General features: G+C 49.7%; 182 protein-coding genes, 2 riboswitches and 1 other annotated feature (2 of these 185 running past the window's edge). Of the genes, 158 read left to right on the forward strand and 24 right to left on the reverse strand.

Annotated features, from left to right (window positions below):
• The 13 genes from FZ040_RS14075 to FZ040_RS00595 form a co-directional block, all read left to right on the forward strand.
• Window positions 1-110, forward strand: partial view of a chemotaxis protein CheB gene (locus FZ040_RS14075; RefSeq protein ID WP_222930923.1) — the 3' portion only. It extends 1,453 nt beyond the left edge of the window; only the last 110 of its 1,563 coding nucleotides appear in the window; its start codon lies off the left edge, out of view; it ends in the stop codon at window positions 108-110.
• On the forward strand, window positions 100-1,830 hold the full coding sequence (locus FZ040_RS00540) for an ATP-binding protein (protein WP_187620181.1): 1,731 nt from the start codon (window positions 100-102) through the stop codon (window positions 1,828-1,830). Before FZ040_RS14075 ends, FZ040_RS00540 begins: the two co-directional genes overlap by 11 nt.
• The gene (locus FZ040_RS00545) at window positions 1,827-2,216 is read left to right on the forward strand and encodes a response regulator (RefSeq protein ID WP_033169058.1); all 390 of its coding nucleotides are present in this window, start codon (window positions 1,827-1,829) and stop codon (window positions 2,214-2,216) included. Before FZ040_RS00540 ends, FZ040_RS00545 begins: the two co-directional genes overlap by 4 nt.
• 198 nt (window positions 2,217-2,414) lie before the next feature.
• Complete coding sequence (locus FZ040_RS00550; RefSeq protein WP_149170205.1) at window positions 2,415-3,323, forward strand: LysR family transcriptional regulator; 909 nt, start codon at window positions 2,415-2,417, stop codon at window positions 3,321-3,323.
• Window positions 3,324-3,339: 16 nt separating this feature from the next.
• Complete coding sequence (smc, locus tag FZ040_RS00555) at window positions 3,340-6,885, forward strand: chromosome segregation protein SMC (protein ID WP_149170206.1); 3,546 nt, start codon at window positions 3,340-3,342, stop codon at window positions 6,883-6,885.
• Between the two features lie 13 nt (window positions 6,886-6,898).
• Entirely contained in the window at window positions 6,899-7,816 is a 918-nt protein-coding gene (gene ftsY, locus FZ040_RS00560; RefSeq protein ID WP_149170207.1) for a signal recognition particle-docking protein FtsY, read from the forward strand.
• 341 nt (window positions 7,817-8,157) lie between these two features.
• Window positions 8,158-10,413, forward strand: a complete 2,256-nt coding sequence (gene pflB / locus FZ040_RS00565) for a formate C-acetyltransferase (protein WP_149170208.1) — start codon at window positions 8,158-8,160, stop codon at window positions 10,411-10,413.
• A complete protein-coding gene (gene pflA, locus FZ040_RS00570; RefSeq protein ID WP_149170209.1) occupies window positions 10,400-11,155 on the forward strand; it encodes a pyruvate formate-lyase-activating protein in 756 nt (251 codons plus the stop codon). The genes pflB and pflA overlap by 14 nt, the downstream gene beginning before the upstream one ends.
• 216 nt (window positions 11,156-11,371) lie before the next feature.
• Window positions 11,372-12,640 carry an SLC13 family permease gene (locus FZ040_RS00575; protein WP_149170210.1) on the forward strand — a complete coding sequence of 423 codons (1,269 nt, stop codon included), beginning with the start codon at window positions 11,372-11,374 and terminating at the stop codon, window positions 12,638-12,640.
• A gap of 39 nt (window positions 12,641-12,679) precedes the next feature.
• Window positions 12,680-14,011 carry a PLP-dependent aminotransferase family protein gene (locus FZ040_RS00580; RefSeq protein WP_149170211.1) on the forward strand — a complete coding sequence of 444 codons (1,332 nt, stop codon included), beginning with the start codon at window positions 12,680-12,682 and terminating at the stop codon, window positions 14,009-14,011.
• 62 nt (window positions 14,012-14,073) lie between these two features.
• A riboswitch (cobalamin riboswitch) is annotated at window positions 14,074-14,273 on the forward strand.
• A 164-nt stretch (window positions 14,274-14,437) separates the two neighbouring features.
• Complete coding sequence (locus tag FZ040_RS00585; protein ID WP_149170212.1) at window positions 14,438-15,436, forward strand: sirohydrochlorin cobaltochelatase; 999 nt, start codon at window positions 14,438-14,440, stop codon at window positions 15,434-15,436.
• 141 nt (window positions 15,437-15,577) lie between these two features.
• Window positions 15,578-15,660, forward strand: a riboswitch (ZMP/ZTP riboswitch).
• A 49-nt stretch (window positions 15,661-15,709) separates the two neighbouring features.
• Window positions 15,710-16,285 carry a xanthine phosphoribosyltransferase gene (locus tag FZ040_RS00590; protein WP_149170213.1) on the forward strand — a complete coding sequence of 192 codons (576 nt, stop codon included), beginning with the start codon at window positions 15,710-15,712 and terminating at the stop codon, window positions 16,283-16,285.
• Between the two features lie 16 nt (window positions 16,286-16,301).
• On the forward strand, window positions 16,302-17,654 hold the full coding sequence (locus FZ040_RS00595) for a nucleobase:cation symporter-2 family protein (protein WP_149170214.1): 1,353 nt from the start codon (window positions 16,302-16,304) through the stop codon (window positions 17,652-17,654).
• Window positions 17,655-17,684: 30 nt separating this feature from the next.
• On the opposite strand, the gene FZ040_RS00600 is transcribed toward FZ040_RS00595, so the two are convergent.
• Window positions 17,685-18,935, reverse strand: coding sequence for a histidine-type phosphatase (locus tag FZ040_RS00600; RefSeq protein WP_149170215.1), 1,251 nt, complete (start codon window positions 18,933-18,935; stop codon window positions 17,685-17,687).
• Window positions 18,936-19,156: 221 nt separating this feature from the next.
• Here FZ040_RS00600 and FZ040_RS00605 point away from each other — a divergent pair, with 221 nt between their 5' ends.
• Both FZ040_RS00605 and FZ040_RS14165 read left to right on the forward strand, forming a co-directional pair.
• A complete protein-coding gene (locus tag FZ040_RS00605; RefSeq protein ID WP_149170216.1) occupies window positions 19,157-19,642 on the forward strand; it encodes a hypothetical protein in 486 nt (161 codons plus the stop codon).
• 49 nt (window positions 19,643-19,691) lie between these two features.
• On the forward strand, window positions 19,692-20,342 hold the full coding sequence (locus FZ040_RS14165; protein WP_149170217.1) for a DUF4405 domain-containing protein: 651 nt from the start codon (window positions 19,692-19,694) through the stop codon (window positions 20,340-20,342).
• Between the two features lie 65 nt (window positions 20,343-20,407).
• Here FZ040_RS14165 and FZ040_RS00615 read toward each other — a convergent pair whose 3' ends face one another.
• Together FZ040_RS00615 and FZ040_RS00620 are read right to left on the reverse strand one after the other, a co-directional pair.
• Window positions 20,408-21,271 (reverse strand): metal ABC transporter substrate-binding protein, encoded by an 864-nt coding sequence (locus tag FZ040_RS00615; RefSeq protein WP_149170739.1) that lies wholly within the window; start codon window positions 21,269-21,271, stop codon window positions 20,408-20,410.
• A gap of 168 nt (window positions 21,272-21,439) precedes the next feature.
• The gene (locus FZ040_RS00620; protein ID WP_149170218.1) at window positions 21,440-21,874 is read right to left on the reverse strand and encodes a Fur family transcriptional regulator; all 435 of its coding nucleotides are present in this window, start codon (window positions 21,872-21,874) and stop codon (window positions 21,440-21,442) included.
• A 118-nt stretch (window positions 21,875-21,992) separates the two neighbouring features.
• On the opposite strand from FZ040_RS00620, the gene FZ040_RS00625 reads away from it, so the two are divergent.
• The 30 genes from FZ040_RS00625 to FZ040_RS00765 all read left to right on the forward strand — a co-directional run bounded on the left by FZ040_RS00625 (window position 21,993) and on the right by FZ040_RS00765 (window position 69,443).
• Window positions 21,993-22,508 (forward strand): methylated-DNA--[protein]-cysteine S-methyltransferase, encoded by a 516-nt coding sequence (locus FZ040_RS00625; RefSeq protein WP_149170219.1) that lies wholly within the window; start codon window positions 21,993-21,995, stop codon window positions 22,506-22,508.
• Window positions 22,509-22,594: 86 nt separating this feature from the next.
• Window positions 22,595-23,017 carry a PPC domain-containing DNA-binding protein gene (locus tag FZ040_RS00630; RefSeq protein ID WP_149170220.1) on the forward strand — a complete coding sequence of 141 codons (423 nt, stop codon included), beginning with the start codon at window positions 22,595-22,597 and terminating at the stop codon, window positions 23,015-23,017.
• A 40-nt stretch (window positions 23,018-23,057) separates the two neighbouring features.
• Window positions 23,058-23,789 (forward strand): L,D-transpeptidase family protein, encoded by a 732-nt coding sequence (locus FZ040_RS00635; protein ID WP_149170221.1) that lies wholly within the window; start codon window positions 23,058-23,060, stop codon window positions 23,787-23,789.
• Window positions 23,786-24,745 carry an alpha/beta hydrolase gene (locus tag FZ040_RS00640; RefSeq protein WP_255448684.1) on the forward strand — a complete coding sequence of 320 codons (960 nt, stop codon included), beginning with the start codon at window positions 23,786-23,788 and terminating at the stop codon, window positions 24,743-24,745. Before FZ040_RS00635 ends, FZ040_RS00640 begins: the two co-directional genes overlap by 4 nt.
• 183 nt (window positions 24,746-24,928) lie before the next feature.
• Window positions 24,929-25,282 carry a M15 family metallopeptidase gene (locus tag FZ040_RS00645; RefSeq protein WP_149170741.1) on the forward strand — a complete coding sequence of 118 codons (354 nt, stop codon included), beginning with the start codon at window positions 24,929-24,931 and terminating at the stop codon, window positions 25,280-25,282.
• A gap of 24 nt (window positions 25,283-25,306) precedes the next feature.
• On the forward strand, window positions 25,307-27,289 hold the full coding sequence (locus tag FZ040_RS00650; protein WP_149170222.1) for a carboxylesterase family protein: 1,983 nt from the start codon (window positions 25,307-25,309) through the stop codon (window positions 27,287-27,289).
• A gap of 55 nt (window positions 27,290-27,344) precedes the next feature.
• A complete protein-coding gene (locus FZ040_RS00655; RefSeq protein ID WP_149170223.1) occupies window positions 27,345-28,007 on the forward strand; it encodes a lipid-binding SYLF domain-containing protein in 663 nt (220 codons plus the stop codon).
• Window positions 28,008-28,070: 63 nt separating this feature from the next.
• The gene (locus FZ040_RS00660; RefSeq protein WP_149170224.1) at window positions 28,071-29,720 is read left to right on the forward strand and encodes a ShlB/FhaC/HecB family hemolysin secretion/activation protein; all 1,650 of its coding nucleotides are present in this window, start codon (window positions 28,071-28,073) and stop codon (window positions 29,718-29,720) included.
• Between the two features lie 74 nt (window positions 29,721-29,794).
• Window positions 29,795-49,165 carry a leukotoxin LktA family filamentous adhesin gene (locus FZ040_RS00665; protein WP_149170225.1) on the forward strand — a complete coding sequence of 6,457 codons (19,371 nt, stop codon included), beginning with the start codon at window positions 29,795-29,797 and terminating at the stop codon, window positions 49,163-49,165.
• A gap of 199 nt (window positions 49,166-49,364) precedes the next feature.
• Window positions 49,365-50,192, forward strand: a complete 828-nt coding sequence (budA, locus tag FZ040_RS00670) for an acetolactate decarboxylase (protein WP_149170226.1) — start codon at window positions 49,365-49,367, stop codon at window positions 50,190-50,192.
• A 62-nt stretch (window positions 50,193-50,254) separates the two neighbouring features.
• Window positions 50,255-51,079: a M15 family metallopeptidase gene (locus tag FZ040_RS00675; protein WP_149170227.1), complete on the forward strand. Its 825-nt coding sequence runs from the start codon at window positions 50,255-50,257 to the stop codon at window positions 51,077-51,079.
• A gap of 166 nt (window positions 51,080-51,245) precedes the next feature.
• Window positions 51,246-51,377, forward strand: coding sequence for a hypothetical protein (locus FZ040_RS14170; RefSeq protein ID WP_255448685.1), 132 nt, complete (start codon window positions 51,246-51,248; stop codon window positions 51,375-51,377).
• A gap of 21 nt (window positions 51,378-51,398) precedes the next feature.
• Window positions 51,399-52,499: a DHH family phosphoesterase gene (locus FZ040_RS00680; RefSeq protein ID WP_149170228.1), complete on the forward strand. Its 1,101-nt coding sequence runs from the start codon at window positions 51,399-51,401 to the stop codon at window positions 52,497-52,499.
• 367 nt (window positions 52,500-52,866) lie between these two features.
• Window positions 52,867-53,106, forward strand: coding sequence for an alpha/beta hydrolase (locus tag FZ040_RS14175; protein WP_255448686.1), 240 nt, complete (start codon window positions 52,867-52,869; stop codon window positions 53,104-53,106).
• A gap of 134 nt (window positions 53,107-53,240) precedes the next feature.
• Window positions 53,241-54,539: an NlpC/P60 family protein gene (locus FZ040_RS00690; protein WP_255448687.1), complete on the forward strand. Its 1,299-nt coding sequence runs from the start codon at window positions 53,241-53,243 to the stop codon at window positions 54,537-54,539.
• 66 nt (window positions 54,540-54,605) lie between these two features.
• Entirely contained in the window at window positions 54,606-55,847 is a 1,242-nt protein-coding gene (locus FZ040_RS00695; protein WP_149170230.1) for an STAS domain-containing protein, read from the forward strand.
• Window positions 55,848-55,870: 23 nt separating this feature from the next.
• Window positions 55,871-56,665, forward strand: a complete 795-nt coding sequence (locus tag FZ040_RS00700) for a transporter substrate-binding domain-containing protein (RefSeq protein ID WP_149170231.1) — start codon at window positions 55,871-55,873, stop codon at window positions 56,663-56,665.
• A gap of 140 nt (window positions 56,666-56,805) precedes the next feature.
• Entirely contained in the window at window positions 56,806-57,138 is a 333-nt protein-coding gene (locus tag FZ040_RS00705; protein WP_149170232.1) for an STAS domain-containing protein, read from the forward strand.
• 20 nt (window positions 57,139-57,158) lie between these two features.
• Window positions 57,159-57,587 carry an ATP-binding protein gene (locus FZ040_RS00710; RefSeq protein ID WP_187620182.1) on the forward strand — a complete coding sequence of 143 codons (429 nt, stop codon included), beginning with the start codon at window positions 57,159-57,161 and terminating at the stop codon, window positions 57,585-57,587.
• Window positions 57,588-57,623: 36 nt separating this feature from the next.
• Window positions 57,624-59,210, forward strand: a complete 1,587-nt coding sequence (locus FZ040_RS00715; RefSeq protein ID WP_187620183.1) for a dicarboxylate/amino acid:cation symporter — start codon at window positions 57,624-57,626, stop codon at window positions 59,208-59,210.
• Between the two features lie 24 nt (window positions 59,211-59,234).
• On the forward strand, window positions 59,235-61,442 hold the full coding sequence (locus FZ040_RS00720; RefSeq protein WP_149170235.1) for a SpoIIE family protein phosphatase: 2,208 nt from the start codon (window positions 59,235-59,237) through the stop codon (window positions 61,440-61,442).
• 80 nt (window positions 61,443-61,522) lie between these two features.
• On the forward strand, window positions 61,523-63,046 hold the full coding sequence (gene preA, locus FZ040_RS00725; protein WP_149170236.1) for an NAD-dependent dihydropyrimidine dehydrogenase subunit PreA: 1,524 nt from the start codon (window positions 61,523-61,525) through the stop codon (window positions 63,044-63,046).
• 96 nt (window positions 63,047-63,142) lie between these two features.
• Window positions 63,143-63,490, forward strand: a complete 348-nt coding sequence (locus FZ040_RS00730; RefSeq protein ID WP_187620184.1) for a sensor histidine kinase — start codon at window positions 63,143-63,145, stop codon at window positions 63,488-63,490.
• Window positions 63,491-63,600: 110 nt separating this feature from the next.
• Entirely contained in the window at window positions 63,601-64,185 is a 585-nt protein-coding gene (locus FZ040_RS00735) for a DUF5662 family protein (RefSeq protein WP_149170238.1), read from the forward strand.
• Window positions 64,186-64,338: 153 nt separating this feature from the next.
• Complete coding sequence (locus tag FZ040_RS00740) at window positions 64,339-64,704, forward strand: DUF488 domain-containing protein (protein ID WP_149170239.1); 366 nt, start codon at window positions 64,339-64,341, stop codon at window positions 64,702-64,704.
• A 156-nt stretch (window positions 64,705-64,860) separates the two neighbouring features.
• Window positions 64,861-65,577 (forward strand): hypothetical protein, encoded by a 717-nt coding sequence (locus FZ040_RS00745; protein ID WP_149170240.1) that lies wholly within the window; start codon window positions 64,861-64,863, stop codon window positions 65,575-65,577.
• Between the two features lie 221 nt (window positions 65,578-65,798).
• Window positions 65,799-66,629 carry an MBL fold metallo-hydrolase gene (locus FZ040_RS00750; RefSeq protein ID WP_222930924.1) on the forward strand — a complete coding sequence of 277 codons (831 nt, stop codon included), beginning with the start codon at window positions 65,799-65,801 and terminating at the stop codon, window positions 66,627-66,629.
• A gap of 22 nt (window positions 66,630-66,651) precedes the next feature.
• On the forward strand, window positions 66,652-67,104 hold the full coding sequence (locus FZ040_RS00755) for a GNAT family N-acetyltransferase (RefSeq protein ID WP_149170241.1): 453 nt from the start codon (window positions 66,652-66,654) through the stop codon (window positions 67,102-67,104).
• A 387-nt stretch (window positions 67,105-67,491) separates the two neighbouring features.
• Window positions 67,492-68,793: a YkvI family membrane protein gene (locus FZ040_RS00760; RefSeq protein WP_149170242.1), complete on the forward strand. Its 1,302-nt coding sequence runs from the start codon at window positions 67,492-67,494 to the stop codon at window positions 68,791-68,793.
• A gap of 38 nt (window positions 68,794-68,831) precedes the next feature.
• The gene (locus FZ040_RS00765; protein WP_149170243.1) at window positions 68,832-69,443 is read left to right on the forward strand and encodes a DUF2284 domain-containing protein; all 612 of its coding nucleotides are present in this window, start codon (window positions 68,832-68,834) and stop codon (window positions 69,441-69,443) included.
• A 30-nt stretch (window positions 69,444-69,473) separates the two neighbouring features.
• On the opposite strand, the gene FZ040_RS00770 is transcribed toward FZ040_RS00765, so the two are convergent.
• Complete coding sequence (locus tag FZ040_RS00770; RefSeq protein ID WP_149170244.1) at window positions 69,474-69,929, reverse strand: lecithin retinol acyltransferase family protein; 456 nt, start codon at window positions 69,927-69,929, stop codon at window positions 69,474-69,476.
• A gap of 194 nt (window positions 69,930-70,123) precedes the next feature.
• Here FZ040_RS00770 and FZ040_RS00775 point away from each other — a divergent pair, with 194 nt between their 5' ends.
• The 7 genes from FZ040_RS00775 (at window position 70,124) to FZ040_RS00805 (ending at window position 77,104) form a co-directional block, all read left to right on the forward strand.
• Window positions 70,124-72,652, forward strand: coding sequence for a tetratricopeptide repeat protein (locus FZ040_RS00775; protein ID WP_149170245.1), 2,529 nt, complete (start codon window positions 70,124-70,126; stop codon window positions 72,650-72,652).
• 48 nt (window positions 72,653-72,700) lie between these two features.
• Entirely contained in the window at window positions 72,701-73,333 is a 633-nt protein-coding gene (locus tag FZ040_RS00780) for a DUF1266 domain-containing protein (protein WP_187620185.1), read from the forward strand.
• A gap of 163 nt (window positions 73,334-73,496) precedes the next feature.
• Window positions 73,497-74,120: a TetR/AcrR family transcriptional regulator gene (locus tag FZ040_RS00785; RefSeq protein WP_149170247.1), complete on the forward strand. Its 624-nt coding sequence runs from the start codon at window positions 73,497-73,499 to the stop codon at window positions 74,118-74,120.
• Window positions 74,121-74,140: 20 nt separating this feature from the next.
• Window positions 74,141-74,743: an alpha/beta hydrolase gene (locus tag FZ040_RS00790; protein ID WP_149170248.1), complete on the forward strand. Its 603-nt coding sequence runs from the start codon at window positions 74,141-74,143 to the stop codon at window positions 74,741-74,743.
• Between the two features lie 25 nt (window positions 74,744-74,768).
• On the forward strand, window positions 74,769-75,251 hold the full coding sequence (locus FZ040_RS00795; protein ID WP_149170249.1) for a GNAT family N-acetyltransferase: 483 nt from the start codon (window positions 74,769-74,771) through the stop codon (window positions 75,249-75,251).
• 2 nt (window positions 75,252-75,253) lie between these two features.
• Complete coding sequence (locus FZ040_RS00800) at window positions 75,254-75,946, forward strand: flavodoxin family protein (RefSeq protein ID WP_187620186.1); 693 nt, start codon at window positions 75,254-75,256, stop codon at window positions 75,944-75,946.
• Between the two features lie 75 nt (window positions 75,947-76,021).
• Window positions 76,022-77,104, forward strand: coding sequence for a flagellar assembly protein T N-terminal domain-containing protein (locus FZ040_RS00805; RefSeq protein ID WP_149170251.1), 1,083 nt, complete (start codon window positions 76,022-76,024; stop codon window positions 77,102-77,104).
• A 104-nt stretch (window positions 77,105-77,208) separates the two neighbouring features.
• On the opposite strand, the gene FZ040_RS00810 is transcribed toward FZ040_RS00805, so the two are convergent.
• Window positions 77,209-77,850 carry a DUF805 domain-containing protein gene (locus FZ040_RS00810; protein WP_187620187.1) on the reverse strand — a complete coding sequence of 214 codons (642 nt, stop codon included), beginning with the start codon at window positions 77,848-77,850 and terminating at the stop codon, window positions 77,209-77,211.
• A gap of 268 nt (window positions 77,851-78,118) precedes the next feature.
• Between FZ040_RS00810 and ylxM the strand changes: the two genes are divergently transcribed.
• The 10 genes from ylxM (at window position 78,119) to FZ040_RS00860 (ending at window position 87,297) form a co-directional block, all read left to right on the forward strand.
• Window positions 78,119-78,481: a YlxM family DNA-binding protein gene (gene ylxM / locus FZ040_RS00815; protein ID WP_149170253.1), complete on the forward strand. Its 363-nt coding sequence runs from the start codon at window positions 78,119-78,121 to the stop codon at window positions 78,479-78,481.
• Window positions 78,478-79,866, forward strand: coding sequence for a signal recognition particle protein (gene ffh / locus FZ040_RS00820; RefSeq protein ID WP_149170254.1), 1,389 nt, complete (start codon window positions 78,478-78,480; stop codon window positions 79,864-79,866). The genes ylxM and ffh overlap by 4 nt, the downstream gene beginning before the upstream one ends.
• 42 nt (window positions 79,867-79,908) lie before the next feature.
• On the forward strand, window positions 79,909-80,181 hold the full coding sequence (gene rpsP, locus FZ040_RS00825; protein WP_033169090.1) for a 30S ribosomal protein S16: 273 nt from the start codon (window positions 79,909-79,911) through the stop codon (window positions 80,179-80,181).
• 15 nt (window positions 80,182-80,196) lie between these two features.
• Complete coding sequence (locus FZ040_RS00830) at window positions 80,197-80,424, forward strand: KH domain-containing protein (RefSeq protein WP_149170255.1); 228 nt, start codon at window positions 80,197-80,199, stop codon at window positions 80,422-80,424.
• A 65-nt stretch (window positions 80,425-80,489) separates the two neighbouring features.
• The gene (locus FZ040_RS00835; protein WP_149170256.1) at window positions 80,490-80,921 is read left to right on the forward strand and encodes a YlqD family protein; all 432 of its coding nucleotides are present in this window, start codon (window positions 80,490-80,492) and stop codon (window positions 80,919-80,921) included.
• Window positions 80,893-81,423, forward strand: a complete 531-nt coding sequence (gene rimM / locus FZ040_RS00840; protein ID WP_149170257.1) for a ribosome maturation factor RimM — start codon at window positions 80,893-80,895, stop codon at window positions 81,421-81,423. The genes FZ040_RS00835 and rimM overlap by 29 nt, the downstream gene beginning before the upstream one ends.
• Window positions 81,413-82,159: a tRNA (guanosine(37)-N1)-methyltransferase TrmD gene (gene trmD / locus FZ040_RS00845; RefSeq protein ID WP_149170258.1), complete on the forward strand. Its 747-nt coding sequence runs from the start codon at window positions 81,413-81,415 to the stop codon at window positions 82,157-82,159. Before rimM ends, trmD begins: the two co-directional genes overlap by 11 nt.
• A 193-nt stretch (window positions 82,160-82,352) precedes the next feature.
• Entirely contained in the window at window positions 82,353-84,425 is a 2,073-nt protein-coding gene (locus tag FZ040_RS00850; RefSeq protein ID WP_149170259.1) for a methyl-accepting chemotaxis protein, read from the forward strand.
• 176 nt (window positions 84,426-84,601) lie between these two features.
• Entirely contained in the window at window positions 84,602-86,308 is a 1,707-nt protein-coding gene (locus FZ040_RS00855; protein ID WP_149170260.1) for a HAMP domain-containing methyl-accepting chemotaxis protein, read from the forward strand.
• A 134-nt stretch (window positions 86,309-86,442) separates the two neighbouring features.
• Window positions 86,443-87,297 (forward strand): tetratricopeptide repeat protein, encoded by an 855-nt coding sequence (locus FZ040_RS00860; RefSeq protein WP_149170261.1) that lies wholly within the window; start codon window positions 86,443-86,445, stop codon window positions 87,295-87,297.
• A gap of 32 nt (window positions 87,298-87,329) precedes the next feature.
• Here FZ040_RS00860 and hypF read toward each other — a convergent pair whose 3' ends face one another.
• Window positions 87,330-89,669 carry a carbamoyltransferase HypF gene (hypF, locus tag FZ040_RS00865; RefSeq protein ID WP_149170262.1) on the reverse strand — a complete coding sequence of 780 codons (2,340 nt, stop codon included), beginning with the start codon at window positions 89,667-89,669 and terminating at the stop codon, window positions 87,330-87,332.
• Window positions 89,670-90,177: 508 nt separating this feature from the next.
• Between hypF and FZ040_RS00870 the strand changes: the two genes are divergently transcribed.
• Window positions 90,178-90,645: a transporter substrate-binding domain-containing protein gene (locus FZ040_RS00870; RefSeq protein WP_187620189.1), complete on the forward strand. Its 468-nt coding sequence runs from the start codon at window positions 90,178-90,180 to the stop codon at window positions 90,643-90,645.
• A gap of 88 nt (window positions 90,646-90,733) precedes the next feature.
• Window positions 90,734-92,755 (forward strand): ATP-binding protein, encoded by a 2,022-nt coding sequence (locus tag FZ040_RS00875; RefSeq protein WP_187620190.1) that lies wholly within the window; start codon window positions 90,734-90,736, stop codon window positions 92,753-92,755.
• A 459-nt stretch (window positions 92,756-93,214) separates the two neighbouring features.
• Here FZ040_RS00875 and FZ040_RS00880 read toward each other — a convergent pair whose 3' ends face one another.
• Genes FZ040_RS00880 through cooS form a run of 4 tightly spaced genes read right to left on the reverse strand, consistent with a single transcriptional unit; the run spans window position 93,215 to window position 97,813 of the window.
• Complete coding sequence (locus FZ040_RS00880) at window positions 93,215-93,988, reverse strand: ABC transporter ATP-binding protein (protein WP_149170265.1); 774 nt, start codon at window positions 93,986-93,988, stop codon at window positions 93,215-93,217.
• Entirely contained in the window at window positions 93,985-94,749 is a 765-nt protein-coding gene (locus FZ040_RS00885) for an ABC transporter permease (RefSeq protein WP_149170266.1), read from the reverse strand. The genes FZ040_RS00880 and FZ040_RS00885 overlap by 4 nt, the downstream gene beginning before the upstream one ends.
• A gap of 25 nt (window positions 94,750-94,774) precedes the next feature.
• Window positions 94,775-95,725, reverse strand: coding sequence for an ABC transporter substrate-binding protein (locus FZ040_RS00890; protein ID WP_149170267.1), 951 nt, complete (start codon window positions 95,723-95,725; stop codon window positions 94,775-94,777).
• Between the two features lie 27 nt (window positions 95,726-95,752).
• Window positions 95,753-97,813 (reverse strand): anaerobic carbon-monoxide dehydrogenase catalytic subunit, encoded by a 2,061-nt coding sequence (gene cooS, locus FZ040_RS00895; protein ID WP_149170268.1) that lies wholly within the window; start codon window positions 97,811-97,813, stop codon window positions 95,753-95,755.
• A 396-nt stretch (window positions 97,814-98,209) separates the two neighbouring features.
• Between cooS and FZ040_RS00900 the strand changes: the two genes are divergently transcribed.
• The 8 genes from FZ040_RS00900 to FZ040_RS00935 all read left to right on the forward strand — a co-directional run bounded on the left by FZ040_RS00900 (window position 98,210) and on the right by FZ040_RS00935 (window position 107,533).
• Window positions 98,210-98,494, forward strand: a complete 285-nt coding sequence (locus tag FZ040_RS00900; protein ID WP_149170269.1) for a LysM peptidoglycan-binding domain-containing protein — start codon at window positions 98,210-98,212, stop codon at window positions 98,492-98,494.
• A 67-nt stretch (window positions 98,495-98,561) separates the two neighbouring features.
• Window positions 98,562-99,707 (forward strand): glycerate kinase family protein, encoded by a 1,146-nt coding sequence (locus tag FZ040_RS00905; RefSeq protein WP_149170270.1) that lies wholly within the window; start codon window positions 98,562-98,564, stop codon window positions 99,705-99,707.
• 69 nt (window positions 99,708-99,776) lie between these two features.
• Window positions 99,777-100,751 (forward strand): LacI family DNA-binding transcriptional regulator, encoded by a 975-nt coding sequence (locus FZ040_RS00910; protein WP_149170271.1) that lies wholly within the window; start codon window positions 99,777-99,779, stop codon window positions 100,749-100,751.
• 39 nt (window positions 100,752-100,790) lie between these two features.
• On the forward strand, window positions 100,791-101,765 hold the full coding sequence (locus tag FZ040_RS00915) for a LacI family DNA-binding transcriptional regulator (protein WP_149170272.1): 975 nt from the start codon (window positions 100,791-100,793) through the stop codon (window positions 101,763-101,765).
• A 178-nt stretch (window positions 101,766-101,943) separates the two neighbouring features.
• Complete coding sequence (locus FZ040_RS00920; protein WP_149170273.1) at window positions 101,944-103,323, forward strand: glycoside hydrolase family 32 protein; 1,380 nt, start codon at window positions 101,944-101,946, stop codon at window positions 103,321-103,323.
• 29 nt (window positions 103,324-103,352) lie between these two features.
• On the forward strand, window positions 103,353-104,627 hold the full coding sequence (locus FZ040_RS00925) for an oligosaccharide MFS transporter (RefSeq protein WP_149170274.1): 1,275 nt from the start codon (window positions 103,353-103,355) through the stop codon (window positions 104,625-104,627).
• A 78-nt stretch (window positions 104,628-104,705) separates the two neighbouring features.
• Complete coding sequence (locus tag FZ040_RS00930) at window positions 104,706-106,055, forward strand: hypothetical protein (RefSeq protein WP_149170275.1); 1,350 nt, start codon at window positions 104,706-104,708, stop codon at window positions 106,053-106,055.
• Window positions 106,056-106,084: 29 nt separating this feature from the next.
• The gene (locus FZ040_RS00935) at window positions 106,085-107,533 is read left to right on the forward strand and encodes a family 43 glycosylhydrolase (RefSeq protein ID WP_149170276.1); all 1,449 of its coding nucleotides are present in this window, start codon (window positions 106,085-106,087) and stop codon (window positions 107,531-107,533) included.
• 368 nt (window positions 107,534-107,901) lie between these two features.
• On the opposite strand, the gene fba is transcribed toward FZ040_RS00935, so the two are convergent.
• The 3 genes from fba to uraA all read right to left on the reverse strand — a co-directional run bounded on the left by fba (window position 107,902) and on the right by uraA (window position 111,190).
• Window positions 107,902-108,897 carry a class II fructose-1,6-bisphosphate aldolase gene (fba, locus tag FZ040_RS00940; protein WP_033171077.1) on the reverse strand — a complete coding sequence of 332 codons (996 nt, stop codon included), beginning with the start codon at window positions 108,895-108,897 and terminating at the stop codon, window positions 107,902-107,904.
• A gap of 151 nt (window positions 108,898-109,048) precedes the next feature.
• Complete coding sequence (locus FZ040_RS00945) at window positions 109,049-109,927, reverse strand: RluA family pseudouridine synthase (RefSeq protein ID WP_149170277.1); 879 nt, start codon at window positions 109,925-109,927, stop codon at window positions 109,049-109,051.
• A gap of 6 nt (window positions 109,928-109,933) precedes the next feature.
• Window positions 109,934-111,190: a uracil permease gene (gene uraA / locus FZ040_RS00950; RefSeq protein WP_255448688.1), complete on the reverse strand. Its 1,257-nt coding sequence runs from the start codon at window positions 111,188-111,190 to the stop codon at window positions 109,934-109,936.
• A 333-nt stretch (window positions 111,191-111,523) separates the two neighbouring features.
• Between uraA and FZ040_RS00955 the strand changes: the two genes are divergently transcribed.
• From FZ040_RS00955 to FZ040_RS00990, 8 genes are all read left to right on the forward strand, one after another.
• Window positions 111,524-112,753 carry an aspartate kinase gene (locus FZ040_RS00955; RefSeq protein WP_149170279.1) on the forward strand — a complete coding sequence of 410 codons (1,230 nt, stop codon included), beginning with the start codon at window positions 111,524-111,526 and terminating at the stop codon, window positions 112,751-112,753.
• 272 nt (window positions 112,754-113,025) lie between these two features.
• Window positions 113,026-114,270, forward strand: coding sequence for an aminotransferase class I/II-fold pyridoxal phosphate-dependent enzyme (locus tag FZ040_RS00960; RefSeq protein ID WP_149170280.1), 1,245 nt, complete (start codon window positions 113,026-113,028; stop codon window positions 114,268-114,270).
• 188 nt (window positions 114,271-114,458) lie between these two features.
• Entirely contained in the window at window positions 114,459-115,085 is a 627-nt protein-coding gene (locus tag FZ040_RS00965) for a DUF47 domain-containing protein (protein WP_149170281.1), read from the forward strand.
• Window positions 115,078-116,076 (forward strand): inorganic phosphate transporter, encoded by a 999-nt coding sequence (locus FZ040_RS00970; protein WP_149170282.1) that lies wholly within the window; start codon window positions 115,078-115,080, stop codon window positions 116,074-116,076. Before FZ040_RS00965 ends, FZ040_RS00970 begins: the two co-directional genes overlap by 8 nt.
• A gap of 86 nt (window positions 116,077-116,162) precedes the next feature.
• Entirely contained in the window at window positions 116,163-117,794 is a 1,632-nt protein-coding gene (locus FZ040_RS00975; RefSeq protein ID WP_149170283.1) for a nucleoside kinase, read from the forward strand.
• A 202-nt stretch (window positions 117,795-117,996) separates the two neighbouring features.
• Entirely contained in the window at window positions 117,997-119,346 is a 1,350-nt protein-coding gene (locus tag FZ040_RS00980) for an ATP-binding protein (RefSeq protein WP_187620191.1), read from the forward strand.
• Window positions 119,347-119,535: 189 nt separating this feature from the next.
• Entirely contained in the window at window positions 119,536-120,159 is a 624-nt protein-coding gene (locus tag FZ040_RS00985; RefSeq protein WP_255448689.1) for a class I SAM-dependent methyltransferase, read from the forward strand.
• Complete coding sequence (locus FZ040_RS00990; RefSeq protein ID WP_222930925.1) at window positions 120,129-122,555, forward strand: DEAD/DEAH box helicase family protein; 2,427 nt, start codon at window positions 120,129-120,131, stop codon at window positions 122,553-122,555. Before FZ040_RS00985 ends, FZ040_RS00990 begins: the two co-directional genes overlap by 31 nt.
• 46 nt (window positions 122,556-122,601) lie before the next feature.
• Here FZ040_RS00990 and FZ040_RS13900 read toward each other — a convergent pair whose 3' ends face one another.
• On the reverse strand, window positions 122,602-122,967 hold the full coding sequence (locus FZ040_RS13900) for a helix-turn-helix domain-containing protein (RefSeq protein ID WP_187620192.1): 366 nt from the start codon (window positions 122,965-122,967) through the stop codon (window positions 122,602-122,604).
• Window positions 122,968-123,211: 244 nt separating this feature from the next.
• Between FZ040_RS13900 and FZ040_RS01000 the strand changes: the two genes are divergently transcribed.
• From FZ040_RS01000 to FZ040_RS01035, 9 genes are read left to right on the forward strand one after another with little or no spacing between them, the layout of a single operon-like run.
• Window positions 123,212-124,927 carry a phosphoadenosine phosphosulfate reductase domain-containing protein gene (locus tag FZ040_RS01000; protein ID WP_149170286.1) on the forward strand — a complete coding sequence of 572 codons (1,716 nt, stop codon included), beginning with the start codon at window positions 123,212-123,214 and terminating at the stop codon, window positions 124,925-124,927.
• A gap of 29 nt (window positions 124,928-124,956) precedes the next feature.
• Window positions 124,957-125,859: a DUF4007 family protein gene (locus tag FZ040_RS01005; protein WP_149170287.1), complete on the forward strand. Its 903-nt coding sequence runs from the start codon at window positions 124,957-124,959 to the stop codon at window positions 125,857-125,859.
• Window positions 125,860-129,459, forward strand: a complete 3,600-nt coding sequence (locus FZ040_RS01010; RefSeq protein WP_149170288.1) for a DUF6079 family protein — start codon at window positions 125,860-125,862, stop codon at window positions 129,457-129,459.
• Between the two features lie 10 nt (window positions 129,460-129,469).
• Window positions 129,470-130,606 (forward strand): aminotransferase class V-fold PLP-dependent enzyme, encoded by a 1,137-nt coding sequence (locus FZ040_RS01015; protein WP_149170289.1) that lies wholly within the window; start codon window positions 129,470-129,472, stop codon window positions 130,604-130,606.
• A 49-nt stretch (window positions 130,607-130,655) separates the two neighbouring features.
• Window positions 130,656-132,842: a DUF262 domain-containing protein gene (locus FZ040_RS01020; RefSeq protein ID WP_187620193.1), complete on the forward strand. Its 2,187-nt coding sequence runs from the start codon at window positions 130,656-130,658 to the stop codon at window positions 132,840-132,842.
• A gap of 14 nt (window positions 132,843-132,856) precedes the next feature.
• The gene (locus FZ040_RS01025; RefSeq protein ID WP_149170291.1) at window positions 132,857-135,055 is read left to right on the forward strand and encodes a DEAD/DEAH box helicase family protein; all 2,199 of its coding nucleotides are present in this window, start codon (window positions 132,857-132,859) and stop codon (window positions 135,053-135,055) included.
• On the forward strand, window positions 135,052-135,222 hold the full coding sequence (locus FZ040_RS13905; RefSeq protein WP_180364829.1) for a hypothetical protein: 171 nt from the start codon (window positions 135,052-135,054) through the stop codon (window positions 135,220-135,222). Before FZ040_RS01025 ends, FZ040_RS13905 begins: the two co-directional genes overlap by 4 nt.
• Window positions 135,212-137,230, forward strand: a complete 2,019-nt coding sequence (locus FZ040_RS01030; protein ID WP_149170292.1) for an AAA family ATPase — start codon at window positions 135,212-135,214, stop codon at window positions 137,228-137,230. The genes FZ040_RS13905 and FZ040_RS01030 overlap by 11 nt, the downstream gene beginning before the upstream one ends.
• Before the next feature lie 2 nt (window positions 137,231-137,232).
• On the forward strand, window positions 137,233-137,781 hold the full coding sequence (locus FZ040_RS01035) for a hypothetical protein (RefSeq protein ID WP_074514126.1): 549 nt from the start codon (window positions 137,233-137,235) through the stop codon (window positions 137,779-137,781).
• A 141-nt stretch (window positions 137,782-137,922) separates the two neighbouring features.
• Here FZ040_RS01035 and FZ040_RS01040 read toward each other — a convergent pair whose 3' ends face one another.
• Complete coding sequence (locus tag FZ040_RS01040; RefSeq protein WP_149170293.1) at window positions 137,923-139,338, reverse strand: alanine/glycine:cation symporter family protein; 1,416 nt, start codon at window positions 139,336-139,338, stop codon at window positions 137,923-137,925.
• A gap of 262 nt (window positions 139,339-139,600) precedes the next feature.
• Window positions 139,601-140,989, reverse strand: a complete 1,389-nt coding sequence (locus tag FZ040_RS01045; RefSeq protein WP_149170294.1) for a pyruvate carboxylase subunit B — start codon at window positions 140,987-140,989, stop codon at window positions 139,601-139,603.
• A 385-nt stretch (window positions 140,990-141,374) separates the two neighbouring features.
• Between FZ040_RS01045 and FZ040_RS01050 the strand changes: the two genes are divergently transcribed.
• The 3 genes from FZ040_RS01050 (at window position 141,375) to FZ040_RS01060 (ending at window position 144,082) form a co-directional block, all read left to right on the forward strand.
• The gene (locus FZ040_RS01050; protein WP_149170295.1) at window positions 141,375-141,992 is read left to right on the forward strand and encodes a hypothetical protein; all 618 of its coding nucleotides are present in this window, start codon (window positions 141,375-141,377) and stop codon (window positions 141,990-141,992) included.
• Between the two features lie 147 nt (window positions 141,993-142,139).
• Window positions 142,140-143,504, forward strand: coding sequence for a YjiH family protein (locus tag FZ040_RS01055; protein ID WP_187620194.1), 1,365 nt, complete (start codon window positions 142,140-142,142; stop codon window positions 143,502-143,504).
• 107 nt (window positions 143,505-143,611) lie between these two features.
• Window positions 143,612-144,082, forward strand: coding sequence for a CAP domain-containing protein (locus tag FZ040_RS01060; protein WP_149170297.1), 471 nt, complete (start codon window positions 143,612-143,614; stop codon window positions 144,080-144,082).
• A 157-nt stretch (window positions 144,083-144,239) separates the two neighbouring features.
• On the opposite strand, the gene dat is transcribed toward FZ040_RS01060, so the two are convergent.
• Complete coding sequence (gene dat, locus FZ040_RS01065; RefSeq protein WP_149170298.1) at window positions 144,240-145,094, reverse strand: D-amino-acid transaminase; 855 nt, start codon at window positions 145,092-145,094, stop codon at window positions 144,240-144,242.
• Window positions 145,095-145,330: 236 nt separating this feature from the next.
• Between dat and FZ040_RS01070 the strand changes: the two genes are divergently transcribed.
• The 45 genes from FZ040_RS01070 (at window position 145,331) to FZ040_RS01290 (ending at window position 204,040) form a co-directional block, all read left to right on the forward strand.
• The gene (locus FZ040_RS01070; protein WP_149170299.1) at window positions 145,331-145,600 is read left to right on the forward strand and encodes an ACT domain-containing protein; all 270 of its coding nucleotides are present in this window, start codon (window positions 145,331-145,333) and stop codon (window positions 145,598-145,600) included.
• Between the two features lie 77 nt (window positions 145,601-145,677).
• Entirely contained in the window at window positions 145,678-147,039 is a 1,362-nt protein-coding gene (locus tag FZ040_RS01075) for a PFL family protein (protein ID WP_149170300.1), read from the forward strand.
• 59 nt (window positions 147,040-147,098) lie between these two features.
• Window positions 147,099-147,734, forward strand: a complete 636-nt coding sequence (gene nth / locus FZ040_RS01080; RefSeq protein ID WP_149170301.1) for an endonuclease III — start codon at window positions 147,099-147,101, stop codon at window positions 147,732-147,734.
• A gap of 24 nt (window positions 147,735-147,758) precedes the next feature.
• Window positions 147,759-148,211 (forward strand): N-acetyltransferase, encoded by a 453-nt coding sequence (locus FZ040_RS01085; protein ID WP_149170302.1) that lies wholly within the window; start codon window positions 147,759-147,761, stop codon window positions 148,209-148,211.
• Between the two features lie 98 nt (window positions 148,212-148,309).
• Window positions 148,310-148,540, forward strand: a binding site (T-box leader).
• Between the two features lie 84 nt (window positions 148,541-148,624).
• Window positions 148,625-149,638 (forward strand): 3-deoxy-7-phosphoheptulonate synthase, encoded by a 1,014-nt coding sequence (gene aroF, locus FZ040_RS01090; RefSeq protein WP_149170303.1) that lies wholly within the window; start codon window positions 148,625-148,627, stop codon window positions 149,636-149,638.
• Window positions 149,635-150,531 carry a prephenate dehydrogenase gene (locus FZ040_RS01095; protein WP_149170304.1) on the forward strand — a complete coding sequence of 299 codons (897 nt, stop codon included), beginning with the start codon at window positions 149,635-149,637 and terminating at the stop codon, window positions 150,529-150,531. Before aroF ends, FZ040_RS01095 begins: the two co-directional genes overlap by 4 nt.
• An 87-nt stretch (window positions 150,532-150,618) precedes the next feature.
• Complete coding sequence (locus FZ040_RS01100; protein ID WP_149170305.1) at window positions 150,619-151,041, forward strand: UPF0158 family protein; 423 nt, start codon at window positions 150,619-150,621, stop codon at window positions 151,039-151,041.
• Between the two features lie 2 nt (window positions 151,042-151,043).
• Window positions 151,044-152,114 carry a DHH family phosphoesterase gene (locus FZ040_RS01105; RefSeq protein WP_149170306.1) on the forward strand — a complete coding sequence of 357 codons (1,071 nt, stop codon included), beginning with the start codon at window positions 151,044-151,046 and terminating at the stop codon, window positions 152,112-152,114.
• Between the two features lie 157 nt (window positions 152,115-152,271).
• Window positions 152,272-153,729, forward strand: a complete 1,458-nt coding sequence (locus tag FZ040_RS01110) for a nicotinate phosphoribosyltransferase (RefSeq protein ID WP_149170307.1) — start codon at window positions 152,272-152,274, stop codon at window positions 153,727-153,729.
• A gap of 51 nt (window positions 153,730-153,780) precedes the next feature.
• A complete protein-coding gene (locus FZ040_RS01115) occupies window positions 153,781-154,632 on the forward strand; it encodes a shikimate dehydrogenase (RefSeq protein WP_033170099.1) in 852 nt (283 codons plus the stop codon).
• A gap of 130 nt (window positions 154,633-154,762) precedes the next feature.
• The gene (locus tag FZ040_RS01120) at window positions 154,763-155,359 is read left to right on the forward strand and encodes a nucleoside hydrolase (protein WP_149170308.1); all 597 of its coding nucleotides are present in this window, start codon (window positions 154,763-154,765) and stop codon (window positions 155,357-155,359) included.
• Window positions 155,360-155,397: 38 nt separating this feature from the next.
• On the forward strand, window positions 155,398-155,730 hold the full coding sequence (locus FZ040_RS01125; protein ID WP_149170309.1) for a hypothetical protein: 333 nt from the start codon (window positions 155,398-155,400) through the stop codon (window positions 155,728-155,730).
• Window positions 155,731-155,951: 221 nt separating this feature from the next.
• The gene (locus FZ040_RS01130) at window positions 155,952-156,887 is read left to right on the forward strand and encodes a response regulator (RefSeq protein ID WP_149170310.1); all 936 of its coding nucleotides are present in this window, start codon (window positions 155,952-155,954) and stop codon (window positions 156,885-156,887) included.
• 30 nt (window positions 156,888-156,917) lie between these two features.
• Window positions 156,918-159,167, forward strand: a complete 2,250-nt coding sequence (locus FZ040_RS13910; protein ID WP_187620195.1) for an amino acid carrier protein — start codon at window positions 156,918-156,920, stop codon at window positions 159,165-159,167.
• Between the two features lie 20 nt (window positions 159,168-159,187).
• Window positions 159,188-161,989: a response regulator gene (locus FZ040_RS01140; protein ID WP_149170311.1), complete on the forward strand. Its 2,802-nt coding sequence runs from the start codon at window positions 159,188-159,190 to the stop codon at window positions 161,987-161,989.
• Window positions 161,990-162,014: 25 nt separating this feature from the next.
• A complete protein-coding gene (locus tag FZ040_RS01145) occupies window positions 162,015-163,379 on the forward strand; it encodes a GGDEF domain-containing response regulator (protein WP_149170312.1) in 1,365 nt (454 codons plus the stop codon).
• A 167-nt stretch (window positions 163,380-163,546) separates the two neighbouring features.
• On the forward strand, window positions 163,547-164,665 hold the full coding sequence (gene tgt, locus FZ040_RS01150) for a tRNA guanosine(34) transglycosylase Tgt (protein WP_074514141.1): 1,119 nt from the start codon (window positions 163,547-163,549) through the stop codon (window positions 164,663-164,665).
• Between the two features lie 23 nt (window positions 164,666-164,688).
• Window positions 164,689-164,976 carry a preprotein translocase subunit YajC gene (gene yajC / locus FZ040_RS01155; RefSeq protein ID WP_149170313.1) on the forward strand — a complete coding sequence of 96 codons (288 nt, stop codon included), beginning with the start codon at window positions 164,689-164,691 and terminating at the stop codon, window positions 164,974-164,976.
• Window positions 164,976-165,569: a 5-formyltetrahydrofolate cyclo-ligase gene (locus FZ040_RS01160; RefSeq protein WP_149170314.1), complete on the forward strand. Its 594-nt coding sequence runs from the start codon at window positions 164,976-164,978 to the stop codon at window positions 165,567-165,569. Before yajC ends, FZ040_RS01160 begins: the two co-directional genes overlap by 1 nt.
• A 9-nt stretch (window positions 165,570-165,578) precedes the next feature.
• Window positions 165,579-166,289 carry a PP2C family protein-serine/threonine phosphatase gene (locus FZ040_RS01165; RefSeq protein ID WP_149170315.1) on the forward strand — a complete coding sequence of 237 codons (711 nt, stop codon included), beginning with the start codon at window positions 165,579-165,581 and terminating at the stop codon, window positions 166,287-166,289.
• A gap of 20 nt (window positions 166,290-166,309) precedes the next feature.
• Complete coding sequence (locus tag FZ040_RS01170; RefSeq protein WP_149170316.1) at window positions 166,310-166,663, forward strand: hypothetical protein; 354 nt, start codon at window positions 166,310-166,312, stop codon at window positions 166,661-166,663.
• 86 nt (window positions 166,664-166,749) lie between these two features.
• Entirely contained in the window at window positions 166,750-167,985 is a 1,236-nt protein-coding gene (gene secD / locus FZ040_RS01175) for a protein translocase subunit SecD (protein ID WP_187620227.1), read from the forward strand.
• Entirely contained in the window at window positions 167,978-168,904 is a 927-nt protein-coding gene (gene secF / locus FZ040_RS01180; RefSeq protein WP_149170317.1) for a protein translocase subunit SecF, read from the forward strand. The genes secD and secF overlap by 8 nt, the downstream gene beginning before the upstream one ends.
• Window positions 168,905-169,042: 138 nt before the next feature.
• On the forward strand, window positions 169,043-170,503 hold the full coding sequence (locus FZ040_RS01185) for a type I restriction-modification system subunit M (protein WP_149170318.1): 1,461 nt from the start codon (window positions 169,043-169,045) through the stop codon (window positions 170,501-170,503).
• Between the two features lie 135 nt (window positions 170,504-170,638).
• On the forward strand, window positions 170,639-171,781 hold the full coding sequence (locus FZ040_RS01190; RefSeq protein WP_149170319.1) for a restriction endonuclease subunit S: 1,143 nt from the start codon (window positions 170,639-170,641) through the stop codon (window positions 171,779-171,781).
• Window positions 171,782-172,501: 720 nt separating this feature from the next.
• Window positions 172,502-173,497 (forward strand): site-specific tyrosine recombinase/integron integrase, encoded by a 996-nt coding sequence (gene xerA, locus FZ040_RS01195; protein WP_149170320.1) that lies wholly within the window; start codon window positions 172,502-172,504, stop codon window positions 173,495-173,497.
• A 37-nt stretch (window positions 173,498-173,534) separates the two neighbouring features.
• Window positions 173,535-174,086, forward strand: coding sequence for a restriction endonuclease subunit S (locus FZ040_RS01200; protein ID WP_255448690.1), 552 nt, complete (start codon window positions 173,535-173,537; stop codon window positions 174,084-174,086).
• A 144-nt stretch (window positions 174,087-174,230) separates the two neighbouring features.
• On the forward strand, window positions 174,231-177,623 hold the full coding sequence (locus FZ040_RS01205; protein WP_149170321.1) for a DEAD/DEAH box helicase family protein: 3,393 nt from the start codon (window positions 174,231-174,233) through the stop codon (window positions 177,621-177,623).
• A 194-nt stretch (window positions 177,624-177,817) separates the two neighbouring features.
• Window positions 177,818-184,375 carry an EAL domain-containing protein gene (locus tag FZ040_RS01210; protein ID WP_149170322.1) on the forward strand — a complete coding sequence of 2,186 codons (6,558 nt, stop codon included), beginning with the start codon at window positions 177,818-177,820 and terminating at the stop codon, window positions 184,373-184,375.
• A gap of 149 nt (window positions 184,376-184,524) precedes the next feature.
• A complete protein-coding gene (gene recJ / locus FZ040_RS01215; RefSeq protein ID WP_149170323.1) occupies window positions 184,525-186,495 on the forward strand; it encodes a single-stranded-DNA-specific exonuclease RecJ in 1,971 nt (656 codons plus the stop codon).
• A gap of 12 nt (window positions 186,496-186,507) precedes the next feature.
• Window positions 186,508-188,730: a RelA/SpoT family protein gene (locus tag FZ040_RS01220; protein WP_149170324.1), complete on the forward strand. Its 2,223-nt coding sequence runs from the start codon at window positions 186,508-186,510 to the stop codon at window positions 188,728-188,730.
• A 182-nt stretch (window positions 188,731-188,912) separates the two neighbouring features.
• Window positions 188,913-189,362 (forward strand): Fur family transcriptional regulator, encoded by a 450-nt coding sequence (locus FZ040_RS01225; RefSeq protein WP_149170325.1) that lies wholly within the window; start codon window positions 188,913-188,915, stop codon window positions 189,360-189,362.
• The gene (hemZ, locus tag FZ040_RS01230; protein WP_149170326.1) at window positions 189,359-190,900 is read left to right on the forward strand and encodes a coproporphyrinogen dehydrogenase HemZ; all 1,542 of its coding nucleotides are present in this window, start codon (window positions 189,359-189,361) and stop codon (window positions 190,898-190,900) included. The genes FZ040_RS01225 and hemZ overlap by 4 nt, the downstream gene beginning before the upstream one ends.
• Window positions 190,894-192,159: a histidine--tRNA ligase gene (hisS, locus tag FZ040_RS01235; RefSeq protein WP_149170327.1), complete on the forward strand. Its 1,266-nt coding sequence runs from the start codon at window positions 190,894-190,896 to the stop codon at window positions 192,157-192,159. Before hemZ ends, hisS begins: the two co-directional genes overlap by 7 nt.
• Window positions 192,159-193,964, forward strand: a complete 1,806-nt coding sequence (gene aspS, locus FZ040_RS01240; RefSeq protein ID WP_149170328.1) for an aspartate--tRNA ligase — start codon at window positions 192,159-192,161, stop codon at window positions 193,962-193,964. The genes hisS and aspS overlap by 1 nt, the downstream gene beginning before the upstream one ends.
• Before the next feature lie 146 nt (window positions 193,965-194,110).
• A complete protein-coding gene (locus tag FZ040_RS01245; protein WP_255448691.1) occupies window positions 194,111-196,540 on the forward strand; it encodes a hybrid sensor histidine kinase/response regulator in 2,430 nt (809 codons plus the stop codon).
• Between the two features lie 26 nt (window positions 196,541-196,566).
• Window positions 196,567-197,052, forward strand: coding sequence for a MarR family winged helix-turn-helix transcriptional regulator (locus tag FZ040_RS01250; RefSeq protein WP_187620196.1), 486 nt, complete (start codon window positions 196,567-196,569; stop codon window positions 197,050-197,052).
• A 94-nt stretch (window positions 197,053-197,146) separates the two neighbouring features.
• Window positions 197,147-198,241, forward strand: a complete 1,095-nt coding sequence (locus FZ040_RS01255) for an HlyD family secretion protein (RefSeq protein WP_149170329.1) — start codon at window positions 197,147-197,149, stop codon at window positions 198,239-198,241.
• Window positions 198,222-199,367 (forward strand): ABC transporter permease, encoded by a 1,146-nt coding sequence (locus tag FZ040_RS01260; RefSeq protein WP_149170330.1) that lies wholly within the window; start codon window positions 198,222-198,224, stop codon window positions 199,365-199,367. The genes FZ040_RS01255 and FZ040_RS01260 overlap by 20 nt, the downstream gene beginning before the upstream one ends.
• Before the next feature lie 93 nt (window positions 199,368-199,460).
• The gene (locus FZ040_RS01265; RefSeq protein ID WP_187620197.1) at window positions 199,461-200,186 is read left to right on the forward strand and encodes a WecB/TagA/CpsF family glycosyltransferase; all 726 of its coding nucleotides are present in this window, start codon (window positions 199,461-199,463) and stop codon (window positions 200,184-200,186) included.
• A 77-nt stretch (window positions 200,187-200,263) separates the two neighbouring features.
• Complete coding sequence (locus tag FZ040_RS01270) at window positions 200,264-200,896, forward strand: phosphatidylserine decarboxylase family protein (RefSeq protein WP_149170331.1); 633 nt, start codon at window positions 200,264-200,266, stop codon at window positions 200,894-200,896.
• The gene (pssA, locus tag FZ040_RS01275) at window positions 200,896-201,606 is read left to right on the forward strand and encodes a CDP-diacylglycerol--serine O-phosphatidyltransferase (RefSeq protein ID WP_149170332.1); all 711 of its coding nucleotides are present in this window, start codon (window positions 200,896-200,898) and stop codon (window positions 201,604-201,606) included. The genes FZ040_RS01270 and pssA overlap by 1 nt, the downstream gene beginning before the upstream one ends.
• 33 nt (window positions 201,607-201,639) lie before the next feature.
• Window positions 201,640-202,875, forward strand: a complete 1,236-nt coding sequence (locus FZ040_RS01280; protein ID WP_051635174.1) for a glycosyltransferase family 2 protein — start codon at window positions 201,640-201,642, stop codon at window positions 202,873-202,875.
• Window positions 202,876-202,928: 53 nt separating this feature from the next.
• Complete coding sequence (gene queD, locus FZ040_RS01285; RefSeq protein WP_149170333.1) at window positions 202,929-203,306, forward strand: 6-carboxytetrahydropterin synthase QueD; 378 nt, start codon at window positions 202,929-202,931, stop codon at window positions 203,304-203,306.
• Between the two features lie 2 nt (window positions 203,307-203,308).
• Window positions 203,309-204,040, forward strand: coding sequence for a 7-carboxy-7-deazaguanine synthase QueE (locus FZ040_RS01290; protein WP_149170334.1), 732 nt, complete (start codon window positions 203,309-203,311; stop codon window positions 204,038-204,040).
• A gap of 125 nt (window positions 204,041-204,165) precedes the next feature.
• Here FZ040_RS01290 and FZ040_RS01295 read toward each other — a convergent pair whose 3' ends face one another.
• On the reverse strand, window positions 204,166-204,552 hold the full coding sequence (locus tag FZ040_RS01295; RefSeq protein WP_149170335.1) for a site-specific integrase: 387 nt from the start codon (window positions 204,550-204,552) through the stop codon (window positions 204,166-204,168).
• 225 nt (window positions 204,553-204,777) lie between these two features.
• Window positions 204,778-205,353 carry a beta-class carbonic anhydrase gene (locus FZ040_RS01300; RefSeq protein ID WP_149170336.1) on the reverse strand — a complete coding sequence of 192 codons (576 nt, stop codon included), beginning with the start codon at window positions 205,351-205,353 and terminating at the stop codon, window positions 204,778-204,780.
• A 168-nt stretch (window positions 205,354-205,521) separates the two neighbouring features.
• On the opposite strand from FZ040_RS01300, the gene FZ040_RS01305 reads away from it, so the two are divergent.
• Window positions 205,522-206,016, forward strand: coding sequence for a hypothetical protein (locus tag FZ040_RS01305; RefSeq protein ID WP_149170337.1), 495 nt, complete (start codon window positions 205,522-205,524; stop codon window positions 206,014-206,016).
• A 112-nt stretch (window positions 206,017-206,128) separates the two neighbouring features.
• Entirely contained in the window at window positions 206,129-207,520 is a 1,392-nt protein-coding gene (locus FZ040_RS01310) for a sodium:solute symporter family protein (protein WP_187620198.1), read from the forward strand.
• Window positions 207,521-207,619: 99 nt separating this feature from the next.
• On the opposite strand, the gene FZ040_RS01315 is transcribed toward FZ040_RS01310, so the two are convergent.
• Window positions 207,620-207,985, reverse strand: coding sequence for a hypothetical protein (locus tag FZ040_RS01315; RefSeq protein ID WP_149170338.1), 366 nt, complete (start codon window positions 207,983-207,985; stop codon window positions 207,620-207,622).
• Between the two features lie 170 nt (window positions 207,986-208,155).
• On the opposite strand from FZ040_RS01315, the gene FZ040_RS01320 reads away from it, so the two are divergent.
• The 6 genes from FZ040_RS01320 to FZ040_RS01345 all read left to right on the forward strand — a co-directional run bounded on the left by FZ040_RS01320 (window position 208,156) and on the right by FZ040_RS01345 (window position 213,128).
• Window positions 208,156-209,181, forward strand: a complete 1,026-nt coding sequence (locus FZ040_RS01320) for an aldo/keto reductase (RefSeq protein WP_149170339.1) — start codon at window positions 208,156-208,158, stop codon at window positions 209,179-209,181.
• A complete protein-coding gene (gene fliB / locus FZ040_RS01325; RefSeq protein ID WP_255448729.1) occupies window positions 209,181-210,032 on the forward strand; it encodes a flagellin lysine-N-methylase in 852 nt (283 codons plus the stop codon). Before FZ040_RS01320 ends, fliB begins: the two co-directional genes overlap by 1 nt.
• A gap of 9 nt (window positions 210,033-210,041) precedes the next feature.
• Complete coding sequence (locus tag FZ040_RS01330; RefSeq protein WP_149170341.1) at window positions 210,042-210,827, forward strand: ZIP family metal transporter; 786 nt, start codon at window positions 210,042-210,044, stop codon at window positions 210,825-210,827.
• Between the two features lie 12 nt (window positions 210,828-210,839).
• Window positions 210,840-211,247 carry a VOC family protein gene (locus tag FZ040_RS01335; RefSeq protein WP_149170342.1) on the forward strand — a complete coding sequence of 136 codons (408 nt, stop codon included), beginning with the start codon at window positions 210,840-210,842 and terminating at the stop codon, window positions 211,245-211,247.
• The gene (locus tag FZ040_RS01340) at window positions 211,232-211,642 is read left to right on the forward strand and encodes a hypothetical protein (protein ID WP_149170343.1); all 411 of its coding nucleotides are present in this window, start codon (window positions 211,232-211,234) and stop codon (window positions 211,640-211,642) included. Before FZ040_RS01335 ends, FZ040_RS01340 begins: the two co-directional genes overlap by 16 nt.
• A gap of 166 nt (window positions 211,643-211,808) precedes the next feature.
• A complete protein-coding gene (locus tag FZ040_RS01345) occupies window positions 211,809-213,128 on the forward strand; it encodes an MATE family efflux transporter (RefSeq protein ID WP_149170344.1) in 1,320 nt (439 codons plus the stop codon).
• Window positions 213,129-213,240: 112 nt separating this feature from the next.
• On the opposite strand, the gene FZ040_RS01350 is transcribed toward FZ040_RS01345, so the two are convergent.
• Both FZ040_RS01350 and nadE read right to left on the reverse strand, forming a co-directional pair.
• Entirely contained in the window at window positions 213,241-213,669 is a 429-nt protein-coding gene (locus tag FZ040_RS01350) for an FKBP-type peptidyl-prolyl cis-trans isomerase (RefSeq protein ID WP_149170345.1), read from the reverse strand.
• Window positions 213,670-213,723: 54 nt separating this feature from the next.
• A complete protein-coding gene (gene nadE / locus FZ040_RS01355; protein ID WP_149170346.1) occupies window positions 213,724-215,616 on the reverse strand; it encodes an NAD(+) synthase in 1,893 nt (630 codons plus the stop codon).
• 258 nt (window positions 215,617-215,874) lie between these two features.
• Here nadE and thrC point away from each other — a divergent pair, with 258 nt between their 5' ends.
• From thrC to FZ040_RS01370, 3 genes are all read left to right on the forward strand, one after another.
• Window positions 215,875-217,362 carry a threonine synthase gene (thrC, locus tag FZ040_RS01360; RefSeq protein ID WP_149170347.1) on the forward strand — a complete coding sequence of 496 codons (1,488 nt, stop codon included), beginning with the start codon at window positions 215,875-215,877 and terminating at the stop codon, window positions 217,360-217,362.
• Between the two features lie 278 nt (window positions 217,363-217,640).
• The gene (pckA, locus tag FZ040_RS01365) at window positions 217,641-219,257 is read left to right on the forward strand and encodes a phosphoenolpyruvate carboxykinase (ATP) (protein WP_149170348.1); all 1,617 of its coding nucleotides are present in this window, start codon (window positions 217,641-217,643) and stop codon (window positions 219,255-219,257) included.
• A gap of 128 nt (window positions 219,258-219,385) precedes the next feature.
• Window positions 219,386-220,987 (forward strand): DUF4127 family protein, encoded by a 1,602-nt coding sequence (locus tag FZ040_RS01370; RefSeq protein WP_187620199.1) that lies wholly within the window; start codon window positions 219,386-219,388, stop codon window positions 220,985-220,987.
• Window positions 220,988-221,043: 56 nt separating this feature from the next.
• Here the strand turns inward: FZ040_RS01370 and FZ040_RS01375 are convergent, their stop codons facing one another.
• Window positions 221,044-221,910 (reverse strand): Cof-type HAD-IIB family hydrolase, encoded by an 867-nt coding sequence (locus FZ040_RS01375; protein WP_149170350.1) that lies wholly within the window; start codon window positions 221,908-221,910, stop codon window positions 221,044-221,046.
• 133 nt (window positions 221,911-222,043) lie between these two features.
• Here FZ040_RS01375 and recG point away from each other — a divergent pair, with 133 nt between their 5' ends.
• The 4 genes from recG (at window position 222,044) to FZ040_RS01395 (ending at window position 226,680) form a co-directional block, all read left to right on the forward strand.
• Window positions 222,044-224,110: an ATP-dependent DNA helicase RecG gene (gene recG / locus FZ040_RS01380; protein ID WP_149170351.1), complete on the forward strand. Its 2,067-nt coding sequence runs from the start codon at window positions 222,044-222,046 to the stop codon at window positions 224,108-224,110.
• 114 nt (window positions 224,111-224,224) lie between these two features.
• Window positions 224,225-225,019 (forward strand): 4-hydroxy-tetrahydrodipicolinate reductase, encoded by a 795-nt coding sequence (dapB, locus tag FZ040_RS01385; protein WP_149170352.1) that lies wholly within the window; start codon window positions 224,225-224,227, stop codon window positions 225,017-225,019.
• A 34-nt stretch (window positions 225,020-225,053) separates the two neighbouring features.
• On the forward strand, window positions 225,054-226,091 hold the full coding sequence (locus tag FZ040_RS01390) for an aspartate-semialdehyde dehydrogenase (RefSeq protein ID WP_149170353.1): 1,038 nt from the start codon (window positions 225,054-225,056) through the stop codon (window positions 226,089-226,091).
• A gap of 109 nt (window positions 226,092-226,200) precedes the next feature.
• Window positions 226,201-226,680, forward strand: coding sequence for a hypothetical protein (locus FZ040_RS01395; RefSeq protein WP_149170354.1), 480 nt, complete (start codon window positions 226,201-226,203; stop codon window positions 226,678-226,680).
• 3 nt (window positions 226,681-226,683) lie between these two features.
• Here the strand turns inward: FZ040_RS01395 and FZ040_RS01400 are convergent, their stop codons facing one another.
• Entirely contained in the window at window positions 226,684-227,121 is a 438-nt protein-coding gene (locus FZ040_RS01400; protein ID WP_149170355.1) for a hypothetical protein, read from the reverse strand.
• A gap of 211 nt (window positions 227,122-227,332) precedes the next feature.
• Here FZ040_RS01400 and FZ040_RS01405 point away from each other — a divergent pair, with 211 nt between their 5' ends.
• From FZ040_RS01405 to FZ040_RS01430, 6 genes are all read left to right on the forward strand, one after another.
• Window positions 227,333-227,581 (forward strand): IreB family regulatory phosphoprotein, encoded by a 249-nt coding sequence (locus FZ040_RS01405; RefSeq protein WP_149170356.1) that lies wholly within the window; start codon window positions 227,333-227,335, stop codon window positions 227,579-227,581.
• Window positions 227,582-227,998, forward strand: a complete 417-nt coding sequence (gene ruvX / locus FZ040_RS01410; protein ID WP_187620200.1) for a Holliday junction resolvase RuvX — start codon at window positions 227,582-227,584, stop codon at window positions 227,996-227,998.
• Window positions 227,999-228,076: 78 nt separating this feature from the next.
• Window positions 228,077-228,397, forward strand: a complete 321-nt coding sequence (locus tag FZ040_RS01415) for a DUF1292 domain-containing protein (protein ID WP_149170357.1) — start codon at window positions 228,077-228,079, stop codon at window positions 228,395-228,397.
• Window positions 228,398-228,469: 72 nt separating this feature from the next.
• Complete coding sequence (gene mltG, locus FZ040_RS01420) at window positions 228,470-229,582, forward strand: endolytic transglycosylase MltG (protein WP_255448692.1); 1,113 nt, start codon at window positions 228,470-228,472, stop codon at window positions 229,580-229,582.
• Window positions 229,583-229,605: 23 nt separating this feature from the next.
• Window positions 229,606-230,223: an O-methyltransferase gene (locus FZ040_RS01425; protein WP_365690406.1), complete on the forward strand. Its 618-nt coding sequence runs from the start codon at window positions 229,606-229,608 to the stop codon at window positions 230,221-230,223.
• Window positions 230,224-230,242: 19 nt separating this feature from the next.
• Window positions 230,243-230,686, forward strand: partial view of a peptidase U32 family protein gene (locus tag FZ040_RS01430; RefSeq protein WP_149170358.1) — the beginning only. The gene runs 792 nt beyond the window's last position; only the first 444 of its 1,236 coding nucleotides appear in the window; it begins with the start codon at window positions 230,243-230,245; its stop codon lies beyond the right edge, outside the window.

The raw sequence follows: 230,686 nt of genomic DNA on the forward strand, positions 1-230,686 counted from the left end.
AACGCGGCGCGGTCATGCGGCAGCTGCCACTTGCTGCCATGTCCGGCTGTATTATGAGTTTGGCACATCAGCAGGTTCTGGCGGGAAAGGATGAAAGCGATGGGCAGTGAAGTACAGGGACAAATACCCGATTCCGTCTTGCGCGGTCTTTTGGGAAGTTTGGGCGATGGACTTATCCTGACGGATATAAATGAGCATATAACGTATATCAATAAAATGGCCAGACGCATTTTAGGCTGCGAAGGAAAACAGGTAATTGGTTGGGCCTTCCGCGAACTCTGCCCGCTGGTGAACCTGAAGACGGGGCGCAGTTTTGACAGCCCGTTAAAGGTGGCATTGGCGGAGAAGCGTTCCGTGGGCCTCGCGCGCAATGTCGGCATTTTCCGTGGCGAGCAGCATGAACCGATTTTTTTATCGGCAACGTGTTCGCCGCTTCGCCTGGATGATGGCGAAATTGCAGGGTGCGCGGTTATCCTGCGCAATGTGACGCATCTTCGCCGCTTGGAAGTGCGCATTGAGGCAGACCATGTCTACATGCGGACGGTGTTTTCGGCGGCGCAGGTTGGTCTTTGTGTCCTCAATGAAAAGGGCGCTATTGTCGATATTAACGATGCGGGCCTTGAGACGATGGAAACCACCTATAAGGAGTCGGTGGGAAAACAGTTTGGCGATGTTTTCCGCTGTGAAAACAGCATCGAGGGGGGCTGCGGCCATGGCCAATACTGCGCGACCTGTCCCATCCGCCATCAGATTGAAACGGCAATTGCTACCGAGGGGTATACGAGCCAGATAACGGCTGCGATGCACAGCGTCCGCCGCAAGGAGAAGATATGGCTGCGGATGTTTTTCTCGCAGGCCTGGTCGGAAATCGGCAAGCAGACGATTGTCACTATGATTGATGTGTCGCAGCGCAAAAAACGCGAGGATGCCCTGGAAGAAGCCAGGGAACGTGCGGAAGCGGCCAGCCAGACGAAGAGTCAGTTCTTGGCCAATATGAGCCATGAAATCCGCACGCCAATCAATGGCATGAATGGCATGATTGATTTGACCCTGCACACGGACCTTACCGAAGAACAACGGGAGAATCTCATGAGTGCGAAGCAGTGCTCGGAGGATTTGCTGCGAATCATCAACGATATCCTCGATTTTTCGAAGCTTGACTGCGGGAAGATGGAGCTTGAATCGCTTGATTATGACCTGCATAAGACCATGCGGCGCGTCTGCACGATTCACCGCAAGGTGGCCAAGGGCAAGGGGCTGTTCTTCCGCCTGCCGGATATGCGGGGGATTCCGCAGTTCATCACGGGCGACCCGATGCGGTTCCGGCAGATTATGCACAATCTGCTAACAAATGCGGTGAAATTCACCGCCGAAGGCGGCGTGGCCGTGGAGGTGACAAAGAATTTCCGCGGCGAGCTGCCAGTGCTTAGCATCGCGGTACATGATACGGGCATTGGCATGTCCTTTGAGGAGCAAAAGAAATTATTCCAGCCCTTTAGCCAGGTGGATGGTTCGACAACCCGGAAATTTGGCGGCACAGGGCTGGGACTCATGATTGTAAAAGAACTTGTCGAAGCCATGGGCGGTGAAATCAGCGTGCATTCGGCTCCGCTTTGTGGCAGCAATTTTACCTTCTGGATTCCGCTTTACGAAGCGGACGGAGAAGATGAAGAAAGTCAGGAACGCTCGGTATTCATCAACGACCGTTGGAATACTGGCGAAAATAAGGAGGAACCGGTCAAGGAGGAAGAGACGGATATCAGCGATATTGCGAATTTGCTCGCCTATTGCGAACAGCGCCTCGATGAAGATGGAGGGGATGAGTCATGAAAATATTGATTGCAGAGGATGATCGGCTCAGCCGGATTTTTCTAAAAAAGTTCTTGGGGAATTATGGGGACTGTGATGTGGCGGTAGATGGCATGGAAGCTTTGGATCTTTTTATGGATGCGATAAAGGACAAGGCGCCTTATGATTTGTTATGCCTTGACATCATGATGCCCCGCATCGATGGTCTCAAATTGTTAAAGGCCATTCGTGTCTTGGAAAAACAGCATCAGCTGCAGCATACCTACATCATCATGATGACAGCGCTGGCAGATGTGGAATATGTCGACCAGGCACTGGAGTTGGGGTGTGATGCCTATGCAGCTAAGCCAATCGATACCGATAAAGTGACTTTGGTTATGAAGAATCTCGGCTTGATAAAAGAATAGTGAATGCGAAAGAGCTTTTCTTTAGGGAAAGGCTCTTTTTCACTGGATAATGCCTTGTGGCTATGATAAAATGAAATTATCTTGAATTGTGCATCAAATGAGAATCTGATAGAGAATAGAGATAAGATTCTTGGCACAACGGAAATAAACTGAATGAAGCTATTGCAAGCCAGGGGTAGCGTGTATGGGGGTCTATTGATGGAGTTTCGGCAATTAGAGTATTTTTGTACCATCAGTGAATTGGAGAACTTTACGCGGACAGCGGAGGCACTGCATGTGTCGCAGCCGTCAGTCACCAAAGCCATCAAAGCATTAGAGGCGGAACTTGGGGTAATGCTCATCAATCGCAGCCAGAAGCATGTCAGTCTCACCGAGCAGGGGAAGGTGTTTCTGCTTCATGCGCAGCGGATTATGCAGGATGCCGCCTTTGCGAAGAAAGATATGATGCGGTATCGTTCGGACCGGCAGGATATCATCCACTTCGGGATGCCGCCGATGGTGGAAGGGTATCTGTTTCCGGACTTTTTTATGAAGTTCAAGGAGGAGGTGCCGGATGTCATGCTCGACGTGCAGGAATTTAGCGATTCGGATGAAGTGCGCCAGCGCGCGGAAAATGGGGAATTGGATTTTGGCATTGTCATGGGCAGTGACGAGGAGCATCCGGAGCACACCATGCCGCTTATGCAGGATACCATGGTGCTCTGCCTGCCACCGGAACATCCACTGGCAGACGAGCCGTCGGTATCGTTTGACGAGCTTCGCCATGAGAAATTTATCATGCAGCAGCCCAATACCTATCAGTACCGCCAGATTATGGACCACTGTGGGGAGTACGGCTATGTGCCGGACATTGTCCTGTGCACGTCACAGCTTAAGACCATCAAACAGCTGGTGGCAAATGGCAGCGGGATTTCGGTGCTGCCCAATTTCGTAACCCAGATGGAAAACATCTTTGTGCGCCGGCCGTTATCGCCGTCCATGGGCGTTCAGGCGTCGCTGTTCTGGGGAGAGAACAAGAATTTATCGCGGGCCGATACGCGGTTCATGCAGTTTATGAAGGAATATACGGAGACGCCGGATTTCCAGCAGCATTTCCGGCATTGTTGAAGAGGCAGGTTAGATTGTGCAGTTAAAACGTCTTGAGGCATACGGATTTAAATCCTTTGCGGATAAGATAACGATAGATTTTGATAAGGGCATCACGGCCATCGTTGGGCCGAATGGTTCGGGCAAGAGCAATATCACCGATGCAATTCGCTGGGTTCTCGGCGAGCAGAATGTCCGCAATCTGCGTGGTACGAAGGCGGAGGATATCATCTTCACGGGTTCGGCATCGCGCAAGGCACTCGGCGTGGCTGAGGTATCCTTATTTTTTGCCAACGATGGCACGCTGCCCGTGGATTTCCGGGAAGTTGTCGTCACGCGCCGGCTTTACCGCAGCGGTGAGAGTGAGTTCTATATCAATCGTTCCCGCTGCCGGTTGAAGGATATCTACAATCTTTTTGCCGATACGGGTATTGGCCATGACGGCATGAGCATCATCGGGCAGAACCGCATCGATGATATCTTAAACAGCCGTCCTGAGGAGCGCCGGGCGTTTTTTGAGGAGACTGCGGGCATTACGAAGTACCGCAACCGCAAGCGGGAATCGGTGCGCAAGCTCACGGATACCGAAAACAACCTGATTCGCGTACAGGATATCATAAATGAAATCGAAAACCAGTTGGAGCCGCTCGCGCGTCATGCTGAGAAAACCCGCGTGTTCAACGAACTCGATGGGGAATACCGGAAATGCAAGCTGACGAAACTGGCGCAGGATTACGTCCGGGAAAGCCAGCGCAAAACGGATAACGATGGCAAACTGGCCGAGGCCCGCGATGGGGCCGTAGCTGCTGAGACGAGGGTCAAGGCAGTCGCCGCTAAGAAAGAACAGCTCGGCAAGGAAATCATTGACTTTGAGCAGCAGCTTAAAGAGCAGGCCGAGAAAAACGAGGCCATCCGCCAGAAAATCGAAGCGGCATCGACCGAGATGGCACAGTTGCAGGAGCGTCAGGAGCAAAGCGATGCGGCCAAAGCGCGTATCCTTGCCCGCCGCCAGGAACTCAATCATGAGGTGGCGCAGGCTGTGGCCGATATGGCACAGCTTTCCGAAAAGGAAGCCCAGCAGAAAAAGGATTTGGCACTGGCTGACAGCTTGCTGAGCCAGGAAAAGGAAAAGGCAAAGTGCATCGCCGACCGCATCCGCGAGCAGAAAGAAGTCGATAAGAGCGCGTCCGAAAAGCGGGAAAAGGCGCAGGCTGCCCTCACGCAGAAGCAGCAGGAACTCGCACTTATCGAGCGCGATATCGAAAACGGCAGCGGCGATCAGGAAGCCCGTGAGGCAAGTCTGTTGGAGGCCCGTCAGGAACTTGAGCGGCTCGAAGGTTTGCAGGAGAAACTCGCCGGAGAAATCAGCCAGCAGGACGAGGCGATAAAGGCGCGGGTCGCCGAGCAGCAGCAGGCCCAGACGGCCCAGCGCGAAGCGGCGCAGAAGATGGCCGATTGCCAGCAGCGCTACAATGAGACCAGCCAGCAGGTAAAATCGGCTGAAAGCAAGATTCAATTCCTCTCGCGCATGCAGCAGGATTATGAAGGCTTTGGCAAAGCGGCCAAGGCGGTGCTCAAAAGCCGGGAGAACTGGCGCCGTGGCGTAGCCGGTGCTGTAGCGGAGCTCATCGATGTTCCGCGGGATTATGTGACGGCACTGGAGATTGCGCTCGGCGGCAATCTCCAGAATATCGTCACCGAAGATACCGATACGGCCAAAGCCGCCATCGCGTATTTGAAACGGGAACGGCAGGGACGCGTGACGTTTTTGCCGCTGTCCACGATTGTATCGCGCCCGCCGAAAGATATTGCGTTCTCGGCCGATGAGGGCGTAATTGGCTGGGCCAGCGAGCTCGTAAAAACGGAGGAAAAGTTCCGCAAGATTGTGGATTTCCTGTTGTCGCGGACGCTCGTTGTCGATACGCTCGACAATGGCCTGAAACTGGCGAAAAAACACAACTACAAACTACGCATCGTCACGAAGGAAGGCGAACTTTTGAATCCGGGTGGATCGCTTTCGGGCGGCAGCCGCCAGCATCAGGAGTCAAGCTTCCTGAACCGCAGCGGTGAGATTGAAGAATTAAAAGAAAAGCTCACCCGTGGGCAAAAACTGCTCGAAACGCTCGTGGCCGAGCGTCAAGCGGCGCAGCAGGCGCAGGCCGACGCCGGACAGCGCCAGAATGAAGCGATGGAGGCCCTCCATGAGGCCAACGTCCATCGCGCCGAGCTTCGCGTGAGCCGGGAGCGTCTGGCTGAGAATTTGACAAGTCAAAAATTGACCGTCAAAGAACTCGAAGAGGCCGCTGAGAAAATCAAGGCAACCTTTGCCAAGATTCAGGAAAAGCGCACGCTGGCCGCAAGAGCTGTGGCTGCGGCGCAGCGTGAGTTCGAGGAAGCCGAGCACGCCGCCGAAGACGCGGCCATTGAGCTTGAGGACCTCGAGCAGGATGCGGACGATTTGTCCGAGTACATCCAGAAGCGCGAAGTCAATCGCGCCGTTCTCGAGCAGGAAGCCCTGCGTTCGCGCGAGCACCTGCTCTTAAGAACCCGCGACAAGGAACGCAGTGAGCAGTCCCTGCGCGATAACGAGGCCGAGGAAAAACAGCTGGTGGCAGGCCTGGAGGAAAGTGTCAGCCGTCTCGAAGTCATCCGCGGCCAGAATGCGAACTGGCAAAATCTCTTTGCCGAGGGACAGGCGGCCCACGATAAAATCTATGCCCAGCGCATGACGAAACTCACGGAAAGCCAGCAGGCGGATAAAGACGCCCACGAAGCGGCCCGGAAGCTCAATCAGGCGCAGGAACACGTTCACAAGCTCGAAATCATCGAGACAAAACTTCAGCTGGCCTTGGAGGAATGGCAGGAGACGATTCTTTCTGAATACGGCCTGACGCCGGAGCGCGCTGCCGAAGAGGCCCTGGATATGGAGCCGCCGGCAGTTCATCATCGCATGAAAGAACTCGAGCGCAAGATAAAAGAGCTCGGGCCGGTCAACCCCAATGCGCTGGAAGAATACGAGGAACAGCAAAAACGGCATGACTTCATGCAGGGGCAGGCAAAAGACCTTATCGAAGCCAAGGAAAACCTCGAACACATCATCGCCGATATGGATGAAGCGATGACGAAACAGTTCAAAGAGGCGTTTGCGCAGATTCAGGTTTATTTTGCCGATATCTTCGTGCGCCTCTTTGGCGGCGGCAAGGCCGAGTTAAAGCTCTTGGATGAACACGATGTGCTAAACACCGGTGTCGATATTCTCGTAACGCTGCCCCAGAAAAAGCGGCAGAACCTTTCGGCACTGTCGGGCGGCGAGCGCGCCCTTACGGTTATTGCGCTGCTGTTCTCGTTCCTGCGCTACCGTCCATCGCCGTTCTCGGTACTCGACGAAATCGATGCGCCGCTCGATGAAGCCAACGTCGTCCGTTTCGGTTCTTTCCTGCGGGAATTTGCCGAAAATACGCAGTTCATCGTTGTAACGCATCGTAAGGGCACGATGGAATCCGTTGACACCATGTATGGCGTCACGATTGAAGATGCGGGCGTATCCAAGATACTTTCCGTCAAATTGGATGATATAGAATAAACGGAGGCAGTCCATGGGATTTTTTGATAAACTGAAAAAAGGTTTGAACAAGACGCGTGAAAACCTCACGAATAAGATTGAAAAGCTGGTCATCGGCTATGCCGATATCGATGAAGATTTCCTCGAAGAACTCGAAGAGACGCTGATTATGGCTGACGTCGGGGTACAGACTACCGATGCGCTTATGACGGCAGTCCGCAAGGGCATCAAGAAAAAGGAAATCAATACGCCGGAGGATTTGAAACCCTTCCTGCAAAAGACGATTGTCGATATTCTCAATCGCGGCGAGGATACGACGCGCAAGGCGGCAGAAGGCCCGACGGTCCTGCTCGTCATCGGTGTCAATGGCGCCGGCAAGACGACGACGATTGGCAAGCTCAGCGCCTACTACAAGGAACAGGGCAAGTCGGTCATGCTGGCCGCTGCCGATACGTTCCGTGCTGCTGCCATTGACCAGCTCGAAGTCTGGGGACAGCGCACCGGCGTTCCGGTAATCAAGCACGAGGAAGGCTCCGACCCGGCCGCTGTGGCCTTTGACGCCGTAAAGGCAGCCAAAGCCCGCGGTATCGACATGCTGATTATCGATACGGCTGGCCGTTTGCAGACGAAGTCGAACCTCATGCAGGAGCTTGAGAAAATCAACCGCGTCATCGGCCGTGAGATTCCGGGCGCACCGCATGAGACACTGCTCGTGCTCGATGCGACGACGGGACAGAACGCCATCAGCCAGGCCGAGCTCTTCACCAAGGCCGCACCGATTTCGGGGGTTGTCTTGACGAAGCTCGATGGCACGGCCAAGGGCGGCGTGGTTATCGGCATCAAAAACCAGCTTTCCATGCCAGTCAAATGGATTGGCGTCGGCGAAGGCGTCGAAGACCTGCGTCCGTTCAATGCCGATGATTTTGCCAAGGCGTTGTTTGAAGGGGAATAAAAAAAGAGGCTCCGCAATCAATTCTGAAAAGATTGATTGCGGAGCCTTTGGCTTTCGTAAGGGGCCGGCTGCAGGACCGTCAAACCGTGGTTGGCGTTCGGGTTGTTGGACGGGACAGCCGGCATGATTGGTTTCTACCTAAAGTATACCATATATTCTGAATAGTTGCACTGTAAAGAGCGGATTTTTTTATTGCCTGCGTTCCGGCTGATTCATGGCGATTTCATAGTTATCGGTTATAAAGAAGTTAAGGATTCATATTTGTATTTATTTCGAATATGAGGTATTATGATTAGGTAATAAAAACAGTGCAGGAAAAAATCCATCAAGGAGGCACAATAATGTTGAATCACGAACAGTGGAATGGTTTTACCGGAGGGCTTTGGCGCGAGGAAATCAATGTCCGCGACTTTATACAGAAAAATTATCAGCCGTATGAAGGCGACGAGTCCTTCCTGGCTGCTCCGACGGATGCTACGAATAAACTGTGGGGAAGACTGCAGGAACTGCAGAAGGAAGAACGTCAAAAGGGCGGCGTTTTGGATATGGATGTGGATATCGTATCCAGCCTGACTTCCCATGGGGCAGGCTATATCGATGAATCCATGAAAGAGCTGGAGACGGTCGTTGGTCTTCAGACAGATAAGCCCTTAAAGCGTGCCTTTATGCCGTATGGCGGCATTAAGATGGCTGAGCAGGCTTGCCAGAACTACGGCTATGAGCCGAGTGCGAAGCTCCATGAAATCTTTACGAAATATCATAAGACGCATAATCAGGCGGTATTTGATGCTTATACGCCGGAAATCCGCCGCGCGCGCCACAGCCATATCATTACAGGCCTGCCGGATACCTATGGCCGCGGCCGCATTGTCGGCGACTATCGCCGCGTGGCCCTCTATGGTATCGATCAGCTGATTGCGTTCAAGGAAGCGGATAAGGCCAATGTCGGTATCGATGGCGTTATGACTGACGATGTCATCCGCCAGCGCGAGGAGCTTACGGAGCAGATTCGCGCTCTGCAGGGCATGAAGGAAATGGCGGCTATCTATGGCTTTGATATTTCCCAGCCGGCAAAAGATGCGCGTGAGGCCGTACAGTGGCTCTATTTCGGCTATCTGGCTGCCATCAAGACGCAGAACGGCGCCGCCATGAGCGTTGGCCGTATCTCGACGTTCCTCGATATCTACATCGAGCGCGACCTCCAGAACGGCACGCTGACGGAATCGGAGGCGCAGGAGCTTATCGACCATCTCGTCATGAAGTTCCGTATGGTTAAGTTTGCGCGCATCACGTCGTATAACGAGCTGTTCTCGGGCGACCCGGTCTGGGCAACGCTCGAAGTTGCTGGTATCGGCATGGATGGCCGCAGCCTCGTTACGAAGAACGACTATCGTTTCCTGCATACGCTTGAGAACATGGGCCCCGCACCGGAGCCGAATCTTACGGTGCTCTATTCGTCGGCGCTGCCGGAAAACTTCAAGCGCTATGCGGCTAAGATTTCGGTGACGACGAGCTCGATCCAGTATGAAAATGACGATGTCATGAAGGTCGAGTGGGGCGATGATTACTCGATTTGCTGCTGTGTATCGGCTACGCAGACGGGCAAGGAAATGCAGTTCTTCGGTGCGCGGGCAAACCTTGCCAAGTGCTTGCTTTATGCCATCAACGGCGGCGTGGATGAGAAATCCGGTGAGCAGATTGGACCAGAGTACCGCGGCGTAACGGGCGACATCCTCGATTATGACGATGTGCTGCAGAAATTCGACCGCATGATGGACTGGCTCGCTGGTCTCTATGTCAATACGCTGAACCTCATCCAGTATATGCACGATAAATATTACTATGAGGCTGCTGAGATGGCGCTTATCGACACCGATGTGCGCCGCACGTTTGCGACGGGCATTGCGGGTTTCTCCCATGTCGTCGATTCGCTGTCGGCTATCAAATACGCCAAGGTTAAGGCTATCCGCAATGAAAATGGCATCGTAACCGATTACGAGACGACGGGGGATTTCCCGCGCTACGGCAACGACGATGAGCGTGCCGATGAAATTGCCAAGTGGCTCTTGAAGTCGTTCCTCGACAAGATTAAGTCGCGTCACACGTATCGCAACTCGGAGCCGACGACGTCCATCCTTACGATTACGTCAAATGTCGTCTATGGCAAGTACACGGGGGCTATGCCGGACGGCCGCGAGGCGTGGGTGCCGCTTTCGCCGGGCGCAAACCCGAGCTATGGTGCCGAGCAGAATGGCCTGTTGGCTTCGCTCAATTCGGTAGCAAAACTGCCGTATGAGTGGGCCCTTGACGGCATCTCCAATACGCAGAGTATGACGCCGGAAGCCCTTGGTCATAATGACGAGGAGCGTTCCGCGCAGCTCGTCAACGTGCTCGATGGTTATTTTGACCAGGGGGCGCATCATTTGAACGTCAATGTCTTTGGCCGTGAGAAACTCCTCGATGCCATGGAGCATCCGGAGAAGGAAGAGTACGCAAACTTCACGATTCGCGTCTCGGGCTATGCGGTCAAATTCATCAACCTGACGCGCGAGCAGCAGCTCGACGTTATCGCGAGAACGTTCCATGCGCACATGTAAGGGCCGTGTCAACGCCGTTGAAAGTTTCGGCTCGGTTGACGGGCCGGGGCTTCGCTATATCTTCTTCTTGCAGGGCTGTTCGCTGCGCTGCCAGTATTGCCACAATCCCGAAACCTGGCCGGGGACAGGCGGCATGGAAATGACGGCAGATGAGGCCCTGCGCAAGGCCATGCGCTATAAGTCCTACTGGAAAAATGGCGGCGGCATCACGGTGTCGGGCGGCGAGCCGCTTCTGCAGGCCGAGTTTGTCACGGCATTGTTTACGCTGGCCAAGGAGCAGGGGATTTCGACCTGCATCGACACTTCTGGCGCAGTCTTTTCGCGCGAGGAGCCGGTGTTTTCGCGGCTGACGGCACTGCTGGCGGTTACGGATACTGTGCTTTTGGATATCAAGCATATTGACATGTCAAAACATCGGGATTTGACCGGTCAAGATAATACGCAGATTCTTGATTTTGCGAAATATCTGGCTGAAATCCATAAGCCGGTCTGGATTCGCCATGTACTTGTGCCGGGAATCACCGATGACGAGGAAAGCCTGGCCCAATTGTCTGCTTTCGTCGCGGGACTTGGCAATGTCCAGCGCTTTGAGGTACTGCCATATCATCGGCTGGCTGTCCATAAATACGAAGAGCTCGGGATTGACTACCCGCTGGTTGATGTGCCAGAGCCGACGAAGGAAATGGCAGCGAGGGCAGAAGAAATCCTGCGTGTAAAGGAATATCAAGGCTACAAACGCTGATAAAATAACGAAAAGGTCATTGACTGATTAGGAGTCAATGGCCTTTTTCTATGGCGGGCTGGGCCAGTAACAATTCCTCAAATCCGCCTTTTCGATAACTAAAAAGTAAGAGGAATGATAAGTTCGCGTATAGAATGGAAAAAGTAACAGAAAAATGCTATGAGTACTGACTCCAAGACGACATAGCGACAATTGAATAGGTGAGGAGTGAAATGTATGGATTCTGCTGTAATTACCTTATGTGTGCTTTGCGTAGCGGGGTTCTTCTTTGCTACGGAACTTATTCCTTTGGCTGTTACGGCCATGGGAGCGGCGATTTTGCTGGGCCTGTTTGGCGTTTTGACGCCGGCACAGGTCTATTCGGGTCTTTCCAATTCAACGGTCGTTTTATTTGCGGGCATGTTCGTCATCGGTGCGGCGATGTTTCAGACGGGGCTGGCGCAGAAAATCGGCGTCACTGTCGTAAAGAAGGCGGGCACCGATGAGAAGAAACTCATGCTGGCCCTGATGGTCATCACTATCGTGCTTTCGGGCGTTTCGTCGAATACGGCGACGGTCGCCTGCCTGATGCCGGTGGTCGTACAGATCTGTATTGCGGCTCATATCCCCGTGTCGTCCCAGCTCATGGGCATGGCCCTGGCGGCAAACGTCGGTGGTACGCTGACGCTTATCGGTACGCCGCCGAACATCCTCATGAGTGCGACGCTCGAGACATCTGGGTACAGTCCGTTTGGCTTTTTTGAATTTGCGCTTATCGGTATTCCGCTGTCCGTGGCGGGCGTCTTGTATATGATGACGGCCGGGCGGCGGTTATGCCCGCATAATTATGCCGACAACAACTTGTTCGATCAGGAGTCCGCGGAGCCGGAGAATCCGCGCAAGATGCTGATTTGTGCGATTATCCTGGTCTGCGTAGTCGTGGCGATGGTTCTCGAGAAGGACATCGGCGTGCCGATGCAGACGTCGGCGATTATCGGTGCACTGGCCTGCGTGCTCACGGGGTGCGTGACAGAAAAGCAAGCCTATCAGGGGATTGACTGGGTTACGATTTTTCTGTTCGCCGGTATGCTGCCGCTGGCCAGTGCGATGGACAAGAGCGGCGCGGGCAAGATGATTGCCGATTTCGTGATTGGCCTCATTGGTTCAGAGCCGTCGCCGATGATTATCGTCGTGGCGATGTTCATCCTGTCCTGCGGACTCACGCAGTTTATGAGCAATACCGCGTCGGCGGCGCTCTTAGCACCGATTGGCATTTCGATTGCGCAGTCGATTGGGGCATCGCCGTATCCGGTTCTGATGACCATCGGCATTGCGGCCTCGTGTGCATTTACGACGCCAGTGGCAACGCCGCCGAATACGCTGGTACTTGGCCCTGGTAAATTCCGGTTCATCGACTATGTCAAAGTCGGTATCCCAATGGTCATCGTGGCCCTGCTGGTATGCGTGGTGGTCATTCCGATATTCTGGCCGTTCTTCCCGGGATGAGTATAGCGGAATTTTAGCCTGATTCGAGGAGGAATATCTATGGAACGCGAAAAAATCATTCGGGGCATTGAGGCGTTTGACCCCGAACTGTTTGACTTCATACAGATGGAATTAAAGACGCAGCGCTATACGCTGTCACTGCTCCCTAATGAAAATTACGCTTCGCCGTTTTGCTCGTACCTCAAGGGCAGTCTTTTGAGCAATACCTATATGGATTATCACGATGTGCTGACCTGCAGCCGGCTGGAGACGCTGGCCATTGAGCGCGCCAAAAAGCTGTTTGGCAGTGAGGCGGCCATCGTGCGCATCAGCAATCTCGTGGCAGCTTCGCAGATTGTCTTTCACAGCTTTGTCAATACGGGCGATACGATTATGTCGTTTAACCTGCGCAAGCAGGAGTACTGCTACACGAAGGACATGAAGTATAATTTCGTAAAGTACAGCATCGAGCCGGAAACCCAGCATCTTGATTACCGTCATATCGAGGCGCTGGCGCAGGAATGCCGGCCGAAGATGATAATTTTCTCGCCGATAAATTATCCGAAGGATGTCAATTACCGGAAACTGGCGCAGATCGCCCATGGCGTCGGCGCGGTGCTCTGGGTCGATATGAGTGCCGTCGTGGGTATGGTAGCGGCCAAACTCATGCATTCGCCGGTGCCCCATGCGGATGTCGTAACGTTTTATACGCATGATACGCTGCGGGGGCCGCAGAGTGCCGTTATCCTGACCAATAGTGAAAATGTCGATCGGTTGAATGAAATTGCCATTAACACGGGGCATGTTTATTTGCAGGAAAATATCCTGGCGGCGCTTTGCATTGCGTTCCGGGAGGCGGAGACGAAGGAATTTGGCAACTATTGCCAGCAGTGTCTCGACAATGCCAATGCCTTGATGAATTCCCTCAAAGAAAATGGACTCAATATTGTCTATCATGGGACCAACAGCCAATACATAGCCCCCGAAGTGCATTATAAGGACCGCGGTGCGTTCCTGGCCCAGGTCAAGCAGGCCGGCTTTATCGTCAAATGCGACAACATCATGACGTTTGACGACAACAAGACGATTCCGGCTCTGCGGCTTTCTTCGTTGATTCCGACGACCCGCGGCATCAAGGAAGAGGAGATGGTGGAAGTCGGGCGGCTGCTGACGAAGGCCATCGTCCCGGATATTGACTCCAAGCAAATTGCCAAAATCCGTCAGTCGCTGGCGGAAATCGTCTTCACCAAGCCGCTGTTCTCCGAGGAATGGCTCCCGCGCAAGAATATCGTCAATCCGCTTTACAGCTCGCAGAATATCAATTATTCCCGTGAACTGTACGCAGCCAACAAGAAGAACTTCCTGCGCCATCTCTTTGGGTTTGATGATTAATATCATTGACAGTGATTTTTTATCGTAATATAATGTCAATTGTGAGATAAATCACAGCAATAATTTCATAACAGGGAACAGGTGCCATATAACGAGGGATAAGAATGGCGTTATAATGGCCGAAGAGAAAAGCCGGTAAAAGCCGGCGCGGTCCCGCCGCTGTGAGGGGAGTAAACCTGCAAAAAGCCACTGGAGAAAATCTGGGAAGGCGCAGGCAAGCGATGAACCGAGCCAGAAGAACTGCCTGTCCGAAAGTCACCGTTTTGACTTGTCAATTGACATTTGACAATTGACATTGACATTTGACGAGTCAAATTACCTGCGAGCGATGGGGAGGAGACTTCTAAGTATCTGATTGCGGAAAAAAGAGGTCTTTGGGCGTGCCAAAGACCTCTTTTAATATATCCAATATAGGGGGATTTCAATATGAAAAACTGGAAAAAAGCATTAGCGGTATCGCTGGCCTGCTCGGCTGTTTGGGGCTTGGCTGCTCCGCAGACGGAGGCTGCCTATCAGCTGAATCCGGAGGTCAAGAAACCGACGATGGCGCTTAAGACTGCTTCGGAAATCGGTGTGCTCAAAAATGAAAATCCAGAACTCAAGAACCTTGCCGATAAAGATGCTATCGTTGTCATGACGTTTGGCACGACGTTTAAAGATACGCGCGCAAAGACCATCGATGCTACGGTTGACGCCATCAAAGCCGCTCATCCGAATACGAAAGTCGTAACGGCTTATACGTCCCATATCATCATCAACCGCGTCCAGAAAAACGAAGGCATTAAATTCCCGACGCCGGAAGAGGCGCTTGAGCAGCTCAAGGCTGACGGTTATACCCGTGCCGCTCTCGTATCGCTCGATGTCATTCCGGGCATGGAGTACAATTACGACATGGGCGTCTATCATAACTACAAGAACCAGTTTAAGAAAATGACGCTGGCTACGCCGCTGATGTACTGGCAGGGCCAGGAGGAGCAGGCCGATGATGTTGCGGATACCATCAAGGCTATGTCCTCGCAGTTCCCGAAACAGGGCAAGAAAGATGCCATCCTGATTATGGCTCATGGTACGCCGAACATTTCGAATGCTTACTATTCCGTTATCCAGGCAAAACTCGACGAGATGGGCTATAAGAATGTCTATGTCTACACGGTTGAGGGCTGGCCAAACCTTGAGACGGTTATGCCGAAACTCAAGAAAAATGGCATCAAACACGTTACGCTGATGCCGATGATGATGGTTGCTGGCGACCATGCCAACAACGATATGGCTGGCAGCGAGGAAGATTCGCATAAATCCATCCTTGAAAAAGCAGGCTATAAGGTTGATGCTTATGTTCACGGCCTTGGTGAGAACAAGAACATCCGTGACCTCTACGTTGCCCGTGCCAACGAAGCTTGGAATGTTCTCGAAGCAAATAAATAATCTGTTTGCCAGAATAACGACGCGTGCGCTTCGCACGCGTTTTTCTTATGTGGAGGTTATCAAAAAAAATCCGTGGAATGCGGACATTTTTCTTGACGCTGCCAGCAGAACTCCTTATAATAAAACTATAATTTCAATAGCAACGAGCTGCATGGCTGACGGATTCGTGGAATTGACCACAGGCCGTGCAGTTCGGGAAAAAGCCGACCGTCTGGGCACCTTTTTATGGGCTCGGGCTGTCGGCTTTTTTCGTAGGATGGAGGAGCGATTATTTTGGAGCTGTTGGAGAAGAAGATACAGGAAGAGGGCATTGCCCTGCCGGGCAATGTGCTCAAGGTCGATTCGTTTTTGAATCATCAGATTGATCCAGAACTGTCGCTGGCGATGGGCAGGGAGTTTGCCCGCCTGTTCCGCGAGGCAGACATCGACCGCGTGCTGACCGTGGAGGCTTCGGGCATCGCCATCGGCGTTATGGCGGCCTTGGAACTTAACGTGCCGCTGGTCTTTGCCCGCAAGAAGAAATCGGTGCTGATTAACGAGCCGGTGTATTCGCATGAGGTATTTTCCTTTACCAAAAAAGAAACATCGGAAATCATCGTCCTGCAGAAGTATCTGCCGGCTGGCGAAAACGTGCTGATTATCGATGACTTCCTCGCAAATGGTGAAGCGGCCCTCGGTATGGCCCGCATTGTTGAGGAAGCAGGCTCGAAGGTCGCCGGCATCGGCATTGCCATCGAGAAGGCCTTCCAGCCGGGCCATCAGCGCATCGTTGACAAGGGCTATCACTTGGAAACGCTGGCGAGCATCGCCTCGCTGGTGGGTGGCAAGATTACGTTTACGGAAAAGTAAGATTGGAGGACTAATTGTGACAAACGCGATTCATCCTGTTGACCAGAAACTGCCCTGGGGGCGCACGCTTATCTATGCGGCCCAGCATGTGCTCGCGATGTATGCCGGGGCGGTGGCCGTACCGCTCGTACTCGCTGGCGCTATCGGACTTTCGACCGAGCAGCTCATCTACCTCATCAATGCCGACCTCTTCACCTGCGGCATTGCCACGCTCGTGCAGGCGCTTAGCATCAAAAACTTCATCGGTTCGAAACTGCCGATTGTCCAGGGCTGTACGTTTACGGCGGTCACGCCGATGATTATCATCGCCAATACCCATGGCGGCGGGGCAGCTGGCCTGCAGGTCGTCTATGGTTCGGCTATCTTTGCCGGCATTGCCTGCTTTATCATCAGCAATTACTTCAGCAAGATGCTGCGGTTCTTCCCGCCGGTTGTCACGGGCTCGGTCATCACGATTATCGGTTTGTCGCTGCTGCCGGTAGCAGTCAACTGGATTACGGGGCCGAATCCGGCTGCGGCGGATTATTGCAGTCCGTCAAACATCGCCTTGTCGCTGGTGGTGCTCGCCATCATCCTGTTCATCTACCGCACTTGCAAGGGGTTCCTCGGCCACATTTCTGTCTTGCTGGGCCTCGTGTTTGGCACGGCCATTGCGGCAGCTTTCGGCATGGTGGATTTTCATGCCGTCGGCGAGGCTGCTGTGCTTGGGGTCACGACGCCGTTTGCCTTCGGACTGCCGGTCTTTGAGCCGGTATCGTGCCTTATCATGACGCTCGTCATGCTCGTGACGATGGCGGAAACCACGGGCGATGTCATGGCCGTAAGCTCGATTGTCAAAAAGCCGATGACGGAGGAAATGCTCACGAAAGCCCTGCGCGCCGATGGCTTCTCGACGGCGCTCGGCGGTGTGTTCAACACGTTCCCGTATACGGCCTTTGCGCAGAATATCGGCCTTATCAGCATGACGGGTATCCGCAGCCGCTATATCGTAGCGACGAGCGGCGTATTGCTGATGGTTCTCGGACTCTTTCCAAAACTTGCGGCTGTCGTTGCCTGCATTCCGACGATGGTACTCGGCGGTGCCGGTCTTGCCATGTTCGGCATGGTCGCGTCAAGCGGTATGCAGGCGCTCTCGCAGGCCGATTTGCAGAAGAAAGGCAACTCGATGGTCGTTGCCATCAGCGTGGCGGTCGCGCTTATCCCTATCGGTGTGCCGTCGTTCTACAGCCATTTCCCGCAGTGGGTACAGCTCATCGGCAATAGCGGCATCACGATTGGCAGCATCATGGCCATCGTGCTCAACGTACTGCTTTGCGAACATAAACCAAAGCAGCAGGAAGAATTGCAGGCAAAGCTCAGCCTGCAATAAATCCCTGCTGCTTTAGGCGCAGATATTTCGTTAGTTCCAATGCGTTCCGTCCGCAATGGCGCTTTTGATGCGCTGTTGCAGGTCGCTGAAGCGGTAGAGGCCGTCGGCATTGGCCGCAAGGCCTTTGAGGCGCAGCGGAACCCGCTCGGGGGGCGCATTGAGGCTCAGCGGGGTGCGGTGACGAAGCTGTGAGGTATTCGCATAGACAAGGGAGAGGGAGGCGTATTCCTCGCCGTCTGCTCCCTGCCGTTTTTCGATGACGAGCTTGGCGCCGATTGGTGTTTTTTCCTCGATGCTATGGGGAAGTTTATACGCCTCGACGTCCAGTGCGGGCAGGACTTCGGCCAGATTGACATCGTGGCCGCCAAGGAAAGTGATTTTCCGCTGGCCATTGGTAAGCTCTTGCTCCATAACCGTGAGCAGTGGCGCGGCCAGCGCTTTGGCGGCCGTCGGCGTCCCGAACAGCGAATTGATGCCAAGTTCCTTTAGGGCGGCGGCGTCTTTCCATTCCTGTTCCGTCAGCTGGTGGCCAAAGGCGGCGCGTAAGTCGTTTTCTTCTTCGTAGTATTGCAGTGTTATGGCGTCGCTGGCTGGTACAAGCGCGCTCCATGGTGTGGTAAGGCCAATGCCGCCGTCTTTTAGCGGGGTGATGGCACCCGTGAACGGAATCGGGCCGTGCTTAGCCGCGTAGGTTGACCGGTCAAAATCCAATAGTTTCGTTAGTACTTTGCAGGAACGCAGACCGCGTTCCTGCAATTTTTTTTCGAGGCCAGCCGTTTGAAATTCCTGACGCACCTGCTGGCGGAATGGTTCACTGTCGGGGAGGTCGGGCAGAAATATCGGGTCGGCTTCGTTTAGCGCCTGATGGTGTTCAATGGTCACGTTGCCCACGGGCAGCAGACCGGCAGAAAAATAATGAGCCGTTGCAATGGTGCGCTGAAAGGAGTTGGTGTAGAAGCGCACCGCTTGCGGTGCTGGCTGGGCATTGGGCGCAAGCAGCTGTTCGCGCTCTAACCATTGCCGGAAATACTGCCCCATCAGCACTTCGAGCTCGCCGCCGCGCGGCGAAAGTTCCCCAGGCTTGCACTGCCAGTTAAACCAGGTATGCGGCGTGAGCTTAGCCAGGGCGGAGTCGCGTCCGGCCAGCGGGGCACGGATGTTATGACGGCTGAGTATCAGCACTTGCTTTAACGGATAACTTTTGGCAGCTGCCGCCTGCACGGACGCAGGCAGGAAGCAGAACAGCGTGAGCAAGAGGATAAGCAGATTTTTTTTACGCATAAGTATCGGCCTTTCTGAATCGTAACAGTATATCGTCTAAATTGTAGCATGGATGGAGTGGTTTCTTCAATTTATCTGTGAACAGGATTTTCGTGGATTATGGCGAAGTAAAAAGTACATGAGAATATCGGTACAACGGCAGGATTTTATCGAATTATAAGGAACAGCATGTATCATAATCCGTGTAATATTGATGGATGTATGAGGAGTCTGAAATGGCGATGAAGTGGTTACAGCGTTTTTTACTGTTAGTCGGTGGGAGCGCAGGGGCCGTCCTGCTCGTATCGGTTATGTATTTTCTGTTGTTCATTTTGGGGAATGCCGATTTTTCCCAGGCGTATCGGAATATCGATAATTATGAAGGCATCACCTTTATCAATACGTACAAACACAAGGCGTATAAGCGAACGTTTTGGGGGCTGCAGGAGGTCGAGTATCCGGGCGTTTCGCTTGACCGGCATGAACTTGACCAGTCAGATGAGGCCTATGAACTCGTAAAGGAAAAAGAAGGAGACGCTGCCTGGATTACCTGCTTCACGACTTCGCCGGATGGCAAGTATGTGTTGTATGCAGAGGCAATTTCCATAAGCAAGGGCGCTTCGACAGATGACGACCATATTTATTATCGGGTGCTCAATACGCAGGATGGTTCGGTTACGACTATTTACGATGGTCCTTACAAATGCTTTTGGGCGACCTGGCAGTGACGATGGGGTGTGAAGAAGATTGGCTTAGCTGTTTTGGGAGGTGGGGAGATTGGGGAACAAAAAAAGGTTTTTCCTGGATGTCGTGCTGTTTGTCATGATTACGACAATCTTCAAGCGGCATGTTATTTCGGCAGACTATCATGTCTGGGGCGGTTTGGTTTTCGTTGGCTTGACGTTTTGGCACATCTGGCTCAATCGCCAGTGGCTGCATCGCCTGGCTGGCAAGCAGAAAAAAGCTCTCGACTGGCTAAATATCGTACTGCTTTTCGTTTGGGCGGCCTTGTTGGTTACGGGAATCCTGGCGGCCAAACAGTTGGGCATCGCGCTTCACGTGCTAAAGCCGTATCATAAATTCCTCGGTGCGTTATCCCTGCTGCTGGTGGCCGCCCACATTGGCTTCCACTGGCAGTATCTGAAGCAAAACATTTTGCAGGTTGCGGGCGTCTTTCGACGCGTGCCGAAGGGAATTGCCACGGTGGCCCTGGCTGGCATGTTATGCCTTGGCGGTTATGGTTTTGTGGATTCGGGGTTTGCCAAGTGGATTTCGGCGCCGTTTACGGTGAGTGCCCGTCCGGCAAATCCTGCGGGCAGGCGTCAGCATACGCCGCAGCCATTCGACTGGACACGGCTCGGCAAAGCCATGGCGGAACTAGCGGGTATGCTCTATTTGGGGGCTTATGTGACAAAGAAAATACGTTAAAAATGACCGGTCAAGTTGACAGTTCCTGTTGTCAATTTGACCGGTCATTTATTTTTGCCCAGTGATTACTGCAGGGCTTCTTTTAAAGTGTTCATGTTCTTGCGCATCGTCGTGAGGTAGGCGTCCATGGCCGATTCGTTGGCTTCGCCGGTTACGACAGGGTCAAGGGTGTAAATCCTGGCGCCGGTTTCGCGGGCGATGGTCTGGGCGGCGCTGGGCGAGTACTGCGGCTCGGTGAACAGGACTTTGGCAGTAAGCGGTTTGACCTGCCCGATGACTTCCTGCAGCTCGCTGGGCGTCGGCTCGGTGCCCGGTTCGCGTTCGATGACCGCGAGGATATGCAGGCCAAATTCCTTGGCAAAGTACGGGAAGGCCTCATGGAACGTCACGATATCTTTATGCGGGACGTTGTCGAGGCTTGCGTGCATTTCTTTTTTGAGTGCTTCGAGCTTTTGGATATAGGCATCGGCATTGGCCTGATAGGCGTCGGCATGCTTAGGGTCAGCGGCTTTTAGCTGCTCGGCAATGTTTTTGACCTGTTCGATGTTCGCGGTAATGCTGAGCCAGACGTGCGGGTTTTCTTCATCGCCGTCTTTTAACAGCTCGATTCCCTTCGATGCGTCAATGACTTTGAGATTCTTCTGTTCCTTGATGACTTTGTCGAGGAAGTTTTCCATGCCGGCTCCGTTGGCGATGAGGGCATCGGCCTTTTCAAGCGTCTTCATGTCCTCAGTCGTCAGCTGATAGTCATGCAGGCAGCCGGTCTGCGGCTTAGTCATATTCGTGACCGTGACGCCGTCAATGCCCTTGGTGATGTTGATGGCGTCGATGTACATAGGATAAAACGTAGTGACAATATGGAACGTGCCGTCTTTGCCCGTGGCGGATGACGACGATTGATTGCTCCCCGCGCCACAGCCGGTAAGCATCAGGCAAAAGGCGGCGAGCAGGCAGAGCAATGAAGTTTTGCATTTCAAATTCAGGACCTCCTAAGGAAATAAGTAAATAGTAATATTACTATTTACGATTATAACACGAGAAATAAAAAAGACAAGAGTCGTTTGATAATTTTTATCATTGCTCTTGTCATTGACCGGTCATTTTTTATGAAGTTTTTGCTGGCATTTTTGACAGAGGCCGTAGAACTCGAAGATATGGCCTGTGATGGCAAAACCTTTTTTGGCTGCCTCCTGCTCGTAGGCATCGGTCATCGGACAGACGTCGATGCATTCGGTGTGGCCGCATTCGGTGCAGACCAGATGATGATGGTGATGTGTAGCGTCGGCAAGCTCGTAGACGTTGCCGGAGCTGCGGAAGATCTCGTGCACGATGTCAAGTTCTGTCAGCAGAGAGAGGTTGCGGTAAATCGTGTCGAGCGATACGTCGGGCTGCTGTTTGCGGACTTCTTCGCAAAGCTGCTGGGCGGTGGGAAACGGCGGACAGCTGGCAAAGGCCTGAAGGACGGCCCGGCGCTGTGGTGTTATCTTATAGCCCTTGGCGCGAAGCAGGTCAAGCGGCGTTTCTTTTGTCATAGGATGTCACCTCGGTTGTCATTTCACATAATGTCATTATACCGTCATTGGTTTGATTTTGCCAACGGTACGGAGAAAAAAGCGCGTGATATAATAAAAAGAAAAAGGTAGTGAACATATGATATATCGTGCTGTTTATCATTCACCGCTAGGTGAAATGTATATGGTTAGTGATGGAAAAAATTTGATGGCGCTTGATTTTGTGGAGGTTGTGCCTGAAAGACCGCTCGGGGAGCAGGCGGAAAAACTTGATGCGTCTTTGCCTGTCTTTGCCACGGTGCGGCAATGGCTTGACAGCTATTTTCAAGGAGGGCGTCCGGATTTTTTGCCGCCACTTAGTCTGGAGGGGACTCCTTTTAGGCGGGCAGTCTGGGATATTATGCGCCGGATTCCCTATGGAATGACGGTGAGTTATGGGAAGATTGCGGCAGATGTTGCCGATATTTTAGGAAAAAGACGCATGTCGGCACAGGCCGTAGGCGGTGCGGTGGGACATAATCCCATTGCCATCATTGTGCCCTGTCATCGCGTGGTGGGAAGTGATGGCAGTCTTACTGGTTATGCGGGCGGCTTGTGGCGCAAAAAATATTTGTTGGAGTTAGAGGGGATTCATGGCGGGCAGCTGGCAAGATAATCCGTTGGCAGTTAAGGGAGGAACTGCTTTTGCTCGTGGCGAATCTATGAGGTGGTAGAAGGATTAGCGGGAAAGGAGCAGAAAAAATGGAGCGCAAACTTTTGGATGACACGAATATATTGGTGCGGTTGGACCCGGATGATGAGATTTGTGCGGCGCTTATGCAGGTGGCAAGTGAGGAACATATTGAGCTTGCCAAGGTGCAGGGACTTGGCGCTGTGAAGCGCGTCGTCATGGGTGTGTATAATGTCACGACACAGCAGTACAAAGCCAACACCGTGGAAGGTGTTTTTGAAATGCTGTCGCTTACGGGAACGCTCGATACGATGAACGAAGCGCCATACAGCCACCTGCATATCGTCATTGGCGATGAGCAGGGCCATGCCTATGGCGGCCATCTCAATGAGGCGGTCGTAAGTGCGACGGCCGAAATCGTAATCACGAAACTGCCGGGGAAGATAGACCGGGAAAAGAGTGCTGAGACAGGGCTTAATGTCTGGAAATTTTGAGCCGAGGTAAAACGATTGGTTGAGAAAGGAAGAGAAAAGGATGAATAGGATCAGGAAAACTTTATGGATGGCGGCTGTTTGTCTGGCGGTGGTCTTTTCGGTGGGAAGTGTATTTGCCGGACGGCTTGAGGCAAGTTCGGCGTCGCCGGAATGGGTGAAGAACCTCCCTGCGGCCAAACAGGCCAGCCAACTGTTCGTGGTGGCTGGCGTCGGCAAGACTACGGCCTGGGTTTCGCTTCATGAAAAGGATGCCAACGGAACGTGGCAGCAGGTTATGACCACTCCGGGCTTTATCGGCAAAAAGGGGCTTGGCAAAACCCAGGAAGGCGATGCCAAGACGCCGGTGGGAACATTCCATTTTACGAAAGCCTTTGGCATTGCCCCCGACCCGGGCAGTGTCATGCCCTATACCCAGGTGGATAAAAATATGTACTGGTCCGGGGATGTGCGTCCTGGCATGAAATACAATGAGATGGTAGACATCCGGAAATACCCGCGGCTTGACAAAGCCGCCAGTGAACATATCATCGATTATACGGTTCACTATGTGTATTGCCTCAATATCAGCTATAACGAAGCGGGCATCGCTGGCAAGGGCTCAGCCATTTTCCTGCACTGCATTGGACCGAATAAGCCCTATACGGGTGGCTGCGTGGCCATTCCGCAGGACAAGATGCGTTTGGTATTGCAGACGGTGCGGCCGGAGTGCGTGGTGGTGATTGACTCCCTGCAAAATCTCTCACCGGCAACGGCTGCAGATTGGGGGATATGATGAAGCTTAGGAAAGCGGCTCAGGTTCGAAAGAAACTGCTGGCCGCGGGACTTTTATTGCTGGTGTTGTTGGGCGGGGCCGGGTACTTAGTCGGCAGCGGTTTTGTGGACTATGCGCTGTGCCGGAAAAATCCAGCCGATGCCACGGCGATACCCGAGGCGGCTGCTCAAATTGTGGAACCGGGGCTCGATGCACCGGCTAAGCCCACGGCGCCAAGTGAAACCTGGACGATACCTTCCGCGGATGGACTGAAACTTACGGCTACGCATTTTTCGCCGCCCAAGCCTGGCAGCCGCTGGGTGATTCTGGTACATGGCTACGGCCGCAATCAAAGCTTTGTCTGGGACTATGCGGCCGAATACGTAAAGCGCGGCTATCATGTTGTGACGCCGGATTTGCGGGCGGCAGGTCTAAGCGAAGGAAAATACTTTACCATGGGCGTAAAGGAAAGCGACGATGTCGTCCACTGGGCCAGGGAAATCGCAACGCGCGACGAGAAGGCACAAATTGTGCTGCATGGTATTTCTATGGGGGCGGCTACGGTGATGATGGCCACGGCGAAACATCCGCCGCAGGTGGTGGCTGCCATCGAGGACTGCGGCTATACGAGTGCCTACGATATGTTTACTGTACAGCTAAAAAAATTATTTGGCCTGCCGCAGTTCCCCGTGATGAATTGCGTCGATGTGGTCAGCCGGATGAAAAACGGTGCGGCCATTTCGGAGGCGGCGCCGTTGCGCAGCGTTGCCCGCACCGAGGTGCCGATGCTGTTTATTCATGGCGATGCGGACAAATTGGTACCGGCCAGCATGATGGAGGAACTGTACGAAGCCTCAGCGGCACCCGCCAAGAAAAAACTGGTGGTAACAGGAGCCGGGCATGCCGATGCGAAAAATATGGCTCCGGAGGAATATTATCAAGCCGTGTTTGACTTTTTAGCACCTTATATGGATTGAATTTGACCGGTCAATTGACCGGTCAAATTTTTATCGGCAGCAGGAAATGAAGGAAAAAGCAAGAAATTATATTGGCAAATGATATACTGAGAAAAATGAATCGTTGTTGCACGACATTGTAGTAGGAAAAGCAGGGCTGAATAGGCCCTGCTTTTGCTCAATAAGCGAAAGGAAGGGGACGTCATGTTTAAGAAGAAACTATCCCGCCGTGATTTCTTGAAAGGAGTGGGCGTTGGCCTTGCTGCTTTAAATCTGCCTGCTTTTCCTAATCGCATCGAAGCCGCGCCCAGTCACAGTGGTACTAATCCATATATCAAATACGTGGATGGCAAGCGGATTTTAGAACCAGCCACGGCCGAAAAATACTTGAAGCGAAAGAAAAATTTCCCGTATAAAATCGATAAAAAATCCCTTCCGTACCGATTGTTTACGCAATATGGCTTTGAATGGGGCGGGAACTGGTCAGACCGCAAGGACTATCAGCATTTTGAACTGCCGACCTCCATAACGGAAATACTATATCCGAACAATCGATGACATAGCTGGTGAATAGGGGGAAGTATGAAGAAATTACTTACGATGGAAGATTTTGTGATTGCCCTCGTCACGGCGCTTGGCTATGGATTTTGCTTTGAAATCCCGAAAATCATGGAATATGAACTGTGGTTGTGTGTCGTGATTTGCCTCATCGGCGGCATGGCGCTGGAAGCGTTAGGACGCCGGATTATTTATAGCAAAGCGGTACAGAAAAAGCCGGCCTTAAAGTTTTTGGTATTTACCGCGTTTATTTTCGCTTTTCTGGTGGCCCAGGAGATTGCTGTGGCGGTGGGAATCGATGTGCTCGAATATGTGGAGGGACAATATCTGTACGTCATTGGTCTTCCGCTGCTGGTGTTTGTGTTCAGCAAGGTTATCCGCCACTATCGCATCCGTAAAATCCGCCAGCGGTACGGCGATGGGAATAAGGGCTTTATCTTTGACGCCATGGTGGAGAAAAGCTTTGTCGATGAAGTGAATCAGCAGAATCAGCCGATTCGGGGTAATTACGATGCCTCGCTGGCGGTAAAGACGAAAACAGGCAGGTTTGTTGGTACGAAATGGAAAGACAGCGTATATTTCTGTGGCATTCCTTATGCGAAACCGCCAGTCGGCAAGCTTCGTTGGAAAGCCCCGGAGCCATTGTCTGAATCCGATGAGGTATTCGAGGCAAAATATCTGGGCGCATCGGCAATTCAAGTGGATTATGAGGGCTCATTACTGAAACATCACCGGCAAAGCGAGGATTGCCTGACGCTTAATATTTGCATACCTGCCAAGAAGACGAAGGCCCAAAAGCCGGTCATTGTGATCTTTCATCATGGTGATTTTTCCTATGGCGGTTCTGCTGATCCGCTGTTGTACGCTCCGCATTTCAACAAGATTTACCCAGATGCTGTGTGTATCACCTTCAATTACCGTCTCGGCGTCTTCGGTTTCATTGATTTTTCGGAGATTCCTGGCGGGAATGCCTATCCTGATGCGCTGAATCTTGGTCTTCTGGATCAGATAGCGGCGCTTCGCTGGATCAAGGAGAATATTGCTGCCTTTGGGGGCGATCCTGCGCGGATTACTGTGATGGGCTTCGAATCGGGGACGATTTCCATCGGTCTTTTGGCTGCCTGCGAGCAGGCAAAGGGACTTTTCAAAAAGGCGTTCATCTTTCATGAGACCCCTGTGGCAGCTTATGGGACGCCGGAAAAATCCAGAAAACTGGCGCAAAGATTGTTGCAGGAAACTGCAGCAACGACTATGGAAGATCTATTGCGGCTGAAGACGGAACGGCTTAAAGAAGTGTCGCAGAAACTGGCACTGGATATGTCGGCACCAACTCGCGATGGAAAGCTGATTCCCACGGATGTATATGCAGCCTATCAACAGGGGATCGGTTCCGGCATTGAATTTATCATTGGCATTGCCAATGATGAAATGCAGATATACAAATCCTTTGTGGGCGAGCAGAAATACGAGGGATTTATAGAAGAAGAACTAGACAATATCCTGGTATATCTCGAACCAATCTACCCAGCGGGCGCGCAGGCCGTAAAAGACTACATCAAGGCTCAAACAGAGGAAAACTCCTCGCTGGAAGCCAAGGCTAAGATGGTCGAGCAATTATATGCGTTGGGTACCTATCAGTATGCGCAGACATTGGCGGCGAGTGGGAACAAAGTTCATCTGCTTTATTGGGATGTAAAACCGTTGATTGAAAATCTTGGTTCCGGTATGGTGGATGTGGCGGCGGCTTTCCTCGGAAACAGTGAGGCAGTACAGATATATGGCAACGTGCTGAATCCGGATATTGCCGAGACGCTGCAAACGCTGTTCCGTAAATTCAAAAATGGGGAGGAAATGCGACTGTTCAACAATGAAATCAAAGGAATTGGTGCCATTGACTGGCAGGAATTTCCGCAGGCACTCATTGTTTCCGAGAAAGCGTTTCACTGTGGAACGATTACAGATAAGTTGACCGAAGTCAAATGCCTGTTGAAGCTTTTGGAAATGTAAATATTTCCTATAACAGGGGATTGATAAATGGATACAGTTAAGGAGGCGTATCGTTATGAAAAAACCGGCAATCGTATTGATGGTAATGATGCTGTTATGTCTGATGACGAGTGCTGCCTGGGCGGCTGATGCCGACAAGACGGCAAAGGAACAGGCAAAAATCACAAAGGCGCAGACCGAAATTGACGAACTTTCCACGAAAGCACTGGCGAATCTTTATGCGAAGATTCCTGCCGCCGAAAAGGTTATTCAGGATTGCTATGCATACGCGACGTTGAGCAATACGGGCATGAAACTTGGCTGGCTCGGGGATGCTCATGGCAGAGGTGTGGCCATTAACAAGGTCACGAAGGAAAAGGTCTATATGCGCATGAAGGAAATGGGCCTCGGTTTTGGCTTGGGCGTAAAAGAATACGATCTGATTTTCGTCATAAGCACGGAAGATGCCTGGAAATCCTTTGTTTCTGGCAAGGTGAAATTTGCTACTTCGGCGGATGCTGCCGCTAAAGATGGGAAAAAAGGCGGTTCGGTGGATGGAGCTTCTATTGCGGGCGATGGCATTTGGGTTTATCAGATTACGAAAAAGGGGCTGGCATTGGAAGCTTCCATTAAGGGGACAAAGATTTACCCGGATAAAAAACTGAACGCGCCCCAAAAGGAGACGGAAGGCGGCGCTGATGTGGCTTCCGAAAAAGAACTTAAGGAAACAGGCAAATAATACGATAATATATAGAGAATAGTTTGAAAATATAAATAATGTTTTACTATATAGGTGATTGTAATGAAAAAAATAAATTCGCTTTGTTGGATGATTGCTTTGGGACTGTTGGCAGAAGGCCAGGCATTGGCGGCGCCAGACCTGAACCGAGGCATGGATGCCGGGGCACAGATCGAACGGGACCGCCGGGATATGGAACGGGAACAGGTGAAGGAACAAATTGCGGAGGATGAAGCGGCTAAGAAAAAAAGGGTGGAGACAGCCGAGAATCAGCCTGCCGCTGACAGCGGCACGGAAATTCGCTTTGAATTGAAGCAGGTGAATTGGAATCCTTCGGAACTTTTGACGCCGGAAGAGCTGCATGCGGTGGTGGATACCTACATCGGACAAAAGATTACCCTGAAGGATTTGCAGGAGATGGCAAGCAAGATTACCAATCTGTATAAGGATAAGGGCTACCTGACCTGCGGGGCGGTATTGCCGCCCCAGCGGATACATGAAGGAGTGGTGGAGATCCGCCTTATCGAAGGAAAGACAGGAGAGGTAACCATCAAGGGGAATCGTTATACCAAAGAAAAATACATCATGGACCGGTTGAAACTAAAGCCAGGAGAAATTGCCAATACGGATAAGTTGAACCGTGACCTGCGCTGGTTCCACGGTACCAATGACTTGCAGCTCCGGGTAATTTTAAGGCCTGGTACCCAAGAGAATACTACCGACTACGAAATCATAGTTTTGGAGCCCAAGAATCAGTCGGTAACGCTCTATCTGGATAATGACGGATATAAAAACAATGGACGCTGGCGCGAAGGGCTTTTCTACAATATGAGGAGCTTGTCCAAATATCGTGATGCCTTGCGGGGGAATTTCATCCGCAGCCAGGGAACCAAGGCCTGGGCTTTGGGCTACAGCGTACCGGTTTTGCCTACAGGCATGCGATTGGATTTTCAATATGCGGGCAACCGTACGGAAGTGACGAACGGGGAACTGAAACCCTTGGGGGTTGAGGGAAAATCCAATTCCGTTTCGCTGACCTGGCGGGTGCCCTTCCACATGACCGAGCATTCCCGTCATGAAACAGGTTTGCAGTATGTTTATCAAAAGGCAGAAACAGACCTGGGACATGGGAAGGTTTCCTGGGTGAATGATAAGATACAGCGGATCGCGCCCTATGTGTCCTTCACGCATTATGGGAATAGCTCGGTGGTTTATCATAAACACTCCATTGTTCAGGCAAGGAGGAAGGATAAGGAGGGCATCTCGGATAATGCCAATCTTTATCGGCTAAGTTCTTTCTGGCAGAAACGGTACAAGCGGGGACAGTTCTGGCAGGGGCGGCTGGACGGACAGCTGACCTCCAGCGACTATCTGGCCTCATCGGATCGGTTCTTTATTGGTGGCGTCAACAGTGTCCGCGGGTATGAAGAGGGCTTTATCGGTGCTGAGAAAGGCTTTTCGGCAGGAATTGAGTACCACATCCCCGTGGATAAGGATAAACATTTTTCGGTGTTCCCCTTCTTTGATTGGGGAAAAGTAGCGGGGGATACAGCACCAGCGCATCGTACGTTGATGAGTACAGGCTGGGGTGTGGCAGCGAAGTATAAAAATATATACAGTACCTTGACCATGGGTTTCCCCTTAAAAAAGGACTTTTATGAAAATCATTTGGGCAGCACCAGAGTTGATTTCAGCTTGTCGGCTATGTTCTGAGCCGTTTATGAAGCCCGGGCTGTCTGGATGATGTAAGCGAAAAAGGATAGACAGCTGGAAAGTGGGGGCTTATTATGGCATACGGATATAAAATCAAAAAAGAGGAAAAGGATTGGAAGCTCAACCCGGTTCCTTTTATGGAGTGGACTCCAAGGAGGGGGCGCAGAAAGTCCCGGGCCAGGATTCGGCAGCAGGAACGCCAGCAAATGCTGCTTTCCCTGACTATGGCAACGGGATTCCTGGCCTATCCCTATGGTATCAGTGAAGCCGCAATTGTTCCCAAAGACAGTGCTGACAGCACGAAAATAACGGTCAATGGAAATGTCTATACGATTAGTCCGCAGGGGACGAATGGCGATTTTGCTTATAACCGGTTTAAGGAATTTGGCTTGGCTGATGGGCAGATTGCCAATCTCTTGTTTGGCAATACCTCTACCCTTGCCAATCTCGTTCATGACAAAATAACCATCAATGGTATTGTCAATGCGGTGCGGAATAGCAATACGACGAATAGTATTGACGGGCACCTTATGTTCCTGAGTCCAAACGGAATTGTTGTGGGAGCATCTGGTGTTATTAATGCTGGGCAGTTTACGGGCATTGTGCCGACCCAAACGGATTTTGACAAGTTATATAATGCAACAGATTCTACGAGTATCACGCTGGATGCTATTAATGGACTCAGCTCCTATGCCAATGACAAAACTATCGATATCAGCGGGCAAATCAACACCCATAGTGGCGTCATGCTGGGGGCGGGCATCATCAATATCCAGGATGGCAGTAAGATTCAGAGCACTAAGGGACTGAATTTTGCCGATTTGGTAAATATACAAAGTGGCGCAAGTGCAGGCTTGGGCAGTCTTTCGGCTGTTGAGGGCAGCGGCGGCGATATCATTCTGACCGCCAGGCAGATATCCGATGTCAAAGATACTAAGACGGAAAACAATGCGCAGACGCCAAATCCCATTCGTTGGCGTGACCGCTCTACGGATCTTTCGGCAGCTGTCAACATAGGGAAGGATTCGGCGGAAAAGGGAGTCAGCATAACCAGCAGTGATGGGGCAGTAAAACTTACGGCAGAGAGTAAAAGCACTTATGAAGACAGTACACCGATGACACTTACGAACACGTTGAAGGATGTCATTCTAGGGAGCGAAGAAACCATTGTCGATGGGCTCATCAACAAACTGGCAGGAAAAGAAGCCGAGGCAAATAAGTATCTCTTTGCCAATTATTCCAATAAGAAGAATAAGTCCGCCGTTAAAATCGGGGAAAAAAGTGAGATTTCGGGCAAGCGTATTGACATTGCTGCTAATTCCACGGTAGAGATTAAGCAGTCTCTGGCTGTGCCTGGGGGCGATGGCAAGAAGGACAGCAATGGCAACACCAAAACGAACGATTCGGTGATGCCGGTGGCGGCAGTAGCGATTTCCCGCGTCTACAACAATGCAGATGTGGTCATTGATGGAAAACTGACGGCTGCGGGAGCCGATGCAGAGGGCAGCGGGATCAAGATTGCGGCCAACGCGGACACGAAAGCGAAGCTTTCTGCTGCCGCCAGTGGCGGCGAGAAGACCTCTGCCGCAGTGGGGGTAGCAGTTCTGAGCGGTGATACTACTGCGAAAGTAACCGTGAATGCTCCGGCAAACGCGGCGGCTCTGACGGCAACGCAGGGCAAAGTGTCTATTGAGTCGGTTACAAACAGTGATATCGATGTCAATGTAAATGCCGTGGGAACCAAGAGCTATGTGGTTTCCAATGTGGGTGTGGCCAATTATGATACCAGTGCTGATGTGGTCATGGAGCGCTCGATTACGGCGGGGGCCGTGGATATCAAGGCGGAGAATAACATTACCGGACTCAAAATGACGGTGGACAATACGGCACAGGAAAGTTCGGGCGGCAGTCAGGGCAAGGATACCTCGGAGTCAACGCCTGAGCAGAAGACGCAGGACGATAATGACGCTACGACAGAGAAAAATAAACCAGCTTCAGGGAAAACCGAGGGCGAGAAGAACAGCGAGAAAAAATCCCTTGACCCCACCAAGGTCCTTAAAGATTCTTCGGTAGATACCACCAATAATACTACGCAGAACAACACGAAATCCCAGGATGCCCAGACCGGCGTCCAGAATGTCAAGGACAAGGTGGAGGGCACGAATGAAGGCGGCAATAATGCGAAGAAAACGACTGCCTTTGGGCTCGGTGCCGCAGTTGGTGTTGTTTCCAATCAAAACGATGCCAATGTCAGTCTGGGGAAGAATGCTGTCATTAACGCTTCGAAGGTGGAAAATTCGGAGACGCTGGACGGCGCTGTCAATGTGGTGGCCAACACCCTTATGACGGCTTCCAAAGAGGCAGAAGACAGCCTGCAGTTCTCGGTAAAAAATACCATGGGCAACGCTAAAGTGGAAATTGGTGCTGCGGTGCTGGTCAGCAATGTGAAGAACAACGCCAAAATCCTGCTGGATAACGAAGGGGAGAAGTCTGCCCAAATCAAGGGAGATGGCGAAACGTCCTTGATTGCTGCTGCAGGTATGGGGGCCTACAAGGCCGACCAAAAGAAAAAAGATGAAAACGGCAACGAATTGAACGAAACGGAAGAAGTAGATAAAAACAGCACCTTGACCTATGCGGTGAGTGCCGAGAATGCGTCGGGGAAAGAAACGCCCACGACTTTTGCCTTGGGCGGCTCCGTGGGCATCAATACCTTGAAGGACAACGCTGTTGTCCTATTGGGGCAAAAGAGCAAGGTAGATGGCTCTGCCATTAAGTTGTCCGCCAATGCTGCTACCAATGCAGCGGGAAAATACGGCACCAAAGATGAAAACAACAAAGTGGGCATCGGCGCCACCGTAGGTCTTCAGAACATCAGTGGCAACAGCCTGGTTATGGCAGGGAAAGGCGTAGAGGTCACGGGGACGGAGTCCGTAAAAGCAAAAGCTGCCAATACCATGGATCTGAAGAATAACGTCCAGAATGCGGGCAAGGGGGATTCCTTTGGTGTTTCCGGTATGGTGGCCCTTTCTTATGGCGACAGCAATAATATTGTGTCCTTGGACGATGAAGCGGTCATCCAGGGGCCCTCGGTCTCACTGGAAGCCGAAAATTCTACCAATGTGGACAATTCCGCCCGCAGTGAGTCGGAAGGCAGCGAAAGCTCCAAGGCCTTCGGCATCGGCGTGGGGATTATTAACTATGACGTGAACAGCATCGCCATGGTGGGCGATAATGGCAGTGGGATAACTGCGCCCACTGGGAATACCACTGATGTGGAAAAGGCCGCGCAAAAGATTTATAAGGACGGGGCTTTGGCACGAGAGATTGCTGGCAGCACCTTGGCCGGGAAATTGGGCGTTAAAACCACCGGCAATGCGAAGGGCAGCATCATCACGGGGGATTTGTCTGTTTCCGCCTTGACCACAGGCATGATCAAGAACGACGCCAAGGCAAAGGCCGTTTCCTCCACCAAAGAGGATAAATCAGAAAATGCCAACGAAAGAACGGATTCCCAGCGATGGACCCAGTGGTCCAGTCAAGGCACGCAGGGAGCAAACGAGGCCAGAAATAACACGGAAAATCTGGAACAGGATAAGGTGACTTCTCAGAATGAGAGCGCGGCGCCTAATGCGTCTGGAGCAGGACAGGAAGCAGGTTCTGCTGCCAACCCGGACGAAACCCCGACGGCGCCTACGGATAATGCAGCTCCTGCGGCCGGTTCGGAGGGAAGCGCAGGTGCCTCCATCGGCATGGAAGGCAGCGTAGCGCTGACCTTCCTGGGCGGCCGGACGGATGCTGTACTGGATAATGTGACAGTGAAAAGCGGAGCAGCTGATTCTGATTTGGTGGATTCTGTTTCCGCTGCTGTTTCTGCCACCGATTTGCTTGGTTCCATCACATTGGGTGGCACGAATAATAAGCATTCCTTGAAAGCGGGCAGTTCTGCCACCAAGGTAGGCATTGGCGGCACCTTCGCCATGAACAGCGAGAACCGCGATGTGGATTCTTTGGTGCGCAATTCTACCCTTGAGAAGGTGGGATACCTTTCCAACTCGGCTGCCAAGATTGGCCTTGAAGTGGCCGCTGGCATGGGCGTAAGTTCCGCTAAGGGCAATGGCACGAATATCAGCGGTGCGGGCGTGGTGTATTACAATAAAGCCAAGCAGGACGTCCATGCCCTTTTAATCAATAATACGGTAACCTCGGATTTCCTAGGCAATGTTTTAGGCCTTGGCATGCTCACCAATGAGGCCACCAGCACGGATTTTCAGATTGCTGGGGGCTTAGCCGCGAATTTAACGAGTGGCTCGAATACCAATGTGGGTGTGGGCGGTGCTGTGGCCATCAGTCAGCTGGAAAACAACTTGTCCAGTGGTATCATCGGCGGCAGCTATGAGAATTTTGCTACAATCGATGTGAATGCCCAGAAGGGGACCACCCAGATTAATGGCGCTGCAGCTGGCGGGAAAAGCGGCTATGGCTTCAATGGCGCTTTTGCTTATGGCAGCGTAAAGAACGAGACCAATGCCTATATTTCGGATGCCGAGGTAGGCGGCATCCTGACTGGCGCAGTCAATGTCAGGGCAGGAGAAGTGCCCGTTGTCAAGAGCCAGGATACCCTCAACAATGAAAACACGGAGCTAAATGACAAGAAAACGGAAGTCGATGGCAAAGAAAAACTTACAGAGAATGCAAAAACACGGTTGAAGGAATCTTTGGAGAAGGGGACAAAAGAAAGCGAAAACAACGCCAAGAAAGGGGCTGAGAATAAGAAACTCCTTGAAGACTCCGGCGTAGACACCACGGGGAAAGTCTATCTTTTAGATGGCGATGAAACATCGACCCTGGACGATGACGTGAAGGATACCGACGAGGGCAAGATTGTAAAAGATGCTGCAGGTGAGGAGAACGATGCCAAAGGCTTGTTGGGGCAGAACCATAGCCTTACCATCACCGCCGCTATGGCTGGCGGCTTAGTTACAGGTGAGGGTTCGGTAGCAGGCAGTGCGGGCATTGCTTACAACTATGTGAAGAACGATATTGCGGCGGACATCAGAAACTCTATCATCACGGCAGATTCCGTAAGCGGCGAGGCGTCCAGCGACTCTCTGATTGTTTCCGTGGGCGCGGGCGTTGCCGTTGGCGGTAAGGCCTTTAACGGTGCTGGTTCCGGCAGTTGGAATGACCTCAAAAACGATACCAAAGTTACTTTTGCCGATAACACAATCCGTGGGAATAAAATCAGTGAAGCGGCGGTCAACGACGCTTCCATCATCAATATTGCGGGTGAAGTGGCAGGCGGCAAGGGCATGGCTATGGGATTGTCGCTGGCCTATAACTCCTTAAACAATACTACCGGGACGTATCTGACGGGCAATGACATTGACACGGAAAATCTCAACAGCCTGCTGGGTGGTGAAAATTCCGTTAAACTGTCGACGGTAAACAAGGGCAAGACACTGGCCGTAGCCGGCGGTGTGGACGTGAATATCAGCCAATCCGTTGTGGGGGCTGTTGGAACTGTGGCTATCAACCGGGGCGTCAGCAATACAGAGAGCATTATCGATGGCAAGAAGGAGGGAGGCACGGTCACCAACACGACGCTGGATGACATTAAGTCACTTTCGGTTACCGCAGAGGAACTGACGAAAAAGACTACTGTGGCGGGGGGCATATCCGTCGGCGGCAAAAAAGTGGGCATCGGCGGGGCCGTGGCCTATACAGCCATTGGTTCTTCCGGCTCTGCGGACAAAAAGGAAAAGCTGCGGGCCGAAATCAACCATGCCGATATCACCACCACCGCGGACGGCACGATCGAAGTTTCCACCAAGGACAGCCAGACGGAAGGGACGGAGACGAATAAATCCCGTATTACCACGGTGGGTGCTGGTCTCGGCGTGGAATGGGGGAGCAATTTGTTTAACCTGCAGGGAGCAGCTGCGGTATCTGATATCTATAAAGACAGCCGGGCTTCCCTGAACAACACCAATATCAATAAGGATAACGCGGATGCGCATCCAGCCATTGAGGTGGTGGCGGATACCAAGAGCAAAATAAACACCGTGGGTGCTGTGGGCAATGTTTCGGTATCCGGCAAGGTCACGGGAACGGTGGGCTTGGCCATCAACCGCATGGATCTGGACACCAAGGCAGAAATGGCGACGGATGACGGGAAGACTACGAAGGTCAACGCGGGCCTGACCAAGGTGCGTGCCATCGGCGATGGCGATATCCATTCCGTGGGAGTAGGGGGAACTGTGTCCGTAGGCGAGTTCGTTACCGCCGCAGGCTCCGGCAGCTACAACTATATCGGCAATGATGTGGATGCCATCATCAAGAATCAAAATGTCATTTCGAATAGCAGCGTGGGCGTAGTGGCTCAAGGTGACGACCGTCTCTATAATTTCGCTGGTGGCTTTAACATCGGCATCAACACCAGGGCAGCGCTGGGAACGTCAGTTTCCACCAACAAGATTTCCGGCAATACCAACGCCTTGGTAAGCGGCGGCTCCCTGGTGGCTGCTGACATGGGGGCTATTGAAGTCACCCGTCCGCAGGATGCCAATCTCTTTAATGTGGATAGTCTGGACCTTACCACGGACCGGCAGCGTCTCAGTGCAAACCGCCAATCGGAAAGCAAGACTGGTATTGTGGTGGACAGCTCTGCCACCCATACGATTATTTCCCAGCTGGCTTCCGGTGGCGTGGCGGCATCCAGCACCATCGGCCTGAATCTCGCCGGTACGGTGAACATCAATACCATCAAAGGGGAAACTACGGCCAAAATTCAGGATGCGGATCTCAATTCCGCGGACCAGCATTCGCATGTCAACGTAAATGCCGTAGATTATACGAATTTCGGCTCCTTTACGGGTACGCCGGCTATTGGTGCTGGAGCGGCGTTAGGTGTCTCCCTTGGTGTGTCTGCCAACTGGGAGACTTATGACCGCACGACAGAGTCAGAGATTTCGTCGACTTCTATTAACGCAAAGAAGAATGTGTATGCCAAGAATCTGACCGTGGATGCAACGGCCAAGCACGGTTCTTCGGCCCTGTCCTTTGCGGCGGCTGCTGGCGGCGGCAAAGTGGGAGTTGCTTCCGGCGACAGCATCATGCGCCATACGAATACGAGCACGGTTGGTGCCAAACTGGACAAGGTGAATGCTGTCTTTGACGGCAAGGCGGAAGTCAAGGCCGAGCATCTCGGCAACAGCCATACGCAGAATATCGCGGCAAGTGTTGCTGCTGGCATGGCCGCCGTGGCGGCAGGGGCAGGTGTGTCCGTTATCGACGACACCTCAACCGTAAAGGCAGAGGTAAGCAATAGCAGTCTGAAAGCAAAGAGCAGCGAAGACGGCAGGGATATCGCTGTCTTGGCGAAGAACGAAAACAACTGGAAGAACACGCTGGTCACGGCCAGCTTAGGTGCTGGCATTGGCGCGGGGCTGGCTGCCAATGTGGGTATCTACAATACCACTGGCGAGACCGCAGCTGTGGTGAACAAGAGTGAGCTTGAAGCTGCAAACGTCAATGTAAATGCCACGGATAAGCTGACGGCTCATGCCACGGGCGGCGTGGGGGCCGGCGGTGTTGGCGGTGTCGGCGTGGCCGTCGCACTTAACAATATCAACAGCAGCGTCAGTGCCCATGTGGCTGGCGGCTCCGTTAAGGCGGCGAAGGATATCGACGTGAAAGCGGAAGAAGTGCGCGACTTTGACAGCAGCGTGACAGGAGCTTCTGCAGGCGGCCTTGGTGTTGGGGTAAATGTGGCCGTCACTTCCATCAACAAGGGTATCACGGATGCCCAGCTCAGCAATGCTGCCGATGAAAACGGCAAAACAGGAGTCAATGCGACGACGCAAAATGAGATTCTTACCCATCTAAATAGCGTGAACAATGCCAAAGGCGTCCTTGGCGACAGCCAGGCAAAATTCTATGGCATGAATGCAGAGGGCAGGAACGATCTTGAAGCGGCCAGAAATGTGAAAGTAGACCTTTCTACGCCCAAACTTGAAGAGCCGAAGGACGATGCCGTGTATACCAAGAGGCAGGGCGTACACACGGAAATCAGCCAGAATGCTTCTCTGCTGGCGGGCAATAATGTCAATGTGACGGCTAAGGACACCAGCGACATTTTCGCGAGAAATATCGGCGTTACTGCGGCTGGTACGGCGTCTGTGAACGTCACAGATGCCATCATCCATACAAACTACGACACCGATGTGTCCATTTCCAGTGCCGCTATCGAAGGCAGGAATGTGGCGGTCAACGCTTTGCAGACCCAGGCGGGCAACGGTTCAGAGGTCAAAGTGACGGCAGTTACCGTGGGCGCCCTGGGTGGCGTGGGCGTTGGCTACGCGGGCATCGTCAACAAGGGCGCGGCGGATGTCAATATCGCGAACAGTACCATTAAAGCCACGGGCAGCGAAAAAAATGACAAAGGGATTACCGTCAATGCTAAGGACGAGAGCAAGCATAAAGCGGAAATTCTCAGCGTAGGAGTCGCTGCGTTGAATGTCACCACCACCTTTGCCAGCGTGGAAAATAAGAGCAATGTGGGGGCAGCTTTTGGTGGGACGAATAATATTTCCGCGGCTAAGGACATCACTATTGACGCTAAGAAAGCCAATATGTTGAATGCCCATACCCAGGGTGTCGGCGTGGGCGGCGTCAATGTGGCGGTCAATCATGCCACCATTGAAGATGAGGGGACTGCTGCGGCCAAAATCACGGGCACCGATGGCAGCTTCACGGCGAAATCTTTCCATTTGGGTGCAGCCAATGACACTACGGCTAAGCTCAGCGCAGGGAATACGGCTGTATCCGTTCTCGGCGTGAGCCGGATGCGGGGCAAAGGCGTCATGACTATGGGCGCCGAGGTGGATGTGGCTGGCGGCATCTTTAATGCTGGAACGGTGGAGTTTGTCTCCCAGCTCGGAACTGCTAATGGCCGCACCTTGGAAGGTAATGTCAAGGGACATAATATCTCGGCGGTGGCCGTGGCTCCGGATGCGGTAATTCTGAATACCGAGGCCACTTCCAAAGTCAATGTGAAAAACAGCAGCTTTGCGGAAGATACCGACCTCATTCTGGACAATGAATCCTATGTGGATCGCAAGGCCTATATCTATGGGGTAACGGCAGGTGTAGTAGCTGTTGGCAACACCAGTGCGGACATCAGTGGCAAGGAGACGATGGAAAGCACTCTTATGGGGAAAGAAGAAGTCACGAAGCTAAACAGCCTGCAGGTCCTTACCTATGGCGAGAATAAGGGCAAGGCGTTTGCCGATGCGGGCGGTGGCGGCCTCGTAGGCTACGTGGGCGCTCATGTGGACAACAAATCGACGAATAACCTTACCAGTACCTTGGGCGGCAAGTGGGAGGCAGCGGGCGATGTCTACCTTATGGCGGCTCAGGCTGACGAGGTGCGCCTGACGGCTTCGGAAGGTCATGGCGGCGTGGCTGGTGTAGGCGGTACCAGCGTGGATAATACCATCACCACCACCACCAAGGATGTGATAGCTGACAATACGGAAATTACCAGCGACCGCATCCATGTGGGGACCGATAATACAGTCACCACTGGAGCTTATGACGATACCGACTCCAAGGGCAACAAAGATGTGCAGACCTATACCTTGAAAGACCATTTCGGCGGTGTCATTTCCGGCAACCGTCTGCGCAGCCTGCTGGATCTTACGGAAACGGGCGTCATCAATATCGGCAAAAATGCAAAGATTACGACCAACAATCTGCAGGAGTACGTTGCTTCCTCCCAGAACAATCTGACGAATCTGGTGCAGGCTAAGGGGGGCGGTGCCATTGTGGTTACCGACGCCGTTAGCGAGCTGGATATTGATGTCAATAATAAAGTGAATGTGGATACGGGGGCGGTTTTAAGCAATGAAAAATCAGCCTCTACCGAGGATATTGTTCTGGCTGCCTATGACAATCAAACGCTGAAATCCCATGTGGATGGCACGGTCTATGCCGGAGTGGTCAGCCCGATAGTGGCGAAGAACAACATCGACATGAACCGCAGGAGTGATGTTACGGTAGCGGGGACGATTGAGAGCGGTTCGAATGTGGGCCTTTATGCCGGAGCCAATAAAGCCGGTGTCCTGTCTAATTTGAACGTGGACCTCAAATCCGGTGCTTATAACTATTCCGTTATTCCCGTCACGGTACCCAGGGTGACGTATGACCTCACCGCTGACAAGGGCACGGTAAATGTCAGTGGCGATGTGCATTCCACTCGGGACATCAATGTTATTGCCAGTGGTGGCAAGGAAGAAATTGTCAAGGACGAAAGCCTTTGGAACTGGGCCAAAGGCGGCTCCAGCACCGATAAGAAATTCCTGACCTCTGATGCGGCTACGGGAACTGAGAGCGATGCAGAGATGCGAAAGAGTACGGTCAATGTGACCGGAGCCCTTATCGCAGGCACTTCTGCTCCTATCAATATAACAATCCATGGTTCCGTGGCTGGCGGATTGGAATATACGGCGGATGATAATGTCCCCAATCAACGGGTATTGCAGGGCATCACCCAGGGGACTTTTGACTATGCCAACACCTTAGGCGACCGTCTAAGAGAACTGGAAAAATTGATTGCTGCCTATAACGGCGATAGTAGCAAAATGGCGGCTTATATCGCTGAGCGCGGCAGAATCCAGAGCGAGATGGAGCGCCTAGGGCTGGTGGAGAAGGACGATAACGGCAATATTGTACAATATCTCAATTCCGGACGTTCGGTTTACTATGTGGAGATTCCGGATATTGCCACCAGTGGCGGCAATATCAATGTGACGGCCAACGACTTTATTGGCACCGGAAAACTCCATGCCAATTCGGCACCTTCCATCACCATCGAAAATAAATCCGATGCTTATCTGAAGCTCAACAACATCCTTATGGGCGAGCAGGGCGGCAGCATTGTCTACAACGGCTTTGGGGCTCATCTGCAGGGAACTGTCATTCCGCCGAGTGTGGCTGATGGCAACAAGAAAATCAACGAAATGAACCGCAACGAGGATGGTACCAAGTGGGCTGAGTTTAGTGAAATCTACGGTGTTACGGACAACCGGGCAGCTGGTCTTTCGGTGCAAAATACCAAAACCTTTAGCGGGGATAAGACCAGTACCCTCGTTCTGACGCCGCAGCTGGAGCAGGAAATCGAAAGCAGCGATATGACGGCTGATGAGAAGGCTGAAGCCAAACAGGCCATACGGGATGGCAAGATGAAATATACGGCCCTCACCGATGTGGAGGTAAATGGCAAAATCAGCAATTTCTATGGCAATGTGACCATCAACAATCTCAGTGGGGATATCCGCATCAGCGGTGGCACCAAGGACCGGCCTGCCGGGGTAAAGGGAAATACGGTTACGCTTACGGCTGCCAACGGTACCATTGCTCAGGATTACAAGGAGGGGATTGTCAATATCAACGGCGACCCCGAGAAGTATTTGGCGGAGAAAGCTGCCGAAATGAAAAATACTCTTGGCATGAGTACCGTGAACAATGATGCAAAGGATAAGACCGAAAGCTATCAGCGTTCGGAAAGCTCTAATGCGGCCACGGGCTATATTGCCGGTCGTGATATCTATGTATCCGCTGCCAATGTCAATGTGAACGGCCTCATTCAGAGCGGCTACAAGAAATACGAAGCCACGGTGACGGAGACTCAGCTGACTGTGGCGAAACAGCGTCCAGCCACCCGGGCAGCTGTTATCCAAAACCGTACGATGTATAAGGTGAATGATGGCGGTGCTAAATGGAATGACACGGACAAAGTCTTTGACTATGTGCCGCAGGTTTATTGGGATCCTTCCACCAACAAGCTGGTGGTGGAGGACATCGACACCCAGGGGGGCAAGGTCTATCTGACGGGCAAGATTGCCAGCACTGGCGATGGCCGCATAATGGCAGCGGATGGTGCTGCGGAAATCTCTGTAATTAATGAGACCAGTCTGGATATGAACGTGGGCAATGTCCTCAATAATCAGCGGGAAGGTGTTATCACCATTGCCGATACGGCCAAGGATACCTGGACCGAGTATAAGAAAGGGCAGACCCGTACCATTGCGAACTATGCCGATTATTTGAAGAATCACGCGGGCGATAGTGATATCTATGCCGGTGCCGCGGTGAACTCCAATAACGGCCTGTCCATTGGTAATAATTTGACTTACGCGGTAAAAGACAATCAGACCTATACGTGGATTAATGGTAAGAGCGTTGAGACCACCAGAACCTATGAACACTATGTACGCAAAGGCATGTGGGGCTTGGTGAAGACAGCGGATGAAAACGAGCTGAAAAGCTGGGCACAGTCGTCTACCCCAATCGACACGAGTACGGCAAAGGAATTAGGACTGCCTGAAGGTGCTGTTATCATGCAGGACAGCAGCAATGTTCCGGAAAGCGGCAAGCTTCGTCTGGATGGTCAAACCCAGAAACTGGAGGAAAGAACTTTTGGCCATGATCATTGGGTAACCCGCTCCGGATTCCTGGGCTGGTTCAAACATATTCATGACCGGTGGAAGGTCGGAACCTCCACCATCCAGCTTTATAACTATACCCTGAATGCTTCCCAACCGATTGAGATTGGTCTGCTTGGGGCTGAGAAGGGCAGTATCGATATCAAGAGCACCAACGTTAATGGCGGCAGCATCAATCTGACGGGCAATGTGGCTAACTCCCATAATTTAGCAGAGCTGAATGTAAGCTCCAAGGCGGGGGGCATTTTCCAAAACGACGGCACTACCTTGAAGAGTGAGATTGTGAATCTGACGGCCAAAGACGATATCAAAAATATCCATATCACTTCGCTCGGCGCGAAGGATGGAAGCAATGTGTCGGACAACATCAAGCTCAGTGCCATTTCCACGGGTAAGGGGGATATCGACATTACCGCTATGGGCGGCCTGTTGAATAATCAGTCCCTGCCAGGAAATGTAGAAATCGTGGCGCTGAAGAGTCAGAATGGCAATGCCGTTTTCAAAAATGACGCGGCCCTTGGGGATGTAACCCTCAATGCGGCGGGAAATATCACCCAGCCGGATAACTCCGTCAGGGTAGAGGGCCGGGCGATTAATTTGACCAGCAATAACGGTGGTATCGGCAAAGCAGAGCAGGCTATCCAGCTTGTGGCTTCGGATTTGGCTTATGCCACGGACCGCTACGGTGCCCAGGTAAACGCTAGTGCCAAGGGCAGCATCTATCTGACTGAGACTGCAGCTGGCGGCAATATGCGCGTGGGCAGGATTGAATCGAGAGAAGGAGATGTGACGCTGACCGTGGCCAATGGCGGTTTTATTGATGCACTTCCCAGCGATGATAAATCCGGTTCCGTGGACAGCGTGGACGAAATGGTGCATCGCTGGATTGATGCGGGAGTCATTGATGGCGAAAAGGATGCACAGGGCAGCTATACCTACAAGGGGGCGTATATCGAAGGGCTGGAGAAAGCGCGTGACGATTACAAGGCGAATATCGAAGCTGTTTATGACGTTCAGAACGGGGGCAAGACCCAGGAACAGTGGAGTGCCGACTACCAAGCGTACAGGAATTCGTACGACGACTACGTTGCCAATAGGGAAAAATATGCAAACTATGAAAATCTCTCGCCGGAAGAGCGTCAGGAATTGGATGCCAACAATCCTGGCGGCTATGCGAATTATAAGCAGTTCTCCGCACAGAAGGCTGCTTATGATTCATACCTTGCCAATAAGGAGCGTTTCGCCAATCTTTCTGTAAGTGAACGTGAGGCTTTGGAGGCAAATGGTGACAGTGATTACAAGGCGTATCAGTATTATTCCCAGTTTGGCAACGCTACGGCAGACGAGTATTTGCAGACGAATACCGTATCGTACAAGTATTCTCAATATGCCGATGCCAATGCTTATCTGGAGGCGGATGCCAAATATCAGGATTTGCTGACTAGGGCAGCTAATCCTACCTTTGAATGGACGAAAGACATGATGCTCTATGCTGTCAGCGATAAACTGGTAAATCCCGATGGTGGCAGCAGCAACCAGACAGACCGGGCGGCCAATGTCCTGGGACGGAATGTTACCCTGTCTGCAGCCAAGGGCGCAGTGGGTACTTTTACCGACCAGTCTGCAACAATTACGGTGGATGAACTGACAGGCAATAATAGCATTGCCAAGATGAAAGAGCTCATGAATGTGGATGCTGTTGATGTTACGGCTCATCGGGATGCAAATGGCAATCTCCTGTCCTTTGAGATAAAGGGCAATATGCCTTTGGGCGTGAAGGCCAGCGGTACGCTGAACGTTCAGGCAGGGGGCAATATCTCCGTGGCTGGCCGCAAGGACGCAGACGGGGAGAATTCTGCCATCAACGTGGGAACTATTGATGCCACCAAGAACAGTGCAACCGGTGACGTGCGCCTGCATTCCGATAAGGGAATCTATAACGCCAATAATGCAGATGATGCCAATATTACTGGCAAAAATCTGATTCTCACTGGCGGTAAGGAGAGCATCGGCACTGCGGATAAACCGCTGGCTGTTTCCCTTTCCGGGGATTTGACCGAAGCCAGAGCGGATAAGAATGTGTTCATCAAAAACGTGAACAATGAGGATTTCCTCCGCTTGGGCGCTCTGTACGCAGGGGATACCCTTTCCCTGGACAGCGAAAAAGGCTTTACGATGAGCAATGCGAATGAAGATATTGCGGCTTCTTATATCAATGCAGGAAAGATGTTGGTATTCCAGACGAATGCAGCTACCGGCATGGTAGGTGAGGCAGATAATGCCATCCGCATCCTCAACGACCGTGCGCCGGTAAATATCGCGGCTAAGTCCGCCTATATACGGGGCATGGGAAGCCTGGCTCTGGGGATCCAAAACGGTACGCTGGTTCTTGGAAACATCGATACGAAAGATGTGTTTATCGCAGAAAGCGATGGCTCTATTGCCGTGGGCCAGGAGGAAGAAAAGAACAGTGGTGGAACGGTTGTGAAACCTAGGGTAGCAGGTGCCATCAAGACCGGTGGAATTGCGACGCTTTCTGCTGCTGATGATTTGACGCTGAATGGTATGGTAACGGCAGGTGATCTTGAAAATGCGAAGACAACGCTGTCCTTGAAAGCGGGGAGCGGAAGCATTACCCAGACAGCCAAGGGAGCAATCACCGCTGATAAGGTCGAGACCATCAATGAAAAATCCCTGCTGCTGGAAAACGAGAACAATCGGTTCAATACCATTACCGTAGACAGCGGCAGCACGGCAAATATTGCCGGCGATGTGAAAATCAAGGATAATGCTGACGGGTTGACGGTCAAAATCAATCAGAATGTGGCTGGGGATATCTCTGTCCAAAATCTGCGCGAGAATGGCACTTTGACCAATGCGGAGAACTTTACCGCCACGGGCAAGATTGCCCTCAGTGCGAACGGCAATCTTACGCAAGCGGCGAATACGGTCCTTACGGCGGGCAAGGATGTGGAACTGACTTCGGTAAATGCCGGTATAAAACAGAATGCCAATACAGGTATCTTGGCGCAAACGGTTATCACTACCAGTGCACAGGGCGTAGACTTGCAAGGCGAAGGCAATCAGTTTGAGGTGCTTGCGGTGCACGGTACCAATGCGAATGCTCCCCTTCAGGGCAGCGTTTCGGTATTGGATAACGCGGATAAACTGGAACTTTCTGTTCAGCTGGTCGTTAATGGCGATATTGCCGCAGAAAATCAAAAAGCTAACGGCGTGCTTCAGGTCGGCTCGGAACTTCAGGCAACAGGCAATGGAGCGGACGTCAAGGGGAATATCGTGCTGAAATCCGACGGTAGTTTGCAGACGGACAAGAAGCTCACAGCAGCCAATAATGTGCAGCTAACCTCCGCAATGGGGGACGTAGCAATCAACGGCGACGTTTCTACTTCTTGGGGACAAATTCCTGAGATAAATGATGAGACATTGGCACTGGAAGGAGAGTACAACTCCCTGACCATCCGTGCGGGTGGTGCCATCAGAGAAGCAGCTGGTGTGGTCATTGATACGCCTGTGGTAGAAACTTATAGTGGGAAAGACGTGTCCTTGGAAAGTAAAAATAATCTCTTTTCCACTTTCCTGGCTGAAGCTTTGCCGGGCAGTGAGAGTATCAATGGCAGCGTCAAGGCCGCCACCAGCTATTTCAAAAATAAAGAAGAGGATACCTTTACGATAGGCCTTGGTGCAAGCATCCAGGGAGATGCGGAATTCACCAATCATCACAAGGAGGGAGATTTGGGACTTCTGATATGGAAGCCAGAAGACGAAAGTGAAAAAATCCAGGTCCTTGGCGGACAAGGTGCCAAAGGCACCTTGTCACTCAAAGCGGGGAAGGACGTTGCTATATTGGGTGATGCCAATGCAGCGCATGACATTGTGATCGATTGTGTAGGCGGCTCCTTGTACGGCCTTGGCAAAGGCATGGCGGCAGGAAATGATGTCCGCGTGACAGCAGGAGATGCAGTTTATTATATCGGAACCATCAATGCAGTAAACGATATCGACATTCAAGTGAAAGCCTTGAATGCTAATCCGGAAGATAATGGCATTTACATCGGAGTCATCCCAGACGGTGAGAATCGGCAGACTTTGCTGGAGGCGGGACATGAGGCTCATTTCCAAGTGGGCGGCGACGGGAATCTGCAACTGTATGGTGACATTGTTGCCCAAAAGGATGTTGCAGCGAATATTTCCGGCACGGGCAATATTCTCATTGATGGTGCTGTCATTTCCAAGGAAGAAAGTGTATCGGTGCAGACAAACGAAGGACACATTTTCATCGGTACCGATAAGAATCCGGATGAAGAAACCATTAAGGCGAAAAAAAATGTTATGGTGGGAACCAACCTTGGCGTGATCTATATCTTGGGCAAGACGATCACCCAGAACGGGGATATCAGCATGAAAGCTGGACAGGAGACCTATGAAGAAGGCGCAGAACATGGCAATTTCATCATCCGCGATGATGGCCAGCTGCTTTCCGGCGGAGGCATTGGCCTTTACGGACGCAATGGCGATATCCATATTACGGACGATCTTCAGGCCCAAAAGGGCATTAGCGTCCACATTGCGGAGCAGGGAAATATCTTCTTTGACCGGGATGTGTCTGTCACGAATAACGTCGACATTTCCACGGATAAAGGAAATATCACCGTGGGACATATCGTCAACTCGGACGAGGAAACGGTACGCTTAAAGGCCGAAACGGGCGATATTCTGGTAGGCAAAGACATCACTGCTGGCAAAGATATTGCCATTTTGAGCAAACAGGGAAATATTGTTGTCGGCGATACGACTACAGGCGATGATGGTGATGTTCTCGCCAAGGCAGGCAATGTATTAATCCAGACGGGTACGGGAAATGTCGGTATTGTGAAGACCGTGACCGCTCAGGCGGGCAGCATCGATATTGCCTCCGGGCAGGGCGATATCCTTATCGGCAATAACGGACCGGATGTGAAGACCGTAACGGCCAGGGATAATATTACCCTCACGGCTGAAGACGGGAAGATTGTTGTCTATGGTAAAACCTCGACGGAAAATGGCGACATTTCGCTGACGGCTCATCGGGAGAATTACCTTGCCGGTGAGGAAAACAGTTCCTTTATTATCGACCAGAATGGTAAATTGGAAGCCGGCAAAGCACTCCATTTGAATGTCGGCAATGGTGACTTGCATGTTTCTGACCGCATCCAATCGAAGAAAGACCTGGCGACTGAGATAGTGGGAAAAGGCAGTGTCTACTTTGATACGGATGTAGATGTTGATGGTAAGGTAACCGTGAAAGCGGACGAGGGCGATATTTATATTGGTCATGATGTTCAGGCCAAAGGCGATATTGCCATGACGATCAATACGGGAACGATTCAGGTGGGAGCTGCGGTAAATGCTGCAAGCGGTAATGTGAATCTTGCCACCAAACAGGGGGATATCGACATTGGCAAGGAAGTGCGGGCTGAAACAGGCAGCATCGGTATCCAAACAGGAACGGGCAGTGTCACAATTGGCAACAACGGGCCTGATGTGGAAACTGTTACTGCGCAGGAGTCAATTAATGTTGGCGTGAATGTTGGTCAGGTCAAGATTTACGGAAAGACCAGTACGAAGGCTGGAGATATCGCTATGAGTGCCGGGGCAGACCAATATACACCGGGCATACAGAATTTTATTATCGAGCAGAACGGGCTGTTAGAATCCGGCCAGGATATTTACCTGACGGGCCGTAACGGTGACCTGCGTGTGACGGATGCCATTCAGGCGAAACGGGATTTGTATGCAAAAGTCCTTGAGGAAGGCAGCGTATCCTTCGATAAAACGGTGACCTTAAGGGGAAATGTCGAAGTGAATACCGATGCTGGACAGATTGCCATTGAAGGGCAAGTCGATGCTAGTTCGGTAGATCTGTCTACCCAGCAGGGGAATATCGCTGTTGGTGGAAAGATTGCATCGGAGACGCTGGTTAACCTCAATGTAGGGACTGGCAATATAACGGTACAAAGTATTGAGGCCGGAGGCGATGTCAACATGGCGGTGCAGAACGGAGATATCCAGATGCACGATGTGACTTCGGCTGGAGATGTAACCGTCTTGAACAGCGGCAGTGGATCCATTACTGGTAACGATATTGTAGCAGCAGGAATTACGCATGTGGAATTAACGCATGGAGATCTTTTCCTGAATCTGGCAGAAGGCAAAGCCGTATTGTTGCGGATGGAAGACAATACAGAAGCATCCCGTGTCAACAAAATCCTAGCCGAGGCAAGTGGCGATTCGAGCGCTGATGTTACCATGACGGGCAATTTCATCCAAATCGGTTCACTGGCTGCAAGGTCAGACGACGCGGTGTTCCAGCTTTCGGCTACAGGCGCAGGAAATGAGCGGCTTATTGCCGGCGATTTCACAGTGGAAAGCTTGTCTTCGAAGCATGGTACCCAGCTGCCGCAGCTTTGGACGAATCGCGGCTATGTCCATGTGGATGAGGGTGACTTTGCGCTGCAGGATGTATTAGCTAAGGATAAGATTCATCTGGACAATGCGCAGACCGATTTGGCAATTTATGGACGCATTCCTACCAAGGATGGAGAGCAGCTGGTCTACTGGAACAATTTGGGCATGGCTTATAGCAAAGAGCGGGCCTTCAATCTGTATACGAACGGAAGGCTTCGGACCAGCTGGGCTGTTCTGGTTGACGCTAACAGGAATTATGGCAAGCTCTATGGAGACAACCTCAGCGTAGTGGATATGATGCGTGAGCGGCTGACCAATACGAAGGGGAAATTCACGTTTGACAGCGCGATGCTGACAGACCCAAGCAAAGCGCTGCGAGAGTGGTCATGGTTGGATATTGCGCCGATGAGTAATGCAATTGGGCAGCAGAATGCAGGCAAGGGGGAAATTATAGTAGAAAACGAAGGCGTATAGAAGACGTAAGCGGCGATGATAACTGAGACGCTAATTGAAAAGTGCTGGTACTAGCGCAACAACGCTCCTGAGGGATTAACTTCAGGAGCGTTGTTATTTGGATATTGTTGGGGAAAAGCAGGAAAGTTTTTAGCAAGCGTAGAATTTCAATTAAGAGAAAATTTATATTTTTATTGCAACGACTGAGGAAAAGGAGTGTATGAAAATGTATCAGACGAAGAAGGTTTTGGCATCTCTTTTGGCAGGCCTGATGATTGGCAGTACCGGCTATGCGGCCACAGCTGACCGCGAGAGCATTGCTCAGGTAGCGTTGTTGCAGTCGTTGGCGCAAGGGTATTTTGGCGGAACGGTTACGGCTGGTCAGCTCCGCAAGCTTGGGGACACGGGCATCGGAACGTTTGAGGGCTTAAACGGTGAGATGATTGTGCTCGATGGCAAGGTCTATCAGGCGTTGGGCGATGGGCGCGTTATCGTTGCTCCGGATAAGACGATTATCCCGTATGCCACCGTGACATTCTTCGACAAAGATATTGCTGTTAATTTAAAAGATATTAAGGACAAGGCCGCCTTTGAAAAGATTTTGAACGAGGAAGTTCAGAAACAGGGCGCCAACAGCTTCTATATGGTCAAACTTCATGCTCAGTTTGATTCGGTGCTGTTCCGGAGCGAATACGGCAGCAAGGAGCCGTATCCAACGCTCGTGGAGGCATTAAAGGGGAAACAGACGGAGTTCACTGAGAAAAACATAAACGGTACGTTGGTGGGACTCTATTGCCCCAGCTATATGGGAGAACTTAACTCCGTGGGCTGGCATTTCCATTTCCTGTCGGATGATAAGAAAAAGGGTGGCCATATCTTAGAACTTTCGCTTAAAGATGGAACCATCTATCTGGATAAAACGGATAAGTTCACCATGATCCTGCATGATGACAAAAAATTCCATGACATCAATCTGGCCAAGGATATGAAAGAAGATATCCGCAGCGCCGAACAAGATACCAAGAGCAGTTTACAAGGTGGAAAATAACTTCAGGCATTTTTCAATACCTATTTTCCAACGTGAGTTTATGAAGTGGGAGGCATATAGTTATGCATAAGAAATTGGGAAAAATAGTTTGTGGTGTGTGTTTGGCAGCTAGTCTGACTGTTCCTTTGCCTGTTAATGAACCAATAATGGGCGTCGCTGAAGCGGCACCTGTAGTTGCGACAGCGGCGGTGAAGGTGGATCCGGCGGATAGTTCCGGTTTTGTGGAGCTTTCCGAGGCAGTGCCGGATGTCATTTTAGAGCCACGCTATTATTCAACTTATAACTTTGTGGGAGACCGCATTGCGGGGTACAGTGTTCCACGTATCTTCATGACCAAGGAAGCAGCTAAGGCGCTCAAGGATGTTTCCGATGATGTGATGAAGCAGGGGTACCGACTGAAGATTTATGATGCTTATCGGCCCCAGATGGCTGTGGATAATTTTGTAGCCTGGGCAGAAAATTTGGGGGATAAGCGCATGAAGGATTATTTTTATCCCCAGGTGGATAAAAACAGGCTTTTTGCCGACGGCTATATTGACGCCAAGTCAGGTCACAGCCGTGGATCAACAGTAGATTTGACGCTGTTTGATATGCAGACCGGCAAGGATGTGGATATGGGAAATGTCTTTGACCACTTTGGTATCGAGAGCCATCCTGACTGGTGCGGCAATCCCGAAACCGGTAAGTACATGGGTAAATACAAGGGAAACAAACGGCCTAAGGACGGAAAAATCAATGAGGTACAGTTCAAGAACCGCATGATCCTGCGTGCGGCAATGCTTCGTCATGGGTTCAAGCCCCTGGATACGGAATGGTGGCACTTTACTCTGAAGAATGAGCCGTATCCGGATACATATTTCACCTTTCCAATTCAGAAGCTGATGTAAGAAATTCATATTGTGTAAAATAGGGGCTGCGCTAGCACAGTCCCTTCGTACTTAATATAGGAGTGAGAAAGATTAACAGGAGTAAAAAATATTTTGTTGCAGGCGGAAACCGTGGGTGATGCGATTGGTCGGAATGTATTCGCGCACGAATAATGGAGGGGCCTAAATGTCAGTAAGGAATATGCCGGATGCTGAAACTATCCTGGGCAATGCGCTGGTAGTTGAGGCTAAGTATCGTCAGCCGGAGGCATATAGCGGACGGGATATAACCTTGGACTATTATGGTCATTCATCATAACGTGAAAGTGAGGAAATTTCCATGCAAAAGAAACAACAATCCATACTGCCAAGCTGCGTCCTATTTCTCATAGTGGCGCTTATTTCTTACGCTCCCGTTGCAGGTGCCGCTCGTAAGCATAATATCAATTATCCTGCGTATATGCAGGGAATTGATTATGGCAATGGCCCGGTTTATGTCATCGGACATAAACCTCCTGACTCAGACAGCGTATGCACGGTGATTGCCTATGCGAACCTGAAAAGGGAATTAGGCATAAACGCTGAGGCCAGGCTTGCTTCACCGGTAAACGCGGAAACATCCTACGCCCTAAAATATTTTGGCATCAAGGAACCGCCGCTGCTGGATAATGCCGCCGGCAAAAATATCATTCTCATCGATCATAACAGCTTTGCCCAGGCAGCTCCCGGCATGGAAAAGGCCAATATCCTGGAAGTCATCGACCATCACAATCTCATTGGCGATGTTAAAACGGCAGCTCCCGCTTATTACCGTAATCTGCCCATAGGCTGCGCTTCCACCATTGTGTGGCTGGAATATCTCGAAGCCAATGTTCCCATTGAAAAGCCCATGGCAGGAATGATGCTTTCCGCCATCCTGTCCGACACGGACAATTTGCAGAGTAACACCGCTACGGACCTGGACCGGCAGGCGGTAGCCGACCTCGTGGAAAAAGCAGAAATCAAAGACAGAACCGCCTATTTCCTGGCCATGGAAGAAGAATTTGCCGCTTATCGGAATATGTCGGACAAGGACATTTTCTATTCCGATTACAAGGAATTTACCGTCAACGGCATTTCCTATGGCTGCGCCACGGTCGTCGCGCTGACGCCGGAAAAAAGGCAGGCTTTGGAGAAACGGCTGGGCGACTGGGGAGTGAAAAACTTTAACACGCAAAAAATGGATATGCTTTTCCTGAAAATCCACGATTTGGAAACCTATAGGGCGACCATATCCTGCTTTGGCGACGGTGCCATGGAGTGCGCCGCCAAAGCCTTTAACACGGTGGACGGAAACAAAATCCTCCTGAACAAAAATCTTTCCAGGAAAAAGGTAGTCCGTCTCCTTCAGCCGCAAATCGAAAAATGGGCGACAACGCAAAGGCAGAAGCAAGCGGCATAAGCAAGACTTATCATTATACAATGGCAATTTACCTTTCCCGTTCAGAAACTGAGGTAAGGAGTGAGAAAGATTAACAGGAGTAAAAAAAATATTTTGCGCATTTGTATCATAACTCTGCTATTGCTGGCAGTTGCAGGTTATATTATCGGCAGTGGCTTTGTAGACTATGCCTTGCTGCGGGAAAGTCCGGAAGATCCTGCGTCTATACCGGAAGCGGCAGCGGCGATTGTGGAGCCAGGGCTCGATGCCCCAGCTAAGCCACAGGCCGAAAATGAGCAATGGACAATAACCTCTCAGGATGGCTTGAAACTTGTGGCAACTCATTTTTCGCCAAAGGAACCCAGCAGCCGTTGGGTAATCTTGGTGCATGATTTCGGATGCAGCTCCTCTGCGCAGTGTTCCAAATACCGAAGTGCCCATGCTGTTTATTCATGGCGATGCCGATAAACTAGTGCCCTGTGAGATGATGGAGAAACTATATGCTGCCTCATCAGCCCCTGCTAAGGATAAACTCATCGTAGCAGGAGCAGGTCATGCTGATGCCAAAAAGACCGCTCCCCTGGAATATTACCAACGGGTATTTGCCTTTTTGGCAAAATACATGTAGACAGCAAAGAGCATAGCCATGCGTAGAATAGTCTGCACAATAGAAGGGGAGAAAATTACATGTATCCATACAATTTTTCATACATACGAAGGATAACTTGGGAAAAAAATGTTATCCTAGCGGCAGTCACAGCTTTGCTGGTTTTGCTTGGGGGTGGAAGCACCTCCTATGCATCGATTGCAATCCATGGTGATAGAGCCACGGCTGGTTATTGGACAGAAAGAAACCTTGATGGGGAGAAACTGTGTCTGACGCGGGAGGAGATTATCGCCCTCAATCAGACGATGCGGGAAAAAATTACCAGCTTGACGGATCTGATGAACTATGCGCAGACGGTTGACGGCGCAACGCTAAAGGAGCTGATACTTGGCGCACAGCAGGATTTTCGTGGGGAAAGTGAGCCAGGCGAGCATTATGACAAAGGTGGCAGCCCAATCCGCCAGTATGATTACTACGTGGCACAGGGGAACTGCAATTTAGAGGCTGTTCCAGCAAGCTTCGATGTCCGCTACGGTGTAGTTACTATGCGGACCAATATGCGTCTCCTGCCGACCAGTAAATATTATTTTGATGATAAGTCCTTTCAGCATTATGACGATTTGCAGGGAACGGCTCTTGACCCTTGTGAACCGCTCTTGGTGCTGCATACGAGCAAGGACGGAGCCTTTGCTTTTGCCATCGGACGTTATTACAAGGGATGGGTAAGTCTTGGCGCCATTGGGTTTACGGACAGGGCAGTCTGGGAAAAATATGTGTCGCCGGAAAACTTTCTCGTAGTGACAGACCATAAGAAAAAAGTTCATGTGGGCGGTGCCTGGAATGTACTTTTCCAGATGGGCAGCATCATTCCCTTGAAATCGTCTGTGCCTCAGGGCGGTTTCTATCAGGCGATTATTCCCGTGGAAATCAACGGTCACCTTTCGGAAGCAGTAGTTCCCGTCAAGGTAGACAGCACCGTAAATCTTGGCTATCTCCCCTGCACGCCCAACAATTTCGTGCGACAGTCCCTGAAATTCCTGGGGGATGTTTACGGTTGGGGCGGTATGGAGGAGAGTGTTGACTGCTCTTCCTTTGTGCAGGATATTTACCGTTCCATGGGGATCTTAATTCCCCGCGATGCGGATCAGCAGGAACTGGCCATGAATCACTCCGTATCACTAGCGGGGCTTGATACCGCTGCCCGCTATCAAAAAGCAGCGGAGGCACCTGTTGGCGCACTGTTCTTTAAGCCAGGTCATGTGATGTTCTATCTGGGCAAAGATGCCAAAGGCAATTTTTTGGTGATTCACTCTGCCAGCAGCTATTTCACCTTCGCTGGCAATAAGAGCAAAAAACACTACATCCGGCGGGTCCTGGTTTCTGACCTCAACTTCCAAAATGGCAAAGCCGTCCGGACCATTGACGGCATGACTTCGATTGGAAGTTGTTTCTAAATTGTTTGGAATGAGGGAACTATGATAGGTTCCTGTCATTTGAATTATGTTGAGGGGGGACGATAAATGTCCGTAACGAATAGGCTGGCACGAGTCAATCCGGTTTATTTTACCGCCAAGACAGCAGTGAGCCTGATGGCACAGGCGGGCATACCAGATGCGGATAAGATTGTTCGTGCCTTAGCTTTGGAAAACAATGCACCACTGCAAAATATGCCGGATGCTGAAACCATCCTGGGCAATGCAATCGTAGTTGAGGCCAAGTATCGCACCATGTGCCGCTTGATTGAGGGGGCAGGGGGGAAGACCTTAGTGGATTTGCCATGCGGTTATACGCCAAAGGCGATTCACATGACGGAACATGGCAGGACATTTGTTGGGCTGGACCTTCCTATTGTTGTCCAGGAAGTTGAACCGATTATCCGCAAGCTGGTTGGACAATCAGAAAATATTTCCTTCCATGGAGTAGACGCCACTAACTTCAACTCATTGCAAACAGCTTTGCGTGATGTTGGCGGGCCTTTATGTATCACAACTGAGGGCATGATGATGTATTTCAGTGATGACGAGGCTGAGACTGTCGTCGTCAATATCCAACGCCTGCTGAGAGAACATGGCGGCTGCTGGATCACTCCGGATCCTGAATTTGCGTTGCAGTTTAGCGGTACCTTTCAGGCTGTCTTTGGCGAAGAATCTCTGGCTAAGCTCATGGCGACAAAGAATACGGCTCAAGGGCAGTCAGCCGTGGCTGCTTTAGGAAATTCTTTTATCATAGAGCCGTCAGACATACCTGCTTCGCAGGCAAGAGCTGAATCACTTTTAGCAAGGTACGGCCTCAAAGCTGAAAAGGTTAATCTTGGGGGAAATATGCCGGAATTAAGCGTTTATAAGCAGCTTACGACAGAACAGATTGTGCGCTTTAAGGAAGCGATGCGTCAGTGCCATTATTGGCACATTACCATTGATGAGACAAAGAGATTACGAGATACGGAGAGGTTTATGGAAGAGAGTCCTTTTGCGCTGGAATACGCTGCGAAAAAGGGAATACTTCACCTATCGCTGTGTGGCCGGCTTGACACTATCTCAGCACCGCAACTGCTGTTGGTGTGGGAGAAGGTCAATAATGGCGGAAGTATTGCAGGGGTTATAATAGACTGTACCCAATTGCAGTATATATCATCGGCAGGAATTCGCTTACTGCGTGCTATGCAGGAAAGCTGCAGCTGTCGCATCGATTTTTCCGGAGCAAATGCAAAAGTAAAAGAAATCCTGCAGCAGAACGGATTTTGGATGATGGATGAGACCTGAATGGTGGAAAGGTGGAAACAGATATGCTGAAAAAAGTTGCGCTAGCTAATCGATTGTGCCTGCTATTGCTGGCGATATTGATGCTGGTGGGGGTAAATGCAGAGGCTGGTCATTTGGAGGACATTGCTGCCAGAGGAATGATTCGGATTGGTACCACTGGGGATTACATACCCATGTCATACTTGAATCCGCAAACGGGAAAATATGAAGGAATCGATGCGGAGCTGTCACAGCTTATTGCTGACTCCCTGGGAGTAAAAATCCAGTATGTACCGACAACTTGGCCAACCCTTGCCGCCGATACACAGGCAGGGAAATTCGATATTGCTCTCTGCGGCATTTCCCGTAATTTTAATCGGGCAAGAACCATGGCTATGTCGGATGCTTATGGGGAAGGAATTTTTGGCAAGACCATCCTCTGTCGTGCTAAGGACGCAAAGCGATTTAAAAGCCTGGCAGATATTGATAGGCCGGAAGTTCGGGTGATGATTAACCCGGGCGGGACAAATGAGAAGTTTGCCCATGCGAATTTCAAACAAGCACAGCTTATCGTCTATAATGACAATGCAGACATCCCCCGTCAAATTGCAACGGGCAAGGCAGATATCATGATTACGGAAACTGTGGAGGCTGCACACTATGTACGCATGGATAAGCGGCTGGCTGCTCCGCTTAAGGACAAACCATTTACGCGTCATTCCTGTGGTATTCTGATGGCAAAAGGCGATCAGGAATGGTTGAATTACATCAATTTCGTACTGGCAGAGCTGAAGATGGACGGTACCATGGAGAGGCTGGAGAAAAAATATCTGAAATAAGGAGCGCAAAAAAGACCGTCATAGTGGCGGCCTTTTTTGCGCTCAGTTTGTCGTTGTCACTGATGGAGATGAAAAGAAGGAATTTTATGATATTTTATAGAAGTTATGAAAAATAGTTAAAGATTAGGAGGCTGGGTATCATGGCAAGCGAGATTGTACAAAAGGAAATAAAATTGGATAGTGGTTGGCTCTCATGGAGTGTGGAGGGGCGCATTGACATTACCTCTGCTGATTCAGTTTTTCAAAGCGGGGAGGCAATTGTAGGGCGTGAGGAAAAAATTGTCATGGATATGAGTGGCGTGGCTTATATTTCCAGTGCTGGGCTCCGAGTTCTTTTGCGCCTCTTGAAGAAGGCTCAGAAGGAAGGCAAGGAGTTCACGGTGGCAGGAGCTGCCGGCATGGTGAAGAAGGTTCTGATAGACAGCAGTATGGATACGCTTTTGAACATGCGTGAATCCTTGGATGATTTTTGATGCCAGCTGGGGGTGAAGGAATGAAAGACTTGTCAGCGTGGCAGAAATATCCTGCCATCAGGGAAATGTATGACATCATGAGGGATGATATTATAGCAAACGCGCAGGCAGCAGGACTTTCTGAAATGAGGGAAATACAACTGGAGCTCGGGATAGAAGAAATGCTAATAAATATCATAAGCTATGCTTACGATGATTCTGGGGATGTTTGGATTAGGGCGCGAAAGGAAGATTTCTTTTTCCGGTTGGATTTTGCCGACCATGGACGACCCTTTAACCCATTGTCTGAAGAAAGGTGTCTCCCGGAAGGTTTATCTGCTGAAGACAGGGAAGAAGGAGGCCTTGGTATTCAGCTTGTACGTAAAAATTTTGATAGGATGGAATATGTATATGATGATTTTCAAGGGGCAAAGGCCAATATTCTTTCCCTTTGGCTGAAAATGGTTTAGGGGACAGAGTATTGGATGGATAAAGGTGGTGGGGAAATGTTAGCTGGTAAACGGATGCAGTTTAGCAATGAAGACCTTGAGAAAACCATAGAAGAGGTGCGTGCTGTTTTTGAAAGTTCAGCGGTGTCACAGGATGACTGTATAAAAATCTGCCTATTGCTAGAAGAAGCCTTACTGCGCTGCCGGCAGCATTTCGGCAGGGCGCATACATACAGCCTGAAAATCCAAAAGTGGTTTGGGGTGCCTAAAGTCATCATACGCATCAAAGGGGAACCCTTTGACCCGCTCTATACTGATGATGACGATGAGGAGATTTTGTCTTCCGAAATCTTAAAAGGGCTGATGAGTTACGAACATGCGGAAACGGTTTATACGTATCGGAATGGCTGCAATGAAATCAGTACCTATGTCAGGAAAGAGCGCAAGCCGATAAAAATTCCTGGGGGAGCTATTACCATAGCGGCGCTTTTGGCAGTTTTATGTGCTGCTATCCATGCGGCCTTGCCAGCAGCATGGCAGGCGGCCGTCCTAGAGGATGCCGCTGAGCCGCTATTGAAGACCTTGATGGGACTTATTGTTGCGGTCACCGGTCCGTTCGTTTTTATCTCCATCGTGGATGGCATTTGTCTTATGGAAGATGTAGCCACCTTCAGCAATGTCGGGATTCGGGTTATACGCCGCTTTTTTGCTGTCATGTTGCTGATGTCCCTGTTTGCGGCTGCTGTATGCCAGCTGTTTTTTCCTGTCCTTGCCTGGCAAGGGGAAAGCAACCTGGCGCCGGCGGAGCTGATTCGGCTGTTTCTGGGAATTCTGCCGCGTAATTTGCTTGCACCCTTTGTCGAAGGCAATATCTTGCAGATCGTTTGTATTGCCATATTGACAGGAATCAGCATCCTGACTTTGACCAATGTGATTCCCCACTTGAAAACTATCATCAGTGAATTGAATAAACTCATTTTTAAAATGATGGATATCGTTTCAAAGGTTATATATGTGGCCATTTTTCTGAACGTGTTCAAGGTGATTGCTGGCAGCAGCATGGAAACGATTTTTGCCGTGTGGCGGATCATTGCTGCTAATTATGTATTCTGTATTGGTTTTGGGCTGCTCATGTTCCTGCATGTTGCCTATAAATACAAGCTGGATATGGCGGATTTTATGCGGAAAGGTGCGCGCGTGTTTCTGATATCTTTTTCCACGGCCAGCAATACAGCGGCCATGTCGGCCAATGTGGTTTTTGCCAAAAAAGATTTGCAAATCGAAGGGAAGTTTTGCGATTTTTGGCTGCCGCTTTCCCATGCGATGTTTTCGCCTTCGGCAGCAGCGGCACTGGTGGCTGGGGTGTTTTATACGGCTTACAATGCGCAGCTGGAGTTATCCTTGTTCTCGCTGATTATAACCATTATCCTGGCCTTGCAGCTGAGTATTGCTACTCCACCGGTGCCAGGCGGCATCATGGCCATATATGCCATCATCTTCAATCAGCTGGCCTTGCCACTAGATTACATTGGCATGTTGATGGTTTCGGCCGTTTTTGTGGTAAATATATCCTCGGTCATGTCAATGTTGATTCGGGATTGCGAACTGGTAGATATTGCTGGGGAGATTGGAAAAAGAGGGTGAATCGGTAAAGGAGCAGTTAGGTAAATGGGAAAGTTTTTGATGGCTTTACGAAACTTAGTGCACAGGCAGCCGAGCATCAGGCAACGGCTGCTGCGTCTGCTGGTTATAAGCAGTCTGCTCTCGGCGTTGGTGTTTGCCGGGTTGTCCTTTTATGGCATTACCTTTGTCCGTAGGGATATCGCTGATATGGGAAGGCAGCTCTCGGAATCAGGGGCTGAGTACACAAAACAGTATATCAATAAGACCAGCGAGGATACGTTAGCAGGACTGGCCAAGGCAGAAGCTGGATATATTGACCGTGAAATGGCGCTGATGCAGCATGATGTGCAGCTTTTGTCAGAAGCATTGACATGGATACAGCTGCATCCGGAAAATTTCCTGCCAGGGAATGTCTTTGATGTGTATAACGGGAAGGTTCCGCCTACGGCACCGTGTGTTCTTTACAGTCCGGAAGTGCGAAAGCGTGGTATCAAAACGGTACAAAAGGAAGTGGAGCTGGCTGCCAATATCAAGGGCACCTTAGTGCCGATAGAAAAGTCTTATGGCAATGACAGCTATTCGGCAACTTATTTTTGTAGCAAACACGGATTCTTGATTTGCAGCAGCGTATTTCCTGGCGAGGCGTACAGCCCTATGTCCGATGACCCGGCCTTTGACTACGACCCTCGTGTCCGGCCTTGGTATATAAATGCTGTTGAAGCAAAGCGGGCGGTGTTTTCCATGCCGTATCTTACGATTTTGAACGCGGAACATAGCGATGTGGAGGTAATAAGCTGCTCTGTTCCCTATTACGATGCGGAAGGTATTGCTGGAGTAGCCAGCATGGATATGGCTACTGAAAAGCTGCGGCGGTATATCCACGATACTGCCATTGGGGAAAAGGGCGTCAATTTTGTCCTTTCGAATGAAGGAAGAATTATCTTTTCGCCTCAGCAGCAAGGTGTGCTGGCAGAGAAAAACAAAACACAGGACTTGCGGGAAAGTGAGTTGCCGGAGCTGGCCCAGGCTGCTGGTAAAATGGCCAATGGGGAAAGTGGTATGATGCCTGTTGAGCTATATGGCGAAAAATATATGCTGGCCTTTGCGCCGATTCCCACCATGGGATGGAGCCTTGGTATTCTGGTGTCACAGGATGACATGTCATCTTCTCTGCAGGAAAGCCAGAATTATTATATGGGACAGATGGATAATTTTAAGGATAACTTGCAAAGAGAGTACCTTTTCCTGTTACAGGTAGCACTTTTGGCGCTGCTTATTATGATTGTCCTGATGTTTTTACTGTCGGAACGGCTTTCGGACAGGTTCGTCAAGCCCATAAAGCAGATGGCTGATGGTGTCAGAGAGATTTCGGGGGGCAATCTCGACAAGAAATTGACGATAAACACCGGCGATGAAATCGAACATTTGGCAACCTGTTTCAATGCCATGACTGATGAGCTGAAAGCGTACATCGATAATCTGTCGCAGGTGACGACTGAGCGTGAGAAAGCAGCTGCTGAGCTGTCGGTGGCAAAAAATATCCAGCTCGGGGCATTGCCACAGGATTTTTTGACTGGCCGCAAAGATTTCCAGATTTATGCATCCATGGATGCGGCCAAGGGTGTGGGGGGTGACTTTTATGATTTTTACCTGACGGATGAAAAGCACCTGGTTATCACCATCGCCGATGTAGCTGGCAAAGGCATACCGGCGGCCCTTTATATGATGCGTGCCAAGACGACGCTGAAAAATCTCGTGATGATGGCCAAAGATCCCGATGATTTTGCTGCTGTCATGATGCTCGCCAATCAGGAGCTTTGCCGGGAAAATGAGGAATTGATGTTTGTCACGGTCTTTATCGCCCAGCTTGATTTGGCGACGGGCGAACTCATCTATGTAAATGGCGGACATAATCAGCCACTGGTGCAGCAAGCGGGCAAGTTCTGTTACCTGCAGCAGCAAAAGAAGCATCTGATGCTTGGCGTGAACGAGGAAGAAATGTACGAGTCACATCGTTGGGTCCTTCAGCCAGGTGAGATGATTTTCCTCTATACTGATGGGGTGACAGAGGCTATGAACGAGGCCGGGGAAATGTATTCGGAAAATCGTTTAGTGGAAACACTGGATGGGCAAGGCGAAAAGAATGTACGAGAAATCCTCGCCGCCGTCCGGCAGGATGTGGGAACGCATGCCGGTGAGGCGGAACAATCCGATGATATCACCATGCTGGGCTTGAAGTTTTATGGGGATTAGGCAGATGTTGAGCAAAAAGAGAACAAGTGAGGAAAAAACGAACGGATAAGTTGGTTTGGTTTTGATTGGAGGGTGGCGTTATGATTCCTGGAGGAAAAGGAAATCGCAAGTATTTGCAAAATTGTGCTCTATGCCTGGATGCTCCGTGTGATAAGGTCTGCCCGAAGGCCCTGGAGCCAGCCCGCAAGATTCGGAGCATTTGGTTTGAAAACGAGAACGGTGCGGCGGTCCGTCTGCCCCAGGAAAATGTATGTGCCGCCTGCGAGGCGCCTTGTGAATCGGCGTGCCTAATGGGTGGGGAAGTGCCAATCCGAAAGGTAATGCAGTTTTTGGCGGAACAGGTAAAACCGGAACTTGGGCAGGCTGTGGCGGACGATGAAGCGATTTTGCAGACCGAGCTTTGCGGGATTCCGCTGGAAAATCCGTTTTTGCTCGCATCGTCGGTTGTTGGCAGCAATTATGATATGTGTGCCCGGGCGTTTGAAGCTGGGTGGGCAGGCGTATCGTTTAAGACAATTTGTGCGTTTCCCATCCGGGAAGCGTCGCCAAGGTTTTCGGCGATTTACAGTGCGGATGGCAGCATGATGGGCTTTAAGAATATCGAGCAGTTGTCTGACCACAGCGTTGCCGAAAATATGGCCATCTTCCGTCAGCTGAAAAAGAATTATCCGCAGAAATTTATCCTGGCCTCCATCATGGGGCGAAATGACGAAGAGTGGACAGAGCTTTCCCGGCAGTGTCAGGAAAATGGTGCCGATGCGCTGGAATTAAATTTTTCCTGTCCCAATATGATGGAGGAGGGGCTGGGCTCTGATATCGGGCAGGTACCGGCGCTGGTGGAGCGCTTCACTGCGGCGGCCAGGCGCGGGGCCAGTATTCCCATCCTGGCAAAACTCACGCCGAATGTAGCGCGCATGAGTCCGGCGGCTGAGGCGGCGCTTAATGGCGGGGCCGACGGACTTTCGGCGATTAACACCATCAAGAGCCTGATGGCGGTAAATCCCGATACTTATGTCAGCAGTCCCGATGTTCATGGCAGGTCAGCCGTGGGCGGTTATAGCGGCAATGCCGTAAAGCCGATTGCTTTGCGCTTTGTGGCTGAGCTCGCGCAGAATCCAAAGCTTCGCGGCCTGCATTTAAGCGGCATGGGCGGCGTGGAAAGCTGGCGGGATGCGCTCGAATTTATGCTGCTTGGCGCGGGCTCGATACAGGTGACGACGGCGGTCATGCAGTACGGCTACCGCATCATTGAGGATTTGAAATCGGGGCTTGCGTATTATTTGCACGAAAAAGGTTTTCGCCAGGTGCATGATGTGGTGGGGCTTGGCCTCGATTCGGTAAGTGACACGACTGATACGTTGGAGCGGGGCACCATCGTATATCCGAAGTTTAACCGCAAGACCTGTATCGGCTGCGGCCGTTGCGTGATTTCCTGTATGGATGGCGGCCATCAGGCCATTTTTCTGAACGAAGGCCGGCGGCCAATCCTCAACGCCAAGAAATGCGTGGGCTGTCATCTATGTGTATTGGTATGCCCAACGGAGTCTATTTGTTCCTCGGGAAAGAGAATCAGCCAGGATAAAGGGCTGCCTAGCGAAGCGTAGGGAAGTGAGCGGATATACTAAAGTTGTAACATTGGGTGATAGTTTGTTATTCTGCATAACAAGAAAACTGGTCCGCTTGATATTCCCAAGATGCCTATGCTCATTCATGGTAACGCGGAAAAGATGGCGCGCTTGCTCGATAATCTGTTTTCCAATGCAAGTAAGTACACTTCCCCACAGGGGAAAATAGGCGTCACGCTGCATAAGCGTGAGGGAAATGTGGAACTAATCCTTAGCAATACGTGTCCGGAACTTAGTGAGCAGGAGCTTTTGCATTTGTTCGACAGGTTTTACCGTGTTGAAAAATCACGCTCGCTGCGGACGGGCGGGGCAGGTCTTGGCTTGGCTATCGCCCGTCGCATTGTCGAGCTTCATCAAGGAGAAATCTTTGCCGCGTATCATAATGGGATGATTCACATTCATGTGTGCGTTGCCGCGAATTGACCAGTCATTTGACTGGTCAATTTTAGTAGTTGGGGGAAAAAGGGGTATACATAACACGCGAAACGCATTATACTTGTTGCAGGATATTTTGGATAATGGAGGCTTTGCTTGTGAATCTGGTGGAACGTATTTGTGGTCACACTTGGATGATTCTGCGTCATAAATATTGGGTGTTTCGTTTTTGCTGTATTGCGGGGATTCCGTGGCAGGGCTTTATGCATGACTGGTCCAAGTTCTCCCCAACGGAGTTTATCGAAAGTGTAAAATACTACAATGGCAAGGTTTCACCGATAAAAATCTGCAAGCGGGAAAACAATGGGCTTTCGATGGCCTGGATTCATCATCATGGACGGAATCTGCATCATTACGAGGCCTGGTGGGATAATTTCGACCATGGCGCGCATCCGCAGGATATGCCGTACAAGTATGCGGTGGAAATGATTTGTGACTGTCTTGGGGCGGCCAAAGCTTACGGCCGGGATAAATTCACGTTTCAGGCGGAATACGAATGGTGGCAGAATAAATGTGCAACTGGGATTGGCATGAGCCCGAATATGCAGGCGTTTGTGGAAATGATACTCAGCCAGCTGGCGGCAACGGAGGATTTAACGCTGCTGCGGCCAAAGTCCCTGCGGCAGATTTATGCGGCTGCTGTAAAAGGCGGAACCTATGAAGGACAGGAAATAAGAGCGTAATATAGCGACGGGCGGTTTGACAAGTCAAATTTTGACAAGTCAGGCCGCCTTTTATGAACTGTGATAAAAATGACGGTAAGGGAAAGCGGAATGTGCTAAGGTGTTCCTATATGGGCGGTAAAATGGGAAGCGACTGCCCGAGGAGGATAGCTTATGGAGAATGAGATTTTACTCAAGCGCATCTATGAACCGCAGGAACCAAGCGATGGCTATCGGATTTTGGTGGATCGATTGTGGCCGCGCGGGATAAAGAAGGAGGCGGCTCAGCTGGATGAATGGGCCAAGGCGATAACGCCCAGTACCGAAATCCGGCGGCTCTATCATCAAGGGGAGATGCCCTTTGACGGCTTTGCGGAAGCCTATCAGGAAGAAATGGCGGACAGCGAAGCGGCTGCGGCGTTTGTCCGTCATTGCCGCGATCTGTTGACGGCACAGAATGTGACCCTGGTCTATGCGGCGAAAAACGAGCAGGAAAATCATGCGCTGGTGCTGCGGGAGTGGCTGCGGCGGAATATGTAAAAATGGGCGGTTTGACAAGTCAGATTTTGACTTGTCAGGCCGCTCGTTGTATTTTTACGGAAGGTTGACCGGTCAATGGGAAACGTTAAGTAAACTATAAGAATTAAAGGGTATAATACGGATTGTTTCACGTTGCAAAATCAAAGGAGGCTTATTTTGAGTACTTTTTGTGAACGCACCAATTCATCTGATGTAAGCTGGTGCAAAAAATGGATTTTGGCGCTGGCAATTGTCCAGACCCTGAGCATGGGGAAATCGTTCCTGTTTATGACGGGGAAAGGGGATGGTGATGCTGCTATGCTGTTCAATATAGTAACAGTAATAGCTGTTATTTTGTTCCTGATCCTGGCGATATATGTCAATTATAAGAATAAGGTCTGGCACTTTTTATTCCGGCTGCTGTTAAGTGTCATGGGCAATGTGATTTTATTGGTGATGGCCGCTTATTCTATTGGTGTTGCCGCGGCAATCGTTTGGGTGGTGGCCGCTGTCTTTGTCAATCGCCGGCGGTTTGCAGTATTTCTGCGGTATAAAAACTATATCCGCTATATCGTGGCAACGTATATCCTGACGGCTGGCCTCAGATTGGCCGTGATGCGGCTCTTTTTCCATAAGCCGGAGATGTGGCCGCTGATTCAGCTTGGTTCGTTTGCCATCAGCATGGCGGTGCTCGGCTGGTTCTATCATTTGCTCATGCAGGAGATACAGAAAGGGAGAACGTTCTTCGAGGCGACGCGCATTGTGGCGCTGATTCCCGTGGCGTTTCTCTATTTCCTCATCGGCTTGCTCACCATTGTGCCCGTGAAATTCTTCTCGGGCGAAAGTCTTTTCGGCGAAGAAGGACACGATTATCTCATTATGCCGCAAAAATAATTCGTTTGCGTATCTAAGTGACAGCGCAACAACATAAAACAGACGGTTTGACAAGTCAATGTATTGACAAGTCAGGCCGTCTGTTTTATGTTTGGGGACTTTGACAAGTCAAATTGACCGGTCATGATGTTTACAAAAATATAACGATATTGACGCTTATGGTATACTGATGTAAATATATTTTTATTAGCAAAGCAGAGATATTGGCGGGAGGTTGGCTGATGATGGGAATGACGACACGTCTGACGGTAGTGGTGGATAATGTGGCAACAGGAAAGTTTAAGGGCGAGTGGGGGCTCTCGCTGCTGTTGGAATATGGTGTACAGAAGATTTTGGTCGACTGTGGCGCGTCCGAATTGTTTGCAGCCAATATGGAAAAGTTGGGCCTATCTATTGAGGAAATCGACTACGGTGTACTCAGTCATGCGCACTTTGACCATGCCAATGGCGTACCGTATTTTTTCGCGCACAATGATAAGGCGAAGTTTTACCTGCGTGATGTGGCAGGAGAAAATTGTTACAGTCAGAAATGGTTTTTCTTTAAAGAGTATATCGGTATTCCGAAAAAGATGCTCGAAACGTATCGAAACCGGCTGGTCTTGGTGTCGGGTGATTACAAGCTCTGCGACGGTGTGTATCTGGTTCCGCATAAGACAGCACGGCTTGAGGAAATTGGCCGGAGGGAGAAGATGTATGTGAAAACTGCGGCAGGCTTTGTGTACGATGATTTTTCGCATGAGCAAAGTGTGGTCATCGAAACGGCCAAAGGGCTGGTCATCATCAATTCGTGTTGTCATGGCGGAGCGGCAAATATCATCCGCGAAGTCCAGACGACATTTCCGGGCCAGCATATTTATGGGATTATTGGCGGCTTTCATCTCTATAACAAGAGCAAAGCCGAAGTGCAAAAGGTGGCGCAGGACATCAAAGCGACAGGGATAGAGTATGTCTGCACGGGCCATTGCACGGAAGAACGGGCTTATAAGTGGTTAAAAGAAGAGCTTGGAAGCCGATTGCAAAAGATGCAGGTTGGCTTGGTGTTGGATTGGTAATCGCGTAAAAGGGACAATTGCTATGGAAATATATGTGACGGAAGAAAAGCGGAAATATATGCCGCTGCTCCTGCTAGCTGATGAGCAGCAGAGTATGGTTGAAAAGTATTTGGCAGCAGGTACGATGTATGTCCTTGCGGATGAGGGCGAAGTGCGGGCTGAGTGTGTGGTAACGGATGCAGGAACTGGCATACTGGAAATCATGAATATCGCCGTTGTCCCAGCGTGGCAGGGGCGAGGGTATGGGAAAAAACTCATTGAATACGTGGAAAATCGGTATCGAGCGTCCTATGACTGGCTTCAGGTGGGAACCGGCGACAGTCCGTTGACTATTCCCTTTTATGAGCACTGCGGGTTTGTCCGGCACCATGTGCGGAAGAATTTCTTTGTCGAGAACTATGATCATCCCATCGTTGAGTGCGGGCATAGGCTGATTGATATGATTGTTTTGCGGAAGAAATTGCGCCCTTATTAAAATCTCGTTTTTTACGATATATGGAAGAGAGGTGTTAGTAAAAGAGGATTGTATGGAGATTCAAGCAACAAAAGCGGTGCTGTGGAATCCAGGTGCCTCAGAAAAGCAAAGTTTGAAACATAGTAGTATAGGATAGAGCAGGCTGACCGGTCAATTGACTGGTCAGCTTTTTATATGGTATAACGCTACGAATACGATGCATAAGCTTGTGGCTGCTATCGAAACGAAATTTTCGATGACCCAGGATTAAAATAAAAGCCGTGTAAAAATAGACGGATTGCCAGTCGATTTCGGTGGTAATCCGTCTGTTTTTTGCGTTACTATAACATTTATGCTAAAATATACATGCAAAATGTTTAATAAATACATAAAAGAAAGGGTGACCGGATGAGTTTTAGTAAGGAATCTGTATCTGTTGCTATGGCCTATGTTGGCGTTTTGGTGGGGGCAGGTCTATCTTCGGGGCAGGACTTGCTGCAGTATTTTTTGAGCTTTGGTGAAATAGGCTTGGTGGGCGTTGTTGTACTGGGCCTGTTGAATATAGTTTTTGGGTGCATCATTGTGACCCTGGGGTCACATTATCAGTCGAATAATCATCAGGAAGTCTTGGAGCAGATTGCCCATCCTGTCATCCAGCGTATCATTGACATTGCGTTGGTGGTTTCCTGTTTTGCCGTTGGTTTTGTCATGGTCGCTGGGGCTGGGGCCAATTTACAGCAGCAATTCGGCTTGCCAAGTTGGCTGGGGGCACTACTGTGCTCGGTGCTGATTGCTGTGATTGCGTTTATGGACTTTGATAAGATTACCCGGGTGCTTGGCGTTTTTACGCCCATCATCGTGGTTATGATTTTAGTGGCAACGGGCTATACCTTTTGGGGTAAGTCTTATGATTTCACGCTCCTCGATGAGGTGTCGAGGACAATGCGGCCGGCCATGCCGAATGTTTATCTGGCAGTTATCAATTATTTTGCGCTTTGTGTGATGAATGGTGTTTCGATGGCGTTTGTGCTCGGCGGCTCAGTCGTGCGCATTGGCGATGCCGAAAAGGGCGGTGCGTTAGGTGGCGCGATTATTGGCGTGATTGTAGGCAGCGCTTCGTTGGCGCTTTTTGCCAATCTCGACAAGGTCAAGGATGTTGAGATTCCGATGTTGACGCTGGTGAATCAGATACATCCCGTGTTTGCCGTTATCTATGCGGTGGTGATATTTGCGCTGATTTTCAACACAGCTTTCAGTCTCTACTATGCAACGGCACGGCGGTTTGCCGGCAGTAATGTCAGCAAGATGCGCAAAATCCTCATTGGCATTGTCGCGCTCGGTTATGTTTGCAGCTTTGGCGGTTTTTCTCAGCTGGTTGCCTGGATGTATCCACTGCTTGGCTATATGGGAATTCTGCTATTGGTAGTTCTGGCGGTGGCTTGGGTGCAGGAGCGTGAGAATATCATCCGGGAGAAATTCCTGCGCCGTAAGATGATACGACTACTGTTCCGCAAATATGACGAGGACATGGAGTTTCAGGCAGAGCATAAACGGTTGTTTCATAAGCTTGGCGAAATGTCCGTAGCCGATACGAAGCAATTGACGCGTGATATCAAGTCGTATGCCAAAGAGATAGTGGAGAATACGGAGGATTTGCAGGAATATGCCCGGGAAAATCTCTCCTTGGCGGTTGACAAGGGAGGAAAATAACGCCGGTGGGCGAAATTATCCGATGAGGTGAGAGTGTCATGGATTATTCGGTGGAATATCGAAAGGGCGGTATGCCGCTTTCGGCGTTTCAGCAAAAATATCAGGATTGTGCCACATATCTGACGTATTGCCAGCAATGTCCGAACTATAATACCGTTTGGAGCTGCCCGCCGCTGCCGTTTGATGTGGCGGACTATCTGGAAAAGTTCCAGTGGATGTATGTCATAGGGGCTAAGATAAATTTGAGCCCGCAAGTCATAAAGGCGGCAGATACGGCGGAAAAAGTAAAAGCGATGGGCTGGGATATTGTGGTGGCGGTAAAGCTCGCCATGGAAGAGCGGCTTCGACGGTTAGAACAGCAGTTGCCGGGAAGTGTGTCGTTTTCCTCTGGCGGCTGTAATCTTTGCCGCGCGTGCAGCCGCAAAGAAGGCGCATCCTGCCGCAGGCCGGAGAAAATGCGTTATTCCCTTGACGCCTTTGGTTTCAATCTGACGGCGATTGCCAACGATATGTTGGGGATTGAGATTCAGTGGTGCAAGGAAAGGCTGCCGGATTATTTCACGCTGGTTCATGGCCTGGCGACAACAGAAAAAATAAGCGACAGGATGTGGGAGCGGTGGGAAGACGCCTTTGAACTTGCTGCCGATTAAAGGAAGAAACGGACTGACCGAGGATTGTGGTCAGTCCGTTTCTTTTGCTGAGGGGAGCGGGATTAGCTGTTGGAGGCAGGATAGCAGATAGTCGCTTTGGGCGGATTGGGCGATGCCGGTTTTGCACCAGAGGGCAAAGTGCTCGCAGTTGTTGAGCAGCAGGTTGTAGCCGCGTTCGCCGAGTTTGCTGCGGGCACGGGCTACGGTTTCTTCGGGGGAAAACAACTCGATATCGTCGCCGAGCAGGCGCCGGACAATCCAGTCAAATAGCGGCGCCCCGGCTTTAGTCGTGGAATTTAGCACGTAAATTGTATCGCTGACGCCCTGGAAATCGGCCAGGGTGGTTTCGCTAATAATGCCGTCGCTCACCAACGGATTTTTTTCTTTGTAATAGTGAATCACCTGCTGATTGCCGGCATAGATGCCAAAATGGCGGTAGCCAGTACGTTTGACATAGAGGATGTCACCGGGATTGATTACAGGCATAGGGCACCTCCTCGAAATGTTTATGATTTATTAGTTATTCGACGAACGGGGAAAAAATCCTTTGTGAACAGGCGGCAATATCCGTGCAGGCAGTGCTGGTGAAAATAATGCTGCTTTAATTGCATATTGGGGATTATCTAATTTGTACGATTTATCATAAAAATTAACGATTAACTGAGGGAGTGAGCAAATCGATGGCAAAGGAATTTCAACCAATCGTACATGAGGCGATAAATCTTATCTGGATGCAGTATGATTCCGCCAGTGCGCAGCGGGGACAGGAACGGCTTTATCAGGCGGCGGTGGCCGGTGATGCCGATGCCTGGGGCTTATTGGCACGAAGTTACATGGGCGCCGAAGATGGTGCGGTATGGGAGACGAGCGGCCTTTCGGTGGATGAGGCGAAGGTGGACGAATGTATAAAAGAAAGTCTCATGGGCGGCAGTGCGATTGGCGTGCTCTGTGCGATTGCCCATCGGGGGCTTTATCCATCGGAACTGGACCTGGTGCGGTCGAAGTGGGGGACGATGGAAAAAGTGTTGGCCGCGGCGCAGGAGTATGCGGATGAAGCCATGGGCGCTTATCTTTTCGGAATCGGTTATATCCAAAATGCGATTTTTGGCCTGCTGGATAAATGGGAAGATGACAGCCGGGAAGCCCGGGTTAACTTGGCGCTGCCCTATTTGGAGAAATCGTTGGAGCAAGGGCTGTCAATTGGCTTGGATGCCTATTGGGCTTGTGCCGATTTCCTTTATGAAGAGCTTGGTGATTCTGACAAGCTGGAAAAAGCGGCGGAGTTTGAGTGCCATTTTTGTGAGGCGGGGATGCCACAGGCACTTTTTCATCGAGGGAAAAGGTACTTCCGGGAGATGGAGTTCCAAAAGGCACGCGAATATTTTGAACAGGCGGCCGCGAATGGCTATCAGAAAGCAAATTACTGGCTGGGGTATACACTGCGGCATGGTTTTGGCGTCGTGGAAGATTTACCACAGGCCGTGGAGTATTTCCAGCCCCTGGCAGAAAGCGGCTATGTGCCAGCGATGGGACAGTTGGCGGAAATATATTTTTGGAATGCGAAGGATTATGCGGCCGCGTTTTCGTGGTGCATGAAGATGCTGGAGGCGATTGTCCAAGAGGCCCGCTGGCAGCCGGCTGTAGGCAGCTATGAATATGAAATGATTTTGCCGCTGATGTGCTATTGCTTGTACTATGGACGGGGAACGACCATCGAAAGAGAGGTGGCGGCGCGGACCATTATAAAGGAAACGAGGCTGGCTGAGGCCGAGGGGAATCAGAGTGAGGAAAAACTTGCGCTCCTGCGGTATTTGACGGCGGAAGTTTACGATAATGGTTCGGGTGGTTTGCCCAAGGACAAGGAGAAAGCGAAAACTTATCGGGAGAAAGCCCGGGCGTATGAGGACTTTGGCCATTTTCTCGATGAGATGGAATGGGCGAAGAGTTCCGAGGGCATAGGCAACCGCCTGGCCTGGCGATTCTTTGGCCGTGCCAAGGGGACGCGGACGGTTCTGACGGACGCGGAGGATATCCGCAGCTGGCAGGAAGCGCGGATAACCGAGGCGAGACAGCAGGGACGGAAACAGGAATGGCGCCTTTGCGTGCTTCGTCCTAATGGCGGAGATGCGTCTTATCTAAACTATGGCAAGGTGGAGATAAGTAAAGCGCTGGAACTTTTGTCGCAGGGCGTTTATCGGCGCGTAATGCTTGACCAGCCCGAGTCGGATGACTATTTGCTGGCCGAGTATGAAGCGGAAACATTGTTCTTCTATGCCAATTACGACGGGATTCGTTATGTCCGCCAGGATAAGGCATTGACGGTGGCCGTGCGCTGCTTTGAGCGTTGGTATAATAACGAAGGGGTTGACGCGGCGGCTTGGCAGGAAGATGAACAGGGCACGCGCAGAAATACCTGGCGTGAGATTATGCATCGGGCAAATCGCTGTGCCGAAAATGGCGATGAAGCAGGAAGGCTGGCTGCCTTGAATGAGGCGGCAGCGCTGGACTGTGGCCGGGCAATGGTGGCGTTAGGCAAAGACTGCGCGGCTCGCGGCGATTTCAAAGGTGCGGCTTGCTGGTATCAAAAGGCTACGCTGATGGATGACGAGGATGACCGGCTGGCGGCCTGGTACTGGCTCGGAAGGCTCTATATGGAAAAGCCCAAGGAGTATGGTCTTGAGGCGCGCTATTATTTGGAAAAGGCTTTAGATGGCGGTGTGCCCTGGGCTTTGGTGCAATTGGGCAATTGTGCCCTGTCGGGCATTGGGATGACAGCTAGCCGGGACAAGGCGATTGATTATTATGAGCAGGGAATTGCGGCTGGCGATCCGGAAGCAATGATAGCCCGTGCTGCGCTTTGCTGTGATGCGGAAGGAAATTGGCAGGATACGGATACGGCCGTAAACTGCCTCGAAAAGGCTGTGGCCGAACAGAGCGACTGGCAAAACGATGCCAGACTTATGCTGGCAAATGTTTGGCTGCAAACGGGCAGTGAGGCGCAGCAAAAAAAAGCCGAGTATCTCTTGCAGGATGCTGCCGATGACGGCTGCGATGAGGCGCAGCTGCAGCTTGCCTATCGGGAAAAAGCGCGCGGGAATAACGCGGCATATTGGGAAAAACTGCGCAAAGCCGCCAGTGAAGGCAATGAAAAAGCCAAGGCGGACATGGATAACATGTATGTTGATACTGCGTGGAGTGAGAATTTATAAAAAGGAGAAATGATGCGAATGAACAGGCATATAAGGAGTTTCCTGATAATGGTCGGCATGCATATTGCCGACCGGGTGGAAGGAGGGACGCTGCGCAATATTGAACGGCATCCCCAGCTGCCGGAAGATACGCTGTCCTGGCGCGAAGTTGATGCATCACTGTGTGAGTGGTTTTGTGCGGCGTCGGCAATCAATCGCAAAGTAAATCGCTGGAACCTGCATAAATATGGCGGCTTTTCCAAGTGGAATCCCATGGGCGGGGAACTATCCCGCATGATGTTTGCATCATCCTGGAATATCTTTTCCCGGCGGGAACTGATTGAGACGATACAGGATATGTCCGAGCAGATGCGCGAAGTCATGGAGGAGCAGGTAGACATGCCCAAGTATGCAATGGTCTGGCAGCTGCAGCGTCTGATACAGATTTCTTCCAGCGGGTATATTGCGGGGTATTTGACGCTAAGAGAGGCGCTTAATACTTCCTTTGCGGCGGGAAAGCGGCTGCAGCAAGTGGTAGGCAGCTGGGATGAGCTCGCGGAAGGGTATGTCACCGCGTATAACGAGTTTATGGATGAAGAAGGGGCCCAGCTGCGCGCCGAAGCCTATCAGCAAATGAAACTGGATTCATCAAATCCCTGTGCTTTGGTGCCCTTCCGTTTGAAATTGTGCAAGACCTGGTAACAGGAGATGGCAGGAACGAGTATGACTTGACCAGTCAATGATTGGTCAGGTCTTTTTTTGTGAGAGCATTGGTAAAATATGCGGAAGTGCTTGACAAGTCAACAGAGAATTTGTAAGATAACAAGTGTTACGCAACGTTTGTTTTTATGAAAGGAATGTGTTTATGCCCCCGAAGGTTAAGTTTCAAAAAGAGGAGATTGTGGCGGCGGCGCTTGAAGTTGTGCGCAAGAAGGGAATCGATGCGGTGACGGCGCGTGAGGTGGCTGCAGAGCTCGGCGTGTCGCCACGGCCAATCTTTACGTGGTTCACGACGATGGAACAGCTGAAGGTCGAGGTCTATGCGATGGCCAAACAGCGCTATCAGGCGTATATCGAGACAGGGCTCAAAGGCCCTGTGCCCTTCCTGGGCGTTGGCCAGCAGTATATCTGCTTTGCCAAAGAGGAACCTGAGCTTTATAAGCTGCTCTTTTTGACAAAACCCGATGAGGCCGTGGGCGGTGCGATGGATGCGCTGCATTTTTCGCAGGAGCTTGTGCGCGCGTCAATTATGCGCATCTATCACATGGATGCGGCAACGGCGGATAAATACTTTCGCAATCTCTGGCTCGTGGCGTTCAGCTTTGCGACGCTTATCGTCACCGATGACTGCCCGTATACGGATGCGCAGATGAGTGCTGTCTTTACCGAGATGAGCCTTGCTTATTGCAAGGCGTTCAAGGAAGTGCCGGGGTTTGCTACCGGTGATTTTGACAAAGATGCAATCTTTGGGGCATTAGTCAAGAAGTGAAAAAGAATATTGAGGGTAGTATGGATATTGTAGTTTACGTCCACGGGAAGGGCGGAAGTGCAGCCGAGGCTGAGCATTATCGGGCGTTTTTCCCCGATGCGAAAGTGCTGGGCCTTGATTATCAGACCTTTACCCCGTGGGAAACAGGAAATGAGATTCGAGAGATCGTTAGGGACTTATATGAGAAGTATGACAATGTGGTGCTGATTGCCAATAGTATTGGCGCGTTTTTCAGCATGTGTGGCGGTATTGACGCGTATGTGAAGCAGGCGTATTTCATTTCGCCTGTGGTCGATATGGAAATGCTCATCACGAACATGATGCAGTGGGCGCAGGTAACAGAGAAAGACTTAGAGGAACAGGGCGTAATCCCTACAGAGTTTGGCGAGGACTTGTCCTGGGAGTATCTTTCTTATGTTCGCAGTCATCCCATCCAGTGGACGGTGCCGACACAGATTTTGTATGGCGGTCACGATAATCTTACGGATTATGTGACGATGCAGGCTTTTGCCGATAATCATGATGCGGATCTTACGGTAATGGAAGCTGGTGAGCATTGGTTCCATACTGAAGAGCAGAGGCAGTTCCTGGATGATTGGCTTTGGCGTGTAAAGGGAATGTGATTTTAAGGCAACACAAGGAGGTCTTATGGTAACGACAGAACGACTGATCCTATATCCGGCTGATGGCATTCAGATGGAAGGGGCTATTGATACGGTACAGGATGCAGAGTTGAAGAAGGCGTATGAGGAAATGCTGACTGGCTGTATTTCACATCCGCATCAGTGGGATTGGTATGCGATGTGGATGATTGAGCGTCATGATGGCAAGCATGTGGGGGATTTATGTTTTAAAGGGCTCGGCGCAGATGGTGTGGCGGAAATCGGCTACGGGATCGAGGAGGAATACCGTGGACAGGGTTATGCGACTGAGGCTGTGCGGGCGGCAATTTCCTGGGCTTTTTCTCATCCGGAAGTGAAACGGATTGAAGCTGAGGCTGAGGAGGGCAATGCCGCATCAAAACGCGTATTGGCGAAGTGTTGTTTTCTAGCGAGCGGAGAAATCGGGGAAGAAGGTCCGCGTTATTTCCGGAACCGTTTGTCGATTGAGTCGATGCTTGAGGTGATATGACGATGAAAATCTTGGTCTTAAACGGTAGCCCGAAAAAAGAGAAAAGTGATACGATGCATATTACGAGGTCCTTTGTGCAGGGGATGGAGGACGCTGCGCCGCAAGAGGTACATGTCATTGATATTGCCGATAAACATATTGAATTCTGTATCGGGTGTTTTACCTGTAAGCGCAATGGCGGCAATTGTGTGCATAACGATGATATGAAATCGCTGTTAGACGAGATACTAAAAAGCGATTTACTGCTATTTAATTTTCCGCTTTATGGGTATGGTATGCCAGCTCAGCTCAAGGCATTCATCGAGCGGACCATGCCACTTTCCTGCATGAAGATGAAGAAGGTTGGCGAGCGGTATGAGCATGTAGGCCAGGCGGATTTTGCGCATCTTCGCTACCTGATGATTTGCGGCTGCGGGTTCCCGAATAGTAAGGGCAATTTTGAGCCGGCTGTGGCGCAGTTCAAATTGCTGTTTCCGCGTCAGCATACAATCATTACGGTGCCTGAAAGTCCGATGTTCAACGTGCCACAAGCCGATATCGTCACGAAGCCGCGGCTCGAGCTGGTGCGTGAGGCGGGATGGCAGTATGCTGCGACGGGCGAGATATCCGCAGATTTGTTAGCACAAATTGGTTCACCGATGATTCCTGAGGAGACCTATGCGGCGATCGCCAATGGCGAGCGCGTAGCAAATTAAGTGGAGTTTTTCGGTGTTTTAAAGGCTTCTTTCCATGAACGATGATATAATAATAGCGAAAGGAGGGGGAGGGCTGTGTGGAGAAAATTAGTAGTTTTGTCAGGCCTCTTGCTATTGCCGCCGTTGACGGTTTCCGCGGCAGTGGTGACGGTGACCGGTCAGGGCGGTTCCGAGCGAAGCGCTCTGCGGCAGGCACTTCGGCAGGCGGTTGAACAGCAGGTGGGCGTCATGGTCGACAGCCGCAGTTACGTGCAGAACTATCGGCTGATCAATGACCGCATTTATACACAGGCCGATGGGTTTATCAAAAATTACGAAGTGTTGTCCTCCAACAAGGAGAATGGCATCTGTACGGTGAAGATCCGGGCAGATGTTGCCGAGCAGAAATTAAGTGCCGCTCTCGGTTCCTATGCGCAGAAAAAAGCGGTGGTCGGTGCCAACTTGCAGGACCCGCGTGTCGGTGTGGTGGCTATGGATAAGCAGGGCGAGCGCTATGCAAGTCTTGAAAATGCCGTGATGGAGGGGCTTAGCACACAAGGCTATACGCGAATTATCGATATCGACCAGCTTGACCAGTCAAAACAAAAGCAGCTGCAGGCGGCGGCCTTTGCTGGTGACAAGTCAATGATCAAGTCTTTGACATGTCAATTTCCGCTGGATTATCTGGTGATGGTATCCGTGAATAAAGCGGTGGGCAGTATGGCGGACTACGCATCAGTGCCTGGCTTTGAAAATCTCAAGAAGGCCATTGTTATCGTGTCGGTGCGTATGTTAAACGTCAATAACGGCGAGGTTATCTATGCCGGGGTGTTCACAGGAAAATCCGAGCGCCGTGGGCCAAACGCCGTAAATGAAGCGATAGCTGACGCAGCAAAGGGCATTCCGGAAGCCGTCGGCACGGCGGCCCTCAATAAGGCTGCGAATCCTGAGCAACATTTGCAGCTGATTATTACGGAGAATAAATGGGGGAACATCAGTGAAGCAACGGAAACCTTGCGGGAACTGGCTGGCGTACGCAATGTCTTTGTTCGCAGTTCAAGCTTTGGCAATATGACCGTTGATATTGACTTTAACGGCACTGCCCATGACTTTGCGACCGTGCTTGAGGGAAATGGCTGGAAGGTCTTAGCACTGGGGGCTGAGTATATCAAAATATAAGCGGCAATAAGGATATGGCGTATGTCCTGTTGCTCATTTCTGGCATAGAAAAAACGCTGTGAAGATGCGGACGATGTTCGTGGCGATCTTCACAGCGTTTTGCTTTAGTTGGTAACGGTTAATGGATCAGGACCGTATTGATTCGGGCCTGGGGTGCCCGGGATAAAGATGACGTATATGGAAAGGGCAAAGTTGAGCAGGGGGATAAATCCGCCGATAACCCACCAGCCAGGACGATCAAGGTCGTGCAGACGGCGTATCAACAGCATGCAGCTGGGGACTGTGATAGCGAGGGCTATGAGTGCGAGTAGAAGGGTACCGAAGATTTCATCGATTATTGCGCTCAGGATGCCTGCAATCACGGCGCCCACGATGTATATCCCCATCAATGCCAGACTGCGAAGCAGGTACCGTTTTCGGTTCAACCGGTTATCGTAGCGGAAGAACTTGTCGGTGATGCTTTCATCGGGGATATATGGTTCATTCCCGAAGTCAGAAACGCTGGGGGTTGGAGCTGTAGGTTGACCGGGATAAGGTGGCCTGTTGTTGTAATAAGGCGGATTAGGCTGCTGCATAGGTGGTGGCGTTTGTGCAGGGGGTGTTTGTTGCTGCGGATTATGGGGCATCTGAGAGGGGGTTGCGGTGCTAGTTGGTTGCGCTTGGGCAGGGGTAGCGGTGCCGCAGGATGGGCAGAATTTTGCGGTGCCGTCCAAGGGGGTGCCGCAGTTCGAACAGAAATTAGACATAATGATTCCTCCTAACATAACAATTGCTTCAATCTGTTTATGGAAGCAGTATTTGGTTTGCTCAGAAAAAATTCTTCACAAAGTAGGAAATTCCTGCTGACCAGACAAATTGCCGGTTCGTTTGACTGGTCAACAGAAGTGTAAGACATTGTTTGAAAAAGAAAATTATGTGCCAAGGAAAAATGCTTGACAGGTTATCTGGGCTTCGGTATAATAGCTATGTCAAGGAGATGACCTTGGCACATTTTTTTGAAAACAGGTGATGGGAATGATGGAGCAGCTTTTATATCTGTCCGCTTTGTTTGACCTGTATGGCGCACTGCTGACGGAAAAACAGCAGGAATGCCTGCGAATGCATCTGTTTGAAGATTTTTCGTTGTCGGAAATCGGTGAGGAGTTGGGAATTTCCCGGCAGGCCGTTTACGATAATATCCATCGGTCCGAGAAGGCCATGGAAGCATACGAAGAAAAGCTGGGACTGGTGCGACGCTATCAGGCAGAGCGTCAGGAACTAGCTGAGATTTATGAATCCATCGAGGGATTGAAGACTTCGGAGAATGCCTCGGAGGTCGAAGCAGTCCTGAACCGGCTGAACCCAATCCTGGGACGCAGTCAGGAGGTATCGATTTGATATTTGAGAGTTTATCCGACCGTTTGCAGGAGACCTTTAAGAAGCTCCGCGGACATGGCAAGCTGACGGAAGATGATGTCAATGAAGCCATGCGCGAAGTTCGTATGGCTCTGCTGGAGGCCGACGTCAACTTCAAGGTAGTAAAAAACTTCATCAAGACGGTTAAAGAGCGAGCCATCGGTCAGGATATCTTAGAAACCCTGACACCGGCTCAGGTCGTCATTAAGATTGTTGATGAAGAGCTCACGAACCTCATGGGAGGTACGCAGAGCCGTATCAATATGAGTCCTAATCCGCCGACGGTCATCATGATGGCTGGTTTGCAGGGTGCTGGTAAGACGACGTCTGCCGGCAAGTTGGGCCTCGCTTTAAAGAAACAGGGCAAGCGTCCGCTGCTGGTCGCCTGCGATATTTATCGTCCGGCAGCAATCAAGCAGCTGCAGGTCCTTGGTGGTCAGCTGGACATTCCAGTGTTCACTATGGAGCAGGGCACCGATGCGGTGACCATTGCCAAGAACTCCATCGCGTATTCGCAGTCTCATGCCAATGACGTTATCATCATCGATACGGCTGGTCGTCTGCAGATTGATGAAAAGCTCATGCAGGAGCTTCGTGATATTAAGGCAGAGGTCAAACCTCATGAAATCTTGCTCGTCGTTGACGCTATGACTGGTCAGGAATCGGTCAACGTCGCTCAGACCTTCAACGAAAATCTGGGGCTTGACGGTGTCGTCATGACAAAGCTCGATGGTGATGCCCGCGGTGGTGCGGCTCTGTCGGTCAAGGCAGTGACCAATGTACCGATTAAGTTTATCGGTGTCGGTGAGAAAATCGAGCCGTTGCAGCCGTTCCATCCTGATCGCATGGCTTCGCGAATCCTTGGTATGGGCGATGTGCTCTCGCTGGTCGAGAAGGCACAGCAGACCTTTGACATGGAAGAAGCCAAAAAGATGGAAAAGAAGCTCCGCAAGGATGAATTTACCCTTGATGACTTCCTTTCCCAGATGCAGCAGGTCAAAAAGCTTGGCTCGCTGGAAAACATCTTAGGCATGATTCCTGGTATGGGCGGGCTGAAAAAACAGCTCGAAGGCCAGAACATTGACCTCGACGGCAAAGAAATGCGCCAGATTGAGGCTATCATCAAATCCATGACGCCGAAAGAGCGTGCCAATATCGATATCATCAACGGCAGCCGCCGCAAGCGCATTGCGATGGGCTCTGGCACGCGCGTTCAGGATGTCAACAAGCTCCTGAAGCAGTTTGGCGAAATGAAAAAGATGATGAAGAAAATGAAAAAAATGCAGAAGGGCAAAGGCGGGTTCCCAGGACTTGGCGGACTCGGCGGCCTGGGCGGCGGTTTCCCGAAACTTCCGTTTATGCATTAAGATTTATACATTTACTTTCCCTACGAAAGGTGGTGAAATTTCATGGCAGTAAAGATTCGTTTGAACCGTATGGGTGCTAAAAAGAACCCGTTCTATCGCATCGTTGTAGCTGATTCCCGCGCTCCGCGTGATGGCCGTTTCATCGAGATTCTCGGTAACTACGACCCGAACAAGCAGCCGGCAGTCATCAGCATCGACGAAGCTAAGGCTATCGATTGGATGAACAAAGGCGCTCAGCCGACGGATACCGTTAAAAATCTCCTCAGCAAGCAGGGCATCATGGCTAAGTTTGCTGAAGCAAAAGCTAAGAAATAATTGGAGGGGCTCAACATGAAAGAACTTGTTGAAGTTATCGCCAAATCCTTAGTGGATCATCCTGAGGCCGTTCAAGTGGACGAAAAACAGGAAGATGGGCAGACCGTGCTCGAACTTCATGTTGCCGAGGATGATATGGGTAAGGTCATCGGGCGTCAGGGTCGCATCGCAAAAGCAATGCGCACCGTGGTCAAAGCCGCGGCCACCCGGGAGAATACCAAAGTCACGGTTGAGATTATTTAGATGAAACAGCGGCAGGCTCATGGTTTCATGGGCTTAGCCGCTATTTCTATGTAGGAGGAACTGTCATGGATACGATTTCACTGAAAATGCCGGTAACCATCAAGGCAAAATTGACGGAAAAACTCAAAGCAAAGATTCTCGGCGAGCTCGAAGAGGGAATCAAACACGCTGAGCTCGAGGTTCAGCAGCTCAACATCCAGGAAAAGCGCGTAATGCAGGAAAATCAGCCGGAAGATGCGGAGAACCCGACGCCGGAAGAGATTCAGCGTTTGCAGTCCATTCAGGCACATTTTGGCCAGGAGCGTCAGAAGCGCCTGCAGTACCGTGAGGAGGCAATGGCTCGCAAAGAAGAAACCGAAAAACTCGTTCTCGGTGCGGAAATTGTCCAGGGCACGCTCGAGCGTCAGGTCGACGTCCATGTTGGCGACGATATGCGTGAACTCATGAATGTGGAAGTGCTGGTGGAAGATGACAAGATTATCGCCATCCGCAGCTAAGAAAAAACGCGTCACGATTGGCAAGGTGGGCGCCGCTCATGGCATTCACGGCGAAATGCGCATCATTCCGCTGACGGATTTTACCGAGCGTTTCGCGTCGATGAAAGAAGTCATGGTAGGCGATGAACTGCTGCATATCGAGAGCTGTAAATACCACAAGCAGTATGTGCTGATGAAGTTCCGCGAGTATCCGATTCGTGAGGACGCCATGCGTCTTACGGGGAAACTTTTGACTGTGGATCGCAGCGAAGCAGCACCGCTGGCCGAAGGCGAGTATTATACCTTTGACATCATCGGCCTTACGGTCTATGATGTCAAAGGTAAGGAACTTGGGCGTGTGGAAAATGTTCTGCGCACAGGCAGCAACGATGTTTATCAGGCGCGCCGTCTGGATGGTGGCGAGCTTTTGATTCCGGCACTTAAAGCGGTGGTCAAGGAGATTAATATCGCCGGCGGCCGTATGGTGATTGATATGCCTGAGGAGATTTCTGATGCGCATTGATATGGTGACTATTTTCCCCGAGATGTTTGCGGGGCCGTTTGGTGACAGCATCACGAAGCGGGCCGTGGACAATGGGATTCTCGATATCCACTTCACAAACTTTCGGGATTACGCAGAGGATAAGCATCACCATGTCGATGATACGCCGTTTGGCGGCGGTGCGGGCATGGTCATTAAGCCAGAGCCAATGTATAAGGCCGTCCGCGATGTGCTGGCCAAAACGGAAGAATTTGCGGCGAGCCGCCGCGTGCTGATCATGGACCCGTCGGGGCCGACGTTCACCCAGGAAAAGGCCAAGGAACTGGCCGGCTATGACCAGCTCGTCTTTATCTGCGGCCACTACGAGGGCTTTGATGCGCGCATCTATAAGCTTGCCGATGAAGCCATCTCGATTGGTGACTTTATCCTGACGGGCGGCGAGCTTCCCGCTATGGTCATCACCGATGCGGTTTCGCGCATGTTGCCGGGGGTGCTTGGCGCGCCGGATTCGGCACCGACCGATTCGTTTTACGAGGGGCTGTTGGAATTTCCGCAGTACACGCGGCCGCGTGAGTTTGAAGGCATGGCGGTGCCTGAGGTGCTGCTATCCGGTAATCATGCCAAGATTCGGCAGTGGCGCCGCGAGCAGTCACTGCTCGTGACGAAAAAATACCGGCCGGACTTATTGGAAAAGGCAGATCTAACCGAAAAAGACCGCATTTTTTTGAATCTGCAGAATGATGCGGAAGATGAATAATGTTTTTAACGAAACCATTGACAGAGGAAAACTGGAAAACTTTGTCAATGGTTTGTTTTTGGTAAGAAAAAGATAAAACCATTTGAAGGATTTTTTCTCATCGCCGTCGTATTCTATAACTACCGTAAGATTATGCTGACGTAATTGTCGGTGAAAGAATGGGATTCGATGAAAAGTATAAGGAGATGATAGGATGGAGGAACTTTTGGCACGTTTTAGTGTCAAACAGAAAATCATGGTTTTGGTGTCGGTGGTATTTATCGCTACGATGTTGGTGCTGGGCATCGTCTTGGACCGCGTCATCACAAATCATGAGATGAACAAATTTGTTGAGGAGACGGATCTGCAGGCAACGCAGGTAGATACGTCGATGGATCTGTTCCTGCGCGGGCTCCGCGATGGTATCGTCAATATGGCGAATGATCCAATCCTCAGAAGTGGCGGCAGCATTACCCTGTATACGGAGGGCGAGGCTGGTGCCGATGGCATGATTGCCATGGACCCGCAGGCCAAGGGCGGCTTTGAGCTGCAGGCCTATCAGATTTTCCAGCGCTATGCGGAGGCTAACAAAGAGGCCATTTCGGTCATCAGCTATGGTACGACCGATGGCGGCTATCTGCAGTACCCGGCCGTAAAACGCAAGAAGGGTTATGATTCCCGGAAACGTGACTGGTTCAAAGAGAGCATGGCTGACACGAATGCGGTCCGCATCACGAAGCCGTTCAAGACTTCGAAAGGCACGCCGACAGTTGGTATTTTCGCCACGGTCAAGGATATGCAGGGGCAGCCGCTGGGTGTCCTCGGTTTCAACATTGATCTGCCAGTGGTTACGGACATGATTTCGCAGATCAAGGTCGGTGATACGGGCTATCTGATGATGCTCGATGCGGACAATGTCATCATTGCCGATCCGAAACATCAGGATGCCGCTTTCAAGAAGCTCGAAGAGTCGGAACTCGGCGATCTTTCGTCTATCAATCTGAACGGCAAGGAATTGCAGGAAGTGGAACTGGACGGGGAGACGAAGTTTGTCAATACGTATGTGTCCGAGAAAACCGGTTATAAGTATCTGACCATTGTTGACAAGAGCCAGTTGATGGCCAGCGTCAACAGCATGCGCATGACGCTCGTCGTAGTGCTCGTTGTAGCGCTCGTACTGATTTTCTTTGCAACCATGTGGATTTCGCATATCATCGTTTCCCCACTGCGCGGTCTCGAGCAGTCGGCTGGACGCATCGCAGATGGCGATCTTCGTCAGAATGACCTGACGATTGAGACGGACGATGAAATCGGCAATTTGGCTCGTTCGTTCCACAAGATGACGGATGAACTCAAAAAATTGCTCGGCCAGATCAAGGGCAGTGCTGATGAGGTTTCCAACTCCTCCGGTCAGATGTCCCATGGCGTCGAGCAGGTCGCTCAGACTATCACTCATGTGGCAGAGCGCGTCGGTGATATTGCCGAATCGGCTAATACGCAGAATGAGACGATGACCAATGTGGTCGGTCATATCCGCAATATGACTGAGCAGGTCACGGATATTGCCACGGCTTCGGAGGCAATCAGCAAGACGTCGAGCAAAGCTGGTAACGCTGCGTTCGAGGGCGTCGCTGCTATCGAAGATGCCGTCAACAAAATGCGGGAAGTCTTTGGTACGGTCAATGACTCGGCAGCTGCAGTTGGGGAGCTCGGCCGTCGTTCCGAAGAAATCGGTGAAATCGTCAGCACGATTCAGAGCATTGCCGAGCAGACGAATCTCTTGGCACTCAATGCGGCTATCGAGGCAGCTCGTGCCGGCGAACAGGGCCGCGGCTTCTCGGTCGTAGCTGATGAGGTTCGCAAGCTCGCGGAACAGTCCTCTGAAGCTGCACAGGAAATCGCCCAGAAGATTGGCGGGGTCCAGAAGGTTACCATTCAGGCCGTCGATTCGATGAATGCCGGTACCGAACAGGTACGGGTTGGCAGCCAGGCTGTCAAGGATGCGGGGGATCAGTTCAAGATTATTGCTGAACATATCCGTGTCGTTGATAAGATGGTCAAAGAATCGGCAACCAATGCCAACAAGGTAGCAGATGCCAGCATGGCGGTACTCAAAGATGCAGAGGATGTCGAGGCATCCACGAAACGCATCACGGAAAATATTTCCTCTATCTCGGCCGCAACGGAAGAACAGTCGGCCTCGATGGAAGAGATTGCTGCTTCGAGCCAGCAGTTGTCGCGCATGGCGGATGAACTGCAGGATGAAGCAAATCGCTTCAAGTTCTAAGTGCAAATGCATAGAAACGATTAAAAACAAAGCCTTGCAAAGAAATTAGTAGGGCTTTTGTTTTAGCTGTAAACAAAAAGAGGACATGTGTCCTATTCTTGTTTTATCGTCTTTGTTATACTTAGGGAAGACATTTGTGGTGTAAATTTGTTCAGAGAATTAAAGGGTGGGGAATAATGAATTGGTTTAACAATCTAAGGGTCTCCGGGAAAATCATTTGCATGATTGTTATGACAGGTTTGGCACTGGCACTGGTGGGCTGGAATGCCACGTCGTATCTGCGGTCGATTCAAGGGGATATGGACCGTATGTACAATCGCAATATGCAGGCGGTGCGGCTGCTGGGCGACTGCTCGGTGACGGTGCGCTGCATGCAGGCACGAATCCTGGAAAACGTCAGCCTTACCGATAAAAAACAGCTCGAGAAAAACAAAAAAGATATCCAGAATTACATGAATAAGTACGAGGAAAGCTGGAACGAGTACAAGGCCCTTGGCAGTACGGTGGAAGGCGCGGAAGTAGTCGAGCAGCATTGGCAGGGATTTAAGAACTACACGAATGAAATGCTCGACCTGTCGCTGGCGGGAAAACAAGAAGAAGCCAGAGCACTGTATGGGACAAAAGCCATAAAAGAAATCATCAATTGGGATAACAACATGGTTCCGCTGCGCAAGGCCGTAAATGCCGAGGCGGAAGAAATCAATCAGCAGAATCAGGCGGAGGTGGTTCATGCGATTCTGAGCATGAGCGTCATTACGCTTATCGCCATGGTGGTTATGTGCTTGTTTGGCTGGACCCTCAGCCGTGCCATCCGCACGCCGCTGGAGCAGATGATGGTGGCTTGCCGCCGCCTGCGCGACGGTGATTTCCGCAATGCCGAGCGTCAGATTAACCGCATGGACGAATTTGGCGATATGGCCGATGTGGTCGATTCGATGCGCCAGCAGCTCAACAAGCTCATGGACCATACGAGCCAGTCGGCTGAACACATCGCCTCGGCTTCGGAGCAGCTGACGGCAAGCTCCCAGCAGTCCGCTAAGGCCTCTCAGTCGGCGGCCGAGTCGGTCTCGCAGGCTTCGGGAGCCGTAAGCTCCCAGCAGGGCGGTATCAACGATTGCAGCTCGGCGATTGGCAAAGTGGCCGATTCGGTCGGAGAACTTCAGAGCGAGGCCAGCCGCGTGGCCGAACATGCCAAGGCCGCATCCGACCAGGCCATTGCCGGCAGCACGGCCATCCAGCAGTCGGTTGAGCAGATTCGCAGCGTTGAGGCAACGGTCGGAACGTCGGCGTCGATTGTCGATAAACTCGGGGCACGCTCCCAGGAAATCGGCCAGATTGTCGAAACGATTTCGGGCATTGCCGAGCAGACGAACCTGTTGGCGCTCAATGCGGCCATCGAGGCGGCCAGAGCGGGCGAACAGGGCCGCGGCTTCTCGGTCGTTGCCGATGAGGTCCGCAAACTCGCGGAACAGTCGCAGGAAGCCGCGCAGCAGATTTCGACGCTGATTGTCGGCATCCAGAAGGACACGGCCAGCGCCGTCGATTCGATGAAGTCCGGCAGTGAAGCCGTCGCTTCGGGCGCGCAATCGGTGGAGAACCTCCGCGAGACGTTCGATAACATTCGTTCCTATGTCGATGAAGTATCGGAGCAGGTCAACCGCATGGCCGTCGCTATCAAGAATGTGGCCAGTGACGCAAATGTCATTTCGAACCACATTCAGGAAATCGATGCCCAAGGCGCGACAGTGGCTGGCGAAATGCAGAATGTATCGGCAATATCGGAAGAGCAGTCCGCATCAGCGGCTGAAATTGCTTCGGCTAGTGATTCGCTGGCAGAGCTGGCGCAAAATTTGCAGAACTCCTTGAAGAAATTTAAGTTCTGATTGTGATGTGTATAGGGGAAAGCGGTACAATTTGACGTTGTGCCGCTTTTTCTATGGCAGATTCCGGGCGTCATTCGCATGGGGCAGGATTATGTGGTACAATAGAATGACAAATTCACGAGGAGGACGTACTGATGAAGGAAACAGCTCTGACCAGAGAGATTAACGATGCGATTGCCAAGGCGATTGATGCCTGCGAAAATAAAAACGCCCAGGAGGCTGCGGACCTGCTGAAAAAAGAGATTGACCGCGTGGAAAAACTCAATCTCTACGACGACGGCAATGCCGATTACTACGATTTCAATACGCTGATGGAAATGGTCATGTTCCAGAGCCAGCATCCCGAAATCCAGCCGGTGGCCGATATCGAAGAGCCGCTGAACCGCCTCTATGCGATGTATGGCTCGGTGCTGCTCGAACTCGGGGAGCTCGATGCGGCCGAAGAAGCGCTGGCCATCGCGATGGACTGGAACCCCATGAGCGCTGATATCGCCTTTGAACACGCGGAGGTTTACAAACAGAAAAAGGATATGGAGATGTTTAAGAAGCTCTCCACGGATATCTTTAAGATTTGCTACAAGCGCCGTGAGATTGCGCACTGCTATCGGAACCTCGGGTATTACTTCGTCGAAAAGCAAATGTGGGATGAGGCCGTTGGCTGTTATTTGCTTTCGATGACGTTTGCCGAAGCTGAGGGGCGTTTCCAGGCGGAAAATGAGCTCAAGTATATCTATGATGAGACCAAAGGCGAAGCCAGCCGTCCGTCGCTCGGGGCGATGCGTTCCTACGGCGAGAAGTACCATTTCCCGATTGGCCCCGATGCCAAAATCATCGAAACGGCCATGCTCTACGGCAAAACCATGCTGGCCAACAAAAAACTCCAGCATGCCTCGTACTTCCTCGATATCGCCTATAAATTGACGGAAAGTAAAGAGCTGAAAGAACTCTTGGATGGAATTAATAAACAGTTGAGCAATGAAATGCAATAAAAAAAAGCCTTCCTTTGGCGGGAAGGCCTTTTTTATTGATTTAGATGAACCATAGCGGCGACGGCCTGTCCGAGGCAGATACCGCCGTCGTTGGGCGGGACGAGGCTGTGCAGCAGGACGGTAAAGTCCTTGGCGATAAGGCCGTCCTTTACCAGTGTTACGAGCAGCTGGTTCTGGAAGACGCCGCCGGAGAGGGCGCAGGTGGAAAGCTCGGTTTGTTTCCGTGCCTGCTCACAGGCGGCAATAATGCCGGCGGCAAGACCCGCATGGAAGCGGTAGGCAAGTTCATCTGCCGCGGTGCCGTTTAGCCGTTCGGTCAGGATATAGCGGAATAGTTCTTCCGTTGCGAGGATAATTGACTTGTCAGTATTTGACGGGTCAATTTTTGACATGTCAATCAGCGGGAGAGTTGACATGTCAGGCAGGAAGGCTTGCGGCTTTATCGCGTACTTATCAAGATAGGCTTCAGCGGCAAATTCGAGATACATCGAAGCCTCCCCTTCAAACGTCGAGGCCGTGCGGATGCCGAGAAGGGCGCTTACGGCATCAAAAAGCCGGCCGGCGCTGGTCGAGCAGATGGCATTGACGTTGTTATCGGCCATAAAGAACTGGGCGGCCAGCTCTTTTTCGGGGCAAAGGTTTAGCGTCTGGGCGATTTGACGTACTTTATCCTTATCCTGGTAAAGACCGTAGAGCATGGCAATGGCAATGCGCCAGCCTTCGACGGAAGCCTTGTCGCCGCCGGTTTGCAGGAACGGGCGGATATGGCCGAGGCGCTGGAATCCCCTAAAGTCAGCCTGCAGGATTTCGCCGCCCCAGATGGTGCCGTCGGTGCCGTAGCCGGTGCCGTCAAAGCTGACGCCAATGACCGGTTTATCGTAGTCGTTTTCGGCCAGGCAGGAGAGAATATGTGCATAGTGATGCTGGACGGGGAACAGCGGCAAGCCGAGCTCGCGGGCAATGGTCACGGTATTGTAACGCGGGTGCAGGTCGCAGGCGACAAGGGTTGGCTCGTTTTCGAGAAGCTCGGTGAGCCTGCCAATGGTTTCGCGCAGAGCCTGCATCGTGCGCAAGTCGCTCATATCGCCGACGTACGGAGAGGGATAAAAGATATTGTTTGAGCCGACGCAGAAGGTGTTCTTGAGCTCGCCGCCAATGCCGAGTACCTGTCCTTTTAGGTCCTTGCTCATCATAAAGGGCAGGGGCGCAAAACCGCGGCTGCGGCGAATCATGTAGGGCTTTCCCTCGAGCCAGTCCATGACGGTGTCGTCGGCGCGAATACGGATTTTCCGGTTGTGGGACAGCAGCAAATCCGTAAAGCCGGATAGTGCCTCCGTGGCGCCTTTATCGTCGCGGCAGATGGGCGCGCCCGCCGGATTGCCGCTCGTCATAATCAGTGCATCGGGCATCGTGATGCCATCGGGATAATCAAACAGCAGCATCTGCACGGGCGCATAGGGCAGCATGACGCCGACTTTGGGATTGCCCGGCGCAACGGCGTCGCTGAGATGGCCAGCTGTCCTGCGCTTGAGCAGCAAGATTGGCTTTTGATGACCGGTCAGCATTTCCTCCTGGCCTGCTTCGAGCTGGCACTCGCGGCGGACGGCTTCCATATCGCGCATCATGACGGCAAAGGGTTTAACCGGGCGATGCTTTAGCGTTCTTAGCCGATTGATGGCTGCCGCATTGGTGGCATCACAGGCCAGATGAAAGCCGCCGATACCCTTGATGGCCACAATGCCGCCGCTGGCCAGCACTTTTCGTGTGCGCGTGATGGCCGCGGCACCGCGGCAGGATTCTTCGCCGATCAGATAGACCTCGGGGCCGCAGTCGTTGCAGCAGACCGGCTGGGCATCGTAGCGGCGCGTTTCGGGGCTCGTGTATTCGGCATGGCATTCGGGGCACATCGGGAACTCGCCCATGCTCGTGCGTTCGCGGTCATAGGGCATGGCGTCAAGAATCGTGAGCCGCGGGCCGCAGGCCGTACAGTTGATAAACGGATGCAGATAGCGGCGGTCGTTTTTGTCAAAGAGCTCGGCACGGCATTTGTCACAGGTGGCAATGTCCGGGGAGACAAAGATATCGCCGCGTTCCTTGGCGCTTTCGATGATGGAAAAGCTCGTATAACTATCCGGAGCAGTGAGCTTTTCGGTATCCATTTTCAAAATGGCCGCGCGCTCTGGCGGCTCATGCTCGATAGCTGCCAAAAATTTCTGGACGGCCGCCGGTTCTCCCTGGGCAAATATTTCCACATAGGGGCCTTTGTTGCAGACGGAGCCGAAGATAGAAAAACGCGCAGCGAGCCGGTCGACGAACGGACGGAAGCCGACGCCCTGGACGATACCATATACTTTGCTGTGAAAAAGAGACATAATAATCCGCTCACTTTCCCGATGGTAAGATAAATGATTTATTTTTATTATAACTTGTTTGGCTTCGTCTGGCTAGAAAATAGCAGATGATTATCGATAAATGGGATTGTAATAGTGTAAAGTTATTAACTATTGTCATTATTGCCGAAAAATTATAGAAAAAATGAAAAATATACAGGATACGAGAAAATATTTGCAAAATAGGGGTACAATTTTAATAAAAAGTATGTTATACTATGCTTGTCGATAGGAAATAAACCGGATATCCCACCGGTTGCATCGGAACCTATCGGTCTCTTCTCTGGAAACTTATCCCAGTTTCCAGTATCCCATTTCCTTACATCTTTTTAGACAGAGCCGGAGTCAGTGGAGTGACTCCGGTTCTTCGTTTTTCCAAAGCCTTGGACGTGTTCCAAGGCTTTTTGCGTGGATAACGCCGCGAAATAAAGGAAGACGGATGATCGTTAGCGAATACATGCATAGGAGATTTTTGAGGAAGGGGATTGCTATGAGAAAGGTACTGTCTGTTTGGTTTGTCCTGCTGATGGTGCTGGCAGTATTGGCGCCGGGGCACGGGTTTGCCGAAGATGAACTGCATCGGGTAGTCCGTGTGGGCTGGTTTGATTCGACGTTTAACAGCATTGATGCCTATGGGCGGCGCACGGGCTATGCGTATGAATACCAACGAAAGATTGCGGCCTATACCGGCTGGCAGTATGAATATGTAGAAGGCAGCTGGGTGGATTTGCTGAAAAAACTTCAGCGCGGCGAGATTGACCTCTTAGCCGATGTTTCCTATAAGGAAGACCGTGTCGGCACGATGCTGCTCTCGCACTACGCCATGGGTGAGGAGGATTACTATATTTTCATTGACCCGGACAAGAGCACCATTAACCCCGATGACCTTACGACGCTCAATGGCAAGCGGCTCGGGGTCTATAAGGGCAGTTTGCAGGAGCAGATTTTAAAGGGATGAGTGGCAGAACACAGCCTGAAGCTCGAAATTGTGGAGTTTGAAGAGGCATGGAAGGATGCCGATAACCTGCTCAAAGCGGGGATTATCGATGGCCTTGTTACCAGTGCGTCCTATCCCGGACAATATGCTGCCGTTTTGTGCCCAGGATGGTATGGGCGGGCAGGTCAAGGGGCTTTTGCGCGATTATATCCAAAAGGCAGTGGGCGGAATGAAAAATTCTACCATCCGGTTGGAGGCTGTGCCGTATCCAACCATCCACGAAGCGATGAAGGCAATGAAAGAAGGTCGGATAGACTGCGTATTTCCGGCAGAATTTAGCGCCTACGAGGCCGAGCAGCAAAACGTATTCATTACGACGCCGCTCGTGGATGCGATGATTATGGCGGTCATACGCCCGCAGGATAGCGAGCGTTTTTCGGCTGATGGCAAGCATCGCTGTGCCGTAGTCAGTGGCAATCCCGTAATGGATGCCCAGATTAAGGATAAGTTTCCGCAGTGGGAGCTCGTGTATTTTTCTTCGGTGGAGGATTGTCTGAGCGCCGTGGCACGCGGCGAAGCCGATTGCTGGCTGGTCAATAACTATCGGGCAGGAAGTATGCACGAATTAATCGACGAGTATCAGCTGACGTCGGTGCCAGCCAATAAGAACATCGGTATTGCCTTTGCTTTGCGTCCGGAAAATGTTCAGCTTTATGCGATATTGGAGCGGCTCAATCAAGGAATGTCGAGTGCAGAGGTCAATGATTCGCTGACCAAGCATACCCATGTGGGCCATAAGGTTTCGCTGCGGGATTTTGTCAAGGCCAATCTGGGGATGGTATTCCTGCTGATTGTATTGGTGCTGGCGGTAATTATGGTGCTGCTGATTAAGAGCATCGCCAATGTGAAGTGGACTAAGGCCCTTAACCGCCAGCTCAAGGAACAGCAGCAGGAGCTGGTAGCGGCCAAAAAACAGGCGGAAGTTGCCAGTGAAGCTAAGACTTCGTTTTTGTTCAATATGTCTCACGATATCCGTACGCCGATGAATGCTATTATCGGTTTTTCGAATCTCTTGCAGCAGAATCTTGACGACAAGGAACGGGCGCGGGACTATATCCACAAGATACAGCAGTCCAACGATTTTCTGCTGTCACTTGTCAATAACGTGTTGGAAATGGCGCGCATCGAAAGCGGCAAGATGACGGTCGACCCGGTCTATGCCGATATGCGCGAGCTCATGGAAGCGACCTGTTCGGTGTTTGAAGCGCAGATGAGCGGGAAGAAGATTACGTTTGCCTATACGCTAAAAATTGACCATGCCGATATCATGGTGGACAAGACGAAGGTGCGGGAAATCTTCCTCAATATCCTCAGCAATGCCTGCAAATATACGCCGGAGGGCGGTTATGTCACGCTGGAAGTCTGCGAGCTTCCCAGCGAGCAGGCAGAAATGGCTGTCTATCAGACGACGGTAACCGATACGGGCATCGGCATGCCTGCAGATTTTTTGCCGCATCTTTTCGATGCGTTTACGCGTGAGCGCAATACGACGGCCAGCGGCATTATGGGAACGGGTCTTGGCATGCAGATTGTCAAGAAACTCGTCGAGCTTTTAGGCGGAACGATTACGGTAGAAAGCGAATTGGGCAAGGGCACGACTTTTGTCGTAACTTTGCCGCTGTGGCTCGCCGAAAGCAAGCAGGAAAGCAAGGCCGACGAGGAGACTGCAATTGATATTGCGGCGTATCAGGGCATGCGCATCCTGCTGGCAGAAGACAACGAACTAAATGCAGAAATTGTCATCACGCTGCTCGGGGAACAGGGTTTCCTGCTCGACCATGCGTCCGATGGTGTGGAATGTGTGGCCAAACTCGAGCAGGCTGAGCCGGGCTATTATGATTTCATCCTGATGGATGTGCAGATGCCGCAGATGGATGGCTATGAGGCCGCGCGGACAATCCGCGGTCTTGCCGATCCGCGCAAGGCGGCAATTCCCATCATTGCGATGACGGCCAATGCGTTTGAGGGAGATAAGAACAGGGCGTTTGAAGCCGGAATGAATGCCCATGTCCCCAAGCCCTTCGACGCCGCCAACCTCTATGCTGCAATTCACGAAGTTATGCCAAAATAACTGCAAAAAACACCGTTGGCTATCGAGCTGACGGTGTTTTTTATGGAAGGGGGGCGAGGCAGCCCTTCGCTTGGACGGTTACATTTTTTCGACGAACGGGGAAGATAAAAATTTCGTTCTTAACGGAAAACATCAAACGCTTCGTTTATGGCACTGCTCCTAGCGGCGGCTGAGGTTATAGACGAATACGAACTATGCCTTCCTCTCTGGGGAGGAAGATTCGTACCGACTCTACCGCAGGCGGCGAGGGACACAGTACCATAAGCGGAGCTTTGACGTTCCGCGTTAAGCAAGAAATTTTTGCCGGCGTTCTCATTGGAAAAGCAGTTTCGTTCAAGCGAAGCGCGTTTAACTGTTTTCCAACTCTTAATTAAAAGGCAAAAATTTCTTGTAGCGGGTTGTCACCGGCGAAGCGTTGGTACTGTGTCCCTCGCCGCCGGTGCTATGCCTCGAAAAAAATCAGATATAGTATTCGGTTTTGTCCTCGGGCTTTAGCGAGAACTCGGCAAATACGTGGTCGCGGATGCGCAAAAAGTCGGGGCTTGTGCGGTCGCGCGGCCCGTGGAGGTCTACGGGGATAATGGTCTTGATGCGGCCGGGATTCGGCGTCATGATGACGATGCGGTCGGCCAGCACCACGGCTTCGTCGATATCGTGCGTCACGAAGATGATGGTTTTATGCTGGCTGCGGTTGATGGCCGAGATTTCATCCTGCAGGTTCATGCGCGTCAGGGCGTCAAGCGCCGCAAACGGCTCGTCCATAAAGATGATTTCGGGGTCAACGGCCAGGGCACGGGCGATGGCTACGCGCTGCTGCATGCCGCCGGAGAGTTCGGCCGGATGGCTTTGGGCAAAATCTTTGAGGCCGACGAGATCGAGGTATTTATGGGCGATTTGCTGGCGTTTCTCCGCGGGGATGGAAAGGCTCTCAAGGCCTAGCTCCACGTTCTTTTCGACCGTGCGCCAGGGAAGCAGGCCGTAGTTCTGGAAAATCGTGACGTTTTTAACCGTTGGCTTCTCGACGGGGGCGCCACCAATGGTGATAGTGCCCGCCGAAACCTTGTCAAAGCCCGCCAGGATGTTTAACAGCGTGCTCTTGCCGCAGCCGGAGGGGCCGAGTAGGCAGATGAACTCGCCGCGGTCAATCTTTAGATTTACATGGTCGAGCGCGCGGAAGGACTGGTCCTTTTTCTGATAGTTCCGCGATACGTCTTGGATGTCGATATAGCTCATGCGTTACTCCTTTCCGGGATGCCCCAACGGCGGTAAATGCGTTTTTCAAGCAAAGTGATGCTGCTGTCGAGCAAAAGGCCCAGCACGCCAATCGTGATGATGGCCGTCATCAAAAGGTCAGCGCGCAGGTTGTTGCGGGCGTCGATAATCAGAAAGCCAAGGCCAGACTGCGTGCCGACCATTTCGCCAGCGACGAGGAAGACCCAGGCGGTGCCAAGGGCCAGATGCAGGCCCGTGGCAATGCGCGGGAAGATGGCCGGAAAGATGATTTTCGTCAGGAGCTGCGGCTGGCCGATGCCAAAGTTCTGGGCGACTTTCAGGTAAACAGGCTCGATACCGCGGACGGCGGCAACGGTTGAGAGCAGCACGGGGAAAAAGGCCGCGAGGAAGATGATGACCAGCGATGGCATATCGCCGATGCCAAAGACGAGCACGATAAACGGCAGCCAGGCGACCGGCGATATCGGGCGCAGTACCTGGGCAATCGGATTGAGGAAGGCCCAGATGTTATGATACCAGCCGAGCACGAGCCCGAGCGCCATGGCGAGCAGGACGGAGCTCGTATAGCCGAGCAAAAAGCGGTAGAGACTCGTGCCGATATCCTTTAGCAGGACGCCGTCGGCGATGATTTCGGCAAATCCGTATACGGTCTGCGAGGGCGTGGGAAAAAGGGCTTCGTTCCAGCCGCCAAGCCAGGCGATGGCCTGCCAGCTTAAAAGTACCAGGAGCAGCGCTCCGCCGAGATGAATTGTAGTTTTCATAGAGTCACAGCCTTTCGGAAAATCGTTATTCGTACAAACTGGAATCGACAAAATCCTCGTAGCTTGGCGCCTTGGTTAAGAGATGGCTCTTTTGCATGCGCGTGATTAGCTCGTCATAGGATTCTTGCGGGATGGAAAGATTGTCGTAGGAAATCCATTGGAGCGAGAGGTCAAGGACTTTGTCCTTGGCCTTCAGGTATTTGAGCGCAATCGTCTTTTGCGCCTCGGGATGCTCGGTAAGGTAGATGCCCGCCTGCTTGTACTGCTGGACAAAATCACGGGTCAAATCGCGGTTGGCCGCCAAGAATTCGCCATTGAAGACGAGCAGGCAGCAGATACTGTCGGGCCAGAGTTCCTGCGCGGGGATGAGTTCATGACCGTTTTTCAAGGTGACGGATTTGGCGCCGAAGGGCTCAGCTACGCAGTAGCCGGCAATTTGCTTAGTCGCAAGCGCTGCGGGCATCTCGGGCGGCGACATCTCGACGACGGTCAGGTCATTTTCGCTAAGGCCGTTTTGGGCGAGCAGCTGGTCAAGCAGCAGTTTATGCGAGGACTGCTTGTGCGGGATGGCAAAGACCTTGCCTTTTAGGTCCGCGGGCTTTTCGATGTCGTTACCGACGATTATGGCATTGCCGTCGCGATGGCCAAGGGCGGCGGCCTTTACGTCGATGCCTTGCTCTTTGGCCTTTACGGCAAGCTCAGCCAGCACCGAGGCGCCGTCGACTTTGCCGGTGTTTAAGGCATCCATGAGCTCAGGCCAGGAGCCGTATTTTATGAGTTCGATTTTTACCGGGCCGTCTGCCGTTTGCAGTTCCTTGGCCGCAAATAAGGGCAGAGCATGCGTGATCGGCAGATAGGCGATGCGGATGGTTTTTACGCCATTCTTTTCGGCGCGTGGCGTATCTGGCGACTGGCCGCAGCCGGCAGCCGTAAACAGTGTGAGCAGGATGGTAAGGATAGCAAAGATTCGTTTCATAGGCAGTTCTCCTTTTCTGGCGGCCGTTTAGTTCCAGCCGAGTTTCTGGCGCTGGGCTTCGATATCGGCGACAATCTGCGCGGCAAGTTTCTTTGGGTCGGTGTTGACGTTCATGACGGCGCCCAAGGTGGCTTTCGTATCGTGCTTTAAGAATCGCTCCACGTTGGCAGAGCCTTGAACCGGTGGCTCTACGCAGTGATAGGAGTCGATGCCAAAGAGGCGGAAGGCCAGCGAGGCATCAAGGCCTTTCTCATTTGACCACTCGGGACTCGCAAAGGCGTAGGGCATGTCCTTGATAGCCTCCCCGCTTGCGGCGGCAATACCGCCAAATACCGTCGAGGCGCGCGTGTTGTCGATGCACTCGCCCATGTGCCAGACAGGCGGCAGGTCGTGAGCGGTCAGAAATTCCTGCAGGGACTTGCCGGCTTTGGCCGCGCCAGCCTTGCTGCAGAACCCGAGCTTTAAGAGCGGGAACGAGGCGCAGCCATTCGTGAAAATCAGGATGTTGTTCTTCAGCAGTTCTTCGGCCACATCGACGGTGGCCTTTTCGTAGACGACGCGGGGATTGCTGCAGCCGACCATGTTGACAATGCCGCGGATTGTCCCCGTCTCGAGGGCGCGGGCAAGCGCATGATAGCCCGGGAATTGTTCGGCGATGTTTTCAGCCGTGAAACCGACATCGGCCGTGACTTCGTAGGCCGGAATGAATACGGGGATATCACGGCGGGCGGCAAAGCTTTCAATGGCGCGCGTGACAATCTTGCGCGCGAGCTTTTCGGTGTCGCCGATATTGGCATGATGATGGTCGTAGGCATAGTGCTCGGCACCCGGCAGGCGGGCCGAATCACTTGTCGTGACGACGGTTGTCTTAAAGCACTTGGCAACATCCATGATGGAGGGGAAGACGTCCTGCACGTCGGCAACCCAGAGGTCAAGTGCGCCTGTGCCGAGCACGAGCTCAGCGCCGACGGCATTGGAGAGCGGGATGACGCCTTCGTAGCGGTACATAGCCGCAAGACACGAGCAGCAGATGCCGTAGAACTGAATGCCTTTGGCGCCGTTCTTTTTGGCGAGGCCTAAAAATTCCTTCGTGTGGCCGATGCGCACGATTTCACTGACGAGCGTCGGCAGATGGCCGTGGACGGCGATATTGACATAGCCCTTTTTTAGCGCGCCGATATTGACCTTTGAAGTGGCGCGGTGGCCCGTGCCAAACATGGCATCGGTGCCGATGTTGGAGGCGACGACCCCCGTAAAGCAAAACGCCAGGCCGCAGCGCAGGAACTGTTTCATGATGCTCTGCCAATCGCCATCGGTGCCGACGCCCGTGCGATGATAGGCATCAAAGACTTCGTTATAGGCGCTGATGGGCAGGATGTCGAGGTCCTGCCAGACTTTCTGCCGCTCGGCGGGCGCCAGCGCCTTGATGGTTTCATAATCATCAGGCAAGGCGCGTGACAAGTCAGCGAGCAGGACGTCGGCAAGTTTGCCGGCAAGGCGCCGTGCGCTTTGGCCGCGCGTTTCGATGCCAAAGGCCTTGCAGACCGCGCGCATTTTCTTTTCGCCAAGCAAAGGCAGGTTGAGTTTGCCTTCGGCAATGAATTTGAGTGACAAGAGAATTTCACGCGCATGGGCACCATGCTGGGCGACACCAGCGGCGGCACTGCGCAAAAGATTGCGGGCGACGATGAGGTCGGCATCGGCGCCGCAAACGCCGCGCGGGCTCTTCGGCGTAATCTTGCAGGGACCCATGTTGCAGATCTTGCAACAGACACCGCCAAGCCCGAACGAACATTGCGGCTTCTGCTGGTCAAAGCGGTCAAACACCGTATCATGGCCAAGCTGCTCCATGCGCAGCATCATCTCGCGCACGGCCGGATCTGGCGTCTGCTCCAGGACATCCTGCTTGGAGGCAAACGTCTTGCGGTACTCGGCGACGGCTTTCATATAGTCATTGACGCCGCCATGCACATGCGGATGCTGCGCATCATGGTCGTGCGTATGCCAGTCGGCATGTTCATGAACGGTATCGTAATCGTGCGGATGATTGTGCGAATGATTGTGTGGGTGATGATGACTTGTTGACATATTGACCGCTCCTTTTGACATTTGACATTTGACTTTTGATAGCAAAAGTAAACATATAAAAAAAGTATGAATAAAAGAAGATGTGTTTATGATACTGTAAACTTGTAAATCTGTCAACAGCAAAAACATATAAAAAATATCGGAATTGCTTTTTAAGCAATTTTTAAGGGGAACATAATGCCCAATACTATGACAAAAAAGTGTGATAATCCTTGTGTTTATGCGGGCTGAAGCATATCTGGAAAAAACATGTAAAAAATCTGGATTTTTTATGAAAAAACTATTGCCAAGGGGGTAAAAAAGGAATATAATCAAGTCACAAATCAAGGATGTTCACAAAGAAATCCAGTTCATTTGCACTAATTTTATTCATTCGTTTTACAGGAGGAACCCAAAATGAAGAAGGCGTTGGTCATGTTGATGGCTGTCGTGTTCGTCGGTTTTACCGGCATGGATTGTGAGGCAGCTGCAAAAAATTACGAATTAGTAGAGACGGTATACACAGTAGCGCAGGGAGATACGCTCGACAGTGTTGCCAAGGAATATATGGCCAAGAACAACTACGGCCCGCGCGAGATCCGCGAGTTTACCGCAGGCATCAAAGAGCTCAACGATTGGCTCCTGAACCGCGACATCAAAGCTGGCGATGAACTCCGCATTAACTATTGGATTAAGAAATAAGTTCATAATATAATAAAAAGGCTGTGCAGTTGCACAGCCTTTCGCTATGTTTGAGAAGGAGTTTGCTATGAAGCTTAATTATATTGTGGTGGCGATTGATTCTTTCAAGGGGAGTTTATCTTCGTGGGAGGCGGGCAGGACAGCCCGTGAGGCAGTGCAGGCGGTTTTCCCTGAGGCTGAGGTAGACGTATTTCCGCTGGCTGACGGGGGCGAGGGGACTGTCGATGCGCTGGCAGATGGCCTGCAGGGGACGATTGTGCCCGTGGTTGTTACCGGACCGTTAAACACCCCGGTAAACAGCCGCTATGGATGCGTGCCGGATGACAAGCTCGCAATCATCGAAATGGCAGATGCCGCGGGCTTGCCGCTGGTGCCCGTAGAAAAGCGCAACCCGCTGCACACGACGACCTATGGGCTCGGAGAGCTGATTTTGCAGGCGCTCGATGATGGCTGCCGGGATTTTATCATCGGCATTGGCGGCAGTGCTACCAATGACTGTGGCCTGGGGATGCTTACCGCGTTGGGCTGGAAATTCCTCAAGGCAGATGGCTCACCAGCTGGCATTTGTGGCGGGAATCTGGCGGAGGTAGCAGCTATCGATGGGAGCGGGGTCGAGGCAAGGCTCAAAGAATGCCGGTTCCGCATTGCCTGTGATGTGAAAAATCCGCTCTATGGCAGTCAGGGTTGCTCGGCGGTATTTGGCCCGCAAAAGGGAGCTACGCCCGAGATTGTCAAAGTCATGGATGAGGCTATCCATCACTTTGCGGATTTGGCCGAAAAAGAGCTTAGGACTTTAGGTGCAACGGTGCCAGGCGCTGGAGCTGCTGGTGGCTTAGGCTTTGCCTTTCGGACGTTTTTAGGCGGAGAGCTTACGCCGGGAACCGAGCTCTGCCTTGAGACAATTGGCATCCGCCAGGCGCTTGAAAAAGCCGACCTTTTGCTTACCGGCGAGGGCCGCCTGGATCGGCAGACCGCGATGGGCAAGGGGCCGGCAGGTGTAGCGCAACTAGCACATAAACTCAATGATAAGATAAAGACCGTAGCGGTCTGTGGCTGTGCTCTCCCTGATGCGGAGCAGGTCAACCGGCATGGCATCGATGCCTACTTTCCCATCCTGCACATGCCGATGACAGCCGAAGAGGCGATGGAAGAAAAAACGACCCGATTGAACCTAAAACAGACGGTAACACAGGTTATGCAGTTACTCAAATAACAAAAATGACATTTGACTGGTCAAATTATGATATACTAAGCATGTCAAGAATATAGAGTGAGGGTTGACATGGTTAGGATAAAGGATGTAGCAAAGGCGGCGGGGGTAGCGCCGAGTACGGTGTCACTAGTGCTGAATAAAAAAGGATATGTATCGGTGGCAACACGGAAAAAAGTTGAGGCCGCTATGGCTGAACTCAATTATATTCCGAGTGAGGTGGCGCGCAATTTATCGCTTAGCCGCACAAATACCATCGGGGTTGTAATGCCTTCAGCAGCGCATCCTTTTTTCGGAGAAGTTATCGAGGCTTTAGAGGCGGCGCTTTACGAGCAGCATTATAAGATGGTGCTATGCTGTACTCATGATAATGGAGAGACTGAACGAAATTTTGTCGATATGCTAAAGCGGCGGACGATGGATGGCATTATCATGGGGGCGCATTCGCTGGATGTTTCGCTTTATGACAATATCAAGCAGCCGATTGTGGCTTTTGACCGCTTTATAAATAATGACATTCCGATTATTCATTGTGACCATGAATATGGGGGAAGGTTAGCAGCTGAGGCTTTTTTACAACATAAATGTCATCATTTGGTGGAAATAATTGGGCATCATGCGGTAAAGTCACCGGCAAATGCCTATCATCGTGTATGCGCGGAGTTATTACAGGCGCACGGCATTAAAGTAGATACGATTGAGCGTCCTTGGAACGAGGTGTCCTATCAGAGCTTTCTTACTGTTGCAAATCGTCTGTTTACCGTGTATCCCGATGTGGATGCGATATTAGGGTCAGACCTTTCGGTATCGGCCTGTTTGCAAGTGGCTAAGTCGAAAGGTCTGAGGGCTCCACAGGACATTCGCATGGTGGCTTATGACGGCACGCTTGTCACACAGATGGGATTGGAGCCGATAACCGCGATTCGTCAGCCGGTTCGAGATTTGGCAAAGCTGGCAGTGCAGAAGGTCATCGAACGTATTGAGGGCAAAGAGATCGATGGACCCTGGATGATAAAACCGCAGCTTTTACGAGGAACAACTTGTTAGTGCAATAAAGTAAATGGAGGAAAGATAGGAGGGGCATATATGGCCAAAATTCGGGATGTAGCACGGGAGGCCGGTGTGTCCGTAGGAACGGTATCCATGGTGCTCAATCATGCCGATTACGGTTCTCCGCAGATACGGAAAAAGGTGCAGGATGCGGTGGAAAAGCTGCAATATGTACCAAGTGAGATGGCGCGCAATTTGTCATTAAAGCGCACGATGACTGTTGGGATTATCGTACCGACGGTATCGCATCCTTTTTTTGCCGAATTGGTGGAGGCACTCGAAGAATCCTTGTATCATCTCGGCTACAAAACAATGCTTTGCTGTACGCGTCAAAAGGAGAATGCCGAGAATGTCTTTATCGATATGCTCCAGCGGCAGAATATGGATGGCATCATCATGGGGGCACATTCTTTAGATACGGCTCTCTATCAAGGACTGAAACAGCCGATTATCGCGTTTGACCGATATCTAAGCCCGGAGATTCCCATTGTGCATGCTGACCATGTGTTGGGAGGGCAGCTGGCAGCTAAAGCCTTTTTGCAGCACGAGTGTCGTCATATTGTGCAAATTGCCGGTTCGCAGATGGTTAAGACACCGGCAGGTGAATACCATCAGGCATTCCAGAAAGTTATGCAGGCGAGCGGCGTGCGTACGGAGTTGGTGACACTTCCTTGGAATAGTTTTGGATTTAAGGATTCGTTACAGTTGGCAGAGAAAATCTTTGACGAATATCGTGATGTGGATGGGATACTGGGCTCGGATGTATCGGTGGCCAGTTGTTTGCAGGTAGCGGTGCGGAAGGGAATAAAGATACCGGAGCAGTTGAAATTAGTAGCTTATGATGGCACGGACATTACCCAGAGCGGTATCTATAAGTTGACCGCCGTTCGCCAGCCGATTGAGGAGTTGGCAGAATTGGCAGCAAAAAAAATAGTGGGACTCATAAATGGCAAGCCGGATGCTTCGCCATGGACATTGCCGCCAACGCTGTTGGCAGGAGAAACTTGTTGACGAACAGGTTTCTTTTTTTTTAGAATGCCAACAGAAATATCAGAATATATAAATAAAAATAATTATTACAAAACCATTGACAATCGATGAAAATAAGTCTAAAATACATTTTGAACCGGTTCAATGAACCGGTTCAAAAGAATAAAATATAAATCAGGATGAAACGAAGGAGTAATTGATGATGAAAACGCCGATAGCAATCACAAATCAGCGATACCGATTGGGCTATCATTTAATGACGCCAGGTGGTTGGATGAATGACCCAAATGGTTTTTCATTCTTTAAAGGCTGGTATCATATTTTCTATCAGTATTATCCGTATGCTGCAGAATGGGGGCCAATGCATTGGGGGCATGCCCGCAGCCGTGACATGGTGCATTGGGAGACTTTGCCGACAGCGCTTGCCCCCGATGAAAACGAAAATGGCTGCTTTTCAGGCAGTGCCGTAGTTTATGATGATAAACTCTGGCTTATCTACACGGGACATCATACGCCGAATGCGGTTGACCCGGAAGATTTCTATCAGGACCAGCGCGTGGCCTGGAGTGAGGATGGCATTCACTTCACTAAATATGGTGCTAATCCAGTACTCAGGACGCCCGCTGATAACACCAAACATTTTCGTGATCCAAAAGTCTGGCAGGAAGGCGATACGTTTTATATGATACTGGGGAGCCAATCAAAAGATGGTTTGGGACGGGCGTTGATTTATAGTTCGCCGGACCTATTACATTGGCAGGAGGTAACAGAACTTAGTAAAGCCGTTTCAAAGGAAAATGAAGGCTATATGTGGGAATGCCCGGATTTCTTCCATTTAGACGGCGTGGACATCCTGTTGATGTCTCCACAGGGATTGGAAGCTGATGGTGATCGTTTCCGCAATCTGAACCAGACAGGGTATTTATTGGGAAAGGTTAAAGACAATAAGCTCGAACATCATGGCTTTGTTGAAATTGACCATGGTCATGACTTCTATGCAACGCAGACTATGCTTACGCCGGATGGACGACGGGTGATGACTGCCTGGATGAATGCTTGGGATTCGCCAATGCCGGAGATTGAAGATGGCTGGGCGGGGGCTTTGACATTGCCACGTCAATTATCGGTTAAGGATGGATACCTTATTCAGCAGCCAGTGACAGAACTCAAAGGGCTAAGACAGGAGGTTCTGCTGGCAGGGCAGATGGATGCGCAGCGTGATTATAAGCTGGGGCGGACAGCAGAATTGGAACTTACTTTTGCCGATAAAGCGGAAGGTGCTTTGTTGCTGCTCACCGATGGCACGAGAAATTTGCAGCTTAGTTTGGAGTCTGGCGGACGGCTGGTTTTGAACCGCAATACTGAAGATGGAAAGCGGGCTGCGCGGCGGCGTTCAGATGGACCGCTTACCTTACAATTGTTTGTTGACAGGAGCTCTGTTGAAATATTTGCCGATAATGGCGAACTGACTTTTACGGAGCGCATTTATTGGCAGGATGATGTCATGTGCCGGTTATTGGTATCGGCAGCAAATCAGGTGAGAGCATGGCGGTTGGAAAGTGAATCCAATCTTTATTGATTAAGGGGACTTAAGGGGGAACGACAATCATGCAAAACTTTTTGATGAAAGCATTACGGAATCCATTTTATCGGGCAGGTTCGCTCGAAATCCTGTTGTTCTTTGCGGGCTGGGGCATTTGGTGGTCCTTTTTCCAAATTTGGCTGACGACGAAACAGGGCTTTACGGGAGCTCAGGTCGGGACTATCTACACGTTTGGTTCGGCGGTGGCTTTGGTGCTGATGTTTGTCTATGGCTCCATTCAGGATAAGTTGGGGCTCAAAAAATATTTGCTCATGGTCATGGTGGGATGTCAGGTACTTTTGGCACCGTTTTTTACCTGGGTATATGTGCCAATGTTGGCAGCAAATTTCTATGTGGGAGCCATGGTGGGAGCTGTGTATCTGTCCGTGGCTTATCTGGCAGCCTGCCCTGTATTTGAAGCCGTAACCGAAAGACTCAGCCGCCGGTACAGTTTTGAGTACGGTCAGGCCAGAGCCTGGGGGTCTTTTGGCTATGCCATGTCGGCACTAGCAGCCGGTTTTCTCTTTACGATTAACCCGTATCTGGTTTTTTGGACTGGTTCGGCCGTATCGGCCGTGTTACTGGCTATTCTCGTGCTTTTGAAACCAGAAAAAAGGGAAGAAAATATTCAGCGTTATGAGAATTGTGAGGAACGCAATAAGGCGACAAAGTCTCCGTCATTTAGGGAAATTATCAGTGTTTTGGGGATTGGTGACCTTTGGAGAATCATCATTTTTATCATTCTCAGCTGGACTTTTTACACCGTGTTTGATCAGCAGATGTTTCCAGAATTCTTTACGCGCTTTTTTCCGACGCCAGAGGACGGTCAGCAGGCTTATGGTATTTTAAATTCGGTACAGGTATTCCTGGAATTTGTAATGATGGGCCTGGTGCCTATTTTGATGCGAAAAATAGGCGTACGCCGTGCACTGCTTTTAGGCTGCCTTATCATGGTTTGCCGTATTGGCGGCTGTGGTCTGGCTTCGACGCCGCTGGGGATTGGCCTCATCAAACTTTTGCATGCTCCGGAAACAGCGCTCTTTGTTTTGGCTATTTTCCGTTATTTCACGCTTCATTTTGACACGCGTGTATCTGCTACGCTTTATATGGTTGGCTTCCAGATTGCAGCATCCGTGGGAGGCATTATCTTTTCCGTGCCGCTCGGTAGTCTGCGCGACACTATCGGGTATCAGCACACCTTCCTGCTCATTGCGGGAATTGTTCTTTCCGCTACTTTGTATGCATTTTTTATTCTGAAAAAAGACGATACCGATGTGGCCGGTCAGCCGCTGGAAGCTTGATAGATTGTTTGACGAGCGTCCCTGCAGCCTGACAGCAGGGACGCTTTTTTGTTGCCATTGGTGAGAGGAGGAAGATATATGAAGAAGAATCTACTGGCTTATGGTCTGGTGCCGGCGTTAGCGTTGGGAAGTTATGGGGTCGCGGGAGCACAGCCGGAAGCTGTTGCAAAGGTGGTGCTTGAGCAAAGTAAGGCCGAATCGGCTGGCGCTGGTGCGGGACCCATATCCCAGGAGTCCCTGCAAAACATGCACGACGAACTGGAGCAGCAGCTGTATCAGGCACAGGAATTGCAGAAACGGCTTAATGCGCAATTGGGAAGTTTGGAAAAACGCATGACCAAGGTCGAGAAGAAGACCAATGAGCCTCGGGTGGATATTCATGGGTATGGTCGTTTCCGCTGGGATAAGCAGCACTTCGAAGATTTTCAGGGAACCAATCGTAAATCAGTCTGGCTCAATCTGTTTGTTAATCATCGCATCAATGAGCGTTGGTCATTGCATAGTGAGCATGAGTTTGAAAACAGTCTTTCAAGCAATCATGGTGCTTATGAAGCGGATGGAGGTTTTGATGCACCAGGGGGCAAAAAATATTCGCGCCCTGTCTTGCAGCTCTACACGGAAGGCCGAATTGGTGAGGTTAAGGTTAAACTGGGGCGATATTATCTGCAATCGCCGTATAAGTTTACGTTTGATGAAAAAGTTGATGGCTGGCAGGCAAATTATGAGGTGCCAACACGCTGGGGACGCAAGGCAAACGTTACGCTTAATTCTGGTAATACCTATAGCCGGGTGTTTTACGGCGATACGGAAAATAAGCTGGACGTTTGGAATGAAGGTGGCAGCGGCAATGTCCGTGTGCTCTCACTAATCGGGGAGATTCCCGTAGTAAAAAATACGAATATCAGCACGCATTACGGACGCATGACGCGGCGAAATGACAATTTGCGGCGCAAGACCTTCTCACTGGGAGTTGATACGAAACTCAATCGCGATTTGAAGTTTTGGGCGGCCTTGGCGAAATCGGATTCAGAAACTTTAAATAAGTCACACTTCTTACAGTTGCAATATAAGGAGGCACGAGCCGACATTCCTGGTTCGTTTGATATTTCCATCAAAAAATATTTACAACGCGGGCACACAGGGCTGACCAACTGGTTTAACGATGACATCATCGATTCGACCTGTGGCGATTACAAAGAGGAACTGAGACAACAGGATGCAGCCAATCCGGGTAAACCTTGGGAGCATCGTGCTGGTGAGTTTAGCGGCATCCGCATTGGCGCAGATTTTGTCCCAGTACGAAATACGAAGCTACTGGTAAACTACACGTTTGGCAAGCTTGGACTCTTTGATGCAGGTCAGGGCAGGCTCACGGGCAAGCGGGATGACTACAGTTTCTTCCGCGCTCAGTGGGAAGTATATTTCTAAGTAGGGTTAGGATGAAAGGATGGCAGGTTATGAAAAAACAAATCTTGGCAGCGATGCTTACGGCTTCGAGTCTTTGTTTCATGAATTCCCCCGCATTGGCCTATCAATCGATCTTTCCCGATACCGGTTATAGCTGGGTAGGCGATACGATGCCATTTTATGACGGAGATAAATTCCGCATCTTTTATTTGGAGGATATGCGTGACGGCGAGGTAGGATTCCATCCCTGGAGCCTGCTGACAACAAAGGATTTTACCGACTATCAGCAGGAAAGTATGGTTATTCCTTATGACATTAACAATGAATTTGGCAAGGATTCCGCCTTGGGGACTGGTTCCGTTGTGAAGGATAAAGAGGGGCTTTATCATGCGTTTTATACAGGTTTTAATTGGCGCAGCATGCCAAAAGAAAATATCATGCATGCGGTCAGCCGTGACCTCGTAAGCTGGCAGAAGCTGCCGGAGGACAGTTTCCATGGACATAAGCCTTATATCTATGACGATACGTTCCGTGACCCCCATGTCTTTTATAACGCCGACTATGAGGAATACTGGATGCTCATTACAACTCGCAGCAAAAAGGCGTGTGGCGTAATTGCTTGCTATACATCGAAAGACTTGAAGCATTGGGAAGATAACGGCATCCTTTTAGAAAACGATATGGGCAGCGATGCCAATATGGAATGCCCGACGATGGTTAAATATGGCGATTACTGGTATCTGACGTTTTCTGACCAGTGGCCTTCCCGTGTCGTTCATTATCGCCTGGCCAAGGATTCGAAAGGTCCTTTCGTAAAGCCAGAGCAGGATTATTTCGATGCTAGTGGATTCTATGCTGGCAAATTAGCGCAGGACAAAGAAAATCTTTATTTAGTAGGTTGGACTCCAACTAAGGCCGATAGACAGGATAAAAAGTCAACCGACTGGGCAGGGAATCTCGTTGCGCATCAGCTCAAACAGCGGAATGATGGAACACTCTATCCGGTGCCCATAGATAAGGTTACAGAGCGCATACAGCAGGAGGAGAAGCTGGTGCCGATAACGCAAAGCGGAGCGGTGACTGCGGAGGATGAAGCATACCGTTTTACTGGAAATGGCTATGCGGATATTGTAATGCCGAAAATTGAAGGGGTTCGCAAAATCACTGGACATTTCACACCGTCAAAAGAGCAGGGGATGTTTGGGCTGATGTTTAATGTTGGTCCGAATCAAACCGGTTCGCTCAATTTAGTTTTTGACCCGTCAAAGCAGCAGGTAGCTTTTTACAATACCGATACTGCCCGCATCAAAAAAGTCAAACCAGAACTGGCAGTGCCTGTGAAATTACAGGCAGGCGAACGTTGTGACTTTACGTTATTGGTTGATGGGACGGTAGCTGTGCTCTATATCAACAATGAGATGGCACTTAGCACGCGTATGTATGCTATGCCGGAACATCAGTGGGGTGTTTTTTCCTGTGATGGTGAAGTGGTACTGTAAGATTTAGAGAGCCACAAGTTTTAACGTATATTTTCATGGATTAAGTCACTGGACAAGTTGACTGGTTCGTGTTAATATAAACATATCGAACCGGTTTGATATGATTCATGCCGATTCCTAAAGGATGAAGGTTAAGTTTGTTAGACATTATTTGTTATCCTCGTGGTGCATCCCCAAAAACCATAAGGTATTCCCTCAACATAGTTCTGTAATCAAACAAATAATTCCCCCAAAAGCAAATAAGACCTTATTCCAAGGCCCAGGATGTTTTCGCATTCTGGGCCTTTTGTTACATAAAAAAGACCTGCACATAATCCATAAGATTATGCGCAGGTCTTTTTGCCTATTAAGCTGCCATCAAGAGCAAATTATTTTGCGTTGATGAGCTCAAGGATTTCCGGTGCACGGCCGTCGGAACCGAGAACCTCTTTGATCTTGTGCTCAACGAGCTCTTTGATGTAGGAACGGCCATCAGCAACATACTGACGCGGGTCGAAGTGCTCCGGATGAGCCATGAAGTGCTCACGGATACCAGCCGTAAGAGCGAGGCGCAGGTCGGAGTCGATGTTGATTTTGCAAACTGCGGATTTAGCAGCCTTGCGGAGCTGATCCTCAGGAATACCAACAGCATCGTCGAGTTTGCCGCCGTTGTCGTTGATGATTTTGACGTATTTCGGAATAACGGAAGAAGCACCATGGAGAACGATCGGGAACTCAGGAATCTTCTTCTCGATTTCAGCCAGGATGTCGAAACGGAGCTCAGGCGGTACGAGAACGCCATCAGCATTGCGCGTGCACTGCTCCGGTTTGAATTTGAATGCGCCATGGGACGTACCAATAGCGATTGCGAGGGAGTCAACGCCAGTCTCTTTGACGAATTCCTCAACCTCTTCCGGCTGCGTGTAAGCTGCCTCGTGAGCAGCAACCTTTACATCATCCTCGATACCAGCAAGTTTGCCGAGCTCAGCCTCAACGCAAACGCCATGCTCATGAGCGTATGCAACAACTTCCTGCGTGCGTTTGATGTTCTCTTTGAAGTCATAGTGAGAACCATCGAACATAACGGACGTGAAACCGTCATCGATGCAAGCTTTGCAAGTCTCGAAATCAGCGCCGTGGTCGAGGTGCAGAGCAACCGGAATGTCGTTGACTTCCAGAGCAGCCTCAACGAGGTGACGGAGATACGGGCCCTTTGCATATTTGCGAGCACCAGCAGATGCCTGCAGGATAACCGGGGAGTTCAGCTCAGCAGCTGCTTCCGTGATACCCTGTACAATCTCCATGTTGTTGACGTTGAAAGCACCGATAGCGTAACCGCCTTCGTAAGCTTTCTTGAACATTTCTTTAGTACCGACTAATGGCATTTTTCATTACCCCCTAAGTAATTTGTTCATGGAATGAACTTGAACTAGACACATTATATCATAGAAAAGAGTTATGGTGTATACTCCAACAGCAAATTTTTGAAAATTCCTTAAAACTGATACAAAGCAATAGTAAGGTATTAGGTTCTGGTCATAAAACCGACACAATCCGGTCCATATCCGATGGCAGTGGCGCGGTGATGACGAGTTTTTCGCCGGTCATCGGATGCGTAAAGCTAAGACGGAAGGCGTGAAGGGCCTGCCGCGAAATGAGTTCGCAGGTGCCGCCGTAGAGGTCATCGCCAATCAGCGGATGGCCAAGGTGAGCCATGTGGACGCGGATTTGATGCGTGCGCCCTGTCTCAAGGACCAGATGGACAAGGGAAAGATCGTGATTGGTCTTTACGGTGTCGTAGTGTGTCCGGGCTTCTTTGCCCTCAGGGGCGACTTTGCGCAGGATGATGCTCGGCAGGGCGCGGGCAATCGGCGCATCGACGGTTCCCGCTGGCGGCGTGAGCTCGCCAGGGATGAGGGCCAGGTATTCGCGGTGAAACGTCTTGACGCCTTTGGGCGACAGCTTGAACTGGATTTGCGGCTGTTTGGCAATCAGCACGAGGCCGCTGGTTTCGCGGTCGAGGCGGTGAACGGGATGGAAGGCATGGGATTCGTTTTGCTTCATATAATGATACAAAACGGCATTGCCAAGTGTTCCGCTGGGCTCCTGGGTCGTTGGATGGACGAGCTGGCCGGCCGGTTTATTGACAATCATCAGCCATTCATCTTCATAGCGGATGTCAAGGGGGAGGTCTTCGGGTGTGATGTTGCTCGGGCGCACGATATCGTAGGTTACGACATCGCCCTCGCGAAGCTCCGTGCGGGCGGCGTTTACGAGCTTCCCGTTGACCTTGAAGGTCCCCGAATGTTTGATTCGTTTCCAAATCGTATTGGATATGCCTTGTGTTTGCGTGAGAAAAGCCCTGGCAGGCATAGTTTCCAGGGCTTTTGGCAAGTTCACGATAAGTTTTGTCATGATTCCTTAGTCATTGAAATTCTCGTGGCGCAGCATGGCGATGAGGCGGAAGGCTACCGAGAGGATGATGGCAACGACGGTTGCCAGGCTCATGCCTTTAAGCGTAACCGTACCAATCGTGATGCTGGCGGTGGAGACACCGAGGCCGAGTACGATGGCCGTGAGCATCAGGTTGATTGGTTTGTTGTAGTCGATTTTGCTCTCGGCCAGTACGCGGATACCCGATGCGGCAATGACGCCGAACAGCAGCATCGAAACACCGCCCATTACCGGCGTCGGAATGCTCTGGATAATGGCGGCGAGCTTGCCGAGGCACGAAAGGGCGATGGCAAAGACAGCCGCACCGCCGATGACCCAGGTGGAAAATACTTTGGAAATAGCCAGGACGCCGATGTTTTCGCCATAGGTCGTGTTCGGTGTGGAGCCAAAGAAACCGGAAATAATGGTCGAAATACCGTTGCCGAAAATTGACCGGTCAAGTCCCGGGTCTTTAGTGAGGTCTGCACCAACGATATTGCCCGTGACAATCAGATGGCCGACATGCTCGGCGATGACGACAAGTGCCGCTGGCAGGATGATGCAGATGGCATCGAAGTTGAAGACCGGCGTGTAGAACGTCGGCAGGGCAAACCAGGGGGCTTTTTCGACGAGACTCCAGTCTACAAGACCGCAGAAGGCAGCGAGGATGTAGCCGCCGACAACGCCCAGGAGAATCGGGATGATGGCGAGGAAGCCGCGGAAGGCTACCGAGGCAAATACCGTGATGGCAAGCGTGGCGAGCGAGACGAAAATCGTCGTACCGTCAGCCGGTTTATCGCCCGTGAGGCCGGCCATCGAAGCAGCCGTCGGCATGAGCTCAAGGCCGATGACGGCGACGATGGAGCCCATTGCGGCAGGCGGGAAGATGATATCAATCCATTTGGTGCCAACGGTACGGACAATCAGGCCGACAAGGCAGAAGACGATACCGACGGCGATAAAACCGCCAAGGGCAGCTTCATAGCTGTACTGGCCGAGTACCAGGAACACCGGCGAGAGGAACGCAAAGCTCGAACCGAGATAGGCCGGGATGCGGCCTTTGCAGAGCAGCAGATATAGAATCGTGCCGATGCCGTTAAACAGCAGCACCGTGGCCGGATTCACCTTAAAGAGAATCGGGACCAGCACGGTAGAGCCAAACATGGCGAAAAGATGCTGGAGGGAAAGGGGAATGGTTTCAAGCAGCGGCAGTTTTTCACTGACGCCAATGGGACGATTGTGCAAGTGTAACACTCCTTCAAAAACTACTATATAATTATGCCTAAAACAATTTATCATATTATAGGACGCGTGTCCACTTTTTGGCGAAAGTTTGAGCGGCGCCTGCACTGGCTGGTTTTAGCATTTTGAAGATAAAAATACAGAAATATCGGCAAATATGTAACATAAAAACGCGATTGTGTTTATCGCGAACGAACAATTTTACATAAAATCGCGATTTTTGGTAGACATATGATTTTTTTTCTTGTATAATATGATTCGATTAAAAAGATTTATAAACCAAAACCGCAGGTATTCCCGCCGGAATGCTGATTGGTTATGTTTAGGGGGAGAATCATGGCGCTTATTGTAAAGAAATTCGGTGGCAGTTCTGTGGCTACCACGGAAAAAATCCTGAATGTTGCCAAGAGAGTCTTGGGCGAGAAACAGCCCGGTGACAAGATTGTCATGGTTGTATCGGCCATGGGCGATACGACGGATGACCTCATTGCCTTGGCTGAGGGCATCAACAAAAATCCGTACCAGTACACGCGTGAAATGGACATGTTGCTGACGACGGGCGAACAGCAGTCGATTGCACTGCTGTCGATGGCGTTCCAGACGCTCGGGCATCCAGCTGTTTCGCTGACCGGTCCGATGGCTGGCATGAAGACGAACTCGGTACACACCAAGGGGCGTATTGTGGACATTACGCCGGAGCGTGTCCATCAGGAACTCGACAAGGGCAATATCGTTGTCGTAGCTGGCTTCCAGGGCGCCGATGAATTCGGCAATCCAGTAACGCTGGGACGCGGCGGTTCCGATACCTCGGCTGTTGCACTGGCTGGTGCCTTGAAGGCTGATACCTGCGAAATCTACACCGATGTCGATGGTGTCTATTCGGCTGACCCGCGCATTGTCAAAGGGGCCCGCAAGATGAAGGAAATCACCTATCACGAAATGCTCGAGATGGCCCGCTTGGGTGCTGGCGTCATGCAGCCGCGTTCCGTTGAGATGGGTGAGTATTTCCATATTCCAATTCATGTACGTTCGACTTTTACGACTACGCCTGGCACAATCATTAGGGAGGATTATACGATGGAAGATAAAGATTTTGTTATCCGTGGCGTTGCCCACGACGAGAAGGTTGCGAAGATTGCGGTACTTGGTATCCCGAATACGCCGGGCATTGCCCATGAAATCTTCTCGGCTCTGGCCGATGCCAACATCGATGTCGACATGATTGTCCAGTCAATCCGCAATATCGAGAAAAACGTTACCGATATGGTATTCACGGTGGCTGCCAGCGACCTGGCTCAGGCCAAGAAGGTTGTCGATGGCGTTGCCGATAAGCTCAATGCCGTAGCAGTTCTCATCGAAGAAGATGTAGCCAAGGTTTCCATCGTCGGTGCCGGCATGCTCGGCAACCCGGGCACGGCTTCGCGCATGTTTGGCGCTCTGTCCAAAGTTGGTATCAACATCGACATCATCAGCACGTCGGAAATCAGCATTTCCTGTCTCGTTAAGGGCTCCCAGCTCAAAGAGGCAGTCAATGCTATTCACGATGAGTTTTTCCCGAATAAATAAGGCAAGGGAAACGAAAAAGCATGTGGGAGATAACCACATGCTTTTTTGCCGCCTCCTTTTGACAAGTCAAATTGACCAGTCAGCTTGACAAGTCAAATTGACCGGTCAACCGTGTATAATGTAAAAATATTGTATACATACACCTGTATCGGTAGACAGGACAGGTAAGAACAGTTATTATATTGTTTGTACGAATTATGTTGCTTATTGCGAAAACAAGGCAGCATTAGGATACGAAAGCTTTATGTTAAATGTTTGAAAGGGGATTTCCTATGACGACGAGTATGGCAGCTACCCATGCTGCAAGCAAGAGACTGAAAGATGCAATCTTTGGTGCCAGCGCAGCCTGCGCTGAGGCCGCTAAGAAATATGGTGCCGATAAAGTCACCAATGCCACGATGGGCGTCATGATGGATGATGAGGGAAAACTTGCGAGCATTCCGACGATGGAGCGCGTTTTCCGTTCCCTTTCGGTTGAAGATTATGTGCGCTATGCACCGATTCCGGGCCTGCCGGATTACCTCGACGCTGTCATTGACCTGACGTTTGCTGACCAGAAGCCGGAGGGCTATACGGCAGCTATCGCTACGGCTGGCGGCACGGGTGCTATCCATCACGCCGTTGCCAACTACGCCGAGCGCGGTGACAAAGTGCTGACGTCGGACTGGTTCTGGGGCACGTATAGCGTCATCTGCAACGAGTGCGGCTGCCAGCTCACGAACTACGCACTGTTTGATGAGAACAACAAATTCAACATCGCCGACTACACGGCTAAAGTCGACGAAATCATGAAGACCCAGGACAGCCTGCTCGTTATCATCAACACACCGGCTCACAATCCGACGGGCTTTAGCCTGACGGAAGAGGATTGGGACAAGGTCCTTGACCTCACGAAGAAATATGCCGCTCAGGGCAAGAAGATGAGCATCCTCGTCGATATCGCCTACATCGATTATGCTGGCGAGAAGAACGAGACGCGCAAGTTCATGAAGAAATTCGGCAATCTGCCGGCAAACATCTTCGTTATGTTCGCGTTCTCGATGTCGAAGGGCTACACGGCTTATGGCCAGCGCACGGGCGCACTCGTCGCTGTTTCCTCAAGCGAAGAAGTCATCACGGAGTTCAAGGAAATCAACAAGTACACGAGCCGTGCTACCTGGTCAAACATCAACCGTGGGGCAATGACTCTCTTAGCAAAGATTTCGGCGGACAAAGAGACGCTCGCGCAGTTCGAGAAAGAGCGTGACGCATTCTATCAGATGATTCAGGAACGCGGCATGCTGTTCATGAAGGAAGCCAAAGAGTGCGGCCTCAACGCCCTGCCGTATAAAGGCGGTTTCTTCCTGTCGGTTCCGGCCAAAGATCCGCAGGCAGTCTGCGACAAGCTGCATGATGACCTGATTTTTGCTGTACCGCTCAAGATGGGCGTCCGCATCGCCGCTTGCTCCGTATCGGCTGCCAAGATGAAGGGCATCGCTGCCAAAGTTCTTAAAGCGCTCAAGGCAGTAGAGGGCTGAGACCGCTTACCAGACAAGCTTTCTGCAACGAAATAAAATATTTTCGAAAAGGCCATTCCTTTAATATTATAGAAGGGAATGGCTTTTTTTCGGCGTGTGCGGGAAATTATTGGTTGAATGACAGGTCAAATGATGATATAGTTAAACTTGTGTATGTGATATTTCGTTCGGGGAGGACTCAGGACAGTATGTTTAAATTCAAAAAGAAAGACAGCGAGTTCTTTGACCTGTTTGTCGACAGCGCCAATTATTTTTATCAGGGCGCTTTGATGATGGACGAGGTTATGCTGGATTACAGCAAAGCGGTTGACAAGGTAAAGGAAATCAATGACTTGGAGCATGAAGCCGATAAGGTCAACGACAAGATTATTGATAAACTGAATCTGACGTTCATTACGCCAATTGACCGCGAGGACATCTATGCACTGGCAAATGGTCTCGACGATGGCGTGGATTACCTTCAGGGAACCCTGCAGCGCATTGTGATGTATAGAACCGGCAAGGCAATGAGCGGCGCTGTCAAGATGACGAAACTGCTCATCGAGGCGACGGAACAGACTATCCGGGCCTTCTCGCTGCTTAAAGACATCCGCAAGAATCAGGCGGCTATCCTGGATGCGACGCATAAAATTGCCCAGATTGAAAGTGAGGGTGACCGCGTTTACCGCCATGAGATCGCCTATCTCTTCGACAAAGAGAAAGATCCAATCGAGCTTATCAAATGGAAAGACATCCTGGAAAAGCTCGAGGATACGCTGGATCACTGTGAGAAACTATCTGACATGATCCGGGGAGTGGTAATGAAATATGCATGAAGTACAGATGCTTATGTTTACCGTCATTGGCCTTGCGCTGCTGTTTGATTTTATCAATGGCTTCCACGACACGGCCAATGCTATCGCGACGTCGGTATCGACGCGTGCGCTTCATCCGAGCCATGCGATTATCATGGCGGCGGTGCTCAACTTCCTCGGGGCCATGTACAGTACCGGTGTTGCTAAGACAATCGGTACCGACATCGTAAAATCGGCCCAGCATGTTGATGAACACATCATTGTGGCGGCCTTGGTCGGTGCGGTGCTCTGGAACATCATCACCTGGTATTTTGCCGTTCCCTCGAGTTCCTCGCATGCGCTGGTCGGCGGTATCATCGGTGCCGTCCTCGTATCGGTCGGAACCGATGGGCTGAACTTTTACGGTATTGGCAAGATTATCCTGTCGCTGATTGGTTCGCCAATTTTGGGTATCGTGTCCGGCTGTATCGTGATGACGCTGCTATTCCGGATATTTGGCCGGTTTAGTCCATCGTCCATCAATCACCGCTTCAAAAAGATGCAGGTGCTTTCAGCCGCTATGATGGCTTTCTCGCATGGTTCCAACGATGCGCAGAAGTCGATGGGTATCATCACGCTGGCACTGCTCTCGGGTGGCTACATCGATGTATTCGAAGTACCGACTTATGTAAAGGTTTTGGCGGCAACGGCCATGGCCTGCGGTACGGCAGTCGGCGGCTGGCGTATCATCAAGACGATTGGCGGTAAGATATTTAAGCTCGAGCCGATTTCGGGCTTTGCGGCTGACCTCAACTCGTCAACGGTCATCTTTACGGCAACGCTGCTGCACCTGCCGGTCAGCACGACGCATGTCGTATCGGGCTCCATCATGGGCGTTGGTACGGCTAAGCGCGTCAATGCAGTCCGCTGGGGCGTGGCACAGCAGATGGTAATGGCCTGGGTGCTCACGATTCCGTGCACGGCAGCCATGGGCGCACTTGCATACATGGCGGTTTGCGCGATTTTTAAATAATAGATATATTCGAGTCTTAGTGTTACAATAGGAGTAACACTAGGGCTTTTTTTATATCCAGTTGTATATGGATGGGAGGGAATAACATGGAAGTGACACCGGGACTCACCCTTAGAGAAATGGCAAAACGCGCACAGGCGGAGTTTTCCAGCAAAATTGTGGCCGCCGAGCTCGATGGCGAGGTTCACGATTTGCAAAACGACAGCAAAGGCGTGCGGGAGGTGACATTTATCCCGCTCAACAGCAAGACGGGCTGGCAGGTTTACCGGCGCAGTGTGCTGTTTTTGCTCATCACAGCTGTTCATGAGCTTTATCCTGAGGCCGAGGTCGTTACGCAGTTTACGGCCAATAAAGGACTGTTCTGTGAGATTCGCCAGCTGACCGGTCATTGGCGTGACATGGGGCAGGTGGAACAGATTGAGCAGAAAATGCGGGAAATCGTAGCGGAGAACCGTCCCATTCGCAAGGAAGTTTTAAGCCGTGAGGCGGCCGTTAAGCTTTTTGAGCAGTCGAAGCAATTCGAAAAGGCAGAGCTGATTGGGAATTTGCAGCGCTCCAAAGTAAGCCTTTATCGCTGTGGGGATTTCTATGATTATTTGTATGGCCCGATGCTTTATGGAACAGGGGATTTAGGACGCTTTGCGTTGGATTTTGAGCCGCCGGGAGTTCTCTTGCGCCTGCCCGATGAAGGAACGGATGGCAAAATCCGTGAGCGGGTGCCCCAGCCTAAACTCAGCCAGATTCTATACGAGTCCAAGAGCTGGGCAAAAATCCTGCACTGCAACTACGTGATGGACTTAAACCGGGCCAATCGCGAGGGGAATATCGGCGAGGTTATCCGCGTGTCGGAGGCCCTGCAGGAAAAGCGGATTGCCCAGATAGCTGACTACATCACCCAGCATCGCGAGGGAGCACGGCTCGTGCTCATAGCCGGGCCCTCGTCGTCGGGCAAGACGTCCTTTGCCCAGCGCCTGCGCATCCAATTGCGCGTAAACGGTATGGAGCCTGTGTCGATATCGCTTGATGACTATTTCCTGTCCCGCAAGGATACGCCGCGCAACGAACGCGGCGAATACGACTTTGAATGCCTCGAGGCGCTCGATACCGAGCTTTTTAACCGCGACATGGTCGATTTGCTCGCTGGCCGGGAGGTCAAGCTTCCGCGCTATAATTTCCTGACCGGAATGCGCGAATGGCCGCAGGTGCCGCCGTTAAAAGTCACGCCGGACCAGCCAATTATCATCGAGGGCATTCATGGTCTAAACGAAAAACTCAGCGAGGCCGTCCCGCGCGCGCAGAAATATAAAATCTATATCAGCGCGCTGACCCAGCTGAATATCGACTCCCATAACCGCGTGCCTACGACCGACGCACGTCTCCTGCGCCGCCTCGTGCGCGACTATCAGACGCGGGGTGCCCATGCGCTCAAGACCCTAAAACAGTGGCCTGACGTGCGGGCGGGGGAGGAGAAAAACATCTTCCCGTATCAGGAAGAGGCTGACGTAATGTTCAATTCAGCGCTTATCTATGAAATCGGCGTGCTAAAAAAATACGCCGAGCCGCTTTTAGAGACCATATCCCCTGTAGTCCCCGAATACGCCGAAGCCCGGCGTCTGCTCGACTTCTTCGCCTACTTCGATGACATCACCGCCGAAGACGAAATTCCGAACAATTCGCTGTTGCGAGAATTTATTGGGAAGTCGGTGTTCTTTAAGTAATGAGTTTTGTTTTGCTTGTTTAGCGATGAAGCTGAAATGGCTTCATCGCTTTTTTCATAGATTGATTCTGGTGATTGCCATAATTACCGCTACTTTAAAAAATGTGATATAATATCTGTAGAACTTATTAATTCTGTGATATATTACCTAAAATATCCTTGAAAAATGTGATATAAGAGACGGATTTATGGAGATTTTTGTGATGAATAGATTAAAACGTAAGATAGATGACCGGTTGGTACGATGGTCGAAAGACCTTGACCGGTTGCCGCTGATTATCAAGGGAGCGCGTCAGATTGGCAAGACGGAAGCCATCAAAAACTTCGCTGCGCAGAACTATGAGAACGTAATTGAGATAAATTTTGTCCTGCAGAAGGAGTATCGGACTATCTTTGAGGATGGTTACGAGGTTGATACGATTCTCCAGAATATTACATTCCTGAATCCATCCTTGCGCGTAGAACCAGGTAAAACGCTTGTATTTTTTGATGAGCTGCAGGCTTGCCCTGCATGCGCTACGAGTCTCAAATCCTTTAAGCTGGATGGAAGATACGATGTCGTTTGTTCGGGTTCGCTCATGGGAATCAGCTATCAGGAGATTGAATCCAATAGCGTAGGCTATAAAGAAGATATTACGATGTATCCGTTGGATTTTGAGGAATATTTATGGGCGAAAGGTTATAAAGCGGAACAGATTGACACTTTCTATCAGCATATGGTTGAGCTGAAACCGCTGTCTAGTGCAGCGTTGTCAGCTTTGCGTGAGGCGTTCCGGGAATATCTGGTTCTTGGGGGAATGCCGGCGGTAGTTTGGTCCTTTATACAGAAAGGAAACTACAGTGGTACGCTGAATCTCCAGAAACAGTTGTTGCTGGATTATGAAGAAGATATCACGAAGTATGCGCAGGGCCTTGATCAGACGAAAATATTGAATGTCTATCGGAAGATACCGGTATTTCTAGGGAAAGACAATAAAAAATTTCAAATTTCCAAAGTATCTCATGGTGCACGCAGCCGGGAATACGTGGGGGTAACCGATTGGCTGGCCAATGCGGGCATTGTAAATATTTGCTATTGCCTCGATCATCCGGAATTGCCGCTGAGGGGAAATTATGATCCGGATAATTATCGGATTTACTACGGAGACACAGGACTGCTGATTGCGTCGCTGGATGATGAGGCACAGGAAGATCTCCGCCAGAATAAGAATTTTGGTGTCTATAAAGGTGCACTATTTGAGAATGTGGTGGCGCAGATGCTCGCAGCGCAAGGTTATGGTCTGTACTTTTTCCGCAATCGGACAGCAACGCTAGAGATGGACTTCTTTATTCGCGATGCCGATTCGCTGATCCCCGTCGAAGTTAAGGCCAAGAATGGTGCAACCAAATCGTTAAATGCTCTGATTACCCAAGAAGACTATCCAGATATCCGGCGAGGAATCAAGCTGGGGGATACGAATATTGGCAGTAATGAACGATTTGTAACGTTCCCGTATGCGCTTACCTTCTTATTGAGGCGCTGGATTATGCAGCAAATAAAAGATAAGAATTAAAAGGGGAACATGACAGTTTATCAAATCAAAAAGAATTGTAAAATACTTTGAGGATAATCGCTGATGCGATTATCCTCAATTTTATTTTGGAAAAGTGGATGCTTTTCGGTTGCGTTTTATCACTATTTAACGTATTTTGGGTTCAAAATAACGGTAAATGAGAACTATGAAATAAAGAGAAATATTAAAATGAAAGAAAAAGGGGGGATGTTGATGTCATTCGAGCAGGAAATCACATTGCAATATTATAATAATAATGCGCAAAAATTTGTTCAAGATACACAGAAAATTAATTTCCGGCAATTGCAACAAGAATTTTTGTCATATATTCCCCTAGGCGGCAATATTTTAGATTTTGGTTGTGGAGCTGGGCGTGATAGTAAGTATTTTTTGTCCAAGGGATATAAGATTCAGGCTTTGGATGGAGCAGAAAAGATGGCGTTGTTAGCAGAACAATATATTAAACAAGCAGTATTATGTCAGTCGTTTTTAGATTTTTATGAAACAGATGCGTATAATGGTATATGGGCATGTGCTTCGTTATTACATTTACCTTGGTATGATTTACGGGATGTCTTGCACAATTTGGCTAATAGTTTGCATAATGAAGGAATATTTTATGCTTCATTCAAGTACGGAGTTTATGATGGCATGCGTAATGGTCGCTATTTTACGGATATGACAGAAGAACGCTGGCAGAAGTTGATGCGAGATAATGACGCTTTGAAAGTCTTAAAGCTGTGGATAACGACAGATGTACGGAAAGAAAGGTCGGATGATCGGTGGCTGAATATATTGTGCAAAAAACAGTAAAGAACACCGTGGGAAATATTTCTACGGTGTTTACTGGGGATTCTAAGCGACAACTCTTTCCAGCTTTAGAAAAATTGATCGCTAAGGCAAAGGGTGTCGAGATTATGGTGGCGTATACGAGAGAGTCTGGTGTGCGGTTGCTTTTACCTGCGTTGAAAGTGGCAGTGGAGAAAGGTGTTCCTGTAACCTTGCTGACCGGTACGGATTTTAATCTTACAGAACCACAAGCGCTTTATTTGTTGCGCAGTTATCTAGGAAATAAGGTAGAACTGCGCTTTTTTAAGGGGGCGGATAAGAGTTTTCATCCTAAGGCATATTTTTTTCATATGAATACCCATAGTGCGCTTATTATTGGTTCTTCGAATTTATCTGCTAGTGGTTTGGGAGAATCAGTGGAGTGGAACTATTGTTTAAATAGTCGAGACAATCCTCAAGAGTATGATGCGTTTTACCAAACGTTCCAAGATATTTATCATAGACAATCAATATTAGTAGATGATAAAGTGTTGCACCAGTATGCCAGGATATGGCGCAAACCACAGCATTTTTATGCGGTAGATGATGTGAATAATACAGGTAACTATCGGCCCCGTGGTGCGCAGATTGAAGCATTGTATTATCTGCAAAAAACAAGGGAAGAGGGGGCAGATAAAGCTCTTATTCATGCTGCTACCGGTATTGGGAAGACTTATCTGGCAGCATTTGATTCTAAGTCATATACGAAGGTGCTTTTCGTTGCGCATCGGGAGGAAATATTAAAGCAGGCTGCTTTAGCTTTTCGAAATGTGCGTGGTAATGATGATTATGGTTTTTTTACGGGGAAGGTCAAGCAACAGAATAAAAGTTTGGTCTTTGCCTCGGTGGAAACGTTGGGACAGATGAAATATCTTCGAGAAGGGTATTTTTCTGCGCGTCATTTTGATTATATTGTAGTCGATGAATTTCATCATGCTGTGAGTAAACTATATCAGAATATATTAGAATATTTTCAGCCTAAGTTTTTGTTGGGGTTAACAGCAACAACAGAACGAATGGATGGCCGCAGTATATATGCGTTGTGCGACTATAATGTTCCCTATGAACTATCTTTGTTTACAGCTATAGCTCGGGGAATGCTAGTGCCGTTTCGATATTATGGAATTTTTGATGACACAGATTATAAAGCCTTGAGGCCTGTATCGGGTAGTTATGCTGCTAGTGATTTGAATTGCATATATTTGGAGAATATCCAACGCATGAAGAATATCTTGAAACATTACAAAAAATATCATTCGCAGCGAGCTTTAGGCTTTTGCGCTAGTTGTGAGCATGCAGAAGCTATGACTAAATTTTTTGTTAAAGCTGGAATTAGGGCAGCTGCAGTTTATAGCAATGCCGAAGGGGATTTCACGGAAGAGCGTGCTGGTGCAATAGAACGGTTAAATGTCGGGGAGTTGCAGGTAGTCTTTGCGGTGGATATGTTTAATGAGGGGGTGGATATTCCTGCATTAGATATGGTCATGTTTTTGCGTCCTACCGAATCGCCAACAGTATTCATGCAGCAATTAGGGCGTGGCTTGCGACTTTTCCCTGACAAGAAGTACTTGACAGTACTAGATTTCATTGGAAACTATCATAATGCGGGGGCGATAAGGGGGTTGCTTTGCCAGGAGAAGGGAGAAAAAAATGGTGAAACGGTTATAACACCATTACCTGATACCTGCTATGTTGATTTTGATTTGCGTCTGTTGGATCTTTTTGAACAGCTGGAAAAAGGACGCCAATCACTGAGGTCGGTAATCAAGGAGGAGTTTTTGCGGATAGAAAGGTTATTGAAGAAGCGACCGAATCGGGTTGAGTTATTTGAGTATATGAGCGCTTCAATCTATGAGCAATGCTTGAAGCATCCGCAGGAAAGTCCGTTTAAGCATTATTGGCTTTATCTGGAAGAGCTAGGCGAACTTTTGCCTGTAGAACATGAACTTCAAGGAACGTTGGTGGAGCAATTTTTGCAGGAAATAACCAATACGCCTATGACGAAAGTTTATAAGATGCCGGTGCTGTTGGCTTTACAAGGGGAAAAAGAATTAAAGTCGAAAATTTCTTATACAGATATACTGCGGGTATGGAAGGATTTCTTTGCTCGTGATCGTAATTGGCGAGATCTATCAAGAGTGGAAAGCTTTCAAGAGTATAAAAAATTATCAGAAAAATGGCACCTAGATAAAATAAAGAAAATGCCGATACCGCATTTACAAAGCGAATTCATGTATAGCGAGGGAGAGTGGGCATTAGTCTTTTGTGCAGAAATGGAACCTTATTTGAAAAATCCTGTGGTACAAGCTGAATTTGAGGATATTGTAAATTATCGAGCTTTAGACTACTATCGGCGTCGGTACTTGGCTGAGAAAGACTAAAAAGCATCATGCTGGTTGACAAAAATGTCAGCAGCATGATGCTTTTTTAGTCTTTTTTTGATAAGGCTACAATGGCATCGATAATATCTTTTGATTTCTCATCTAAATGTGGATATTCTGCAATTAGAGAATCCAAACGTCTGTCATTAGAGGTTTCTTGGATGTTTGAGATATGTATATGACCTGTGTTCATCGCTTTCGAGGTGGTAGTATAGGTGTTAGATACGAAGAAGGTAATGTCAGTTGCAAGGGCTGTTGCTAGCTGTTGTAGATCTTCGGCAGCAATGCCTGTGGTATATCCACGTTCCCAATTGGAAATAACCTGGGAAGATTTGTGGACGCGTTGCCCTAGCTCTGTTTGAGTCAACCCCAACTCCTTGCGCCGTGCTTTGATTTTGCTACCAATGAACATGTTTTTTATCACCTCTGGAAATATTATAGCGGAAAAGTGCACGTAGTTGATACAACTAACCAACAATGAGGATACAAGGGAATCTTTGGTTGAGAAGTAACGAAGTTCGTTATATAATAAGATTGTAAGATTACAGTTGCGGTAATCCTTGAATAATGCAAAGAAGCCGTCATCGTAAGGATAGACGGCTATATTTATAACCATGGAATAACGCAATCCGTTAGCTGAGAGGGATTCTAAATACATGTGGTGCAAAAATTGTAAGATTGAGACTTTAGACAAAAAATGCCCGGTTTGTGGTAGTACGACAATCGAGGATATTCCAACAGAAATTTATTATTGTAGGCATTGTCAAACACCGGTTATAAAATATGTCAATGATTCCCAAAAGGAAGATTGTCCGCTATGTCATAAAAAGTTGAAATATATGGCGACGGATTTACGTCCAGTATTTCCCGAGGAACGGCGATTGTTGGAGCTGTTGTTGAAAAAAGATATATATAGTCTACAGACGTCAGCAATATGGGCTAACAAAAACCGTTACTATATAGATGGAAAGAGTACTGTTATATCTCGTGAGATATATGCGGCGACAAATACCAAAGAGATACGAATAGCTTTACAGGAAAGCGATATAGGAAAATATAGAGAGGCTTTTCAGTGTCAAATGGATTTGTTTGTGGAGGCTAATCGTGAGCATTTGTTTTCTATTATCGAAGAAGCCCATGAGTTTATTCGAAAGGAAGCTAGTAGATATCCGCAAGAAAATATAGTGCTATCTTTTTCAGGGGGGAAGGATTCTACCGTGGTAGCCGATATCGTAACTAAGGCGTTAAGTAACCCTAGCTTAGTACATATATTTGGAAATACCACGCTGGAATTTCCTATGACCTTGGATTATGCGAAAAGGTTTAGGGAGGAGCATCCCCAGGCAATATTTCAAATAGCTGAGAATAGAGAACAGAATTTTATGGATATGTGTGCGGAGATTGGACCGCCGGCACGAATGATGCGCTGGTGCTGTTCTATGTTCAAAACAGGTCCTATCACCCGCATTATCAGCAATCTGTATCGCAATCAGCAGATTTTGACATTTTACGGAATTCGCAAGTATGAGTCGGTAAGCCGCAGTAAGTACAATCGGGTAGAGCAGAATACTGAATCCGTGAAAATCCAGCAGCAGACAGTGGCCGCCCCTATTTTTAACTGGAAAGACATCGATGTCTGGTTGTATATCCTGTCGGAAAAGATTGATTTTAACGATGCATATCGCTTGGGATATGACCGTGTAGGCTGCTATTGCTGCCCTAACAACAATAGCAGGGCACAGTTTTTGTCTAGCATCTATATGCCAGATAAGTCAACGGAGTGGAGAGACTTTTTGATTGATTTTGCCAAGAAAATAGGAAAAGCCGATGCAGAAGTATATGTGGATACCGGCAAATGGAAGGCTCGTCAAGGCGGAAATGGGTTGGCGGCAGCCAAAACAGTGAAATTGCAGTTTACCAACTGTACAGCGGAGGAATATTCTAAAATTTATAAGCTGTTCCGTCCTTATGATGATGAGTTGATCAATATGTTCACACCTTTTGGCAAGGTAGCTAGGGATTTAGGGCAGAAACTGTTGCAGGAAACCATTATCTTGGATGTTAAGAGCAATGTTCCTATACTATCATTGCAGCCATTTGTTCAGGATGGCTACGAATATGCTGTCAAGGTAAAGACGTTGAATGTGAAAGACCATGAAGAGCTGCAGCGATTGGTAGGGTATCAGATCCGGAAATTTAATGCTTGTCGTCGTTGCTTGAAATGTGAATCGCTTTGTCGTACAGGAGCGATTTCCATCATTGGAAATTCCTATTATATTGATCCAGACAAATGCGTTCATTGCTATAAGTGCATGAATGCTAAATATTTGGCTGGCGGCTGTATGATGGATAAATACCTGCGTACAAAATGAATACATTAGTTAAGAGGGAGAAATAGATAATGAAATTTCGGGGCCATGAGACATTCTTTATCCGTAAGGGATGGCTAACTAAGGGCATGAAATATGTAAAAAAGAATGCAGCTGTGTTTGTCAGTAAAGAAGAAAAGCCAATGGACGTTTTGGGAATCGGTTCAAATATGGTAAAGTCCCTGCGATATTGGATGCAGATTGCTGGTATTACAGAGGAGAGAAAATCAGGCAAAAGAGTACAGTTCTTCACTGAAATTGGAGAGCTCATCTATAAATATGACCGTTATATTGAAGAACAAGGAACGCTGGCACTTTTACAATATAAATTGGCGAATAATAAAGATGAAGCAACAGCATGGTATTACTTTTTTAATCATTTTAAAGTACAGGAGTTTACTAAGGATGATTTTATTAATAATATAAAGACCTGGTTGGTTATGGAAGATGAAAGTGTCACAGTGGCAGAGCGTTCCTTGCAGGATGACTTTAACTGTATTGTCAACACGTATTTGCCACGATATAAGATAAGTTCTAAATATATATCACCTGAAAATAATATAGCTTGTCCCTTGGGGGAGTTAGGCTTGATTGATTACGTAAATCGAGAGAATAAGATTTATCGTAAGAATATTGTAGCAGCTGATCAGATACCGCCACAAATTGCTTGGGCTTTGATTTTATCTAAGCATGAGGGGCAGACGGAAATTAGTTTGGATAAGCTTTTAAATGAAGACGGTAGCATTGGACGGGCCTTTAATATGGATATCGTTACTTTGCTGATGATTTTGCGTAGAATCGAAAAAATGGGAAGTCTGAAGATTGTACGGACTGCAGGTCTTGATGTGGTAAGAGTGCTTAGAGCGGAAACAGCCATAGAAAACATCGAGGCGTACTATAAGGAAATTTGGGAAGAGCAAAAGGTGGATGGATAAATGATAAAAATTGCATCGGGATTTCAATATTCAGTAAATTTGGGGTATGACTTAAACCATGATGAGAAGATAGAAAATTTCATCCCTACTAATTCTGCTTTAGACTTCATGGAAGATGTATTAAGATCCACGGAGATATCTTCTACGGAAAGAGCCAGAGTGCTTATTGGCGCTTATGGTAGGGGAAAATCTCATATGGTGCTGACTACGCTGTCGTTGCTCCTAAAAAAAGATAGAGCAAAATTTCGACATTTGTTGCCAAAACTACAAGAACGAGTGGAATTGGCTCAAGAAATTGAACGATATTATAACTCTATGGATAAATTGTTGCCTGTGATTATTTCTGGCAGCAGCACAAGTATTCCACAGGCTTTTTTGACAGCTTTGGAGCATACTTTGCGGGATGAAAATATGTTGAATATCATGCCGGATACCAACTATCAAGCGGCTATTCGCTGTGTGCATAAATGGAAAAATGAATTTCCTGAAACCTATAAGAATTTTATCGCTATGATTACCGGAACAGTAGCGGATTTTCTGAATCGGTTAGAAAGCTATGATATATTAGCATATCAGGAATTTGAAAAACTGTATCCACAACTTACTGCAGGCAGTGTGTTTAATCCCTTTATTGGCTTTGATGTGGTAGAACTATATGAGAGTGTATTAGACTGTCTTAAGGATAAAGGTTATACAGGAATTTATGTGGTATATGATGAGTTTAGTAAATTTCTCGAAGCAAATATTCAAGGGGCATCTGTCAGTGATACAAAGCTTTTACAGGATTTCGCTGAAAAATGCAATCGCAGTGGAGCGAAACAGTTGCATTTGCTGTTGATTTCTCATAAAGAAATTGCAAACTATATCGATAAGCTGCCAAAGCAGAAAACAGATGGTTGGCGTGGTGTTTCCGAGCGTTTTAAACATATCCATTTAAGTGATGACTACGAACAGACATATGGCATAATTGGTACGGCTATACAGAAAGATGAAGATAAATGGCAGAAATTTCAGCAAGAATATGCAGGTAAATTTAACGAATTGGAAATGCTGTATGATCAGCATGATATACTAAAGGAATTCTCAGCAAAAGAAAAGCTTGAATTTATATTGTCATGTTATCCTTTGCATCCTGTTACTACCTTTATCTTGCCACGATTAGCGGAAAAGATTGCGCAAAATGAACGTACACTGTTTACTTTTCTGTCAGCAGATAGTCGTTTTACATTGGTAGATTTTTTGCGCCAGAATACTAGCGGATTCCGTTTGCTAACTCCGGATTATGTTTTTGACTATTTTATGCCGTTGTTAGAGAAGGAAGTCTATGCTGATGAAATACACAAAACCTACATCTTGGCAAAAAATATCCTAAGCAAAGTAGCCGGCGATTCCCTGCAAGAAAAAATCATTAAAATTCTTGCATTGATATACATGGTCGAGCAGTTTGAGTTGTTACAGCCAATACAAGAAGAAATAGAGCGAATTTTGCAGCAGGAGTATTCTGCGGCCGAGATTGATAAAGCGCTAAGATCTTTGATTGCCAAAGAATATGTTATTTATCTCAAGCGTAGCAATGGCTATCTTTGTCTAAAACAATCATCAGGTGTTGATATCTATCAAAAAATAGCGGATTACACGGCAGCTAATGCCAATTATGATATAAAAAATATCTTGAATACAATGAACTTTGATCGCTATATGTATCCGGCAAGATATAACGATGAACGAGAGATAACCCGGTTCTTTGCTTTTGAATTTATACATGCCAGTGAAGTAGATATAAATGTTGATTGGGAAATCAAGAGTGAAACAATCATGGCGGATGGTGTTATTTATGCTATATTAGTGGATTCTGAAGAAGAATTAACTGCTATGCATGAAATACTGCCTGAGATTACTGCGAAATATAATCGTTTTATTTTTGTTTTGCCTAAGCAACATGTAGATATCAAAGAAAAGCTATTAGAACTCCATGCAGTAGATGGATTAAGAGAAGATGCTATAGGGGATGCTGTATTGTACGGCGAATATGATTTAGTTTATAGCGATCTTTATGATGTACTGCGTACTTTTGTTCAATCCTATACGAGGCCAGAGAGTGGAAAGGCTGTTTACTATTATAAGGGAGAAATAGAGAGAATTCATCGTCGTTCACAATTGTCTCGGCTTTTATCTAATATATGCAATAATATTTATCGGTTTACTCCGGTTATTAATAATGAAGTTATCAATAAAAATGAATTGACAACTACAGCAATCAATAGCTGTTATAAAGTCCTAGCTGCTATCCTGCGTACAGAGGTTGAACCGGAATTAGGATTGACTGGTACAGGACAGGATGTATCTATTATGCGTAGTACACTTATGCAGACAAAAATATTGACAGCAGATGATGATGGCTGGTTATTTAATCGTGATACAGGCGATAAATGCATGGACATGGTGCTGGAAACGATATATCACTTTATGGAAGAGCCGGCAGCAAATAGCAAAAGACGTAGTTTTGCAGAACTCTATCAGATCTTGACAGCACCTCAGGGACCTTTTGGTCTTAGACGTGGCATCATTCCGATATACGTGGCAGTGGCTTTGCATAGTCATAAGAAAAATGTTCTTATCTATGACCAAGGGGAACCAGTCAATATTACGGCCGATGTATTGCAACAAATAAATGCCCAGCCGGAAAAGTTCTTTTTAGAGAAAATTAACTGGTCAAGTAATAAAGAAGACTATATCAAAGAATTGGATATCATTTTTGCTGATCATATCACGAAAGCTGAAAGCAAAAGGGATATATTTGAGCATGTGGCTAGAGGTATGTTCAAGTGGTATGTATCTTTGTCAAAATACAGCAGAGATATGCGACGGCTGCCTGATGGCGCTAAGGTATCAGCGGAAATAATGGCTTTTCGCAAGGTAGTAAAAGATAATTGCAATGCCAACGAATTACTTTTTGACAAGTTGCCTAAGATCTTTGGTTTTGAAATAGAAGAGGTGACAGAGCTGTGTCAAGCAATAAGGCGGAGTAAGGAATTTTTTGATCAGTCTATGACTGATTTAGAATTGGCTGCAGCCAAAGAATTACGGCGGGTTTTTCAACAGGATCAGCCTGAACGTGCTTCGCTGGTCTCCATTATGCTGGATTACTGTGATAATTTGCCGCAAGCTGTATTTGAGAAAATATTTCCAGATGGCACAGGGAGATTTTTAGAAATTTGTCGTATTGAACATAATAATGATAAAGAATTGCTTACGGACATTGTGCGAGAGGCCACAGGCCTACGGTTGAATGACTGGAGCGATGAAACTTTTGACATTTTTAAGTCGAGAATTAAAGGATATAAGAAAACAGTTGCGGATTTTTCTGTGACGAGTAAAGATGAGGCGATTTCTCTTAATGAGGGTTTTGCGGGTTATGAGTTTATGTTTTTGAACGCTCAAGGGAAAGCTGCGAAGAAAAGATTTGCTAAAGTTGATTATTCGCCACGGGCTAAACTATTGCGTAATAGTTTGCTTTCTAGTATTGATGCCATGGGGCAGTCGATTTCGGAAGAGGAAAAACGGCAGGTGTTAGCTGAAATTCTGCAGGAGTATTGTTAAGGAGAATCATATGGTATATTTCAATAATGCCGCTACTACATATCCTAAACCAGCGGCGGTTTATGAGGCGATGGATGAGTATTACCGTAATAATGCCGGTAGTTTGGGGCGCGGCGGCAAGGAAATGAAATCTGCAGGGACGTTGGTAGCAGACACTAGACAGTTGCTCAAGGAATTATTGCATACATCCCTGCATGAAGTTATTTTTACGCCCACGGCAACCTTAGCATTAAATATGATAATACAAGGCTTAATGAAGCGGCCGGTAAAAAATGTTTATATCACGCCTTTTGAGCATAACGCAGTGACTCGGGTTTTGCATGCCTATGCTGATAAGATCAATTTGCGAATCTTAGCCGTGAATAAAGATTGCTCTTTTGATTTGGAACGTATCGGCTATCAGTTCGCGGACTGTCAGCCAGATTTGGTTATCATGTCTCATGCTAGTAATGTTATTGGGGTAATAACACCAGTGGCAGAAGTGTTTGCTTTAGCCAAAAAGTATGAGGCTATCACTGTGGTGGACATGGCTCAAACAGCTGGGCTCGTGGATTTTGATATAGCAAAAGCAAAATGTGATTTTGCTGTATTTGCAGGACACAAAACGTTATATGGGCCTACTGGAATATCAGGATTCCTGATGAATCCTGACGTAGAATTGCCTACGATATTGTATGGCGGGACGGGAATAGACTCTGCTAATCAAGATATGCCCAAGGATATACCGGCTCGCTATGAAATGGGAACTCCGAATATGGTGGCTATCGCAGGGTTGCATGCAGCATTGATGAAACTGAAAGAAAATAATATATCGAGTTACTATTGGCAAGAACAAGATAATAGAAAGCATCTGTTAGATGTTTTAAATAATTATGACTTCGTAAGACTGGTAGGGATTAATAATAATTTGGATTATGTTGGTGTAGTTTCTTTCATCATAGATGGGATCAGCAGTGACAGTGCAGGACAATTATTTTCAAGATTAGGAGTAGAACTAAGAACAGGCCTGCATTGTGCACCGTTAGCACATGAATTTTTGGGAACATATCCTGCTGGAACTATACGTACAAGTGTGGGGATATATACTAATGAAGAAGATTTATTACGATTAAACGATTCTTTATATTATATTAAAAGTAATTTATAAGGCAATAGATATCAGCTAGTATGTTTAAAAAAATAATGGAGGAAATATCGTGGGCGTTAATGCGAATAATAAAAAATCATTTAATGAATTATTGAAAAATGAAATAAATGGTGATTTGGTTTTGCCTGATTTTCAACGAGGATTTGTATGGAAAATAGATCAACAAAAAGCATTGGCAGCTACTTTTTTGACGAGGATACCTTTAACAAGTTTGCTCCTTTTGCAAGGGACTAAAAAAGATTTTGGATATAAGAGATTATGCGTTAAAAATAAGGAGATAAGTGATGTGTCGACTGAAGATGCTAGATGTATCTTTTTGCTCGACGGACAACAGCGTTTGTCTACGCTAAAAAATGTTTTTTCAGATGTTTATAGTAGTTGTAATGGAGAATGGGAAAGCGTATTTGATAAAATAGATAATAAATTAAAATATCGTTGGTTTATAAATTTGTGGTCTAATAAGAGAGTTGATGAAAATACAGAATTTGATGATGTATTTGGAATAGAGAGATTATCAAAACCAAAGCAATTGGATAAATTAGAACCTGTAGATTTAATTGATTATATTGAATATAGAAAAATAAAGAAGGGGGATGTAAAAAATAAAGAAAATATAAAATGGTGGCATCCTTCTTTCTTATATTTTAGTGATAATAGAACTCCAGCCTATGAATCTAAAAAAAGGGCTGCTGAAGAATATATGATTCCATTATATAAGTTTTTTAGTGATGAAAATTCCAATGTTAAAGTTACAGCAATAATTACTGCGATAGCAAAATCTAGAGCAGAAGCTCTAAAGGCTGAAATAGCTGAAGGGGTAAAGGAGGTAGATGAAATATTTGTGGAGGAAGAACAACGGAAATTATATGATGAGAAGCCTGAGGTGGCATGGGAAGAGTTGAGGAATAACTGGGCTGATGCAATGAATGAAATGGTAGCAAAGACTGTAAGTCAAGATATATACTTCATTGAATTAAATGCTGATGAAATTGGTCGTGCTGTTACAATTTTTGAAAATATGAATGCATCGGGGACAAGATTGTCTGTATTCGATTTAGTAGTAGCAAGAGCGGCTACAGGGAATAGAGGTTGTGATTCTTTAATAAGTTGTATAAACGAGCGGTTAAAAGAGGAATTTGCTATACCAAATGCTTTAGCGTCTAATATTAAAGAAATGGTAAATATAGCAGAAGATATGAAACTCATTAAAGATGATGAAATCGATACTGATTTTAAAAATGCATTTATATCTATGTTACCTGTAAAAAAGAAAATTGATAGTATTTCAAATAAGAACGGAAGTATGGTTAAGATATCATCGGATGATTTAAAGCAAAATAAAATTTTAAAGCTATCATCAGATGAGATTTATTCCAGCGTTAATGATGTTATTGATGCATTGAAAAGAGCGTATGCTTTTCTTCAGTATAGATGTGGCTTGATATCAATAAAAAACTTGTCATATAGATTGATGATTATTCCGATAGCATGTATTTTTTTGGATAAAGAAAGATGGAATAATAAAGTTATTTTAGATAGGGTTGAATGTTGGTATTGGGCATCGATATTTGACGGCTCTTTTTCTGCAAATCAAAACAATAAAAGTTCGGAAGATATAAAGAAATTATTTGATTTTGCGGTCGGCGGATATACGAGCATTTTTGATGAGCGGATTAATAATGTCTTTAATCTTAGGGGATATTCGGATCTTGATGCTTTATTAGGTACAGATGATTACTCTTGGAATGAAGCTATGCATCAAGGAATTTTATCGTATATTCTAAGCAGAAACCCGCTTGACTTTCAAAAAACTGCATCGATTCACTTGCGCGCCTGGGAGGCTGCGAGAAAGTTAACTGTATCTTATAATCATGTCGATTATGTAATCGACTTACATGATCATCATCTAATTCCGCTTTGTCAAGATATGGATAATAAGTATAGTGATTCTGAAAAAAACTTACGGAAGGATAAGAAGTTCATTTTAAATTCACCGTTAAATCGAACATACATAACGTCTGAAGCAAACACTCGTATAAGTAAGGATAAAATTGATTCGTATATGAATGATATTAATGGCTATAGTACGAATGAACATTTTATACCAAGTTCATTGAAGAAAAAGAAAAATGAAAATAACGAAACGTATTATCGGAGAGTTTTAACAGATAGATATAAATTGTTGAGCGAAGAGATGAAAAAAGAACTTGAATATTTAAAACATGACAATGAGTAATTGGAGGTGATATGATGAGCCTGCGAGATATAACATTAAAATCTGAGTATCGCACTTTAAAAGATGATATTGCTAAAGATTTTTATATTCCTGCTTTGAAACAGTCAGTATCTTATAAGAGGGCCGTGGGCTTTTTCTCTTCCTCCATACTTGCTATGATTACAGATGGTTTGTATGAATTATATCAAAACGGTGGGTATATCCAGATCTTAGCATCGCCAAGATTATCTGATGAAGATATTGAAGCTATTAGGCTAGGGTATGAAAATAGAGATATAATCATAAAAAATGCTGTTGTGCGTGAATTGAGAGACTATGAAGACTTTAAGACCAGGGATCGTTTGAATTTGTTAGCATGTTTAATTGCAGAAGGTCGATTAGATTTTGAAATCGTTGAGCCTATGCTAACCAATGGAAGTGGTATGTATCATGAAAAAGTGGGAATTATCACTGATGCAGAAGGAAATATAGTAGCATTTTCTGGTTCTATGAATGAGAGTAGTAATGCGGTCGAAAATAACTATGAATCATTTGATGTGTTTTGTTCGTGGAAAAACGCTGATGAAGAACGAGTTATGAGTAAAGTCGAAGCGTTTAATCGTCTGTGGGAAGATCAAGAAGAAAATGTAAAAGTCTTTAAATTTCCAGAAGTAAAAGATTTGTTTATAAAGAAGTATCAAACGGATTGTTACTGTCTTCAAAAAGAAAGAGATTGTGACTTTGATGAGGTGGCCGAACCTAAGGTGGATTATGATAGAGTGGCCACAGATGACAATATCGCGTTTGTAAGGCCGGAATGGCTTCATTTATATGATTATCAATTAGAGGCTATTGACAAGTGGCAGAACAATAACTATTGTGGAATTTTTGATATGGCAACAGGGACTGGGAAAACATACACTGGTTTAGCAGCTGTTGCGCGTTTATGTGAGAATGTGGAGAAGCTTGCTATAATTATTGTTTGTCCCTATCAACATCTAGTGGAACAATGGGCAGGTGATGTGCGAAAATTCGGAGTAAATCCTATAGTGGGGTACAGTGGCTCTAAAAATAAAGATTATAAGAGAAGACTGGCATCCGACTTATTTGATTTTAGGATGGGAATAAAAAAACGCTTGTGTTTCCTTTGCACAAATAAAACTTTCTCTTCAAGAGCTATTCAAGAGGTTTTAGGAAAAACTAGAGGGGAACATGTGCTGTTGGTGGTTGATGAGGCGCATAATATTGGGGCAGAACATTTGCGAAAGACATTGTCTGTAAATTATGAATATAGATTAGCATTATCGGCTACATTGGAACGATATCAAGATGATGACGGGACAATGGCAATTAAAAGATTTTTTGGAGAGAAATGTATAGAGTATAATCTGGGACGAGCGATCCAGGAGGAAAAATTAACACCTTATTATTATTATCCTATAGTGACATCGTTATCGAAAGAGGAATACAAGATATACCAAGAATTAACCAAGAAAATGATGTCCTGTTTGATAAAGATAAACGGCAAATTAACTTTAAATGAACTTGGGAAAAGACTAGCAATAAAACGTGCTAGAGTGGTATCGGGGGCGGTTGATAAAATTAGTAAACTAAGAGATTTAATAGAAGGTGGATATAAAGATAAAAACAATATGTTGGTTTATTGTGGTGCGACTCGTTTAGTCGAACAGGATGGAGATATATCGATTCATGATGACATCAGACAAATAGACTATATTTCTCGCATGTTGAATATTGATTATGATATGCGTACTGCACAATTTACCTCAAAAGAGAATGCAGAAGAGAGAGAATTGAGATTGCGTGCTTTTGCTGAAGGAGAGATTCAAGCTCTAGTAGCTATAAAGTGTCTTGATGAAGGGGTTAATGTTCCACAAATACAAACAGCATTCATTTTAGCAAGTACTATGAATCCTAAGGAATATATTCAACGACGTGGGCGTGTACTACGATTATATCCAGGAAAAAAGTTTGCTGTGATTTATGATTTTATTACTCTGCCACATGCGGTTGAAGACGTTCCGTATTTAGATGCCGACGTGCGTGCTGGTGATATATCATTAGTTAAGAGAGAATTGTGTCGATTGCTGGAATTTGAACGGTTAGCTAAAAATAAACATGAAGCGGATGAAATATACAGTGAACTCATTGATGCTTATGAACTATATGATTTTGATGTGGGTAATGAAAGTGTTTGGGAGGAGCTAGTATGAAAGAGATTGAGGTAAACGAAAAAATTGTGGATCGTATCATGATGCGAGTTATATATGATGAGACGCGAAATTTGAGAACGGAAAAGTACAGTGCTTCAGAATTGGTAAAGAAACATATTAAGACAATAAAAGAATATACAAAGGAGCTTGTTACCAATGAAGATTAAAAGTATATATTTAAAGAATTTTCGTCAATTCAAGGGAGAGCATACATTAACGTTCTCTACTGATAGTGAGAAAAATGTCAGTGTGATAATGGGAGAAAATGGTTCAGGGAAAACTACGTTGGAACAGGCTTTTCGGTGGTGCTTATATGGTACGCATGACTTTAAGGTGGCAGAGCTTATAAATCGTGAGGTTAAAGATTCGATGATATCTGGTGAGGAAGGGAAAGTTAGAGTCGAATTGATAATTGAGCATAATGGCAAGGTCTATAGGGTAGCACGGTATCAGATATTAGAGAAGAAAAATGGACGTTTGAAATTAATTAATGATGGTTTTATAATGCGCGAACAAGATGATTTGGGAGAATGGAGAAGTTTAAGCAAGGATGAGGCGTATGTCCAGATGAAGACGTTGTTGCCAGAATCGTTGGCAAGATTCTTTTTCTTTGATGGGGAACGGATTGAAGCAATGAGTCGCACATTGTTAGATGAAAAGAAAAGTGAAGAATTCCAAGATGCTGTAAAAGGGCTTGTGGGTCTGGATGCTGCTTTGAATGCAATAACTCATTTTGGGCCGGAGAGTCTTAAACGTACAGTAATGGGAAAGTTTTTTCAAGATGTTGGGGCTGGTGGTAATAATAAGATAGAAGAACTTACTGAGCAGATAAACAAGTTTAATAACGATGTAAAAACTCTTCAGGAACAAATACAAGGTGTAAAAGAAGAGGCAGAACGTTTTCAGCGAGATTTAACAAGGGCTGAAAATAAGAAAAATGAAATGAGGGAGGGGATTGACCGTAGTAATGAAGTTCGGAAATATACATTGAATTTGAATCAATATCATAATAATAAAAAGCAACATGCAGAGCGTTACATACATAAGTTTGCTGAAAATGCTCAAGCGTTGTGCTCTAAGTATGTTGTGGAACAAGCCTTGACGGTCATAAAAAATGCTGGAGCGTTAGATTCAGGAATACCTGCGCTTCATGCAGATGCAGTTCAGTTTTTGTTAGACCGTGGGATGTGTATATGTGGAGCTGATTTGAATAATGACTATGAAAAAAAGAAACATTTAGAAAAAATGCTGCAAATGCTCCCTCCATATAGTGTGTCTACAATTGCGTCTCAGCTTGCAGCTGATCTTCAAGAACAGGTAGCTAGGGTTGAAAATGTTGAAATAGAATTAGAAGAATTGTTGAAAGATGAGCGGCGTGATGAAGCACAAATTTTTGATTTGGAAGACAAGCTGAGTATGATTGATCGGAATATTCCAAGTCAAGACAAAATCGAGAGCCTCAATAATCAGATTAGTCGGTTTAAAAAATTGAAATTAGATGCGGGAAATGAGTTTGCAAAACTTAATAGCCAGAAGGGAAAGGTGGATTATCAGTTAAAAACAGCAATAAATAAGCGCAATGAATTGCTGATTGAAGATCAAAGAAATCGGACAAATTTAGTATACTTGTCTTATGCTCGAGCTGTTTATGATAAGTTGTTAGACTATTATAAAGTAAGAGAAGTGGAAACGAGAAAGCTGCTTCAAGATGAGATTAATAGGATTTTCGAGGATATTTATGATGGCGGTATTCAAATTAATGTTGCAGATAATTATACTATAACCACAGACGTTATAGATCCTTCAGGACAATTTGATGGAACAAACCTTGAGCAGAATACTGCACAGAGCTATGCGATTATTTTTGCGTTTATTGCAGGATTGATTGAGTTGGCGAAGAAGAAATATATTCAGCGTAGTGAAGAATATTCCGATGAGGATATGGATGTTATAGATGGATATCCGTTAGTTATGGATGCGCCGTTATCTTCTTTTGATAAAAATAGAATTCATAAAATTTGCAACGAGCTGCCTAGAATAGCAGAACAGGTTGTCATTTTTATAAAAGATACGGATGGTGAATTGGCAGAACAGCATTTAGCAGATAGAATTGGAACGAAATGGACTTTGATAGCTGATAGCAAAGTATGTAGTCATATCGAAAGGAGAGCGTGATAATGTTTGATAAGCAGATGACGTTTTCGGGTAAACATGCAGATTATTTACGACACTTAGCCCCTTCTAAAAAGATGGGGGAAAGCAAAATGCAACGGACGACGATTTTTTCCTCGAATATCGAAGTGTTGAAAGTTGCACCAGTCGTGGGATTTTTATTTAATCGTTTAGGGCAAGTAGAACATGATAAGGAGATTACCGATAATACCATTTTTCTTGAGCAGGTTCTTAAAATTCAGAAGAATCTTATACAGAATTATCGTCTAATAATGTTGTTGCATGATCAAGATAAAGTATCGGTAGATGAACGTATTAACAGAGCCTTTAGGTATGATCGGCAACCAGAAAAAAGAGTCTACGGGGATAAAGTGTTTAATCAGTATTTATTAGGCGGCATAGAGGTCTTGTACGAAGAACTTGTCGAAGGGAAAGATAGTTTAGATGAGGATGTCAGAGGTGTAGCAGAATTTCTTTTGACATGTAAGGAGATGTTTGGAAGTAAATTTTCAATGGAGCGTATAGATGCGTTGTGTAACGAAACTAAAATTTAATAAAATTAATGGTTAGGTGGGAGGACGGTTGACATGTCAAAAAATGACTTGTCAATTGTCGTGAAGATTATTGTGATAGGAAGACTAAAAACGGCAGAGCTATCGAACTAGATAGCTCTGCCGTTTGTTTATAAGCAATGATTATTTATCAACACCCCAGGCATGGATGCCGGTTTCGTCGCCGAGGATGGCCGGGTCGAAGACTGGTTCTTCGATGCCGCGGCGTTTCTGGTCGACGTAGTCGTTGAAGGTGATGCTGACGCGTTTAGCCAGACGGGCAACCGCGTAGAGGTTCGTCAGGCACAGGAAGCCCATGAAGAGGTCGGCAAGGTTCCAGACCAGCGAGAGCTCAGCCACGCTGCCGAAGAAGACCATAACGACGACGAACAGGCGGAATAGCGTCATAAAGAGTTTGCTCTTGCCCTCGAAGAAGGCAATGTTGATTTCGCCGTAGTAGTAGTTGCCGCAAATCGAGCTGAAGGCGAACATCATGATCATGAAGGAAACAGCGGCCGGAGCCAGCGAACCGAAGATGCTGGCCAGGGATGCCTGCGCGAGGGCAACACCCGTGACGTCGCCGCCAATCGTGTACTGACCGGTCAAAAGGACGATGAAAGCCGTAGCCGAGCAGACGAGCCAGGTATCGACATAGACGCCGAAAGCTTGAACAAGACCCTGTTTGACCGGATGGGTGACATCAGCCGTAGCGGCAGCATTTGGAACGGAGCCTTCGCCGGCTTCATTCGAGAACAGGCCGCGCTTTACACCCGTGAGGATGGCCGAGCCAAGGCCGCCGCCGACAGCAGCCTGCGGCGAGAAGGCATCGTGGATAATCAGTGCGAACATATCCGGTACCATGCCGATGTTGAGGATGATGATGGCAATGGCCGTCAGGATATAGAGTCCAGCCATAATCGGTACGAGGAATTCTGTGAACTTAGCGATACGCGTGACGCCGCCGAAGATGACGAGGGCCGTCAGAATGCAGAGAACTGCTGCCGTGACAACTGGCTCAACACCAAATGCACCTTTGACGGAAAGAGCAATCGTGTTGGCCTGTACCGAGTTGTAGATAAGGCCGAACGTAACGGCAATCAGAATGGCAAAGAGCTTGGCAACGCCAGGCTGCTTGAGTGCATTCTGGATGTAGTAGGCTGGGCCGCCGTGGAAGGCGTTATTGCCGCGCGGCAGTTTGTAGATCTGAGCCAGCGTGCTCTCGACAAAGCCGGTAGCACAGCCGATGAAGGCGATGACCCACATCCAGAAGACGGCACCCGGGCCGCCGGTAACGATTGCGATAGCCACACCAGCAATGTTGCCGACACCGACGCGGGATGCTGTGCTGACGCAGAAGGCCTGGAACGAGCTTATGGCCTTGCCCTCGGTCTTTTTGCCGATGCCTTCGGTCAGCAGGCGGATCATCTCGGGCAGCATGCGCAGCTGGACGAATTTTGTCGACAGCGTGAACCAGAGACCGCAGCCGACGAGAACCGCAATAAGTACATACGACCAAAGGACGTTGTTGACCTCATTGACAACAGTGTTTAATAAATCCATGAACAATACCTCTTTTCCAATAAAATAAGCCTTTTGCAGGCAACGCAAACAAGGAGACAAACTCCCTTGATGATTTGCTGCAAAAGGCGCCGTTGCCTTAAATATATAAATATAACATAGCTATTATAACCTCAGTGCTTGGTTAATGTCAAGAATCTGTCACTTTGTATACACAGGCAAAGAAATAAGCCCCACCGGAGTGGGGCTTAGATGACTTAGTGGATTTTCCGAAACATGGAGTTTATTATTTAATAGGAAAGAATCAGAGCTTTTTATAAGCCGTGACCTTCTGATAGTGATTCTGGAAGAATTCTTCGGCAACCTGCGGGAACAGAGCATAGGAGAGAACATCTTCCTCCGACGGATTCAGGAAGCCTTTTTCTTTGAGCTCGGCTTCAAACTCAGCAAAGGTTTTGGCTTTTGCATCTTCCACCGAGCAGTCCTCGATGATGTCCTCCGGAGCGATGCCGAGTGTCTTCGTGAGGAAGTCGCGGTCAATAGCAACCGGTGTGCGGCCGAATTTGCCGCGGGCGAGGTCTTTGAATTCTTTCGGAACCATCTTGTAACGCTCGCCGCTCATGACGTTGAACGTTGCCATCGTGCCGACAATCTGGGAGGACGGCGTGACAAGCGGCGGATAGCCAAGGTCTTTGCGGACGCGCGGCATTTCGTCGAGCAGTTCCTGATATTTATCTTCCATGCCAGCTTCTTTTAACTGGTTGGCAAGATTCGAGAGCATGCCGCCTGGAATCTGGAAGTCGAGAACGTTCGGGTTGATATCGAAATAACCTTTGAGGTTAAATTCCTCGATGATGCGTTTCTTGACCGAGAGGAAATGTTTGGAAATCGGCGTAAGTTTCTGGACGTCGATGCCCGTATCGTATTCCGTGCCTTCGAGTGCGCGGACCATCGTCTCGGTGCATGGCTGAGATGTATCCGAGGAGAACGGGGCAAGGGCCGTATCGATGATGTCGACACCAGCCTCAATTGCCTTGAGATAGGTGGCATGGCCGAAACCGGACGTGCAGTGCGTATGGAGCTCGACCGGGATGTCGAGAGCGGCCTTGAGTTTCTTGACGAGGTCTTCTGCAACATACGGTTTCAAAAGGCCCGACATGTCTTTGATGCAGACCGAATGGCAGCCCATATCCTGAAGTTCTTTTGCCAGTTCCACGAATTTCTCATTGGTATGAACCGGGCTGATGGTGTAGACGAGGCAGCCCTGGACTTCTGGTTTTTCCGGGCAGTTGAGTGCGGCATTGATGGCAACTTTGAGGTTGCGGACATCGTTTAAGGCATCGAAGATGCGGAATACACCGACACCATGCTGGGATGCTTTCTGGACGAATTTTTCCACAACGTCATTGGAGTAGTGATTGTAGCCTAGAAGATTCTGGCCGCGAAGAAGCATCTGGATTGGCGTATTGAGGTTGGCTTTCAACGTATCAAGGCGTTCCCAGGGATCCTCCCCAAGGAAACGCAAGCACGTATCAAACGTTGCACCGCCCCAGGCTTCAAGGGCTTTATACCCAACCGCATCCAGCGCTTCCAGCTGCGGAAGCATATCTTCGATGCGCATTCGTGTTGCACATAAAGACTGATGACCATCGCGAAGGACTGTCTCCATAATCTGAACCGGATTCTTTGCCATAATGAAACACTCTCCTCAAAAAAGTTATTAAGTCATAAGCAATGCTTATGGATGATTTTAGCAAAAACAGTGAAAACTAAGCCGGGAAAACAACCGTAAGGCCGCATAAAAACTATAATTTTCATGAATCAGCCATAATTATCATCTCAAGAATAGTATAGGTACTAAAAAGTTCTTTGTCAATGGAAAACGTGATTATTTTCCCATTCTATAACTAATTTGAATCATAATTTGCGATTGTTGTGATATAGTTATTATTGATTGTTGGGAGTGGAATAAAAGAAGGTTATCGTTGCCGAGGAAATAGTTTTGAAAAATTGTGGCGCGTCCTGTATAATCAATAACGTTAGGTTTTAAAATATATTATAGATAGGAAGACTGTAGAATGTTTCGTATGATAAAGATTAAGGCAATTGTTGCTGGTGCATTGTTACTGCTGCTTTTAGGCGGCGTGATTTTATTTGGCCTGGTAAAGGTTTCTCATGAGCGGCTGCTGTCGGAAAATCTGGAAAAGGGTAAGGCAATGCTGGCTGACGAGGATTACCAATCAGCGCGCGTGTATCTGTCACTGTTTGAAGGCGAAGGCCAAAAGAGCCTTGGCTATAACCTCTATGGGTATGTGTCGGCGGAAATTGCATACCGGGTATATCTTGGCAATGGCGATATCAACAAATTGCAGGAAGCCAGCGACTATCTGGCTGAAATAAATATGAGCAATTTGGGTGGTTACGGCAGTAATGCCAGCAGTTTGAAGAAAACAGTCGAAGACTGCTTGGATTCCTACAACGAGCAAGTAGCTGCACAGGAACAGGCGGCGGCCGCGGCAGCCGCTGCGGCTGAGGCCAAGGCAAAGGGCAAACAGTCAGCAGCGCCATCGGGCCAAAAGGCAGCAGCCGCCGAACCGGCCGCCAATAACAAACCAGCGTCGGCGGAAAAAGTTTCCCAGCCGAAACAAAAAGCGGCACCCGTAGCACCATCCAAGCAGGCGGCACCGAAAAAATAAAAAGAGAATTGCATAATCATACAGTTTTTCTTGCAAAATAGAAAAAATGCTGTATAATATTTACTGCAACATGAATAAAAAGCAACGATATTTCAGGACGCGACGGAATGAAATATCGTTGCTTATTTTATGAAAGAAGGTACAAGGATGGAACGTGCGATAGAAAAAGATTCGGCACACAAAAAGGGATACTCCTGGAAAGAAACGGCAAAATTCCTTCTCTGCTCGGGCTTTGGCTGTTTTATGTTTTTGTTCCCTGTCAGTGGCGGGCAAAGTGATTTTAATACGACGCTGTCGGTGCTGACGGAGATGCTCGATAAGGCAATCCAGGCCAATTTGCCGTGGCTGCTGACGGCCATTGTGGTTTTTTCGGCCGTTGGCGCTTTGGCAGGACAGGTTTGGAAGCCGGTTTTTGTGAAAAAGTATGAATGGCTTGCTGAGCTCTTATTCGTTTCTAAGCCTTATATGGTAACGCGCCTGGTAGCGCTGTTTGTCACGCTTTGCGTCGTGCTGGGCGTTGGCCCTGAAGCTGTCCGCAGTGCGGATGTAGGGGAGAGCATGGTCGGGCTTTCGCAGACACTGGTCGCCTTGGCCATAACGCTGAGTTTTGTTCTGCCGTTTTTGACGGACTGCGGCATTATGGAATTTACGGGAATCTTGCTGAAACCGTTGATTCGTCCGCTGTTTCATGTCCCTGGCCGCGCGTCCGTAGACCTCATTGCTTCGTGGCTGGCCTCGTCGAATACGGCGGTGCTCATCACGGGCAACCAGTACAACAGCGGCTTTTACAGCAAACGTGAGGCCGCATCGATTATGACGAACTTTTCGCTCGTGTCGATTCCGTTCTGCATGGTCGTAGCTGAGACACTTCACGTTACGTCGCACTTTTTGCTGCTTTATGGTTCGGTAACGTTCATCGGTTTAATCCTGGCGGCAATTGGCGTCCGCATTCGTCCGCTCGTGTCGATTCCCGATTCCTTCCATGGCGAAAAGAAAATCAACGAGGAAGTGCCGAAAGACGCATCGCTCGTCCGTTGGGCCTGGGCTGAGGCATTGGGCAGAGCATCGAGATTCAGCTTGAAAGAAGCCCTTAAAGCAGGCGGCAAAATGACCGTCGGCATTATTCTCGACCTCATTCCGATCGTTATCGCCTGGGGAACCATCGGCACCCTGCTGGTAAATGAAACCAGCATCATGCAGTGGATTTCGTATCCGATGGGGGCTTATATGAGCCTCTTGGGCATTGAGGGAGCGTTTCAGATTGCGCCGGCGACACTGGTCGGCTTCATCGATATGTTCATTCCTGCGCTCATCACGAACCAGGATTTGCCCGAGACGACAAGATTCCTCGTGGCTGGGCTTTCGCTCGTGCAGATTATCTATCTGACGGAAGTCGGCAGTATCATCGTAAAATCAAACGTTGGACTCGATTTCAAAAAGCTCTTTGTCATTTTCCTTGAACGCACGATTATCGCCATTCCTTTGCTGGTGTTGGTAACGAAACTGTTATAACGAGGTATAAGAGGTATAAGGATGTCCTCCCTGTCAGAGAACAGGATTTTTGTCTGTCGTTGTAGAATATAGCGGAAAGACGATGAGGAAAGGCAGGAGGGATACCTATGAACAGGCTGATGCGGATTCTTTTCTTGGCAGGACTTTTGCTTGTCTTGCCAGTGGGGTGTTTGCAGGCTGCAGGCTATGAGGAGGAAAGCCAGCAGGAAGATTTCGCTTATCAGGTGTTGTCACTTGTCAATCGGGAACGGGAAAAAGAGGGGCTTGACCCCGTGATGCTGGCACCGGATCTGATGGAGGCCGCAGCCGTGCGGGCTGAAGAATTAACGGAACGCTTTTCCCATACGCGGCCCAATGGAAAGTCTTGCTTTTCCGTGATTGCAAGGAAAAAGCGGACGGTGGGCGAAAACATCGCGGCTGGCCAGCCGACGCCCGAGGACGTCATGGACTGCTGGCTAAACAGCCCCGGCCATCGTGCCAACATCCTGAACCCCGACTTCCGCGAACTCGGAGTCGGCTATCTCTACCGGGAGGGAGAAGAGTATCGGCACTATTGGGTGCAGTTATTCCGCGGATAATAAATAAAACCGGGCTGACCATGAAAAGGTCAACCCGGTTTTATTCATTCGGTGATGGATATATTGTTTTCTTTGGCAAAGGCTATGATCCGGTCTTTTGACCAGTCAAATATATTTTGACGTAAAAGGGCTGACGCTTTGAGGTCAGCCCCGTGGATTAATAGCATTCCTTTTGTACAAGTTTTTGATATTCTTCAAGCAGTGCTTTGGCAATTGGGCCGGGGGTGCCGGTGCCAATTTTTTGGCCGTCGATTTCGATGACGGGGGTGACTTCGAGGCTGGTACTGGTGGCGAAGGCTTCGTCAGCGGTCAGGGCAAATTCCGGCGTGAAGGCTTTTTCAACGACGGTGTAGCCGAGTTTCGGAATGATTTCTTCCATTAGAATAGAGCGGGTAACACCTTTTAAGATATAGTTATCTGTCGGATGCGTCCAAATCAGGCCGTCTTTTACGATGAAGAAGTTGCTGCTCGAGCCTTCGGTGATGAGGTTGTTGTCTTTGCGGAACTGAATGGTTCCGTCGACACCTTTGTCGTGGGCGGCCTGTTTGGCAAGGACATTGCCGAGCAGGTTGAGGCTCTTGATATCACAGCGGAGCCAGCGGATGTCTTCGCAGGTGATGCAGCGCATGCCGTTTTTTTGCTGCTCGGCATTTGGCGTTGATTCGTGAATGGTCATGGAAAGATTCGGGATGACCTGGTCTGGGAAGGCATGGGTGCGTTTGGACGTGCCGCGGGTGAACTGGAAGTAAATCGCGCCGTCTTTGATGCCGCTTTTCTCGATGAGGTCGTAGTGGATGGCTGTGAGTTCTTCATCCATGTAGGTGATCGGGATGCGCAGTTCACGCATGGAACGGCGGCAGCGGGCCAGATGACGGTCCAGGGCAAAGCATTTGCCGTTATAGACACGCGTGACTTCGTAGATGCCATCGCCAAACTGATAGCCGCGGTCTTCGAGGTTTACTGATGCTGAATCAAGGGAGATGAATTGGCCATTAAAAAATCCATAGTCCATAGGAAATCCTCCAATCAATAAATGCTTCCTTTATTATAACGCGACTGCTTCTGTTTTGCCAAAGGCAATTGGCAAAATCAGGACATATGACATATTTTTTTCGAAAGAATTTTCGCATGCCTATTGGTTTTTGCGGCTTACCTTGATATAATGAAGAAGATGATTTGTGTTGACACATTGTTCTATGGTTTACACAATGACAAGCAGAAGTTGGAACAAGAAGGAGAAATGTGTAAATGAAACTTGTAGTGACAGTCGTCGGTAAAGACCGTGTCGGTATCATCGCGATGGTTAGTCAAATCCTCGCCGAGAACAATGTCAATATCCTGTCCATCAATCAGAACATCATGGATGGTTTCTTCAACATGATTTTGATTGCCGAAATCAGCAGCAGTAAAATCAAGCTGGTGGAACTGCAGAAGACGCTCAAGGAGCGCGGCCAGGAAATCAACGTCGACATTAAGGCACAGCATGAGGATATCTTTAACGTCATGCACAATATTTGACCGGTCAATTGTCAAATGTCAAAAGTCAGTGGTCAATTGACAAGTCAGATTTGACCGATTAGGAGGATTTTGAACCTGTGATAACAATAGATGACATTTTAGAAACCAATGCCATGATAACGGAGAATAAGCTCGACGTACGTACGATAACGATGGGCATTTCTCTCCGCGATTGTGCGCATCCGAATATCAATCAGTTCTGCCAGAACGTCTACGATAAGATTACGACGTCGGCGGAGTTTTTGGTAAAGACCGGTGAGGATATCGAGGCGGAATATGGCATTCCTATCATTCATAAGCGCATTTCGGTAACGCCGATTGCCATTGCTGCCGATGCCTGCAAGACGGATTCTTATGTTCCGGTCGCTGAGGCGATGGACCGTGCGGCCAAAGCCGTCGGTGTCAATTTCATCGGCGGTTTTTCGGCGCTGGTAGAGAAGGGCTTCACGCATGGCGACCGCGTGCTCATCAATTCGATTCCGCAGGCGCTGGCGTCGACGGATCTCGTTTGTTCGTCGGTAAACCTCGGTTCGACGAAGACGGGCATCAATATGGACTGTGTCCGTGAGATGGGTGAGGTCATCAAGCGCACGGCGGAGCTGACGCGTGATACGCAGGCACTTGGCTGCGCGAAACTCGTTGTATTCTGCAATGCGCCGGGAGATAATCCGTTTATGGCTGGTGCGTTCCATGGTGTCAGCGAGGCCGATAAGGTCGTAAGTGTTGGCGTCAGCGGCCCGGGCGTTGTAAAGCATGCGCTGGAAAATCTCAAGGGCGCAGACTTCACGGAGGTTGCTGAGACGATTAAGAAGACGGCGTTTAAGATTACGCGTGTCGGTCAGCTCGTGGCCCGTGAGGCATCGAAACGCCTCGGCGTACCGTTTGGCATTATCGACTTGTCGCTGGCGCCGACGCCGGCAGTCGGCGACAGTGTTGCCCGCATCATCGAGGAGATGGGCATTGAAAGCTGCGGTGCTCCGGGTACGACGGCGGCGCTGGCTCTCTTGAACGATGCGGTCAAAAAGGGCGGTCTTATGGCATCGAGCCATGTCGGCGGTCTTTCCGGTGCATTCATCCCGGTCAGTGAGGATGAGGGCATGATTGCAGCCATTAAGACTGGCAGCTTGTCGATTGAGAAACTCGAGGCTATGACTTGCGTCTGCTCGGTTGGTCTTGATATGATAGCGATTGAGGGCGATACGTCGGCAGCGACGATTTCCGGCATCATTGCCGATGAAGCGGCTATCGGCATGATTAACAACAAGACCACGGCGGTCCGCGTTATCCCGGTTCCGGGCGCGAAGGTCGGCGATATGGTTGAGTATGGCGGCCTTTTGGGCTACTGCCCGATTGTACCGGTCAAGAACCAGTACAGCTCGGATGCCTTTATTGCCCGCGGCGGCCGAATCCCGGCACCAATCCGGAGCCTGACGAACTAAAATATTATAGCCTTCCCTGCGGGGAAGGCTTCTTTATTCGGAAGATAGAAGGTGTAAGAATGAGGGTTACGAAGAAGGTCAAGGAAGAACAGCTGGCCATTTTGGAGGAAACCTATCGGGGCGCCAAGCCGGAACTCATTTTTTCGAATGCCTTTGAGCTTTTGATTGCGGTGATTTTATCGGCGCAGTGCACCGATAAGCGGGTCAATGTGACGACGGCCCGTTTGTTTCAAAAGGCGGCAACCCCTGAAGCAATTCTGGCGTTGGGATTAGCGCAGCTCGAAGACGAGATTCGCGACTGCGGTCTTTTCCGCAACAAAGCCAAGAATATCATGGCGGCCTGCCAGATTCTTTGCGAGAAGTTTGGCGGACAGGTGCCCGATTCGTTTGCGGATTTGGAATCATTGCCGGGGGTCGGGCGCAAGACGGCCAATGTCGTCATGAGCGTGGCGTTTCATCATCCGGCCATTGCGGTGGATACGCATGTGTTCCGCATCAGCAACCGGCTGAAGCTGGCCACGGGAACGACGCCGCTCGAAGTAGAAAAAGAACTGCAACGGGTAATTCCGCGCGCGAAGTGGTCGGATGCCCATCATTGGCTTATCTGGCATGGCCGTAAAATCTGCAAGGCCCGGAAACCGCTCTGCGGCACTTGTCCGCTGGCCGATGTCTGCCCGAGTGCGCTGGCAGAATGATTTTTTCTGAAATGAGATGATTGAGTGAAATACCGTAAAGCAACATTTGATGATGTCGAGGCAATTTATGAACTGGTGTCGGATTACGCAACCGATGGCGTGATGCTGGCCCGTTCGCGTAATACCCTTTACGAGACGCTGCGCGATATGGTCGTGGCGGAAAATGACGAAGGGGAGATTGTAGGCGTTGGCGGCCTTCATGTGATTTGGGACCGTCTGGCCGAAATCCGCACGATGGCGGTCTCGCCGAAGATGACCCGTCAGGGAATCGGTGCTGAGATTGTGACGCGTCTCATTGACGAGGGAAAGGTCCTGGGCGTGGAGAAGTTTTTCACCCTGACGTATAAGCCAGGGTTTTTCCAGACGCTGGGGTTCCGTACGATTACCAAAGAGGAACTCCCGCATAAGGTCTGGAAGGAATGCATCGACTGTCCGAAGTTCCCGAACTGCGATGAAATCGCCATGATTCGCGACTGATGAAATAAATGTGTTTCACTGATGGAATAGCTTTACAAACTATTTACAAAAAACTATTGACATTGTGACGCTATCTTGATATATTATAAAGCAACAAGTGAAATGCATGGACGGAGAGAAGTAAATCGCAGGACTTCCTAAGAGAGCGGCGGGTTGGTGTGACGTCGTGGAGGACGCGATGGAAATACACTCCCGAGCAGCAGGCTGAACCATGAGTAGGCCGCGCCGGATGCCACCGTTATCATAGGCTAGGATATGTCAGTATCCGAATAGAGAGGCTTGCATCAGCAAGCAGGGTGGTACCACGGGTATATCAGCTCGTCCCTGTAGAGGGGCGGGCTTTTTCTATTTCCAGTTATTGTAACGCGATTATTAACCAGCGTGCATCACAAAACCATTTGGAGGGAATGAATATGATTATTGTAATGAGTCCAAACGCAACGAAAGAAAACCTTGATAAAGTTATCCATAAAGTAGAGGCCGCCGGCCTCAAGGTCCATGTCTCGACGGGTGAGGAAGTCACGATTGTCGGTGTCATTGGCGACAAGAAGAAAATCGCCGGCCTCGAGATGAATATGATGGAGGGCGTGGAGAAAACCGTCCGCATCACGGAGAAATACAAATTGGTCAGCCGCACCTGGCATCCGGAGGATTCTGTTGTCGATGTTGACGGTGTGAAAATCGGCGGTGAGGAAATCGTCGTTATGGCAGGCCCTTGCTCGGTGGAGAGCATCGAACAGCTCCGCGAGGCAGCCAAGGCCGTTAAGGCTGGCGGCGCACAGTTCCTGCGCGGCGGTGCGTTCAAGCCGCGCACGAGCCCGTATGATTTCCAGGGCCTGGCCGAAGAGGGCCTCAAGATGCTGCGTCAGGTAGCCGATGAGGAAGGTCTCAAGGTTGTAACGGAAATTGTCGATAAGGACGATATCGAACTCGTTGGCAAATATGCCGATGTTTATCAGGTCGGCGCCCGCAACATGCAGAATTTCCAGCTGCTGAAGGCACTCGGTCATGCCAAGAAGCCGGTAATGCTCAAACGCGGCTTGTCGGCAACGATCAGCGAGTGGCTCAATGCGGCTGAGTACATCATGGCTGGCGGCAACGAGCAGGTTATCTTCTGTGAGCGCGGTATCCGCACCTATGAGACGTTTACGCGCAATACGCTTGACCTCAGTGCAGTGGCAGCCATCAAGGAGCTTTCGCATCTGCCGATTATCGTTGACCCGAGCCATGGCACGGGCCGCTGGCAGATGGTTAAACCGATGGCACGAGCTGCCGTAGCCGCTGGCTGTGACGGTCTTATCATCGAGGTTCATCCGCATCCGGAAGTTGCTCTTTCCGATGGCGACCAGAGTCTTACGCCGAAAAACTTCGACCGCCTGATGGAAGATTTGGGCAAGATTGCGGAAGTCATGGGCCGGAAATTATGAGCGGTAAGCGGATAAATCTGGCCATCATTGGCGTAGGCCTTATCGGCGGTTCGTTGGGCCTATGCCTTAAGGACAAGATGGGCGAGGATATCTATATCACGGGTCTTTGCCGCACGCAGCAGTCGATGGACAATGCGATGAAGCTTGGTGCTGTTGACTATGCAACGGCGGATATCGAAGCTGTGGTCAAAGAGGCCGATATTGTCTTTTTGAGTCCGCCTGTCCTGCAAATCGTGCCGATGGTGGAAAAAATCCTGCCCTATCTGAAAAAAGGTGCCATCCTTACCGATGCGGGCAGTACGAAGCAGTACATTTGGCAGCATTTGCAGAAAATCCTGCCCGAGGATGTCTACTATATCGCCGGGCATCCGATGACAGGCCGTGAAAAAAGCGGTGTTACGGCGGCGCAAAAGGATCTCTTTGTCGGCAAGGCTTATGTGATTGTCGAGGATACCGGCGCGCCGAAGGAAGCCCACGAAAAACTCATGGGAGTGCTTCGCCATACCGGCGCCAACTTCACGACGATGGATATTGCCAAGCACGACCGTTGTGCTTCGGTTATCAGCCATGTGCCCCATGTGACGGCGGCGGCGCTTGTCACGCTTTTAAACCGCACGGGCGGCGATTTGGATTCCTGCATCAAGCTGATTGGCGGTGGCTTCAAGGATACGACGCGCATTGCGTCATCCAACGCGGATATGTGGGCCGATATCTGTATGACCAACAGCGAGGCAATCGCCAAGAATCTCAAGCAGCTCCAGGCGATTCTTGGGGACGTCATCACGGCCTGTGAGACGGGCGACCGCCAGGCTGTTCACGATTATTTTGCCGCGTCGAAGGCACGGCGTGACAGTCTGCTGGAAAATGCAACGAAAAAATTTGACCCGAATTAACAAAGAAAGTCTTCCCGGCTGGGAAGGCTTTTCTTTTTGCGGGAAACCGTGTACAATAAAAAAGAATGCAAAAACGGAGGCAATACTATGAAAGTAAAACTTAACGAACTGGCGGCTGCCATGCGGGAATCCGATGTGCGGCAGAGCTATGTTGATATCGCCAAGGGCAAAGTCATCGTGCTCGAAGATGATATGGGCGAGGAAGAAGCGCTGGACCATGTCTTTGACATCGAGGAGGATTGGGAGCACTATATTCCGCTGCCCAATGTCATCGATGACGATATGCCGGACATCATGCGCGGGTTTGCCGAATCCTGTCCGCGTGAGGATACCAAGGCGCGTTTACTGGAAGTCCTGGCCGGGCCGGGAGCTGTGGCGAAGTTTCATCATCAGGTAAAACATCTGCTGCTGAAGGCAAGCTGGGAAAATTACCTGACCGGACGGCTGGTAGAGATTGCGCGCGACTGGTGCGAGGAAAATCAGCTGGAATATGAAGATGAGGAGCGGTGACAATGCAAAAGAGAAACCTGTCAAAGGTTGTGGCGGTAATGCTGGCAGCCTCCTGCGTGGCACTTCCTGTGCAGGCGTTGGCTGCCGGGGCGGCTGTAGACTATGCGAAGCTTTATGCTGGTGTGGATTATCAGAATAAGACGACGTGTGTCATCGGGCCGGAGAGCCAGAATATGGATTCTGTCGGTGCGACGATTGGCTACGCCTACCTCAAGTCGAAACTTGGTATGGCAACGGAGCCGCGCGTGGCGGCCCCGCTTAATCGCGATATGAGCTATATGCTGGAGTATTTCCACATCCCGCAGCCGGCTGTTATGAATGATGCGGCTGGCCAGCAGGTTATTCTCGTTGACCACAGCAGTTATGCAGCTGCCATAAATGGTATGAAAAAGGCCCGCATTGTCGAGGTCATTGACCGTCACAATCTGGGCGGCTTAGAATCCGGCGGATTTGTTTACTACCGCAACATCCCGACGGCGGCGACGTCTTCGATTGTCTATCTTTCCTTCAAGGAAACAGGCGTTGAAGTGCCGAAGGCAATTGCCGGTGTCCTGTTTGCCGGGGTAATGTCGGCAACGGACAATCTGCAGGGCAGCAACGTGACGGCGCTTGACCGTCAGGCTTATGATGAGCTCAAGGGAATCGCTGGCGTTAAGGATATCAGCGTCTTCCATAAGGAACTGGAGAAGGCCGCCTTTACGCATGAGGGCATGAGTGACAAGGAAATCTTCGAGACGGATTGCAAGGATTATGTCGTAAAGGATTGGGCAATGACTATCAGCCAGCTCGAATGCTTGAATGATGAAGAATTTTCGCAGATGAAATCCCGCATGCTGGCATATATGAATAAGATTCCTGACCGCAATGCCGGCATGCTCTACTTCCTCGTGCTCAAAAACCGCAGCACGGGTGCAGCCGAACTCCTGTATACGGGAACGATGGCGGAAGCCGTCGCCAAGAAGGCTTTTGCCGGGGCCGATGCAAACCATGCTGTCCTTAAAAATAATGCGGACCGCAAGCGTGATGTCGAGCCAGCAATCCGTACGGAATTGGAACGTTATATGCAATACTGATGCTTTAGCGATAGCAAAAACCGCGCAGCTTTGTAAACTGCGCGGTTTTTGTGTGAAGTTTTTGCCAGAACCTGTTCAAAATGATATAATTACGATTGTATGATTTTTTTAGACGCGGCAGGTGTATTGGCATGTGCCCAAACAGGAGGTGTCTTTTTTGACACAGTTTGATAAACGAAACATTTCCATGATGATGGATTTTTATGAAATGACCATGGCGAATGGCTATTTCCAGGATCATGATAAAGACGTACAGGTGGCATTTGACGTATTTTATCGCGCCAATCCCGACAAGGGCGGCTTTGCGATTTTTGCTGGCTTGGAGCAAATCATCGAGTACGTGGAAAACATGGAATTTTCGAAAGAAGATGTGGAATACTTCCGTCAGCAGCATATCTTCTCGGAAGCGTTCCTGCAGTATTTGGAAAACTTCCATTTCTCCGGCGATATTTATGCTCTGCCGGAAGGCACGATCATGTATCCGAATGAACCATGCATCACGGTAGTGGCTCCGCTTATCGATGCGCAGCTGGTCGAAACGGCAATTCTCGCGCAAATCAATCATCAGTCTTTGATTGCGACGAAAGCCCGCCGCATTGTAAAAGCGGCCGATGGCCGGGCAGTATCGGACTTTGGCGCGCGTCGGGCACATAACATGGATGCGGCAACCTATGGAGCCCGTGCGGCTTATATCGGCGGCGTAGTTGGTACGGCGACGGTATCGGCAGGTCAGATGTTCAACATTCCGATTTCGGGCACGATGGCGCACAGCTGGGTTATGTTCTACAAGGATGAGTATACGGCTTTCAAGAAATATGCGGAGACTTATCCGGATGCAACGGTGCTGCTCGTAGATACCTATGATGTTATCCATTCGGGCATCCCGAATGCCATCCGCGTGGCGCATGAGGTCTTGGAGCCTATGGGCAAGCGCCTCGTCGGCATTCGCATCGATTCGGGTGATTTGGCGTACCTGTCCAAACGCGTGCGCAAGATGCTTGATAATGCCGGTTTGGAAGACTGCAAGATTGTCGTCTCGAACAGCCTCGATGAATTTACGGTCACGTCGCTTTTGAATCAGGGGGCCTGCATCGACAGCTTCGGTATCGGCGAACGCCTGATTACGGCTAAATCCGAGCCGGTATTCGGTGCGGTGTACAAGCTGGCTGCCGTGGGCGAGAATGGGGAATTTGCACCGCGCATCAAGGTTTCGGAAAATATCGAGAAAATCACGAATCCGGGCCTTAAAGATCTCTATCGCGTCTATGATGCCGATGGTCATGCGGTGGCTGATATGCTGGCGGTGTGCGGGGAACCAATCGATCTTTCGAAGCCGTTCCGTTATGTCGACCCAGTCAAGCCGTGGAAGAACCGTACTTTCGAGGGCTGCACCATCAAAAATCTGCGCAAGCTCTATGTGCGTCAGGGCAAGCGCACGGAAGATCTGCCGACGCTTGACGAAATCCGCACGTATGTCAAGCAACAGCTCGACAACGAGATTTGGGAAGAGGAGCAGCGCTTCGAAAATCCGCACCGCCATTATCTCGATATGACGCCGGCTTACTACGAGCTCAAGATGGAGCTGTTGTCTAAGACGCGCGAAGAGCACGCCTGAGCCTGGCTGACAGGTAAGCCAAGACGGTGACAAGATTCGGAGGGATTTGTGATGCTTACGGGAACGACCAAAAATCTTGCGGTAATCGGCTGGCCAATAGCGCATTCGCTCTCGCCGGTTTTACAGAATGCAGCTATTGAAAAGGCAGGTCTGGATTACGTTTATACCGCATTGCCGGTAAAACCGGAGGACTTGCCGGCAGCGGTGCAGGGCTTGAAGGCGTTGCAGTTTCGCGGCTGGAATGTCACGATTCCGCACAAGACGGCGATCATGCCCCTATTGGATGCTATTGATGAGGATGCGCGCATCATTGGAGCGGTCAATACGGTTGTCAATGATGAGGGCTGTTTGACAGGGTATAATACTGATGTAACAGGTTTTATCGAGGCGCTTTTGGCTGCGGGATTTGCACCGCAGGACAAGACGGCAGTGCTCCTTGGCGCAGGCGGCGCCGCCCGTGCTGTGGTCTGGGGCCTTATCAAGGCGGGCGTTACGGCTATCCATATTGGCGTGCGCAGCCCCAAGAAAGTCCAGCCGCTGGTTGACGAGTTCAGCACCTATGGCACGCTTACGGTCAGCCATTGGGAACAGGCAGACTTTGCCGCAAAACTTGCGGCGGCTGACTTGCTGGTCAATACGACACCGCTGGGCATGTTCCCGCAAACGAATGCCATGCCGCCCGTTGACTGGTCAAACGTCAAGGCGGATGCCTTTGTCTACGATATTATCTATACGCCCGCGGAAACGCGTTTACTGCGCGAGGCGCGCCTGCATGGACATCCCACGCTCAATGGCGAGGACATGCTCGTCGGCCAGGGTGCGGCTGCCTTTAGCAAATGGACGGGGGTACAGCCTGATATTGAATGCATGAAGGTTAAGCTGCGGGAAGCATTGGCGACATGATAACAGAATACATGGTTAATCCATAAAAAACAAGGAACAGCATCATCCACTAGGGGGATGCTGTTTTTTTTGTACCAAGCACAATTTTTTTTACGTTTGTTTACAAAACTGTTTTCTCGTGATGTGCTTGTTGGTAAGTGGAGTAAGTTGGGGGGAGGCCAAGTCTGTATATCGGCAGCCAGTTATTTTTGACACGGATATTGGTAACTCGACCGATGATCTTTATGCTATGGATTTGCTTTACAAAATGGCTCGAAACGGGAAGGTGGATATCAAGGGAATCGTAGTAGATCGTCAGGGTGAGGGATTTGCTGCGCTGGCGGATATTATGAACACTTATTATGGATTCCCGGATATCCCTATCGGTGTAGAACGGCATGGTGTGGCAAACAGCAGGCTCTATATCGATTACCGCCTGTTGGATGATTTGAAAATGGCTGATGGTAGCAAGATGTTTGCCCGCACGGACAAAGATTTTCGGGATAATCTGGATGGGTATAAACTTTATCGCAAATTGTTGGCTGAAGCTAACGATCGTTCTGTTAAAATTATGGGCATTGGTTTTGTGTCCAGTTTGGTGCAGTTGTTGGAATCGGGGCCGGATGAATATTCGGATTTACCGGGCAGAGAACTGGTAAGGCGTAAGGTGGATTCTCTTTATTTTATGGCGACAAAGCTGGGGAAAGCAAAGATCCAGGCTATAACCTGCAGTATGATCTTTCTTTGAGCAGACGCTTTTTGAGTGAATGGCCAAGGGAGGTAAAAGTGTATCTTTCTCCAAGTCCTGTGGGAGGAGCTATCGAGTATCCAGCGGAGACTGTCATGAAGGATTTGGCCGCTTTTGCTGTGCATCCCATCAAGGAAGTTTATCGCAACAAGGATTGCAATACAGGTCAAAAGATGTGGGATTATCTTTGTGTGGTCAATGCGGTGGAACCGAAACGCTTTTCTTATTCTCAGCCAGGGTTTGTTTCCTTGAATGAAGTGGGGGAGATTTGCTATACCGAGGATCGCCAGGGCAATTTTGTCTATCAGTTGCCGGGCGATAAAATATGGAATGAAAATATGTTGGACTTCTTACGATTTTATGGTAAGTAAGAGGCGGAAGAATAAATTGATGGAAGGGGCTGTGAAAGAAAATAGCCCCTTTTTGTGCGTGCTTTTTTATGAGTGGATGGTACAGGTTTCGATTGGTGATAAGCAGGATTTTCATGATATTTATAGAAACTAGGAAGATGTAGGTAATGTTTTTGCCGATAACGAAGTGGACGTGGATGATGCCTGACTGATTGTCTTGTAGATTGCATGGAGTGAAAAACATGAGTGAGAGCAAAGAAATCAAAGAAAACCAAGAATTTACAGCAACGGAGGAAATCAGGGAAAGTGTAGATACAAAAGCCTCCCCAACGGAGGATAGCAGGGAAGAAAAGCAACTAACGTCCCAGATAGCTGAAGGCGGCTTGGCCAATCAGGAGGCGCAGGAATACCAAGGGGAAAAGCGGAAAAATGTTGTCATTGTCATGTGTAAATACAGTGTGGTGGTGAAGGGAATCGAGCGGAAACTCAAAGAGCTTGGCTGCAAAGTATCCATTATCACGCAGGAAAATGATACGATTCCTCAGATTGATGAAGAAAGAGAATCGCAGCTATTTATTATTTACCTACCGACGAAGATTATGGACGACATGCTTAAATTCAATTGGCTGGAGCATATTTATAATGCGATTTATGAAATGAAAGGCGAAATCCTTGTAATCGGGGATAAGTGGGATCGGGAGGATTTGGCTGGCCGGATTTTTGATATGCTCCATGTTGGCTGGCTCGATAGACCGTTGAAGATGGAAGAATTGGAACTGGCGGTGACGGAAGGGATACTGCCGCGCTCTGGGGATAAGCGCAAAAAGCATATACTCGTCGTGGATGACGATCCGTCATATGCGAAAATGGTGCGGGAGTGGTTGAAGGATGTCTATCAGGTAAGCATCGTTACTGCCGGGATACAGGCGATTACGTTATTGGCCAAAAACACTGTGGACTTGATTCTTTTGGATTATGCTATGCCGGTGGTCGATGGACCGCAGGTACTCCAGATGCTGCGGCAGGAAAAGTCTACCCGGGGGATTCCCGTGGTGTTCCTGACGGGAGTCGGCACGAAGGAAGAGGTAGAACGGGTCTTGCAGCTCAAGCCGAATGGCTATGTCCTCAAATCCACCACGCGAGAGAAACTGCTGAACTATCTGCAGACAAAGCTCTGAGCGCGCTGATGGAGGGAGACTGGGGACTTTATGGAAACCATTATGCAAATCAATGGTGTGGTAAATAACTTTGTCTGGGGACCTCCGGGGCTTACCCTGCTGGTCGGGACAGGGATTTATCTGTCCATTCTGCTTAAACTGCCGCAGATCCGCTATTTTTTTCCGGCATTAGCGGAAGTGGTACGGTTTCGGAAAAAAAGTGAAAAGGATAAGGGCATTCCTGCTTTTGCGGCAATGGCTACCGCGCTGGCTGCGACGGTGGGGACGGGCAACGTCGCTGGTGTGGCAACGGCGCTTCATCTGGGAGGTCCTGGGGCGCTGGTATGGATGCTCATTTCGGCGTTCTTTGGCATGTGCACGAAGTTTGCTGAGGTCACGCTGGCTGTCCATTTCCGTAAAGAGGACGAGCATGGCGACTGGCGTGGCGGGCCGATGTATGTCTTGGAGTACGGGCTCGGGGCATGGGGCGGTATATGGAAACCGATAGGAAAGCTGCTGGCCGTCCTGTTTGCTTTGTTTGTCCTCATGGCTTCCTGGGGGATGGGGGCGGCAGTTCAGGCAAATTCCGTAGCAGAAGTGCTATTCATGGGCTGGGATGTGGATCATCTGTACAGCGGCGTCATGATAGCAGTGGCGGTAGGGCTGGTTATCATTGGCGGCCTTACGAGCCTTTCCCGGGTGGTCGTGCTTGTTGTTCCGTTCATGATCGTTTTCTATATGGTAAGTGCCGGTATCATACTGGCAGGCCATATAGCGCAAATACCTGCGGTGGTCGCTAATGCGTTCCAGCTGGCTTTTCATCCGGAGCCATCTGTCATGGCGGGAGGCGTGGCAGGCTGGTGCGTGATGGAAGCCATCCAGCGCGGCGTTGCGCGCGGTGCCTTTTCTAATGAAGCCGGGATGGGGTCTGCTCCAATGGCTTATGTCACGGCAAATAATACTCATCCGGTTCAGGTGGGGTTCTATGGCATTGTGGAAGTGTTTGTGGATACTTTCGTAATCTGCACCATTACGGGTCTGGTCATTCTTGTGACTGGGACGATGACGTATGCACCGGAACTTACCGGCGCGCAGCTGGCGCTACGGTCTTTTGAACTTGCGCTGGGAACGGCCGGCAAGTATCTGCTTTCCATTGGCGTGATACTTTTTGCGGTCACGACGATACTCGGATGGTATTGGTATGCAGAGACGGCCGTGACGTATCTTTTGGGCATACGGTTCGAGTCGGTTATAAAACTATTGCTGCTGGTGATGATAATCGTTGGTGCATCGGGCCTGCAGTTATTTGACGCCCCAGGTTATGAATTTTTGAATCATATCTGGAATATCTCGGACACACTCAACGGTCTTATGGCACTTCCAAATCTGATTGGCTTGTTGCTGCTTTCGCAGACGCTCCGGCGCATCGTCAGGGATTACGATGCGCAAACGGTAGAGGATATGCCGGCAGGAAAGCTATGCGTCAAGGAGTGGCGGGGCAGGCTGGTGATGGCTGCCTGCGCAGTCCTGCTGCCATTGGCCATAGTTGCCTGGAGGGGCGGAGGGCAGGAGACCGTCCATAAGCAGGATGTATCCCTGCAAATGGTAATGGATAGTGGAAGGTTTGTCTTTGGTGTCGATGACTGCTTCCCGCCGATGAGTTATATGAACGCTGACGGTGAACTGGTCGGTTTTGATATTGATCTGGCCCGTGAGATTTGTTCTCGGATGGGCGTTGCATGTGTGATGCAGCCCATCCCCTGGAAAGACAAGGACGCGGAGCTGGCTGAACGCAGGATAGACTGTATCGCCAGCATGTCTGTGCCGTTGCAGCCGCTGGAGAACATGTGCCTGTCGGAAGCATATGTCAACGATAATCTGGTCTTTGTCGTCCGTGGCGATAGCCGCATTATGTGGATGCGTGACCTCAAGGGAAAGGTGTTGGGAGTGCAGGCCGGTTCCACTACCTTTGATGCGCTTCAGGCGTCGGATTTATACAAGGATGTTACAGTCGTTCCGCTGGAGGATAATATGTCAGTTCTCCGACAGGTGAGGGAGAAAAAACTCGATGTGGGATTAGTGGATTCCCTGGCTGCGTTTTATTTTATCCGTTCGAACAAGGAGCGTTATTTTATTCTTCCGGAAAGCCTTAGTGAAGAGGATCTGGCCATAGGTTTCCGCGCGGAGGACAAGGAGCTGCGCAACGAAGTGCAAAAAATCCTCAGTGAAATGAAAGCAGATGGAACTTTGGGGAAAATATCCCAAAAGTGGTTTGAAAGCGATATTATGATTGTTCGCTAGGCTCTGTCAGGAGGAAGAATATGGATGAAAAAAAAGAGAAAAAAGCCGATTCTGTCCTGAAACGAGTAGATGTGACAACGATTATCCTCTTGTTTTTCCTGGCAGTGGTCATGGCTTATTACACGATGCTTCAGGCGGAGATGAAACAGAATATCATCGCCGAACGGGAGGTTATTGCCACAAAATCAGCTAATCAGATCAATGAGTATCTTTCCACAGGTGTGGATATCATAAATGTGGCATCTTACACCTTGGATGATATGATCCGCAAGGGGCGCTCGCATGAGGAGATGCTTGAGTTCCTGCTGAACCAGTCGGCTGCTACCGAGCATATCACCAAGGGAAATTCGGAGGGGATATATGCTGTCGTAGAGGATGTTTTCCTCGATGGGACCGGCTGGATTCCCTATGATGGTTATGTCCCGCAAAAACGGCCCTGGTATGGCGGTGCGATGGCAAACATCGGGGAGGTTGCTGTCGTTGACCCTTATCTTGATGCGAAAACCAATACGATGATGATTACGCTGGCCAAGTCGCTTTGTGATGTGAAAAGCGTGGCGGCGATGGATTTTTCGCTGGGGTATCTGCAGAATATGACGGAGGAACTGGCGGTTAATGGCGATTCGGATATTGAAATCGTCATGGACCGTAATTATCAGGTGGTAGCCCATTCCGACCGTGGGGAAGTGGGGAAAAGCTATCTTACCGAGGAAGGCACGTTTGGCCGGGCACTGGTCGATAAGCTGCGTTCCTCGGAGGAAAGATATTTTTCCTTCCGGTATGGCGATGCGGAGTATATCGTTTATACGATGCCGGTGGCAAATAGCTGGCGCTGCCTGTCTGTGTTTGATGCGACAGCCACCTTTGCCCAGCTTAGGAGAACCTTGGTCTTGACGATTTTCGTGCTGCTGCTGGTCGTTTCTATCTTGTTGTTTATCATGACCCATTATGAGCAGAAGGCCCGCCTGGCCCAGGAGTATAACCAGAAAGCGGAAAATGCGGCCGCTGCCAACGAAGCCAAGTCGGCGTTCCTGTCGAATATGTCGCACGAGATACGCACGCCGATCAATGCGGTGCTCGGAATGAACGAGATGATCCTGCGTGAGAGCAGTGAACCGAATGTTATCGAGTATTCGGAAAATATCCGTACAGCGGGCAATACTTTGCTGGGGCTTATCAACGATATCCTTGATTTTTCCAAGATCGAGGCGGGAAAGCTGGAAATCATCCCGGTCGAGTATGATCTTTCTTCCATGCTTAACGATTTGGTGAATATGGTCCATACCCGCGCTGACGTCAAGGGACTTGCTCTTGTGGTGGATTTCGACCAGGAAACGCCAAAATGCCTCTTTGGCGATGAGGTCCGCGTCAAACAGGTCATTACGAATATCCTGACCAATGCGGTAAAATATACGGAAAAAGGCAGTGTGACGCTTACGGTGGGGTTCGAGCGTATTGCAGCTGAGCCGGACAGCGTGCTGCTGCTGGTGGCTGTCAAGGATACTGGTATTGGTATCAAGCCAGAGGATAGGGAAAAGCTGTTTTCCAAGTTCGAACGCATTGAAGAAAAGCGCAATCGCAATATCGAAGGTACCGGCCTGGGGTTGGCGATTACGCTGAATTTGCTGGAAAAGATGGATTCAGCCCTGCAGGTGGAAAGTACGTATGGAGTTGGTTCCACGTTCTTCTTCAAGCTGCGGCAGCGCGTGGTCAAGTGGGAGCCGTTGGGCGACTACAAAGCCGCGTATCAGGCACTGCTCAAAGGGTATAAGAAATATCAGGAAAAATTCACGGCACCCGATGCCATGGTCTTGATGGTGGACGACAATCCGATGAATCTGACCGTGTTCAAAAGTCTGGTAAAGAAGACGAAAATCAAGGTCGATACGGCGAGCAGTGGCGATGAGGGTCTGCTGCTGACCCAAGAGAAGAAATACGACATAATTTTCCTTGACCATATGATGCCGCATAAGGATGGTATTGAGACGCTGCACGAGCTGAAGGCGCAGCAAGCTGGACCCAATGCGGATACGCCGGTAATCTGTTTGACTGCTAATGCGATTTCTGGGGCAAGAGAGCAGTATATCGCGACTGGCTTTGATGACTATCTGACCAAGCCCATTGATGCAGGCCGCTTAGAAGAGATGCTGCTTGACTATCTGCCAGAAGGAAAAATCCAGGCGGCAGGAGTAGACGCGGCCGTGCAGCAGGAAAATCTGGCGATACCGGAAAATTTGGAACCTCTCAAGGGACTGGCTTGGTTGGATCTGGCACTTGGTATAAAAAATAGTGGTTCTGTGGAAGGTTATTTGCCGCTTTTGAAGATTTTCTATGATTCCATTGAGGAAATGGCTGCGGACATCGAGGGCTTCTATGCCGAACGCAATCTAAACGACTATACCATCAAGGTGCATGCCCTCAAGAGCTCGGCAAGGATTATTGGTGCCAAGGATTTTGGCGAAGAAGCACAGATGCTGGAAAATGCGGGCAAGGCTGGGAATATGGACTATATCCGGGCGCATCATGAGGATTTCCTCGAGACGTATCGGGGCTTCAAGGTGCAGCTGGCGGCGGTCTTTGGCACTGGGCAGCCTGCGCTGGAGGCGGAAAAGCCAGAGGCAGATAATGAGCTGATGGAAAGTGTTTACGAAGAATTGCGGGCGGCGGCAGAGGAAATGGACTGTGACCGCCTGGAAGATATTTTTACGGAAATGGAGGCGTATTGCATTCCAGCGAAGGAGGAAGAGCTCTATCAGAAACTTAGACAGGCTGCTGCGCATTATGATTATGATACCATTGTGACGTTGCTTGACGAGCAATAAGACGGGAAGAAGATAGGTGATAGCTATGGGATATTGGATTGTAGTAGTGGATGACGATGCAATGGCGCTGACACATGTCAAAAATATCCTGCGTGAGCAGGATATGCGTGTCAGCTGTCTGCGCTCTGGGCAGGATCTGTTGAAATTCATGACGAAAAACGCGCCGGATCTTGTCCTGCTCGATATTCAGATGCCGGAAATGGATGGATTTGAAACCTATCAGGAGTTGCGGCGAATAGAAGAGGAAACGGGACGAGAACCCACTCCAATCATTTTTTTGAGCGGAATGGAAAACAGCGAGGCAGAACGGCGCAGCTTGGAGCAAGGTGCTTCTGATTTTATTCGCAAACCTGTTCACAAAGGAATCCTAGTAAAGCGCATTCTGAATGCAGTCAAGCATACCAAGGATATCGAGAATCTGAAAGAAGAGGCAGCCGTTGACAAGCTGACAGGGTTTTTGAATAAAGCCGCAGGGACGGTCAAACTGACAAAACTTTGCGAAGAACGGGCGGGCATGTTGATGATTTTGGATCTCGACAATTTTAAGCAGGTCAACGATATTTATGGCCATAGCATGGGGGATAAATTTTTAATGGCCTTTGCCAATGTGATCAAGCGCAACATCCGGGCGGAGGATGTCATGGTAAGAATTGGCGGAGACGAGTTCATGGGCTTTTTTGGTAATATGAACGAAGAAAGTGCGCTGGCCAGCTTGCACCACCGGCTGAATGATCAGCTGCTTAAGGAGGCCGTCCGGTTGGCGGGAACAGGTTTTGTTATTCCGCTGAGCATTTCCATAGGTGCTGCGTTGGTTCCGGAACAGGGGCGGAATTATGAGATGTTATTCCCCTTAGCGGATAGTGCCCTTTACCGGGTCAAGCAAAGTGGCAAAAACGGCTGCCGGATATATGGGCAGGATGGAGAAAATGATCTATCCTGCGATAACGATATCAAAAAGGAGTTTGCGCATATCACGCAGATCGTTGAACGTTGGCATAGCCGTGGGGGAGCCTTGTTGCTGAATTTGGAACAATTTGCGATGTTTTACCGGTTTATCCGGCAATTCTACAAGAGATACGGTGGCATGATTGTCAAGTTGATATTTATCCTATCTGAGAAAGATACAGTGGGGGAACGTTCGTATAGTCTATTGGAAGCTGCCGATAAGTTTGGACTTTGCCTGCAGGACACCTTGCGAAAAAGTGATATGATTCTTCGGTATAAACCCAACCAGTTCTTTGTGATTCTGCAGAATGTTTCGGAGGAGGATTTTGCAATCGTGTTCCGTCGTATCATGGAAGTATGGACGGCTGGGGAACATCATACGGGGATACGGATTGAGCATCTTACGGAGTTTGTGGTTTATGAGAAGGAAAATTATGATAAGTGAAGTGCCTTGGTTTGGGAATCTTTTATCGTAGTTTCTCTGATGGCACGGGTAAAAGGCCCGTGCCAATTTTTGTTTTTTATGGTAAAATGAATGTTATGTGGGTTCAATGGGAGTAGAAATTCTATTGGACAAGTATCGTTATTAATAAAACTATTGGGGGTTTTTGTTTGACAGCGATTACCTATGAATTGATTCGCAAGGATGAAAAGACGGGGGCGCGTGCTGGTATTATCCATACGCCGCACGGCAGTTTCCCAACGCCGATTTTTATGCCAGTAGGTACCCAGGCCACCGTTAAGGGCGTAAGCCCCGACGAGCTCAAGGATCTTGGGGCTGGCATCATCCTGTCGAATACGTATCATTTATTTTTGCGTCCGGGCATGGAGCTTATCAAAGAGGCCGGCGGCCTGCATAAGTTCATGCATTGGGACCGCGCTATCCTGACCGACAGCGGCGGGTTTCAGGTGTTCTCGCTCGGCGATTTGCGCAAGATTACCGAGGAGGGCGTCACGTTTCGCTCGCATATTGACGGCTCGAAGAAATTCTTGTCGCCAGAGGTATCGATGCAGGTGCAGATGTGCCTTGGCTCCGATATCGTCATGGCGTTTGACGAGTGCGTGCCGTATCCGGCCGACCACACCTATGCGTTAAAATCCAGTGAGCGCACGCTGCGCTGGGCTGAGCGCTGCAAAAAGACGATGACGGCACCGAATCAGGGCCTCTTTGGCATCGTGCAGGGCGGCATGTATAAAGACTTGCGCAAATGGCATGCGCAGGCGCTTGTCGATATGGACTTCCCGGGCTATGCGGTCGGTGGTCTTTCGGTCGGCGAGCCGCCAGAGCTCATGTATGAGATGCTCGACTACTCGACGTCGTTGCTGCCGGAGAACAAGCCGCGTTACCTCATGGGCGTTGGCACACCGGATCATCTGGTCGAAGGCGTTATGCGCGGCATCGATATGTTTGACTGCGTCTATCCGACGCGCGTTGCCCGCAATGGCATGGCAATGACCTGGACGGGCCGCCTCGTCATGAAGAACGCGCAGTTCACGCATGACCACAATGTCATGGAAGAGGGCTGCGGCTGCTATGCCTGCCGCAATGGCTATACACGTGCGTATATCCGCCACCTCGTGCGTGCTGGCGAGATTTTCGGCCTGCGCCTCTTGTCGCTTCACAACCTCTACTTCCTCGAGGAGTTTGTACGCCGCATGAGACAGTCGATTATCGATGGGAAATTCACGGAATTCCGCACGGACTTCCTGAATAACTATAACAAAAAGTAATTGAACCGAAGGAGTGGATTTCTATGAATCCGGAAATGGCAGCTGGCCTTGCTACTTGGGGCCCGATTATCGTCATGATTGCAATCTTTTATTTTCTGCTGTATCGTCCGCAGAAAACAGCGCAGAAGCGCCGCATGAGCATGCTCGACAGCTTGGAAAAGCATAACCATGTCATGACGATTGGCGGTATCTATGGAACGATTGTGGATCTTGATGACACGAAGGTAAAACTCAAGATTGCTGAGAACACGGTCATTGAGGTGGCCCGTTCCTCCATCAATTCGAATCTGACCAAAGAGAAGCAGGCCTGATGGCAGGGCAGCCGGTAAAAGAGGCAAAGAAGGCGCTCAGGAAGCGCGTCACCGCAGCCCGCAAGGCATTGATGGAATCCTATCGCGCTGCCGCCAGCCGCAGGATGCTTACGGTCCTTTTGGGTCTGCCGGCATATCAAAGGGCGAAAACGGTATTCCTGTATGCTTCAATGCCCGATGAGGTGCAGTTATACGATCTGATGAAACAGGCGTTGGCGGATGGCAAGACGGTCTGCCTGCCGCTCATCACGGGCAAGGGGACGATGGAAGCGGTAGCGTTTTCTTCGCTTAAAGACCTCGTGACGGGGGAATATGGCATTTTGACTGTTGACAAGTCAAAACGGAAGCTGGTCTCTCCCAGTGATATCGACCTCATTGTCGTTCCGGGGGCCGCGTTTGACCGCGCGGGCGGACGGCTCGGGCTTGGCGCAGGGTTCTATGACCGGTTTATGACCGAGAAGGCCCCGCAGGGCTATCGCTGTGCGCTGGCGTTTTCCTGCCAGCTCGTCGAAACGGTTCCGATGGAGCCCCATGATGCTGCTGTGCAGTACATCATTACGGAGGACGAGAACTTTGCCGTAAACGTAAAGTGAGTGATTGTTATGGAAATCAAGATTGGCCTCGCGAAGACGGCCAAATATGCAAACGAAGTGTGTGGCGATTGCTGCGATATCGCTGAGCGCCCGCACGGCGGTATTTCGGCAATTATTGCCGACGGACAGGGACACGGTCTGGCGGCGCATCATACGAGCAGCTGGGTGGTCAATAAGGCCGTACAGCTGATTTCCGATGGTGCGCGGGACGGCGCCGTTGCCCGTGCCGTTCATGACTATCTCTATGCCATGAAGGACAAAAAGGTATCCTGCACGCTGACCGTCGTCAGCGCGGACCTTGATACCGAGACGGCCGTCATCAGCCGCAACTCCAATTGTCCGGTCATCGTGAAGACGGAGGAATACGAATCCGTCTACGATGAGTCGGTGGAGCCGATTGGTGTCAACCGTCACATGAAGCCGCTGATGTACGAGATTCCGCTCGAAGCCGGTATGATTATCGTATCGTATACCGATGGCATTGATCATGCGGGCCGGAAGCGCAACGGACATGGCGCGGACTTCGACAAAATCATGGAAATCATCCGCAAGAACAAGGCGGAGGATGCACAATATATTGCCAAGAGCATTATGGACTATGCTTTGACATTGGATGCGGATAAAGCTTCGGATGATATGACCGTTCTGGTCATGGGGGTTACGGAAGGTTCGTCCAATCCACCCCGCATTGAGCAGATTGAGGTCACATATCCCTATTGATAAAGGGAGGCAAATGCTTTATGAGAATTGCAATTGTTGGTGTATGTGCTTCGGGCAAAACAACGCTCGTAGCAGGACTGAGAGCCGCAGGTTATGATGCCTATAACGTAGCACAGGAACATTCCTGTATTCATGATTTCTGGGCCAAACGGCATCCGGACATGCTGGTCATGATTGATGCGACCATGCCGGCCATCCATAAGCGCCGAAAGGTGTATTGGGATGAGAACCGGCTGATATCCCAGCATAAGAAACTGGCCGATGCGAAAGCCCATGCAGATCTCTACATCCAGACTGACCGGTATAATGCCGACGAGGTCCGGGAGAAAGTTATTGCCTTTATCAAGAAAAAGGAGGTTGGCAAGTCCGCGTGACTTGCGCTGACTTTTACATAATATAGTAAATCTGGGAGCCGGGCTCCCACAAGAAAGGGTTGAATCCGTTGAGAAAAGACAATCTCATCAAACTGATTGTCTGCGTTGTTGCTATCATCGGCATTTTTGTCGCTTTCGTCAAACCGCTGGCATTTTCGATTCGCCAGGGTCTTGACTTGCAGGGCGGTACACATGTCGTACTCGAGGCAGAGGACACAGACATCGCAAAGGTCAACGATGACGCAATGAACCGCGTTGTCACAATTATGGAAAAGCGTGTCAACGCGTTAGGTCTTACCGAGCCGATTATTCAGCGCGAGGGAGAACGCCGCGTCATCATCGAGCTGCCGGGCGTCAAAGACCCGGATGCCGCAATCAAGACGATTGGTAAGACGGCAATGCTCGAGTTCAAAGACGAAGAGGGCAATACGGTGCTTACGGGTACCGACCTTAAAGATGCTCAGGCTGCTACGAATCAGCAGAATGGACAGCATGTCGTCAATCTCGAGTTCTCCGACGAAGGCGCTAAGAAGTTCGCCGACCTTACGACGAAAAATGTCGGCCGCACGATTGCCATCCTGCTCGATGGGGAAGTGCTGACGGCACCGAATGTCCGCGAGCCAATTCTAGGCGGTAAGGCTGAGATTTCCGGTCAGAAGACCCTCGAGGAAGCACAGCAGCTCGCTGTTGTCCTCCGCAGTGGTGCGCTGCCGGTCAAAGTCAACATCATTGAGACGCGCACGGTCGGTCCGTCCCTCGGTCAGGATTCCAAGGACAAGTCCACGTTTGCGTTTGCCGTTGGCATTGGCGCTGTCCTCGTATTCATGATTCTGTTCTACCGTCTGTCTGGCTTTATCGCTGACGTTGCGCTCATGGCTTACACGATTATGCTGCTGGGTCTCCTGTATCTGCTCGATGCTACGCTGACGCTGCCGGGCGTTGCCGGTATTATCCTGTCGATTGGTATGGCCGTCGATGCGAACGTCCTGATTTTCGAGCACTTCAAAGAGGAGTATCAGATTCAGGGCAAGACGCTGCGCCTGTCGATGGATGCAGGCTTCAAGCGTGCGTTTACGACGATTTTTGACTCGAACATTACGACGATTATCGCCGCTGGTGTTCTGTTCTTCCTCGGCACTGGTACGATTCGCGGCTTTGCCATTACGCTGGGACTTGGTACGATTCTGTCGATGTTTACGGCCATCACCCTGTCGCAGTACATGTTGAAGCTCATGATTAACTCAAAGATTGCAGAGTCCCCGAGCGCTTATGGCGCCAATGGCTATATGCTTTGGAAGAAGGAGGACCTGAAACATGAATAAACTCAATCTAGCAGGACATAGAAATATTTTCTTCCTCCTTTCAGCTATCATCATTGCCGCAGGTATTGCCTGCATGTGCATCCGCGGCTTTAACTTCGGTATCGACTTTACGGGCGGTACGATTATCGACCTCAAATTTGAAAAGCCGGTAACGATTGCCGAAATTCGCACGAGCCTTGCCAAATACAATCTCGAAGGTTCGACGATTCAGCTCTCCGGGGAGACCGGCGGCGCAACGGATGCAACGGTGGGCGAAAACGTCATGATCCGCACGGTTGACCTCGAGGAAGACCAGCGCAAAGAAATCATGGAAACGCTCAAAGCTGATGTAGCCGATTATCAGGTACTGCGTGAGGAGAAAGTCGGCGCTACGATTGGCGGCGAGCTCATCACCAATGCCGTACTCGCACTTGTCGTTTCCTGGGCGCTTATCATTCTCTATGTTGCTTACCGCTTCGAATGGCGCTTTGGCGTGGCGGCAGTTCTCGCGCTCGTACATGATATCCTCATCGTACTGGCCGTATTCTCGTTCACGCAGCGTCAGATTGACTCGTCCTTTATTGCAGCGCTGCTGACGGTTGTCGGTTATTCGATTAACGATACCATCGTTATCTTCGACCGCATCCGCGAGAACCTCAAGCTGCACTTCCGCCGTGGCGGCAACATCGATACGCTTGTCAATACGTCGATTTTCCAGACGCTGACGCGTTCTCTCTACACGGTCTTCACGGTTATGTTCACGACGTTTGCGTTGTACTTCTTCGGCGGCGACACGACGAAAGACTTCGCCTTTGCCCTGCTCGTTGGCTTTGGCTGTGGCTGCTATTCGTCCATCTTCATCGCCAGCCCGCTCTGGATTGTCTTCCGCAATTGGGGCGAGAAAAAACGCAATGCGGCTAAAGTCGCAGCTGCAAAATAAATATTGGCTTAACAAGGCCCTTTCCTGTGTCAGGAGAGGGCTTTGTTTGTTGACGGTATATTTTGCCTTTGGCAAAATTGGAACAATGGCGTTATAATAGAATAATCTAAAGAAAAGAAACTCGATGGAGGTTTATATATGCTTGTTGGTGAAGAACGTAATAAAGTAGACCGTATCTGGGATACCTTTCATTCGGGAGGTCTTACGAATCCAGCTACGGTCATTGAGCAGTTCAATTATCTTTTGTTTCTAAAACAGCTCGATGATATTGAGACAAAACGTGAGGCCAAGGCTCGCTTGCTGGGAATTCCCTATAAGAATCAGATATTCAGCCCGGCACAGCAGAATTATCGTTGGAGTGCCTTGAAGAATATGGAGCCGGAAACGGCTTTTCATTTGATGCAGGATGAAATCTTTCCGTTCCTCAAAAATATGCATGCAGATGCTGACTCGGCCTACTCGCGGTATATGGCCAATGCAACGTTCGATATCCCCTCGGCGGCTATGTTTAGTGATGTGGTTGAGCAGATTAACAATCTAGATCTCAGCAAGAAAGACAGTAAAGGCGACCTTTACGAGTATATGCTCTCGAAACTGGCAACTTCGGGGACGAATGGTCAGTTCCGTACGCCGCGCCATATCATCAAGATGATGGTAGAGATGGTACAGCCGCGACTGACCGACAAGATTGTCGATCCAGCGATGGGCTCGGCAGGTTTCTTGGTTGCGGCTGAGGAATATCTGCGTAAGCATTATGAGAAAGAGCTCATGAACAAGCAGACGCATGAGTATTTTGATAAAGAGATGTTCTATGGTTTCGACACTGACCCGACGATGCTGCGTATTGGTGCGATGAACATGATGCTCCATAATGTTCAGAACCCCAATATCGACTATCGCGACAGCCTTTCCGACTCGAATCCGGATACAGATTTGTATACTCTCGTACTGGCTAATCCGCCGTTCAAAGGTTCGCTGAAGGCGGAGAGCGTGGCTGACAGCTTGCTGGCTGTCACGAGTACGAAAAAGACGGAGCTCTTATTCCTGAGCCTGTTCCTGCGTATCCTTCAGACTGGCGGCAGGGCGGCTGTCATTGTTCCGGATGGAGTGCTTTTTGGCTCGTCGAAAGCCCATAAAGCAATCCGCAAGGAAATTGTCGAGAACAATAAACTCACAGCAGTTATCTCGATGCCGGGCGGCGTCTTTAAACCATACGCCGGTGTATCTACGGCAATCCTTTTCTTCACGAAAACTGGCGTGGGAGGAACAGACAAAGTCTGGTTCTACGATATGAAAGCAGACGGCTATAGCCTTGACGACAAACGGCAGGCCATTGACGATAATGATATTCCTGACATCATTGCTCGCTTTAATAACCTTGAGCAGGAAGAAGGCCGCAAGCGCACCGAGCAGAGTTTCTTTGTGCCAGTGGATGAAATCAAGCAGAACGGTTTTGACTTGTCAATCAATAAGTATAAGGAAATCGAGTATGTGCCGGTGGAATATCCCAGCACATTGGAATTGATGACAAAACTGGACAAGCTGAATATGGAATTTAATACTGGTATGGAAAAATTGAAGGAAATGCTGGGGGAGTAACATACAGGTGTTAAGGCACACTACAGTCAATCGTCGTCTGTTCTGTGTATTGCCATCGTATAACTAGTCAATACTTTCGCAAAAGACTTTTCTTAAAGAGGAAAGTGTTCTAATAAATGAAACGTGAGGATTAAAATGAATAGGGCAATCACCCAAATATTATATGAAGTCGCAGAAATAATAATGGGACAGTCACCTGAATCAGAATCTTATAATGACAAGGGGGATGGAATACCTTTTTATCAGGGGAAATCAGATTTTGGTGAAGTTTATCCTACAGTCAGAATGTATTGTACATCGCCTAAAAAGATTGCAATGGCTAATGATATTCTTATGTCTGTGAGAGCACCAATTGGTGATGTCAACATTGCACGGGAAAAATGTTGTATTGGACGAGGATTGGCAGCTATTCGTCCTAGAGGAGAAAATAATCTAAAATATTTGTTTTATTTGCTGGATTATTATAAGGAGCGTTTGGCTGAACAAGGGACAGGAAGCACTTTTAAGGCTGTAGGAAAAGATATCCTTAAAGAATTCAAAATTCCAGTATGGAATCTGGAAAAACAACAAATGATTGCGGATATCGTTGATGAAATACAGCAACTTATCTTTATTCGTAGAGAGGCACTTTCCGTATTAGATGAGCTTGTCAAATCACGGTTTGTGGAGATGTTTGGCGATATGCGCACAAATCCGATGGGCTGGCGGCAATCAACTGTAGGCAAGGAATGTTATTACATTAAAGATGGCCCTCATAAGTCTCCTTCCTATGTATCAGAAGAAACAGGGATTCCCTTCATATCTACAAGAAATATAGTAAACGGTTCTGGAATTGATTGGAGTACAGCAAAATACATATCTAAAGAAGACTATGATTCATGTGTAAAAAAATGTTATCCTCAAAAAGGAGATATTTTGTATTCTAAGGGTGGGACTACTGGTATAGCAAAGCTGGTTGACACAGATAGGAAATTCGCTAACTGGGTACATGTTGCTGTATTAAAGTTTAGGGATAATCTTGATGGAAAGTTCTTTGAGTCCATGCTCAATATGGATTACTGCTATGCGCAGTCTCAACGATTAACAAAAGGGATAGTTAATAAAGATTTTGTATTGAGTGCTATTGCTCAAGTTAAGATATTTGTGCCACCTAAAGAACTTCAAATACAGTATAGAAAGTTTGTAGAGCAGGCCGACAAATCGAAATTGTCCATCCAGCAAAGCATAGAAAACTTGCAAACGCTAAAGGCGAAGCTGATGCAGGAGTATTTTGGTTGATTTATACATTCCCTTGTGTTATAGTCTAGTCATTGGCAAACGTTGTGAAGAGCGTTATACCATTGGATAACTAAAGGAAAAGCACGTTAGGAAGGTTAGGAGCTTCGCTAACGTGCTTTTCTTGCATATTCGCAGCTATGCCAAACTGGGGCTAGTTACTCCGGATTTTTGTGATTAGCCAAGTTAGCCACTTGATAATGTAGTAGGCAGATACATTACCGATGATGGCAATCACTATGCTGTGAAGAGCATCCCTTGAATAACATCCCTTCCTTCTGTTGCGGAGTACCAATTAGGAGGTGAAATGTCAGTTTTTTGATGTTGCGGTAATGTATTTTTTATGTTAGAATTTATATAACAAGAGAAATAAGGCGGAGTATGTAATCGCCGAGATAGCCTGTTGTTAGTGTGGTAGCTAACAGCAGGCTGTTTTTATGTAAATACCCCCTAGCCGAAGCATAGGGGGCTTTGCTAGGTGGTAGACTAGCTTAGAGGTCCTTGCTGTTGTGCCGCGTTAGCCGTTCATAGATGAAGTTGCCAATTATACTGGCAACTACGCCTACTGCAAGAGAAATAAAAAGGTCGACGAGCATGTAATCACCTCCCTTCATTGAGGTGGTTAGCTGCATCAACAGCAGAATAATTATAGCATTTTTGTGGATATGATGCTATAATCGCTTGTATTTGTGGTGTTGGAGGTTGGTGGGAAGGAATACGATTGTGAAGGATACCGTCATTCAAGAAGTTATGCAGTCTATGTTGCCGTTTTTGGATAATGCTCAGTTGTTGCAGTTGCAAGCTGTTTTGACTGAGTGTTTGGCAGGTAGGAACGTGGTTGCCGTTCAAAGTGCCGAAGCTGCTGTGTTGAAGCTTGGTAATGACGAATTGTTGAATATGTTTTTGGCGGCTAAAAAGGTTGAGGGGTGCAGTGACAGGACGATACGCTATTATCGGCTTACTTTGCAGAAGGTTTTGGGGCAGCTGAAGAAACATTTGACGCATATCACAACGGAGGACTTGCGGGCGTATCTTTCCGGTTATCAAGAGGCGCATGGATGCAGTCAGAGGAACATCGACAACATTCGCCGAATTTTGTCGAGCTTTTTTGCATGGCTGGAGGAAGAGGACTATATCCTCAAAAGTCCCGTACGTCGTATTCATAAAATCCGTACAGCGAAGGTTGTAAAGGAGACATACAGTGATGAAGCATTGGAGCAGATGCGGGATAACTGCATGACCTTGCGGGATTTGGCAATCATTGATCTGCTGGCATCTACAGGCATGCGAGTAGGCGAATTGGTACGGCTGAATCGAGCCGATATTGATTTTGCAAATCGGGAGTGTATAGTACTTGGCAAGGGGAGTAAGGAGCGTCCGGTTTATTTCGATGCGCGGACGAAGATACATCTGCAAAATTATCTGGTGAGTAGACAGGATGATAATCCTGCCTTATTCGTGTCGCTACAAAGACCTTATAGGCGATTGCAAATAAGCGGCGTAGAAATAAGGCTAAGAGCACTGGGGTGTAGGCTGGGAATAAACAAAGTACATCCGCATAAGTTCCGTCGCACGCTGGCGACCAAAGCCATAGACAAGGGCATGCCTATCGAGCAAGTGCAACAGCTATTGGGACATAGCAAGATTGACACGACGATGGAATACGCTATGGTTGACCAGAACAATGTGAAAATTTCCCATCGCAGATATATTGCTTAGTGACAAATCACGGTTTGTAGAGATGTTTGGAGACCCGGTGGTTAATACGCATGGGTGGGAGAAAACTCGATTAGCAGACAAGTGTGATATTGTAACTGGTAATACGCCATCACGCAAAGTAAAGGAATACTATGGAAGCAATATCGAATGGATAAAATCGGACAATATCACGGATGCTAAGACCTTAACTACTGCCACAGAATACCTTTCTGAAAAAGGTGAGGAAGTCGGACGTACTGTGGAGGCTGGAAGTATTTTGATGACCTGTATTGCAGGTAGTTTGCGTTCCATCGGTAATGTTGCCATAGCTGACCGAAAAGTAGCATTCAACCAACAGATTAACGCCATAATTCCTAATGAGCAAAATACACATTTCATGTACGAGCAATTCAGATTATCCAAAGACTATATTTGTAGTGGTGTCAATATGGCACTAAAAGGAATTTTGAGCAAGGGGCAACTTTCTGAAATAGAGTTCGTATTTCCACCAATCGACCTACAAAACCAATTCGCCGACTTCGTAGCACAGGCCGACAAATCGAAATTGTTATTAGGCAAAGTGGTAAGTTTGGGGCATGTGCCAAAATAATTATAAGATTTTGCGAGTAATATGTTATAATATACAGAAGATTGACGTTTGACATGTCAAAATCAAGCCACGTTCCAGCGGAGTGTGGCTTTTTGTTCGATAAATAAAGGAAAGACACCGGTGGTCGTTTTACAGGGAGGGGAAATGATGGGCTCAAATTTTGACTTTATGAATCAGGAACCCAAATGGAAGCATATCGCTGACCGTATAAAGAAAGCAGAGCAAGGGCTTTCTTTGGCGCCGGAGACTACGGCTATATTTTGCCGTTCTGCTCTGGAACTCGGTATCAAGTGGGTATATATTCAAGAGGGCCTGTCGATTGCTGACCCCTTCAAGGCTGGCCGTGATAAAGAACTACACACACTGCTGCATAGCTATGAGTTCAAAAATGTGGTGGATAATCCGACGTTGTGTGCGATGCTTGACCGGGTGCGGCGCATCGGCAATGCGGCTGCCCATGGGGAGAGTATATCCCGTTCGGATGCGATTCTTGTCCTGCGCATTATGTTTAACTTCTTTCAGTGGATGGCGTACTGCTATAGCGATGCACCTACGGATTTGCAATTTGACGATACATTGTTGCCGGTTGAGGGCGTGGATGCTCAGCAGAGTGAGAAGCAATTGGCAAATCTCAATGCGAAACTTTGCCAGCAGGATGAAGCGCTTTCGAAAAAAGAGCAGGAACTGGTTAAGGCCAGGGCAGACATGGCTGAGATGCAGCGTCAGATGCAGGAACTGCGTAAGGCAAGGCAGCAGGAGCAGTCCTTTAAGGTGGATGAAATCACTGAGGCCGAGACGCGCCGTCGGTTTATCGATTGGGATTTGCGTGAGGCGGGCTGGTCAATTGGTGGGAACTGTGCCATCGAAGAGGCTGTCATCGATATGCCGAACGCGCAAGGTGTCGGCTTTGCAGACTATATTCTCTATGGCGCTGACCGCAGGCCACTAGCTATCATTGAAGCCAAGCGTACGAGCTATAGTGTCGAGAAAGGGCGTGAGCAGGCGAAGCTCTATGCAGATTCCAAAGAAAGGGAATTTGGGCGGCGTCCGTTTATTTTTTTGACGAATGGATATGATATATATTTCCTTGATGATGCGAGTGGCTATGACAAACGGCGTGTATCGGGATTCTTCTCGCCTGAGGATTTGGCCGACCGCATGTATCAGCGTGAGAACCGCAAGCCGATGACAAGTGTACAGGCTAATCCAGAGATTGCGGGGCGTCCGTATCAGTTACAAGCGATTCGGGCTGTGCAAGAGGCAGCCGATGGTATGCGGCGGCGTTTCTTGCTGGTTCTCGCAACAGGAACGGGCAAGACCCGTATATCAATCAGTTTGTCGGATCTCTTTATGGTGACAGGCTGGGCTAAACGCATTTTGTTTTTGGCCGACCGCACGGCACTCGTGACGCAGGCGATGGAAAAGTATCAGGAGTTTTTCAAGGAGCGGGCGTCACTGGCAAATCTTTTGGAGCATCCTGAACAGGCAACTACAGCACGCATCGTATTCTCGACTTATCCGACGATGATGAATGCCATTGATGAAGCACGGGGCAAGGATGGTCTGCGTAAATTTTCTCCAGCTCATTTTGATTTAATCGTCATTGACGAGAGCCATCGCAGCATCTATCAACGCTATCAAGCGATTTTCGCCTACTTTGATGCGATGCTTTTAGGGCTTACGGCGACCCCGAAGAGCGATGTGGACAAGAATACCTATCGTCAGTTCCATCTGGATAATGGCGTGCCGACGTTCGAGTATGATTTTGACTCGGCGGTGAAACAGGAGTATCTGGTTCCATTTGAATTGCTGAATCGTACGACGAAAAGACTGCGCGAGGGAATCAAGTATAAAGAGCTCAGCGAAGAGGATAAAGCCCAGATGGAGTTAGAGATGGGGCTTGAGGGCGAAGAGATTCCCGATGTCAAGAATTCGGAAATCAATAAGTACTTCTTTATCCGTGAGACGGTGGAGAAGGTGCTGGATGATTTGATGGAGAGTGGCCTGAAAATCGAAGGCGGCGACAAGCTGGGCAAGACGATTATCTTTGCACGCAATCGCAAGCATGCGGAGTATATCGTGCAGGTTTTCCATGAACGTTATCCAGAATACAAAGAGGATTTCATTAAGCAGGTTGACGGCAGTGTGGATTATCACGATCATATCATCAAAGAATTCACCATGCCGAATAAAGCACCACAGATTGCGGTGTCGGTAGATATGCTTGATACCGGTATTGATGTGCCAGAGCTGGTAAACTTGGTGTTTTTCAAGACAGTACATTCCTTTAGTAAGTTTTGGCAGATGATCGGCCGTGGAACGAGATTGTGCCCGGATTTATATGGCCCAGGACAAGATAAAGATGGTTTCCGTATCTTTGACTATGGCGGGAACTTTGAATACTTCGAAGTGCATGGGAACAAGGGCAGCAATGACAAGTTGCAGACACCAATCAGTGAGCGGTTGTTCAATGTTCAAGTGAATGTCTATCATTTGTTGCGGCTGCAAAATGATCCCGAGGAAAAGGATTTTGTTGCAGAACTTCGTGAAAAAATATTGACTGCAGTAAAGAATCTGAATCAGGATAGTTTCCGTGTTCAGCAGCAGCGCGAATATGTTATGCGCTATAGTGAGGCACAGACCTGGGATGTGCTTACTGAGCAGAATGTGCAGGAAATAAAAGCGCATATTGCTCAACTCATGACTACGGTTGATGAGGATGAGTCGGCGCGGCGGTTCGATTTATTGCTATATTCAATGATGCTGGATACGCTTGAAAGTAAAGATATTGAGCGCAAGGCTAATATGGTCAGAGAAACGGCAGAGCGTCTCAGTGCCGATACCTTGCAGAGTATTTCGCTTGTGCAGGTACATGCAGACTTTATCAAGCGGGTACGGCAGCCAGAGTTTTGGGAACAAGTCACGATTCATAAATTGGAGCAGACGCGCAAGGAGCTCCGTGATCTTATTCGTTTGCTCACGAAGAGCAAGAGTCCTATCTATACGGTGGACATCTCCGATGAGTTGATTGAACTGCCTGGTGTGCATGAGACACCAGCTCAATATGCATCGGAGGCTTATGAGAAGAAAGTGACACGGTATTTGCAAGACCATAAAGATAATCTGGCCGTGTATAAGCTCAGAAATAATAAGCGCTTGACGAGCACTGACCTTAAAGAATTAGAACGTATCCTGTGGCAGGAGCTTGGCACGGAACATGACTATGAAGAGACGTATGGAAATCTTCCAGTAGGGCAAATGGTACGCAGGATTGTCGGTATGGAGCGCGGCGCAGTCGAAGAAGCTTTTGCTGAGTTTTTGCAGGCAAATCGGCTCAATTCCAATCAGATGGATTTTGTGCAGCGCATCATTGATTACATTGCCCAGAATGGAGTTATGGAACGCGAGGATTTGCTGAATCCTATTTTTGATTCGTGCGGAGATTTGATGGATATCTTTGCAGGACAAGAAACGGAAATTAGTAAGATACTTGAGCGTGTAGACATGGTGAAGAATAACAGCATCGAGATTGCCTAAGCGTGATATCACTGAGGCAGAATGGTTCGCCTGACTGGTCAAAAAAGTTGACCGGTCAGGCGAATTTTGACTTTTAGGATGCCTGGGGGCGGCGATGGTCAACTTGACAAGTCAAGCAGGAATTTGACTTGTCAAAAACGAACTATCAGAGGATAAGAAGAGGAAAATGGGCGTAACTGGGGAGAGGACTTATTATGAGCAAGAAAGACCAGTTGAAGAATCGGCCTTATATATTGACACCAGAAAAACGGGCGGCGCTGGAGATGCTGGATATCCCGCTCGCGATATATCAGTTTTTGAACGGCAAGATTCACGTGTTGTTGGTATCGGATGGGCTGCTGGCTTTGCAGGAGCCGGGCTATACGCGTGAACAATTGGTCTGCCAGTTTGAAAACGATATGTATAAAAACGTTCATCCCGATGACACGGTTCATGTTGCCGTGGCAGCCATGGATTTTGCGCGCACGCATGGCAGCATATACGATGCCTTGTATCGGGAACGGCTCTATGGCAAGGAGGAGTATCGCATTTTGCATGCCCGTGGGACTCATCGCTACCTTGCGGATGGCACGGAGTATGCGGTGGTGTTTTATGATGATGTGACTGAGGCGATTGACGAATCCCATTCGCATGAGAAACTCTATATCCATACGCTGGAAGAATTAATCAATAGCAACGGGGAAGCGTTTGCCATTGTGGGGGCAGAGGGGCACGAGCTTTTTATGTGCAATCGTGAGATGCGCGTGCTTTGGCCGCCGGTTCGTTTTTTTGACAGTGGCATAACCTTTGAGGAATATTTTTATCCAGCAGGGGATACGAGTGTCATTGAGCTCGAAGCATTAGCCGATGGACCCGAGACGATTGTGCCGGTGGCAGGCGGCGAGACGGAAATATTGCTCCAGGTAATCCGAACGATTTGGAAGGGGCAGCCGGCTTATTTGTTGCGGGCGGCATTACGCGATGAAAAGTTTTACGATGAACTGACGAATCTTCCCAATGGCAATTACTTCCGTCTGCGCGGCCATGTGGCAGCTAAACGCATTATGCGGGAGGGAGCGCAGCCGGCGGTCATCGATATCCGCGTTCAGCGCATGCCGTCGCGTATGAGCAGGTATGACTTTTCGGATGATGATTTGATGAACCGTATTGCCGGACAGATCCGGCGGCAGTTTCCCGAGGAACTTGTCTGCCGGTTTGCGCGCGAGCGGTTTGTAGTGCTAAGTGCTGCCGACAGGGTCGAGCAGGCTTTTGCCGAAGTCAAGCGGCAGGTTATGGAGCAGGAAAAGGGCGAGGTCCTGCGCCTCTATGCGGGCATCTGTCTCGGTGGTGAAGATGAGAAAGCCTTCCTGCGCGCCTGTGACCGGGCGAAGCTGGCCGCAGATTTTTTGCGCCTGTCGCAGGATAAAGATTGTGTGCATTACACGGCGGAAATGGAGCAGCAGGTCGAGCTTCACGATTATGTTGCGGCCCATATTGACGATGCGGTGCGACAGGAATACATTCAGGTGTATTATCAGCCGATTGTCCGCACTATGACGCGTACGCTTTGCAGCTTTGAGGCGCTGGCGCGCTGGCAGGACCCGCAGCGCGGTATGTTAAGCCCAGGGATTTTTATCCCCACGCTTGAAAATACCCGGCAGATTCATAAGCTTGACTGTTATATGATTCGCCAGATTTGTAAGGACTTGCGCAAATGTCTGGACATCGGGCGGCCGGTCGTCCCGGTTTCGGTTAATCTTTCGCGGCTGGACTTTTTGCTTTGCGATATTTTTGCGGTGGTCGAGGAGGCCGTGACGGCGCAGAATCTTTCGCGCAGCCTTTTGCATATCGAGGTGACGGAAAGCCTGCTGGTAGGTGAGGAAAAAGTCCGGCAGCAGATTGCGCGGTTTAAGGCGGCTGGTTATGCCGTCTGGATGGACGATTTTGGCAATGGGTATTCCTCGCTTAACACGTTAAAAGACTGCGATTTTGATGTGCTCAAATTGGATATGCGTTTTGTGTCGCAGTTAAACGACCGTTCGCAGGAAATCATCCGCTATACGGTAGCGATGGCCAAGCGCATCGGAATCATGACGTTAGCCGAGGGCGTGGAGACCGAGGAACAGCTGCGCGTCTTGGCGGAAATGGGCTGCGAGATGGTGCAGGGCTATTTCTTTGGCCACCCGCAGGCGCTGTTTAGTGCCTTTGAACAGATTCGCCAGCAGGGCATGGAAATCGAGCAGGTGGACGATGCCGCATTGTTCCGGGAAATTAGCCGTACGGATTTTTTGATTGATGATGGCATGGCGGTTGTGGAGTTCTGGCGGTCGCGGCTTCACTATCTAGGGGCCAATCCCTGTTATATGGAGCTTCTTCGTCTGTTTGGGTTTGACGGGCTTCAGGAAGCTGAGACACGCGTCAACGCCGGCGCGATGAATTGGATTAACCAGCTCTATGAACTTTGCCAGGATGCACGCAAGCAGGGACAAATCGTTTTGCATAATTTCCTGTTGAAGGGAAATCTTTGCCTGCTCAAAATCGAATACATTGGCGAGCGGAGCGGTCATCAGTATTACCGCTTTACCACGCATAATGCGACCAATAATTTTACGAGTCTGGAGCTGTCAAAGTTTCATCCGTCGTCGCAGTATTTGATTGAGATGTTTCAGGATATCGTCCTCATCGATGTAGGGCAGGACAGTTTTGAAAAGGTCTATTCGCAAAAACATTGGGGCGGGTTTGAAGGGGCGCTGTCGCTGCAGGAGGTTATCGGCCTGTTCGCGCAGCATGTCATTCATCCCGAGGACCGCAAGCGCTTTGTATCATTGATGCAGGACGATTGGCTGGCACTCATGGAAAAACAGGAGCAGCGCTGCCTGCGTGAGTTTTTCCGCATCAATCTGCCCGGGGGCGCCTGCCGCTGGGTGGCCCTTAACATCATTGCCACAGAGTCGAATAAGCGGTTCCTGTTCTGTATTCAGGAATTGCCGCAGGAACGGTTAGCCGATTATTTCAATTATGTCTATGCGCAATATGAGACGGCCGCCCATCACGAGGTAGATGAGCTGACCGGCTTACTGAACCGGACGGGAATTGACCGTTATGTTTACGAGTACTTGGAGCAGTATCCCGATAAGACTGGCGTTTTGCTGGTGGCGGATATCGACAATCTGCAGTTCATCAACGATCGTTATGGCTATGTAGTTGGCGATGAAGCCATTCGGTGTGTCGCAAGTGACGTTAAATATTTATTTGGTCATGACAGCATTATTGGCCGCAATGCCAGCGATGAATTTTTGGTGTTTATTAAGGATACCGACTGGGCCCAGGTGGAAGAGCGCGTGCAGCGCTGTGCTGTCCGGCCGCATACGTTCACCTTTGAAGGCAGCGAGATTGCCATTACACTTTCGATTGGCGCGGCAGTTTACCCGGTTCATGGCATGAATCTGCCCGTGCTGGGACGCAAGGCCGATGCAGCGCTCTATCAGGCGAAGCTGCAGGGCAAGAATACCTATCAGCTGTTTGATGCAACGGTTAACAGCCGCCTGCGTACCACCCAGGGGCTTGATGACATAGAAATCATGGATGGCCTGCCCGGGGCGGTCATGGTATACCGGGCCACGGGGCAGGGGGAAATTCTCTATGGCAATCAGGCGCTGGTGGATTTGGCTGAGTGCGAGGACATGGATGATTTGCTGCGCTTTGTGCAGGGCAGTTTCCGCAATCTCATTATGCCCGAGGACCGCGATGCCGTCGAAAAAAGCATTTGGAACCAGATTATGCATCAGGAAGGCAAGCGCATTGATTTCGTGACGTTCCGGATTGTCACGAAAAAGGGCAATATCCGCTACGTTCACGACATTGGGCGCTTGGTGCGCAGCCCCGAGCATGGCGAAGTGTTCTATGATTTCCTTTACGACGATGCCAAACAGCGCCGGCTGATGGATTATCAGACGCTGCCGTATGATGCCGGCATTGCGGCGACGCTGTCTCAGGAGTTTTTGACGGTTTATTCGTTGCGCTTGCCAGAGGAGACGTTTGAAATCCTAAAGCTTCATGACCGTCATCGGGTGAAATTTGATCGTTTGCTGCTCGATCGGCCATACCGGGAGATTGTCGACGGCTTTATCAATATGTCCGTTTGCGAACGCGACCGCAAAGCGGTGCGGCAGGCGTTGTCGACGCGGTACATGTTTGAACAGTTGTCGAAAGCCCCGTATTACAGCCAGATATACTTAAACGATGAGCAGGTGTATTATGAAATCAAAATTGCCCGGGAAAGCAGTGCGGGCGACAGCATGCAGGTGCTTATCGGTTTTGCTGAGTGCGATGAACATTCGCGTCGGGAGATGTACGACCGTCAAATCATCCAGGCAATTGCCCAAGAGTACGGTTTGATTCTCGAATTGCAGCTGCGGGAGGATAAGGTTGCCCGTTGCTTGCAGCGGGCGGAAAGCATGGGAGCCGCCTGCTACCAAAAACTTATTGATTGCAAGAGTTACTCGGCGGGGCTCGTGGATTTTTGCCGCGAAGCCGTGCAGGAAAACTATCGGGAGGAAATGCTGGCGAGATTGTCGGTATCCGCGCTTGGGCAGGAACTTTGCCAGCAGTGCAGCACCAGCGGGCGGTTTGAAAACAGCGCTGGCAGGTTCTACGCCTGGAAGGCCGTGCGCATTGATGAGGCGGAAAGTAGTGTCAATCACGTTCTGCTGGCGCTGGCGGATCAGGATGAAGCTATCCGGCGCGAATATACCAATGCGTTGGAAAAACGGCAGAATAGCGATATGATTGCTGGGCTGGCCGAAGAATATGCGGCCGTTTATTTGCTGGATTTGCTGACGGGGGACATGATTCCCTTCCGGCAGGAATCGAAGAAGCTCGAAGCGGTCTTCCCGATTCAAAAGGGGTATAGCCGTGCGATGCAGTCCTTTGTGTCGCAACGGGTTTATGAACCAGAACGCCTGCGGGTGCTTACCGACAGCAGTTTGGAAAAGGTGCAGGCCGAACTTGGCAAAAACAATACCTATTCGGTGATATTCAGCGTCTGGCATGACAAGATGCTCTATTTCCGTGAGCTCAAATTTGTCCGGATGAATCCCAATGGCGAACCCAAGCAGGTCGTGCTGGGCTTCTTGGATCGTGACGATGAGATTCGCCTGCGCTATGTCAACGATCAGCTGGTCAAGGAGTACAGTGCGATTTACGTCTGTGAATTGGAATCGGGCCGGATTCGCGGATTCCTGCCATTTAGCTATGTCAAGAGACAGCATGAGTCCCGGGATTATCACACGGTTATTGGCTCGCTGGCAAAACTCGTGGCGCCAGCCTATAAGCCGCTATGGGAGCAGCTGAGCAATCCGCAGTATGTTCAGAAGCTGCTGGCTGCGGATAACCGCCGGGAATATATTTACGAAATGCCGGGGAAGGAGAATACCTGGCGACGGGCGATCCTTCAGGTCACGGACCGGCAGCTCGATGGAAGGGTATCGCGCATCATCATGTCCTTTATGGCGATTGATTTCAAGCAGGCCGAGCAGCTGGCACTTGACCGCAAGGTTAAACAGCAGAAGAAAAAGCTGGAGGTACAGCATGACCAGCTCGCGCTGGCGCTTCAGCAGGCAAATGCGGCCAGCAAGGCCAAGACGGATTTCTTGTCGAATATGTCCCATGATATTCGCACGCCAATGAATGCCATTATCGGCTTTACGGAACTGGCCGAAGTGCATAAGAATAACAGCCGCTTGGTGCAGGAGTATTTGCAAAAGATTTCGATGGCCAGCCACCATCTGTTGTCGCTTATCAACGATGTGCTGGACATGAGCCGCATTGAGAGCGGTAAAGTGACCTTGGAGGAAAAGCCAGTCAATTTGCAGGAATTGGTTGGGGGAATCCGGGATATTCTGCAAAATGATATGAAGCAGAAAGGGCTGGATTTTTTCCTGGATGTCGAGGGCGTCAAAGATACTGTAGTTATCTGCGATAAGCTGCGCATCAACCAAATCCTGTTGAACTGTCTGTCCAATGCGATGAAATTCACGGCAAGTGGCGGCAGTATCGGCTTGCGCGTCGTACAGATGGATAATGCGCCTGTTGGTTATGGAAATTTCAGCTTTGAGGTCTGGGATACGGGTATCGGTATGAGTGAGGAGTATGTCCGGCATATTTTTGAACCGTTCACTCGCGAACGGACCAGTACGGTCAGCAAAATCCAGGGTACGGGCCTTGGCATGGCGATTGTCAAGAATATCGTCGACATGATGAACGGTTCGATTAGCGTTTACAGTGAGCAGGGCTGTGGGACGACGTTCCATATCGAAATCGCGCTTCGCTTGGCCAAAACGGCAGCGGTGCAGCAAACCGAGAAACGCAAAGCTATGCTGCCTGAGGCAGGCCATTTTGCGGGCCGGACGATTCTCGTCGTTGAAGATAATGAAATCAATTTGGAGATTATTTTGGCGCTGCTCGGCGATTATGGCGCAGAACTGGTGCCAGCCGAAAATGGTGCGCTGGCGGTGGAACGTTATGCCGAGGACCCCAAGCGGTTTGACCTCATCCTCATGGACATCCAGATGCCGGTTATGGATGGACTCGAAGCTACCCGGGAAATCCGTAAGTTGGAAGATGGAAGGCGGCACGTCCCCATCCTGGCCATGACCGCTAATGCTTTTGCGGAAGACCGGCGCGTGGCGATGGATAGCGGCATGGACGACTACATCACCAAACCTGTTGATGTACCATCGCTGTTATTAAAATTGCAAGAATATCTTGGATAAGGAAAAGACGGCAATTTGTCCGGGAAACGGAGGATTGTCGTCTTTTTGTATTACGATTGTGCACATGCGGGCTAAAAAGTTCTATTTGGTAGAAAAATATGGATAAAAGTAATAAAATACGTTAATATATAGCTTAGGAGTTGTAAACAATGTTAAAACAATGGAAACTTTATGATACAGTGCCTGAGTCGGCGGCGTTTGCCCAAAAACTTGGCATTACGGAATTGTCCGCAGGGATTTTGTGGCATCGTGGGATTACCAATATAGAGGAAGCAGAGCGTTTTTTGCATCCGGAGAAGCAGCCGTTTTATGATCCGTTTCTCATGAAGGACATGGATGCAGCTGTTGCCCGCATAAAACAAGCGATAACGGGCGGAGAAAAAATCATGGTCTATGGCGACTATGATGTCGATGGCATGTCGGCAACGTCACTGCTCGTACACAATCTAAAAAAACTCGGGGCGGCGGTATCGTTTCATATTCCCGACCGCGTAAAGGAAGGGTATGGCTTTAACCTGCCTGCACTTCAGCAGATTGCCGCTAAAGGCGTAACGCTTTTGGTATCGGTGGATTGCGGCATCGCTTCGGTGGATGACGTGGCGGCTATGAAGGGGAAACTGGATATCATCGTGACCGACCACCATCTGCCGGGTGATGTGCTTCCTGACGCGCTGGCCGTTGTCAATCCGCATCGCGCCGATTGTCCGTACCCCGATAAGGAATTATGTGGTGCTGGTGTCGCCTTTAAGCTTTGTCAGGCTCTTTGGCGTGAACTAAAAGGCGAAGAATACGGACAGGATTTGGAATTGGTGGCGCTCGGAACTGTAGCGGATATTGTTCCGCTCACCGGCGAAAACCGGCGCATTGTAAAAGAAGGATTGGCTTCGATGCAGGATTCTTCGTTTGCCGGGATTCGGGCGCTGATTCATGTGGCGGGCATTCAGGACAAGGCCGTAAATACTGGTCATGTCGGGTTTCAGTTGGCTCCGCGGCTCAACGCCGCCGGCCGCATTGGTTCTGGAACCAAGGGTGTTCGGCTGCTGCTCTCAGAGGATAAGGAAGAAGCGGATAAGCTGGCCAATGAGCTTGATCTGTTAAACACCAAGCGCCAATCGATTGAGCAGGAAATTTTAAAGCTGGCCGAAGACCAGCTGGCTGGCAAAGACCCGGACAATATGCCGGCGCTCGTAGTTGCTGGCGAAAACTGGAATCCCGGTGTGATTGGCATCGTGGCGTCCCGCTTGGTAGACCGCTACTACAAACCGACGATTGTCCTTAGCATCCAGGATGATGGCGTTTGCAAGGGCTCCTGCCGCAGCATCGAGGGTTTGCACATGTATGAAGCACTCAAAAAGTGCCAGGACCACATCATCCAGTTTGGCGGCCATGCGCAGGCGGCAGGGTTATCCGTAGAGCTTTCGGAGCTTCCGGCTTTTCGCGAGGCCTTTTCCAAGGTGGTAGCTGAAACGCTTTCCGATGAGGATTACATTCCCAAGGTCAATGTGGAATTTGAATTGGCTCCCGAGGCTGTTACGTTTGAGCTGGTAGAGGAGTTGGCGCTCTTTGAACCTTATGGCATGGGAAATCCCAAGCCGCTCTTTGGCTGCCGGGGAATTCGTGCGATGGGGGCGGCGGCAATTGGCAGCCAGAAACAGCATTTGCGCTTTCAGGTGGGCAAGACCGCGGCGCCGATTGCGGCCCTCTTTTGGAACAAGAGTGAGTATGCGGGTATCGTCAATGCCGAGGCGATTGATATGGTATACAGCCCTGCGATTAACGAATGGCAGGGGCGCCGCAGCCTTCAGTGCATGGTGGATACCTTGGGCCCCGCTGATGGGGAAAAGGTATTCCCCGAGCGTGAGCAGCTCGTGGCGATTTACCGCTTCCTCTATGGGATTCAGCAGCAGGAAAATAGCATTCCGTACACGGCTGCTGAGCTTACCATGAACTTTTGCCAGCGGGGAAACCGCATTTCCCTGTATACGATGAGCACAGGGCTGCGCATTTTTCAGGAGCTTGGTCTTTTGCGGCTCGATTTGAAAGAAAATCACTACTATCTGCCGAAGGCTTCCGGCCGGATGGAGTTAGATAATTCGCCGACGTATCGACGTCATCGCTGAGGAGGGAAGAGAATGAACGATAAAGATAAAGCCCCAGTCACCATTGAATCGATCCTTGCGTCGGTACTGGCCTACGAGCCAAAAGCAGATACGGCGATGATTCAGCGCGCCTACGATTTGGCGGCAGCTGCGCACAAGGGACAGACCCGCGTGTCGGGCGAAGAATACATCATCCACCCGCTGCATGTGGCGCAAATCCTGACGGAACTTCATATCGATGATGTAACGGTCAGCGCGGCGCTCCTGCACGATGTCGTCGAGGATACGCTCTACACGAAAGAGCAGATTGAAGAGATGTTTGGCGAGGAAGTCGCCATGATTGTCGATGGTGTGACCAAGCTCGGGCGCATCAAGTATAAATCAAAAGAAGAAGTCCAGCTGGAAAACTACCGCAAGATGTTTTTGGCGATGGCCAAGGATATCCGCGTTATCATGGTCAAGCTGGCCGACCGCCTGCACAATATGCGCACGCTCAAGTACATGCGCGAGGACAAGCAGAAGCGCATTGCCAAGGAGACCATCGAAATCTATGCACCGCTGGCGAACCGCCTCGGTATTTCCAATGTCAAATGGGAATTGGAGGACCTTTGCCTGCGTTACCTTGAGCCGGAAATCTACTACGATTTGGTCGAGAACGTCAAACAGAAGCGCAAGGAGCGCCAAATTTTCATCGACACGGCGATTGCGGCGATTGCGGAGAAATTACAAGAGGCAAAAATCAAGGCCGATATCAAAGGCCGCGCCAAGCATTTTTACAGCATCTATAAAAAGATGAAGCGCGACCATAAGGATATCAGTGAAATCTATGATTTGTCAGCCGTCCGCGTGCTGGTGGACAGCGTCAAGGACTGCTATGGCGTTTTGGGCGTTATCCATGCGATGTGGAAGCCGATTCCGGGACGGTTTAAGGATTATATCGCCATGCCGAAATCAAACGGCTATCAGTCGCTGCATACGACGGTTATGACGCGCGGGTATCCGCTCGAGATTCAGATTCGTACGTTCCAGATGCATCAAGTATCGGAGTACGGTGTTGCTGCGCATTGGAAGTATAAGGAAGCCGGCAAGGGGGCCACGGCGGGCAAGGCCGTTGACCAGAAGATGAACTGGCTTCGCCAGATGGTCAACCTGCAGCAGGAACTTTCCGACCCGAAGGAGTACTTCGAGGCGTTGAAGGTGGATATCTTTTCCGATGAAGTTTTCGTCTTTACGCCGAAGGGTGATGTCATCGATTTGCCGAAGGGGTCGATTCCGATTGACTTTGCCTATCGCATCCACACCGAAGTCGGTCATCACTGCGTCGGGGCCAAGGTCAATGGCAAGCTCGTACCGCTTGAGCATAAACTGAAAAATGGCGATATCGTGTCGGTTATTACCAATAAGGCGAACAATGGCCCGAGCCGTGACTGGCTGAACATCGTCGCTTCGTCGGAGACTCGCAGTAAAATCCGTTCGTGGTTCAAGAAGGAGAAGCGCGAGGAAAATATTGAGCGCGGTCTGGAACTCTTAAAGGATGAGGCCAAGCGGCTCGGTTATGCGCCCAAAGACCTCATTAAGGAAGGCCGGCTGCTGGAGGTTGCGAAAAAACTCAATATCCTGACGGAAGATGACCTATTAGCAACCCTTGGCTATGGTGGTGTGCCGATTCATGGCATTTTGACCAAGCTGATTGAGATGCACAAAAAGGAAGTTCAGGAGCGCACGCCACCGGATATTTCGAAAATCATTGCTGAACTCAAGCATCCGTCGCAGAGTGGTAAGAAGAACAAATCAAGCCACGGTGTGCTGGTCGAGGGCGAAAGCGGCGTCATGGTCCGTTTAGCCCGTTGCTGCAATCCGATTCCGGGTGACCCGATTGTTGGATTTGTTACGCGCGGCCGCGGCGTGTCGGTACATCGGACCGACTGCCCGAATGTGCTGCAGGATACCGATTTTTCGCGTCTGATTGATGTCGGCTGGGATATTGGTCTTGATAAACAGTACACGGTAGAACTCGAGATTGTTTGCAATGACCGCAGTGGTATCCTGAACAATGTCTTAGCGGTTCCGACCGAGATGAAAATCAACATCCACAGCATCAATGCGAATCCGAACCGCAGCAACAAGACGTCAACGATTATGCTGGGCCTTGATGTGCGCAATTCCACCCAGGTCACGCAGATTATGACGAAGCTGCGCCGCGTAAAAGACGTTTACAGCGTAGTCCGGAAAATGAGCAGTAATGTTAATGGCTGAAGGTGAAAATACTGTCTCTCGTAAGGTGAGGCAGTATTTTTTGTAAAATGCCAAAGCAGCTGGCGGATAGTTTGTCATAAGGCTATTTTTCTGCTATAATAAATTTATTTGATTCATGAAGTTATACGTGTATTATAGATAGGACAGTACGGTTCGTTTTGATACATGAAGGGGTTGGTTTTATGGCACAGACTTTTACAATGGAGGATTTGAAGGAACGTTTGCAGGCGCGCCAGCATAAAATGACGCCGCAGCGCCAGACGGTACTGCAGATTTTCCTGGAGCATCCCGGCGAACATCTTTCGGCGGAAGATGTTCATAGCATTTTGCGGGAAAATAAATCGGAGATTGGTCTCGCGACAGTTTACCGGAGCCTTGAACTGTTATCGGACCTTGGGATTTTGCAGAAGATGGAATTTGGTGACGGGTGCAGCCGTTACGAGGTCAATACGACCAATCCGTCGGAGCATCATCATCACCATTTGATTTGCACGAATTGTGGCAAGGTCATTGAGTTCGAGGATGATTTGATGGATGATTTGGAAGCTGATATCGAAAAGAAGATGGGCTTCCATGTAGAAAACCATCAGGTAAAATTCTACGGCGTCTGCAAGGAGTGTCAGCAGGCTTGAAGGTAAGGACTTTTACGCTCAATTCGAAAAAAGAAATCATCTCGAAGATTACCCGCGAGGTCCTGAGCCTATTCAAGGTGGAAGTCGTTGGCCGCCGGGGCCAAAGCGATTATGAGCAGCTGTCGGTAGTCAACCGGCGCCTGCCCGTTATGGCCGAGGGCGCACATGATGGACAGCTCGTCCGCATGGAAACCACCCTGCTGCTGTTTGATGCGGCAGGCGAAGTGAAACGCTGGGTGCGCGTGGCCGAAGGCAAGGGCGATGAGCTCGAGCGGGCTGCCGTAAACCGCACGATTAAGCGGAATCTTTATGATATCTTTGTCGAAGAGCTTCACATGCCCCAGGCACCCTGGGGCATTCTGCATGGCGTCCGGCCGACGAAAATTGTCCATCGTTGGATTTCGTACGGCATGGAGGAAGAAGCCATTGTCAAGCGGTTGATGACCGACTTTGCCTGCAGTGAGGCAAAAGCCCGCATCATTACGCCGATGGCCTTCCGTCAGCTGCCGTTTTTGAAAACGTCGGATGAAAAGACCATCAGCATTTATGTAGGAATTCCGTTCTGCCTGACCCGCTGCTTGTACTGTTCGTTTCCGGCTAATATCCTGCCGGGCGAGAAGCAGCTCGACAAGTTTATGGCAGTCCTGGAAAAAGACTTGGCGGCAGCCAAAGCGGCTGTGGAGCACTATGGCTTTACCGTGCAGAATGTTTACATTGGCGGCGGCACGCCAACGGCTCTGCCAGACCGCTATTTTGCGAATATGATGCAGATGGTATATAATGCTTTTTATGGGCCAAATTTGGTGGAGTTTACGGTAGAGGCCGGACGCCCCGACAGCATAACGCCAGCCAAAATCCAGACGATGGTGGACTGCAAGGTCAGCCGTGTCAGTGTCAACCCGCAGACGATGCAGCAGCGCACGCTGAAAATCATTGGCCGCCAGCATACGCCCGAGGATGTCGTGGCGATGTATCAGGCCCTGCGCAAGGCCGGTATTCCTGAAATCAATATGGATTTGATTTTGGGGCTTCCGGGGGAGACGGCCGAAGATGTCCGCGATACGATGGAAAAAGTTGTCGCGTTAAAGCCCGACGATATTACACTTCATGCGCTGGCCTTAAAGCGCGGCTCCCGGCTCAAGCTCATTATGGAGGAGCGTCATGTCGACCTGCCCGGTGATGCGGAAACCCGCAAGATGTCTGAGGTCGCGATGTCCTTTATTGAAAAGGGCGGCTATCAGCCGTATTACCTCTACCGCCAAGGTTACATGTCCGGCGATTTGGAAAATGTCGGCTGCTGCCGCAAGGGCGCTGAGGGCATGTATAACATCCAGATTATGGAAGAACATCAGACCATTATCGGGATTGGCGGTTCGGCCACGACAAAGGTCGTTGACTTTGCCCGCAAGCGCATGAAATCATCATTTAACGCCAAAGATTTGGTAACGTATCTGCGTGATGTAGATATCTATATAGAAAAACGCAGGCAGCTTCTCGAAGAGGCCTACGGAAAACAGGGGGAAACCAACGAATGTTAACCAATGCCCCTCGGGGAACCAAAGACATTCTGCCGGATACCGTCGGCGAATGGAATTATGTAGAAAGCAAAATCCGTGAGCTCTGCGGCCGTTATGGATTCGAAGAAATCCGCACGCCGGTATTCGAGCATACGGAGCTTTTCCATCGCGGTATCGGTGAGGGCACCGATGTCGTCGACAAGGAAATGTATACGTTCAAGGACCGCGGCGACCGCAGCATTACGCTGCGTCCGGAAAATACGGCTTCGGCTGTCCGCGCGTACTTGCAGAATAAACTCTATGGCGATTCGTCGCTCGTAAAGCTCTTCTACATCGGCTCGATGTTCCGCTACGACCGTCCGCAGGCCGGCCGCATGCGTGAGTTCCATCAGTTTGGTGTCGAGGCACTTGGCGAAGAGAATCCGATGGTCGATGCCGAAGTCATCATGGTAGCGATTGATTTCCTGCGTTCGCTGGGGCTTAAAGACCTCAAGCTGAGCCTGAACTCTGTTGGCTGCCCGCATTGCCGTCCGAAATATCGCGAAGTCCTGCAGGACTATTTCCGCGATAAATTAGACGACCTCTGCGACGACTGCAAAGACCGTTTTGAGCGCAGCCCGCTTAGAATTCTCGACTGCAAGGCCGATGCGGATAAGCCGTATATGGCTGACGCACCGAAGATTACGGACTGTCTCTGTGACGAATGCCAGGAGCATTTCCACAAGGTACAGCAGTATCTGACCGATGCTGGCATCGAGTTTGAGCTCGACCCGCGTCTCGTCCGCGGTCTTGATTACTACACGAAGACGGCGTTTGAAATCAAGTATGCTCCGCTTGGCGCGCAGAGTGCGGTCGCTGGCGGTGGCCGCTACGATGGCCTCATCGAGGAAATCGGCGGTAAGCCGACGCCGGCCGTTGGCTTTGCCACGGGTCTTGAGCGCGTCCTTTTGGCCCTCGAGAAGCAGAACCTGCTGCCGGAGATGGACAAGAAGACTGACGCCTATGTGGTGGCGCTCGGCGATGCGGCCCAGGGGCCGGCATTCAAGCTATTGACGCAGCTGCGCCAGGCTGGCCTCAAGGCTGGTATGGATTATGCGGGCCGCAGTATGAAGGCCCAGATGAAACAGGCAAACAAGGCGAATGCCCGCTTTGCGCTGATCATCGGTGAAGACGAAGTCAAAGAATCCTGCGTGATGCTCAAAGATATGGAAAAGAGCGAGCAACAGAAGGTTTCTTTTGATACAATAATAGAAAAGCTATGTGCTGAGGTGAAAGGTTAATGGAAACATTACAAGGCATGAAGCGCACGCATCATTGCGGTGCACTTCGCAAAACCGACGTTGACCAGGAAGTCGTCCTGTGCGGCTGGGTCTCCCGTCGTCGTGACCATGGTGGTCTGATTTTCGTTGACATGCGTGACCGTTCCGGTTTCGTGCAGGTCGTATTCGATGAAGCTTCCATGAATGAGGGCACGTTCCACAAGGCTGAGTCCCTGCGTAACGAGTTCTGCATCGCTGTCCGCGGTAAAATCCGTGCCCGCAGCGAAGAGACCATCAATCCGAATATGGAGACTGGTGAGATTGAGGTCGTTTGCGCAGAACTGCGTATCCTCAATGAGGCTAAGACGCCGCCGTTCTACATTCAGGATGGTGTCGACGTTGATGAGAAGGTTCGCCTCAAGTATCGTTATCTTGATTTGCGCCGCCCGGAGATGCAGAAGAACATCATGCTGCGTCACCGCGTCACGAAAATCATGCGTGACTTCTTCGACCGCAACGGCTTCCTCGAGATTGAGACGCCGATGCTCTGCAAGAGCACGCCGGAAGGCGCTCGTGACTTCCTCGTTCCGAGCCGCGTAAATCCGGGTGAGTTCTACGCTCTGCCGCAGTCCCCGCAGATTTTCAAACAGATTCTGCAGGTCGCTGGTTTCGAGAAATATTTCCAGATTGTCCGTTGCTTCCGCGATGAGGACCTTCGTGCTGACCGTCAGCCGGAGTTCACGCAGCTCGACATCGAGATGTCCTTCATGGATCAGGATCAGATCCTGGGCCTGATGGAAGAGCTCGCCAAAGAGATGTTTGAAAAGGCAATCGGTGCGAAAATCGAAACGCCGTTTGAGCGCATGGATTGGGATACGGCTATGGACAAATACGGTTCTGATAAGCCGGACCTCCGCTTTGATATGCCGCTCATGGATATCTCCGAGTACGTCAAAGGTTCGGACTTCAAGGTATTCAATGCCGTTATCGAAAACGGCGGTATGGTCAAGTGCATCAAGGTTGACGGCTATGCTGACATTCCGCGCCGCCGCCTCGACGACCTCGTTAAATTCGTCCAGATCTATGGCGCGAAAGGCCTTGCCTGGATTCAGTACAGCGAAGAGGGCATCAAGAGCCCGTTCAAGAAATTCTACAGCGATGAGACCTTTGCCAAAATCGCTGAGGCTACGGGTGCCAAGACCGGCGACCTGCTGCTCGTCGTTGCCGACAAGCGTCTGGTCGTTGACACGGCTCTCGGTCAGCTCCGCCTTGAGATGGGTAAAGAGCGCAACCTCATCGACCCGGATGCACTGCGCTTCCTCTGGGTTGTCGACTTCCCGATGTACGAGTGGAGCGACGAGGAGAAACGCTGGAAGGCTATGCACCATCCGTTCACGGCACCGCGTGACGAGGATATCCAGTATCTGCAGTCCGACCCGGGCCGCGTAAAGGCAAAGGCTTACGACATGGTCCTCAATGGTGTCGAAGTCGGTGGCGGTTCGCTGCGTATCTACAATGCAGAGCTGCAGGAGAAAGTCTTCGAGTCTCTGGGCCTCACCTATGAGCAGGCGCATGAGAAGTTCGGCTTCATGATGGATGCGTTCCAGTATGGCACGCCGCCACATGGTGGTCTGGCATTCGGTCTCGACCGTCTCGTCATGCTCATGGCAAAACGCGATTCGATTCGCGATGTCATCGCCTTCCCGAAAAACCAGAGTGCCCGCGACGTCATGTCGGCAGCACCGTCGGCAGTCGATGAGAAACAGCTCCGTGAGCTTTCGATTCGCACGGCTGTCAAGAAAAAAGAGAATAAACAGGAACAGTAAGCAGTTGCGTTCCTGCTTTCGGGCACCTTTCCCATGGCAAAATGGGAAGGGTGCTTTTTCTATGCGGTGAACAAGGAAAAAACGGGAAGAGGACGAATACTATAAAAAAGATTGGAGTGGTTAGCAGAGGCAAAGAGGGCGATAGAATGGAATGGCTGAACGATTGCAAAGAAGCATTGGTCGCTATGGCTGAAATATATGAATGGGTTCAAATCCTTGATCTGGAAACGGGCAGCGATTATCTGGTGAAAGTTGCGGGTTCGATGGAGCAGGCCAGTCCCAAGGAGCAGGGGCTGCAAAACCGGCTGGACGCAATGCTAGCGGCAGCAACCGTCCATGGCTCGCATCAGGAAGTCGCTGACTTTATCCAGCTGGCAACGCTTGCCAATCGCCTGCACGGGAAAAAGCGGATTTCGCTGGCGGTGCATGATTTGACAAAAGGCTGGTACCGCCTGGACTTTATCCGGATGGGCAGTGAAAATCCCGTATCGCGGGTGATTTTGGCGATTGAGAATATAACGCGCCAGAAAGAACACGAAGGACTCATGCAGGAAACGGTGGATTTACTCGCCGAATGTTATAGTGCCATCTATTATGTAAATATTTTCGACCATTCGGTGCAGCCCGTCCGCATGAATGATATTGCCAAGCACGTCGTGTTTAGCCAGACCAAGAAACTCACGCCGCGTGCACTCATGAAGACGTATATCGATTCCTTTGTTCATCCGGACGACGCGGCCGATATGATGCGCCTGACTGACCTTGATTACTTGCAAAAACGGTTAGCCGAGGAGCCCTTTGTCGTTCAGTTGTACCGCACGCGGCAAAACGGTATCGACACGTATTTCCGCTTGCGGATCGTTAAGCTGACCCAGCGGCCGATACTTGTCTGCGCGTTTGAGAACATCGATAAAGAAGTGCGCGAGAAAAAAAGGACAGCCCATGAACGGGAACAGTATAATATGCTGATAAATGGCTTGTCCCGGGAATACAGTTCTGTCTGGTATATTGATGCGACGCTTAACCTGGTTTCGCTCGTGCGCACGAATACGAAGTCGGTGACAACGAAACGGGTCTTGGAGGATGTCAAGGAAATCAGTTATGAAAAAGCCATTCATAATTATATCGATAAGTTTGTCGTGCCCGAGGATCGCAAGCGGCTGTATCAGCAGACCAGTATCAAGGAGCTCTTAAAACATATTCCGCATGATGGGGTCTACCGGATTGACTATGCACGGACGAATCTCGATGGGAAGCGCTGCCAGTTCCAGGCATGTTTTGCGCGGGATATCAGTGTAAAGGGAACGCCGTGCTTTATTGCGGGCTTTCGTGATGTGCAGTCGATGTTTATGGCCGAGCAGAAAAAACAGCAGGAACTTGCCGAAGCGCGCCGGGTAGCGGAAGAAGCCAATGCGGCCAAGACGAATTTCCTGTTCAATATGAGCCATGATATCCGCACGCCGATGAATGCCATTATGGGCTTCCGGGATTTAGTGGAAAAGCATCAGGACGATCCCGAGCGGTGCCACCACTATCTGACCAAAATCAAGGAAGCGAGCAAGGTGTTGTTATCGATTATCAATAATGTGCTCGAAATGGCACGGATTGAAAAGGGAAGCTTAGCACTGGAAAACAATGTGTTTAATACCCATGAATTTGCCAATACAATTTTTTCGGTGGTAGAAGAACTGATGAAGGCCAAGCAATTGGAGTTTTCCTGCGAGGTCAGAGTGGAACATGCTTATTTGTATGGCGATACGACCAAATTGCGCGAAGTATTTCTGAATATCTTGTCGAATGCCTGCAAGTACACGGCACCGGGCGGCAGTGTCCACCTGGTTTGTGAGGAATTGCCCGGCAGCAAAGAGGGCTGGGGGATTATCCGGACTACAATTTCCGATACGGGCATTGGCATGTCGGAAGATTTCCTGCCGCATGTATTTGATGAGTTTTCGCGGGAGAACAACACGACCAGTACGAAAATCGAAGGAACCGGCCTTGGCATGTCAATTGTCAAAAAGCTCGTGACCTTTATGGATGGGACGATTGAAGTCACCAGCGAAAAGGGGCGTGGCAGCACCTTTGTGGTGAGTATTCCGCATCAGTTTGCCAAGTCAAGTGAAATCGCCAGGCAAAAGAATGCTGAGCCGGGGGTGGCGTCCTTGGCGGGAATTTCCATTCTGCTGGCCGAAGATAATGAAATCAATGCCGAAATCGCCATGACGCTCTTGCAGGAAGCCGGGATTCACATGGAACGCGCTGCGGATGGAAAAGAATGTGTGGAAAAATTGCAGACAGTGCCAGCTGGTACCTACGATTTGATTCTGATGGACGTGCAGATGCCAAATATGAATGGCTACGAGGCCACACGGGCAATCCGGGCACTGCCTGACGCAAAAAAAGCAGGCATACCCATTCTCGCAATGACGGCCAATGCGTTTGCTGAGGACAGGCAGGCAGCTTTGGACGCGGGAATGAATGGTCATATCGCTAAACCCATTGAGATGCCGGTATTACTTCGTTCGATAACCGAGCTGCTTGACAATTCCCGCGAAAACCGTATAATAAGTAATTAGCGAACTAACTATATGGAGGCGTTGAGGTGAAGCGTGAAATAATACCAGCTTGGGAGGAGCTGGAGCGCCATAAACGAATTATCCCGGAAATCAATCCAGCCGCGGTAATCGCCATGCTTGGCATCAAGATGGTAGGCGAGGAGATACAGCAATCGATTTTAGATGTGCTGCAAAAAGAGTACAATTTGTCCGAAGGAAAATTCTGTGCACTGGTGGTACTGCATCAGCACAGCGAAACTGGCATCGCGCCGTCAGATCTGGCGGAAAAAGTTGGCGTGACCCGGGCGACGATCAGCAATATGCTTCAGCGGTTGGAACGCGATGGTCTCGTGGTGATTCGTCCGGCAGCGGACGATGGACGCGGCAAAATCGTCTTTATGACCGAGGAAGGCGCAGCCTTCATGGAAAAAATCCTGCCGCCGCATTATCTTCGTGTTACCAGGCTTATGGAAAAACTCTCAGAGCCGGAACAAAAAGAGCTTATATATCTGTTGAAGAAGTTGGCTCTTTGATGATTTTGCACAGATGAGGATTATTGCGTAGAGAAGTCTGGGACTTCTCTGCTTTTATAGTTAGTAATCAAACTAATTTAAGGAGAAGGAAAGAATGAATGCAAAACAAAAGGCAACGCGGACGGGAATCGTATTTATTGCGCTGCTGCTCATTGGTGGACTGATACTGATGTATAAGGGCAACGATGCCCTGGCGTTGGCAACGGAGAAGAAGGAAGGCATTCTGACTGCCGAGCAGATCAAAATGTCGTTTGATTCGGTTAGCGGACGCCTTATCAAGGAGTCTGTAAAAGAGGGCGATTATGTAAAAAAAGGTGACGTTATCATGGAGCTTGACTCGACGGATACCGATTTGGCCATAGAAAAGCTCAAGGCACAGATTGCCCAGATGGATGCGCAGATCCGCTCGACCAGCGGCACGCAGGGGATCAATTTCCAAAAAGCCGACACGGATGCGAGCCAGAGCGGCCGGCAGATTGACCAGCAGTCTGCTGCGGTTTCGGCAGCGGCGGCAACACTGCGCAATTCCCAGATTGATTACAATCGTAAGGTTGCTTTGTTTGATGCCGGGGCCATTTCAAGAAGCCAGCTCGATGATGCGGAGATGTCGCTGCAGGTGTCGCAGGCAAGTTTGGAGCAGCAGCAGCAATTGCTCCAGAAACTGCGCGCAGGCTATAATGGCAGTGCCTCCGATACGATTGGCCAGCAGCGTCAGGCTGCGGCCAATATGAGCAATGATGTGGAATCGCTCCAGCAGCAAAAACAGGCGCTCGAAGTTCAATTAAAGGAATTGGAAGTAGCCAAAGAGCGGCTGACGCTCCGCGCACCGGAGGATGGCAAAGTGCTGAAGGTGCTCGTCAAGGAAGGTGAGATGATTTCGCCGTCGACACCAGTGGTGCTGCTCGAAAGCAATCGCAGCTATTACGATATTTATATCAGTGAAAAGCAGGCAGCGAAGCTGCAAGAGGGACAGGCGATTAAAGGAACAACGGTTGCTGGCGAGCGCGAAGTTACGGGCACGATTCGCCTGCTGACGCAGGCTCCGGGATTTGCCGATTTAAAATCAACCCGTGAGAAGGGGCAGGCAGATCTTTCCGCGTTCCAGGTCCGTATTTATGTTGACCCGCAGGATGGTGTCATCCCGGGCATGACTATTGAGGTGAATGAACGTGAATTCACTAAAAGATGAAGTAAAGTTTCTGTTTTCGGGGCAGGGAATGCCCTATGAAAAAGTTTGCCTCATGGTGGCCATGGTGATTACCGTTTTTATGTCGGTGCTATTAAATGGAAATATTGCCAAGGATGCGAAGGTTGTAATAATCGACCTGGATAACTCTGCCTATACGCGTGAACTGACCAACCGCATTGAGGCTTCGGAGTATATGAAGGTTACAGCCGTAGTCAATACGGTCATGGACCCCAAGGAGCTTTTTTATCAGGATCGCGCGGCGGCCGTGGTGTATTTTCCGCGCGGCCTGGAGAAGGATCGGTATACAGGTGTAGCAACAAATATTGGTGTCTTTTATGATAATACCAATACAGCCCAGACGAGCAACATCAAGGAAGCTTTGAATGAAATTGTCGGGCTGGATAACGCAGCGGCGCAAGGTGATATCGGCAGCACGAATGACAGCATCCGCGGGCAGTTGAATCTTGCGTCGCGCAATCTGTTCAATCCGCACGATTCCAAAGATAACGGCGAGACGTTGGGCTTTTTGTTCTTCTTTGGCTCGATGTTTTTTACCTTTGCTACGATTGGTATGATACCGCGTCTCCGCCTTTCGCATCAGCTGGATTCAATCCTGCTCGAAGGTACTCCATGGGACCTGGTGGCACGCATTCTCCCGTATGGCGGCTGTTTGCTGGTTTCCTGGGTAGTGGGGCTGGCTGTCCTGCGCATTTGGGGCGACCTTAGCTTTACTGGCAGCTTGTTGACATTTTTGTTTATCCAGCTGTTCTACATCATGGTAACAGGGGCACTGAGTTTGTTTTTTGGCTGGACGGCGGCCAATCCTGGCATTGCCTCAAGCCGGATGATTTTGTTTATTCCGGGCGGCTTTATTTTTGGCGGCATGACCGGACCAACTACTTTTTTAGCCCCCTGGGTCGTAACGTTTAGCCATATCTTTCCGCTTACCTGGGAATATCACTTCCAGCGCGATATCATCGCGCGTGGTGCAGGCTTTGGCGATATTGCGCAAACGTTTGGCGCCTTTCTCGTCTATATGGGCGTTGTGGCGATTTTATTCTGTCTGCGGTTTTATGCCTCGCGCAAAGAGGTTATAAAAGAGCGGCAAATGGTATTGGATAATTGAGAAAAATAAGGAAGCGTCGCTATGGAGTTGACGCTCCTTTTTTTTTGTAGTACACTAACAAAATGAGTGTTTTGATTAATTGGAGGGAACAGCGTGTCCGATAAAATTAATATATTAGGTGTAAACGTAGATCCTGTAACGATGTCGCAGGCGGTGGCACAGGTACAGGATTATATGGATGAGAAACAGAACGTTCTCATTGCAACTGCTAATGCGGAGATGATCATGCGGGCAACGCATGACAAAGAACTCCAAGACATTTTAAACGATGCGGCATTGGTTGTTCCGGATGGCGCTGGTACGGTTTGGGCGGCGCATCATCTGGGGCATGATATGCCGGAGCGCGTGGCTGGCTTTGACTTGGCGCAGGAACTTATGCGCATAGCACCGAAGAAGAAGCGCCGCGTATTCTTTTTCGGCTCGGCACCGGGAGTAGCGGAGAAAGCCAAGGCAAAAGCTGAGGAGCTTTATCCGGGAATCGAGATCGTTGGCGTCCGCAACGGTTTCTTCACCGAGAAGGACGAATCGGAAATCATCGCCCAGATTAAAGAGGCAAAACCGGATCTGCTGCTGGCGGCATTAGGCGTGCCCAAGCAGGAAAAATGGCTCTATAAGCATAAAGAAGAGCTTGGCGTTCCGGTTTCCATCGGTGTCGGCGGTACGCTTGACGTCATGGCTGGTGTCATGAAACGTGCGCCGCTCTGGATGCAGAAAGCTAAACTCGAATGGCTTTTCCGCGGTATGCTGCAGCCGAAACGGGCTGGCCGTCTTATGGCGCTGCCGAAGTTCGTGCTCAAGGTTCATGCCGCCAAAAAGTAAGGAGTGCGTAGACAAAGACGCTTTTTTTCCTTATAATTATCGTGTTGTTATTTCGTTTTTATATAGGAGGTGGGAGCTTGGCTCCTATTATATCTGAAGGATATCCGTTTATCTTTGGCTGTGCTGTATTGGGAGTAGTGCTCGGGCTGTCCTGGCATCCTTATGTAGCGGTGGTTCCTTTTGTCTTAATGCTGTACTTCTGCTATTTTTTCCGCAATCCCAAGCGCCATATTGAGCTGGATGACTCGGTCGTTCTGTCTCCGGCCGATGGTACGGTAACGGATATCGTTCCGCTTGAGACGGATGAATTTGTCAAAGAACCTTGCAACAAGGTCATTATCTTTATGTCGGTTTTCAACGTGCATGTCAACCGCAGTCCGATTAAGGGACAGATTAAGCTGCAGAAATATTTCTGCGGGCGTTTCCGTCCGGCTTATAAGGATACGGTTGGTTTTGAAAACGAGCATCATGTGCTTGGAATTGAAAATGATCGCATCCGCATCAGTGTCAAGCAGATTGCCGGCATTTTGGCCCGCCGCATTGTGTCCTATGTCACCCTCGATGATAAACTCGAGCAGGGTGAGCTCTACGGCATGATTAAATTCGGTTCCTGTCTGGAAGTCGTCATGCCGAAAAATGTAGAAATCATGGTGGAAAAAGGACAGAAAGTAGCTGGCGGACAAACCATTCTCGGGAGGATTAAAGACTGATGGATTATAGACGGTTTATACCTAATCTTTGCACATCGATGAACCTGGTTTTTGGTATGTGCTCTATTCTTGCAACTTATCGCGGCGACCTCATCTGGGGTTCTATCTTCATTTTGCTGGCCTTGGTGGCCGATGGCCTCGACGGCCGTACGGCGCGTTTCTTTGGCGTGTCCAGTGAGATGGGCAAGGAGATGGATTCGCTTTGCGATTTGGGTTCCTTTGGTATCGCGCCGGGCTTTTTGGCCTGGGCCTTTGTCCTGCATAACTATGATTTGCTCGGCATGGCAGTAGTTATTCTGTTTGCTGTCTGCGGCATGTGGCGTCTGGCGCGCTTTAATGTCAATGCCGATGTCGTACATGGTTACTTTATGGGCCTGGCGATTCCGGCGGGCGGCAACATCGTGGCGATGACGACGCTGCTGTTTGTGCTGTTAGGTATTGACCCGATGGGCTTTGGCCTCGCGTATCCCATCATCATGGCCGTGGTAGGCTGGCTGATGGTCAGCCATGTCCATTACCCGAACTTTAAGGGCGATGGGGCAGAGCCGATTTTCCTTGTCACGAAGGCTTTCGCGGCTGTCATGTTTGCCGCAATCCTTTGGTTCGGCCGTGAGGCTTTGCTGCCGGCGCTCGCTGTAGCTGTTTTCTGCACCTATGCTGCCGCTGGCATCGTAAATACACTGATTGCACTTTTTGCAAAGGAAGGCTGATGATTTTTGTTTAATTATCCTTTTGATATCATCATGGTTCCCATGCAGATCATGATTTTCCTCTTTACGCTGTACTTCTTCGTCATTGGCTTCTGTGGCATGTGGCGTCGCGGTGAGACGAAAATCAAAACGCCGAAAAAGACGTTTGCGCTGATTGTCGCTGCGCATAATGAGCATGCCGTCATCGGTCAGCTCGTCGAGAATCTGCAAGGGCTCAATTACCCGAAGGATATGTATGATATCCATGTAATTGCGGATAACTGTACGGATAATACCGCGGAGATTGCCGCAAATGCTGGTGCTATTGTTCACGAACGCACGCATCCGACGAAAAAGTCCAAGGGCTATGCCCTCGAGTGGATGTTTGACCGTTTGTTCAAGATGGAGAAGCAGTACGATGCCGTTTGCGTCTTTGATGCTGACAACCTCGTTCATCCGCAGTTTCTCATGGAGATGAATAACCGCCTGTGCAAGGGCGATAAAGTTATCCAGGGTTATATGGATGCGAAAAATCCGTACGATACCTGGGTCGCCGGTACCTTTGCTATTGCCTTCTGGGTCATCTGCTATATCTCCCATCTGGCAAAATCCAATATCGGTCTTTCGGCCTGCCTCGGCGGTACGGGCATGTGCTTCTCGTCGGATATCCTCAAGGAACATGGCTGGAATGCAACCTGCCTGACGGAGGATATGGAATTTACGATGAAGTGCATGGCACAGGGCATCAAGACGAGCTGGGCGCATGATGCGATCATCTATGATGAAAAGCCGCTGACGTTTAAGCAGTCCTGGAACCAGCGCAAGCGTTGGGCACAGGGACAGTTCGATGTCGGCAACCGCTTTATCCCGAAGATGCTCAAAGCTGGTTGGAAACACAAAGACATCCGCATGTGGGATGAATGTATCTATCTGATGCAGCCGCACTTCCTGATGATTTCAACCATCTTCATCATCATCAGCTACATCCAGCTCGGTTTTGAACCGTTCTATACGAACATCTATAACTTCATGCCATCGCAGCTTATGACGGCAATCATGCTCGGCCAGTACATCCTGCCGATGATTATCCTGATTAAGATTCGTGCCAAGTGGAAATCCTGGCTCTACATGCTGCTCTATCCGGTGTTCATTTACTCCTGGATTCCGATTATCTTCCTCGGGTTTATCAACCGCAATGACCACGAGTGGAGCCATACGCAGCATACGCGTGCCATGAGCATGGATGATATCGTTGGCAATGTCAAAAACACCAAGAATATCGGGCGTTAAAAGAAGCCTCCCTCTATGAGGGAGGTTTTGCCTTAAGCGAAAGGAAGTATTGTATGTATACATTAAAAATAGAGGGCGCCTTTGAAGCTGCCCATCATGTCGAAGGCTATCCGGGCAAGTGTGCGCGCCTGCATGGCCATAATTGGGTCGTTGAGGCAGTAGTAAAAGGCAAAGAACTTGACGAGCTCGGCATGCTGATTGACTTTAAGGTCATGAAAAAAGAATTGGCTGCGGTACTTGAGCGTTTTGACCATCGGTATTTAAACGAATTGGAGCCATTTGTCCAGGGCGTAAATCCTACAGCTGAAAATCTTGCGCGGATTATTTTTGAAGAACTTGCCGGCCGCGATGTATTTAAACGCGACAGCGTTCTGCATGCCATCACGGTTTTTGAATCGCCGAAGTCTAGTGTAACGTATACGAAGGATTGACTATGAAAGAGAATCTGATAGAAATCTTCTCGTCCATACAGGGCGAGGGAAAATACGTCGGCTGCCGTCAGGTATTCGTGCGGCTAGAAGGTTGCAACCTCGATTGCAAATATTGTGATACGGAAAACACGCCTGGCAGCCATGCGCGCTGTGACGTAGAAACTTATGCGGGCAGCCGTGAGTTTGCCAAGCTCCCCAATCCGCGTTCGGCGGAGCAGACCGCTATGGAAATCAACCGCCTCTGCAAAGAAGTTCCGCATCAGGCCGTGAGTTTCACGGGCGGGGAGCCGCTCCTGCATGCCGCCTATATTCGTGAGGTCGCCAAGGAACTTGAGGTGCCGGTGTTCCTTGAGACGAATGGCACGTTGTATGAGCAGCTCGCGGAAATCATCGATGTCGTCGATATCATCAGCATGGATATCAAACTGCCGAGCATCATCAGCAAACCGCAGTGGGAGGCGCATAAGCGTTTTATCGAGGTGGCCAAAGCAAAAGACCTGTATATCAAACTGGTAGTGGGAGAGGAAACCACGGAAGAAGAATTCCGGCAGGCCATTGACCTCGTCGCAGAAACGGCTCCCGAGACCTTGTTCATCATCCAGCCCGTAACGCCATACGGCGGCTGTAAGGCGGCGAGCCCCGAGAAAATCCTCATCTGCCAGAACTACGCGCTGTCCAAACTAAAAGACGTCCGCGTAATCCCGCAGACGCACAAAATGATCGCGCAACTGTGATTTTCCGTCTGGTGAAAAATCCAAAATCGCGCAATCCCTTGTCAGCAAAGGCACCATGGAGTTTTCCGTGGTGCCTTTTTGCTGCGATTGAGGGGGGGTAGAGCAAATGTAGAGCAACCAGTTTTTTAGGACTGATTTGCCTTTGGGTTTTGTTCCGGATTTATGAGCCCGGAAATGTCTTCTTCGAGCCACTGGCTGACTTTTGACTGTTGTGTTTCTTCATCAATATGTGTATAAAAATCCATGGTGATTTTGATACTGGCGTGTCCCAGCTGGTTCTGGATGTCCTTGAGGTCGAAGTAGCTGGAGTTTTTCATCCGGCTGGCCATGTCATGCCGCAGCATGTGAAAGGTCGTCTTGATGCCAAGTTTTTTGCGCAGCCACATGAAGAAGCTGCTGACGCGGTTGGGCGTGACGGGGCTGCCATCGATCTTGGTGAAGATAAAGCCGTTATCCAGCCAGGTGGGAGATAGCAGCCGCTGTTGCAGCTGGACTTTCCGGTAGTGCTGGATTTGAAGACATAGTCAGCTGTGACGCCTGGCGAGAAGGAACTTGAGAAGCTTCCAGGCAAAGCCGAGTAGAAAGCCGAGTAGTATGAACGTACCGATAAGAAGAATGAAACATAGAATCAAGAACATTACCATAGTATAAACTCCATGAATAGTTTTGGGGATGGATGCACCTTCCGCTTGGCTGGCTGAAGGTGTATTTTATTTTGGTATTTAGCGGCGATGGTATTATTTTTGCGCATAGTCATAGCCTTCAATTACAACATCTAATTTTCCTGTCCGCGGATGGAAAATAAGTCCATGCACTGGCACGTCGGCGGGAATCAGGGGATTTAGCCGGATGGCTTCGACGGTATCGATGACGTTCTGTTCGGGATGCTGGAATTCGTCGGCCCATTCGGCAAGTTCCTTAGCAATCATGTGGATAGCTTCTTTGGGAACGCCACGTGACAGCATGGCTTTTGTGAGGCTTTGGGAGGTGGTCTTGGACATGCCGCATTCGTGGTGGCCGATGACGAGGATTTCTTTGACGCCGAGTTCATAGATGCAGACCATAAGGCTGCGGATGGTGCCATCGAAGACGCCAGTCACGGAGTTGCCAGCGGTCTTGATTACTTTGGCATCGCCGCGGGCTAGTCCCAGCGCTGGTTCAAGAAAATTGACCAGGCGGGTATCCATGCAGGTGATAATGGCCACCTGTTTTTGCGGCAGTTTGCTCTGATGGTGGTCTTCCTCGGTGTAATCAATTGGCGGGCTGGCGCAGAATGAGGCGTTGACCGCCAGGATATCTTGTAGTATGGACATCGTGTTTTCCTCCTTGTTGTTGTCTATTTGTTTCGTATGTATTTCTGTTGCCGGCAGCTGTTTTCCTGCTTTGGTGGGGATTTTGATAAGTCAACGTATGGACAGTCGACAAGGATAGAGGTATATTGATTATAGGATAGAGAATCAATGGATAGGGAGGGAATGTCGATGGGGACGTTGTTGCTGATTGCTTTGGGGATAGGTATTGGCTGGTTATTGTTCCGGCCAAAGCAGGATAAGGGCAAAAGGGAAGAACAGGCTGCTATTGCTGCGAAGAAAGATAGCAGGCAGGCGATGGTGGCAATGCGAAAGGTACCGGCACGGCAATCGTCAACTGTCCTGCGGGATGAGAAAGACCATACGTTGCGCAATGTTGCCGGTGGGGTCGTGGCCGGGGCGGTTCTCGGTCATCTGCTCAGTGGGGATAAGGAAACGGTGAACCAGGAAACGACCAACAATTACGTCATCCATCAAGATCCTTTTGATAATGAGGAATGCGATGCGTACGATGATTTGATTTGGGATGACGATGAAGGGGTTTTTGATGAGGACAATGCCGCAGCATACGATTCCGATTATGAGGAGGATTCGGATTACAACGACTCCGATAACGGTGATGAGGAGTCGGGCTGGAATGATTTTTACGACGATGACGATGATTGACATTGTTTTTGGGATATGTTAGGGTAGAACTATCGATGGCAGCAAAGGAGCCCAGGCGAATGGAAGATTCGCCTGGGTTTTGTTTTTGCCGCAGGGAAGGAAGCGAGTTCGTTTGGATTTTTCATTGGCACATTTTGTCGTCATGGCGATGACGATTTTGGTTGTATTGGCAGGTGGTCTGTATGCTGCCCGCTCGGTGCATTCGGCGGAGGGATTCAGTCTTGGCGGCCGGTCGGCGGGAATTCCGATGATTGCGGGCAGTATTGCTGGTACTTGCGTTGGTGGCGGGGCAACGGTTGGCACCGCGCAGTTGGCAGGCTCCGTGGGACTGTCTGCGGTATGGTTTACGATTGGCGTTGGCCTGTCCCTGCTGGTTATGGGACTAATTTATGCGCGGCCATTGCGGTATACGGGGCTTGAGACTATCTCGCAGTATCTGGTCGAAAACTATGGAAAAGGAGCTGGCCGGTTTACGAGTTTTGCGACGTCCCTGGGCATATTGTTCAGTGCTGTGGCTAGTACCTTGCCGGGGATTGCCTTGCTGGCCGCGTTAACGGGCGCGTCTTATCTGGAATCGGCAGTTATGTTATTGCTGCTCGTCGTGTTATATGCGTTCTTTGGCGGGATGAAATCTGCTTCAGTCGGCGGCATTTTAAAGATGCTGTTTCTGTTTGGGACTTTGTTTGCGTTGGGGTATACTGCGTGGCAGGGTCTGATGGCTGCGCCGGCTTTGCTGGCAGATAAGCCCGCAGGCTTTTTTACCATCTGGGGGATTGGCGCTTCTTCGATTTTGACAAATGTTGCTTCGGTCTTGGTCGGGATGATATGCACGCAGACGTATATTCAGGCGATTTTTTCGGCGGCGACGCCGCGGACCGCTGCGGTTGGGCTGATACTCGCAGCTATGGCCGCGATTCCTATCGGTGTTCCCTGTGCGATGATGGGAATTTATATGCAGGCGGCCCATCCGGAGCTTCCGGCGATGCTGTCGCTGCCTGCGTATCTGCTTCACTATGCGTCCCCGTTGATGGGCGGCATGGCGCTTGGGGGAATTGTGCTGGGAATCGTTGGCTCGATTGCCGGGCTGTCGCTCGGCGTGGGGACGATGGTAGCCAGGGATATATTGGAACCTTTGCTTAAGATAAAGTCGGAATGGGGAAAGCTGGCATTGCTGCGGGGCGCAGTAGTGGGGGCTGTCCTTATCGCCATTGCGATTGCCACGGCGAATCGGGATTCGCAGATTTTGTTTTGGAATTATCTTTCGATGGCCCTGCGCGGCTGCGGGATATTTATTCCGCTTACCCTGGCTATCTTTAAGCCGCGGGCAGTATCGCCGCAGTGGGCGGTGGCTTCGATGGTTTTGTCGCTGGGTGCGGCCATTGTGGCTGGGGTGGTGCAGGTAAATGTATCGCCGATTTTTGTCGGCCTTGGGGTAAGCCTGCTCGTTATCTTGTTGGGGCTGGCCGCTGAGCGCCGGAGCAGCCGGCCGGTTAGGGAATCGTAGTAGTTTTACAACAAAAAGAAAAAGAAAAGCCGCTGGCTCTGTGCCAGCGGCTTGCTAGTATTTCCTGTATGCCCCCTCATCGAATCCGTGATGCATTTGTCAAGCGGTGATATTGATAATAGAACCAGCTAAAATACTGTCCATGTTGTTTTGATAGTGGTGAATTTCGCGCTGTGGTCCTGGTGCGTAGCTGGTAGCAAGCGACAGGCTTTTGCCGGTGTGCGAATAGGTCTGTGAAGTTACCACATCATCGCCGTGAAGCGTCAAAACAACCATTGCTCCATCCGACATCCGCTTGGTAATCGTTGCACTATCCACAGTTTTACGATCCAGCGGTACGTCGTTCGGGTTTGGAGCTTCGTGTGATGAATCCTTAGATGCAGCTGTTGCCCGGATGGCAGAAATACCCGACGCTGCCAGGCTCCAGATGCTGGGTGCCCCATTGATTGCACCAATGCCGCTCATGTTAATCCCTCCTTTGCTTGGTGCAATACAGGAAAGACTACTATAATAATTATATCATCGGGCGAAAGTTCTGACAATACAGAAAATGGTTTTGCAAAAAAATTTAGGAGGATAGACGGAATCTTGGTATAATAAAAAGAGCAAGATTTGAACGTTAGGAGGGCGTCTGTATGAGACAGATAACGTTGGGAACGACTGGTATTACCGTGCCACAAAATGGGTTCGGTGCACTGCCGATTCAACGCGTGACGAAAGCAGAAGCGGTAAAGCTGTTGCGGTCGGCCTATGAGGGTGGCATGCGTTATTTCGATACCGCGCGTGCGTATAGCGACAGTGAGGAGAAGCTTGGCGAAGCGTTCCATGGCATGTGGGATAAGGTGTTTTTGGCGACCAAGACCCATGCCAAGACGCCGGAAGGCTTTTGGCAGGATTTGGAAACGTCGCTTCGCCTGCTGCAAACCGACTGCATTGATGTGTATCAGTTTCACTGTGCGGATCAGTGCTGGCGGCCAGGCGATGGTTCGGGCATGTATGAGGCGATGCTCGAGGCGAAAGCCCAAGGCAAGATTCGCCATATCGGCGTGACGGCGCATAAAATCAAAGTGGCGTTTGAATGCGTGGAGTCTGGTCTTTATGAGACATTGCAATTTCCGTTCAGCTATCTGGCGTCGGAACAGGAAGTAAAGCTCGTAAAACTTTGTAAGGAAAAGAATGTCGGGTTTATTGCTATGAAGGGATTGGCGGGCGGCCTTATCAATCGGTCTGAAGCCGCCATGGCCTATATCGCGCAGTATGATAATGTCGTGCCGATTTGGGGCATTCAGCGCGAGCAGGAACTTCGCGAGTGGCTTTCGTATATGAAGGAAACGCCGGGGATGGATGACGAGCTGCAGGACTATATCGAAGCGGAGCGGCAGGAACTATGCGGCGATTTTTGCCGTGGCTGCGGGTATTGCATGCCTTGTCCGGCCGGTATTATGATAAATCAATGTGCGCGCATGTCGCTGATGTTGCGCCGGGCGCCGTCAAAGGCCTGGCTGACGCCAGCGATGCAGGCGGAGATGAAGAAAATCGAACAATGTCTCAACTGCCGTCAGTGTACGGCTAAGTGCCCCTATGAACTCAATACGCCGGAACTTTTGCGCAAAAACTATGAGGACTATCAAAAAGTCCTCGCTGGGGAAATCGAGGTTTGATGGTGACAACATATTATCCGGATTTTTATGAACAGTTTTCCTGCAAGGCGGGTGCCTGCCGTCATAGCTGCTGCCAGGGCTGGGAGATTGATATTGATGAGCGGACGGCCAAACGCTATCAGGAGCTTTCTGGGCCGCTTGAGGAGGAAATCCGCCAAAATATTATCTGGCAGGATGGCAGCTGGCAGTTCCGCTTGCAGGCGGATGACCGCTGCCCGTTTCTGCGGGCGGATGGCCTGTGCCAGTTGATACGCAAGGCGGACGAGTCAATTCTTTGCGATATCTGTGCCAATCATCCGCGGTTTTTTGTGACGGTGGGGAATTATGAGCTGGCAGGAGTGGGGCTTAGCTGTGAAAAGAGCTGTGAACTTTTGCTCGCTGACTTGTCAAATTTGACCTTTCATGTGGAAGGTTCTGACCAGTTCCTTGACTTGTCAACGTTGCTGCAGCAATTGGGGATAGAACTTCCGCAAGAGGAGCTTTTGTATCAGGACGGCATGACGGCGGAGGATGCCGCTTTTGTGCTGGCGTGCATGAATAAAACGGCACCGATTGATGCCGACTGGCCTAAACAGCTGGAAAAACTAGCGGCAGCCGTGCAAACGCTGGAACCGCTCACGCGCGAGGAATCGTGCCTGTTTACGCGAATCTATCAATATATCTTGTATCGTGCCTTGGAGCATGCCAGAACCTATGGCTTGGGAACCGTGCTCTCCTATGCGCAGCTGAATGCGGATTTTATTTCGCTTCTTTATCAATTGACTGGTCAATTGGATGAGTCGGTCCGGCGCTGGTCGGAACAGGTGGAATACAGCGTTGAAAATGTACGCTGTTTGATGGAGCTTGTATAAGGAGTGTCTATGATTTCTATGGAAGTAGCCCAGGGGCTACTGATTCCTTTTGCCGGGACAAGCCTTGGCGCAGCCTGTGTCTACCTTATGCGCCAGGAACTAAACGAGCAGGTTCAAAAGGGGCTGACGGGCTTTGCCGCCGGCGTAATGGTAGCCGCCTCGGTCTGGAGTCTTTTGATTCCTGCGATGGAAGCAGCCAGCGGGATGGGCAAGCTGGCATTTTTGCCGGCGGTAATCGGTTTTTGGCTCGGGACGTTGTTTTTGTTATTGCTCGACCATGTGATTCCGCATTTGCACATGAATGAGGAGACGGCGGAGGGGCCGGCGAGTTCTTTTTCGAAGACGACGATGCTGGTACTGGCCGTGACGCTTCACAACATTCCCGAAGGAATGGCAGTTGGCGTGGTGTTTGCTGGCTGGATGGCTGGTAATGTGGATATTACGATGGCCGGTGCCTTTGTGCTGTCGCTGGGAATTGCCATTCAGAATTTCCCGGAGGGCGCGATTATTTCGATGCCGCTTCGAAGTGCTGGGTTTAGCCGTCATAAGGCCTTTGTGGCGGGAATGTTGTCCGGTGTGGTGGAACCTTTGGGCGGTTTGCTCACGATTGTTGCGACGGCGTATATCGTGCCGTTTATGCCGTACTTGCTAGCCTTTGCGGCCGGTGCGATGCTCTACGTCGTGGTGGAGGAACTCATCCCGGAAATGTCGGCGGGCAGGCATTCAAATGTCGGTGTCCTTTGCTTTTCGGTGGGCTTCACGTTGATGATGGCACTTGATGTCACGTTGGGGTAAGGAGAGATTGTGGTGAAAATCGAACAATTTGACCATCTGGTCCTGGTGACAAATTCGCTGACGGATTGTTTGCGGTTTTATGGCGATGTTTTAGGAATGACCATTGAATGCAAGAATAATCGCTATGCGCTTCGTTTTGGCCAGCAGAAGATAAATATACATACCCGAAAAGCAGAGTTCCTGCCCGCCGCGCAATATCCTACGCCGGGGTCGCTGGATTTATGTTTGGTGGTATCCGGGCCGATGGCTGAGGTTAAACGGGAACTTATGGAAAAAGGGCTTTCACTTGAAACGGATATCGTGGCGCGAAATGGTGCCCAGGGGAATATGCAGAGTATTTATCTGCGGGATCCGGATGGCAATTTGGTGGAACTTTGCAGTTATGAAGACAGTGAGGTGCGATCATGGAACAGGAAATGAAAGTCGGAAGAATTGGCGTTGCTGGTGAGACGAATATCAGCCGTGAAAAGGCGGCGGGAACCAGCGAATTTCGCGAGCTGTTTTCGGATAGGGTCGCTGAAAAGCTCGGAAAGATTCCCGAGACAATCGAGGATATGACAAAGACCCAGAAGGAGTTAAAGGAGCTTCGGGCCCAGCGGGAGTTTACGGAAACGGTTAAACACGTTTTGCCCGATGGCAGCATCCGCGTATCGGAATACAAACAGGGGCATTTGGAGTCCTGTTATATTCAAAAGCCCAAACTTCATGCGGTGGTCGATACGAGCAAACCAATCCCGCGGGCGGCCGATGGCTCGCTTTTGACCAGTCAGCAGGAAACGAAACTCGTTCCGCGCCGTAATATTCTCGAGGAGTGAGTTTTGGCCGTTCGTATCGCATGGCGTGACTTTTGCGCCTGGATATGTTATGCTAAGAAAAGATTTTCATAGGGAAACGATAGTAGGGCGAGCAATCGCTACGGTAAGGACATCCATAATCCGGCAGTTTTCGGATTATGGATGTTTTTGTTTAGGAGGGAATTTTTTGACGGATGAATTATTTGCGCGGATGCCGATTCCAAAGGCGTATATGACGCTGGCACTGCCGGTGGTCATGAGCATGGTCGTGCAGCTTGTCTACAATATGGCCGATACATTCTTTATTGCGCTGACTGGTGATACGGCACTGATCGCTGGCGTATCGGTATGCACGCCGCTTTTTACATTGATGCTGGCCTTTGGCGATTTGTTTGGCCTGGGCGGCAGTTCGGTCATTGCGCGGTTGTTTGGCGCGGGCCGCAAAGCAGATGGCAAACGGCTCAGCATCTTTTGCTTTTATGGTGCTATTGCGTTTGGCCTGCTCGCGGCAATCGTGCTCTTGTCCCTGCGCGGGCCGATGCTCGCGCTCTTGGGGGCTGAGGGAGAGGTCATCCCGCATGCGGCGGCCTATTATTCGTGGTTTATCGCTGGTGCGCCGTTTGTCATTTTTTCGCTCGTGCCGACGAATCTATTGCGTACGGCAGGCTGCCCGAAAATCTCGATGAACGCTTCGATTCTCGGTGCGGTCATCAATATCGCGCTTGACCCTGTGCTGATTTTCGGGCTGGAGCTTGGTGCGGCCGGGGCGGCAATGGCAACTGTCATTGGGTATATCTGCTCGGATATTTACGCCGTGTGCTATATCCGCCGCCATTGCGCGGAGCTGTCGCTCGACTTGCCCGCGCTTTCCATCGACCGCAAGGAAATACAGGCCATCGTTTCGATTGGCCTTGCAGCAGCTGTGACGAATTTTACGCAGACGCTTGGCATCGCGATGACGAACCGCAGCCTGCTCCCTTATGGCAGTGAAGCGATTGCCGTCATGGGCATCGTCATGAAAATCATCATGATTGTTGCGCTGGTCGTCGTAGGGCTTGCCTTTGGCGGGCAGCCACTCATTGGCTATACGTATGGCGCCAAGGACAAGGTGCGCCTGCAAAAGGTAATCGCCTTTGCCTTGAAGGCCGTTGTGGGAACGAGTCTCGTGCTGGCCGCAGGGATTGCTTTATTTGCCGGGCCGGTCATGCATATTTTCCTCGAGCAGCCCGAACTTATTGCGCAGGGGGTTATGATGCTCTACTGGCAGCTGCCAGCTATCGTATTTATGGGCATTGGCCTGGTACTTATCTGCACGTTCCAGGCAACTGGCAAAAGCCTGCCGGCGTTGTTTCTTTCTCTATGCCGTCAGGGCATTGTTTATGCGCTGGCGCTTGCCATCCTGCCGCTTTGGTTTGGCTATACCGGCGTCATCGCCGCTCAGCTGGCGGCCGATATCGTGACCGTTCTCATTGCCGTGCTGCTTTATCGCAGCTGTCTTTTGTCGTGATAGCAGTGAAATCATAAGATAATTTGAAGTGACTTCATAACGTAAAAGGCCCCCGCGGCGAACCGTATTTTCGGTTTCGCCGCGGGGGCCTTTGGTTTTATTTGCGAAGATTTTAGTTTTCGACTTCGACCAATTCGATTTTAAAGTTCAGTTCTTTGCCGGCCATTTCGTGGTTGGCGTCAAAGGTGATAGTGGTTTCGGTCTTTTCCGTTACGGTGACGGGAACCGGCTGGCCATAGGCATTCTGCAGGGCAACTTTCTGACCGGCTTCGAGGCCTTCGGCACCAGGTAGCTGGGCGATTTCCATCGTGATGATGTTTTCGTCCGAGGGCATGCCGTAAGCTTCTTCGGGCATCAGATGGATGTCCTTCGTTTCGCCGATGGCCATGTTTTTGACGGCTTCGTCAAAGCCTTTGATCATCATACCGGCTCCGCAGACAAATTCGAGCGGTTCGCCGCGGTCGTAGGACGAATCAAATTTCGTACCATCGTTGAGGGTACCCGTGTAGTGAACTTTGACTTTTTTGTTTTCGTTGCTCATTGTGTATCTCCATTTCTTGTGGTAATTATGTTATTTAGTATAGCATAAACGGTGTTACGAATTCAGCAGCGCTTCTTTTAATTCCCGATAGCGGCGCGTGTAGTAAGGACCGTTTTGAGCTTCGCGGTGGTCAAACCCATAAGCGCGGCGGCTGACGGCAAGAATCGGCGGTGCCTGGATGCGTTTGGCAATGGCCATGCCGCAGAAGAGGTTCCACCAGCGTTCGAGGTCATCGATGAAGTCTTTGGCAGTCGGGAAATATTTGGCGACAAGTCCCGGCTCGCAGCCGAGATTTTCTTCGACGGTGCCAGCGGCATACCATTCGAGGATATCCTGCGGCGCCGCTTTTTCCCAGCGCTCGATGAAGGAGCGGAACAGGTAGTCATGATACGGGTATTTGAGCGGGTCGCCCTTGCCTTCGTCGACGTTTTGTGCATTGGAAAGCTCGGCACTCGGCACGATGTCGATGATTCCCTGGGGCACGACTTCGCGGCCGTAGATTTCTTCATTCATATAGTAGGCCAGCGCGTAGACCTGATGCTTCCAAAGGTCGGCAAGCGCGGCAAGGAAGCCTGATTGGTCACCGTAAAGCGTCGAGTAACCGACGGTCGTCTCGGCTTTGTTGGCGTTGCAGGTAAAGCCGCCGCCAAAAGCTGCGGCAGCACCGGCGAGAACGCGGGCACTGCGGTCCCGGGCCTGAATGTTTTCGGTGACGAAGGACGAAACCGACAGATTGGTCGTGCTGCCGTCTGCCAGATACGTCATCGGCGTGTGTTCGAGCTGGTCAATCGTATGGTCAACCGATTGCTGAATCGGCACAATCATGTATTGACAGCCGAGATTGTTGGCCAGCTGCTGCGAAAGCCCCTTGGTCGTCTCGGAGTTGAAGACGCTGGGCATGTTGACGAGCAGCAGGTTTTCAGGGCCGACAACTTTGGCATAGAGAGCGGCGGCAACAGCTGAATCGATACCACCCGAGATGCCGATGACGACTTTTTTCATGCGGATGTTTTCGAGGAAATGTTTGACGCCGTAGTGAAGCGCGCGGTAAATATGCGCGATGTCTTTTTCCTTTGACTTGTCAACGGGGGTTGACTTGTCAAGGCTATCGAGGTCGATAATGGTCAACGTTTCGGTGTATTCTTCGGAAACGGCGCAGACATCGCCGTTAGCATTGTAGGCCGTACTTGACCCGTCAAAGGTGTAGATGGTCTTGCCGTTGTTCTGCAGGCCGATTGCATTGACGTAGAAAAGCGGTACGCCGGCGTCTTTGGCCTGGGCGCCAAAAACGCGGTTGCGCTTGTCGTTTTTGCCAAGTGTATACGGGGAGGCTGAGATGTTGACAAAGAAGTCCGGCTTATGATGGCGGCGAAGCATCTCGATCGGTTCCATCTCGTAGTTGTCGCTCCAGCCATCTTCGCAAAGCAGGCAGCCTACGCGGTAGTGGCGGTCCTTGATTTTCAGCGTTACCGGTGAGAGCAGCTGGTCGGGCGTTGTGCCGAGCTCACGGGCCAGTTTCTGCAGGCTGAAGAAATGGCGCGTGTCATCAAATTCTCGGTAGTTTGGCATTAACGTCTTGATGACATAGGGATATGGCATGTTGTCGGGCTGGACCAATTTGCCGTCACGGGCCGTAAACAGGGCGTTGTATTTGCGCACGCGGCCGTCGTTGTTCTTTTTTGACCAGTCAATGGCGATGTTGCCGAACATTACCGTTATGCCCGTTGACGCGTCAATGATGTCCTGACCGTAGCGCTCACAGTCCTTCAGGAAAGAGGACTGCTCCCAGGTATCTCCTAACAAATAACCGGGGACAGCCATTTCCGGGAAGATGATGAGGTCGACGCTTTGTTTTTTGGCATCGGCTATCATCGAGAGGATTTTGGCGGTGTTTTGGTCAGGATGGCCAGGAATGACTTCCATCTGGCCCATAGCGATTTTTAACAAGGGAAAAACACTCCTTAGATTATTACATAAATAAGTTAATACTCATGCAATAGATGGTAAAATGTAATCTTTAAAAGAAAAACGTATTTTCTTAGGTGACAATCTTATATTTTCTATAGGATTCGCCTTTAATATATGATATAATAAACTTCGAATACAGTCTAGAACTATATTTATGACGCAAAAGATAACAAAAGTCCGATGTTCATTGATTTTCTATTGATATAGAAGCAAGTGGAAAAGAAAGAGGCGGTTGATTTGAAGTATAGCAGTACGAGAGGCAATGGCGTAAAACTTGATTCCGCGCAGGCGATTATCCAGGGCCTCGCTACTGATGGTGGTTTGTTTGTACCGGACAGCTTGCCAAAAGTTGACGCGTCATTTATAGCCGCCCTGCAGGAACTTACCTACGAAGAGCGGGACGCAAAAGTGCTCGGCCTGTTTTTGACCGATTATACGGAAGAAGAAGTCAAAGGGTGTGTGACGCGCGCTTATGGCAATGGCAAATTCGATGACGCTATGCGCGCTCCCGTTAAGATTTTTGACGATATGGGCGTACTCGAACTCTGGCATGGCCCGACGAGTGCGTTTAAGGATATGGCCTTGCAGCTGCTTCCGCAGCTCATGAGCACGGCGCTCAAGAAGACGGGGGAAAAGGACGAAGTCCTGATTCTCGTAGCGACCTCTGGCGACACGGGCAAGGCTGCCCTCGAAGGCTTCCGCGATGTTGACCAGATTAAGATTATGGTCTTTTATCCGGAGGGCGGTGTCAGCCGAATCCAGCAGCTGCAGATGCTTACGCAGGAAGGCAGTAATGTCAATGTTACGGCGGTCCGTGGTAATTTTGACGATGCCCAAAGCGGGGTAAAGGCCATCTTTGGCGATAAGTCCTTTGCCGAAGAATTAGGCGCTAAGGGAGTCAAACTCTCCTCGGCTAATTCCATCAACTGGGGCCGCCTTGTGCCGCAGATTGTCTATTACTTCAGTGCTTATGCGGACCTCGTGAAGGCAGGGAAGATTCAGGCCGGTGAGGAGATTAATTTCACGGTACCGACGGGTAACTTCGGAGATATCCTGGCTGGCTTCTATGCAAAATGCATGGGGCTTCCGGTTCATAAACTCATCTGTGCTTCTAATGCCAATAACGTTTTGACCGATTTCCTGCGCACGGGTGTCTATGACCGCAACCGCGATTTCTATAAGACGATTACGCCGTCGATGGATATTTTGATTTCGAGCAACCTCGAACGGCTGCTGTTCCACATGACGGAAGATACGGCAAAAGTCGCTGGCTGGATGAAAGATCTGGTTGCAACTGGCCGCTATGAGGTAGGACAGGAGCTGTTGCAAAAGATTCAGCAGACCTTCTGGGCCGATTGGACGGGCGATGACGATACGAAGGAATTAATTGGCCGCGTCTTTGCTGACAAGCATTATGTGCCCGATACGCATACGGCCGTTGCCTGGAAAGTGGCCGAAAACTATCAGCAGGCAACGAAAGACGGTCACTACATGGTCATTGCTTCGACGGCAAGTCCGTATAAATTCAATGGCAGCGTCTTGGAAGCGCTGGGAGCAGAAACAGCTGGCCTCGATGAGTTTGCCATGCTCGATAAACTTCAGGAACTTAATGATGACCCGACACCGCAGGGACTTGCTTCCTTGCGCACGAAACCTTTGCTGCACAAGGATGTTTGCGCAGTGACGGCGATGAAACAGGCTGTGCTTGACTTTGCTGCAAAGTAATCAAAAACAGCCGTATTCGGTAGAAAATCGCCAAAATTTCGTGTAAATGCGGGATTTTATAAAACACAACGGAAACAATAATAGTTTTTGTTGTGTTTTATTTTATTTATTCGTTTTGACAAACAATTGTGATAAATAAAAATTTAAAACTTTTAACAAATAAATAGTTGACATTTATGGAAAAATAAGCTAATATAATACTCGTGACAGGGCATATGAAAAATTATGGCGAGGTCACTCAAGTATTTAAACAATTTATGAAAGAGGTTGAATGTAAAATGGCAAACATCGATCTTAGTCAGTATGGAATCACGGGCGCAACGGAAATTATCCACAATCCGTCTTACAAAACCTTGTTCGCAGAAGAAACGAAAGCTGGTCTCGAAGGTTTCGAGGTTGGTCAGGTTTCTGAACTCGGTGCAGTAAACGTCAAGACGGGTATCTTCACGGGCCGTTCGCCAAAAGATAAATACATCGTTGATGATGCTACGGCTCATGATACGGTATGGTGGGATTCGGAAGAATACCACAACGACAACCATCGCCTGTCCGAAGAGAACTGGGATGTTCTCAAGGACATCGCCAAGAAAGAGCTCTCCAACAAGAAACTCTATGTTGTTGATGCTTTCTGCGGCGCTAACAAAGATACGCGCATGGCTGTACGTTTCATCGTGGAAGTTGCTTGGCAGGCTCATTTCGTTACGAACATGTTCGTAAAACCGACGGCTGAAGAGCTCGAGAACTTCAAACCGGACTTCGTCGTTTACAACGCTTCCAAAGCAAAAGTTGAAAACTACAAAGAGCTGGGCCTCCATTCTGAGACGGCTGTTGCCTTCAACCTCACGAAACGCGAGCAGGTTATCATCAACACCTGGTATGGCGGCGAGATGAAGAAGGGTATGTTCTCCATGATGAACTACTTCCTCCCGCTCAAAGGCATTGCTGCTATGCACTGCTCCGCTAACACGGATAAACAGGGCCAGAATACGGCAATCTTCTTCGGCCTCTCTGGCACGGGTAAAACGACGCTGTCCACGGACCCGAAACGTCTCCTCATCGGCGATGATGAGCACGGCTGGGATGATGAAGGTATCTTCAACTTCGAGGGCGGCTGCTATGCAAAAGTTATCAACCTCGACATGGAGTCTGAGCCGGACATCTATGGCGCTATCAAACGCAACGCTCTGCTCGAGAACGTAACGCTTGACGACAAAGGCAACATCGATTTTGCCGATAAGACGATCACGGAAAATACGCGTGTATCTTATCCAATCGATCACATCAAGAGCACGGTTAAAGGTTTTGTCAATGACCGCAGTGCTGCTCCGGCCGCTAAGAGCGTTATCTTCCTTTCTGCCGATGCATTCGGCGTACTGCCGCCGGTTTCCATCCTGACTCCGGAGCAGACGAAGTACTACTTCCTGTCCGGCTTCACGGCTAAACTGGCTGGTACGGAGCGTGGCATCACGGAGCCGACGCCGACGTTCTCTGCTTGCTTCGGTCAGGCATTCCTCGAACTCCATCCGACGAAATACGCTGAGGAGCTCGTTAAGAAAATGGAAGCTAACGGCACGAAAGCATATCTGGTCAACACGGGTTGGAATGGTTCCGGCAAACGTATCTCCATCAAAGATACGCGCGGTATCATCGATGCTATCCATAGCGGCGCTATCAAGAAAGCACCGACGAAGAAAATCCCGATGTTCAATTTGGAAGTTCCGACGGAGCTCGAGGGCGTAGATACGAATATCCTCGACCCGAAAGATACCTATAAAGATGCTGCTGAGTGGGAAGCAAAAGCTAAAGATCTCGCTGAGCGCTTCATCAAGAACTTCAAAAAATATGAGACGAACGAAGCTGGCAAGGCCCTCGTCGCTGCTGGCCCGCAGCTCTAATTCAGCCTCACACACATCTTCACCTAAAAAAAGGAGTCAGATTTTGACTCCTTTTTTTATTTTTCTCATCGAATTGCAACAAACGTGTGATATAGTATTATTGGTATATGTTCGAAGGAGATGATTTTTTGAAGTTAGCGAGGATATTGCTGGGGGGAATCCTGATACTGGCGGCCAATGTCTTTTTGCTGGGCAGTGTGGAGGCTGCCAAGGGGAAATTGGTCTTTATTCCTCACGATACGCGTCCGATATCTTGCGAGGAGACGGCTGATGTGGCGCGTGCGGCTGGCTACGAAGTCATTGTTCCGCCGAGAAATATTTTGAGTGATGGCGTGGATAAGCCGGGCAATCCGGAAAAACTTTGGGATTGGGCCGAGCAAAATATCAAAGGTGCCGATGGCGCGATGTTCTCGTCGGATTCGATGATTTATGGCGGCTTGGTGCCGTCGAGAAATCATGAGTTGACGGAACAGGAGTTATGCAGCCGCGTCAAACGGTTTGAAAAACTCCGTCAGGAGAATCCGAAATTGAACCTCTATGTGTTCAGTTCGATTATGCGCACGCCGCGCAGCGGTCTTTACTCCGGCAATGCGGAACCTGCTTACTATCAGCATTATGGTGCGGATATCTTTCAGGCAACGGCTTATGCGGACAAAGAGGAAATGCAAGGGCTTGAGCCAATCGAGAAAAAAGCCATGATGCTTCATGAGCAGTCGGTTCCGGCAAAAGTCTGGAAGGATTGGCGCACAAGACGCGAGAAGAACGTCAAGGTTAATGAACAGCTGATTGACCTTACGCGCAAGGGCGTTATCAGTTATCTGGTTGTCGGCAAGGACGACAATGCGCATTTTTCCCAGACGCATCGCGAAGGCCGGGAACTTGCCAAGTATGGCAAAGACATTCCAAGTACCAGGTTCCAGGTGTTGGCCGGCATTGATGAATTCGGTGCCCTGCTGTTAAGCCGGGCGATTAATGATTTGGAAAAGCAGATTCCGTTCATTTATGTGCAATATAATGAAGGAAAAGGCGGCGCTACGATCCCAGGCTATTCTGATGCACCAATTGATGAGACGATTCGCGATTCGGTCCGCACGGCTGGCGGGATGGTGGTAAACAGCCCGAAGCGGGCGGACTTTATCCTGCTCGTTAACACCAATGCCGATGGCCGGACGGGCGAGGCGAACCAGGTTACTTCGGCCGGTGGCGGCATTGCCAACGATGGCCGTGACCGGGGGACGACAAAACACTTTGTCCAGCTGATTCAAAAAAATCTCACTTATGGCAGTGCCGTCGGTGTAGCTGATATTGCCTTTGCCAATGGTGCGGACAATGCGTTGATGCAGGCGCTTTATAACGACAATCTGCTCTATAAACTCCGTGCCTATGGCGGCTGGAATACGCCGACCAATACGACGGGCTTTGTCATTGCTACCGGACTGTTGTCGGGGCGCATGACGGATGAGGCGGCCGACCGTTTGCTGACGCGGCGCTACATTGAGGACTGGGGCTATCAGTCGGTGGTCCGCACGCAGATGGCGAAAAGTATTGCCGGCTTCCGCCGTTGGGATGTTTACAGCAATATGGGGAATATGGAACCTGGTATTGTCAGCCGTATCAATATCCTGATGCGGGAATTTGCCATCAAGTACCTGCCGCCCTATGAAGGTCTTGATACGATGAAGGTAACACTTCCCTGGCATCGCATGTTCGAAGCGGATTTTAATTACTAAAAGATAACAACAAAAAGGATGTATCAAAAGGCTAATGCGTTTTGATACATCCTTTTTTACGCGAGAACTTCGCCGATGGCGGCAGCTACGCCGTTATGAAGATTGTCTTTGGTGATATGAGCGGCCGCTCGTTTTAGTTCCGCGACGCCGTTTTCCATGGCTGTGGCATTCGTGGGGAAGGCTTCAAACATGGAAAGGTCATTGGTGCCATCGCCCAAAACGAGAACTTCATCTTCAGCGATGCCGAGCTGCTGCGTTAAAATGTTCAGTGTGTTGCCCTTAGTCGCGGCGGCATCATTGATTTCGATATTGGTGCGGAAGCTGGCAGAAATCGCAAGGTCTGGTACTTCCGCTGCTAAGCGCTCGGCCAGCGCGGCAAGTTTACCTGGCGCCCGGCTGAAGGTGATGAATTTGGCGATGTTTACATCGCTTTGCCAGAACGCGTCAAAATCCTTGATATATTGAAGTTTTTTGAAATGCGGATTTTTAAGCGACCAGAGAAAATTTTTGAAGAAATTGGTACCGGGGCGAACTTCGCGCATGCGGTCCAAAAGGCCGCGATACGTCTTTAGGCGGGAGTTGGCACTGAAGTGGCCGCGGTCGGTGTAGATTTCAAGATTGAAGCGCGAAAAGCTCGCGATGATTTCGTATATCTTTTGACTCCGCTCGTGGTCGATATAGGCGGAATGAAGCAATGTGTGGTCTGGTGCATGAAGCTCGGCGCCGTTCATGGTCAGATAGTAGGGCGAAAGGCCATAGCTTTCAATGAAGCCCTGGACATCGGCCATGATACGGCCGGTGGCAATGACGAATTTTATTCCCCGCTGCGTAGCTTCGCGGATAGCGGCGATATTTTCGGGTGATATCTGATGGTTGCCGTCAAGCAGGGTTCCATCCATATCGGTAGCAATTAATCGAATCATAATATCCTCCTGTCATTTTTATTATACGGATAGGGAGCATGGATAGCAAGGTATTGCACAGGTTTTGCCATTGTGGGAAGAGGTGGTTTTTGGTAGAATGAAAGAGTACAAACGAATGTTTTAGGTGATGCGATTGAAATTGACAGATTCCATTCAATATGTAAAGGGCGTTGGCCCGAAAAAGAAGGCAGAACTCAATCGTTTGGGGATTCGTACGGTTTATGATTTGCTGACCTGGTTTCCGCGGACGTATGAAGACCAAAGTGTGCTGACCAAAATCAGTGCGCTAAAACCCGGGGAACGGGAGACTGTAGCCGGTGTCATCATGAATGTGACCGAACGTCAGGCGGGAAAGCGTGGTATGACGATTTTGACAGCGCTCATTGGCGATGGCACGGGCTTTTTGCAGGTGACCTGGTTTAATCAGAAATTCCTCAAGAAAAAGCTCGTGACTGGCAAGCGCGTCTTCGTGACGGGCAAAGCAGAATATGCTTATGGCGGCCGCGGGCAGTTTGCCATGAGCCAGTTGTCGGGCTTTCAGATTTTAGATGACGAGGAAGAACCCGAGGAAATGTGCGGCATATTGCCGGTATATCCAGCTACGGAAAAATTGAATCAGAAATTTTTCCGCAAGATTATGCAGGGCCTTTGGCAGGAGGAGTTTGAGCTGCCCGAAGTGATTCCGCAGGGAATCCGCGAGCGTTTCCATTTGCTGGCACGCCGCGAGGCGTTTTATAAGATTCACTTTCCCGCAAGTTTTGAAGAACTCAAGGCGGCGCGCAACCGGCTGGCGTTTGAGGAACTCTATTTGATTCAGTGCGGCCTTATGGTGCTAAAGAAACAGTCGCGGGAAAAGAAAAAGGGAATCCGCCATCTGCTAAACAGTGAACTGGTCCGCAAGCTCATGGACAGCCTGCCCTTTACGCTTACGGATGACCAGTCAAAGGTGTGGCAGGAAATATGCCGTGATATGGAAAGCCCGATTCCCATGCGGCGGCTGGTGCAGGGTGACGTTGGCTCGGGGAAAACCGTCGTGGCGATGCTGTCACTTGTCAAGACGGTCGAAAACGGCTATCAAGGGGCCTTGATGGCGCCGACGGAGATATTAGCCAGCCAGCACTATGAGGGCTTCTGCCGGCAGCTTGAACCGCTGGGGGTCCGGGTGGGCTTCCTTTCGGGACGGCTTACAAAGAAGAAGCGGGAAGCGATGTATGCGGCGATTGAAACGCACGAAATCGATATCGTCATCGGCACCCATGCGCTGATTCAGGAAGGCGTACATTTTGCAAAACTCGGTTTGGTGGTAACCGACGAACAGCATCGCTTTGGCATTGCCCAGCGGGCAGAGCTTGAGAAAAAGGGCAGCCTTATGCCCGATGTATTGGTTATGACGGCAACGCCAATCCCGCGGACGATGACGCTGACGGTTTATGGTGATTTGGATGTATCGCTTATCCGCCAGCTGCCGCCAGGACGCCAGCCAATCCGCACCTTTGTGCGCCAGCCGGATCGCCGGGAACTCATTTACCGCTATGTGTTGTCACAAATTCAAGCGGGGCGGCAGGCCTACGTGGTTTGCCCGCTCATTGAGATGAATGAGGAAAGCCCGCTGCCGTCGGCGGAGGAAATCTATGACGAATTGCGCTATGGTATATTTCGCGAGGTACCTGTCGGCCTGGTTCATGGCAGGATGAAGCCGGCGGAAAAAGAACAGGTCATGCAGGATTTTTATGACGATAAGATAAAACTCTTGGTATCGACGACCGTCATTGAAGTCGGGGTCAATGTGCCCAATGCCAGCATTATGGTCATCGAGAATGCGGAGCGCTTTGGCCTGGCACAGCTCCATCAGTTGCGCGGCCGCATTGGCCGCGGGCAGTATCAGTCGTTCTGTATCCTGGTCTCCGAGATGAAAAGCGAAAACGCCAAGGAGCGGCTCAGCATTATGGCTGAGACCACCGATGGCTTTAAGCTGGCTGAGGAAGATTTAAAACTCCGTGGGCCGGGACAGTTCTTCGGCTCTATGCAGCATGGCCTGCCTGACCTTAAGATTGCTGATGTCTTAAAGGATATGGATATTTTACTGCTGGCCCGCAAGGCGGCTATGGAGACGATGGAAAATCAGGAAGATGTCCGCTTTGTGCTGCCGATTTTGGCATTACAATATCAACAGCAATTTCTTAATATTACCGATACATGATACATTTTGCCTGGGGAAACCGTCTTTTTGTCGCGAACATCTTGACATAAATGATGGACATGATATACAATATACACATCTTTTGTGCGTAAAAAATTCTAGGAGGCGCATAGCTTGACTACAGTATTCGTTAATGGTGCCTGTGGCCGTATGGGGCAGGCAGTTCTCAAAGCAGTTCAGGAAGATAAAGACCTGACGCTGGTGGGGGCATGTGATATTCATGGTGGGGCAGATACGGGCTCGCTCGTCGGCTTGCCGGCAAATGGTGTGCTGGTGGAAACAGACCTTGCCGCAGCTTTGGCGCGTTTGCAGCCGGAGGTCATGATTGACTTTACGCGTCCAGATGTCGTTTTTGACAATGTCATGACGGCACTGGCTCATAAGGTATCTCCGGTCGTTGGAACCACGGGCCTTTCCGAGGAGCAGAAGAGCGAGATTCGCAAGGCTGCGGAAGTAAATAATACCCCGGCATTTATCGCACCGAATTTTGCGATTGGTGCCGTTTTACTCATGGTTCTCTCCAAACAGGCGGCCAAGTATATGCCGGATGTGGAGATTATCGAACTCCATCATGACAACAAGCTCGATGCACCATCGGGTACCGCTATCCAGACGGCGGCAATGATTGCTGAGGTGCGTGCTGAACATAAGCAGGGGCATCCCGATGAGAAGGAAAAACTCAGCGGGGCGCGCGGTGCGGATTATGAAGGCATGCATATCCATAGCGTTCGTCTGCCGGGATATGTGGCTCATCAGGAAGTCATTTTTGGCGGACTGGGGCAGACTCTTACCATCCGTCATGATTCGCTGAATCGTGAATCGTTTATGCCGGGCGTCTGCCTGGCGGCGAAGAAGGTTCGTGGGTTGCGTGGTCTTACGATTGGCCTGGACCAGCTGCTTGAATTTTAAGAAATTGCAATAAACATCGAAAGGAAGAATTTACATGAAAAAATACAATGTTGCCATTCTCGGCGCTACGGGTGCCGTTGGCCAGGAATTCCTCAATCTTATCGAGGAGCGTAATTTCCCCTTTGCTGATCTCAAAATGCTGGCATCGAAACGCAGTGCTGGCAAGAAAATCCAGTTCATGGGCAAAGAGTACACGGTTGAGGAGACAACGGAAAATTCTTTCGAAGGTGTTGATATCGCTTTGTTCGCTGGCGGCGGTGCCAGCAAGGTGTTTGCAAAACCAGCCGTTGATGCTGGTGCAGTAGTCATCGATAATTCCAGTGCATTCCGCATGGACCCGGAAGTTCCGCTGGTCGTTCCTGAGGTCAATCCGGAGGCGATTGCCAAGCATAAGGGCATTATTGCCAATCCGAACTGCTCGACGATTATCATGCTGATGGCCTTGAAACCGCTCTACGATGTTTCCAAAATCAAACGCGTTGTCGTCTCTACCTATCAGGCAGTATCTGGTGGCGGCAAGGAAGCTATGGCAGAGCTCGAGCAGCAGGTTGACGATATCGTCAATGGCCGCGAGGTAACGGCTAACATCCTGCCGGGCGCTGCGCTTAAAAAGCATTATCAGATTGCCTTTAACCTCATTCCGCAGATTGATGTTTTCCAGGATAACCTCTACACGAAAGAGGAAATGAAGATGGTCAACGAGACGAAGAAAATTCTCGATGATCCGGACATTCGCGTTACGGCTACGACGATCCGTGTGCCGGTATACCGCAGCCATGCCGAATCGGTCAACATTGAGTTCGAGGATGAGGTCAGCGTTGAAGCTGCCCGCAAGGCAATTGATGCGTTCCCGGGTGCTGTCGTAAACGACAACCCGGATGAGCAGGAATATCCGATGCCGCTCTTCACGTCCGGCAAGGATGATGTAGAAGTCGGCCGTATCCGCAAGGATTTCTCCTGCGATAATGCGCTGAATCTCTGGTGCTGTGGCGACCAGATTCGCAAGGGCGCAGCGCTTAATGCGCTGCAGATTGCTGAATACATGATTGAGCATGACATGATTAAAAAATAAGTTTCGCCTAACCGCATAGGAAAATACCGTTTGTCGCAAACAGGACAAACGGTATTTTTTTGGAATATGATATACTGTGGATAAAGTAAAAGAAATGAGGTTGGTATATTTGAACGACGAATTAAGCATTAAAGAGCTATACGAAGAAGCCATCGAGCAGGCGGCTGACTTTTCCTTGGACGATAATCAGCGCGAGGTTGCGGAGATTCATCGCTATTATGCAGAGCGGCTCGGCGTTTTTCTGAAAATCTCGGAAGCGGAAACCGTAGAACGGATTAAGGAACTGGGGCAAAAAAATGACAGGTCAAAAATTGACCTGTCAAATGAGCCGGAAACACGGCTTCGATTAGAGGTTGACCGCATCATCGATGGGGCAATCGTATTTTCGGAAGACGAATATCAACATTTGCTCGAGAAATTAGCGGAGTTTCATGAGCTTATGGATTCGCCGCTCTATGATGTCCTGCAGCAGACCGCCTGGCAGATTTTGCAGGCGCTTCATCCGCAGCTTGACATGTATGAGCTCGAAGGGCTCTTGATGGAAGACTTGCAGCGCACGCTCGGGATGGCAGCAGAATCGCTTCGCTGATTGTTATTTCTCGGTCGATTCCATCCAATGAAGACGTGGCCGTCTGGATTTTTTCTTTTCGTCTTCCGCGACGGTTTTCCTTTCGTTCGCACGGTCGTTGTATTCTTTGATGGCCTTGTTCAGCCGGCCTAAACATTTGGAGCAATAAACGCCGTGATGGATTGGTTTGCCGCAACGGCTACACGGGTAAAGATATTGAAGGCCATCGGTATAAAACTGTCCGCGCTGTACCATCTGGGTTACGAGTTTTACATCCGTTCCCGTGTCGTTGCAGATTTCCTTGACAGTGGAGTGCGGATATTTGCGAACGTATTCGATGACGCGTTTTTCGGTTTCGCGTGTTTCTTCGTAACACTTTGGACAGGAACCGAGACCGGTATCCATAAACAAGCGGCCGCACAGCGGACAGTTATGCAGATGTGGTTTATATTTTTTATTCATAATAGAGACACCGTCCTTCCCTGGGATTTTCCGATAAAGAAAAAGTATATAATTTTACTCAATAACATTATATCATGAATTTTTAGAATATGATAGCAATAAAATGATTTAGCCTAGAGTTTCTCGTGGCTTTTCAGAAAATTTATAGGAAAATGTGGCAATAGTATGATACAATAGGAGATGCGAAAACATATTCGGGAGGTATTCAGATATGGTAAGCGAAGAAACTATGATGTTTAAATTCGGCAATGAGGAAAACAAGGCCGAGACGATTATCCGCAATGTTTGCAAGGCAATGGAGGAGAAGGGGTATAATCCCATCAATCAGCTGGTTGGCTACTTGCTTTCCGGTGACCCGGCTTATGTGACGAGCCATAATGATGCCCGCAGCCAGATTCGCAAGCTGGAACGCGATGAGTTGTTGGAAGAGTTGGTACGTGCTTATTTGGAGAAAAAATAAATGAAAAGGTATATGTCGCTGGATATTGGTGACCGTACGATTGGAATTGCTGTCAGCGATTTGCTGGGGCTTACGGCTCAGGGGGTCGAGACCATCCGCCGCCGCAAAGAGGAAGACGATTTGAAGCGGTTAGGGGAACTCATGGAACAATATGAGACAAAATCGCTCGTTTCGGGGCTGCCAAAGAATATGGATGGCTCAGAGGGCGAACGTTGCCAGATTGTGAAGGAGTTCATGGCAAAAGTCAAAGAAACGTATCCGGAGGTAGAGGTTACGTTTTGGGATGAACGCTTGTCGACGGTTGCCGCGTCTCGTTCGCTGATCGAGGCCGATGTTTCCCGCAAAAAACGCAAAAAGGTCATTGATAAGATGGCGGCAGTTTTTATCCTGCAGGGGTATTTGGACAGCATCCGTTAAGGTGGGCGGATGCTTGACAAAATTTCTGGTAATAGGCTAAAATGCTAAGAGATAATTTTATTTCAAGAGGTGAATGACATGGCAGATAAAAATGTAAATGACGAGAACATGGTTGTCGTTATGACGGATGACCAGGGCAACGAATATTACTACGAGGAAGAGATGATTATTCCGGTAGGCGACGAAAAGTATGCGCTGCTCATCGGTTTGCACAACGAAGAAGACGAGCATGAGCATAGCTGCGGCTGCGGTTGTGGCTGCGATGACGAAGATGTCCTGATTGCCAAAATCGTTGTCGGTGAGGACGGCGAAGAAGAATATATTGAGCCGACGGACGAAGAGTTCGAAGCGGTTCAGAAGGCCTATGACGCTTTGTGTGACGAAGCTGAGCAGGACTAATCCTGTTAAAGGGCTGCCATCCGGTCGGGAATGGCAGCTTTTTCGTATTTTATGAGGAATGGGGAGATAACGGTGTGGGATAAGTTCAAGGACTGGCAGCAGAGCGTGCAGAAGTGGTTGTCGGACCATGAAGGCAGTTTGGAGTGGCTGACGGATAAATTGGCGGCTGTAAGTGATACGATGACCTGGAAGCGCTGGGCAGCTGTGGCGGTGCTGGTGCTGCTGGTATTCGTGGGGGCATGTGCGGCCCTGTTTCGCGGCAATACAGCGCAGCGGGCGGCAATTCCGGCGGACCAGCCCATTTATGTTTCCGTAAAACCTGGAATGAGTGCCAGTGATATTGGGGATGAACTGGTGAAACACGGTGTTCTGGAAAATAAGTTCTCGTTCTGGTGGAAGGTCAAGACTGGTGATGCTGCCAGCCATTTTAAGTCGGGCGTCTATGCGATGAAGCCGAATATGTCGGCAGATGAAGTGCTGCGCAAGCTGGTTTCGGGAGATACTACCGTCGTGAAGTTCACGATTCCTGAGGGCTTTGGCGTCAAGGAAATCGCCAAGCGCCTGGCAGACGAGGGGCTCGTGGATGAACAGGATTTTTTGGCGAAGGCGAAAAAATACGCGCCCTATGATTACATTGAGCGCAAAGACGATATCCGTTATGCCTGTGAGGGCTTTTTGTTTCCCGATACCTATGAGCTTCACGAGGAAGCTACGCCGGAATCTATCTTGAAGATGATGGCCGAAGATTTTGATACGCGGCTGACGCCGGAGCTTCGTGCCCGTGCCCGCGAGATGAATCTTTCGATTTTCGACCTCATTACCTTGGCATCGCTGGTAGAAAAAGAGGCACTTTATGCCGAGGATCGTCCGATAATTGCACAGGTCTTTTTCAAGCGGCTGAAGATTGGCATGCCGCTGCAGTCGGATACAACGCTGCAGTATCTGCTCGATGCGCCGAAAGAGGACGTCTCGATTAAGGATACGAAAATCGAATCGCCGTATAACACCTACCAGCATCGCGGACTGCCACCGGGGCCAATTGCGAGCCCCGGAATGGCGGCGATTAAGGCAGTGCTTTATCCGGCCAACACCGATTATTTGTATTTTGTAGCCGACCGCAAGGGACATAATCACTACTCGACGAATTATGCCGACCATCAGGCTATCGTGGAACAAGTGCGTTAACAAGGCAAAGGCAGGAGTAAATTTTGGAAGATATTGAATTGTTATTCCGCGAAATGGAACAATACGCCGCGGAAAATCATGTGCCGATTATCAACGAGCGGGGCCGCAAGGCATTTTTGCAGGTGGTGCGGGAGCAGAAACCGCACCGGGTGCTTGAAGTTGGCATGGCGATTGGCTATTCCACGCTGCAAATTGCGGTCAACAGTGCCGATGACGTAAAGATCACAACGATGGAACTCAGTGAAGAGCGGGTGAAAACAGCCCGCTCTTATATTGCCCGTTCGGGCTATGACGACCGCATCCGTATCTTAACGGGCGATGCCGGGGAACTTTTGGCCCATGAGGCCGTGCAGGACGCGCCATTTGATTTCGTCTTTATCGATGCGGCTAAGGGGCAGTATGTCGACTACTTCCACAAGATTGAGCCGCTGCTTTCCGATTCGGCGGTCATCCTGGCAGACAACGTACTGTTCCGCGGTTACGTATGCTCGGAGGAGAAGCCGCCGCGCCGTTTTAAGACTATTGTGAAGCGGCTGCGTGAGTACCTCGAGCTCGTGACCAAGACGCCGGGCTATTCGACGGTGATTTTGGAAAATGGTGACGGGCTGGCGGTTACGCGGCGGGAAAAGAGTAAGTGTTAAATTTGGGAGGAATCCTGTTATGATAAAGAAGCCTGAGCTGTTAGCGCCGGCTGGCAATCTGGAAAAAATGAAGATGGCAATCCTCTATGGTGCCGATGCAGTCTACCTCGGCGGCAAAGCCTTTGGTCTGCGGGCCTTTGGCGGCAATTTCAGCCGCGAGGAATTGAAGGAAGCGGTGACTTTTGCCCATGAGCGGAACCGCAAGGTCTATGTGACGGTCAATATTTTTCCACACAATGGCGACCTTACAGGCCTGCCGGATTATCTTAAATACCTTGCGCAAATAAACGTTGATGCCCTGCTGGTCGCTGACCTTGGCGTGTTTATGATGTGCCGCGAGCTCATTCCGGAAATGGAGCTTCATATCAGCACGCAGGCCAACAATACCAACTGGGCAACGGTCAATGCCTGGAAGAAACTCGGCGCAAAGCGCGTGGTGCTCGCACGTGAAATGTCATTGGCC

Origin of the sequence: Pseudoselenomonas ruminis, assembly GCF_008271295.1 — a bacterium.
In the GTDB taxonomy this organism is placed as follows: Bacteria; Bacillota; Negativicutes; order Selenomonadales; family Selenomonadaceae; genus Selenomonas_A; species Selenomonas_A ruminis.

Bases quoted from the DNA above. Each gene is read 5' to 3' on its own strand.
- FZ040_RS01165 (WP_149170315.1), top strand. From the start codon at position 165,579: ATGGAAATCAAGATTGGCCTCGCGAAGACGGCCAAATATGCAAACGAA.
- FZ040_RS01045 (WP_149170294.1), bottom strand. From the start codon at position 140,989: ATGGCAAAGAATCCGGTTCAGATTATGGAGACAGTCCTTCGCGATGGT.
- FZ040_RS01245 (WP_255448691.1), top strand. From the start codon at position 194,111: ATGGAATGGCTGAACGATTGCAAAGAAGCATTGGTCGCTATGGCTGAA.
- FZ040_RS01145 (WP_149170312.1), top strand. From the start codon at position 162,015: ATGGGATATTGGATTGTAGTAGTGGATGACGATGCAATGGCGCTGACA.
- FZ040_RS01050 (WP_149170295.1), top strand. From the start codon at position 141,375: ATGTTTCGTATGATAAAGATTAAGGCAATTGTTGCTGGTGCATTGTTA.
- FZ040_RS00885 (WP_149170266.1), bottom strand. From the start codon at position 94,749: ATGAAAACTACAATTCATCTCGGCGGAGCGCTGCTCCTGGTACTTTTA.
- FZ040_RS01405 (WP_149170356.1), top strand. From the start codon at position 227,333: ATGGTAAGCGAAGAAACTATGATGTTTAAATTCGGCAATGAGGAAAAC.
- FZ040_RS00910 (WP_149170271.1), top strand. From the start codon at position 99,777: ATGGTTAGGATAAAGGATGTAGCAAAGGCGGCGGGGGTAGCGCCGAGT.
- yajC (WP_149170313.1), top strand. From the start codon at position 164,689: ATGAATCCGGAAATGGCAGCTGGCCTTGCTACTTGGGGCCCGATTATC.
- FZ040_RS00710 (WP_187620182.1), top strand. From the start codon at position 57,159: ATGAAAGACTTGTCAGCGTGGCAGAAATATCCTGCCATCAGGGAAATG.
- FZ040_RS00550 (WP_149170205.1), top strand. From the start codon at position 2,415: ATGGAGTTTCGGCAATTAGAGTATTTTTGTACCATCAGTGAATTGGAG.
- FZ040_RS01170 (WP_149170316.1), top strand. From the start codon at position 166,310: ATGAGAATTGCAATTGTTGGTGTATGTGCTTCGGGCAAAACAACGCTC.
- FZ040_RS01210 (WP_149170322.1), top strand. From the start codon at position 177,818: ATGAGCAAGAAAGACCAGTTGAAGAATCGGCCTTATATATTGACACCA.
- FZ040_RS13910 (WP_187620195.1), top strand. From the start codon at position 156,918: ATGGAAACCATTATGCAAATCAATGGTGTGGTAAATAACTTTGTCTGG.
- FZ040_RS00905 (WP_149170270.1), top strand. From the start codon at position 98,562: ATGAAGCTTAATTATATTGTGGTGGCGATTGATTCTTTCAAGGGGAGT.
- FZ040_RS01255 (WP_149170329.1), top strand. From the start codon at position 197,147: ATGAATGCAAAACAAAAGGCAACGCGGACGGGAATCGTATTTATTGCG.
- FZ040_RS00780 (WP_187620185.1), top strand. From the start codon at position 72,701: ATGGTCGGCATGCATATTGCCGACCGGGTGGAAGGAGGGACGCTGCGC.
- ruvX (WP_187620200.1), top strand. From the start codon at position 227,582: ATGAAAAGGTATATGTCGCTGGATATTGGTGACCGTACGATTGGAATT.
- FZ040_RS00875 (WP_187620190.1), top strand. From the start codon at position 90,734: ATGGCCTTGTTACCAGTGCGTCCTATCCCGGACAATATGCTGCCGTTT.
- FZ040_RS00850 (WP_149170259.1), top strand. From the start codon at position 82,353: ATGGAGGAACTTTTGGCACGTTTTAGTGTCAAACAGAAAATCATGGTT.
- FZ040_RS01375 (WP_149170350.1), bottom strand. From the start codon at position 221,910: ATGATTCGATTAATTGCTACCGATATGGATGGAACCCTGCTTGACGGC.
- FZ040_RS00575 (WP_149170210.1), top strand. From the start codon at position 11,372: ATGGATTCTGCTGTAATTACCTTATGTGTGCTTTGCGTAGCGGGGTTC.
- FZ040_RS00980 (WP_187620191.1), top strand. From the start codon at position 117,997: ATGAATAGATTAAAACGTAAGATAGATGACCGGTTGGTACGATGGTCG.
- FZ040_RS00930 (WP_149170275.1), top strand. From the start codon at position 104,706: ATGAAGAAGAATCTACTGGCTTATGGTCTGGTGCCGGCGTTAGCGTTG.
- FZ040_RS00715 (WP_187620183.1), top strand. From the start codon at position 57,624: ATGTTAGCTGGTAAACGGATGCAGTTTAGCAATGAAGACCTTGAGAAA.
- ftsY (WP_149170207.1), top strand. From the start codon at position 6,899: ATGGGATTTTTTGATAAACTGAAAAAAGGTTTGAACAAGACGCGTGAA.
- FZ040_RS00660 (WP_149170224.1), top strand. From the start codon at position 28,071: ATGAAAAAAATAAATTCGCTTTGTTGGATGATTGCTTTGGGACTGTTG.
- FZ040_RS00630 (WP_149170220.1), top strand. From the start codon at position 22,595: ATGGAGCGCAAACTTTTGGATGACACGAATATATTGGTGCGGTTGGAC.
- queD (WP_149170333.1), top strand. From the start codon at position 202,929: ATGTATACATTAAAAATAGAGGGCGCCTTTGAAGCTGCCCATCATGTC.
- FZ040_RS00770 (WP_149170244.1), bottom strand. From the start codon at position 69,929: ATGCCTGTAATCAATCCCGGTGACATCCTCTATGTCAAACGTACTGGC.
- budA (WP_149170226.1), top strand. From the start codon at position 49,365: ATGAAAATGTATCAGACGAAGAAGGTTTTGGCATCTCTTTTGGCAGGC.
- FZ040_RS00870 (WP_187620189.1), top strand. From the start codon at position 90,178: ATGAGAAAGGTACTGTCTGTTTGGTTTGTCCTGCTGATGGTGCTGGCA.
- FZ040_RS01300 (WP_149170336.1), bottom strand. From the start codon at position 205,353: ATGTCCATACTACAAGATATCCTGGCGGTCAACGCCTCATTCTGCGCC.
- FZ040_RS14175 (WP_255448686.1), top strand. From the start codon at position 52,867: ATGATTTCGGATGCAGCTCCTCTGCGCAGTGTTCCAAATACCGAAGTG.
- FZ040_RS01070 (WP_149170299.1), top strand. From the start codon at position 145,331: ATGAAACTTGTAGTGACAGTCGTCGGTAAAGACCGTGTCGGTATCATC.
- nth (WP_149170301.1), top strand. From the start codon at position 147,099: ATGAGGGTTACGAAGAAGGTCAAGGAAGAACAGCTGGCCATTTTGGAG.
- FZ040_RS01060 (WP_149170297.1), top strand. From the start codon at position 143,612: ATGAACAGGCTGATGCGGATTCTTTTCTTGGCAGGACTTTTGCTTGTC.
- ylxM (WP_149170253.1), top strand. From the start codon at position 78,119: ATGATGGAGCAGCTTTTATATCTGTCCGCTTTGTTTGACCTGTATGGC.
- FZ040_RS00740 (WP_149170239.1), top strand. From the start codon at position 64,339: ATGGAGAATGAGATTTTACTCAAGCGCATCTATGAACCGCAGGAACCA.
- pflB (WP_149170208.1), top strand. From the start codon at position 8,158: ATGTTGAATCACGAACAGTGGAATGGTTTTACCGGAGGGCTTTGGCGC.
- FZ040_RS00765 (WP_149170243.1), top strand. From the start codon at position 68,832: ATGGATTATTCGGTGGAATATCGAAAGGGCGGTATGCCGCTTTCGGCG.
- FZ040_RS00915 (WP_149170272.1), top strand. From the start codon at position 100,791: ATGGCCAAAATTCGGGATGTAGCACGGGAGGCCGGTGTGTCCGTAGGA.
- FZ040_RS01095 (WP_149170304.1), top strand. From the start codon at position 149,635: ATGAGCGGTAAGCGGATAAATCTGGCCATCATTGGCGTAGGCCTTATC.
- FZ040_RS13905 (WP_180364829.1), top strand. From the start codon at position 135,052: ATGAAAGAGATTGAGGTAAACGAAAAAATTGTGGATCGTATCATGATG.
- dat (WP_149170298.1), bottom strand. From the start codon at position 145,094: ATGGACTATGGATTTTTTAATGGCCAATTCATCTCCCTTGATTCAGCA.
- FZ040_RS00785 (WP_149170247.1), top strand. From the start codon at position 73,497: ATGCCCCCGAAGGTTAAGTTTCAAAAAGAGGAGATTGTGGCGGCGGCG.
- FZ040_RS01225 (WP_149170325.1), top strand. From the start codon at position 188,913: ATGGCACAGACTTTTACAATGGAGGATTTGAAGGAACGTTTGCAGGCG.
- FZ040_RS00620 (WP_149170218.1), bottom strand. From the start codon at position 21,874: ATGACAAAAGAAACGCCGCTTGACCTGCTTCGCGCCAAGGGCTATAAG.
- pflA (WP_149170209.1), top strand. From the start codon at position 10,400: ATGCGCACATGTAAGGGCCGTGTCAACGCCGTTGAAAGTTTCGGCTCG.
- pssA (WP_149170332.1), top strand. From the start codon at position 200,896: ATGGATTATAGACGGTTTATACCTAATCTTTGCACATCGATGAACCTG.
- FZ040_RS00545 (WP_033169058.1), top strand. From the start codon at position 1,827: ATGAAAATATTGATTGCAGAGGATGATCGGCTCAGCCGGATTTTTCTA.
- FZ040_RS00775 (WP_149170245.1), top strand. From the start codon at position 70,124: ATGGCAAAGGAATTTCAACCAATCGTACATGAGGCGATAAATCTTATC.
- hisS (WP_149170327.1), top strand. From the start codon at position 190,894: ATGTTAACCAATGCCCCTCGGGGAACCAAAGACATTCTGCCGGATACC.
- FZ040_RS01185 (WP_149170318.1), top strand. From the start codon at position 169,043: ATGCTTGTTGGTGAAGAACGTAATAAAGTAGACCGTATCTGGGATACC.
- FZ040_RS00655 (WP_149170223.1), top strand. From the start codon at position 27,345: ATGAAAAAACCGGCAATCGTATTGATGGTAATGATGCTGTTATGTCTG.
- FZ040_RS00755 (WP_149170241.1), top strand. From the start codon at position 66,652: ATGGAAATATATGTGACGGAAGAAAAGCGGAAATATATGCCGCTGCTC.
- FZ040_RS00830 (WP_149170255.1), top strand. From the start codon at position 80,197: ATGAAAGAACTTGTTGAAGTTATCGCCAAATCCTTAGTGGATCATCCT.
- FZ040_RS00540 (WP_187620181.1), top strand. From the start codon at position 100: ATGGGCAGTGAAGTACAGGGACAAATACCCGATTCCGTCTTGCGCGGT.
- FZ040_RS00600 (WP_149170215.1), bottom strand. From the start codon at position 18,935: ATGCGTAAAAAAAATCTGCTTATCCTCTTGCTCACGCTGTTCTGCTTC.
- rpsP (WP_033169090.1), top strand. From the start codon at position 79,909: ATGGCAGTAAAGATTCGTTTGAACCGTATGGGTGCTAAAAAGAACCCG.
- FZ040_RS00795 (WP_149170249.1), top strand. From the start codon at position 74,769: ATGGTAACGACAGAACGACTGATCCTATATCCGGCTGATGGCATTCAG.
- FZ040_RS00675 (WP_149170227.1), top strand. From the start codon at position 50,255: ATGCATAAGAAATTGGGAAAAATAGTTTGTGGTGTGTGTTTGGCAGCT.
- FZ040_RS00855 (WP_149170260.1), top strand. From the start codon at position 84,602: ATGAATTGGTTTAACAATCTAAGGGTCTCCGGGAAAATCATTTGCATG.
- FZ040_RS00640 (WP_255448684.1), top strand. From the start codon at position 23,786: ATGATGAAGCTTAGGAAAGCGGCTCAGGTTCGAAAGAAACTGCTGGCC.
- FZ040_RS01340 (WP_149170343.1), top strand. From the start codon at position 211,232: ATGGAACAGGAAATGAAAGTCGGAAGAATTGGCGTTGCTGGTGAGACG.
- FZ040_RS01015 (WP_149170289.1), top strand. From the start codon at position 129,470: ATGGTATATTTCAATAATGCCGCTACTACATATCCTAAACCAGCGGCG.
- FZ040_RS00665 (WP_149170225.1), top strand. From the start codon at position 29,795: ATGGCATACGGATATAAAATCAAAAAAGAGGAAAAGGATTGGAAGCTC.
- FZ040_RS01305 (WP_149170337.1), top strand. From the start codon at position 205,522: ATGGGGACGTTGTTGCTGATTGCTTTGGGGATAGGTATTGGCTGGTTA.
- FZ040_RS01415 (WP_149170357.1), top strand. From the start codon at position 228,077: ATGGCAGATAAAAATGTAAATGACGAGAACATGGTTGTCGTTATGACG.
- FZ040_RS00835 (WP_149170256.1), top strand. From the start codon at position 80,490: ATGGATACGATTTCACTGAAAATGCCGGTAACCATCAAGGCAAAATTG.
- FZ040_RS00860 (WP_149170261.1), top strand. From the start codon at position 86,443: ATGAAGGAAACAGCTCTGACCAGAGAGATTAACGATGCGATTGCCAAG.
- FZ040_RS00920 (WP_149170273.1), top strand. From the start codon at position 101,944: ATGATGAAAACGCCGATAGCAATCACAAATCAGCGATACCGATTGGGC.
- FZ040_RS01160 (WP_149170314.1), top strand. From the start codon at position 164,976: ATGGCAGGGCAGCCGGTAAAAGAGGCAAAGAAGGCGCTCAGGAAGCGC.
- FZ040_RS01010 (WP_149170288.1), top strand. From the start codon at position 125,860: ATGATAAAAATTGCATCGGGATTTCAATATTCAGTAAATTTGGGGTAT.
- FZ040_RS01320 (WP_149170339.1), top strand. From the start codon at position 208,156: ATGAGACAGATAACGTTGGGAACGACTGGTATTACCGTGCCACAAAAT.
- FZ040_RS00960 (WP_149170280.1), top strand. From the start codon at position 113,026: ATGACGACGAGTATGGCAGCTACCCATGCTGCAAGCAAGAGACTGAAA.
- FZ040_RS00605 (WP_149170216.1), top strand. From the start codon at position 19,157: ATGAAGTGGTTACAGCGTTTTTTACTGTTAGTCGGTGGGAGCGCAGGG.
- fliB (WP_255448729.1), top strand. From the start codon at position 209,181: ATGGTGACAACATATTATCCGGATTTTTATGAACAGTTTTCCTGCAAG.
- FZ040_RS00635 (WP_149170221.1), top strand. From the start codon at position 23,058: ATGAATAGGATCAGGAAAACTTTATGGATGGCGGCTGTTTGTCTGGCG.
- FZ040_RS00925 (WP_149170274.1), top strand. From the start codon at position 103,353: ATGCAAAACTTTTTGATGAAAGCATTACGGAATCCATTTTATCGGGCA.
- FZ040_RS01000 (WP_149170286.1), top strand. From the start codon at position 123,212: ATGTGGTGCAAAAATTGTAAGATTGAGACTTTAGACAAAAAATGCCCG.
- FZ040_RS00935 (WP_149170276.1), top strand. From the start codon at position 106,085: ATGAAAAAACAAATCTTGGCAGCGATGCTTACGGCTTCGAGTCTTTGT.
- FZ040_RS00890 (WP_149170267.1), bottom strand. From the start codon at position 95,725: ATGAAACGAATCTTTGCTATCCTTACCATCCTGCTCACACTGTTTACG.
- FZ040_RS01140 (WP_149170311.1), top strand. From the start codon at position 159,188: ATGGATGAAAAAAAAGAGAAAAAAGCCGATTCTGTCCTGAAACGAGTA.
- FZ040_RS00730 (WP_187620184.1), top strand. From the start codon at position 63,143: ATGCTCATTCATGGTAACGCGGAAAAGATGGCGCGCTTGCTCGATAAT.
- FZ040_RS00700 (WP_149170231.1), top strand. From the start codon at position 55,871: ATGCTGAAAAAAGTTGCGCTAGCTAATCGATTGTGCCTGCTATTGCTG.
- FZ040_RS01400 (WP_149170355.1), bottom strand. From the start codon at position 227,121: ATGAATAAAAAATATAAACCACATCTGCATAACTGTCCGCTGTGCGGC.
- FZ040_RS01330 (WP_149170341.1), top strand. From the start codon at position 210,042: ATGATTTCTATGGAAGTAGCCCAGGGGCTACTGATTCCTTTTGCCGGG.
- FZ040_RS00955 (WP_149170279.1), top strand. From the start codon at position 111,524: ATGGCGCTTATTGTAAAGAAATTCGGTGGCAGTTCTGTGGCTACCACG.
- FZ040_RS01055 (WP_187620194.1), top strand. From the start codon at position 142,140: ATGGAACGTGCGATAGAAAAAGATTCGGCACACAAAAAGGGATACTCC.
- recJ (WP_149170323.1), top strand. From the start codon at position 184,525: ATGTTAAAACAATGGAAACTTTATGATACAGTGCCTGAGTCGGCGGCG.
- FZ040_RS01290 (WP_149170334.1), top strand. From the start codon at position 203,309: ATGAAAGAGAATCTGATAGAAATCTTCTCGTCCATACAGGGCGAGGGA.
- FZ040_RS00965 (WP_149170281.1), top strand. From the start codon at position 114,459: ATGTTTAAATTCAAAAAGAAAGACAGCGAGTTCTTTGACCTGTTTGTC.
- FZ040_RS01115 (WP_033170099.1), top strand. From the start codon at position 153,781: ATGCTTACGGGAACGACCAAAAATCTTGCGGTAATCGGCTGGCCAATA.
- FZ040_RS00650 (WP_149170222.1), top strand. From the start codon at position 25,307: ATGAAGAAATTACTTACGATGGAAGATTTTGTGATTGCCCTCGTCACG.
- FZ040_RS13900 (WP_187620192.1), bottom strand. From the start codon at position 122,967: ATGTTCATTGGTAGCAAAATCAAAGCACGGCGCAAGGAGTTGGGGTTG.
- FZ040_RS00705 (WP_149170232.1), top strand. From the start codon at position 56,806: ATGGCAAGCGAGATTGTACAAAAGGAAATAAAATTGGATAGTGGTTGG.
- FZ040_RS00945 (WP_149170277.1), bottom strand. From the start codon at position 109,927: ATGACAAAACTTATCGTGAACTTGCCAAAAGCCCTGGAAACTATGCCT.
- secF (WP_149170317.1), top strand. From the start codon at position 167,978: ATGAATAAACTCAATCTAGCAGGACATAGAAATATTTTCTTCCTCCTT.
- FZ040_RS00790 (WP_149170248.1), top strand. From the start codon at position 74,141: ATGGATATTGTAGTTTACGTCCACGGGAAGGGCGGAAGTGCAGCCGAG.
- FZ040_RS14170 (WP_255448685.1), top strand. From the start codon at position 51,246: ATGTCAGTAAGGAATATGCCGGATGCTGAAACTATCCTGGGCAATGCG.
- FZ040_RS00810 (WP_187620187.1), bottom strand. From the start codon at position 77,850: ATGTCTAATTTCTGTTCGAACTGCGGCACCCCCTTGGACGGCACCGCA.
- FZ040_RS00615 (WP_149170739.1), bottom strand. From the start codon at position 21,271: ATGCTTACCGGCTGTGGCGCGGGGAGCAATCAATCGTCGTCATCCGCC.
- FZ040_RS00760 (WP_149170242.1), top strand. From the start codon at position 67,492: ATGAGTTTTAGTAAGGAATCTGTATCTGTTGCTATGGCCTATGTTGGC.
- rimM (WP_149170257.1), top strand. From the start codon at position 80,893: ATGACAAGATTATCGCCATCCGCAGCTAAGAAAAAACGCGTCACGATT.
- FZ040_RS01190 (WP_149170319.1), top strand. From the start codon at position 170,639: ATGAATAGGGCAATCACCCAAATATTATATGAAGTCGCAGAAATAATA.
- aroF (WP_149170303.1), top strand. From the start codon at position 148,625: ATGATTATTGTAATGAGTCCAAACGCAACGAAAGAAAACCTTGATAAA.
- FZ040_RS01105 (WP_149170306.1), top strand. From the start codon at position 151,044: ATGCAAAAGAGAAACCTGTCAAAGGTTGTGGCGGTAATGCTGGCAGCC.
- FZ040_RS00585 (WP_149170212.1), top strand. From the start codon at position 14,438: ATGAAAAACTGGAAAAAAGCATTAGCGGTATCGCTGGCCTGCTCGGCT.
- FZ040_RS00985 (WP_255448689.1), top strand. From the start codon at position 119,536: ATGAAAGAAAAAGGGGGGATGTTGATGTCATTCGAGCAGGAAATCACA.
- FZ040_RS00800 (WP_187620186.1), top strand. From the start codon at position 75,254: ATGAAAATCTTGGTCTTAAACGGTAGCCCGAAAAAAGAGAAAAGTGAT.
- preA (WP_149170236.1), top strand. From the start codon at position 61,523: ATGATTCCTGGAGGAAAAGGAAATCGCAAGTATTTGCAAAATTGTGCT.
- FZ040_RS00720 (WP_149170235.1), top strand. From the start codon at position 59,235: ATGGGAAAGTTTTTGATGGCTTTACGAAACTTAGTGCACAGGCAGCCG.
- FZ040_RS01130 (WP_149170310.1), top strand. From the start codon at position 155,952: ATGAGTGAGAGCAAAGAAATCAAAGAAAACCAAGAATTTACAGCAACG.
- FZ040_RS01035 (WP_074514126.1), top strand. From the start codon at position 137,233: ATGTTTGATAAGCAGATGACGTTTTCGGGTAAACATGCAGATTATTTA.
- fba (WP_033171077.1), bottom strand. From the start codon at position 108,897: ATGCCATTAGTCGGTACTAAAGAAATGTTCAAGAAAGCTTACGAAGGC.
- FZ040_RS00680 (WP_149170228.1), top strand. From the start codon at position 51,399: ATGCAAAAGAAACAACAATCCATACTGCCAAGCTGCGTCCTATTTCTC.
- pckA (WP_149170348.1), top strand. From the start codon at position 217,641: ATGGCAAACATCGATCTTAGTCAGTATGGAATCACGGGCGCAACGGAA.
- FZ040_RS00695 (WP_149170230.1), top strand. From the start codon at position 54,606: ATGTCCGTAACGAATAGGCTGGCACGAGTCAATCCGGTTTATTTTACC.
- FZ040_RS01025 (WP_149170291.1), top strand. From the start codon at position 132,857: ATGAGCCTGCGAGATATAACATTAAAATCTGAGTATCGCACTTTAAAA.
- cooS (WP_149170268.1), bottom strand. From the start codon at position 97,813: ATGTCAACAAGTCATCATCACCCACACAATCATTCGCACAATCATCCG.
- FZ040_RS00880 (WP_149170265.1), bottom strand. From the start codon at position 93,988: ATGAGCTATATCGACATCCAAGACGTATCGCGGAACTATCAGAAAAAG.
- aspS (WP_149170328.1), top strand. From the start codon at position 192,159: ATGGAAACATTACAAGGCATGAAGCGCACGCATCATTGCGGTGCACTT.
- FZ040_RS00625 (WP_149170219.1), top strand. From the start codon at position 21,993: ATGATATATCGTGCTGTTTATCATTCACCGCTAGGTGAAATGTATATG.
- FZ040_RS01100 (WP_149170305.1), top strand. From the start codon at position 150,619: ATGAAAGTAAAACTTAACGAACTGGCGGCTGCCATGCGGGAATCCGAT.
- FZ040_RS00645 (WP_149170741.1), top strand. From the start codon at position 24,929: ATGTTTAAGAAGAAACTATCCCGCCGTGATTTCTTGAAAGGAGTGGGC.
- FZ040_RS00975 (WP_149170283.1), top strand. From the start codon at position 116,163: ATGGAAGTGACACCGGGACTCACCCTTAGAGAAATGGCAAAACGCGCA.
- FZ040_RS00750 (WP_222930924.1), top strand. From the start codon at position 65,799: ATGATGGGAATGACGACACGTCTGACGGTAGTGGTGGATAATGTGGCA.
- FZ040_RS00580 (WP_149170211.1), top strand. From the start codon at position 12,680: ATGGAACGCGAAAAAATCATTCGGGGCATTGAGGCGTTTGACCCCGAA.
- FZ040_RS01220 (WP_149170324.1), top strand. From the start codon at position 186,508: ATGAACGATAAAGATAAAGCCCCAGTCACCATTGAATCGATCCTTGCG.
- FZ040_RS01390 (WP_149170353.1), top strand. From the start codon at position 225,054: ATGAAAAAATACAATGTTGCCATTCTCGGCGCTACGGGTGCCGTTGGC.
- hypF (WP_149170262.1), bottom strand. From the start codon at position 89,669: ATGTCTCTTTTTCACAGCAAAGTATATGGTATCGTCCAGGGCGTCGGC.
- FZ040_RS01030 (WP_149170292.1), top strand. From the start codon at position 135,212: ATGAAGATTAAAAGTATATATTTAAAGAATTTTCGTCAATTCAAGGGA.
- FZ040_RS01280 (WP_051635174.1), top strand. From the start codon at position 201,640: ATGGTTCCCATGCAGATCATGATTTTCCTCTTTACGCTGTACTTCTTC.
- FZ040_RS01005 (WP_149170287.1), top strand. From the start codon at position 124,957: ATGAAATTTCGGGGCCATGAGACATTCTTTATCCGTAAGGGATGGCTA.
- FZ040_RS00900 (WP_149170269.1), top strand. From the start codon at position 98,210: ATGAAGAAGGCGTTGGTCATGTTGATGGCTGTCGTGTTCGTCGGTTTT.
- FZ040_RS01350 (WP_149170345.1), bottom strand. From the start codon at position 213,669: ATGAGCAACGAAAACAAAAAAGTCAAAGTTCACTACACGGGTACCCTC.
- FZ040_RS00970 (WP_149170282.1), top strand. From the start codon at position 115,078: ATGCATGAAGTACAGATGCTTATGTTTACCGTCATTGGCCTTGCGCTG.
- FZ040_RS01315 (WP_149170338.1), bottom strand. From the start codon at position 207,985: ATGAGCGGCATTGGTGCAATCAATGGGGCACCCAGCATCTGGAGCCTG.
- trmD (WP_149170258.1), top strand. From the start codon at position 81,413: ATGCGCATTGATATGGTGACTATTTTCCCCGAGATGTTTGCGGGGCCG.
- FZ040_RS01205 (WP_149170321.1), top strand. From the start codon at position 174,231: ATGATGGGCTCAAATTTTGACTTTATGAATCAGGAACCCAAATGGAAG.
- FZ040_RS01040 (WP_149170293.1), bottom strand. From the start codon at position 139,338: ATGGATTTATTAAACACTGTTGTCAATGAGGTCAACAACGTCCTTTGG.